The following is a 184,287-nucleotide window of genomic DNA, read 5'->3' as shown; positions in this document are numbered from 1 at the left end:
AAAAGTCTCTTATAATAAATTTAACTGTTGGGCAGAGATCTTCATTGGGATTTATAACAGCCTTAAACACATTTACTGAATTAGATTATCCAGGGGTTGTAGTGGTAAGCGGTGCAGGAAATCAAAGAAATACATATATACATTATGCTGGTAAATTTAGAAATCAGATGGATGTAAATGATATTATTATTGAATTCGGGGATGGTCAAAATTTAGATATTTATCTCGAGGGAGGTGACTTAGATAGAATAAATCCAACTATAATTTCGCCGTCAGGAGAAGTGAGTTATACAGCAATTTATGCTCCAGATTACTATGAATACACAGGTAGATTCAATTTAGAAAATACAACATACAGGATTAGATACTTTTATCCTTGGTTATCTACAGGATCTGAATTTCTTGAGGTAAACCTTAGAAATATGAAACCTGGAGCATGGACATTTAGAGTTAGACCTGATGTATTCCTAAATGGAGAATACCATGTTTATTTACCAAACAGCAATCTTTTAGGCGCTAATGATGGATTTATAGATACCAGTTCTTTTTCAACTATAACCGTTTTTGGAACTGGCGAGAATATAATTACTGTTGGTGCTTATGACAATAGATATGAAAGTATATGGATTGGTTCATCAAAGGGCCCGACAAAAGGAGTTTCTGCGAAACCTGATTTTGTAGCTCCTGGTGTAAATATTATATCAGCTTACGGTAATGATAGCTATAAAACGGGTACAGGAACTGGAATTAGCAGTTCTGTTACATCTGGCATGTTAGCACTAATTATGGAGTTTTTAAGTAAACAAGGTAGATATCCAAAGCTATTATTATATTCTCAAGTTTTAAAAACATACTTAATGATAGGTGCAACAAGAAATGAATTATATGAATATCCTAACGATTCTCAAGGATATGGATTAGTCGATTTTAAAAGAACCATACAAATAATATCTGATTCTTTATAAAACAATATTCTATAATAATTACATTAATGTAATATCACAGTTAATTCACCTATCGAAAATAATTTAAAACAACAGAACAATAACATAGGAGAATTTAACACTAAGAAAAAAGAGTTATAAAGTATATAAAAGTAGCGCACAACAATATGTGCGCTTTTTTATTGTTTAATGAAAATGTATGTATTACGCCTGGTTATCCTCTAACCTTTTTGTGTATATTAATATACTATAATGTAAGTAAATAGAATATATAAGTATAATATGAGGCTGAAATAGCTAGATTTCAATATTTTAATCGATAACGTTAATATAAATGGGGTAATACAAACATGATGATAGTGCTTCATCGGCTGAGCTTTATGCACTCCTTTCGTCACTTAGCAATATACCTATAAAACAAAATATTGCAGTAACAGGATCTATAAACCAAAAAGGAGATATACAAGTTGTCGGAGGAATAAGTGAAAAGGTGGAAGGTTTTTACACAATCTGTAAGATTAAGGGATTGGTAGAAGGTCAAGGAGTTATTATACCAAAGCAAAACTTCAAAAATCTTGTGCTCTCAGATGAATTAAACGAAGAAATAAAATCAGGTAGATTTAAGATTCATACAGTAGAGAGGGTTGAAGAGGCATTTGAGATATTGACTGATACAAAATTTGATAAAGTCAAAGAAAAAGTAAAAAATAAACTTCAAAGCTTTAGCAAAATTCAAACTAAGCCTAAGGAAAAAAATTAAATATCTTTTAAAACTAATTAAACATAAATTATCTAGTATTTATTGTATAATAAAAAGCAAAGACTTATATAGTTTTTGCTTTTTATATTTTGATATATGTATTTTAAGGTATTTTATATGTGAATGATGAAAATGGAGATGATTATATATGAAAAAAAGAACGAAAAATAAAAAAGATGTAAATACGATATTAGATAAATTAGAAGGACTATATCCAGATGCCGAATGTGAGTTAAACTACACTACACCATTTGAGCTTTTAATAGCCACAATACTGTCTGCTCAATGTACAGATGTTAGGGTAAACAAGGTGACAGCTGAAATGTTTAAAAAATATAATACGCCAGAAGCATTTGCAAAACTTAGCTTAGAAGAGATTAGTGAAGAAATAAAGACTTGTGGTCTTTACAAAAGTAAATCTCAGAAAATAAAAGATACCTCTATACAAATATGTGAAAACTACAGTGGCGAAGTTCCAGAAACTCTAGAAGAATTAATTAAACTTCCAGGGGTAGGGAGAAAGACTGCAGGAGTAGTTTTAAGCAATGCTTTTGGACAACCAGCTATAGCAGTCGATACTCATGTTTTTAGGGTCGCTAATAGAATTGGTATTGTAGATGAGCCGACTCCTGAAAAGACAGAGTTTGCACTTATGAAGGCTATTCCAAAAGAAAGATGGTCAAAGTCGCATCATACAATAATTTTTCACGGAAGAAGAATGTGTAAAGCTAGAAAACCAGAATGTGAAGAATGCAATATAACTGAGTACTGTAATTTCTACAAAGAAATCAATAAGTAATAAAAATAGATGATGAAATTAAAGAAATAATTAGGGAGTGGTGAACTTTAAATTAAGTTTTATTTTTAGTGGGGGATTTTTCTGTTATAATATTACTAGTTGAAATTTTTGATAAAGGAATTTATACTATTAAAGATTAGATTTCATACATGAACTTATATATTATATATTAATTGTTTTATTATTTAGGAGGAAGAATGTCATTAAATATAGTTTTAGTTGAACCAGAAATACCACAAAATACAGGAAACATAATTAGAACTTGTGCTGCAACAGGTTCTACACTTCATTTAATCAAACCACTTGGATTTTCTTTAGATGATAAACACTTAAAGCGCTCTGGGCTTGACTATTGGGATATAGCTAATATACAATATTACAATAGCTTTGAAGAATTACAGGCTAAATATCCAGAAGGAAAATTTTTCTTTTCGACAACAAAAGCTGATAAAAACCACTCAGAAGTTGATTATGGGGATGGGTGTTTTATTGTTTTTGGCAAAGAAACAAAAGGATTACCGGAGTCTTTGTTGAAAGAAAATAAAGAGGGATGTATAAGAGTGCCTATGCTAAATATAGAAAAGGCGAGATCTCTTAATTTATCAAATGCAGTTGCTATTGTAGCTTATGAAGCACTTAGACAATTAGGGTATCCAGATTTAAGATAATTTAAATTATAAATTCGTTTAGAAAGGAGATATCAAATGAGCAACATTAAAATAATATGTGATAGTTTATCCGATGTTCCAGATGATATACTTAAAAAATATGACATAGATCTTATGCCACTAACGGTTATCTTAGATGGACATGAGTATAGAGATCGAGTAGATATAACAGGTGATGAATTTTACAAAAAACTTAGAGAAAAAGACACTTATGCGAAGACTTCCCAAATTACATATGCACAATTTAAAGAAGTTTTTGAAAAATATATAGAAGAAGGAAAAGACATTCTTTATATAGCTGGATCAGCTGCAGCTACAGGTACATACCAAAGCGCAATTATGGCAAAAGGGGATTTAGAAGGCAATATATACGCATTTGATTCCAACTCTGTATCTTTTGGGGCAGGTGTTTTAGTAAAAGAAGCAGGGAGACTTTTGTCTGAAGGTAAAAGTATTGAAGAGATAATTTCAGCATTAGAAGTCTTACGTGATGAGACTTTTGTAATCTTCTCTGTAGATGCATTAGATCATCTACAAAAAGGAGGAAGAATTTCTTCTACAAAAGCCTCGATAGGTAATATTTTAAGTATTAAGCCAATACTTGAAGTTAAAGATGGACTTGTTTCTCATGCATCTCAAGTTAGAGGAAAGAAAAATGTAATTTCTAAAATTTTAGAGATAATAGAAGAAAATTGTGGAAGCGACCTATCAGACCAAGTTGTTAATATAGGATACAGCGATGATATTAAGGAAAAAGAACAACTTACAAAAATGTTAACAGATAAATTTAATCCAAAAGAAATAATGTTCTTCCAAATAGGATCTTGTATAGGGGCACATTCAGGTCCTGGAGTTACTGGAGTTATATGTAAGAGAAAGAAATAATATAAATTATATAATTAAAAAGATGGATGATATACAGCTTTAGGCATTTTATTTAGATGCGTTATTTGCAATATATCATCTTTTTTATTCAAGAAATAGATAAGGCAATAATTTTGAGGTTGGGGGAAGGATTAGAAGATGAAGTTTACAAAAAAGCCTTTTGTAGTTGAGGGTGATTTAGCTTTAGCATTAGTCGATAAGAGATTGCCCAAAAGTATGGAAGAAGATTTAGCGAGAAGAAACATTGAATTAATAAAAACAATCGAATGTAAGGAAGTCTATGAAAGTATTAACTGCCACCCAGATATTTGTATTTGCAATTTAGGCAATGGCGATATTGTTGTAGAGCCAAGTATGTATAATCGTTATAAAAGCATACTTAAAAAATACAATTTCAATGTAATTAAAGGTGAAACTTGGCTAAAAGGTAAATATCCACACGATATAGCTTATAATGTAGCTATTGTGGGAGATTATGCTATACATAACTTTAAGCATACTGATAAAAAAATTATGGAGTTTATTAACAATAAGGGACTTAAAAAAATAAATGTAGAACAGGGTTATACGAAATGTTCAATTTGTATAGTTGACGATAAATCTGTAATTACATCTGATAATGGGATTTATAATAAGCTCAATGAGACTGAAATAGATTGTCTATTAATTGAACCAGGTTATATTGAACTATTTGATATGAATTATGGTTTTATTGGTGGATGTTCTGGACTTATATCAAATGACAAACTAGCTTTCTTTGGAGATGTTAGAAAACATCCTAGCTATAATGATATTAAGTTATTTTTGGATGGAAAAGATAAAGAAATAGTTGTTCTTAGTGAAGAAAGCTTATTGGATTTAGGGTCATTAGTACCGCTTATGATAAAACAAGTAGCAGTGAATTAAAAAATTATTAAATAAAAGAAAATAAATGCTGAAAAACAATATTAAATTATTGAAAAACAATAATAAATATGCTATCCTTAGTATATAAAAATAAATTGAGGAGATGATATTTATGGAAACTCGTTTTTTTAGAAATATGTTATCAACAATTTTACATTTTTCTTTAGTGTTAACACCAATTTTAGGGATAGTTTTATTGGGTATGGAATTAAATAAAATTGTATTAAGTGGATTTACATTAAGTAAAGTTATTTTATTTATTTTATTTGTAGTATATATTATTGGATTTTTTGTTATTATTTTAAATTTAAATTTGATAGTAAAAAGTATTGAAAATACACCCTTTATTAAAGAGAATGTAAATAGATTTAAGATAATAGGTTATTTTTTAAGCGCACATTTGGCTGTTGAATTTATAAGACCTAGAGAAGGGCATGTTATGTGGATTATTGGGATCCATAAATGGGGTATTACTCCATCTACTATTTTTTATATTATTTTAGCATTATTACCGTTCGTAATAGCAGAAGTATTTGATAAAGCGATTAATATAAAAGACGAAAATGATTTAACTATTTAGGAGGAGATATTATGGCGATCGTAGTTAACTTAGATGTAATAATGGCAAAAAGAAAAATATCTCTAAAAGATTTAGCAGAAAAAGTTGATATCACCAATTCAAACTTATCTATACTGAAAACTAATAAAGCCAAAGCTATTAGGTTTTCAACATTGAATGAAATATGTAAGGCTTTGGACTGTCAGCCTGCAGATATACTTGAATATATAGAGGACGAAGAGATTGAAGAAGTTGAATAAAATACTAAGTTATAAATATAGTTATTATCTAATTATTAAAAACTAGAATCATCTTCAAAGAGAGTAAACTAACAAAGTAAAAACTTTTTAGTTTGCTCTCTTTTGTATTTTGTAAAAAAATGTATTAAAATTTATAAATAATAAAATTTTTATGTATCTTAAACTAAATCAAAAAATGTATAAATTTATTAAAATTATAAGTAATATTTTAGATTTATTTATTAACTTTGATAATATTGTATAAAATTAGTCTGGTTTGTAAAAAATGATAATGAGTTGTAACAATATCTTATATTATTTTTATATTTACTAAGTTTTATACTGCACTAAAATAAACTTTTTTCATATTATAAAAATAACACTACAATAATGCAGAGATGGCCGACAAGAAGGGAGCGATGAAGTTGATAAGCAAAGATAAAATTTCGGATAAGAAGTTTTATAGCAACAACATCAATAATAAATTAATATATACAAACGGGATAGTAGAGGTAGTAACTAGTTCGGGAAAAAATGAAGTTATATCTAGAAAAGTTATTGACGATAAAGTTTTTAGTAGCGAGGGCCTGAATCTAGATGAAATAACAGAGAGAATAACTAATAAAATTATAAAAATTATGAGAGGTGAGGTTTTAAAAGATTATATACAAAGTCAATATGGAAAAGCTTATCCAAAGGAAATTGACAATATTTACGAGCATTCATTGAAAATATTTAGCAACAAAGAAGTATTCATCAGAGAGACAATATTTATGAGGGTAAGTAATTATATTTTAGAAAATGATTACATAAATATCGACGGATTTATAAAGTTCAGGATGAAGGAATTTATAAAATATATCTCTGCAATAGCTGACATTTCTTTGGAGGAATACTTAATAAACAGAGATCACGAAGAATTTATAAGAGTACTTAAGTACTTTATAGATACTCAAGATGTAAAGATCGATCTGTTAAAAGTCCATATAATGGAGGATAACAGCTTCGTACTTTATGATAAAAATGGTGACAAAATAGATAGTATAGATGATGAAGATATTATAAATATGGTTATTAGAGAAAACTTAAACTACGAAGATTTCTTGATAAGTACTCTTCTTTCACTATGCCCTCGAAAAATTGAAGTAATGGATACATTAAATAGCAATAGTTCAAAAGAGATTATAGATACTTTGAAGTCTATTTTTGAAAATAGGATAGATATAATATCTAATAACTAATATATCTAGAATAAATTAGTTATCGATTCATTTTATATTTATTCAAGTAAAGGAATTGTGTTTTAATCTAATTCTAATAAATTAAACCTTTTTAATTAAAGTCACATGGCATATAATTGTATAGTAGAATTATGATAGTATACAAAAGATAAGGAGATTTAGTCATGGACAATTTGATAAAAATACTAATATTGGCATCTATAGGTGGGGTTATTGGATATATTACCAATGTCGTTGCAATCAGGCTTATTTTTAGGCCAATTAAAGCTATAAAAATACCAATTTTAAATATAGAAATAATAGGGCTAATACCAAAAAGAAGAGAAGAAATTGCAACTAACATAGCTAAAATAGTTGAGGAAGAATTTATATCACTTGATGAAATACTAGACAACGTAATCACTGAAGATGATAAAGATGAAGTAGTGATTTATATAAAATCTAGGATTAGTGTTCTGCTGAATGAAAAAATTTCATATGTGCCATCAGGTATTAAAAAACTTATAGAGGGATATCTTAATGATATGGTAGAAGAAGAGGTAAAAAATAGCATAGACGATTTAAGTAAAGGTATGATGGCAAAGGCAAGTGAGCGCATAAATATTCAAGAAATGATTGAAGGGAAAATTAATGAACTAGACTTATTAGTTTTAGAAGATCTAATAATAAGTGTAGCAAAAAAAGAATTGAAGCACATAGAGTTCTTAGGACTTGTTTTAGGATTCTTGATAGGAATCGTTCAAGGACTAATAGTTGTGTTTATGTAGTTTATAATAAAAATAATCAAAATTACAAAAAATTAATATAAATATTATAATAATCGAATAAAATTTAAAAAAAATGTAAAAATATCAATAAAATATTATTGACGACTGGAATTTTTTCTGATACAATTTGAAATAACATTTAAGATAATACGCAATGAAAAGGAAAAGTAGATTAGAAACCATTTTTAGAGAAATTGGGTCTTGGCTGAAAGCCCATTTAATAGGTCTATTCGAAAAACTACCTTGGAGCGGAATGTGAGTAGCTTTGTAAAAGCATTCGGATGACTACCTTATAGTCAACAAGAGGACTGCAGTTAGCTGTATGTCAACTTGGGTGGAACCGCGATATTACAGTCGCCCCAAATATATATTTGGGGCGATTTTTTGATTTTTAATATAAATATAAACAGGAGGAATTACTATGATAAAAGTTGCATTAAAAGACGGATCAATCAAGGAATTCGAAAGTGGAATTTCAGTTATAGATGTAGCTAAATCGATAAGTGAAGGTTTAGCTAGAAATATATTAGCAGCATCAGTAGACGGAGAATTAGTAGGTTTAGACTACGCTTTAGATAAAGACTGTGAACTTAACTTATTTAAATTTGAAGATGAAGAAGGAAAGGATGTATTCAGACATACATCTGCACATATACTTGCTCAAGCATTAAAAAGATTATATCCAGAGGTTAAACTTGCTATAGGGCCAAGTATAGAAAATGGTTTCTACTACGATATGGATATGGAGCATAGACTTATTCCAGAAGATCTAGAAAAATTAGAAGCTGAAATGAAAAAGATCGTTAAAGAAGATCTAAAGCCAGAGAGAATGGAACTTCCTAGAGACGAAGCTATCGAGCTAATGAAGAAACATGGTGAAGACTACAAGGTAGAGCTTATATCTGATCTTCCAGATGGTGAAATAATCTCTTTCTACAAGCAAGGTGATTTTATAGATTTATGTAGAGGGCCACACCTTCCATCAACTAAGAAAGTTAAAGCTATAAAACTTTTAAGTATAGCAGGAGCTTACTGGCGTGGAGATGAAAAGAACAAGATGCTTCAAAGAATATACGGTATATCTTTCGAGAAGAATAAAGATTTAGAAGAGTACCTACACTTATTAGAAGAAGCTAAAAAGAGAGACCACAGAAAAATAGGAAAAGAATTAGACCTATTTATGATGCCAGAAGAGGGACCAGGATTCCCTTTATTCTTACCAAAAGGTATGGAACTTAAAAATGAACTTATGAAGTATTGGAGAGAAGTTCACAAGAGATATGAGTATGTTGAAATAGAAACTCCAATAATATTAAATAAACAACTTTGGGAAACTTCAGGTCACTGGTTCCACTACAAAGAAAATATGTACACTGTACAAATAGATGATGAAGATTATGCAATAAAGCCAATGAACTGTCCAGGATCACTTATATTCTACAACCATAAACAACATTCATACAGAGATTTCCCAATGAGAGTTGGAGAAGTTGGTAGAGTTCATAGACATGAGTTATCAGGAGCACTTCATGGACTTATGAGAGTTAGAGCATTCACTCAAGATGACGCGCATATATTCATGTTGCCAGAGCAAATTAAAGACGAGATAAAAGGTGTAGTTGCACTTATAGATGAGCTATACAAAACTTTCGGATTTGAATATCACTTAGAGTTATCAACTAGACCAGACAACTCAATGGGTAGTGATGAAGAATGGTCAAATGCAGAAAACGGGCTAAGAGAAGCTTTAGAGGAATTAAACCTTCCATATATACTAAATGAAGGGGATGGAGCTTTCTATGGACCGAAGATAGACTTCCACTTAAAAGACTGCTTAGGAAGAAGTTGGCAATGTGGAACTATCCAATTAGATATGCAATTACCTCAAAGATTTGATATTACTTATATAGGTCAAGATGGTGAAAAACACAGACCAGTAATGATCCATAGAGTTGCACTTGGAAGTATAGAGAGATTTATAGGTATACTTATAGAGCAATATGCTGGTAAATTCCCGGTTTGGTTATCACCAACTCAAGTTAAGGTACTACCTATATCTGATAAATATATAGACTATGCTAATGAAATAAAAGACACTCTTTACAAGCAAAATATAAGAGTAGAATTAGATGATAGAGCAGAAAAGATAGGATTTAAGATAAGAGAAGCTCAACTTGAAAAAGTTCCTTACATGATAATAGTAGGAGAAAAAGAAGTTGAAGAGAAAAACATCTCTGTTAGATCTAGAGATAAAGGTGAACTAGGAAACATAAGCTTAGATGAATTTATCTCAAATATAAACAATCAAGTTGCATCAAGAGAAAATGTAGAACTTGATTAATTAACTCGCTAGAACATATTTTATATACTAAAAAGCTGTGTATTACTTATATGTTAGTTTACAATAACTAACAAGGTGTACGCAGCTTTTTAAATGCAAATAATTAAGACTGCAAGTAAAAAGATTTAAATTAGAAATTAAATCTATTTATTATATAACTTAGGGAATAGGAGGTTATATAATAAATAGAAATGATTTTTAGTTATCATATAAAAAATAAATACAAAAATGTGTCCACTTTTACTGGTTAAATTCGTTAGAATATATAAGTAAAAATATGGTATAATACTAAGTTAATACCAAAAAAAGTAGAGGAGAAGTGAACATAATGAAAAACATAAGAAAAATAGCAAATTCAACTAAATCATTAATTTTTCCAGCTATAATATTGCTTCTTTTAATCTTGGTAATTCAGCCAGAAAATATTAGTGGGGCTATGTATCCTACTTATAAAGTTAGAGATTATGTAGTTATAAAATAAAATCTCGACCTTAAATAAATTGATTAAAAGAGGTGGGGCATTGCAATTAGTAAAATATAATACAAAAGAAGTCCAAGGAAAATTATAGTAATTGTCCATGAACTTCTTTTTTATCTATTTAAATTAAAATCATTTAAATTAATTTAGATACATTATTTGAAATCTAATTTGCAGCCTCTTTCCTTATTAAAGACTTAAGCTCTTCGTGAGTCATAGTTTCGTTTTCAAACAGATGATTAGCCAAAATATCGAGGTCATTTCTGTTGCTAGTAAGCAATTCAATAGTTTCGTTATAGCAATTTTGAACTATTTTATTAGCTTCAATTTGTATCCTTTCAGACATAAAAGTCTTATCATTGCCGTCGATAGTCATAAACCCGAGATCGCTCATTCCATATTCACAAACCATTTGATTTGCAATTTCAGTAACTTTTTTTAGATCGTCCTTAGCTCCTGTAGATTTATGATTAAAAATAATCTCTTCGGCAGCTTTACCAGCAAGTAAGATTTTGATTTTTCCTATAAGTTCTTCCTTAGTATAGATGTATCTATCTTCATCAGGTAGTTGAAGTACATATCCTAAAGCCTGACCTCTAGGAACTATAGAAACTTTTTGTATAGGGGTTATACCTATGATGTCACTTACCAGAGCATGACCTGATTCATGGAACGAAACAATTTTCTTTTCTCTCTCTATCAATGAAGAACTTTTAGATTCTAGTCCCGCAATAACTCTTTCTAGAGCTTTATCAAAATGAAGAGAAGTAATATGTTCACTATTTTCTCTAACAGCGAATATAGCAGCTTCATTAGCTATATTTGATAAATGGGCACCATTAAAACCGTGTGTTTTTTTAGCTAAAGTTTCAAGATTTACAGATTTATCAATAGGCTTGTTATCTGTATGTACCTTTAATATCTCGAATCTTGTGTGATAGTTTGGAGCGCCCATGTGTATATGTCTGTCAAATCTTCCAGGTCTAATTAACGCTTCATCAAGTAAGTCCATTCTATTTGTAGCGCCTATAACTAATACATTTGAATCTTTATTGAAACCATCCATCTCTACGAGTAGTTGGTTTAATGTTTGGTCCTTTTCATTATTGCTCTCCATATGTCTTTTTACACCAATAGCATCAATCTCGTCTATAAATATAATACTAGGTGCATCTTTTCTTGCTTTTTCAAATAGAGCTCTAACTCTCTTTGCACCGACTCCAACATATTTTTCAACAAACTCAGAACCAGTGATATTGAAAAAGGCGGAGTTGGTTTCTCCAGCTACAGCTGAAGCAAGTAGCGTTTTACCTGTCCCTGGAGGTCCATAAAATAATACACCCTTAGGAATTTTTGCACCCATTTTTTTATACTTATCAGGTGATCTCATAAAATCGACTATTTCGAATAGCTCTTCTTTAACTTCCTCAAGTCCTGCTACATCTTTAAATGTAGTTTTGGGATGTGTTGAGTAAGCGTCATCGTTTTTCTCTTCTTTTTCTAACTTGGTCTGTGCAAATGCAGGCACAGGGTTTTTAATTTTTTTGAAAAAATTGTTTAACATATTCATTATAAACACCTCTGGTAATTAATTATTTGATGTCTTTATATTTTCCATATTTAAGATATTTTATTATTATTTTCATTGGTAATTTAAGGCATATACTTTTTGTGTAAAATATGGGATAATAAAATAATGAAAATACAAATGATTAATGTGCATAGATCAAAAAAAAAATAAAAAAAACTTGCATATATTCATTATAAATGGTATAGTATATGAGGAAAAGAAATAAAGAAGAAGTCCGCTTCTCACCTTGCAACGAAAGTTAGCAAGGTATATATAAGTTAAAGCCTAATGTGTAAATTTTAGAGCTTTATTATTTAGAGACTTATATGGCGGATGATTATATCATTCGCCATTATTTATATAAAAAAACGGAGGTGTCTAACAATTAGCAAAGAGTTAGCAATCAATGAGCAAATAAGAGACAAAGAGGTAAGACTTCTATCATCTAATGGAGATCAACTTGGGATAGTGGCTTTAAAAGAAGCACAATCTATGGCAGATGAGCAAAATTTGGACTTGGTTCAAATTTCACCAAATGCAAAACCATCAGTGTGTAAGATAATGGACTATGGTAAATTTAGATATGAGCAATCTAGAAAAGAAAAAGAAGCTAAGAAAAAGCAAAAAATAGTGAGCCTTAAAGAAGTAAGACTTAGACCGGGTATTGAGGAAAATGATTTAAATACTAAAGCCAATAACGCTATTAAATTCCTTAAAAAAGGGGATAAAGTCAAAGTTGAACTTAGATTTAGAGGAAGAGAACTAGGACATAAAGATTTAGGAAAAGTAGTTATGCTTAAATTTATAGATATAGTTAAAGAGTTTGGTGAACCAACAAAAGCCCCAGCATTTGAGGGAAATAATATGGTTGTAATTATAGATCCAAAAAAATAGATGTTTAATCGAGAGGAGGAAACACCATGCCTAAAATGAAAACTCATAGAGGTGCAGCAAAGAGACTTAAGAAAACAGGAAGCGGAAAGTTAAAGAGAGCTAAAGCTTACAAGAAACATATATTAACTAAGAAATCTGCTAAAAGAAAAATGAACTTAAGAAAATCTACTCTAGTAAGTGATGGAGATGCTAAAAGAATAGCTCAATTATTACCATACTAAGATCGGATTAATAACATTATAAGAAAATAATAAACATAAGGAAAACATAAAGGAGGTAATAACGATGGCAAGAGTAAAAAAGGCTATGAATGCCCGTAAAAAGCACAAAAAGATATTAAAACTTGCTAAAGGATTCAGAGGATCTAGAAGCAAATTATATAGACCAGCGAATACTTTCGTAATGAAAGCATTAAAGAACGCATATATAGGTAGAAAGTTAAAGAAGAGGGATTTCAGAAAACTTTGGATACAAAGAATAAATGCAGCAGCTAGAATGAATGGTATATCTTATTCAAGATTAATGAATGGATTAAAATTATCTGGCATAGAAGTTAACAGAAAAATGTTATCTGAATTAGCTATACAAGATCCAGAAGGTTTCGCTAAATTAGCAGAGACAGCTAAATCAAAATTAGCTTAATTATAAATTGAATGTTTGATATCATTATAAAAAAACCCTAGAACATCGGTTCTAGGGTTTTTTTATTTAATAAACTAGTATACGTTCTTCACTGAATTCTTCATAGAATTTTGTAGCGACTATTGATTCTAGCACATCTACAAGCGTGTGAACTTCTTCATAAGTATTGTAAAGTGCTATAGGGGCTAGACGAATTACATTTGGTTCTCTATAATCAGGTACTATATTTTTAGCTTTTAATGCAAAAGATATTCTATATGCTTCGTCGTGTACAAGTGAAACATGACCACCACGCATATGATCATCAGTTGGATTAACATAACTATATCTGTATTTAACAAGTCTTTCATCTATTAGATACATTAAATAAGCAGTTATATGTAGAGATTTTTCACGTAAATTATCAAGTCCAGCTTCTTTGTATATCTTAAGTGATCCTTCAAGTGGAGCCATAGAGAGAAGATTTGGAGTACCAGTCTGTAAGCTAGTAGCATTTAACTCAGGTTCATATGTATGTCTTAATAAAAATTGAGTTTCATCCTTATTTCCAAACCATCCAGTTAATCCAGGAACAGTACCAAAGTATTTTTTATTTAAATACACTCCAGCAGTAGCACCAGGCCCAGCAGAAAGGTATTTATAGTTACACCAAACAGCAAAATCAGGCTGGATATTTTCGAAATCATGTGGAACTGAACCGATAGAATGGCAAAGATCCCATCCTATGATGATACCTTTTTTATGAGCAGCATCAGTTAGTTTTTTCATATCTAAGAGTTGAGAGCTACGATATAGTACTGCTGGTAAAAGAATTAACGCTACATCATCTGTCATTGCTTCTATAACTTTATTTTCATCTATAAATTTACCGTCTTGGCTTTTTACAACTTTTACTGTATCTTCAATTTCTAGTCCTTTAAGGCGTACGATACTGTCTACAGCGTATCTATCTGTAGGGAAGTTTAAGTCATCAACAAGTATTTTATACTTCTTATCAGTGGGTTTGTATAAAGTTGAAATTGTTTGATGAATTGTAGATGTTGTCGTTCCAGTGATACAGATTTCTTCAGGTGAAGCATTTATGTGTGGAGCTAAAAGTTCAGCAAGAACATCTGAGTAGCGGAAATAACGACTATCTTCTACATTCCAAATTCCTATTGCATGGTTTTTCCATTGATCTACCATATTATTAAGAGAATCTAAAGCGTCTTTTGAACAAAGCCCCAAAGAGTTACCATCCATATAAATCTTGTTTTCTAACATATAAAATCTTGATCTAAATTTCTTTAAAGGATCCTTTAAGTCGAGTTCTAAAGCATAATCCATCCCTAATTTAAAATTTCTATCTAACATTTAATTACCTCCTAAATTTCAAATATATTTATAGAATACAAGTCGATCACTATTTTATTGAAATAATTAACGATCTCTCATAAAATCTAACAAATTAAATACTGCATATTGTTTTACTCCTAAACACTTTTCGATTTAGTTAATTTTTTCGAAAAAGATAAATATGCAATTGAAGCTGTTCCAAGTAATGACACAACAGTCAATAATAATGTACCTGCATTCCATCCTGATACTTCAACTACCTTAGATACTATAGGCGATCCAATAAATATACCTATGTAGTAGAATAAGTATATAATAGAAAATGTTGAGCCTATCAGCGACGGACGTTTAACCATTTTGTTAACTGCAATTGATATCGATGATGAAACAAGGCTTAAACATGCAGAAGCGAAGAAAACCTGCCCTATCAATATACTGTTTGTCAAACGAACAGTTAAAAAACAAGCTACTGAAAGAACAATGTACGATATTAAAGTAAGAGCTACTGGCTTTCCAGTTTTATCAGTAACAAGTCCTGCGATTACGCCAAATGGAACTGCGAATAATCCAAATAAACTAGTAAAATAGTTTGATTTGTCTGGGCTCAAATGATAAACTTGCGTAAATATTTGTGGATAGACAGTAATGAATGTAAAGAGTACAAATGACATACATCCCATTGCAAAAGCTAATAACCAAGTACTTTTATTGCTTGCAGCTTCTCTTAAACCACCTTTTTCCTCTGTGTTAGAATCAGATTCTTCTGGACCATCAAGTAAAAAGTAATAACACAGTATAATAATGAAAGAAGCAATCGCCATTATATACCAGATACTTTTTAGGCCAGTTGATAAGTAAATAGGCCTAAAAATATTCATACCAATCATGGATGCCAAGGCTGAAAATGTACCAAATATACCTATGGCTAGTCCTGCAGATCCATCTCTAAACCAAAAATTAATATAAATCATTGAGACCATCATTATCATTGAGAAAGAAATGCCTTCAATTACTCGGCTTATCAATAGCAATGAAAAGCTATTGCTGATGGCTCCTAATATATTACCTAAAAATAAACAAACCATTATAAACACACTTACTTTTTTAACTCCAAATTTATTAAGAATACCTCCTCCAGGAATTGCTAGAAAAAGTGCAGAAAATGTGAATATCGATGTAAGTAGTGAAGTCTGACTCATACTGATATTCATAGTGCTAGATAATTCATTGAATATTGGGACTATTTTAAGCTGACTTAGAGACAGTACTGTCGCCCCGATATACAGGATTAAAAATTTTATCCATTTGTTTTTGATCATTTATGACCTCCTTGTATAACAATAATTTTTACATTCTTAATACACCTGATTTACTTGATTAAGTCTATTATAGAAAATAAAGAGACATGCTAATATGAAAATTTGAATTATTTTGACAATATTTTTTTACAAATAGAAGATTATTTTATGAAAAAAATGCAAAATAAAAGTACTCTTTAAAAAAAGTACTTGAAAAATTATTAATCGACAGGAGTTATAATACTGTTCTCCAATGGGGAGTTTAAGATGATAGATGTATTTATATGTGCATAGGGCATTAATTCTTCTAAGAGTTCATTCATTTCAGTCACATTTTTAGTAGAGCCTTTTGCTATGTAGTTAATTTTACCGGTAACAGCATGTAATTCAGTAATACATTTTTTAGAAAGCAAAATCTCACATATTTTGTTAAAAGACACTTTAATATCGCTAATATGAATGTAGAAGCTTACATTTAGACCTACAGATTCTGGTGAAACATGATTAGAAAACCTTTTCAAAACGCCCTTTTCAATTAATTTGTTCACACGTTCATTAACACTTGGTCTGCTTAAATTTACTTTAGACGATAGATCCGTTATAGAAATTCTAGAGTCTTCTTGAAGTAAGAGAATTAATTGCTTATCAATGCTATCTAACATAATTTTCCTCCCGTGATTATACATTTATAAAATTTATCCTAAAAAACTAGACTTTTATAGTTTTTTATTGTTATTGTAAAGTTATTTTTTTCTTCAGAAATTTAATATAATAATACGATAATATAATCTTATTGTCAAAGCATACAATACTAGAAGCATTTAGCAAAATAGAGTTATAATAGTAAGCAAAGTGTAAAAAATTATACATAAACTTAACTTTAGATAAGCTATTCAAACATTTGGAATTTACAAAATTGTATACATATCTGTTAAATAAAAGTTAAATAATATAGTAGGAGAATCATCGTATTGTTTTTAGAGAACCTTTGTAATATAATATAGTAATGGTTGAAGGAAGGGGCTAAAAAAGTCGAAATTTATCCTCAACATAATTGAAATTAGGAGGGGCGTTAAATTGAATAAATTGGTAAAAAGACTTCTATCATTAGCAAATAAAATGAAACCAGTTCAGATAATCGTTATTGGATTTGCTTCTGTGATACTAATAGGAAGTCTTTTATTGACATTGCCTATCGCTACACATAGTGGTGAAAGTGTTGGGTTTATAGATGCTTTGTTTACAGCTACTTCTTGTGTTTGCGTCACTGGGCTAGTTGTAGTCGATACAGGTACAACCTGGAATTTGTTTGGGCAGATTATATGTATAACTCTTATACAAGTTGGTGGACTTGGATTTATGACAGTCGCCACGATGTTTGCAATTTTTACAAGAAAAAAGATAAACTTAAAGGAAAGGCTAGTTATACAAGAGTCTCTTAATCAGTTTGATTTATCAGGGCTTGTTAAGCTTGTTAGGTATGTGGTTCTTATAACATTTTCAATAGAAATTATAGGAGCACTTATACTGTCGACTGTTTTTGTACCGCAATTCGGTGCAGTGAAAGGAGCATGGTTTAGTGTATTCCATGCAATATCGGCCTTCTGTAATGCGGGGTTTGACTTATTGGGACCTACATCTGGTAAGTTTACATCGATTACATCATATGTAAACAATGCCACAGTATCTCTTACAATATCGATGCTTATAATATGTGGAGGTCTTGGATATCCTGTAATGTTAAATATCGCAAAGGAAAGAAAGTTTTCTAAATTTAATTTACACACAAAATTAGTATTAATATCAACAGTGACACTTATCTTTGTGGGTATGGCACTGATATTTATAATAGAATATAAAAATCCAGATTCGATAGCACCGCTTGGAATGAAAGGTAAGTTACTAGCATCTTTATTCCAATCAGTAACATCTAGAACAGCTGGATTTAGTACGCTTGACTTGACTGCAATGGATGAGAGCAGTATATTCGTTATGCTTATCCTGATGTTTATTGGGGCATCGCCGGCATCAACCGGTGGTGGTGTTAAGACGACAACACTAGCTGTGCTTATACTTACTGTAAAGAGCTTTATAACTGGGAAATCGGATATAGAAGTATACGAAAGAAGAATTGCACCATCTGTTGTAAAAAAATCATTGGGTATATTTATTGTAGGTATTGCAGCAGCTGTTACAGGAACATTGCTTATTTCAATGACACAGCCTGGATTTAACCTAACTGAATCGGCGTTTGAAGTTGTTTCAGCTTTAGCAACTGTCGGAAGTAGTTTGGCTGGTAGTGCAAACTTAAACCTATTTGGTAAATTATTGATTATTTTCTGTATGTTTATGGGTAGAGTTGGATCGCTTACTATATTTATGGCAGTATTATCTTTTGGCCATAAAAAAAATCAACCGATAAGCTATCCAGATGGTAAAATAATAGTAGGATAAAATAAATTAGTTATTTATGTGGAGGAACATTAAATGAAACAATATATTGTTATTGGATGCGGAAGATTTGGTAGTTCTGTTGCGACAACTATAAGTCTTCTTGGAAATGAAGTTATGGCAATTGATAAAAATAAGGAAATAATACAAAATCTTTCTGATAAAGTTACTCATTCGGTAATTGTAGATGTTACAGACGAGCAGGCTCTTAGATCTCTTGGGCTTGGGAACTTCGATGTAGCTGTAATTTCTATAGGATCCGATATAAGAGCATCTATAATGGCTACTCTTATTGCAAAAGAAATGGGAGTTCCACAGATAATTTGCAAAGCTAAAGATGAGCTTCAAGCAAAAGTTTTCTACAAAATAGGCGCTGATAGAGTTGTATTTCCAGAGAGAGATATGGGAGTAAGGGTTGCACACAACTTAGTTTCAGACAATATACTGGACCATATAGAGCTTGATCCAGAGTATTCTATAGTTGAAATAGTAACTCCGAGTAAGTGGATAGGAAAGACTTTAGTTGACCTAGAACTTAGAGTTAGATATGAGATAACTGTACTTGCAATAAAAACTGGAGACGAGATAAATGTAACTCCATCTCCTGAGGAAAAACTAGAGTTAGGAAGTATACTAGTAGTAATTGGACAAAATTCAAAGATCAGTGAAATTACTTCAGAGAGTCACAGTATGCCTAGGAGAAAATAAGAATGATTAAAATGATAGTAAGTAGGGACAATGAAAAATTAAAATACACAAGGTCGCTACTAAAAGCAAAGAATAGAAATAAAGAGTCTAAATTTATTGTAGAGGGATTTCGTATCCTTACACTTGCTGTAGAGTCGAATTCAGATATAGAGTATATATTTATAAATGAAGATTTTGAAAGTAAAGAAGAACACAAAAAATTAATTAAAGAATTTGAAGCTAGAAAAGTGGATATATACAAGACATCAAATAAAAATTTTAATGAACTTGTGGATACTGAAAATACTCAGGGCATTATAGGTGTTAGAAATTTTGTAACTAAAAATTTAGAAGACAATTTATCAGATGAAAAGTTTATCGTAGTTTTGGACAGGGTACAGGATCCAGGCAATATGGGAACTATTATAAGAACTGCCGATGCTGCTGGAGTTGAGGCAGTAGTAGTTTTAAAAGGAAGTGTAGATATATACAACCCTAAGGTAATTAGATCTACAATGGGCTCTGTATTTTCAATGAAAATTATCTTAGCTGATGAACATGAAGTAGCAGATATTTTAAATGAGAAAAATTTTAACATAGTTTCTAGCTATTTGGATACTAATAATTACTATGATAAAGTTGATTACGGATCAAAAGTAGCCTTAGTTATAGGAAACGAAGCTAATGGCATAAGTGATTTTTTAGTATCAAAGTCAGATACTTTGGTTAAAATACCAATGTATGGAAGTGCTGAATCGCTTAATGCGGCAATCAGTTCTGCGATATTGTTATACGAGATAAAAAAACATTTAGTCTAAATAAATAATCTAAAATATAAAATGACATTATAAACAAATCTAATTTCTGAAATAAGTAGTAATGTCGTTTTTTATTTATGGTAACAAAAAAATAATAATCTAATATATTATGGTTAATCGTAATTATTCCATACTATTGAATAAAATAAAAATTAATGGTATAATTATTAACTAATGTAATACTATATAAATACTGTGAAAGAGATAAGTATTTTGTTTAAACTTAGTACAGAGATAAACACAATAGCTGGAAGTGTTTTCTAAGAACTCAAAAGAAATTCGCTCTGGAGTATGTTAGCTGAAAACAAGTAAGCTATCACGTCTGAACGCGTTAAGTTTTTCGAGTGGTTTTGCGAAAGTATGTAAAACTACTAGGGTGGTACCGCGAAACTATAGTCTTTCGTCCCTAGCTGGGATGAGGGGCTTTTTTTATATAAAAAAATAGAAAGGGTGATATTGATGCAACAAAAACTGCTAGATTTACAAGATGTAGCTTTGAAAGAAATTAGAGAAGCTTGCAGTATGGACGATGTAGAAAACCTTATAGTAAAGTACCTGGGTAAAAAAGGTGAATTAAGGTCAATACTTAAAGGTATGGGAAAACTATCTGAGGAAGAGAGACCTGTAATAGGTAAAGTAGGAAATGAAGTAAGAGATGAAATAGAAGATAGTTTAGCTACTAAGAAAGATGAATTAAAAGAGATAGTCAAAAAAGAGAAACTTTCTAAAGAAGTCATAGATGTTACTTTACCTGGTAAAAAATACGAAATAGGTAAAAAACACCCTATTACTCAAATTATTGATGAAGTTTCAGAAATATTTATCGGTATGGGATTCTCAATAGCAGAAGGTCCTGAGATGGATACAGTTGGCAATAACTTTGATGCGTTAAATGCTCCAAAAGATCATCCATCTAGAGATATGACAGATACATTTTATATAAGTGATGATTTACTTCTTAGAACACAAACATCTCCAGTTCAGGTGAGAACTATGAGAAATTCAGAGCTACCTATAAAGATAATTTCTCCAGGGAGATGTTTTAGAAGAGATACTCCTGATGCTACACATTCACCAATGTTCCACCAAATAGAAGGTATGGTAGTTGGAAAAGATGTTACTATGGCGCAATTAAAATGGACTCTTGACGCATTTGTAAAGAAATTATTCGGAGAAGATACTAAGACTAAATTTAGACCTCACAACTTCCCTTTTACAGAGCCAAGTGCAGAAGTTGATATAACTTGCTTTAAATGTGGTGGGAAAGGTTGCCCTACATGCAAACAAGAAGGTTGGATAGAGATATTAGGTTGTGGTATGGTTCACCCTAATGTACTTAAAAACTGTGGAGTAGATCCAGAAGTTTATAGTGGTTTTGCATTTGGAGTTGGAGTTGAAAGACTTGCAATGTTTAAATACGAGATAGATGATATAAGATTATTATTCGAAAATAATAAAAGATTTTTAAATCAATTTTAATAGGGAGGTTTTTATATGTTAGTACCTTTAAAATGGCTAAGAGACTACGTTGATATAGATATAGATGTAAATGAATTCGCTGACAAGATGACTATGTCAGGAAGTAAAGTTGAAAAAGTGGATTTCTACGGAGAAGATATTGAGAATGTCTTAGTAGGAAAAATACTTGAGATAAAGCAACATGAAAATGCAGATAAACTCATAGTTACAAAAGTAGATATAGGTAAAGAAGTTATACAAATAGTAACTGGTGCCGAAAATGTATCTGAGGGAGATTATATTCCTGTTGCGGTACATGGAGCTAAGCTACCAGGTGGAGTAAAAATAAAGACTGGTAAGCTCAGAGGAGAAGTCTCTGAGGGGATGATGTGTTCAGCTGAAGAGTTAGGAATAGATCCTCACTATGTAAAAGAAAATAGTAAAGATGGAATCTTAATACTAGATTATGAAGAGTCATATGAGCTAGGTAAAGATGTAAGAGAAGTCCTTGGATTAAATGATGCTCTTATAGAATTTGAGATAACATCAAATAGACCAGACTGTAGGTGCATACTAGGAATAGCTAGAGAAGCAGCAGTTACTCTAGGTAAGAGGAAAAAGTATCCAGCAGTAGTTGTAGAAGAGAGCGAAGAAGAAATAAAATTTGATATAAATATAGAAAATCCAGATTTATGTAGAAGATACACTGCTAGAATGGTTAAGGATGTTAAGATAGAAGCCTCTCCATACTGGATGCAAAGAAAGCTTATTGAGGCAGGGGTAAGACCTATAAACAACATAGTAGATATTACAAATTATGTTATGTTAGAGATGGGGCAACCAATGCACGCATTCGATTTAAAACAAGTCTCTACTGGAAAAATAATAGTTAGAAATGCTGAAGAGGGAGAAAAATTTGTAACTCTAGATGATACAGAGAGAGAATTAGATAAGGATATGCTTGTTATAACAAATGGCGAGCGTACACTTGCCCTTGCAGGCGTTATGGGTGGAGCTAATTCAGAAGTTACAGATAATACAACTGAAATCTTATTTGAAAGTGCGAATTTTAAAGCAGAAAATGTAAGAGCTACATCTAAAAGACTAGGTCTTAGAACTGAGTCTTCCTCTAGATTTGAAAAAGGGATAGATCAAGACTTAGCATCTTTAGCAGTAGATAGAGCCGCTCAACTTGTCGAACTATTAGGGGCAGGAAAGGTCTTAAAAGGCGTTGTAGATGAGTACCCTACAAAGCATGAATCTAAGAGCATAACTGTAAGTGTTGATAGAATCAACAAGCTTATAGGAATTGAAATACCAGCTAACGAAATGGTAGATATTTTAGAAGCGCTAGAATTTAAATGTATTTTAACACCATCAAATGAAATCTTGGCAGAAGTGCCAAGTTATAGATTAGATATGGAGCAAGAAGCAGATTTTGTTGAAGAGATAGCTAGAATTTACGGTTACGATAAAATACCTGCTCTAGAGCTTGAGGGAAACCCGACACTAGGTATAAAAACTGACAAACAAAAGTTTGGCGATGTAATAAAATATACATCAACTGCTTTAGGATTAGATGAAATACTTACTTATTCTTTTGTAAGTCCAAAAGGAATTGAAAAAATAAATGAGCCAAAAGATAGCTCTAAACATAATTTTGTAAAAATACTTAACCCACTTGGTGAAGAGACATCTGTAATGAGAACAACTCTTATACCAAATATGTTAGATGTAGTAGCTACAAATATTTCTCATAGAGTTGAAGAACTATCTGCATTTGAATACGGACATATATTTGAAGAGGCTGATGTGGAGCCAAAACAATTTGGTAGACTTTGTATAGGAATGTATGGAAAAGGAAAAGACTTCTTTACTTTAAAGGGAATAGTAGAAACTATATTAGAAAAAATCGGGTTTAAAGGATACGAAATTGAACCAGAAAATAATAATACTACTTTCCACCCGGGAAGATGTGCTAAAATAGTATATAACAACAAAAATATTGGTACATTAGGTGAGTTACATCCTGATGTAATAGAAAATTACGACTTAGGTCAAAGAGTGTATGTTGCAGAAATAGAGACTGACTTTGTATTTGATAACTCTGACAAGACTGTGTTATACAAGCCGCTCCCAAAATATCCATCGACTTCAAGAGATATAGCCTTAGTAGTTAAGGATAGTATTTATGTAAAACAGATTGATGATATAATAAGTGCAAATGGTAAAGGTTTAGTTGAAGACTTCAAACTATTCGACGTTTATACAGGAGATCAAATAGAAAAAGGATACAAGTCAATAGCGTATTCTATAACATATAGAAGTAAAGATAGAACTTTGACTGATGAAGATGTAGCTAAGGTGCATGATAAGATATTGAGTGAGTTGAGTGAGAAACTAGACGCCAACTTAAGATCAAACTAACGCCTAGTGTAAGGGGGTTTAGTATGAATAAAGTAGTAGTCAAAATTAATGGATCTGATTATACGATGGTAGGAGATAATTCTGAGTCGTATATGATAAAAGTAGCTGATTTTGTAGATCAAGAGATGGGAAAGATTGTTGAGCATAATCCTAGGTTAAGTCTGTCACAAGCAGGGATTTTAACCGCATTAAACATTGCTAACCTACTATTTGAATGTTCAAGTGAAAACGACAACTTGGTCAAAGAAAATGAAGAACTTAGTAAAAATACTAACTCTGCTGATGAAGATTTAAAAAAACAGATAGCCGAATTAGAAGAGAAATTAAAGGCTAAATCAGAAGAATGTGGAAACAAAGATTCTGAGATTATAGAACTTAATGAGAGTATAATATCTATAAAAGAGAATAAGGGCAATAATGCCAGCAATGATGAATTCAAAAATAAGTACGAAGTATTAGAAAAAGAAGTTGCAGAAGCAAAGGAAAGAGCGAAGATATCTGATAAACTAGCTTCTGAATTTCAAAATAAAGCTTATGAGTTGCAGCTAAAATTCACTGAATTAGAAAACTCAATGAATAAATAATAGGCTAAAGTGGTATCAGTAAAAATATTTTTTGTATATTTACAGAAATGGGGGAGCTGTCTCAAATTAAGGAGATAGCTCTTTCCTGTATAATAAAATGATATGGAAGCAGGTAATATGAAAACTAATAAAAACACAAAAGACATTGAATTGCTCGCTCCAGTAGGGTCATTTGAAGCTCTAAAAGCAGCTGTACAAAATGGTGCAAATGCTGTTTATTTAGGTGGAAAAGATTTTAGTGCGAGAGCATCGGCAAATAACTTTGATAGGGAAGAATTAATTGAAGCAGTAAAGTATAGCCATATTAGAGGTGTGCAAGTATTTATAACAGTAAATACACTTATCAAACAGAGAGAAATAGAAGATTTTATAGAATATATAAAATTTTTATACGATATTGATGTAGATGCACTTATAATACAGGATATCGGTATAGCAAAACTAGTTAAAGGACTTCTTCCGGATTTTGAATTACACGCAAGTACTCAGATGGTTGCACATTCTTTAGAAGATGTAAAATATCTGAGTAGTGTGGGATTTGATAGAGTAGTTTTAGCTAGAGAGCTAAACGTAAGTGAAATTAGGCATATTTGCGACAATACAGATGCAGATATAGAAGTATTTGTACATGGAGCTCTATGTGTATGTTATTCAGGACAATGCTTGATGAGCAGTATGCTTGGAAATCGATCAGGAAATAGGGGAAGATGTGCACAGCCTTGTAGACAGATGTACAAACTTATAGATATAGATACCGGAAAAGTTATAAATGAAGATGGAGATTATCTGTTGAGCACGAGAGATTTAAATTCAATAGAAGATATAGATAAAGTTATAGATGCAGGTGTTTATTCACTTAAGATAGAAGGTAGAATGAAGAAACCTGAGTATGTAGCAACAGTAGTATCTAGTTATAGACAAGCTGTAAATGATTATCTAGAAAATGGGGATTTCCATGTATCTGAAAATACAATGGAAAATTTATACACTATATTTAATAGAAGATTTACTAAAGGCCATTTGCTTGGAGATATTGGAGATGACCTTATGAATAGGGAAAAACCAAACAACCAAGGTCTTTATATCGGAAAAGTAATGGATTGCAATAGAAAGTCAAAGAGGCTTAGATTGATGCTTGAAGGTACTCTCAAAAAAGGGGACGGCATAAATTTAGGTGGAGGAACTATTGGTAGAATAATTAAAGATAAGGAAATTTTTGATATAGGATACAAAGGTGAGATCATAGAGCTAGACTTTATAGGTGAGGCAAAGAGAAATCAAAAGATATTTAAGACTTCTGATGGAGAACTTTTGGAGAAAGTCAGAGAAACTTTTAAAGATGATAAAGAGTTTGTTAAGATACCAGTAGAGGCAGATATTGAGATTAAGCTAGGGAAAATTCCTGTTATTACTATGAAGGACTTAATGGGAAATTCAGCTGCTGTTCAAGGTGAGAATCCTGTAGAAGAAGCTATAAAAGTTGCACTTAGCGAAGATAAGGTAAAGACTCAACTTGTAAAACTAGGAAATACACCGTATATTATGCACAATGTAAATATTGATCTTGATAATAATATAAGTATGTCTATAAGTGCTTTGAATAAGATGAGAAGAGAATGTATCGAACTTTTGAGTAAAAAAAGATTAGAAGTACAAGGTAGAAAATTCAAAGATAAGAATATTGAATACAGTGCAAAACCTGCAAATAGAGGTAGTGGAAAAGCCAGTAAATTGAGAGTAAAAGTTAAGAACATAGATCAATTAAATGCAGTATTGGGATATAATTTGGACATTATCTACTATGAAGATATATATACATTAGAAGAGGCAATTAAGGTTTCAGAAAAATCAGGAGAGAAAATAGTATACTCAGCTCCAAGGATTATAAGAAATGGCGAATTTGAATTAATATCTAAATTTAAAGAGACTACTGATAAAATAGGCGTTCAAGTAAGTACATGGGGATCACTTGGTGTTTTTGATGAAAATGAAAAGTATGTAGATTACTATCTAAACTCATTTAATAGTGAATCATTAAATTACTTTAACGGCCAAAATGTAAAATCAGTATGTATGTCTGTCGAAATGAGTCTAGACGAAATAGAGGAAACTTTAAAATTAACAGATGTAGAAGCAGAAGCCGTTGTGTACGCTTATATACCAATGATGATAACAGAATATTGCCCTATGGGAGTTGTAGCAAGAGGCTGTAAGAGGGACAAAAGATGTGCAATATGTTCTCAAAGTAGATACGCTTTAGAAAGCGCTGATGGCGAAAACTTTAAGGTTCAGCAAGATATGTACTGTAGAAGTACCATATACAATTCAAAGCCTCTGTGCATTATGGATGATTTAGATAAATTAAGCCGAGCTGGAATATCAGTATTTAGGTTAGATTTTACATTTGAAAGCGCTCATGAGATAAAAGAGATTGTAGAAGCTTATTTAGATGTTGTTGAAAATGACAACAAGCTAGATAGCAAATCTACTCAATTATATAGGTATTTAGAAAAAAGTGGTATAATGGTAGGACATTACTATGAGGGGATAGATTAATCCCCTAGTATCATATTTGGGAGTCCAGATAAGAAACTATCCAGTGTTAAGGTAAAATCTATAACAAAGAGAATGAAAGAAAAAAGATTTGCAGCTGGTGCTAATAGGGATGCGATGAACAGCATAGAAGAAGTTGGAATAGAATTTCCAGAGTTTTGCAGAGTTAGCTTTGGAGGCTATGAGAGTTAAAAGCGATAAATTAGAATTGTTAGAAATACAATAACTCTTAAAATTAGAGAGGGGGATTTAAATTGATTAAAATTGATGAAAATAAGTGTATAGGCTGTGGAGCTTGTGCTTCTGATTGTCTTCCTACAGCTATAATTATGAAGGATAAAAAGCCTGTTGTAAGAAACAGAATATGTATAGAATGCAGTCATTGCGTTTCTGTATGTCCAGTCGATGCTGTAGAAATGATTGATTACAATAGAGAAGAAGTAATCGAGTACAATAAAGCTACGTTCGATATAGATCCAGAAAATATGTTAAACACAATAAAATTTAGAAGAAGTATAAGACATTTCAAAAATAAAGAAGTAGAAAAAGAGAAATTAGATAATATTTTAGAAGCAGGAAGATACACTCCAACTGCAAGTAACAAACAAGCTACTAGATATATTGTCTTAGACAAAGAGTTAGAAGATATAAAAGTTATGGCTATGAAAGGCCTACACGACTTAGCCGTAAACCACGGTGACAAAGAGCCATTGAAGTCTTCTGCAGTTTACAGAAAGAAGTTTGAGAAAATGTACGACGATTACGTAGAAACTGGAGTAGACATGCTTTTTTACAACGCACCAATGGCAATAATAGTAGTTGTAGATGAATCTCAAAGTGGAGTATTTGCCCGTATAGATGGAGGATTAGCAGCATCAAATATGGAGCTTATGGCTAATACACAGGGATTAGGAATGTGTCATATAGGATTTTTCCTAAGAGCTGTAGGATTTATTCCTGAACTTCAAGAAAAACTCGGATTAAAAGAGGGAGAGGCAATAGCAACTACAGTCGTGCTAGGATATCCTGATGTGAAGTATAAAAGAGGCGCTAACAGAAAAGTAATTAATGTAACTATGAAATAGATAGATTAAAATATAAAAAAACCATCTCAAAATAAAATTTATTTGAGATGGTTTTTTATATAAATAACAGAAAATTGGTTCAAAAAAACCAGTTTTTAAATTCAAAGCCTATCAGCGAAGTGATCGTATTTCAACATATTCGAACCCAGAAGCTTTGGGTCAAATTAAAGGCTTTCTTCTGGTAACAACTTCTCTCTAAACTGCGGAAGTTTTTTTAGATGATTTAGTATATAATTCGCTGATAATCCTATAAAAAATCCTGTTCCTATTCCAGCTATCGACAGTATTGGCAGGTAAATAAATACGCCAAAGTTGTCGAGTATTAATGACGCTGCAAACAGTTGACCTATATTGTGAAAAACTGCAGCCGAGGTACTTACACCTATTACTGATACATGTTTTCCACCAAGTTTTTTAACCAAAATAGTAACTATGAAGCTCAGTATTCCACCTGTAGCGCTGTACAAAAGGGCAGAAACAGTGCTGCCAAGTAGTGTTGAAAGAAGTAATCTTAAAATAAGTACTGTAAATGCTTCTCTGTAATTATCCAGTGTATACACTGAAATAACAATGATTAGGTTCGCTAGCCCCAACTTTGCGCCAGGTGTTATAAATGGCACTGGTATTGTTTTTTCAATTAAAGAGAGTATCAGTGCCATTGAAACTAATAGCGACATATAAATCATTTTAGATGTTTTATTAGTTCTCATATATTTAGTGAGATAGTATTAAATCGTCAGAACTATCTTTCTCCTCTCCTTTAATCTCAATTATAAGTTTATGTGGAAGACAAGCAATATTTTGACCTACTTTTGATATAGATCCCTGTCTTATACAAACTTTATCACTGCAGTTTGCTTCGATCATTTTAACAGTGTTGTTTTTAATCAAGATTTTGTTTTTGTATCCTTTATGTTCTTTATCTTCTATTTCAATGACTTTTTTACCTTTAAAAGATGACAGAGGAATATTGTCATAATTTTTTCCGTCTAATGTTATGCTAACATAAGTGGAATCGTAGTTTGCGAATATAGATGATTTAGCAAAAATAATATTTGGAACAAATGATAAAACAATTAAAAACACTATGATAACAATATCCATTTTCTTTATTATTTTCATGTTAATCTCCCCGTAGTAAAAGTTAAAAATTTAAAACTCTTCTAAATTGAATTTTAAATGAAATGTGAAAAAATATCAATATGCTAATAATTAATGATAGTTGCAATATAAAAAAACTATATAGTATAAATAAATACTATTAACATTTTTTTAACAATTTAGAGTATAATTTACTCAAGAGAACTAATATATATAACTATAAAAATCATAAATTATAGGGGGATTCATTCATGAACAAAAAAATTTTATCAGTACTATGTGCAGGAATAATATCTATTTCAGTGGTAGGTTGTTCAAGTAAGCCTGCAGAAGAGCCAAAGGATGATCAAAAAACTGAAGTTTCTACTCCAAAGGATAATGAATCTAAGTTAAAAGATGGAACTTATGAAGCTGAAACAAAAGACGCAGATGATAAAGGCTTTAAAGCTACAGCTACTATAGTAGTTAAAGATGGAAAAATATCTGAAGCTAAGTATATCGAGTTTTCCGATAAAGGCGATAAAAAGGACGATGAAGAGTACAATAAAAAGATGAAAGAAGTTTCTGGAACTAATCCTCAAGAATACGAAGTAAAGATAGCTGATCAAGTTGTCAAAGCACAATCAGGAGAGATTGATGGCGTAACGGGTGCAACAGGATCAAGTTCTAAAGCTAAGCAATTATTTGCTAAAGCTATCGAAAATGCAGGAAATGGAAAAACTGAAAAAGAAATGATGGAAGTTAAAGCAGCTGAATAATAAAGTTGATTTATATACAAAACTACTAATTTTTAATATTAGTAGTTTTGTTATTTTATTGTTGATGCGTTTTAATAATGTATATTTGGGTATAAAGATTTATATAAACAAACAACACTCCAATAATACATTTCTAACAGTCAATAATAATTTGAATCATCAAGATAGGTAGAAGTACGCATTAAAAAAATAAAGAATTAACAATGATTTGATTTACAAAATAAATAAACTGACGCTAATCAGTAAATTTAAAATCAGCAAATCGAATGTAAAGCATTAAGTACTTAGTAAAACTAAAAATTGAATAAAAAATTACAAAAAAGAGAGAAATGATTATGAAAAAACGTTTACTTACAATTTTATTAACTGTATTCCTAGTTGTTTATTTTACTGGATGTTCTACAAAAAATGCAGAGGATAGTAAAGACCCAGTCTCTAAAACAGAGATGTTTATGGGTACTGTAATCAAAGTTACACTGTACGATCATCAAAGCGATGAGGTAATGGATAAGGTATTCGATAAGCTTAAAGAGATCGATGATATTGTGAGCATTAACAAAAAAGGAACAGAAATAGATGAAGTAAATAAAAATGCTGGTATAAAGCCGGTAAAAATGAGTGATACAAGTTTCGATATTATATCTTCAGGACTTAAGTATTCAAATTTATCAAATGGTGATTACGACATTACAGTAGGACCATTAGTTAAGTTGTGGAGTATAGGGCTTCCAGAAGCAAAGGTTCCTACTCAAGATGAGATCGACAATGCAAAAAAACTTATCGATTACGATAAAGTCCAGATAAACGAGGACACTAAAGAAGTTTATCTAGAAGAAAAAGGCATGATGCTCGATTTAGGAAGTATAGCAAAAGGATATGCTGCAGACGAAGCTGTAAGGGTTTTAAAAGAGGCTGGAGTGAAAAGGGCGATAGTAGATTTGGGTGGAAATATATTTGCTATGGGATCTAAGTCAGAAGATAAGGGATGGACTATAGGAATACAAGACCCTGTCGAACTTAGAGGAAATGCTTTAGGAAGCTTAGAGGTCAAAAATAAAACAGTTGTCACTACAGGAATTTACGAGAGATTTATAGAAAAAGATGGTGTTAAATACCACCATATACTAAATCCAGAAACAGGGTATCCTTATGATACTAATATATCTGGAATTTCAATTATTGCTGATAAATCGATAGATGCTGATGCTTTGTCTACATTGATATTTACAAAAGGCTTGGAAGATGGTTTAAAAATGGTTGATGATATGAAAAATGTGGAGGCTGTGTTTGTTACAAATGATAAACAAGTTTATATAACTAGTGGGCTTAAAGGTAATTTTAAGCTATTAAAAGATGATTTTAAACTTGCAAACTAAACTACTGGAGGGATTGTAATGAGAATAAGCACTCTTAGGTATTTTTATGAAGTTGCCCAAATTAAGAGTATATCAAAAGTCGCTGCAATCTTTCATATATCTCAGCCAGCTCTTAGCAATCAACTATTTAAACTTGAAAGTGAGTTTGGTGAAAAATTATTTGAGAGAAGCAATCGAGGGGTAGAGTTGACTGAAAAAGGAGAGATTCTTTACGAATACGCTAAGGAAATAATTATGCAGTACGATAACCTTTTACAGGATATGAAGTCAGAAAGCCCTGATCAAAGAAAAATTAAGATTAGTATTTCGAATATTTATGCTAACTATGTAGTAAATAAAGTTTCAAACAGCATCATAAAGATCTTCAGCGAAACAGATGTATATATAAATAATGACTATATAGCTAACGAAAATGCAATGTTGTTAAATAATAGAGCAGAGTTAGCAGTTGGTTGTTCATGTATATGTGATCCTGATTTGATTTCTGACTATGTTGGGACAGATAGAATGATACTAGTAAGCCGTAAAAACATAGATAAAACTAAAATAGAAAACATGCCGATAGCGCTATTAAATGATAGAGTTGAGACTGCGGGCAAGGTAAATGCAAAAGTAAAATATGAAAATATAGTACTCAGAACTGACTCGCTAGAGATATTAAAAGGTTACATTTACAGCAATGAATGTATAGGGATTTTACCTCGAATGGCGATAAGCGATGATTTAGAGTCAAAGTCACTTGTAAATTTAGACGCAAGTGAATACGAATGGGATTATAATTTATATGTTACATATAGAAAAGATATGGACAGTAAAATGAAGAACAGTATAAGTCAATTTAGAGATAGTTTAGAAGAGGCTCTTAATGAATCTTCGATAAAAAGTATTGTATAAGAAAAAAAGTATTGTATAAGAAAAAAAGTATTGTATAAGAAAAAAATATTATGTAAATAAAAGAGTATTGTGCAAAAATTGATAACGAAAGAAGTATTATGCGAAGGTGGTTTTATGGGAATAAAAGGATTTATTAAATACGTCGAACTTCCAACTAAAATTGCTAGTGTAACGCCATTTATGCTTGGAATACTATTTACATTGTTTAGGTATCAAAAGTTAGACACTGCAAATTTACTTATAATGTTTATATCGATGATATGTTTTGATATGGCTACTACAGCTATAAATAACTATTATGACTACAAAAATGAGTTAAAGCACTTTAAGGATAATTACGATGGCAATAATCCAATGTTTATCTTTAATATATCTAAGAAGAAAGGCAGCTTTATAATACTTACACTTGTGGCTGTAGCGATTTTTTTTGGAATTTTATTAACAGTGAGAACAAATCTATTAGTATTAGCTATAGGAGCACTGTGTTTTTTTATGGGAATTATATATACATTTGGACCTGTCCCTATATCTAGAACTCCTTTTGGAGAAGCTTTTTCAGGTTTTTTTATGGGATTTTTCATAACTTTTCTAACTGTATACTCAAGTATTTATAATGAAGATTTTTTTGGAGTATATTTAAATGGATATATATTAACTGCAAAGTTTGATTTACTTGAAGGTCTTATAATACTTTTAATATCTATGCCATTAGTCGCTGGAATTGCTAATATAATGCTGGCAAATAATATTTGTGACTTAGAGGATGATATAAAAGTTAATAGATTTACACTTACTTATTATATAGGTAGAGAAAAAGCACTGCGCTTGTACAGATATATATATTACAGTGCATATGTTTGTATGTTTTTAGGTGTGTTTACAAGAGTGCTTCCTGTTAGCTGTATATTTGCTATACTTACAGTTATAGTTATAAACAAAAATATAGATAAATTAGAAAAAAATCCAGTTAAGTCAGAAACTTTTGTTACAGCTGTTCAGAATTTTACTTTGCTTGGATTTACATATATATTGTGTATTTTAATCGGGATGATATTAATGTAATTCAAAACTAATAAAATAAGAAGAGGGGGAGAAATATGTCAACGAAAATTGTTATACTAGGAGCTGGATATGCTGGTGTACATGCAGCTAAGAAACTTGCAAAGCATTATAAGAAAAATGAAGATGTAGAGATCACTCTTATAGATAGAAATCCATATCATACATTGATGACAGAACTTCATGAGGTAGCAGGAGGTAGGGTCCCAGAGGATTCTGTGAAGATAGATTTGTACAGGATATTCTCTACGACTAAAGTTAAAGTTGTAGTAGATAATATTGAGGAAGTAGACTCTGATAACAATGTAGTTAAAACAACAGATGGAGAATACAAGTTTGATTACTTAATGATAGGTATAGGTAGTGAACCAGCATTCTTTGGAGTGCCTGGAGTTAAAGAAAATGGGTTTACACTATGGTCGCTTGATGATGCACTTAGAATTAGAGCACACATAGAAGACATAGTTAGAAGAGCTTCTTATGAAAAGGATGAAGTAAAAAGAAGAAAAATGCTTACTTTTATAGTAGCAGGATCTGGTTTTACTGGTATAGAAATGGCTGGAGAGCTTTTAGAATGGAAGAAGACTTTAGCTAAGGAGTACAGAGTAAACGAAGAAGAAATAAGATTACTTGTTGTTGAGGCAATGGGTACAATACTAAATATGCTTGACAGAGACCAAGCTGATAAAGCTGAAAATTATATGATTAAGCATGGATTTGAGGTTATGAAAAATTCACCAATTGTTGAAGTCGATAAAGAGTACATAAAATTAAAAGATGGTACTATTCTACCTACAGAAACACTGATATGGACATGTGGTATACAGGCAAATGCAGACTTAAACGATTTAGAAGTTGAAAGAGGTAGAGCTAATAGATATAAGACAAACAAGAAGATGCAAATAGAAGGCAAAGAAAATATGTACGTTATAGGTGACTTATCTTGGGTAGAAGTTGAAGAAGGAAAAGGTAACCCACAAATAGTCGAGGCAGCTGAACAAACAGGTGTTACAGCAGCCAAAAATATAATGGCATCTATAGATGGTAAAGAGCACGAAGACTTTAATCCTAAGTACCATGGATTTATGGTATCTGTCGGTGGAAGATACTGTGTTGCAAACTTGATGGGTCTTAAATTATCAGGCTTTTTTGCTATGCTTATGAAGCATATTGTAAATATGAAATATTTATTTAGTGTTAACGATATTCACGCTGTTTACAAGTATTTATTACACGAGTTTTTTGGAATGAAAGAAAGAAGAAGTATCATGGGTAATCACTTGTCTTCTAAAGGAAATAGACTTTGGTTAGTGCCATTAAGACTTTATATAGGATTTTTATGGATCATTGAAGCTTCTAAGAAGTTAGTAGGTGAGGAAACATGGGCTGGAGCATTTACATCTGCTAAAGGAGCAAATGGGATATTTGATTATATTGGAACCCTTACATCAAAATTGTTCACTATAGGACCGGATAGCTGGGTTCTTGCCGGAAATGTAAAAATGCCTTTCCCATGGCTTCACGATGCGGTTTCTGGAGCGTCACAGGCTGCTGATTCAGCGGTGGCTACAGTTACTCCAATACTTTCAAAGACTCCTGGTTTTTATGAAGCAATAATGAAAGTGTTTATGCCTAATCCAGAAGTTGCTGTTTGGTTCCAAAGAATTGTAGTTCTAGCTGAGCTTGCTATTGGTGCTTGCTTAATAATAGGTCTATTTACATTCTTAGCATCAGCTGCTTCAGCATTTATGACTCTAAACTTTATATTAACAGCTATGGCTGGATGGGATATACTGTGGTTTACATTTGGTAGTATAGCTCTTATGTCTGGTGCAGGAAAAACATTTGGCGTAGATTACTATCTGATGCCGTGGATCAGTCAGAAGTTCAGTGACTTCTGGATGGGCAAGAGAAGACCTATATATGAAGAGCATAGCGGTCAGGTGCAGGAAAAACATTTGGCGTAGATTACTATCTAATGCCGTGGATCAGTCAGAAGTTCATTGACTTCTGGATGGGTAAGAGAAGACATATATATGAAGAGCATAGCGGAAAATAGATCTAGTTATACTTTACATTATTTAAAACAACATGTAAGATATGTATAAGTGAAAAAAATGGGGATATGTTTATTAAAATGTATTCCTAATTTTAACTTATAGACAAACAAAAAGAAGCAAGGTAAAGTGAGGGATTAAATTGAGTAAATTCTGGAGAGATTATCCCATAATAGACAGAGAGATAGAAGAAATTACAGATATAATAAAGAAAAATGCAAAGTGTAATGATAAGATTATTGAAAATAGTATTATTGAATTAGCTAGCTCTGGTGGTAAAATGCTAAGACCAGCTTTTACTCTAATAGCATCGAGATTTGGAGATTACAATAAAGAGAGAGCTCAAACACTAGCTTCTGTAATGGAAATGTTTCACATGGCGACATTAGTACACGATGACATCATAGATGAAGCTGAGTTTAGAAGGGGTAAAGAGACAGTTCAATCGAAGTACGGTAAAAACTACGCTGTTTATATAGGGGATTATTTGTTCTGTATTTGTTTTAGATTACTTGCAACTACATCATCTATCGAGAGGGGTATAGATGTAGACACAAAGGTTATGTCTAAAATATGTTTAGGTGAGATCAATCAATTAAATTCAGTATTTAATAGAGATTTATCTATAAAAGAGTACTTTAGAATAATATCAGGTAAGACCGCAGAGCTGTTTTCTTTGAGCTTTTATATAGGAGCAGCAGAGAGTGCATGTAATAAAAAAACATGTAGACTATTTTGGAATATTGGTCATAATATTGGGATGGCGTTTCAAATTATAGACGATATTCTTGACTATACTGCTACTGATAAACAACTTGGAAAAAATGCAGGAAATGATTTAAAGGAGGGGCTTTACACACTTCCTTTACTATTGGCAATAAAAAATAATCCAGAAAAATTTGAAAGTCTACTAAAAGACGATGAATACACAGATGAAGAAATAAAAGAAATTGTAGAAGCTGTTAAAAACAATCACGGTATAAAAGATGCTATTAAGATATCAGAGAAATATACTAAAAAGGCATTTAAAGACATTAATAAGCTTCCCGAAAATGAATATAAACAGATACTATTAGAAGTCGTTGAAAAGCTTCTAATAAGGACGTATTAATATGAAAGAACCTGCAGGATTTTTATAAAAAAGCAGGTTCTTTTTTTACATTTATAAATTCTTTTAAAGATAAAATTTAATTATATTTTTACAGAATAATATGAATGCGTAATTGATAAAATAAAAAACAGCTCATAAAATATGAACTGTTTTTTTATATTTATTATTTTATAGCTTTTAGTAAAGCTAATAAGTATTCCCATATGTTAGCAACAGAAGGTAAGCTTATATGCTCATTTGGTGTATGAACATCAAACATATCTGGTCCTATTGATATAGCTTCAGCATTTGGAAGTTTATCAAGTAGTAATCCGCACTCAAGGCCTGCATGTAGAGCAGTTATTATTGGTTCTTTTCCTGTTAAATCTTTATAAACATCAGAACCTATTTTTTCTAGAGCAGAACCTTTTCTGTGTTCCCAAGCTGGGTAAACACCGTTTATAACATTTGTTCCACCAAGTACATCAGCGAGAAGTTGAACTCTCTCAGCTATTTCTTCTCTTAGAGAAATTACAGAACTTCTTATAGCACTCATAAAGCTTATAGTATCATGTTGGTTATCTATAATAGCAAAGTTTGTTGAACTTTCTACTAGACCTTTTATCTCCATGCTCACAGATTGAACTCCATGAGGAATTAAGCAAGCCATTTGAATTATCTTAGCTTTGCTCTCAGCAGTCATAACTTCTTCAGCAGAAGCGTCTTTAACTTTTATTACTAAACCTGGATCAGCAGTGCTGTATTCATTTCTGAATGTAGCTTCTAAATCACCGATTTGTTTTTTAGCTTCATCTACATCTTTAGCGTCAACTAATATTATACAGCTAGATTCACGAGGAATAGCGTTGTGTTTAGTTCCACCTTGAATAGTTGCAAGATCGAAGTCTACAGTTAAAAGATTTAATAGTCTACCAACTAATTTGTTAGCATTAGCTTTTTGTAAAACTATATCCATACCAGAGTGACCACCAAGTAATCCACTTACTTCCACTTCTAAACCTTTTTTGTCAGGGCAAGCTTTAGTGTATTCAACTGGTAGAGTAACTACAGAAGTTTTACCACCAGCACAGCTTACAAGGATATATCCTTCTTCTTCAGAGTCTATATTTATAATGTATTTACCTTTTATTAAACTTGGGTCTAAAGCAGCAGCACCATCCATACCTGTTTCTTCATTAGTTGTTACTAATACTTCTAGCGCTGGATGCTCAACATTGTCGTCTTCTAAAATAGCCAGAGCCATAGCAACAGCAATACCGTTGTCTGCACCAAGAGTTGTCCCAGTTGCATAAAGCATGTCCCCATCTAATCTTAATTTAATAGGGTCTTTCTCGAAATCATGCTCAACATCTTTTTCCTTTTCACAAACCATATCCATATGACCTTGAAGTACTACACCAGGTGCGTTTTCATAACCTTTTGTAGCTGGTTTTCTTATTACTACGTTTAAAGCTTCATCTTGTACAGTTTCAAGACCAAGATCTTTACCGAATTTAACTAAGTAATCACTTACTTGTTTCTCGTTTCCAGATCCTCTTGGAATTTGTGAAATTGCTTCAAAGTTCTTAAGAACGTTTTGAGGCTTTAGACCATTTAGTATACTTGACATAAAATACATCTCCTTTAATTTAATTTATAGTATAAAAATAGCTATATAAATAGTATAATACAAAATGTATATTATAAGTATACCCAAATAGAAGTTTGTTAAAAAAATAAATGTAAAATTAAAAAAGAATGAGGATGGTGAGATATTATGAACAAACGATCAATGAAAGTCCTAGAATTTAACAAAATAATAGATTTGCTTAAGCAGAAAGCTTCCTCTTCTCTAGGTTTAAAATATATAGAAAAATTAATTCCGAGTTCAAAAACAGAAGAAGTTAAATATATGTTAGAAGAAACTAGCGAAGCACAATCAATTCTTATTAAAAGAGGAGCTGTTGGATTAAGTGGTATTGACGATATAGAAGATAAAGTCAAAAGAGCAAATATTGGAGGAGCTTTGGATGCTGGCAGTTTATTAAATATAGCCAAGAACTTACAAGCGGCTAGAAATGTAAAAAGGAGTTTATCGAGTTCAGAAGAGGAAGATTTTAAATTTCCTATAATTCAAGGAATGTCTGATTCGCTTTATGCGTTTAGAGAAGTCGAAGATAAAATATTTAATTCTATAATTAGTGAAATTGAAATATCAGATAACGCATCGACAACTTTAAGAGATATTAGAAGAAAGATTCTTCAAAAGAATCAATCTATAAGGTCGAAATTAAATTCCATAATAACTTCGTCGACATATCAAAAGTATTTACAAGACGCAATAGTATCTATTAGAGATGATAGATTTGTTGTTCCAGTTAAAGCTGAGTACAGATCTCAAGTGGCTGGTATAATACACGACCAGTCATCTTCTGGTGCGACTTTGTTTATTGAACCTATGAGTATTGTAGATATGAACAATGAGCTAAGACAGCTTAAGCTTAAAGAGAAAGAAGAGATAGAGAGGATCTTAGCAGAACTTTCAAATGATGTCGGTGAGATAAGTGAGGAGCTAATTTCCAATCAAGAGATTTTAGGAAAACTTGATTTTATATTTGCAAAAGGTAAGCTTTCAATTCAAATGAGAGGAATTGAACCACAAATTAATAAAGAAAAGTACTTAAATATAAAAAGTGGAAGGCATCCACTTATAAATTCTGATAATGTAGTTTCTAATACTGTGTACTTAGGGGACGAATTTGATACTCTTGTAATCACAGGCCCGAATACCGGCGGTAAAACTGTCACAATAAAGACAGTGGGACTATTTGCACTGATGACACAGAGCGGACTTCATATACCTGCTAATTTTGGAAGTAGCATGTGTGTTTATGATAATATATTTGCAGATATTGGCGATGAGCAGAGTATAGAGCAGAGTCTTTCTACATTTTCATCTCATATGACAAATATAGTAGATATACTAGACCAAATTACATCGGATTCTCTAGTTATATTTGATGAGTTAGGCGCAGGAACCGATCCAGTTGAAGGTGCAGCTCTTGCAATTTCTATACTTGAATTTGTAAATGCAATGGGAGCAAAATGTATAGCGACAACTCATTACAGTGAACTTAAAAACTACGCTCTTACTAAAGACAGAGTAGAAAATGCGGCAGTTGAATTTGACTTAGAATCGCTAAGCCCAACATATAAACTTCTTATTGGTATACCAGGGAAGTCAAATGCCTTTGAAATTTCTAAAAAATTGGGACTAAGCGACTTTGTAATAGAAAAAGCAAAAGAGTTTATAAACACTGATAATATAGCGTTAGAGGATGTACTTCAAAATGTAGAGAAAAATAGAATCCAAGCTGAATCGGATAGATTGGAAGCTAAGAGATTGAAGCTCGAGATAGAAAACTTAAAAGTCGATTATGATGAAAGAATAGAAAAGTTTTCTGCTCAAAGAGAAAAAATGATGGAACGAGCTAGATCAGAAGCATTCTCTATAGTAAGGCAAGCTAAAGAAGAAGTAGATGAAATTGTAAAGGAACTTAGAAGATTAGAAAACGATAGAGCTTCCAAGGAGAAAAATAGAAAAATTGAAGATCTTAAAAAAGAACTTACAGGCTCCATGGGAAGTTTACAACCTTCAGTAAAGAGTATGATTGTTCCAAAGCTATCCAATAAAGAGATAAAGGATCTAAAACCAGGAGAAGAAGTTAAGGTTATAACATTAAATCAAGAGGGAACAGTGGTATCAGTAGATAAAAATAAAAAAGAGGCTGTTGTTCAAATAGGTATAATGAAGATGTCTTTACCTTTTAAATCTCTTAAAAAAGTTGAGAAGAGCACTAATTCAGTAGTTACAAAATCTACTAGAAATATAATCAAGTCAAAATCAGGAAGAGTGAAGAACGAGGTCGATCTTAGAGGTATGAACCTTGAAGAGGCTATAATGGCCGTTGAGAAGTATTTAGATGACGCATACGTATCAGGTATCGAAAAAGCAACTATAATACATGGTGTCGGTACAGGAGTACTTAAAAAAGGGCTTCAGGATATCCTTAGACAAAATAAACATGTGAAGTCTCAAAGACCTGGTGAGTACGGTGAAGGTGGTATAGGTGTAACTATAGTAATCTTTAAATAATAATTGGTAAATATGGAGGAAAAATAATGATATTAGTATCAGCATGTTTACTTGGAATAAATTGTAAATACAATGGAGATAATAATAGCAACGAAAAGTTAAAAGCGTATTTAAAAGAAAAAGAGTATATAATAGCTTGCCCGGAACAACTGGGAGGACTTACAACTCCAAGAGACCCATCTGAGATAGTAGGCAAAGGTGGAGAATCAGTTTTAATGGGAGAGGGTAAAGTTTTAAGCAATAGAGACAGAGATGTTACGTCTTGTTTTGTAAAAGGAGCAGAAGAAACTCTTAAAATAGCAAATTTATATAAATGTAAAGAAGCTGTTTTAAAAGAGGGAAGCCCGTCATGTGGATCTAGTTTTGTATATGATGGTACATTTTCTGGAGTAAAAATAGAAGGGCAAGGCGTGACAGCATCAATACTTAGGAAAAATGGAATATCTGTTATAAGTGAAAAAGATATTTAATACAATAATCAAATACGGAAATACTTGAAAAAAGAATTAATTTGCTTTAACATGTTATAGGTGGAGATTTATGTTATAAATAAAATGTATTTAATCAAACAGAATTAAATTATAAATATTATAAAGTATAGATAAGATTGCGAGAGGAGCAAAAAGATGCAGGATTTTAAATTAGCTGTTGCAGAATGTCTTAAGGCTAAAATTGAAGATTTATCACTAGAAGAAATTAAGGAATTGATAGAAGTTCCCCCAAATAAAGATATGGGAGACTACGCATTTCCATGTTTTAAATTGGCAAAGATATTTAGAAAAGCACCAAATATGATAGCTGAGGATTTAGCAAAAGAAATAGAGCTTACAGAGGCAGTAGCGAAGGTTATAAACCTTGGTGGATATGTAAACTTTTTTGTAAACAAAACTCAACTTGCTGAGACAGTTATAAATAAAGTTCTTAGCGAGAAAAAAGACTATGGAAGAAGTAATTTAGGAAAGGATGAGACTGTAATAGTTGAGTACTCTTCACCTAATATTGCGAAACCTTTCCATATAGGTCATATTAGAACAACAGTTATAGGTAATGCTATATACAAATTATACGAATCACAAGGATATAAAACTATAAGAATAAACCATCTTGGGGACTATGGAACTCAATTTGGTAAGTTAATTGTCGCCTTTAAAAAATGGGGTGACAAAAAAGTGGTTGAAGAGAATCCAATACCAGAGCTATTAAAACTTTATGTTCAGTTCCATGAAGAAGCAGAAAATCACCCAGAGTTAGAAGATGAATCTAGAGAGTGGTTTACTAAGTTAGAAAATGGGGATGAAGAAGCTAAAGAGTTATGGCAATGGTTTAGAGATGAAAGTTTAAAAGAGTTCGATAGAGTATACGATTTATTAGATATTCAATTCGATTCACTTGCTGGAGAGAGTTTCTACTCTGATAAAATGGACGGCGTTATAAAAACTCTTAATGAAAAGAACTTACTTGAAGATTCAAAAGGGGCAAAAATAGTAGATCTAGAGCCTTACAATATACCTACAGCTCTAATTACTAAAAACGATGGTTCAACTCTATATATGACTAGAGACTTAGCTGCTGCAATATATAGAAAAGAAACTTACAATTTTGACAAATGTATATACGTTGTTGGATCACAACAAGCACTTCACTTCCAACAATGCTTTAAAATATTAGAACTTATGGGATACGAATGGGCAAAAGATCTAGATCACGTACAATTTGGTATGGTTTCGCTTGAAGAAGGAACAATGTCTACTAGAAAAGGTAGAGTAGTATTCTTAGAGGATGCTCTAAACCAAGCTGTAGATAAAACTAAAGATATAATACTTGCTAAAAATTCAGATGCTAAGAATGTAGATGAGATATCTAAGCAAGTTGGAGTTGGAGCGGTAATATTCCAAGAATTATCAAATAGTAGAATAAAAGACTATACATTCTCATGGGAAAGAACACTTAGCTTTGAAGGAGAAACAGGGCCTTATGTTCAGTACACTCATGCAAGATGTTGTTCAGTTATTAGAAAATACGGTGAGCCAGTTTCAGCAGATATAAATTTTGATTTATTAGTTGATGAAGGAAGTTCTGAAGTATTAAAGCAAATAGAATCATTTAATAAAAATATACTATCTGCTCTTAGAAAGAACGAGCCTCATATTGTGACGAGATTTGTTTTAGACTTAGCACAATCATTTAACAAATTCTACCATGATAACCCAATATTAGTGGATGATGTAGAACTTAAAAAAGCAAGAATTGCATTAGTAGAAGCTACTAGACAAACTATAGAGAATGCTCTTGCCTTACTTGGAATGAAGGCCCCAGAGAGAATGTAAAACTCAAAAACTAATTGTAAAGTAATGTTAAAAATAAATTTAGAATCGTTGAAATTAATAGGGATACAACTGCATAATATGGGGATGTCGAAAAATGATACTTTACATATAAAAAAATGGTGTCGTATAATAAGAGATAGATAGTAGATTACATGAATTTTGTACACTACTATCCCCCTATATAATGACAGCTCAATAGCTGTCTCTTTTTTTTGAAAATATAAATTTACAGAGTGTGAAGAAATACTTAAAAATTGATTATATGATATTGATAAGGAAGGCGAAATTTATGAAGGAAGTATTAATAAAAAATGCGTACATAAATTCTTTTGATATAGATGATAAGATTATTAAAGATATAATCATAATTAACACAAAATCGCTAGTAGATGACAAGACACAAAGGTATGTATACGTTGATCAAAGCCGTTTAAAAGGTGAGCTAATTTACTACAGATACTACGGAGACAAATGTTTAAAAAGCAATATTTTAAATATTTTAATTCCTTTGATACTTGCAAATACAAATATTAAAAAGAGTGAAGAACAAGTTATAGATTTGATAACAAAATATGTAAACTATTTTAAGATAGAGGAAAAGTTTTTTGATTACTTATTGTCTTCAGTGATGTACAATTCGTTAATCCATTTGATAATAGATGACAAGAGCATTGAGTATAAAGATTTATTACAGAAAACAAAGGAATATATTATAGGACTTAATTTAGAACTTGAGAAAAAAGATATAGTAAAGTTTCAGATGGCTAGGATAAAAGCGATACAAACTATTGATGAATATATAGATTTAAAAACATACGATTATGACGATGATATTTTAAAAGGCTTATTAAATGTACTACACGATGTATATGTGGAAGATAGAGTTGTTGAAGATCAAGGGCTTGCAAGTATAAAAAAATCTATACTATCACTTTTAGGTGAAGAAATCAGCTGTGATAGTATAGATAATTTAGCTTTTGTTAATTCAATGTCTGAATATCTGTACAAGCTAAGAAATTACAAAGTAGCTAAAAACGTATTTGATAAAAATGTAGATCCAAGATATATAATTAATCTTAAAGAAGAAGAATCGGTATCGGATCCAATATTAAATCAAATGTATGTAGTTTCTAAGACATTAACAGACAATGCAATGAATATCGAAATTAATTGCAAATCTGGCAATTATGTACTTAAATTTATGAAACTAAAATAATGACTAAATATTATTACTGTGAGTTTCTAAATAATTTATAAAGTCACTTTCAGTAGTGTTAGTTAAGAAGCATAATTCTTTAACTATATTATTTCTAAGGTCGATAAAATCATCAAGCTTAGTAGTTTCATTAGTAAATTCTAATGCTTTAATTATAAGCAGCAGGTCTTTTTTCGATAGTGAGTCTATAGACACTTTATCTATTGATTCCATAATCAACTTCCTTTCTTAAAATAATAATATTTTTTATACATATATCATTTTAACCCATAAACACGTTAAAAAATAGTATAATTTTAAAAAGAGGTGAAAAATTTGAAAATATTACTTACAACTTTGAATTCAAAGTTTATTCATACAAACCTAGCCATAAGGTATTTAAAAGAATTTGTAAAAGACATCGCCGACATTGAAATACGCGAATATACAATAAATAACGATTTAGACTATATTTTAAAAGATTTATATAGACATAATTACGATGTGATACTATTTTCAACATATATATGGAATATTGAAGATATAGTAAGATTATGTGATAATTTAAAAAAAGTATCTAAATATACAAAGATAGCACTTGGTGGACCAGAAGTTAGTTACGATAGTGTAAATGCAATGGAGAAATACGACTTTGTCGATTATATACTTTACGGTGAAGGTGAAAAAATATTTAGAGATCTAGTTCGCCATCTAAAAGGAGAACTCAATATAGATGAAGTAAATGGAATTGTTTATAGAGAAAAAGAACCAAATCAAATTAATGGTAAAAACAGCGGAAAAATAGTAATGAACGATCCTATGGAACTTATTGAAAATTTAGATATTATACCTAGTCCATATAAAGATATAAATAGAGAAGAGTACGAAAATAAAATAGTGTACTACGAATCATCTAGGGGATGTCCATTTAACTGTCAGTACTGTTTATCATCTACTTTAAAAGGTCTTAGATACTTTAGTACTGACAGGATCAAAGAAGATTTAAAGGCGCTTATTGAGGCAAGAGTTTCTCAAATTAAGTTTATTGATAGAACATTTAATGCAGACCGAAAAACAGCGATGGAAATAATGAAGTTTCTTATGGAAAACGACAATGGATACACAACATATCATTTCGAGGTAACAGCTTATTTGATAGACGACGAAATGCTCGAGTTTTTAAAGGATTGCAAAGAGGGATTGTTCCAGTTTGAGATAGGTGTTCAGTCTACAAATGATAAGACCCTAGAAGAAGTTGGAAGAAGAGACGATTTCGAGAGATTATCGCAAGTTGTAAAGACTGTAGAGTCTTATAGAAATATTCACCAACACCTTGATTTGATTGCAGGGCTACCTTATGAAGATTATAATAGTTTTGAGAACTCTTTTAACGACGTATTTAATTTAAATATAGAGCAGCTACAACTCGGTTTCCTTAAAATGATAAAAGGGACGGGCATTAGAGAAACCGCAGACAAGCATGGATTTAAGTATAAAGATTATCCTCCATATGAGGTACTTTATAACGATTATATGAGTTATTCTGATATACTTAAATTAAAAGATATAGAGGATGTACTCGAAAGGTATTATAACTCTAAAAACTTTTTACTTTCAATGAAGTTTATTATAAATAAATTTTACAGTGAAAGTCCATTTAAATTCTTCGAATCTTTTGCTACGTACTTTGATAAAAATGGATATTTCGATTTAGCTCAAGGAAAAAATCAGTTGTATAAAATACTACTTGATTTCTACTATGAAGAAATCGGTATAGAGAAAGAACTATTTAGAGATATTCTAAAGTACGACTATGTATCACTTGGAAAGAGTTCAAATATTCCTAATTTCTTTGCAAGAGAAGAGCTAGATGACTTTAAAAACAGATGCCATATGTTCTTAAAAGAAGAAGAAAATCTAAAGAAATATCTACCAGAATATGAAAATACACCAGCTAAAAATATAATAAAATATGTTCATTTTGAGGTATTTGATTACAATGTGATAGATTTAAAAGAAAATATAGACAGTGAAGCGATAAAAGACAGAAATGTAGTGCTATTTGAGTATGGAAACAAAAAAATATTTGATAAATCCAAGGCTTACAGCATACAAATATAGGAGGTATTTCATGAAATTTTTAATAGAAAAATATATACTTGGCAAAGCTGAAGAACTAGCCTTTATTACAATAAAAGACGATAGTGACTTCCATCTAGATGGTTATGAAATACCAAGAGGTGGCATTGATGTACCTATTAAAAATGAAGTGCTTGTAAAGGGAATTAAAGAGAACACTGCACAAGACAGAATTAGTTCGATGTCACTTGCAGATGCGATGATTTTTATAATGGGTATAGACAGTAATTTTAAACACAACATAGAATACGAGAAATTTTTGAAGGCACTTGAATCAAAAACTGACCTAGATTTAAAAGCTTACATGGGATTTATGTCTAGAAAGTACTTCGAGATAGGAGAATATAAAGATGCTTTGATCTATTTAAAGGCATTAATTACTATGTTTTCAGAAGATTTGGATGGAATATACCATTACGCAATTGTATGCCAAGAATTGGCGAAACAATACCAAAAAGATACTGAAGAAGAGGCTATGGGCAAATTCTTATTAGAAGCTGTAGATAAACTTGAAAAAGTTGTAGATATAGACGAAAGCTTTGCACTTGCATACTATCATCTAGGTTATCATTATTACAACCAAGCCCAGTATACTAAGTCAAAGCTTACTTGGGAAAAGGCGATAAGCTTAGGTATTGAAGAAGATCTTTATGCTGAGCTTCAAGAAAACTTAGGGAAGATGGACTTTAAAGTTCAGTATGAGCAAGGGTACAACCTAATTTTCCAAGGAAAAGGAAAAGAAGGACTTGAAAAGCTATTACCTTTGGAAGAAGAGTATTCTGATTGGTGGAACTTATTATTTATGATAGGTCTTGGTTATAAAGACATTGGAGATGTCGAAGATGCAAAAAAATACTTCGAAAAGATACTTATACTAAAGCCAGAGCAAGTGGATGCCATGGTAGAGCTTGGACTTTTAGAGGCGCAGACAGGAAATTTAAATGGAGCAATAGAATTTTTCCAAAAAGCAGCTAAGTTAAAAGAAGATCCAGAGATTTTATGTAACCTAGGAATGGCATATCTCAACAATGGAGAATTAAATGAGGCAATATATTATGTAGAACATGCACATGAGTTAAATCCAGAAGATGAAGTAACAATAGCTTGTCTACATGAAATAAATAAATTTAGACAATAAGTAGAATCTGACAGATATTAGAAAATAATATTAGGGGGGATTTTAATTGATTAAGAAACTAGATGATATGTTCAAGCAACTTGAAGGAACGAATAGAGGAATACTTTCAGTAGCAGCGGCACACGATGAAGAAGTTTTGATGGCAATAAAGGATGCTGTAGAAAGAGGCATTATAACTCCTATATTAGTCGGTAATAACGACAGAATTGAAAAAATATCTAAAGAAATTGGATTTGACTTGACAGGAATAAGAATTATCGATGAAAATGATCTACAAAAATGTGCTGAGATAGCGGTTAAATTGGTATCTCAGAACGAGGCAGATTATGTTATGAAGGGGCTTTTAGATACATCAATTTTACTAAAAGAAGTATTAAATAAAGAATACGGTCTTAGAACTGATAATCTACTAAGTCATGTAATGATATACGAGCTAGATGAGTACCACAAATTAATGCTTATAACTGATGGAGGTATGAATATAGCTCCAAACTATGAGCAAAAAGAACAAATACTTGAGAACTCTATAAAAGCTGCCAAGGCTCTAGGAGTATGCAAAGTAAAAGTAGCTTGTTTAGCGGCAAAAGAAAAAGTAAATCCTAAGATGCAGGCTACAGTTGATGCAGACTTGCTAGCCCAAGCTTGCGCAAATGGAAGGTTTGGGAAAGACGTCATAGTAGAAGGTCCTCTTGCATTTGACTTAGCAGTATCGAAAGAAGCTGCCGAGGTAAAAGGATTTAAGAGTAAGATATCGGGAGATGTAGATGTTTTACTAGTTCCAACTATTGAAGTCGGAAATGGAATTGGCAAGGCTCTTACTTATATGGCTGATTCAAAATCGGCTGGAATAGTTATGGGGGCTAAGGCGCCTATAGTGCTCACATCGAGAGCTGATTCTCATGAATCTAAGCTGTATTCAATAGCTTATGGGGCATTAATAGCAACTAAGTAAGCATACTAAATTTTGTAAATTTAAAACGATAAAAAGGTTTGATTAAAAGGTAGTATTAAGTGGATAACACATTAATACTATCTTTTTCTGTATATAATTTCATTAAAATTATATACAGAAATTTTTATGTAAAATAGCCTTGCATTATAGAGTACTATGAATTATTATAATAATAAGTACTTTACATTATAGAGTAATATAAAAAGTAGGTGAATTTAATTGGAATTAAACAAGGAAGTTTTAAAAGGCCATATCGATACTTTGATACTTGCTATACTTAAAGACAAAGATTGCTATGGTTATGAAATAGCTAAGAATGTACGGGATAGAAGTTCATTTGAGTTAAAGGAAGGGACTATGTATTTAGCTCTTAAAAGGATGGAAGGCAAAGGAATTATAAAATCCTATTGGGGTAGTGAAAGTTCAGGAGGAAGGAGAAAGTACTATAATTTAACCGAAGAAGGAAAGGAATTTTTAGAGATTAAAAAACGAGAGTGGTATTTTATTCAAGATGTTATAAACGAATTTTTGGGGGAGGAGAGATAGTGTATGAAAGCTATTGATGAATATTTGAATAGACTGTATAAAAACAGCAAGAGTAATGAAATTATTGAATTAAAAGAAGAGATGAGAGAGCATCTGATTGAATCTGTAAATGAGCTTATAAATAAAGGCTATAGTGAAGATGATGCTATTAAAGAAGCTATTAGTAGGTTTGACGGAGGGAGTGAGATGACTGAAGAGATAAATACAGAATATATTGAAAAGAGTAATCTGAAAAAAATCAGAAATATATTTTTAATATTTTTAGTTTTAACGATTATTAGTTTATTTATGGGATATAATAATATATCTCTATCAATAGAGTCAATAAAGTCTTCAAAAGTTGAAGAGAAACTTAGAGATAGATTATACGCAATTACGAAATCAAATAATATTAATAATATCACAAGCTTTAAAAGTCGACTAGATAAATTATTAGATGAAAGCGAGTTCGATCAAATAGCTTCAATAGATATTTACAATCAGATAAACTACATACCTGAATTACAACCAGAAAATGTTTCGAAAATAAAAAACAAATATGAAATTACAAATCTTCCAAATCTTGAGGAAAAGTATAATGGGAGAGAAAAAAATCTTATATATCATTATGGATCTAAAGAACCTGAAGAGTATCTTAGCTTTGATGGAGAAACCAAAAAGAACGAACTAGGACAAACGTGCTATTATTTAATAAAATATAAAAATCAATGGTATTATGATCTAGAAACTAAGGTATCTATTGTATTAGGGACTATTACAGTAGTTATATTCGCGAGATATTATATATTAGAATCCGAACATTTAAAAAAGAAAGATAAAAAATAGAATGATAAATATAATATAAATTATAAATTAAAGTTTGTATCAAATATTTTGCATGTATTTATTACTATAAAGTTAAAGTTAAGCTATTCAACTTTCGTACACTTACTTATATGAATTTTCAAAATAGTTTTATAAATCTAAATACCTTAGTATTACAAGGAATGCGAATTAAAAACTGGATTTATATAAGCACTTATCTAAAAAAAGAATATAATTTAAGAAATTCCTTGAAACATGGGAAAATAGCTTTGTATTTTGTATACAATAAAAGTTTAGTTATTACTATTTAAACTTAAAATATTATAGTATAATTGTAAATACGAACTAATAATAGTTTTATATTTTAAGCTTAGGAGGCGATTAGGTATGGGATTTAAATCAGACATAGAGATTGCACAAGAGGCTACACCAGTACATATAAAGGAAATAAGTAAAAAGTTGGGGCTTTCAGAGGACGACATAGAACTATACGGAAAATATAAAGCAAAATTAGACTACAATTTACTTAACGATGGTTCAGGTAAGAAAGCAAAACTGATCCTTACAACAGCAATAAACCCTACTCCAGCTGGAGAAGGAAAAACTACAACAACAATAGGTGTTTCAGACGCTTTAGCTAGGTTAGATAAAAATACAATAGTTGCACTTAGAGAACCATCTTTAGGGCCTGTATTTGGGGTTAAGGGTGGAGCTGCTGGTGGCGGCTATTCACAAGTAATTCCTATGGAGGATATCAACCTACACTTTACAGGAGATTTCCATGCTATAGGCGTTGCAAATAATTTGCTTGCAGCTTTAATCGACAACCACATTCACCAAGGCAATGCTCTAAATATTGATCCAAAGAGAATTACTTGGAGAAGATGCATGGATATGAACGATAGACAGCTTAGAAATATTATAGATGGTCTGGGCAAAAAAATAGATGGTGTCACTAGACAAGATGGATTTGATATAACAGTTGCATCAGAAGTAATGGCTTCTTTCTGTCTTGCAAATAGTATTACAGATCTTAAAGAAAAATTAGGTAAGATAATCATTGGATACAACTATTCTGGAGAGCCAGTTACAGCGGGTCAACTTAAAGCTAATGGACCGATGGCAGCTCTTTTAAAGGATGCACTTAAACCAAACCTTGTTCAGACATTAGAGGGAACTCCTGCATTTGTTCACGGTGGACCATTCGCAAATATTGCGCATGGATGTAATTCAGTAATAGCTACAAAGATGGCAATGCATTTTGCTGACTATGTTGTTACAGAGGCTGGATTTGGTGCAGACTTAGGAGCAGAGAAGTTTATAGATATCAAATGTAGAATGGCTGATATCAAGCCAGATGCAGTTATTATAGTAGCCACAGTAAGAGCATTAAAATACAACGGTGGAGTAGAGAAGGCATATCTTAACGAAGAAAATCTATATGCTCTTGAAAAAGGTCTACCAAACCTTCTAAAACATGTAGAAAATGTTACTAAAGTATTCGGAATTCCAGCAGTAGTAGCTATCAATAGATTCCCACTTGATACTGAAGCAGAACTTAAGCTTGTAAAAGATAAATGTACAGAATTAGGTGTAAATGTAGCTTTATCTGAAGTATGGGCTAAGGGTGGAGAAGGTGGAATTGAAGTTGCTAAGGAAGTTCTTAGACTTATTGAGGAAGAAGAGAACAACTTCTCTTATGTATACGATATAAACGACAGTATAAAAGATAAAATAAATGCGATTGCAACTAAGATTTATGGTGCAGATGGAGTAGACTTTACTAAAGAAGCAGATAAAGAAATTGTAAACTTAGAGAAATTAGGATTTAACAATATACCAATTTGTATGGCTAAGACACAGTATTCACTTACTGATGACCAGACTCAATTGGGTAGACCTACAGGGTTTAGAATCACTGTAAGACAGGTGAATATTTCTGCAGGGGCAGGTTTTATAGTAGCCCTTACTGGTGAAATTATGAAGATGCCTGGATTACCAAAAGTTCCAGCAGCGGAAAAAATCGATGTGGATGAAAAAGGTGTAATTTCTGGATTGTTCTAGTAGAATGACTAACTTTTTAAAATTACATTTACAATTCTATAGTATAGATATATAATATTATAAACAATTTTTTGACAATTTATAATCTTATGGAATATTTGGTGGGAGGATTTTAGATGAAAATTTCGAATAAAAGCTGTGTAGACTTCGTAAACCAATTGGCATCGAAAGAGCCAGTACCAGGCGGTGGGGGTGTAGCGGCATTAGTCGGAGGAATAGGAGTAGCGCTTAGCAGTATGGTTTCTAACCTTACTGTAGGAAAGAAAAAATATGCTGAGTACGAAGAAAGCCTACAAGAAATTTTGAAAAAAGCAGAAGAACTTGAAAACAGATTGATTAAGATGATTGACGAAGATGCAGAGTGCTTTTTACCTTTATCAAAAGCTTATGGTCTTCCAACTGAAACTGATGAAGAGAAAAAAATAAAGCAGGAAACTATGGAGAGAAATCTTAAAATAGCTTGTGAAGTTCCTTTAAACATAGTTAGAGCATGTCATGAATCTATAAAGCTACATGAAGAATTAGTTGATAAGGGCTCTAGATTGTTGATAAGTGATGTTGGAGTGGGTGTTCAATGTCTTAGAGCTGCAATTTTATCGGCAAAGTTATGTGTGTTCATAAACACAAACTCAATTAAAGATCTTGAATACGTGAATAGAGTTGAAAGTGAAGTAAATGAGTTAGTAGAAGATGGTGTAAAGATTTGTGATGAAGTTTATACAAAAGTAGAAGCGATAATAATAAAATAGAATCCAGAAGTAAAAGAGGAGTTGTGTATATTGAGGTTTGATTCAACAAAAGGGCAAATAATCAAGGGAAAACCTGTAGCTGATAAGATCAGTGAAGATTTGATTAAAGATGTGGAAACTATAAAGAGTTCAGGCAAATCGCCTAAACTTGCTATAGTCAGAGTTGGAGAGCGACCTGATGATTTGTCATATGAAAGAGGAGCGCTAAACAGATGTGGCAAAATAGGTATTGATACTGAAGTTGTTGTATTAAATGAAGATGTAACGACACAAGAATACATAGACACTTTAAATAAATTAAATGAAGACGACGCAACAAATGGAATACTTTGTTTTAGACCTCTTCCAGAACATTTAGATGAAAAAAAAATAAAATACCAAGTATCTCCTCAAAAAGATGTAGACTGCTTTAATCCAGTAAACTTGGCAAAAGTTGTAGAAGGTGACCTTGGTGGGTTTCCACCATGCACACCTACTGCTGTTGTTGAGATCTTAAAACATTATGAAGTAGAATTAAAAGGAAGAAATGTTACAGTAGTCGGGAGGTCTTTAGTAGTCGGAAAGCCAGTATCGATGCTTTTTTTAAATGAAAATGCTACTGTGACAATCTGCCATTCTAAAACAGATAAGCTCTCTGAAGTCTGTTCTAATGCAGATGTGCTTGTTGCTGCGGTTGGAAGGGCAAAAATGATTGATGATAGCTATGTAAAAGACGGTGCTGTCGTAATCGATGTAGGTATAAATGTCGATGATGAAGGAAATTTATGTGGAGATGTAGATACTGAAAAAGCAGCATTAAAAGCATCTCTTATAACTCCTGTACCTGCTGGTGTGGGTTCTGTTACTACATCTATTTTGGCAAAACATGTACTAAAAGCTTATAAATTACAAAATTAAATAGATAAAGTTCAGTTAAGACATAATATACATATTAATTAGATAGGATAAATATTAAACAGATAGAGTAAAAATAAGATTGATTAACTAAAGATTAAAGATTAAAGAATAATTTAAAAATTGACAGTAGGCTAGGGGCTCATGGGGGGATAATTATGATTATATCTGAAAATAAAGATATAAAAGAAACACTTGAGATGATTGGGAAATCTGAAAAATTAATACTAGTTGGATGTAATCAATGTGCCGCTGCTTGTAATAGCGGTGGAGAGACAGAGATTGATGATATGAAGAAAAAATTAATTGGACTAAATAAAAAAGTTTTAAAACAATTGATTTTAGATCCTGCGTGTAATTTACAAAAGACAAAGAAAGATATTAAAGCTTTAGAGAAAGATATAGAAGAAGCTGATGCAGTGCTTTCACTGGCATGTGGGGATGGAACTCAAACACTGGCAAAAGTTATAAAAAACAAGCCAGTCTATCCAGCAAATAATACACTTTTTATAGGTGAAGTCCAAAGAGTTGGAAAGTACGAAGAAGCTTGTAGAGCTTGCGGAAAGTGCGAACTTGGATGGACTGGAGGAATATGTCCGATGACGGATTGTGCAAAGGGACTTATAAACGGTGCATGTGGTGGATCACAAAATAGCAAGTGTGAAGTCAATGAAAATAACGATTGCGCTTGGGTAAAAATATACGAAAGATTAGAACCGATTGGCCAACTAGATAATTTACGTGAAGTTAGAGGACCTAAAGATTTTTCGAAAAAAAATAATAAAATACGTTTAGACAATAGGAAACAGAGGGGAACAGCTAAAAGCATGTAGTTTTTAGTTGGGGGCATGGTGAGATTTATGAGTAAATTTGAAAAATTATTAGAGGATGGAAAATTTGTAATTACAGCAGAGATTGCTCCACCTAAGGGGATAGATTTCAAAAAAGTAAAAGAAAGTGCAGAGCTGCTTCGTGGAAAAGTCGATGCTATTAATGTCACAGATTTTCAGCTTTCAATGATGAGAGCTACATCCTTAGCAACCTGTAAAGTAATAAAAGATATGGGATTAGATCCTATTCTGCAGATGACAGGAAGAGACAGAAATAGAATTGCATTACAAGGGGAAATGTTATCAGCAGGAGTATTTGGTATTGAGAATATACTGGCGATTACAGGTGATCATACATCATTAGGTGATCATCCACAAGCAAAAGCCGTATTTGATTTAGACTCGGTAGGAATACTACAAGCAGGAAAAACATTAACATCAGGTTTTGACATGTCTGGTAATGAGTTAAAAGGAACTCCAGAGTTTTATTTTGGAGCTGTTATTTCTCCAGGACATTCAAATTTAAACTTACAGATAATGAAGATGAGAAAGAAAATAATTACAGGGGCGAAATTTTTTCAAACTCAAGCTGTATTTGACATAGAAGTAATGAGAAACTTTAGAGAGATTACAAAGGATATGGATTACAAAATACTTTGCGGTGTACTTCCTTTAAAATCTCCTCGTATGGCAAGAATGATGAATGAAAAGATTCCTGGAATATTCGTTCCAGAAGATCAAATAGAAAGATTAGAATCAGTATGCAAAGAAAACTGGAAGACAGAGGGATTAAAAATCACTGCTGAATTGATAAAGAAATTAAAATCAGAGGAACTATGTGACGGTATACATATTATGACAATTGGGGCAGAGGATATAATTCCCGAATTATTAGAATATGCAGATTTACTATAATAATATGTTTGGGGGTAATTAGATGAAAATAGTGATTGTAGGCGGAGGTCCTGGTGGATACGTAGCTGCTCTTAAAGCTTCTATGTTTGATGTGGAAGTGACAGTTATCGAAAATTACAAAGTAGGTGGAACTTGCTTGAACTTAGGGTGTATTCCAACAAAATCATTACTTGCATCTGCAAACGTTCTTAACACTGTATTAGATGCCAAAGACTTTGGAATAAATATTGATGGAGATATATCGATAGACTATAATACTGTTATTTCTAGAAAAGATAAAGTAGTAGATCAACTTGTAAAAGGGGTTGAATTTTTACTAGATAAAAGAAAAGTCGATTTAGTCAACGGATATGGAAGAATTATTGATAGAAATACTGTTGAAGTCACGAAAGCAGATGGTGATATTGAAAAAATTAAGGCGGATAAAATTATACTTGCACAAGGATCAGAGCCAGTAATACCAAACATATTTCCGTATGATGGCAAGACTGTAATTACAAGTGATGATGTGTTAAACCTTAAAGAATTACCAGAATCAATGGTAGTTGTTGGTGGTGGAGTAATAGGTTGTGAGATAGGACAATTTTTTAGGTCTATGGGAACTGAAGTTACAATAGTAGAAATGGCAGACCAACTTCTTATCAATGAAGATAAAGATATAGTAAAACAACTTGTTAGACAGTTTAAAAAAGATAAGATAAAAATGATTACTGGAACTTCTATAGTTAGCTGTGAAGTAAAAGACAACAAAGCGTCAGTCGAGTTGTGTGATGGCAAAAAAATAGAGACTCAGTATGTACTTTTAAGTGTAGGCAGAAGATCTAATATTGAAGGTAGTGGCATCGAAGATATCGGTATTGAAACTAAAAGTGGAAAAGTGCTAGTAGATAAATACCTTCAAACAAGTGTTGAAGGTATATATGCTGTAGGAGATATTATAGATACACCGTTTTTAGCTCATGTAGCCTCTAAAGAGGGAGAAATAGCTGTTGAAAACGCGTTAGGAAGAAGTAGAGAGTTAAATTATACTGCTATACCTAGATGTGTTTATACAGAACCTGAGGTAGCATCTGTTGGAAAAACAGAAAAAGATCTAAATAAGGAAGAAATTCCGTATAGAGTTGGAAAATTTGAGTTCAGAGGTCTTGGGAAAGCTCAAACTATAGGTAAATACCAAGGATTTGTAAAAGTAATTGTTGGAGAAGACGACAGAATTTTAGGAGCGTCTATAATTGGAGCAAGTGCTACAGAGTTGCTTACAGAGCTTACATTAGCTGTACATCTAGGATTAACAGTACAGCAAGTAGGGGATGTAATTCATCCTCATCCGAGTTTATCTGAAGGATTAATTGAAGCTCTTCATGATGCAAATGGGGAAGCTATACACTCTATCGGAAAATAAAAGAATTAATTAATTAACTAAGCTTAAAATTATCATAATGATATGATATAATGAGGCTTACATATAAATTAGTATAAACTTATATCAAGATTTTGAATTTATGTTAGGGGGTAAATTTATGAAATTACTACAGGATTTAAAATATTCAAGCGACCATGAATGGGTGAAAGTAATCGATAGCGAGACAGTATATATAGGAATAACAGACTTTGCTCAAGATCAACTAGGAGAGGTATTATTTGTTGAAATGCCAGAGGTTGGTGATGAAATAAGTATAGGCGAAGACTTTGGTGTTGTTGAATCATCTAAAGTAGCATCAGACCTTATCGCTCCAATAAACGGAGAAGTTATAGAATTAAATGATGCATTAGAGGACGAACCGGGAAGCATTAATGAAGATCCGTATGAAAGCTGGATAATTAAAGTAAAAGTTTCAGATGCAGGAGAGTTAGAAGAGTTACTTAGTGCAGCTGATTACGAGGCAACTTTAGAAGATTAATTATATTAAGTTGACCAAAAAAGAATTATGAGATATAATCTAGTCATGTAACAAGTGGAGAAGTACTCAAGTGGCTCAAGAGGATCCCCTGCTAAGGGATTAGGCTGGGTTAACCGGTGCGAGGGTTCGAATCCCTCCTTCTCCGCCAACATGACAGTCAATAACGGGTACAGACCGTTTTATATATGCTAGATTTAACTATGTATCTACGGAAAAATAAAACCAAATTGCATCTGCAGTTTGGTTTTATTTTTTATATTAGTATGTTATTTAGAAATATTTATATTATTACTATCAAAATAGATAAGATTGCCACTTTTAAGATTCCAAACAGCTTTCAAACATCCTAAAGCGTAATACCTTTTGGAACATCAGAACTACTTGCTAGAATACGTACTCCCGGCGAGCCAAAATATATTTTAACCGAGATGGGTGTCGGTTATAGAATGGTCGATTAATATAAATTTAATTTATAATATAATAAACAATTCATTAAAATCTAATTTTGAGGAGAGATAATCATGAAAAATGAAATTCTTGAAAAGTTTAAAAGAGGCGAGAAAACTATTGGAACATTTACGTTACTAAAAAGTGCAACAGCAGTAGAGGCACTTGGTTACACTGATTTTGATTTTGTTGTGATAGATACAGAGCATACTTCTGTAGGTGTAGAGAGTGTAGTAGAGTATATATCAGCAGCACAAAATGCAGGTCTAACACCGATGGTAAGAGTAAATGGAGTTTCGAGAAGTCCTATACTAAGATTACTAGATGCAGGGGCACAGGCACTTGTAGTACCATGTGTAAATACAGTTGAAGATGTTAAAGAAATTGTGCAATATTCAAAATATGCCCCATTAGGATCGAGAGGATTTTGTCCAACTAGAGACGGAGGATGGGGATTTGCTGACCATGCAGCTTCTGGAATAGAAGATTATATGGAGTATTGCAATAAAAATACTCTATTAATTCCTCAATGTGAGACATTAGGTTGTTTAGAAAATATTGAAGAAATAGTAAATATAGATGGAGTTGATGGTATTTTAATTGGTCCTTTTGATCTATCTATCGCAATGAATAAGCCAGCTAAATTTGATGATCCTGAAGTAAAAGGAGCCATAAAACGCATACTAAGTGCCTGTAAAGAAGCTGGAAAAATAGCTTTTATTTTTACAGGAAGTGTAGATGATGCAAACAAATATTTGGATGAGGGGTTTGATTGTGTAGGGGTTGGACTAGATACGGTAGTTTACATAAATGCCTACAGAGACATTATTTCAAAACTAAAATTGTAATATCTAAACTATATAAATAAAATATCACATAAAAAAGGGGGAATGGAACTAAGATGAAATTCAAAAAATTATTATGCCTAATGTTAATATTAACAGTTATGATAGGGGTAGCAGCTTGTGGGGCTAAAAAGCCAAATCCAAAAGAGGCGACAGAAGTATTAGTAAATGCAATGATGTATCAAAAAGATGAGGATATAAAGAAATATAAATCAGTATTTAATCAAGATGTAACTCAATCAAAAGAGGAAGCAGAAAAGGCGTTTAAAGCTGGATTTGCGACATCTTCAGGTTTACCGGCTGCTGATAAAGAAATAGAAGATCTATGGAATGCAATTCTTAAGCAAATTAATGATAAAGCTACATATACAGTAGAGGTAGTTAAAGATGACAAAACTAATCCAGAAGTAATTGTTAAGATAAAAGGGTTAAATATGACTTCAATTACAACAACACTTCAAGCAAAAGTAACGGAAGAAGTAAAAAAAGATCCAACAATAGCACAAGATCAAGCAAAAGTAACTAAATTAGTTATGAGTGTTATGAAAGACGCTATAGAAAATATTGAAGCAAGCGATACAGAGGTAACAGTACCAGTTAAACTTGAGCCAAACAAAGATAGCAAAAACAAATGGCAAATAGTTGATGAAACGCAAACAACTAGTAAAATAGCAACTGTATTTTTACTTGGACAATAAAAATTCATAGATACTAGTCTTTTAAAAAAAGGTGTTCATTATATGAGCACCTTTCTTATTTATTAATATCTAATGTACTTAGAGCTATTTTAAAGTGTATAAATTAAATTGAATAAAGTTAAATACTTTGAAACAGAGTATTTAACTTGAATTAAGATATAATAAACTATAAAATAGTATCAAATGTAATAAGTTCAATATTAAAGACTATAGGAGTGATTAAGATGAAAAAAGCATTAATAATAGTAGATTATCAATATGACTTTGTAGCAGATGATGGAGCGTTAACTGTGGGAAAAGCAGCTCAAGATATTCAAGTTCATCTAAAAAACTTAGCTAGAGATTATGATGAGAAAGATATATATTTTACTTTTGATGATCATGATTTTGATGATTGGAAAAATAAAAAAACTCCAGAAGCAGATGTATTCAATGAACACTGTATAAATGGAACTAAAGGTTATCAGATATATGGAGATATAAAAGGAAAAGACAATGTCGTAAACCATGTAAATAAAAAAGCTTACTGTCCGAAGCAAGATTTTTTAGATGGAATAATTAAAAAATATAATGATGTAACTGTGGTTGGCCTAGTAACTGACATATGTGTATTTCAAACTGTAATAGGATTGTATACAGTTGCAGTAAATTCAGGAAAGAAGATAAATATAAATGTTGATCCAGAAGCATGTGCTTCTTTTAACCCGGATCGAGAAAAGTGGTCTCTTCAATATTTGGAGCAAATACTTGGAGTAAATGTGAAATAAACAAGTTTCAATAGTCTTTAAATTAAAAAATATAAAAAATCATTAAAACTAAAATTTTCAAATGAAATAGTAACCCTTTGTAAATAAAAGTATTTTAACAAAACTTATAAAACCAATTTTGTACATTTATTCACCTCCAATTATAGTATAAACATTACCCTGTACGGTAGAGTCAAGAAAAAGTAATAAATATGGATAATAATTATTATAAGATAATCATAACAATACAAAATAAAATTACAACTAGTTTGGTCAAATAATTAGGCTATGGATTATACTTGGTAAAGTGTGTATAATTAAGAGGTAGAATTTAAAGAAAAGGTGATGACATGAGCAAAAAAAAGTCTAAAAAGACTAGAAAAAATAAACAGAATTATAGAAACAATGTAGTAAATACAAAAAAAGAAGTTCAAGAAAAGCAAGTTGATCCACTAACGGTTATTATAGCTAGATCACATATAGTTGTGGCAGTTATTTTACTTGTCTGTGCAGCACTTTCATTTACTAACATCATACCATTTAGTATAATTGCTATTGTAATGCTTCTTTCCTTGGTATTTCAACAATTACTTGTTGGTTATGGTTCATATAAGCAGAAAAATTACTACAAGGTAGTTTATTCAATTGCTATGGTTGTACTAATAGTTATCGGATACTTAATAGTTATCGGAAAGATAGATATAAGCTCTATAAGTGATTACTTTAGGAGATAAATATATATTTATATGAAAAAATAAGAAGTATATTTATTTTATATAAAATTTATATCAAAAGATAAAAAATAATAGTATATCTGTAATTTATGATTATGGATATCTTTTATGTGCATAATTACATAATAGAGTAGCTATAAATTAGGATGGTGAATACTATAGATGGGAAGTTCTTTGTTAAACGAGCTAAATGGCGAGCAAAAACTAGCAGCAAAACATGTTAATGGTCCCTGTTTAGTTGTAGCAGGTCCAGGATCAGGTAAGACCAGAGTTATTTCACATAGACTAGTAAATTTAGTAATAAACGAAAATATATCTCCAAAGAATATTTTAGCAATAAGTTTTACAAAAGCATCTTCTACAGAGATGAAAAATAGAACTATATCGCTTAGCGACGATCACAGAATGGGTAGAGTCAACTTTGGGACTTTCCATTCTGTATTTTTTAGGATACTTAGATATTTTGAAGGGTATGATCTAAAGAGTTTGATAGATGATAAAACTAAAGTAACTGCAATTAAAGGAATAATGAAAAGTTTAAATGTAGAAGATGCCGATGACAATGATGTTATTGGAGAGGTGATCAATGAAATTTCATATGTTAAAAATGAATTGATGGACCCTAGAAGTTTTAATTCAAATATTGTTGAAAAAGGCGATTTTTCGACCTTATATAATATGTATGAGAACTTAAAACATGAGATAAATAAGATTGATTTTGATGATATGCTTATAAAAACATATGAGCTTTTAAATAGGGATAAAAATGCACTTAATGTAGTTAGAAGTAAGTACAAATACATTCTTGTAGATGAGTTTCAGGATATTAATAAGGTGCAATTTGAAGTACTTAAACTTATAGGTACTCCAGATAATAATGTATTTGTAGTTGGAGATGAAGATCAGAGTATTTACGGATTTAGAGGGGCAAGACCCGATTTTTTAGTTGAATTTGAAGAGTATTTTGGAAAAAGTCAAAAGGTAGTTCTAGATTTGAATTATAGATCTTACAGTGAGATCTTAGAGACTTCAAATAGACTTATTGAGAAAAATAAAAATAGGTACAAGAAGGTAATAAAATCAGAGATTGGTTCAGGAGGAAGTGTAAAATACATTACTGCAAAAGATTCTGATGATGAGGCAAATATAATTATCGATGAAATTATTAGAAAAGTGGAAAATAAAAAAGCTGATTACAGCGATTATGCTATAATTTATAGAAATAATATTCAGTCAAGAGCCTTTGTTGACATACTTATAGACAGGAGAATAAACTTCTCAGTAAAGGATATACCTGTTACAATTTACGATCACTGGGCTTGTAGAGATTTAATTTCTTATCTAAAAATAGGGATCGAAAAAGGTAGCAATAATGATTGGATAAAAATAATAAATAAGCCATTTAGATATATTTCTAGGGATAGCATTAATATGGTTAAGGAAGAAGAGGATTTATTATTTGCACTTCTAAATAAATGTGATCTCCATAAAAAACAGATAGAAACACTGGAAGATCTGGATATAGATATGAATTACATAAAGGGGTTAAGCCCAGAGTACGCAATCTCTTACATTCGTGAAACTTTAGATTACGACAGATATATTCTTGACTACTGTACTAATAAAAAAATAAAAGTAAAAGATATTATGAATATACTTATTGATTTTGGAGATTCTGCCAAAAAGTACAATGCAACTGAAGAGTTTTTAAAACATATTGAAGAAGTTAAATCTGAAATATCAAAAAAGGGTAAAGATGATGTAAGTGGTATTATGCTTACAACTATGCACAGTGCAAAAGGACTTGAATTTAAGCATGTTTACATAGTTGGAGTCGATGAGAATACTATTCCATACAAGACTGAGAAAGATAAGGATACTACTGAGTTAGAAAAGCATATTGAAGAAGAGAGAAGACTACTTTATGTTGGTATTACTAGAGCTAAAGAGAGTGTGTGTATAAGTTATCCTACATTTAAGCACAATAAAAAGGTTCAGGGGTCTGTGTTTATTGAAGAAACTAAGAATAAGAAATAAATTAAAATTATTTTTAAAAACTTATTGACAAAGGTATATTAAATGAGTATAATTGTAGTAATAATTTAAATAAATAAATTCTATGAAAAAGAAAGTAACTAATATGGATTTTCAGCGAGTTGGGATGTTGGTGTGAGCCCAGTAATGAAGTGTTATGTGAATAGAACTTTGGAGAAGATTATCAGAAAATTAGTATGATAATAGGTAGCCCGCCTTAAGGGTTTGAGAGGATAAGTAATTACTTATCAAGAAGAGTGGTAACGCGGATATATTTCGTCTCTTAGTCGTTTGACTAAGGGACTTTTTTAATACAAAAATTGAGTATCCAAGTCGAGTGGCTGAACATTTTCTTGAATTAACTATTACTTATCAATAAGAGTGGTAACGCGGTAAATTCGTCTCTTAGTCGTTTGGCTAAGGGACTTTTTTGTATTTGAAATAAAAGATAATTTAGAAATAAAAATAAAAAATGAGAGGGGAAGTAAATATGAAGGGATTAAAGAAATTATTGAGTTTGGGGTTAGTATTGGCATTGGCAGTAGGTGTCGTTGGATGTTCATCAAAAAGTAATGCTACTAAATTAGATCAAATAAAGGAGAATGGAAAGTTAATAGTTGGATTAAATCCAGATTATCCACCATTTGAGTTTCCAAAAGTTGAAAATGGAAAAGACGAGGTTGCTGGATTTGATGTAGAGCTAGCAAATAAAATATCAAAAGAAATTGGTGTAGAAGTAGAAATTAAAAAGATGGGCTTTGATGGACTTATAGGAGCATTAAATGCAAACAAAATAGATATTATACTATCAGGTATGTCGCCAACGGATGAAAGAAAGAAAAGTGTTGATTTCTCTGAATTGTACTATGTTACTAAAAATGCAGTTATAGTTAGAGAAGGTGATGAAGGTAAAGTAAAAACAGAAGATGATTTAAAAAAACTTAACGTTGGAGTTCAAAAAGGAACAATACAAGAAGAGTATGTAAGAGATACTTTGAAAATGGAAAGTATGAAGTCTTTAACTAATGTACCTGATTTAGTACTAGACCTTAAAAATGGAAAAATAGATGCAATTGTTGTAAATGAAACTGTTGGAATGATAAATACTAAGCAGTACGATGGTATTAAGTTAGCTACTTCAGGATTAGGTGATAATGTAGAAGAAGGAATGGCAGCAGCAATTAAAAAAGATGATAACAATAAAGAGTATTTAGAGTTAATAAATAAAGTAATAAAAGATTTAAAAGATAGCGGTGAAATAGATAAAATGCTAGAAAATGCTACTAATTTAGCAGCAAAAGGTGGAAATTAATTTAATGAATAAGTAGGAGATGTAATTATGGATTTTAGTTTTTTAGGTAAGTATTACCCGATGTTTATAGACGGGACAATTACGACAATATCAATATCATTTGTAGCATTATTCTTTGGTGTGATCATAGGCTTGATAGTATGTCTGGCTAAAATATCAAATAATAAATTATTTAATATTTTAGCTTCAATATACATTGAAATTATAAGGGGAACACCGATAATGGTTCAAATTTCTATAGTATACTTTGGTCTGCCTCAAATAGGAATAGATTTCCCGAGTGAATTTGCAGCAGCTGCATTTACTCTTTCTGTGAATTCAGGTGCATATGTTGCAGAGATACTTAGATCAGGGATTCAAGCAGTTGACAAAGGACAGACGGAAGCAAGTAGATCTCTTGGTCTTAGTTACTGGAGCACTATGAGATATGTAATAGTTCCTCAAGCTGTAAAAAATGTATTGCCAGCTTTAGCCAATGAGTTTATATCTCTTGTCAAAGAGTCATCAATAATTTCTATAATAGGAGTTGTAGAGTTGATGTTCGTAGCAGGAATGGTTAGAAATTCATCGTTTATAGCATTAGAGCCATTCTTAGTTGCAGCAGCTATCTACTTTGTCTTAACATTTACATTGTCAAGACTTGTTGGACTTTTGGAAAAGAAAATGTCTGTATCTAATTAGTATCTGATCTAATTAGCTACAAAGAATAAAGTTATGTAAGGGAAAGTGATAATATGATTAGTATAAAAAATTTAGATAAAAGTTTTGGAAATATAAAAGTATTAAAAAATATTGATCTAAAAATAGCTAAAGGTGAAATAGTTGTTATAATTGGTCCAAGTGGATCTGGTAAAAGTACACTTTTAAGATGTATGAATTTATTGGAAGTTCCAACAGGCGGACAGATAGTATTTGAAGGTCAAAATATAGTAGATAAAAAAGCAGATATAGATAAGACAAGACAAAAAATAGGGATGGTTTTCCAAAGCTTTAATCTATTTCCACATAAATCTATTATAGACAATATAAAACTAGCGCCTGTAAAGTTAAAAAAGATGACTAACAAAGAAGCTACTGATAAAGCGGAGTATCTGCTGACTAGAGTAGGTTTACTTGATAAAAAGGATGCCTATCCATCTCAGCTATCAGGTGGGCAAAAGCAGAGAATAGCTATAGCTAGAGCTTTAGCTATGGAACCTGATTTGATGTTATTTGATGAGCCTACTTCAGCACTTGATCCAGAGATGGTTGGAGAAGTTCTAGACGTAATAAAAGAGCTTGCAGAAGAAGGAATGACTATGGCAATAGTAACTCATGAAATGGGATTTGCAAAAGAAGTAGCGGATAGAGTGATATTTATCGATGAAGGAAAAATACTAGAAGATGGAAGTCCAGAGGAGGTATTTAACAATCCTAAGAATGAAAGAACAAAAGATTTTTTAAGAAAAGTGATTTCTTAATATAAATTAAAATGAATAAATTTAGATATAGTAAAGAGGCTATTCAGGAGTATTGGGATAGCTTTTTTTTATATATATAATTTAATTAAACATAAAATAATTTTAAAAAAATTACAAGAATATTTGTAATTATTGCAAATATATAGATAACGTTAAATGGAAAAATATAAATATATCTTTAAATAAAGTCATAGGGGTGATATAAAAACTACTAGTTATTGCTAAAGTTACGAAAAAAAATTAGTGGAAACTAACTGATTAAAATGAATTTATTTGTTTGAAGATGTTTATTTAGATTAGATAAATTTTATGAAAATGTTCGTTTTTAATTTTTTATTTCTGTAATATACATAACAAAGATCAGAAAATATGTTTATAAAAACGAAAAAAGAGCTTGGGGTAAGCTCTTTTTTCTGCGTTAGATTAATTCCCGTAATTAATCTTATTATAATAAATATAAAATATATCTTTATAAAAAGGGGATTGGGAATAGATATATTAACTAACTAGGGTTACCAGGGGGATAACCTTCTTACATTATAATAAAAAAGGACAAAAAATGCAATGATATTAGCTATTTATTCTTAAAAAAATTATTTTTCTCTTATAAAGGGTAATATTGCAAAGGGATACAAATTTTTGTTAACAAAATATCTTTTAATAATCGATAGTGTAAAAGCAAATTAAAAATGATATAATAAAAAGATATGATTTATTGCGATTCGAACGAATTTATAGAGAAAATCATGTTCGAGTTGTTCGCATTTATTATACTTGTGAATTGTAAATAAATTTCGTGAATTTAATATAAAGATAAAATATTTAAAGTAGGTGAAATAGATATGGAAATATATTTAGATAACAGTTCGACAACTAGACCTTATCCGCAAGTTGTAGACAAAATGGTGCAAGCTTTGACAGAAGATTATGCAAATCCATCAGCAGCTCATAGAAAAGGAGTAGAAGTAGAAAAAGAAATAAAAATAATTAGACAAAATATAGCCAAAGTGGTTGGGGCATATGATAAAGAGATTTACTTCACATCTGGGGGAACAGAAAGCAATAATACCGTAATTAGAGGTGTAGCTAATTTATACAAAAAGAGAAAGAATCATATAATTTCTACTAATATAGAGCATCCATCAGTTTTAAATACATTAAAAGATTTAGAGGAAGATGGATTTGAAGTAACTTATTTAGAAGTAGATAAAAATGGTGTAATAGATTTTGAGGAATTTAAAGACTCTATAAGACCTACAACATGCCTAGTAACTATAATGCATGTAAATAATGAGTTAGGAAGTATACAACCAGTAAAAGAGATTGGGAAGTATCTAAAGTCGCTCGATGAAAAAGTTTACTTCCATGTAGATGCCATCCAGTCTTTTGGAAAGATCGATTTTAAACCTTCAAAGTACAATATAGATTTTATGAGTGTGAGTGGACATAAGTTTCATGGGCCAAAGGGCATTGGATTTATGTATGTAAAATCAAATAGCAGAATTAAGCCAATACTATTTGGAGGTGGACAAGAGTCCGGTGTCAGATCAGGAACAGAAAATGTTCCAGGCATATACGGGATCGGAGAGGCAGTAAAAGTTTTATTTGATGACCTGAGCGGGAATATAGAAAAGATGTACTCTCTAAAAGAACTCTTAAAAACAGAACTGCTTAAAATTATAGACGATGTAAAAGTAAACTCACCAGAAGATGGAGTTTGCCACGTGCTAAATATAGCTTTTATAGGAGCTAAAGGTGAGGTATTGCTTCACTATTTAGAGCAAAAAGGTGTTTATGTATCAACAGGATCTGCTTGTTCCGCAAAAAAGAAAGGCAGCCATGTTTTAAATGCAATAGGGCTTACTCCAAAAGAAGTAGAGGGTACAATAAGATTTAGTTTATCCGATATGAATACTGAAGAAGAGATACTTGAGGCCGCTAAAATAATCAAAGAGTCAGTTGATGATTTAAGAAATATAATGAAAAGATAGTTGGTAAAGATAATAGATAAAGAAAGTCTATAAAGAAAAAACATAAATGATAAAAAAACATTGAAAATGTTAGTATAATAGATGGGAGTTAATAATGTACAATATTTTAATAGTTAAATACGGTGAGATAGGTGTAAAAGGCAAGAACAGATACGTCTTTGAAAATAAACTTATAAAAAATATAAAAAATATGCTAAAGCCAATAGGTAAATTTAGAGTATACAAAGAGTACGGAAGAATCTATGTAGATTTAGAAGATTACGATTACGAAGAAATAATAGAAGAAGTTAGAAAAGTATTTGGAATAGTTGGAGTTTGCCCAGCAATAAGAGCTGAAAAAGACTACGATAAATTAAAAGAAATAGCTCTAGCTATGTTAGAAGAGAAAATAGAAGATGGATATAAGTCGTTTAAAGTAGACTCTAGAAGAGGCGATAAGAGCTTTAAACTTACATCTCAAGAGATGAGTATAGATATAGGTGGATACTTACTTGCAAAAGTCGATGGAAGAATCAAAGTAGACGTTAGAAATCCAGAAGTAAAAATTTCTTGTGAGTACAGAGAAAACCACACAATGGTTTACAGTGATACTATAGCTGGATACGGAGGATTACCTCTTGGAACTAATGGCAAAGCTATGTCGCTTTTATCTGGAGGTATAGACAGCCCAGTTGCAACTTGGATGGTAGCAAAGAGAGGTGTGGATGTTGAGGCAGTTCATTTCCACAGTTATCCATTTACAAATGAGAGATCTCTGGAAAAAGTAAGAGATTTAACAAAAATATTAGCAAAGTACTGTGGAAGAGTTAGACTTCACAAAGTAAATATACTAGAGATACAAAAGGCAATAGCTACTCATTGTAATGATTCTGATACAACTATTTTATCTAGAAGATTTATGATGAGAATTGCACAGGAGCTTGCAGAGAAGAGATACTGTGATGCTCTTATTACTGGAGAAAGTATAGGACAAGTTGCATCGCAGACTATACACGGTCTTACATGTACTAATGCTGTTGTAGATATACCAATTTTTAGACCGCTTATTGCTATGGACAAGTCTGATATAGTCAAGGCGGCTGAGGAAATTGGGACTTTTGAAACTTCTGTAATTCCAGAGGAAGATTGCTGTAGTTTGTTTGCTCCTAAAAAGCCTACTACTAAGCCCAAACTTGATAGAATTGAAGCTGAAGAGAGCAAACTTGATGTTGAGAAGTTGATCAAAGAAGCGATTGATAATATAGAGATTGAGGATATTGAATTTTAATTTTTTGTTAGATTTGAGCATGTATCTAGAGATAGGTATGTGCTTTTTTGTATATAAGATAAAACTATAATGTTATAAAACTAATCAAAGGCCACCTTATCCCAAAAAATAAGGTAGCCTTTATATAATATCTATTCACTTATAAGATCCCCCACCAAAGTTGAGAATTGATATTCATGTTTATGATCTTTATAAACATTTGTAAAACCTTCAACTAAGTGTATATGTTTACCGTTTCCAACTGGAATAGAAGGTCCAGTCACTTCATTAATGTAATGGTAATGATCATTAAAATTATCTATTTTATTTTTAATCTCATGACAATGGCTACCATCAGATGAATAAATTGATTCGCTTGTAGCTCCTGCCAGATGATGTCTGTGTAATTCGCCTTCAATACCATAAGCTTTAACACTTACATCATATTCATGAGTATGAACTTGCTCATCTATATTTGAGTCTCTGTTAGTTTCATCTTCTTCAGAATTTATATTCTCAGTAATAGTTTCATCAAAGCTGTATTCTTCATCACAACTATTAGAATCAATATCTTCTTCATGATCTCTATATTCTTCAATTTCATTGACATAATTACTAGTTTCATATTGGTCGTCATCATCGTAATCGAAATATTTGTATAAGTCTATTTGTTCGATAGGGCTACTTTCGTTATCTTCCACAAGAACATAACTTAATTGATGTTTACCAGAATAAAATTTATTATCTAAATAGGTAAGATCATTTTTATTTTTTGTTTCTTTATGGGCGTACTTAGGTTTATCTTTTTCAATAATTTTGTAGTACTTATCTTCATTAAACATCCTATAATACTTTCTATTGTAATAAATCATTAATTCATTCTCCTTTCTATATAAATATATGTCTAAAAATAGAGAATTGTGATTGAATATAAGTTTTTGTAATAATAAATATCATAATAGGTAGAAAAATAAAAAAGCAATTTAGTAATGAGTAATCTAACTCAATTATCTAAATTGCTTTTAGTGTTTTGATTATATCTAATTAAATATTTAAATCAAAGATATTAAAGTGAATTAGCAATCATATTCCAATATCGCTAATAGTTTTTAGGCGTTGTAAACTTGAACTCCAAACTTAGAAACTACTTCGCTAGCTCTTTTAACATCTTCCTTAGTAGCATCAGGAACACCTTTCAGCTCATAGTCTATACCTAAGTTTTCCCACTTATGGATTCCCATAGTGTGGTAGGGAAGTAGTTCAACCCTCTCAACATTAGACAGTGACGAAACAAATTTCCCAAGAGCTTCTAAGTTTTCAATAGTGTCGGTGATTCCTGGAACAAGTACTTGTTTTATCCAAACAGGAATCCCGCGTTTATCTAGATGTTTTCCTAGAGCAATAGCTTTATTTATACTAACGCCAGTAAGATCTTTTGATCCATCGTCGATCATATGCTTTAGATCTAGTAAGACAAGATCTGTATTTTCTAAAATAGGATCAATAACATCTATATCTACATATCCAGAAGTATCAAGACAAGTATGGATAGAATTCTCCTTAGCTTTCATAAATAACTCATTTAAAAACGCTGGTTGTAAAGTTGGTTCTCCTCCAGAAGCAGTGATTCCGCCCCCAGAGAATTTTCTGTATGATGAGTATTTAAGTGCATCAGTAATTATTTCGTCAGCTGTATATTCTTTGCCGAGACTTGGGTTCCAAGTATCTCTATTGTGGCAGTACTTACATCTCAATGGGCAACCTTGAAAAAATATTATATATCTGATTCCTGGTCCGTCAACTGTACCAAATGTTTCTATAGAGTGAATTCTCCCTTTTGTCATAATTAGCACATTTTTCCGTGGAATGTTCTGTTTATAACATCTTGTTGTTGCTCTCTAGTAAGTTTGATAAAGTTAACAGCGTAACCAGAAACTCTTATAGTAAGTTGCGGATATTCTTCTGGATGCTCCATAGCATCTTCTAAAGTTGCTCTGTCAAATACGTTTACGTTTAGATGATGAGCTTTTTGATCAAAGTATCCATCTAACATAGAAGAAAGATTTGAAATTCTTTCGTCCATATTTTTACCTAAGGCACCAGGTATTATTGAGAATGTATTAGATATACCGTCTTGAGAGTACTCGTATGGTAATTTAGCTACTGATGATAGTGATGCTAATGCACCGCTAGTATCTCTACCGTGCATTGGGTTAGCCCCTGGAGCAAATGGCGCACCAGCTTTTCTTCCATCTGGAGTATTACCAGTCTTTTTACCGTACACAACATTTGATGTTATTGTAAGTATTGATTGTGTAGGGTAGGCATTTCTGTATGTTTTGTTTTTCTTGATTTTGTTCATAAAGCTTTCAACTAATTCTACAGCTATATCGTCAACTCTGTCGTCATTGTTTCCGTATTTAGGATAATCTCCTTCGATCTCAAAATCTACAGCTAGTCCATTTTCATTTCTTATAGTTTTAACTTTTGCATGTTTTATAGCTGATAATGAGTCAGCGCAAACTGATAATCCAGCCATTCCACAAGCCATAGTTCTAAATACGTCTCTATCGTGAAGAGCCATTTCTAATGATTCGTAAGAGTATTTATCGTGCATATAGTGGATTACATTTAATGTGTTTACATATAACGTAGCTAACCAATCAGCGAATGGCTCAAATTTATTCATAACTTCATCGAAGTCTAAGTACTCAGAAGTTATTGGCTCAAATCTTGGTCCTACTTGCATTCCAGATAATTCATCCTTACCACCGTTTATAGCGTAAAGAAGAGTTTTTGCAAGGTTAACTCTAGCTCCGAAGAACTGCATTTGCTTACCTATCTTCATTGCAGATACACAACAAGCTATACCGTAGTCATCGCCCCAGTATGGTCTCATTAGGTCGTCATTTTCGTACTGAACTGAACTTGTATCTATTGAAACTTTAGAGCAGAAGTCTTTAAATCCTTTTGGTAAGCTAGTTGACCAAAGCACTGTTAAGTTTGGCTCCGGTGATGGTCCTAATGTGTAAAGTGTATTTAAAACTCTGAATGAGTTTTTAGTTACTAAAGTTCTACCATCAATACCCATACCTCCTAAGCACTCTGTAACCCATGTTGGATCACCAGAGAATAGGTTATTGTAATCTGGTGTTCTAAGGAACTTAACCATTCTTAATTTCATAACGAAGTGGTCCATTAATTCTTGAACTCCATCTTCTGTTATTGCTCCATTTTTCAAATCTCTTTCAAAGTATATATCTAGGAAAGTAGATGTTCTACCAAGGGACATTGCAGCTCCGTTTTGATCTTTTACTGCTGCTAAATATCCAAAGTATAACCATTGTACAGCTTCTTTTGAATTTGTAGCTGGTTTTGATATGTCAAATCCGTATGAATTGGCCATAGTTTTTAATCTATTTAAAGCAACTATTTGCTCGCTTATTTCTTCTCTAAGTCTGATTATTTCTTCATCTATGCAAGATACTTCTAAAGATCTTTTTTGATCTTCTTTATCTTCTATTAGTCTATCAACTCCGTATAGAGCAACTCTTCTATAATCACCGATTATCCTACCTCTTCCGTAAGCGTCCGGAAGACCAGTTATTATACCAGATTTTCTAGCCATCTTCATTTCAGGTGTATAAGCGTCAAATACCCCTTGGTTGTGAGTTTTTCTATATTTTGTAAATATTTCTTTTACTTTTGAGTCTAGAGTGTATCCAAAAGCTTCACAAGAACCTTCTACCATTCTTATACCACCGTATGGCATTACAGCTCTTTTAAGTGGAGCATCTGTTTGTAAACCAACAATTCTTTCAAATTCATGGTGTATATATCCTGGCTCATAAGCGTCTATTGCTGATATAGTCTCAGTGTCTACATCTAATGTACCATTGTTTTCTCTTTCTTTTTTAAATAAGGCTGTAACTTCATTCCATAGCTCTTTGGTGTCATTTGTTGCTCCAGATAAAAATGAATCATCACTCTCGTAAGGTGTGTAGTTTAACTGAATAAATTCTCTAACGTCTACTTCTTTGTTCCATCTTCCTTGGGTAAATCCTTGCCATGCACTCATGTAAATTGCCTCCTTAGATTCTATATTAAAGATGCTATAAACACGAATTATATAATGGTATTTTAATTAAATGATCCGTAATAGTTGAGAATGAATTTCGATGCGATTGAATTTTCAAAAAAAATTCGAATTGGAAAACTTAATAAAAATATCGTTTCATTGTATAATACGCAAAAGCATCTTTTGTTATCTAAGTAAATTATACCATATATTTTATTTGTTTAAACAGAATTTATAAAAACTTTAAAAATGTAAACGGTATCATAAAAATGTAAACGGTATCATAAAATATATAATACACATACATTGCAAGATTGCGCGAAGAAATATATTTTAGGGGTGATTATTTGTTTTTAATAATAGTTTTATTTATAATTGGATTTGTATTAATTACCAAAGGAGCGGATATTTTTATCAACTGTACGGTTGAAATTGGCAGGAGAACGAATATATCTGAAATAGTTTTAGGAGCAACTATAGTTAGTTTTGCAACAACACTTCCTGAGTTTACTGTTTCTGTATTTGCATCATTAGATGGGCACACAACTATGAGTATGGGAAATGCTGTTGGTTCTATTATATGCAATACTGGTCTAGCTTTGGGATTGGTAGTATCATTAAGTCCATTTAAAGTAGATAGAGATATGTTTGTTCATAGGGCAGTTTTACTTATATTATCTTTAGTTGTTTTTTTAGTGTTAGGAATAGACGGAGAGATAGGTAGAGGAGATTCAGCTATTTTATTATTAATGTTTGCCTATTATATGTACAGCAATTATAAGGGAGTTAAAAATCCAAAAGGTATTAAAAGCAGAGAAATAATGGGTAGGTATTCTAGACATTTAAAAAGAAATGAAAATAAAATTAATGTAGAATTTTGTATAAAAGATATTATAAGAATAGGAAGTTTATTTATTATTGGGTTGATAATGATGATTATTGGATCTAGACTCCTTATAAATAGTGGAGTTAAGATAGCTATTTTTATGGGAATTCCCCATGCGATAGTTAGTTTAACAGTAATAGCACTTGGCACATCGCTTCCAGAGCTTGTGTCATCTCTAACTGCTATAAGGAAGAATCACCATTCTATATCAGTAGGAAATATTATTGGAGCAAATACACTTAATTTACTCTGTGTGATAGGGGTATCAGCCATTCCAAATAGATTGCCGATTTTATCCCAAAATAGACTTTTAGATTTTCCTTTCATGATATTACTTATTTTTATATTGGTAATTCCTACTTTACTAAAGAACAAAATGTACAGAATTCAAGGGATAGCCATGCTTTCTACATATATAATATATCTAGGAACTTTGTATGTTATGTATATTATTTAACATCAGTACATAAAATATAAATTGCAGAATAGTATTTTAAAGTATATAATGGATAGGTTAAGATAATTTAAAACGGAGAGGAATAATATATGAATATAACAAAATTTGAAGATTTACAAATAAACGAAGGGATAAAGAAAGCTATCTCTGAAATGGGATTTGAGGAACCATCTCCTATTCAAGCTCAATCTATACCTGCTGTTCTAGCAGGGCAAGATATAATTGGACAAGCCCAAACTGGTACGGGAAAAACTGCGGCTTTTAGTATTCCAATATTAGAGATGATTAATCCAAATGATAGAAGCCTACAAGCTGTAGTGCTTTGCCCGACAAGAGAGCTTGCAATACAAGTTTCTACAGAAATAAGCAAGTTAGCTAAATATTGTCCTGGAATTAAAGCTTTACCTATTTACGGAGGTCAAGCTATAGATAGACAGATAAAGTCATTAAAATCCGGTGTACAAATAATAATAGGGACACCAGGACGTACAATAGATCATATCAATCGTAGAACGTTAAAAATGGACAATGTAAAGATGGTTGTTCTTGATGAAGCAGATGAAATGCTAGACATGGGATTCAGAGAAGACATCGAGATGATTCTTAGCAAAACTCCTGAAGATAGACAAACAACTTTCTTCTCAGCAACTATGCCAAAGGGAATCTTAGATCTTACTAGGAGATACCAAAAAGATCCAACTCATATAAAAGTAGTTAGAAGAGAACTTACAGTTCCAAATATTAAACAGTACTATATAGAGACTAGAGCGGCAAATAAATTAGAAATATTATGTAGACTTGTAGATGTATATAATCCAAAACTATCAGTTGCTTTCTGTAATACAAAGAGAAAAGCAGATGAGTTAGTTGGAGATTTACAAGCTAGAGGATACTTTGCAGATGCACTTCACGGTGACTTAAAACAAGCCCAAAGAGATATAGTAATGGATAAATTTAGACATGGTACAATAGATATTCTTGTTGCGACTGATGTTGCTGCTAGAGGAATAGACGTAGACGATGTAGAATGTGTATTTAACTACGATTTACCACAAGATGAAGAATACTACGTTCATAGAATCGGTAGAACTGGTAGAGCTGGACGTGAAGGAATGTCTTTCAGTTTCGTGTTTGGTAAAGAAGTAAGAAAGATGAAGGATATTGAGAGATATACTAAATCTAAATTAGTGAAACATGAAATACCTACTATTTCAGATGTTGAAGAGAAGAAGGTAAGTGCTTTCTTTAAAGATGTTAATGAAACATTAGAAAAAGGAAACTTAACTAAGCAATTAAAATGGATAGAAGAATACTGTGAAAATGTTGATTATTCAACTGTAGATGTTGCAGCAGCACTACTTAAATTATCTCTAGGAGAAGAATTAAGTAAAGAAATAATAGAAGAAAAACCTAGAAGAGATCGTGGTGAACGCGGTGATAGATCTCGTGGTGATAAAAAAGTTGTAGCTCAGAGTGGTATGATCAGACTATTTATAAATGTAGGTAAAAACCAAAGAGTTCAAGCTAAAGATATAGTTGGAGCTATAGCTGGAGAAGCTGGAATTCCAGGAAGAGTAGTTGGATCAATAGATATTTACGATAAGTATACTTTTGTTGAAGTACCAAAGAAAAATGCAATGACTGTTCTTGAAAAGATGAAAGATATCAAGATCAAAGGAAATAAAATTAATATAGAAAAAGCAAATAAAAGAGATAACAAAAAAGAAAATAATTACAAAGATTACAAAAAAGAAGTAAAAAAGAGACACCAACAATAAGATACAATTAACTAGTAAAAGATAATAAAAGAATACTAGTTATATTAAAAATAAAAAACTCGTAGCATTTGTAAAAAAAGACATTTAAATATTGGGTCGATGCCCGCTTATAAATATAGTAATTTTTAGGAGACAAAACTAGTCATTTTTCACTGAAGGATAAACAACTAGCTTATAGAACTAATTAAAAGTTACTATATTTTTATTTTAAGGAGGGACATCGATGTTTACATATTCTTTTCAAGACAAGAATCTTTTTATAGAGTTTGATTGTTCTGAGCTTGATCATCACATAGCGAGTGAGATTAGGGAAGAGTTGGATGCACTGTTAAATGCCAATCAAGTCAGAAATATCGTGTTTGATTTTGAAAAAATCAATTTTATGGATTCTTCAGGCATAGGTGTAATAATCGGTAGGTATAAAAAAATATCTAATGAAGGCGGAAAAGTTTCAGTTATAAATATTAATGACAGAGTAAAAAAAATCTTTGATCTGTCGGGGTTAAATAAAATTATTAGCATTTACGAAACGTATGAAGAAGCAGTAAGTTCTTTGTAAGGAGGAGTGGGTTATGAGTAATATTATGGAAGTAAAATTTTCTGCTAAATCTGAAAACGAAAGTTTGGCAAGAGTTATAGTGGCATCATTTGCAGCAAAGCTGGATCCTACCCTAGATGAACTAGTTGATATTAAAACAGCTGTTTCAGAAGCTGTTACAAACTCGATTATTCATGGCTATGAAGAAGATGAAGACAAATTTGTTTACTTAAAATGTGTAATTGATGGAAATACGATAAAAATTACAGTTGAAGATGAAGGATATGGTATAGAAAATCTTGAACAAGCTATGGAACCACTCTATACATCTAAACCAGAGCTTGACAGATCAGGTATGGGCTTTACCGTGATGAAGAGCTTTATGGATGATGTAAATGTTAGTTCTATTAAAGGACAAGGAACTAGAATTGAGATGGCTAAAAAGATAAATGCCTAAATAAAGTCCGAAGAGAATTGAGGTTTTATTATGGGGACAACTGCTACGAGAGAAGAAAAAAAGAGACTTCTTACCCATGAAGAGACTCTTGAGCTGATTGAGAGAGTTCAAAATGGAGATGAAGAAGCTAAGGAAATATTGATATCAAGTAATTTAGGTTTAGTTAGAAGTGTGGTTTCAAAGTTTTTAAATATAGGGTACGATAGAGATGATTTATTTCAGCTTGGATCTATTGGACTGATTAAATCTATATATAAATTTGATCCCAAATTTAACGTTAAGTTTTCTACATATGCCGTTCCAATGATTTTAGGAGAAATAAAAAGGTATTTGAGAGATGATGGAATGATAAAAGTTTCTAGATCCCTTAAGCAAATAGCTGTAAGAGCTAAAATGCAAAGTGAGATTATGACAAAGAAACTTGGACGCGAGCCTAGTGTTGAAGAGCTTGCGAAGATTTTAGAAATAGAAAAAGAAGATTTAGTTATGGCTCTTGAAGCTAATTTCAGCGTTGAGTATTTGCATGGAGTTATACACGAAGAAGAAGGTGCTCCTATATGTTTAATAGACAAAATAAGCATGCAGGGTGAGTGTGAAGAAGAAAAAGCAATAGACAATATACTTTTAAAAGATATTCTGAATAAATTAGAAAAACGTGAGAGACAGATAATAGTACTTAGATATTTTGAAGACCTGACTCAGAGCGAAATAGGTCAGATGCTTAATATTTCACAGGTGCAAGTTTCAAGAATCGAGAAAAAAGTGCTTTCAAAGCTTAAAGAATACATAAGTTAAATTTTAAATATAAGCGCTTAAAACCAAATTGAAAAGTAATATTATAAAGAATACTTTATAAGATTTAAACTCTTAATTCTAAATATTAGAAATTAAGGGTTTATTTTTTTGCTTTTTACAGATAATAGATATGAGAGGTGTTTATATGGAAAATAAAAAATATAAAGAAGTTTACCTTGATAATAATAAAAAATATCAAGAATATGTGGAAAAGATCAGTCCAAAGCCTACATTTGTAAAAAACTATATAAATGCGTTTGTTGTAGGAGGGCTGATTTGTGTACTAGGTCAGTTTATAAATAATATTTGGACAAATTCTTTTGGTTTAGATAAGCTTGCAGCGGCAACTTCAACATCTATTACGCTAATATTTATAGGTGCTTTTTTGACAGGTCTTGGAGTGTACGACCTATTGGGAAAAAGAGCTGGAGCAGGTTCTATTGTTCCGATAACTGGGTTTGCAAACTCAATAGTTTCGCCAGCTATGGAGCATAAACAAGAAGGCTATGTAATGGGTGTTGGTGCAAATTTATTTAAAGTTGCTGGTCCTGTACTTGTTTACGGAATAGGCTCATCAATACTTTGTGGTTTTATTTATTATATTTTTTTAATGATAAAGTAAATAATAAAGCGAAAGTATTAATTTAGCTAATATTGCTTAATTTCAAAGAAATAAATTAAGGTGAAATACTTAAAATGTAATTTTAAAGGTGTGTGTGTTATGAAAAACAAGAGAATTGGTAGCAGAACAGTTAAATTGGAAAACAATCCGACAATAATATCAGCATCTTCAATTGTCGGCAAAAAAGAGGGAGAAGGACCTTTAAATGAGTATTTTGATCTTGTACTTACTGACGACATGTATGGAGAAAAGAGCTGGGAAAAAGCAGAGAGTAAAATGCTCAAAACCTCAATGGAAAATACAGTTAAAAAGTCTGGAAAAGAATTAAAAGATGTAGAGTACATGTTTGCTGGTGATTTAATAAATCAGATTACTCCAGCATCCTTTGCAGCAAGAGAGTTAGATATACCATTTTTAGGGATATACGGGGCGTGTTCTACCATGTCTGAGGGAATTAGTTTAGCTTCTATGATAGTTGATGGAGGTTTTTCTGATTTAGTACTTGCAGGAACTTCAAGTCACTACTGTACTGCAGAGAGACAGTTTAGATTTCCGTTAGAGCTAGGTAATCAAAAACCTATGACAGCACAGTGGACAGTAACAGGTTCTGGAAGTGTTTTGATAGCACCAAATGGAGACGGTCCAAAAGTTAAATATATTACTATAGGAAAAGTTGTAGACAAAGGAATTAAAGATGGAAACAATATGGGAGCAGCAATGGCTCCATCTGCAATAGATACAATATACTCTTACTTTAAAGATACAAATGATGACCCAGATAGTTTTGACGTAATTGCAACAGGGGATCTAGGAATATTTGGTAAACAAATATTGGTGGATATACTTAAAGAAAAAGGCGTAGATATATCTAAAACACATATAGATTGCGGTATAGAAATATTTGATCTAGAAAAGCAAGATGTACACTGTGGTGGTAGTGGATGTGGATGCTCTGCTACAGTATTTACTGGGTATATTTATCAAAAACTAAAAAATAAAGAGTTCAATAAAGTAATGTTGGTGTCTACAGGAGCTTTGTTGTCTCCAACGAGTACACTACAGAAAGAGACTATACCATGTGTGGCACATGCGGTGGTAGTAGTTAATGAATAGGAAGTGATATTATGTTGATGGAGTATTTAAGAGTATTTTTTGTAGGTGGAATTATTTGTTTGATAGCCCAGATTATGATGGATCAATTTAAAGTACAGTCGCCTTATGTACTAGTTAGTTATGTAACCAGCGGGGTGATTTTGGCATTTTTAGGTATATACGAACCTTTAGTAAAATTCGGAGAAGCTGGTGCGACAGTACCAATAATAGGATTTGGATATTCTTTAGCAGAAGGAGTTAAGAAAGCTATTGATACAGACGGGTTTATTGGAATATTTACAGGAGGTACTATTGCAACAGCTGGCGGTATTGCAGCTGCAATATTCTTTGGTTATACTATGGCAGTTATATTTAAATCAAAGCCCAAGCCATAAAAAAATAAACAATATTTAATAATTAAAATAAAAGTTAAAAGTTCCCCTTAAAGTAGACGATATAAAAATTGTTTACTCTAAGGGGAATTTTTATAAAAAAATTAATTATATTATTTGTCGTAAAAATACTTATATTAAATTATATTTTATGACTTTTAGAACTATTTAGTTATAAAAATACGACATTAGTCTCATTTTGAGAGTTAGATCTTGATGATATAATGATTACAATTACTATATTAGTTAACTAATGACAGAATTATTTTTGAAAAAAGACTAATCTATCCGGAATTTAAAAACAGTAAGATAAGAAATACATTAGACTTTTATAAAAATAAGGGAGTGAACTAAATGGCTAACACTGAAGGGACTAATAAGAATAATGCTTATGGTTGGTATATAGCAATATTAAGCGCATCTATAGGTTGCTTGCTTTCAGCAGGTTTCCCCCAATTCTCTATGGCAGTAGTATATTTATCAGAAAAGATGCAGGTTTCACAAGATATCTTACTTATTGGAGACACAGTAAAGACTATAGCTGTTGTTATCTCGATGATGATTTCGGGATTTTGTTTCAAAGCATTAGGAGCTAAAAAGACTATTCTACTCGGGATGTTACTTACTGTAATCCCTCAGTCGATTTTTCCCTACAACAACTCAGTATTTATCTTTTTTGTTCTAAAATTTATTCAAGGTTTCACATCGATAGTATTTCCAGTATTTTTACTTATAATTATGGACTGGGTGAAAGACACTCAAACAGGAATAGCTACAGCAGCATTTAATGGTATATTTTACGGTGGTGGTGGTATTGGAGCTACATTTGCCGGATTTGTTATCAATAAATGGGGCTGGGTAGCCTCATTTCATGCAATAAGTATAGCTATAGTTGCGATATGTCTTCTGTGGATTTTCACAGTTAAAGAAAGGGAACATTCTGCAAATGAATTGGCAGCAGAGGAAACTGTTAAACTTGAAGCACAAAGTTCTAAGAAAAAAGGAGTATCTATTTCAGTTCTTTTAAAAATGCCTGTAGTATACTGCTTAATACTAGCATTTATACCTACAACTTTCGCTGTGCAAGCTATTTCAGTAGATTTACCGCTTTATGGGAGTTCTCTAGGTTACAGTGAAATTCAAAATGGAAACCTTGGAGTAGCAGTTACAATAGGTATGATATCAGCTTGTCTAATCTCTGGTAAATGCTCAGACTACTTTGCATCAAAGAGCAAAAATAAAGCAATAGGAAGAATAGGTGTACTGATGGCTGGTTCTATTATAATAGTTGCATCTATATTAGTATTGCTAATTTCATCTTCTGGAAGTTTTAGTGTACTTTATGCAGCAGTGTTATTTTTCTCTTTTGGGGCATCTTGGGGACTTGGCGTTTTTTACTCAGTTCTTCCAGATGTGTTTAGCGAAGAAACCCTTACAATTTCGACAGGCTTTATCGGTGGATTCGGAGACATGATGATGCCTATAGCTCCTTTTGTTGTTGGAGTTATATTTGGAGTGAGAGGTCTATGGACCGTTGGGTGGGGAGTATGTGCTGCCCTTGCGTTAATAGGTGTATTTGCATGTTTGACCCTGATAAAAATAGTATCCAAACATAATGGTAAATCTATTGCTTGATTAAGCAATTTCAATTTAGTTAGTGTATCATTTGAGTGGTGTTTCGGTAGATTAAAATTATTTTGTATTGTATATTTTAACGAAATTGCTAAATAAATGAAATCTTAAATTTTAAAAAATAATAGTAAAAAAGGAGGAAGTACTATGGGAAGATTTTTAAATGTAGGGATAATTCAAATGCCAGTTGATCATGATACAGCAGTCAATCTTAGATATATTGAGAAAAAAACGAATGAATTGATGTCAGCATATCACAAACCGGAGTTAATAGTTGGAGTGGAGTGTATAGAAAGCTTCACACCTCAGTATATTCCTGGATCAATGACAGAGTTTTTCAGCGGTATTGCAAAAAAACATGGAATTTATTTTATACCTGGAAGCATGTATGAAAAACACGACGATTTGCCAAAGGGTAAGTTCTACAACTCGGCACCTATTTTTAATCCAAATGGTGAACTTATAGATGTTTACCGTAAAATGGCTCCATGGAGACCATCGGAAGATTTAGCAGAACCAGGTAAAAAATACGTTGTATTCGATATACCAGAAAAAGATACAAAAGTTGGAGTGCAGATTTGCTACGATCTAAATTTCCCCGAAATTTCAAGAAACGAAACTTTAATGGGAGCAGAAGTGCTTGTTAAATTGACTCTTGATCCACAGGAGCTATACGGTCTAAATAAAAATGTACATTTTACACGTGCTTTAGAAAATCAAGCGTTTTTAGTATCCACAAATTGCGTAGGATTCTTTAATGGAGCTCATCTATATGGAAATTCATTAGTAGTAAACCCAGAAGGACAACTTCTATGGGAAGCAGGTCAAACTGAAACTATATGTACAGTTACACTGGATTTAGATTTAGTAAGGAGATCTAGAGAGTATGGAACAATGTTTTTAGATCACTACCTGCAGCATCTGAGAGACTACAATTTTCCGATGCCTTACGCAGATGATATTACAAGTGCACCCATATTTAAAGGACTTAGAAAGACTCCTACAAATATAGATGAATATGAAGCTGATGTAAAACCAGTTGGAGTTTGTGAAATTGGAAATAGAAATGAAGTAGATATCGATTTTAATAAATTAGAAAAGAATTTAGAAGATTTCTTAGGAAAATAGATTTTAAATAAAGTAATAATTAAATTAACTAAATAATATTTAAAAAGTTATCTCAAAGATATACAGTAAAGTCTTTTAGATAACTTTTAATTTTCTACTTATTCAGGATACACAATTACACAAGAAATAATTAATTTTTAGTTAATTTTAACAACTGGGTTCTATTAGAAACACCGAGTTTATTATATATATTTACAATGTGTTTCTTTAGAGTATTAATAGAAATATACAGCCTTTCAGAAATTTCGCCGTTGGTAAGATTGTCTACAATTAATCTTAAGACTTCAGATTCCCGCCTAGTTAAGTTGTATTGGGTCGATATAATATGAAGTTGAGAGAATTTTTTAGATAGGAGATCTTTATTTTTTGAATGTTTTGGAAGATAAAAAGACTTGTACAAACAAAGTGACAAGTGTGTTTTTAATGTTTCTAGTATAAAGATATCTTTTTCTGAGTAGTCCCCAGATGCTTGTGAATTATAAAAAGATACAACACCCATAAATTGACTTTTGTGTGCTAAGATTAATTGAACGCAGTAATGGAGGTTTTTAGATTTGTAGTACTTTTTATAGTATTCAGTTTGAATCCTCATCTCTTCAATCATAAAGTCAGTTTCTTTATAGACCATACATTTTCCAGATATCATGATATCTTTTAGGTAGTCTAGATCTTGTCCATTTAACAGATATTCTTCAAGATTACTCATTGTGAGTTCTCCATGAGGCATTGGATACGATAAGAAGCCATTATCTTTGTCATCTGATAGAAAAAAGCATGTTGCAGTACTTGGAATCAATAAATTAATTTGTTCTAAAAATTTTTTTTGAACGTCCCTATAGTCTTCTGCTAAATTAATTTTATAAATAATATCATTTAGCACTATCCATTCATTAGTGGTAAGTATTTTAGACATATAATCACTTCCTAAATTTTTCATATATTATAGCATAGATCAATAAAAACTTAAATAATTAAGAAAGCTATTTGTTAGCATTATGATGTAATTAGTATTTAATATTTACATTTACTAAATTGAAGATATAATATTTAGCTGTATTCAAAACATAAAAATAAAATTATTTTAGATTAAAAAAGGCACTCTTTTGAGTGCCTTTTTTAAGTAAACTATTCAGTTACGCCGCCAGTATTGCCACCACTAGTGCCGCCATCACCACCGCCATTATTACCGCCACCGGTATTACCACCACCGGTATTACCACCACCAGTATTACCACCATCAGTGCCGCCATCACCACCGCCAGTATTACCGCCACCGGTATTACCACCGCCAGTGTTACCACCATCGCCATTATTGCCACCGCCGGTATTGCCACCACCAGTTGGTGGATTTCCTCCATCTCCGTCTCCATCGCCATTTCCATTACCTTGACCATTATTACCTTGATTCTCATCAGTATTAGGTCTGTTTTGGTTAGCTTGTGTTGGAGAAGGTTGAGAGCTGTATCTTGTTGGAGATGTTCCTTCAATAAATGCAGCTTTTGATCCAGTTGATTGTCTACCGCCATCGATAAGATTTATCTTAGCGAAGTAAACCTTGCTTGGAACTTCAAAGTCTGCAACATCTAAGTTTTTGTGAACTTTAGACATTACTTTTGACCATAATGTAGCAGCTGTTCCACTACCACCACTGATACTTCTACGAGGTATAGATTTTTTATTTTTATCAATACGTGAATCATCCCCTATGTACGTAGCACCTACATAGTAAGGAGTGTATCCAACGAACCATACATCTTTTGAGCTGTTTGTTGTACCAGTTTTTCCAGCGACAGGCATTCCATTTGGAATGTTAGCTTTTTTACCTCCACCTTCACTTACAACACCCAGTAGCATATCTGTCATAACGTACGCTACTTCAGGTTCTACAACTTTATGTTCCTCTGGAGAATTCTTTACAAGAAGCTGACCATCGAATGTCGTAATCGTAGTAAATACAGTTGGTTGAACGTAAACTCCACCGTTAGCTAGAGTACCATATGCTGATGCCATTTCAAGTGGAGATATACCTCTAGTCATACCACCTAAAGTAAGGGCAGGGAAAGATCTATCTCTTGTATCAACCTTACTATCTCTAACACTTGTGATACCGAAATTTCTCAAGTAATCTATCATTATATCGATACATTCTTCCTTTGTATCTCCAAGCATCTCAGCAGTTTTAACTGCTATAGTATTTGAAGAAAATTCTAGAGCTTTACGAACACTCATAGAACCTTCACCTTTTGTTGTAGTATTAGGGCTCCATCCGTCATAATCAAACTTATATCCACCTTTTTGGTCGCTTAGTTTAGTAGATTGAGTGATCTCAAGAGTATCTATAGCAGGTGTATATACAGAAAGTGGTTTGATAGTAGAACCAGGCTGCTGGGCTATTGTAGCTCTATTTAATGCTTTTTTATTTTTTATATTTCTACCGCCGATTAATCCTCTTATTTCACCATTCTTGTAGTCTAGTATAACCATACCAGATTGAGGTTGTATAACCCCATCTTCACCGACTACATTGTCTGGGAAGTTTCCTTTTTTATCATACTCTTCTTCTATTGATTCCTGTATTTTAGGATCTATAGTAGTATTTATTGTAAGGCCACCATTGTAGTATAAGTTTTTAGCCTCATCTTCAGTATTACCTTGATCGATAAGAGCTTGAACAACTTCTGATTCAATGTAGTCTTCAACAGAGTTTGCAACTTTTTCTTTTTTATCTGGAAGTTTAATTATAATTTCTTCAGCTAAAGCCTCATTGTATTGAGCTTGGGTAATTTTATTAAGAGCAAGCATTTTATCAAGTACAATTTTTTGTCTATCTTTAGCTTCAGGGTTGTTTATAGCTTTTCTGACAACCATAGTTCCAGCTTTTAATTGTTTATATTGATCGCTTGTTATAAGATCCCAATCATCGAGCTTTTCTACCATATCAAAATCAAGTTGATTTGGATCGTCTAAATCATCTTCTGGTGTATTTATAAATAACAATAATTTGTGTTCCAAATCAGCTTTTGTTTCATTTCCATCCAATTTTGAAGTCTTATATGCAGAAAATCTAGATGGATTTTTAGTTGATCCGGCAAGCATAGCTGATTCAGCTAATGTAAGGTCAGATGCTGATTTATCAAAATATCCTCTAGCACCAGCTTCAGCACCAGATAACCCCTTACCTACGAAGAAAGTATTTAAGTAAATTTCAAGGATCTTATCCTTTTTAACAGATTTACTCATTTCATAAGCATAATAGATATCTTTGATTTTACGTGGAAGACTTTGCTCACTTGTTGTAAGCAACATCTTTGAAACCTGCATTGCTATTGTACTACCACCTTGTTTAGTACCAGTTATCGTTTTTAGTACTGATCTCGATAAACCTTTAATATCAACTCCATTATGTTCATAAAAACGCTCATCTTCAATCGATATTACTGCGTTTTGTAAATTTTTTGATATTTGATCGAGAGCAACTGGTGTTCTTTTGTTTATATTTGGAGCAATTGCCAAGTTTTCTCCAGTAGAGTACTTAATTGTTGTTGATTGATGTGTTTGCTTATCAAGAAGAGCTTCTGTTACAGGCTGCACATCTCTTAAAGATGCAAAAACAAGACCTGCAGCTGAAGCAGCACCAACAACAAATAAAACCAAGAATACAATACCGGCTATTCTTAGATTTCTAAATTTATCTCTCCTTTTAGGTTTAGATTTCTTCTTTAATTCATTTGAATTGCCTCCGTTAGCAGAAGAACTAACTTTTTTTCTTCTTATCTTATTTTGGCTATTCTCATTATCTTTGTTCATAAGTTTAACCTCCTTACTTAATCCAATATTATAACATAAACGGAAGTAGTTGTGTATTTTATCAGAAAAAATGAATTCACCGTAATATTTTAGTGAAATAGTACACTAAGATTTTACCATATTTCTAAGTAAAAGTTTTATATAAATATTTTTTCCAAATTTTAGAATAAATACTCCTTTTAAACAAAAATACTTAATTTAAACATATAAATATATAGGGGGTGATTTTATGGCTAGAAGATCAGAGAATAGAGATAAGAGCGTCAAAAAATTATTTTTAGTATTTATAATGATATTTATATTGTCTGTGTTGATTGGCAGCTTTATATACATAGATAAAACACTTAGACCGACAATTACAGTACTTGCTGAGACAAAAGCTTTAGAATTAGCAAATAGGTCTATAAACCAAGCAGTAGCAGAATTAGTAGAAGGTAAAATAAATTATGAGGATCTTATGGATGTACAACTCGATAATCAAGGTAAGATAACCATGATTCAAGCTAACACTATCATGATGAATGAATTAGCTTCAGCTGTAGCATTAGAGATTCAGGATGAGCTTAAAAAAGGAAAAACATCGAGTGCATATATTCCAATAGGAACAGCTTTAGGAAGTCCGATACTAGCTAAATACGGGCCTAAATTAGAAGTATCGACTGAACCAATAGGAACAATTTCAGTAAACTTTAAAACAAAATTTGAATCATCAGGAATAAATCAAACGAGACACAGAATATATCTTGAGGCAAAGACACAAGTTAAAGTTATTATACCGCTTATAACATCTACAAAAGAGATCAAAGCACAAATACCGATATGTGAGACAATAATAGTAGGTGATGTTCCAAATAGCTATGTAAATATACCTGATCAAGATATAAAAGAAGTTATACCAAGTAATCCAAGTAATTCTGGCGATTCAAAAAGCGATTTAAAAAATAATTAAAATATTATATATTTTACAAATTTGAATTAAAAAAATTAAATTAATTTTTTTCTAACAAAATAGTATTAAAAAACCAAAATAAGAAACAATACTATTAAGTAAAAAAATAAATTATTAAAAAGATAAAAAAAATTATTATTTATATCTTCACTGCGGATTTTTGTAGTAAATACAAAAGTAAGTATTTTCAAAAATTCAAATAAATTAGGAATTATATTAAAGTAAATTTATTTACTTTAATATAATTCCTTATAAATCATATATTATTTAATTATTTTAGAGATAAGAGTTATTGGCACTAAAACATCCATTTAATATAAAGACCATAACCAACTGAAGGATCATTTTCAACAGCATGAGATACAGCGCCAATTATCTTGTCATCTTGAATAATTGGAGTACCGCTCATTCCTTGTACAATACCGCCAGTTTGTCTTAAAAGATTTTTATCAGTAACCTTAATTTTAAAACTTTTACTTTTTGGTTCTACTTGATTTTCAATACTTAAAATTTCTATATCATATTTTTTAGCTTTTTTATTTGTAGTTCCAAAGATTATTTCTGCTTTACCAGGTTTAACCTCATCTAAAGAAGCAACCTTATACTGTTTAAATTGAGATAAATCAAAATTGTCTATATCACCTTTAATACCAAAATCGGTATTTTCATTGAAGCTTCCTATCACATCAAGTCTCTTTGCATTTATACAACCTACTTTACCTTTTGTTGATTTCTGTATATCAATATCTCTAGTAGTAGATACAGAACCATCTTTTATAGGTATTTTCCTTGAGTTATATATACTAATTGGATGTCCAACAGCACCAAATCTTGAAGTCTTTGGATCTATATAAGTCAGAGTAGCGAAGCCGGAAAGCAAATTGTTAAAGCTGACTTTTTCTAAGACTTCTCTTGTACAACTTGTGGTGATAATTTGACCTTCTCTATTTACAGTAAGATCTATTTCCTTACCATTTGGTAAAGAGGAAAGTATTGTTTCAAAATTTTTGTATCCATCAAAATTTTTATTGTCTATCTGTATTAGTAGATCTCCTTTTTTAATAGCAGATCCTTCTATAGCATCACTGACAATTAGATTTTTTAACTCGGCATCAATTTGAAGAACATTTCCTATTGGTATTAAAAAATCTGGATCATCTTTTTCTGGATTTTCTGCATAAATATTATTATTTGAGAAAAAATATAGTAAAAATAGTAATGTAAAAATAATTAAGGTTTTTACTTTAGTTGAAATTTTATCTCCACTTAACATAAAACACCTTCTCTCTTAAAAATTTTTAAGCTAAATATAAAATTGTTTTGATGCCTTGATATTATAATGTGCAAGATTGAACTTTTAATCCTTGGAAAACTGACACAGTAAATCCGTAGTTTTCAAAAAAAGCAATATTATAAAGTTTGAATAGGTGTTTAAAAAGAATATACAAAATTTGATGTTGATAAACGCACGGATATCAAAGAAAGGATAAAAAATGAAAAATTACAAATTGCTAGTTTCTGCTATTGTTGCTATTGGTATTATATTATTGGGAACATCAAATCCTTTAATAAAACTAGATAAAGTTACTAATTTTATCAATAGAGGAGTTTCTTCAAATAAAGAAATTTTGATTTATATCGATCCAGGTCACCAGGAAAAAGGAGACAGTAATTTAGAGCCAATTGCTCCAGGTTCTTCCAATCAAAAAGCTAGAGTTTCTTCAGGAGCAACAGGAGTTGCTACAAAAAAACCGGAATATGTATTGAATTTAGAAGCCTCAACAGTGTTAAAAAACATTCTTGAAAGCAAGGGTTTTAAAGTCAAGATGACTAGGGAATCTCATGATGTAAATATAAGCAATGCTGAGAGAGCAACTCTTGCAAATAAAGATAATGCCAATATGGTTGTAAGAATACATGCAGATAGCTTAGATAACTCAGGAAAAACTGGAGCATCAATTTTAATACCTCAGCAAAATGGAAAATACACTTCATCTATATATGAAAGTAGTAATAAATGTGCTGAATTGATAAAGTCGAGTATGGAAAAATCAAATATTCAAGTCAATGGAATTTTTCAAAGAGATGATTTAACAGGATTTAACTGGTCAAAAGTTCCAGTCGTGCTTGTTGAAATGGGATTTTTAAGCAACTATAATGAAGATCAAATGATGTCAAATCCAGATTATCAGAGAAAATTAATGCAGAGTATAGCAGATGGATTAGAAGAAAATTTTAAATAAGAATATTGATATTTATAATATAAAAAATAATTAAGAATAATGTAAGAATTAATACGAGTTTAAATATATTTTCGTAATTCTTACATTATTTTTAGTTAAAACACTTGTTTACCTTGAATTAAATCGAAAATAACTATAATATATAAGAGTAAATTTTTTTAGAGGGGTGTCAAAATGCTAGTTGCAGAAAATATCAACCATGGGTTTGGAGCGAGAACCATACTTGAGAACGTATCATTTAGACTTAGAAAAGGCGAGCATATTGCTTTAGTGGGTGCAAATGGTGAAGGTAAATCAAGTTTTTTAAATATAATAACAAACAAATTAATGCCAGATGCAGGAGAGATTAGATGGTCCTCCAGAGCAACTGTAGGGTATCTAGATCAGCATACAGTGCTTACCAAAGGTAAAACTATAAGGGAAGTGCTTAGAGAAGCTTTTAAGTATATGTACGATCTAGAAAAAGAAATGTTAGAGCTATACGACAAAATGGGTGAAGCTACTGATGAAGAAATGGCTAAATACCTAGAAGATACAGCAGAAATCCAAACTATTCTTGAAAACAGTGGTTTTTATATAATAGATGCCAAAATACAAGAAGTTGCAAATGGTCTTGGATTAGGTGAAATAGGACTTGATAAAGACGTTACTGATTTAAGTGGTGGGCAGAGAACAAAAGTGTTACTTACAAAGTTGCTCTTAGAAAATCCAACAATACTTGTACTTGATGAGCCTACAAACTACCTAGACGAAGAACATATAACTTGGCTTACAAGATATCTTCAAGAGTACGAGAACAGTTTTGTACTAGTTTCACATGATATAGACTTCATAAACAATACTTGTAATGTAATCTATCATTTAGAGAATGGTGAGTTAAATAGATATAAAGGAAACTACGATGAATTTGTAAGACTTAACGATATTAAAAAGCGTCAAGAAGAACAGGCTTACGATAAACAAGTTGAAGAGCGTAAAAAATTAGAAGATTTTGTTGCCAGAAATAAAGCCAGAGTAGCAACACGTGGAATGGCAAATAGTAGACAAAAACAACTTGATAAAATGGAAATACTAGAGAGACCAAGAGAAAAGGTAAAACCAACTTTTGATTTCAAGGAAACAAGAGCGTCTGGAAAGATACTTTTTGAAACTGAAAAACTTGTTCTTGGTTATGATGAAGCGCTTACTAAACCATTAAACTTTATGTTGGAAAGAGGCAAAAAAATTGCCCTTAAAGGAATGAATGGTATAGGGAAATCTACACTTTTAAAAACAGTACTCGGCTTAATAAAGCCATTTGATGGAAAAGTAGAGCTGGGTGACTATATAGAACTTGGGTATTTCGAGCAAGAGAGTTCAAGAGAAAATTCAAATACTCCTATGGACGAAATTTGGAGTGAATTCCCAGGATTGTCAAACTTCGAAGTTAGACAAGTACTTGCAAAATGTGGACTTACAAATGACCATATAACCAGTCAAATGAGAGTTTTAAGCGGTGGAGAAGCTGCTAAAGTTAGACTTTGTAAGGTTATGTTAAAGGGAATAAACTTCTTAGTACTAGATGAGCCTACAAACCACTTAGATGTAGAGGCTAAAGATGAACTTAAAAAAGCTATTAAAAACTTTAAAGGAACAGTTCTCTTAGTTTGTCATGAGCCTGAATTTTATATGGATTTAGTTGATGATGTATGGAATATAGAAGACTTTACTACTAAGATAGTTTAAACTTATTGTAAAGGGGGAATAGCTATGGATAAAATCAATAAAAGTAATTATACGGAAGAATCGAGTAAAGTGGACGTGAAGAGTGTAGATGTTTATGCAAAACAATCTGATAAAAATGACGGTATAAATAAATCAGAAAACAGACAAGTTAAAATGATTTACCATATAACAGAAAAAGATTGGCTAGAGATAAACAAACTATTTTATAAGATATATGGTAAAAAGAGAAAGATAATACTGCGCTTAATAACTATTTTGACTTTTATATTATTTGCTTATAGATCTTATTCAGTATTTGAGATATACAACAATAATAGAGCGTATTTTGAAGCAGGCGGAAGTTTAGGAAAGTATTTAGTAAATGTAGGAATTTTATTCTTAATTTTCATATGGATGCTATGGATGAACCTTATGGATGATAAAAGAGGAGTTAAGAAAAGTTATCGCCAAAATAAAGCCGCTATGGCTGAATGTGAATTAACACTTGATGATGATGGGGCAACATCTGAAAGAGAATCTACTAGCAGTGAATATAAATGGGACGCAGTAGAAAATGCATTTGTATTTAATAATTTTATTTTAATCATGCTTACTAAAAATCAAGGATATTTCTTAAAAAGAGAAGATATTAATGAGGATGACTCAGAAACTTTGATGAACATTATAAATGACAATTGTAAGGACAAAGTGCAGTTTTTTGATAAATAAATAGAAAATCTATAATTACATATGAGATTTGTCAGATAAGTTCTTAAAACTTCGTAATATTTAAATAAAAATAAGCCTATAACCTAACCGTTTTATAGGCTTATTTTTTATTTGAAGCTCTACCATCAAGCTATTGCAAATTATAAGAAGGAATTAGATAAACTTAAAAAATAAAAATGGTATAATATTATCAAAGAAGGAGAGTTCAAGATGCATGGGTGAAGGTAAATTTATTACAAAATATATAGGAGGAGCAATTATGTTTACTTATATCAATAGTTCAGAGTTTTTAAAGTTTATACTAGGATTTTCATGTGTTTTATTTATAATATTTATATCAGCAATATATCAAGAAAGCAGACGCCTAAAAATGATAAAAAGGCAAATTATAAGTCAATATGGAAAGCCAATTGATGAAACTATGATTAATATGAAAAGTGTTTCGAGCTTTTTTAGAAATAAATCTGAAGGGGTCGGGATCATTGATGACATAACTTGGAATGATTTAAATATGGACGATATATTTAAAACGATTAATAATACTCAAAGTACAGCTGGCAGAGAAATGCTTTACATAATATTGAGAGATAACAATGTAGATAAAACGATTCTAATAAAAAGAGATAAAGTTATTGAATATTTTAGACAAAATGAAGAGGATCGGTTTAAAGTTCAATATATTCTCGCTAAACTCGGAATAAGCAAAGATTTGTATACTACAAGCTGCCTATATAATGATCCTGATGAGAGTAAAAATAGATTATGGATTTACAGAATACTATCGTATATGCCTATAGCATTGTTGTTTATGATGTTAGTATCTAAATGGTTTGTGTTATTTGCTATTTTATCTGTAGGAGTCAATGTAGGGATTAGTTTAAAGCATAGGGTGAAAAAGTTAAATGTCGATGGATATAGTTATTTGATAAGACTAATAAACACTACAAATTTAATTAAGAAACTAAATTTGGATATTTTAGCTAATGGAATAAAAAATATAGAAATAGATTTAAAAAAATTAGATAAAATAAAAGGAAAAAGTGTAGAGTCGAATCCAAATAATTTATTTTCAGAAGTGAATATTTTTAATGAATACATAAATTTAATATTTTTGAGAGAGTTGAAGATATATGAAATGATAAAAGAGAGGATAATAAAGAATCAGAACAATTTAATGAGAATCTATGAATACGTAGGTGAACTGGATGCATTAATAGCAGTGGCATCTTATAGAGATAGCTTAAAGTATTATGTTAAGCCAGATATTGAGACAAGTGTGTGTAAATTTAAGAATAGACTAGAGTTTGAAGATCTATATCACCCACTTATAGAAAATCCAGTTGTTAACTCTGGAAAATTTTATAGAGGGGCGTTGATTACAGGATCAAATGCTTCTGGGAAATCTACATTTATTAAAACAGTAGCAGTAAATGTGATTCTCGCGCAAACAATATACACTACATGTTCGAAAAAGTATATATCATCTAAGTTTAATATATACACTTCAATGGCTTTAAAAGACGATATTTTGAGCAGTGAAAGTTATTTTATGGTTGAAATAAGGTCATTAAAAAGAATTGTGGACAATGTAAATAGTGAAAAGCCAACCCTTTGTTTTGTTGATGAAATACTTAGAGGGACTAATACTATTGAAAGGATAGCCTCTTCTTGTGAAGTACTCGGGTATTTGAGTCAAGGAAACTGTTTATGTTTTGCAGCTACACATGATATAGAACTTACTCACCTTCTGGAAGGAAAATTTGACAACTACCATTTTGAAGAAAATATAACGGATAAAGATATTAAGTTTGACTATAAACTGCATAGCGGAAGAGCGCAGAGTAGAAATGCAATAAAGTTATTAAGTTTTATGGGATACGATGCTGATATTGTTGAAAAAGCTTCAAATAGAGCTGCTGACTTTATAAATACGGGTAAGTGGTAACCTTGGAAATTATAAATTTAATCAAGTTAATACTCAACTGATTTCTAGTATTGAAATATTTATTATATAATAAAACTTATGATAGAAAGTGGCATTGTAAAGCAGCTTTCATCTGAACTAAGCTATATTTTATGTTATAATTATACAGTAGAAAGGATGGTGAAAGAGTTGAAAAAAGGTTTAAATATAGTTTTTTCTATATTTTTTAGCTTGTTGATAATAGGAGCGGCTGTAAGGGTTACTGTCGGTTTTAAAGAACTCTATTACTACGATATTGATAAACTAAAGATAGAAGAGATATCTGGAATGACTAAAGCCGATATAAAGTTAAACTACGATTATCTAATAGACTACAATCTAGATAAAAAAGTAGGTAGTTTTGAATTGCCAACTCTACCATCATCTGAGTTCGGAAAAATACATTTCGAGGAAGTTAGAGATATAATACAAAATGTTATAAATTTATTCTACGTATGTGTAGTAGTTTGTATAGTCGGAATAATAATCAGTATAAAGAATAAAAATATAGATATATTAAAAATAACATCTATATCTTTGATAGTAATGCCTATAGTAGTAGCAATCCCTATTTTAATAAATTTTGAAAAAAGTTTTGTGGTTTTCCACGAGCTATTATTTAGCAATGACTATTGGATATTTGATCCAGCATTAGATCCTGTAATTACAATGTTGCCAGAACAGTTCTTCTTTCATACGGGGATGATGATATTAGCTCTCGTATTACTTACAAGTATATTACTATTTTTATCTTATAAATTACTTAAAAATAAATTAGCAAATTGAATTTTATTCTTAGGACGAAATATAGCTATAACAATGAGAGAAGAAGATTATAGTGTGGTTGAAGATTTAGTTTACAGAGCGTTTAAAACAGCTGAACATGCTGATGGATAGAATTATTAAATTAACTTGAAAAAAGCATAATAAAAATTAACTTAGACATATAGTGGAAAATCTGCTATAATATGTTTGAAATTCAATATGTTAAGAGAAAGGGATGAATTGAGGTCATGAATATATAATCTATTTTATTAATTAAAGTATTATTAGAGATTAAATCTGTGGTATACAGGTTCGATTTTATAATGCTTAAATTAAGGAGAGTAGGTTATTATATTGACTTGGTCATCATGGCTATTTCAATTTTTTGCCCTTTTATGGTAATCTCTCCTTATTTAAGTTTATAAATAAAGAGAGATTTTTTGTTATTATAAAATATAAAATATAAGTTGGTTATTTAGAAGTTGCATCAAGGAGCTAATCTTCTTTGTTTGCGATTTTAACAATATCTTGGAATTTACTCATTATGTACTCGTAACTACTTTTTTTATGTGGCAACATACATTTTGAACAGTCTTTTATTCCGTTTTCTGTAAAATTGGGATTACCTCCACAGTTTTTACCTAAAGCGTACAGTGGACAGTAGCAAAATAGACAGTTAAACTCTTCTGGTTTATCTGTTTTGTGACATGGAAAGTACTCACAGTCTTTGTGATTAAAAAATTTATAATTATCAGTCATGATTCCTCCTTAATTATTTTAAAAATATACCAAATCGATTTATAGCAAAACGTTTATTGGTGATAATAATATTATACAATAATTATATTAAGATAAATATGTATATATATTCAAAACAATAAATCTAATGTTATAATTATCAAATAAGTAAAAGAATAACGAATGCTGAGAGGTGAATGTATGGAAAAGATGGAGCTATTAGAAAAAGAACATGAAAAGGCATTGCTTGTAGGCTTAAATTTGACTACAAATCTTAAAAGAAGTGATGATATAGATATAAATGATTCTATGAAAGAGCTAGAAGAACTTGCTAAAGCAGCAGGTGCAGAAGTTGTAGGGAGTTTAATTCAAAATAAACAATCTATAGACGCAGCGTTTTATATGGGAAAGGGAAAGATCGAGGAGATAGCGGCTTACTCAAAGTCTTTAGATGCAACTGTTATTATTTTTAATGACGAGTTGTCTGGATCTCAGATAAGAAATATTGAAGATACTGTTGGAGTTAAAATTATAGACAGAACTACTTTAATTCTAGACATATTTGCACAGAGGGCGATGAGTAAAGAAGGTAAACTTCAAGTGGAATTGGCCCAACTTAGATATAGACTTCCTAGACTTTATGGAATGGGAGGACAGATGAGTAGGACAGGAGCTGGGATAGGTACGAGAGGTCCTGGTGAGCAGAAGCTAGAGGTGGATAAAAGACATATACTGAACAGACAGTCAGATATTAGAAAAGAGCTTAAACTTGTCAGAAAAAATAGAGAAACGCAAAGAATTCAGAGAAAGAAGTCAAAAACGCCAATTGTTGCATTAGTAGGGTATACAAATGCAGGAAAATCGACTCTTCTTAACGAATTAATAAAGACACATAAAGATTATCATCAAGATAAAGAAGTTTTCCAAAAAAATATGCTCTTTGCGACACTAGATGTAACTCTTAGAAAGGCCAGTTTGCCAAATAAAAAAGAGTTTTTGGTTGTCGATACAGTTGGTTTTGTCAGTAAACTTCCTCACGACCTAATTGAAGCATTCAAAGCGACTCTTGAAGAGGTTCAGTATGCGGATTTAATTCTACATGTTATTGATGCTACTAATGAAAGCTTTGAAATTCAACAAAAGACAACTGATAAAGTTCTTAAAGAATTGGATATTCAAGATAAGAAACAAATACTTGTATACAATAAAGTAGATAAATTAGAGTTAGATATCTATCCTAAAAATCATCCAGATGTAGTGTATATTTCAGCAAGACAAGGCATAAATATGGATAAACTGATGAACATGATAGAAGAAGCTCTGATGGATGATATGTATGAAGTAAATTTACTACTTCCATATGATAAGGCTAATATATTTAGTGAACTTAAAAATAAATATACTATAGACGACTTTGAATATGTTGATAGCGGTATAGAAGTAAACGTAAGTTTAAATGAGAAAGATTTTTATACTTACCAAAGTTATATTTTAGAGAAGTAGGTAGTGAAAAGTGAGAATATCTTGGGAGAATATAGAAGTAATAGAGGATTTTTTTATAACATATCTTCTATACAAAGAATCGAAGACAGTTCCACAAATTAGTAAGATTAGAAACATATCACAAGAAGAAGTCAAAGAGCAAATAATAGAGGCAAAGTTGTTAATTAGAGCATCTCACAAGGAAAGCGACAAAGTAAAAGAGGATATACTTGATGAATTTTTGAAGTTAGATAAATCTAGCAGACTTGATTTTATGGATAGCTTAGATGATGAAAAAATGTTATACTTTAAGAGAAAGCTCTTTAAAAGAATCACAGAAGAAAAAAATGCTGAGGATCTTATATCATTGATATGGGCGACAGGTGAACTTAAAGACAGTAAGTTTTTAAATTTGCTTCATCACCTTACAGATCATAGACACTCAGATGTTAGAAGAATAACTTATTCAGCCCTTAGAAAAATAGGGTCAAAAGAAAGTAAAGAGTTTTTAGAAAAGGGTCTTTACGATTCAAACGCTCAGACTAGACAGTACTCAGCTAAGGCATTATCAGAAATTGGCGATGAACTCAGTTTAAGGATTTTGAAACGTTTGAGGTCGCAAAATAGAAACTCAGAAAAAAATTATGTATTGAGAGCATATGATGAAGCAATCAATACCTTAGAACAACATAAAATTTAATATAACTTACTAATGCTAATCATAATGTGTCTCTTAAAATCAAGACTATTAATTATTTGGGAGGGGTTAGAAATGATAGTTAGACGTTGTGCAGGTGGAGTAGTGTTTTACGCAAATAAAGTACTGTTATTAAAAAACGACAGAGGAGAGTGGACTTTGCCAAAGGGTAAAATCAACGGTGGAGGTCTGCCTTATGAAAGTGCTGTCGAAAGGGTTAAACATGAAACTGGAATCGCAGCTTTTATGGTAGATGTTGCTGGTGACACAATGTATGAATTTTTCTCAAGAAGTAGACAACGAGAGGTATGCAACGCGATTATGTGGTATGTAATGGAAGCGGAAGATACGAAGTGTGTACTTGCTCCTGAATTTAGTGAAGGTGGATTTTACAAGCTTAAAGATGCGTTAGAAATGATTACTCACCATAAGGAAAAAGCATTAGTTGAAATATCATATAAAAAATATAAAGATCTTAAAAGGCTAGTCTCAGAAAAAGAGAATATAGCTTACTAAAAATACAGACAAAATAAAAGAGAGGGATCGAGTCCTCTCTTTTATTTTGTAAAATAGAAGATAGGAGTTAATTATGACTTACAAAACTCTACACGAATACGGAATGAATGAAGTGGAAATAGAAAGGTCAAGATTTATAGGGTATGCAAAACCTGTAAAGTCTGAAGAAGAAGCAATTGAATTTGTAAATGAGATCAAAAAGAAGCATAAAGATGCTACTCACAATGTATGGGCTTATACTGTTGGGGAAAACATGAATATTCAACGTTATAGTGATGATGGAGAGCCTCAAGGAACAGCGGGGATACCAAGCTTAGAAGTTATAAAAAAAGAAGATCTGAGGGACGTAGTAGTCGTTGTAACTAGATATTTCGGAGGCGTTAAACTAGGAGCAGGCGGTCTTGTTAGAGCTTACACAAAGGGAGCAAAAATAGGATTAGAAGCAGGTAAAATTATAGATAAGGTTCTTTACCAAGAAGTCAAGATTGGTATAGATTATACATTGCTAGGACGAGTTCAAAATGAGATAATGAATTTAGGATTTTATATAAAAGATATTGTATATGAGGATAATGTAAACATACTTGTATATTCAAAACTTGAAGATGTTGAAGGATTTACAACGAAAATTGTGAATATAACTAGCGATAAATGTGAAATAGTGCTAGGGGAAGAGTTTTTTTTGTCAGAGGAAAATGGTGTTATAATTGAGTAGAGTGTGAGTCAATATAAAATAGAGTGAACATAAACATTATATAATATAATTTTGTTATATAACTGTTTATACTCACTCTATTTTTTTATTTTATAGTAATTTAGAGATTAGCACAAAGTATGAAATAGATTCAATAAACTTTAAACTTATGTTTTTGAAAAACCTTTTTTAATTTCCATTAATCCTACAATAAGTAAGAAAATACCGAATAATCTTTTTAAAAGTTCGGCTTTAATATGGGTAGAAAGCAAAGATCCAAACATAGCTCCGAGTATTCCGAATAAAGCTATAGGAACAACAAGTTTTATTATTACATTTTTATTTTTAATATGAATAAAAAGAGCAACTAGAGTCATGGGAATTGATGCAAGTAAGTTTGTACTCTGTGCAATTTTAGTATCTATTCCGGCTAAAAGAACTAATGCTGGAATTAAAATCGTTCCACCTCCAAGTCCCATACCACCGATAATTCCAGCAAAAAAACCTATAAGACTGTACATCATCTAAAACACCATCCTTAAAGCAGCGATAACCATAATTAATCCAAAAGTAATTCTAAGAAACTTCCCGTTAACTTTGCTAAGAAGTTTTGCCCCTATATATCCTCCTATAATACTTCCAATTCCAACTTTAATTGTCAGACTTGTATCGTAAACTCCAGAGGACACATAAAAAATTGAACTAGTAGTAGTCAAAAAGAAAATTATTGCAAGTGCTGTGGCATGAGATTTATGTTCCTCAGTATTTACTAAATTATTGAATATAGGAACTAGTAAAATTCCGCCTCCCGAACCAAATAGCCCATTTACAAATCCAGAAAAAAGTCCTATAAGTGTATTTTTAAGGTTAAATTCTGTATCCTTAATTTTTATATTTTTCATTTAATCACCTATTATTTAAATTGCCCAAAAGCGACAATTATATTACTATTATGTAAGATAAAAGTATTAATAATTATTTGATAGCATATTAACGATGATACATAGTATTGATTGTCAAAATTTATGATATAATATGACTATAAAAATAGATGAAAATCATAAGAGGAGAATAGAGATGAGCACAAGAAAAGAAAAGATAGACAGTACTGTAAAATGGATTCAAGACAAAGTATCGGAATCACATTCTAAGGGCCTAATGGTTGGAGTTTCTGGTGGAATAGATTCAGCTGTGGTTGCTTATTTAATAAAAAAGGCATGTCCAGAAAACTCATTAGGTGTAATAATGGATATAAAAAATAGTGCAGTTGATATGGAAGATGCCTTAAAAGTAATTAACGGATGCGATATAAAACATTTAGAATTAGATTTACTTGTTCCGCAAGAACATATTTTACAAATGGTTGTCGAAAGCCTTAAAGAAAACGATTTATTCAAGGAAGATTACCTAAGAATTACTGATGCAAACTTAAGAGCTAGACTTAGAATGAGCACGATTTATGCTGTTGCGAATAACCTAGGATATTTAGTTGTAGGAACTGACAATTCAGCTGAGCTATATACTGGATACTTCACTAAGTACGGAGATGGTGGAGTGGATATTCTTCCTATTGCAAATCTATCTAAAGCGGAAGTTTACGAGTGGGCAGTGGAACTTGGTGTTCCAGAGAGCCTTATAAATAAAAAACCATCAGCAGGTCTTTGGGAAGGTCAAACTGATGAAAATGAAATGGGAACAACATATGACAAGATAGATGCGGTAGTTAATGGAAAAACAGAAGGAATTCCACAAAAAGACCTAGATATTATAAATAGATTACATAGCACTAGTGAACATAAAAGGGCTACTCCTGCAAAACCTCCTAAGTTCTAATTTACTAATAATAAGATATGTGATAAAATCTACAATGGAGTTAAATATACAATATTAACGATTCGAATAATTAATTATACGTATAAGGAGTGGTATTATGGGACGTATAGGTAATATTATCAACAGAAAAGGCAAGCAAGATGCCCAAAGAGCTAAAATATTTACAAAACACGCTAGAGCTATAGCTGTTGCAGCTAAAGAAGGCGGGGGAGATCCAGAGTACAATGCGACTCTAAAAACTGCTATTGATAAAGCTAAGGCAGACAATATGCCGAATGATAACATAGATAGAGCAATAGCAAAAGGTGCTGGAGCTGGCGCTGGAGAAAACTATGAAAGCATAGTTTATGAAGGATACGGACCTGGTGGAGTAGCAGTTATTGTAGACACTTTAACTGATAATAAAAATAGAACAGCTGGAAACGTGAGATTCTACTTTGATAAAAACGGTGGTAATTTAGGTACTTCTGGTTGTGTTTCATTTATGTTCGATAGAAAAGGTCAAATATTTATAGCATCTGGAGACGGAGTAAGTGAAGACGAACTTATGGATGCAGCACTAGAAGCAGGAGCAGAGGACTTCTTAACAGAAGAAGAAGGATATGAAGTAGTGACAGCTCCAGAAGATTTTAACACAGTAAGAGATGAATTAAAATCTAAAGGATACGAATTCTTAAGTGCGGATATAAAATTAATACCTCAAACGACATCTCAATTATCTGAAGAAGGTCAAGTAAAAGCTATGGACAAACTTATAGAGATGCTTGAAGAAGATGACGATGTTCAAGATATCTACCACAACTGGGAAATGGAATAGTAGTAGACAAAGATTGAAATATCAACACTTATATCTTTATAGCATCTGTCGAATTGTCAGAAACTAGCTTTTATTATGATGCACGTACAGAGAGTTAAGATATACGACACCTCTGAGATATGCTTATATAGCGAGAATACTATATAAACATATCTCAGAGGTGTTTTTTGCAATTTAACTTACAATAAATAGTAAGTGGTGCCTTTTAAATTTTTTAGCAATTTTTCCATCATTATACCCTTTTTTTATTAAAATTTCTATTTTCTCTTTCATTGTGGTAAGTTGTTTATATCTAATAGTTAGATTTCATTATATATAAAAATTTGTGTCGCAACATAATTTTACGATAAAGCGCTAATTATGAGCTTGCTTTTTTAATTTGTCGTACTTGATACAATTTAGTTTTTATATAAAATTTGTTATTATCTATGGATTTTATCCCAAAATAGGACTAATATAGTAAATGTCGCAATAATTAGTTTTGGAGGGAAGTGTTTAAGTGTTACCAAAGTTATTTAAAATGAAGAAAGAAAATGAACTAACAAAGGAGCAAATAGGTAAGGATATAGTAGCAGGAATTATAGTTGCTATAATAGCTCTTCCATTATCTATAGCTTTAGCCATATCATCTGGAGTATCTCCAGAAAAAGGACTTATAACTGCTATATTTGCAGGATTTGTAATATCTTTTCTAGGTGGTAGTAAGGTTCAAATTGGTGGACCAACAGGGGCATTTGTTGTAATCGTTTATGGTGTAGTTAAAACTTATGGAATAACTGGACTTATAACGATTACAATGATGTCAGGAATTATATTGGTAGTTATGGGACTACTTAAATTTGGATATTTAATAAAATATGTACCTCAAACTATAACAGTAGGGTTTACTAGTGGTATAGCAGTAACGTTACTTACAACTCAGTTGAAGGACTTCTTTGGACTTAGAATAAAAGATGTACCAGCTGAATTTATAGAAAAGGTAGAAAGCTATATACATAATAGATCTACATTTGATAGAGCAACATTTCTAATAGGATTAGCATGTATTTTTATATTAGTTTACTGGCCTAAGGTAAACAAAAAAATTCCAGCTTCAATAATAGTATTAGTATTATCTACTTTAGTTGTAAACTTATTTAATCTACCAACTGATACAATAGGTTCTAGATTTAATGAAATATCATCATCTATACCAAAGCCAAAAATACCTCATATTGATTTACAAATAATTACAACTTTAATAAAACCTGCTATAACGGTTGCTTTGCTAGGTGCAATAGAATCGTTACTTTCTTGTGTAGTTTCTGACAATATGATAAATGATGAGCACGATTCTAATATGGAACTTGTGGCACAAGGACTTGGAAATATGGCATCTTCAATATTTGCTGGGATTCCAGCAACTGGAGCTATAGCTAGAACAGCGGCTAATGTTAGAAATGGAGGTAAAAGTCCTATATCAGGTATGGTACATGCTATAACATTATTACTTATAATGGTTGTATTAATGCCTCTTGCTAAACTTATACCAATGGCTACACTAGCTGCAATACTTATAGTAGTTTCTTATAATATGGGAGAATGGTCACATTTTAGAAGGTTATTATCTTCAAGTAAATCGGATGTCTTAGTATTAGTTGTAACATTTGTATTTACTGTTGTATTTGATTTAGTATTTGCAATAGGAGTAGGTATGACCATACATTATATATTGAAATTCGTTAAAAGTAGAAGAAAAAAAGAAGAAGATGAATTGAAAGCGGCTTAGTAATATCGATTCGTATAAAAGGACATGCAACGCTTAGTATTAGTCTTAGAAAACTTAGTTAATAAAATTTCAAAAAAGTTTTGGATTCTCCATTATTACACATGATGAGTATGTAACATTTAAATGCACTAGAAAATTTAAATTAACTCATGGTAATTTAGAAATTAAATCTAAACTTTTACTATAATATTTTTATAATAAATTAATAACTTAAATATAATAAAAGATACATTTTTGATGTATCTTTTTTATTTAAATATTTAAACTTTTAATCATATAATTGCCATAATGTTATTATTGACGCCGATCTATTAACTCTAGTAAAATCAATATATACATGTCATTATTAATTAAATTATTGAAAAATAATTAATATAGTACAAAAAAAGATCCTATATTAATAGACACGTTTTTTTTCGTCCACTATATAAGATCCATTTTACGTTAGTGGTCAATCTAACTTTGAATAAGTAAAATTAATAAAATCTTAAGCTTTTCTTCCTAAAATATTAAAAAACAATTAGAGTGATTCTTTTATACTAAGGGGGTGATAGAGAAAGAGAGTAGGAAAACATGAAGCATTAATATGGATTGGAATGATCATATTTATCTTAAAGTTCAATGGATAATGTTTTATGAAAATATTCAGACGGTGAATAACCTCGCTGGATCACAACAATCCGTAAGTATTTATACACAAGAACTAAATAGTGAATATGCTTTATTAATCGAAGCAGAAAGTGGAAGTGGACAAGTCATCCTAAGCAAAAATAGCAATAAAAAGATGTTTCCGGCATCGATGTTTATATAAACCAAAGTTTATTCATTATAAAATGCTTAGGATTTAATAAAACGAAAGATAAGAAGAAGTTGGAGCCAGCTTTAAAGTTTAAAATAATACAGAAATATTATAGGAATAAAAAAAATTAGGAATTGAGGGAATTTATATGGAAAAATCAAAAAATTATCAAAACATATTGACTGCTGGCTTGTTAATCATATATTTATTTGTATTAACATGGATTATACTATTTAAAATGCAATTTTCATTTCAAGGATTGCCCCATTTTAGGGAAATCAACTTAATCCCTACTGGTTCAGTTATTGTTAACAATCAAACAGATTATAGTAATACAATCTATAATGTGCTTGCATTTATCCCGTTTGGAATTTATATCAGTATGCTAAAACCAAATTGGTCTTTCTTAAAAAAGATTGTACCAATAGCAGGAGTTAGTTTGTTATTTGAAACATTGCAATTCACCTTTGCAATAGGTGTTAGTGATATAACTGACCTTATCGGAAATACATTAGGTGGAATTATTGGAGTCGGAGTATATATTGTATTTTTTAAGCTGTTTAGTACAAAAGCAAATAAAATCCTTAATGTTTTAGCTTCAATCGGAACGATTTGCATATTTAAATTAGTGCAGTTATTAATTAGTGGTGTTATTATTTTTAAACTTACATAATTGGAGAATTGCTGTTCATGAAAATTAAATGGAAGCTTCAATGATATAGATAGTTATATACATGAGAATTGTTACAAGGATAGAGCTAGGATTATATTAAGTAGGTATAACTGTATACGATAAAAGAGAATCAAAGGATATATAAGATAAAATTTTAGAACTTGTTAAAAAATCAGAGTATGGCGATACAATATTATTTTACTATGCTATTGTATATAAACAATACTATTATAATCTACAATACATAATAAATAATTAAGGATGATTCAATTTTACTAGAGAGTATTTATATCTAAAAAATGTTACTTTAACACCTTACAAATAAGGTGTTTTTATTTTATACAAAAGTATATGAAAATAATGATTACAAATAGGATTGTCTTGATAATGATTATCGTTATATATATAATGGAATATATATATTTGATATATTTTTAGTCGGTTTATATAGCTAGAAATTTTTAGATTAAAGGAGGGCTAATATGAAAATAAAAGCAGAAGAACTTGTAGAGCATTATATTAAAAATTCTATTCAAATAAAAGGTGTATACCATCATAAAATAGAGCCAGGAATGGCTGGATTAGAACAATCAGCACCTTTTCCTGGTTTTATCTTTCCGATTAGTGGTCAGGCACAGTACCACTTTAACGGTACCTCGTACATAGTTGGTTCGGGAAAAGTAATTCATGGAGGCGCCAATATGAGGCTTGATAAGAGAGTTGTTGGAAATGATAAGTGGGAGTACATTTCTGTACTGTATGATATTAATTCAGCTGATGCTAAAAATGTTTATCTACAAAACATGCATTTTGAGCTAAACATAGGGCAAAGTCCACGTCTTATAGAAATATTGTGGAGAATGTGGAGGACCTTTGATAAAGGAAGCGCTATATCAACCTTTCAGGCAGAAATGTTATTTCGATGTGCATTGGAAGAGGTTTTTGTATGTGGATCTAATAAGGTAGAAGATGCTGCTCGAGGTTTATTTGATAGTGTATCTGCATATATTAGGGATAATTATATGGATTCACTTTCGGTGCGCGGATTGGCTGAGCAGAATAATGTAAATCAGAATAGGCTGTTTTATGTTTTTAATAAATATACGGGTATGGGACCTGGAGACTATCTTATAGAGTATCGCTTAAATCGCGCTAAGGGTTTACTTATTTCGTGTAATGCATCTATAGCTAGTGTATCAGAAAGTGTTGGTTATTCGGACCCACTTTATTTTAGTCGTATTTTTAAAAATAGATATGGGGTTTCTCCAAGCGGATTTAGAAAAGAATTCAGGAATAATCCATATAAGTTTCAGGATACTTGTATTCAAATATAAAATATATTTTGTTAGACTTATCTATAACGTCTATTAAGACAAAATATAGATTTATAGGAGGTAAGTATAATGAAAAAGATTATGGGGCTGTTAGTCTCAATTATAATTGTAACAGGCTTATTGACTGGTTGCTCTGGTAAACTTTCAGAAACAAATGAGGATAACACAGGGAAAAATGTTAGTAATACCGAGGAATCTAAATGGCCTAGAACAATTACTGATTCAGCTGGAAATGAAGTTATTCTTAAAGAGGAGCCTAAAAGAATTGCACTTCTTCATACTATGTATCTGGAGCACTTTTTAGCATTAGGGACACCACCTACAGCATCTGCAGGCTCTACAACAGGGAATACGATGAAGGCTTTGGATGAGTGGGAGACGCTACAAGGATACAGTGAAAAAGCTGATATTATTGATTTAGGTAGTGCTAGAGAAGTAAATATAGAGGCTGTTTTAGAATCTAAACCAGATGTTATTGTCACATTTAAAGGACATACTAATTTAGATAAAATATACGAACAACTGACAGCTATTGCACCAGTGGTTCAAATAGACCACACTTTCTCATGGCAAGATCAAATACTTGCATGCGCTGAAATTGTAGGAAAAGAAAAAGAAGCAGAGGAGTTTGTAACAGAAAATGAATCGATAATTTCTTCATCTAAAGACAAAATAAGCAAATACAGTGATAAGACAGTCGCGCTTTTCCGTACTGATGGTAAATCTTTTATAACGCACGCTAATAAAAGCTACTGTGAAACTTTTGGAATAAGTAAGCCAGATGAATATCCAGATGATTATGAAACATTGTCATTAGAAGCTGTTGCTAAGATGAATCCCGATTATATTATATTTCAAGATTTTGAAGAGACAGCTAAAACATTTGTAAAAGCTCAGGAAAATTCATCTGTTTGGAATAATTTAGACGCTGTTAAAAATGGTAATATTGTTTACTTTGATGATTCGTTAAATACGTTTGGACCCCTTGCAATGAGGTTAACATCTGAAAAGCTAGTAAATATGTTCCAAAAGTAATACATAAGAGTAATATATTAGGATCTAAGTTACAAAAAAAATAGTATATATAAGTCATGTGTAGGCTGTAAAAGGGTAAAAGGAGACGGTTTATCAAATGAAGGAAATTAAAGATTTAGAACAGCCAATTCAAGGGACAAAGAATAGTAAAGAAATTAATAGTGATAAAAATTATAAATTGATGATATTTTGGATGATAGTTTTATTCGGATCTATTTTATTGGTACTGATTATGTTATTTTCGATAACTAAGGGGGCTACAAATATATCCATCGATATTATTTTTGATGCTTTATTCTCATTTGACAGTGATAATTCTATTCATTTAACAATAGTGGACTTGAGGTTACCTCGCGTTATTGCAAGTGCATTAGTGGGTTCAGCTTTTGCTGTTTCAGGAGCTATAATGCAGGGTATGACAAAAAATCCATTGGCGGAGCCCGGTATTATGGGAATCAATGCTGGAGCAGTATTTGCTTTATCAATTTGTTTTGCATTTTATCCTGGTGTTGGTTATTTGGAGATTATAATGCTTTCTTTCTTAGGGGCAGCATTTGGCTTATTACTAGTAAATGGAGTTGTATATATGAGGAGGGGAGGAGCTACTCCCGCGAGATTGGTCTTAGCAGGTGTAGCTATCAATGCGCTTTTAACCTCTCTTAGTCAAGGGGTAGGGCTTACATTTGATGTTGCTCAAAACATGATGTTTTGGACGGTTGGAGGAGTTGCAGGCTCCAATTGGGGCCAGATAAAAATAATGGCACCTTGTATTGTAACAGCTTTATTAGGAGCGGTTATCCTATCACCTCGTATATCTATGCTGAGTCTAGGGGAGGATGTTGCAAAAGGATTAGGTCTAAATGTTGTACTTACTAATGTTATTTGCTCCATTGTCGTACTTATACTTGCAGGAGCATCTGTATCTGTTGTGGGTGCAGTAGGATTTGTAGGTCTTATAATCCCGCATATATCTCGGTTTCTTGTAGGTATTGACTATAGAAGGATAATACCTGCATCGGCAATATTGGGATCAATTTTAATGGTGTTGGCGGATTTATGTGCTCGTATGATCAATCCGCCTTTCGAAACACCTGTAGGGGCGCTTATTTCTTTAATCGGCGTTCCATTTTTCTTATATCTGGCAAATAGGCAAAGGAGTATGAACTAATGGTAAAGCAAAATAGAAATAAAAGATATGATAAAAAAATTGCTTTTCATACCAGCGTAATTATTGGGTTTGCGATTTTACTTCTACTTATTATTGTCATCAGCTTAAATACAGGTTATGTAAAACTTTCACCACTTGATACTTTAAGTACTTTATTTGGAGGAGGAGGAGAGAAGGAAAAGCTAATTTTATTTAGTTTCAGAATGCCTCGTATAGTACTTTCTATGCTTGTTGGTGTTGGATTAGCATTGTCTGGATGCATAATACAAAATATATCAAAGAATGATCTTGCTGATCCAGGGCTGTTAGGTATAAATGCAGGGGCTGGTTTAGTGGTCATCATATATGTTATGTTCTTTGGATCTCAGTCTTTTCTTTCTATATTCACTCTTCCATTTTTATCATTAGTCGGAGCTGGACTAACAGCGATTTTAATTTACTTCCTAGCGTTTAGAAAGAGAAGAAGAAGTTCCTCGTTTAATCTTGTATTAAATGGAGTTGCTGTTCAGGCAGGTATTTCTGCATTGACAACTGTTTTGGTGATTAAATTGGATGAAACTCAGTTTGATTTTGTAGCTTCATGGCAAGCTGGAAGTATATGGGGAAGCAATTGGAAATTTGTATGGGCACTTCTACCTTGGCTTTTATTGTTGATACCATATGTTATGTCTAAATCCAATGTATTAAATATATTGGATTTAGATAATGATGTAGCTAGAGGGCTTGGCGTAAATGTTGAAAAAGAGCGTCGAGGACTACTTGCAGCGTCGGTGGCATTAGCGGCATCAAGTGTTGCAGTGAGTGGTAGTATAAGCTTTGTAGGACTACTAGCACCGCATTTGGCACGAAAGATTGTAGGGCCTAAACACAATATATTGCTTCCTACTTGTGCACTTACTGGTGCTGTATTAGTATCTGGTGCGGATGCGATTGCAAGAGTTTTACTACAACCTACAGAAATCCCAACGGGGATCGCAGTTGCAGTTATTGGAGCTCCGTACCTACTTTATCTACTGATTAAAGGCAAATAACAATGAAAGAGATGATATAGATGTATAGTATTGAAACGAATAATCTTTCTATCGCTTATGATGAAATCACGATAGTTAAAGATTTAAATATAAAAATCCCAAAGGGTGAAATAACTATAATTATCGGCCCAAATGGATGCGGAAAATCTACAGCACTAAAAGCGATAGGACGTATTTTAAAACCAAAGAGTGGCATTGTGCATTTATATGGAGATGATATAACAAGTTTGACTACCAAAGAAGTTTCTAAGAAGATGGCGATTTTACCGCAGTCACCTCAAGCTCCAGGAGGGCTTACTGTCGGAGAGTTAGTGTCATATGGACGATTTCCTTATCAAAAAGGATTTTCAAAATTGGACTTAGAGGATAAAAAAGTAGTTGCATGGGCGCTTAAAGCTACTAAACTTACAGAATTAGAAAACATAATGGTCCATAGTTTGTCGGGAGGTCAGCGCCAAAGAGTGTGGATTGCAATGGCATTGGCACAACAAACTGATTTGATTTTATTAGACGAGCCTACGACATACCTAGATTTATCATATCAACTAGAAGTTTTAAAGCTTTTACATCAGTTGAACAGGGAGGAAGGGTGCACAGTAGCTATGGTTTTACACGATTTAAATCTTGCAGCTAGATTTGCGGATTATATGCTAGCTATCAGAGATGGCGAGATTATTCACCATGGAACGCCCAAAGAAGTTATGACTGAGGAGGTTTTAAAAGAGACTTTTAATATTGATGCTATGATTGCAACAGATCCTCGAACGGGTAAACCTTCATGCATTTCATACGATCTAATAGATGAATAGGAATGAATTAATAAATTATATGAGAGAGATATTGAATAGATATTAAATATATGTGAATATACGATAGATATAAAAGAGTAGAGGTGGTTATGCCTATGAAGTATACAAAGTAACTTCCGGAGTAAAATATGCTATGCTCATAGAGAATTCAATTTATCAATAGAAAATAAAAGCCATAGAAGTCCCTTAGATAAGGAATTTCTATGGCTTTTATTTCTTAGCAAGAATACTCTCAATAAAATCTGTAATTGTGTTAGTTATTTTCATAAGTAAACATTTCTATATTGAAAGGATTTGTCTATCCTGCACTTTAGACAAGAAAAATCTACAAAGAGGACCAACAATAATCAATTGCAGCGGTAATGCAGCTACTACATTTTTAGTAAATGTAGCTATATACAATTGCAGAAAATTATTAGTAAATCCAAATTGCATAATTACTCCGTACATGGACATAAAAGTGACCATTCCTAATACCATACATGTTGAAATAGCAATAACTAAATGAATTTTATTATCCTTTTTTATAGGCAATGAAAAAGCAATTTTTTTAGCAGCACTTGAAACAATTACTATATCGATAAAAAATGCAATTATAAATCCAGGGATAAATCCGATTATTAAATTTTGAACTGTAAGTTGGCTATGTATCAATAGATTGTATGAACTCATCCCCAAAACCATAAAAAAACAAACTATCGTTGTGAAAAACAAACCTTCTTTCTTATTTTGTGGCATTATTACACACTCCTTCTTATTTTTTGAACAATCATCATTCTATCATATAAAAAAAATTTTCATAAGTTTTATTTTCTAAAGTTTATAATTATAAGTTAAATAAAAATATTACAAGGTATTATAAAATAACAATAGAGTAAATATAAACATGTTATAAGACAAAAGGATATTACTAAAAAAAATTATTAGTATCCTTTTTTATATAGAAATAAAAAAATAAAAAATAAATTTACAAAATAGTTGAAATGATAACTATTATTGAATTTATATAGGCAACTTTTTTAAATTATTAAAGTATATTATGGTTTTTATAATTATAATTAAATTAACTGTATTTTGCATATATTGACATCAAAATTCAACTGATATAAAATTAAGATAAGATATACAATAATATAGTTAATATTTAATATAATACTTGTATATATAAAAATAAATTTTGACAGGAGGATGTGTAATATGAATAAAAAGAATGTTTTAGTGCCAATAGATGGAACAGAGAGAAGTATGCATTCCCTGGAATTTATTAAAGGCATATTTGATAAAGACGAAGTTATAATAGAGATTATGAACGTTAAAGAGTTGGTATTCATAGATGGTATATCTTTGGCTGAAGAAATAAAAAATTCTGAAGCCTTGGGAAGAAGAATACTTGATAGAGCCGTAGATATAATGGGTGATTATGAAGTGAAAATTCACTTTACATTTGGATATCCCGGAGAGGAAATTATACGTAAAGCTAAAGAAGATAATTCCGACTATATAGTAATGACAAAATCCACAAAAAAAGGTTTAACTAGAATGATAGGTTCTGTTACAGCTAGTGTGGTAAAACAAGCAAATTGCATAGTAATGATAGTTCCAGAATAAGTGGTACTATTTGTAAAAATTGTATAAAATGTTGAGCAATTGAGAATATTAGACCTTAGGTAGAAACTTCTACTTAAGGTTTTTTATTTAGATATTTTATTTGATTGACAAAATATATATTTTAATATAATATAATATATAAATAGAAATAGTAATGATTACTATTTTTAAATTTAAAATACTAAGGAGGATATTAATATGAATTTAAAAGGAACTAAAACAGAACAAAACTTACTTAATGGATTTGCTGGGGAGTCTCAAGCTAGAGTAAAATACTCATTCTATGCTTCTCAAGCTAGAAAAGAAGGATATAACCAAATAGCTGATATATTTGATGAAACTTCTCACAATGAGAAAGAGCATGCTAAATTATGGTTTAAAGCTCTACGTGATGGTATGCCAGATACAGCTCAAAACTTAAAAGATGCTGCTGAAGGTGAAAATTACGAGTGGACTGATATGTACGTTAAATTTGCTGCTGATGCAAAAGAAGAAGGTTTTGCTAAATTAGCATACTTATTCGAAGCAGTAGGAACTATAGAAAAAGAGCATGAGGAAAGATACCTTAAACTTTTACAAAGCTTAAATGATGGCACAGTATTCAAAAAAGAAAATACTGTAGTTTGGAAATGTCAAAACTGTGGACATATACACGTAGGAACAGAAGCTCCTGGAGTATGCCCTGTATGTGAACATCCACAAGCATTCTTTGAAGTTAAGTCTGAAAACTATTAATAATAATTTTTGAGACTGTGAAATTTTCTAAACAAAGGGATATGATCTTAGAAGCTGTACGCGAAAATGATATACATCCGACAGCTGATTATATCTATGAAAAGCTAAAAAAGGATAATCCAAACTTAAGTTTAGGTACAGTCTATCGAAATTTATCTCAACTTTCAGTAAACGGACTTATAAATAAAGTAAGTTTTCCTGGAGAGCCAGATAGATTTGATGCTATTCTAAGCAAACACTATCATTTTAAATGTAACGTATGTGGGAAAGTACTAGATATAGAATCAGATATTTTATTAAATTTAAATGATTGCATAGCTAGGGAAAAGGGTATAAACATAACATCAAGCAATATAAGCTTTAGAGGCATTTGCTTTGATTGTGAAAACAAAGAAACTTAAACCAGGGAAAACCAAAAAATATAAAATAGAAAGAATACTGGAGGAATTAATTATGAACCAAACGCCAAAATTTTATTTTTGTGAAGCTTGTGGAAATATAGTAGAGATGATAGAAGATTCAGGAATAGAGCTAGTATGTTGTGGGGACTACATGCAAGAACTAGTTCCTAATACTACTGACGCAGCTAATGAAAAACACGTTCCTGTAATCGAAGTAAATGGAAATACTGTTAAAGTAACTGTAGGAAGTACAATACATCCAATGGGTGATGATCACCATATAGCTTGGATAGTACTTTACACAGAAAAAGGATGTCAACGTAAATACTTAGATCATAACGGAGAGCCAGTAGCTACTTTTGAATTGGCTGACGGAGATAAGGCTGTAAGTGCTTACGAATACTGTAATATACATGGTTTATGGAAAGCTGATGTTTAGGGTTTAATTTACTAGTAAAAATTAATCAAATTATATAAAGTAAAAAAGGTTGTCTCGATATCGAGACAACCTTTTTTACTTTATATAATTTGAATAATCTTAATTATATTCAGAACTATCTATAAAAATATAATTAAGATTATAATTTAAACATCTCTTCTAGATATTTTAAATCCAAGTCTTTTTTCAATCTCATCCAACATATTATTGTTTTTTGGTGAAATAAAAGTACAAGTATATCCCTTTTCACCAGATCTTCCAGTTCTACCCATACGGTGGATATAGTCCTCATAGTGCTCTGGTATATCGTAGTTGTATATCGAGTCAACTCCACCAATATCTAAACCTCTAGATGCAACATCGGTAGCTATTAAATACTGTATCTTTAAATCTCTAAAAGATTTCATAGTTCTTTCTCTTTTTGCCTGACTTATATCGCTGTGGATTTTATCGCAATTAAAACCTCTTTGCTTAAGTTCTGCATCCAATTTATCGACCCTTCTTTTAGTTCTACAAAATATTATTGACAGAAACGGACTATCTTCTTTCAAAGTTGTTACTAGGGCATCGAGTTTTCTTCTGTCTGTAGTCTCGACAATATCCTGTTTTATATTTGGTAGAACTTCAGTTGATGTGTCTATAGATATTATTTCAGGATCTAGCATATACCTGTACATTAGTTTCTTAACTTGTGAATCTATAGTAGCCGAAAAACATAAGTTTTGCTTTTTCTTAGGAGTCTCTTTCATTATTGCTTCTATCTCATTTTTAAAACCAATGAACAACATTTGATCTGCTTCATCTAATACAAACATTTTTAGTTTGCTAAGATCAATAGTTTTTCTATTTATATGGTCTAAAAGACGACCAGGAGTGGCTATAACGAGCTGAACACTTCCTTTAAGCTTATTGATCTGAGATGAAATATCTTTTCCGCCGTATGCAGCAAGGATATTAACATCTTTAGCTTTGCTCAATTTTTTAGCTTCTTCAGTTATTTGCAGTGCAAGTTCTCTTGTAGGTGTAAGGATAAGTGCTTGTACATCTTTGTTGTCTGTTGATATTTTTTCGAATATAGGTAATAGGAATGCCAAAGTTTTACCAGTCCCTGTTTTTGCTTGAGCTATAATATCTCTTCCGTACATTATAGGTAATATACTCTTCTCTTGTACTGGAGTAGGAGATTCTATTCCGTTTTGGTTTAAAACATCTATCATATTATTGCTAATTTTCAAATCTTTAAAGTTCATTAAATTACCCCGCAATTTTATTTATAATTTATAGCTATATAATGATATCATACATGTTGACCTATATCAATATTATTGCTTTTTATAGGAAAATGATGCTTGCTATATCAAATATTTCAAAAAAACTATTTTAACAAGTGAAAATAGTGTTAAATAGTGGTTAAATAATCAAGGTTTAATTTAAAAAATTAGTAAAAACACCCAAATAATATAAATAAATATACATTTATGAGCTTAAATAAAACAAAAACTTTATTAAAAAAGAAGTTTAATTTTTAGGCAAAAAGGTAGTGCATTTTCGTTAATTAAATTATATAATAGAATAAATAAATGAAAGATTTAAAAAACAACTTGCAAAATTTCGTGAAATGAACAAATTAAAAATGAATATTCAAAAGAAAGCCGATAAAAAAGAAAAATTAAAAAATTAGGGGGTTATAATATGAGCTTAATAGAAAAAGATAATGGGAGAAAAATTAAAATAGTTGATACTACATTAAGAGATGGAGAGCAAACTGCAGGAGTAGTATTTGCAAACAGAGAGAAGATAATGATAGCAGAAATGCTTAGTGATTTAGGTATTGATCAGTTAGAAGTTGGAATACCTACTATGGGTGGAGATGAGCTTAAAGCAATAAAAGATATATGCAATAGAAATTTGAAATCTAGCATAATGGCTTGGAATAGAGCGGTTATATCTGATATAGAAAAATCTATAGAGTGTGGTGTTGATTCAGTTGCTATATCAATATCTGTATCTGACATACATATAGAAAATAAACTTAGAACTTCAAGGGGCTGGGTCTTAGAAAACATGGCTAAGAGTGTTGAGTTTGCTAAGAAAAATGGACTTTATGTCTCAGTAAATGGAGAAGATGCGTCTAGAGCTGATTTAGATTTTTTAACTGAGTTTATAGAGGTTGGTAAACAAGCTGGTGCAGATAGATTTAGATATTGTGATACTGTAGGAATAATGAATCCTCAGGAAATTGCAAGAAGTATTAAAACACTTTACGATAGAACTAATTTTGATATAGAAATGCACACACATAATGATTTTGGAATGGCTACTGCAAATGCACTTGCTGGAGTAGAAGCAGGAGCAAATTATGTTGGAGTAACAGTTAATGGTTTAGGCGAGAGAGCAGGAAATGCAGCTTTAGAAGAAGTTATAATGGGACTTAAATATCTATATGGATACAGCGCTGACAATATAGATACTACTAAGTTCAAAGGTATATGTGAATATGTTTCGCAAGCTTCAAACAGACAACTTCCAATATGGAAGCCGGTTGTAGGGGAAAATATGTTTATTCACGAATCAGGTATACATGCTGACGGTGCTCTTAAAGATCCACATAACTATGAAGCTTTCGATCCAAAAGAAGTTGCATTAGAGAGAAAGATAGTAATTGGAAAGCACTCTGGAAGAGCTTCTATAGTTAATAAATTAAATGAATACGATATACATGTATCTCCAGAACTTGCAGGAAAAATATTAGAAGCAGTTAGAGCTACATCAATAAGATTAAAGAGAAGTCTAATGGACAAAGAAATAATACATCTGTACTGTGATGTAATTGCTAAAGAAGAGACAATCAGTACAGAAGTTGTGGGAGGTTAAGAATGGGAACGAATTTAGTTTATAAAATACTTAAGAAACATTTAGTTGAAGGAGAACTTGTAGCAGGAAACTCTATAGGTATTAAAATAGATCAGACACTTACACAGGACTCGACAGGTACTATGGCTTACTTACAATTAGAAGCTATGGGAATAGACAGAGTTAAGACAAAGAGAAGTGTTGCGTTTGTAGATCACAATATGTTGCAACAAGGGTTTGAAAATGCGGATGACCACAAGTATATACAAACTGTAGCAGAAAAATACGGAGTGTTATTTTCAAAACCTGGAAATGGAATCTGTCACCAGGTATTTCTAGAGAGATTCTCAACTCCAGGGGATACACTTTTAGGATCGGACAGCCACACGCCTACAGCTGGCGGTGTGGGAATGCTTGCAATGGGAGCTGGAGGATTAGATGTTGCGATAGCTATGGCTGGTGGAACATACTATATAAAAGCTCCAATAGTCTGTAAGGTCAACCTAATTGGAAAGTTAAATCCTATGGTTTCATCTAAAGATATCATACTTGAAGTTCTTAGAAGAGAAACTGTAAAAGGTGGAGTTGGAAAAGTTTATGAATACGGTGGAGAAGGTCTTAAGTACCTTTCAGTGCCTCAAAGAGCTACAGTTACAAATATGGGAGCTGAACTTGGAGCAACCACATCGATATTCCCAAGTGATGATAAGACAAGAGACTTTTTCGCAAGTCAAAATAGAGTTGATGAATGGTTGGAATTAAAGGCTGATGAAGATGCTACTTACGATCAAGAGATTACTATAAATCTATCTGAATTAAAGCCTCTTGCAGCGAAACCACACAGCCCTGACAATGTTGATGAGATATCAAATATAGGTGAAATAAAAGTGGATCAAGTTGCAATAGGAAGTTGTACAAATTCATCATTCGAAGATTTGATGAAGGTGGCACAAGTCTTAAAGGGAAGAAAAGTTCACAAAAATGTGAGTTTAGTTATAGCTCCAGGTTCGAGACAAGTTATGGAAATGATTGCTAGAAATGGAGCACTAGGCGATATTATAAGTGCTGGAGGAAGAATTTTAGAAAACTCTTGTGGACCGTGTATAGGAATGGGTCAATCTCCAGGAACTGATGCTGTATCTCTTAGAACATTTAACCGTAACTTCTATGGAAGAAGTGGAACTCTTAGTGCTGATGTTTACTTAGTTAGCCCAGAAACAGCGGCTGTTAGTGCTGTAGAAGGAGTATTAACTGATCCATCAAAATACGATATCAAATTTGAAAACTTAACTGTAGATGCCTTTTTAATAGATGATAGCATGATAATTAATCCATCAGAAGATGGAAATGAGGTTGAAGTTGTAAGAGGACCTAATATAAAGCCTTTCCCTGTTAGCAAAGAGCTTGAGGAAAGTATAGCTGGAAGTGTAGTGCTTAAAGTTGAAGATAATATAACTACAGATCATATAATGCCTTCAAATGCCAAATTACTTCCTTTTAGAAGTAATATTCCATACCTAGCAAACTTCTGCTTTAATACTGTGGATGAGTTTTTCCCAGATAGAGCTAAAGAAAACAATGGAGGATTTATAATTGGCGGCGATAACTACGGTCAAGGATCTAGTAGAGAACATGCTGCACTTGCACCGCTTTACTTAGGGGTTAAAGGTGTACTTGTTAAGAGTTTTGCGAGAATTCACAAAGCAAATCTTATAAACAGTGGTATAGTTCCGATGGAATTTATAGATGAGGCTGATTACAATAAAATAAACTTATTAGACAAATTAGAGTTTCCTAATATTTTAGATAAATTAGAAACTGGAAGTATAGAGATAAGTAATGTAACTACTGGTCAAAAAATACTTGTTAGAGTAGAACTTTCAGAAAAAGAGATAGAGGTACTAAAAGCTGGTGGAAAATTAAACTACACTAAAAACGAAACAGCAGCTGCTAAATAGATTGCTTTTACAACAAGACAATTATTAGAAATACAGTCGTTAAAAAATTAATTGGAGGTACTGAGATGTACAAAGTTACTTTAATTCCTGGAGATGGAATAGGGCCAGAAGTTTCAGATGCTATGGTAAAAGTAGTAAAAGCTGCTGGAGTAGATATAGAGTGGGAAAGAGTTGAAACAGGAGAAGCAGTTATGGAAGAATACGGTACTCCGCTTCCCGATTATGTAATAGACAGCATTAAAAAGAATAAAATAGCTATTAAAGGTCCGATAACTACACCTATAGGTAAGGGCTTTAGAAGTGTAAATGTTACGCTGAGACAAGCTTTAGATTTGTATGTGAATTTAAGACCAATTAAGAGTTTTAAAGGGATTAAATCGAGATATGAAGATGTAGATTTAGTTGTTGTAAGAGAAAATACAGAAGATCTTTATGCAGGAATAGAGCATAAAATAGGTGACTACGGAGCAGAAAGTATAAAACTGATCACTAGACCTGCATGTGAGAGAATTGTTGACTTTGCTTGTAACTATGTCAAAGAAAACAACAGAAAAAAACTTACGGCTATACACAAAGCCAACATAATGAAATTATCAGATGGACTGTTTCTAGAAGTATCTAGAGAAGTTTCAGAGAAACACGGTATAGATTTTGATGATTTAATAGTCGATGCAGCAGCTATGAACTTGGTTTTAAATCCTGAAAAGTACGATGTTATGGTAATGCCGAACCTTTATGGAGATATACTTTCTGATTTAGGAGCAGGGCTTGTTGGAGGGCTTGGAATAATACCAAGTGCAAATATAGGTAAAGATGTAGCTATATTTGAAGCAGTTCATGGAAGTGCTCCTCAAATAGCTGGACAAAATAAAGCTAATCCAACTGCAATAATACAATCAGCTGTAATGATGCTTAGACATTTAGGAGAGCAGGAGAAGGCTTCAAAAATTGAGAGTGCATTAGAGCAAGTATTTTTAAAAGGTGAAAATTTAACTGTGGATTTAGGCGGTAGTGCTTCTACTACTGCGTTCACAGACGAAGTATGTAAGTATTTATAAGTGTTTTGATTTATCATCCCAAAAAGCCATTGTAAGGTATTGTGACGAGTAGATTAAATTGCTTAGAGTTTATTAGGAGCGTCTTTTAGGTGATATGTTATCAGCCAGAAGGCGCTCTATTTTGCTTTAGATAAATTAATGATAATAGGAGAGGATACTATGAGCGTTAAAAAATTAAGGCTTTAAATTTAAATACAATAGTGATGCAAGAGAATATGGAAGAGATTTGGGAGTCATTCTCTATGCAGGCTGAAAATTTCGAAAATGATAATATTAGTTTTTCTAAGAAGGAATACTTAGACTATACAGTAAAATGTATGTATCTTGGCTCCTACATCTAAAAATTCAAAGGATATACCTGAAAAATACAGGGTAGAGTGTATTATATCTGTAGGATACCCCGGTGAAGTAAGAAAAAGATATGAAGATTCGGATCTAAAATTTGAAAAAATTCACTTTAATAAGTTATAGAAGTGTAATTTATGACAATCCTTATAAGAGATGTTGGTAAAAATTCAATCAACTTGTAAGAATATAAAAGAATTTAACTATATATTTATATAGTTATTTAGAAGGTTTTAAAGCTCCTCAATAGAAGTTATTGTCTATGATTGATACATAACGTAAGAAACGAAATGAGGAGGTTAAAATGGCTATTTTTAAAACTAAAGAAAAGAAGGATTGGAAACAAGATTATATTAAAGACTTTAATCAGATGAAGGAATTATATGAAGAGAAATTAAAAACTAAACAAGAGGAAATAGATACGTTAAGGTCTGAAATCGAGAAATTTAAAGATCATAGAAACTATCTTAAGCCTAAAGAAAAGCAGATAAAAGATTCGGATATAGATGTGATTAAAGATTTAAGACAAAATGGAATGAGCTATAGAGAAATTTCACATGTAACCAATTGGAGTAAGGCGACAGTGAGTAGAGTCTTAAATGGGATGTACGATGAATAAAATAGCAATTAATGAGTAGGGATATCAAAAGTTATCTAATAACTAATGGTATCCCTACTGTTTTTATAAATACCTTTTATTCTTGATAATTAAAGCTTAATACAATATAATTTTAAATTAGCAGGTAAAATATATTTTTATATGAATATGTGTATAAATAAATAGATAAAACTCTTTTAATATACAACTATAGGAGGGCTCTATGGGGTTAATAATTAAGAACTATTGCTTATTTTGTAATCAAGGATCCTCTGAATACAATGAAGATGTAGTAGGGATAACACCGTCTGGAGCTTGGGTTTTAGATGGTGCGACAGGATTAAATGGAAGGAATTTAGTTTCTGAAAATAGCGATGCAAGATGGTATGTACAATGGTGGAATGAATTTTTATACAAAAATATATCCAATAGTACTACTCTAAAGCGTATTATAGAAAAGGGCATTGAAGAAATAAATATTGAATACAAAAATAGGCTAAGTGGAGCTACAGTAGACAAACTAGATTTACCATCAAGTTCAATTGCAATAGTTAAATTTCACGAAGATAAAATAGAGTATCTAATGTTAGGTGACTGTTCTCTATTTATGAGGAATGGTGAAAATAGTATAATAAAAGATAATACAGTATGTGAATTTGATAATCTGGTATATGATAAAATGATAGATATAGTTAAAACTAGCAATAAGCCATTTAAAGAAGTTAGGGATAGAGTTCAGGATATAATAATTTCTAACAGGCTTAAAAAGAATACAGAGGGTGGATATTGGATACTTGATTTTGATAAAGACGCTATTCCAAACTCGCTACATGGTTACTTAGATATAAAAGAAAACTCATCTTTTATGTTGGCAAGTGATGGATTTACATGTGCTTGTGAAAGGTATGGTATTATTCGAGAAGAAGAAATTTTAGAAGTCGCAGAAAAATATGGTATAGAACACATATACAGCCTAATCAGAAAATTTGAAGAAGAGGATTCAAATGCTATGAAAATACCAAGGTTTAAGATTAAAGACGACTCATCTTGTGTTTACTTTAATTTAGATAGAGAATAAAGGTAAACATGGAGATTTTTGAATAAGAATGGAGGTATTATTTTGAACATTCTCCATATAATAACACAAAAACCAAATAGTACAGGTAGCGGTGTATACTTGTCTGGAATAGTAAATGAATTTGAAAAAATGGGATATAAACAAGCTGTTATCGCTGGGATTGATGTTGATGATAATAAGAATTGTTTTGATGAAAATATTGATTTCTATCCCGTTATTTTTAACAGATATCCTCTTAACTTCTCGGTAGTAGGCATGAGCGATTCAATGCCGTATAAAAGCACTAGATATAGGGATTTAGATAGGCTTCAAGTAGAGACTGTAAAGAGTGAATTTAAGAAAAATATTGATATAGCGATAGAAAGATTAAAACCGGATATTGTGATTTGCCATCATTTGTATTTGCTTACTTCATTTGTGAGGAGTTTAATTAAAGATATAAAAGTAGTGTCAATATGTCATGGAACTTGTCTTAGACAGTTTAAAACAATAGATTTTGAGAGAGAGATGATTTTAGAGGGAATAAGAGGATTAGATTTAATTTTCGCACTTCACGATGAGCAGAAAAGTGATATAATTAATACCTTTTCTGTAGATGAAAATAAAGTGATTGTCATTGGTAGTGGATATAACGATAAGATATTTTACGACAAAAATTTCCTTACACATAATGAAAAGATAAATATAAGTTACGCGGGAAAAATTTGTGAGTCAAAGGGATTAAAGTCTCTAATAAATTCATTGGATTTGTTAAATTACCCGGAGGACTTCATAGAGATAAACTTTGCTGGTATAGGAAGCGATGCAAAGACATACAATGAAATACTTGATATGGCAATAAAATGTAAATACAAAGTAAATTTTGTTGGTAAATTGAATCAATATGATTTAGCAGAGTTATTTAATAGATCGCAGTTGTTTATACTTCCGTCGTTTTATGAGGGATTGCCGATAGTAGTTCTTGAAGCATTAGCATGTGGTGACGATGTGATTTTGACGAATATATTTGGTGTTAAAGAATGGTTGGGAGATACTATTAACAATACTAAAAAAATAGATTACGTAGAGCTTCCAGCTATGGTAGGCCAAGGAATTCCAAAAAAAGATGAGGTTTTAGATTTTGAAAAGAGGCTAGCTAAATGTATATCGAGTAGAATAGATTTGATATCACATCGCGATAAAAAGGACGAGTTTTCTATGAGGGACAAAACATGGGATGCTTTGGCTGTTAGAATAGAAAAGATATTGGATGGCTTAATAATATAAAAAAATTAACTATTACATAATACCTGCAATAATAAATTTAAATATTGCGGGTATTTTTTATATAAAGCTTCTGAGTGATTGTAAATTTAATTAAAAAATCAGGAAGAAAACAGTGAAGTAAAAGCATGTAGAATTAATAAAAATAATATTTGATAAGCAATTAATATAAACTCTTGCAATTATAAAAATGTAATAGTATAATTAAAAAAGATATTACTAAAGTTTGGAGGTAATTATAATGAGTAAAAAATTAGGACTTGTAGGTAATTTTGCAAGTGAATGGATCAGATACAGTGATTATGAATATAGAGAAAATGAAACTGGAGAATTATATATAGTACCTACAGAAGAAGCAACATTTGAACTTTTTAATCCTTTTGATGTCGCCGACGTCATAGTAGTCGATATACTACAAATAGGAGAATACGCTATTTTAGGGGAAAAAACAGAAGAAAAAGAAAATAATTTAAAGCAAATGATACTTGAATTTTGTGAAAAATACGGACTTTTAGGATTAGTTTATTCTAGTGTTTACAATAGAAATATAGTAGATGAAGACAAAGTATTAATGGTAGAAAAAAATTATATAACTAAGGAAAGTCTATTAGACGCTACTGAATATATAAATAAGTTTATACCGTTTATTGAAGATGAAGATCTGTACTTTAGGAAATTTAAGCGCGGAGTAGACGTAAAGAAAAGAGAAGATTCTCCTAAGTTTTTTGGAAAGAGACCACTTATTTTAGATGTTGTATTCTCAAAATTTTATGCAGAGAGATACGATTGGATACTGAGCTTTGCAAAAGATATTGCAAGGCACTTCAGACAAGTACTAGTATTTAGAAATTCGTCAAACCACTTAACTGATGCAGTAACAATTATATCTGGAGGATTTAATCCGCAGAAGATAGGATTTACAATTTCTTATCTTGATAAGGCAAATATTGCTTGGGAGTTTGATTCTTTAAAAAATACTATAGAAATGATATACGCTTTTGCAATAACAGGAGACACTTCACATTTAAATAAATGTAAGTACTGCGGTAAAATATATATTCCTACAAATGCAAAGTCATTGTACTGTTCTCCATCATGTAGAAATTGTGCTAATGTAAATAATAGTCGTAAAAGAAAAAGTTTAGAAGCAAATAGATCTAAAAAGTAGAAATCTTGGAATTGATTAAATTAATAAAAAGTTTAGAAATAAATAAACTTATTAAGTGAAAAATTTTGAAAAGGGGATCCACATGCAATTAGTTAATTTGCGTGTAGATCCCCTTTATTATTATTTTAGAGAATTATTTAAATTATAATTAAATGTATTGACAAAAATTAAAAAAAGTATTAAAATAAAAGTTATGACAAAAAATGATAAAAAATTATATTAATACAATTATATCATAACACATATCGAAATGAATGTCAAGATGAAATAAAAAAAGATTAGAAAGAGGTGGAAATATGTCTTCCTTAAGTGTAATTGACATTATGAATAATGGTTTAAACGTAGCGCTGCAAAATGATCTATTACAGTCAAATAATGAGTCATTTGAGTATGGCTTAATGTTATCGAGAGAAGATGTAGAGGTTATAGTAGAATGGCGAGATGCTTCTTTAAAACATATGGGAAGAATAGACCTTGGTATTGATATTACAAAAAAGATAGTAGAGTTTATTTACAAATCACAGTATACAAATCGAGAAGACTACCTTGAAGCAGTAGTTGATATTCAAGATTTGTTTTACTATTTAAAAAATGAAACATTAGATCTAATAAGCGATGATGATGCTATAGACTTATTAAGCGATATGTATGAAAAATTTTGTGGAACAATCAGAAATATTCAGTCGGAAGTTGAAGAGTATTCAAAGAACTTTAAATTCAGTTTAGAAGGATAGAGGTGTTTATATGGAACTTCAGAAAATATATGGAACATGGACTGATAAAACAACATACGGAAAAAGTAAATTTACTATAGACGTATTAAACAAATCATTTCAAATGGATCTGATAAGCCAAGATGATCTGTATCGAGTGCAATCAGAGGTAGCAAATATATTAAAAAAATTGATTTTAAAATATACAAATGGTCAAAGCAGTTCAATTAAAGTTGAAATAGCTGAAGAAATTATGAATTCTATTTGGTATGCAGTAGATACATATAGTATAATGTTTGAAACTATAGAAGAGATAGCAAATAAGATTTCTAATAAAAGATTTATTGAAATTTATGAAGAAGGACTTGAAAGACTTAGAGTAGATTTCGAATATTGTAAGAAGCTGTATACAGATATTGTGGAAGATGATTTTTTATTGACATTTGAGAATATTGCATACAAAGATACAGTATACGAAGGATTTACTCCGTTTTTAGAAAAGTACGATATAGAGATTTCAGCTAATAATACAATGGCGTCAATAGACTACCCCTTGGCAATAGAAGATGATATGAATGTTGAAGGTATAGTTTATGTGAAAAATTACTTAGAGTGTATATATGAGGAGAATAAGTTTTGTAGTCTTCTTTCACAAAATGAACTTCAAGATCTTTTAAACGAATACGGTAGAAACTATAAAATAGACTACAGGGTTATTCTCATAAATATTTTTGAAATAGCAATTGGAAACATGATTTTTAACACTTTTTTAGGCAAAGAGGTAGGAAGTTTAAAAATATCTCAGTACGAGTTTAATTATTTAGAATCGGTTTTTCGTAGTTTAAATGAAAAAGAACAAGCCGAAGAAATAATAAATAGCAAAGTGGACAGTGCATTTCAAATTATAATTGAGAAACTTAACATAGAAGATAAAAAAATAATAAACTATTTATATAAATTTAAAAAGAAATTTTCAGAGCAGATTTTAACAGCAGCCAAAAATGGATTAATAAAAAATATGTTAGTTGTTGAAGAGGTTACAGAAATAAAGCATGATACCCTTGTAATAAGCGAGGATAATAGAATGGATGATACAGCATTTAGAGAATTGTACAATAAAATTCTAGTGTGTAATAACAAAGTAGATAAAATAAATTTAATCAATACAAATGTAAATTCAATCAAAGACTTTGTAGATATACTGGAATCAAACTGTCTATTTGAAGATGAAATCGAGTTTTTATTTAGCCAATTAGGGGATGTTGAGTTATCTGTTTTAGGAACCATAGTCTTCTATGATGCACTTAGAAATGGTGAGGTAGATATGTTAAAAGTGTTGATGGATATTAAATACACAGATGAAGAGTGGAAAGATATATACTTAAAACAACTAAGATTTTTAGATATAGATAGAATAAATCAAATTGAAGAATATATAAATTTCAGCATTTGAATGTAGATAATAAATCAGAAGAGCTATTTTATAAAAGCTCTTCTGATTTATTGATAAACCTAAACCTTATTTCTTTTTAAATTTCTGTACATCTTTAGGTAGTTTAGGTTGGTGTGATATAAATCCAGATGTCGAGTTTGCTGATAACTTCATTGTACTAATTGCTAGTGATCCCACTTTCTCCAGTAATGCTGAGCTTTTACTTTTTTTCATAATTTTCTTACCCCCTTCTTTATTATACCTAATATTAACATTATAAAAATACATACAATTACAGATGCAGCATACATTGCATATTCATATGTAACTGTATAATTAATACCTAGAAATGATAAAACTATAAGAAAACTGCTTATACGTATAACTATTTTTCTGTAAAGTTTTCTTTCTTCGTTACTTAAAGGATTGTTTCTATGCTCTTGAGGAGATAAATAAATTACCCCAATATAACTTATTATTGTTATTACTATCATAAATACAGTTCTATCATTATGTAAAATTTTATTTAAAATAAATATGTTAGATAAATACAGGGTTATAAAAACTAATAGACATCTTCTATAGTTCTCTGCATGAAACCCGCCAGAAAATTGTCTTATCGGACAATAAAAGCATAAAAAAATAAGTGTTTCAATGAACCTATCTAAAATATATCCTACAATTAATATAGCTACTATATTAACTATAAAAGCTATTAATGTTTCAAACCCATATGAATAAATTTCAAATTCTTCATTTTCAATTGTTTCTTTTTTAATCAAATATGAAGTTATTTTGTCAGCACATGCTTTGACCATATTTAACGCTCCCGAGTTTAATGTGTATTTTTTTTATTACTCTTGTACTTTTCTATTAGCTAAAGGTAAGAGAATAGTAATGCTATAATTTTCATTAATCGATTCTATTACTAGTTCTCCGCTATATTTATCAACAGATTTTTTTATACTGTTTATTATTAGATCATTTAGCAACTCTTCACTTACTAGTATATTTGATTCTTTAGTAGAATTTTTATTTATTACTTCAAGTGTTTTTGAGCATTCGCATTTTATTATATAAAAATTATTAATTTCCTTTCCTGATAGTTTGATTGTTTTAGGCAAATTTTTACCTTTCATATCTTCACATTTTTCAATTAAAAAATCTATCATATTAGAGAATACGTTACATATATCAGATAGTTCAAAAAAATCACATTTTGTAAAATCAAGGTTTACTATCAACTTTATATTATTTACATAACAGATAGATTTTTTCTCAGTTAATATTAAATCTAGGAAATTATTTTGTGTTTCAAACTCTGTTTGTAAATTATAAAAGCTAGACTTTTTAAATAAATTTTGATAATGTTTTGATTGCATTCCAACTTTTTCATTAATTAATCTATTTTTAAATCTTATCTGGTTTATATTTATTACTCTAGTAATAATAAAAATTAACGAAACATTAGATAGTAAAAATAAAACAGAGATTATAGAAATTAATATGAACTTTGTATTATCCGATGGTTTTACTTCAAAAGTAAATCTAATACAAACTAAAATTGAAGCAATGTTTGCTATCATAGGAATAATTAAATAAATATATTCTCGTTTTGTTATTTCTCTTTTTAATTTTGTACTTTTTATAATAGGTATTAGTAATATTAATATCGACTTAGCTATAATAATCTCTTGCAATCTAAACATATTCTCATCTAATAGCGGATCCAAATTTGAAATTTGGTTAAATGAGACAACAATACTAGAACTTATTACATCAATGAATACTATCAATGTCCAATAAGACAAACTGATAAATATTGCTTTTAATACAGTTGTTTTATAATTAATCTTAGCTATTATAAAAGTTAATAACATACAAATAAATAATTTTAAAAATATATTAAGCTCAATAGTTATCATCAACGTAACTATCACAATTGGTACTATTAAAATCAAATTTGAAATTATTTTACTTGCTTTAAGTTTACATGATTCTTTTAGCATTAACTTTAGTACTGACCACTCAATTATTGCTGATATTATTGTTAGTATAAGCCAATAAAATCCTTCTTGTAACATTTAATACCTCCTTGCATAAAAATAGACGTTAATTATATAATATTCGATAAAAAAAATTAAATTCCTTCTTATTTCACCATTATTTTTAAAAAACTTTATTTCGCAATAAGTATAGAGATAAGACAGTAATAAATAAATGACAACTGTCTTTTATCATATTTTTTATTAATATTATTGTTTTTACTAAAATTACTTGATTGATCTTTAATGTCATTAGGATTGATATAGCAAATCCTACGACATACCGATATACATATCAATAAAGTAAGGAAAATAAGTATTTACTTGATTTCGTTTACATTGAATTCATGAAATGATAAAATTTAGTTGTAATTGGATTAATAGGAATTAAAAGTGTAATAATTTAATATTCATATACTACATAAAGTAAACACTTTGCTGAGGTGTTTTATTTTTTGAAAAAGGTAGGTGAAAAACTGGTGGGTAAAATTTTGAAAAAGGTATTAAAATCAGTAGCGTTTTTATTTGTATTATCTATAATAGTATTTTATATTTCTAGACTGGCTCCAGGTGATCCACTAGTTTCATACTACGGTGACAGTGTAAACAGAATGACGACTCAAGAAAAAATGAAAGCAGTTAGTAGACTAGGATTAGACAAACCTATATATATTCAGTATAAGGTGTGGATTATAAAAGCAGCTAAAGGAGACTTTGGGATTTCACTAAAGTACAAGAGAAATACAGTTGATGTAATAAAAGAAGTTTATATAAATACATTAGTATTAGGTGGAATAAGTTATATACTTACATTTGTAATTTCGCTTATATTAGGGATATTTTGTGCACTAAGAGAAAATAGCTTTGCAGATAAACTTATAATTAGAGTAGGAACTGTGTTAAACAGTATTCCATCATTTTGGATGTCTCTTATTCTAATACTTGTATTTAGTATAAATCTAAACCTGCTTCCGACAAGTGGAGCATATTCAATCGGAGGGGATAAAAACTTATTTGATAGAATCATCCATCTAGTATTGCCTATATCAGTTTTAGTATTAAGCCATCTATGGTACTACGCCTATATGGTAAGAAATAAATTGGTAGAAGAAATAAGAAAAGATTATGTACTTTTATATAGGACAAAAGGTTTGAATCATAGAGATATTGTATACAAACATTGCCTAAGAAATATTTTACCGTCTTATATAAGCATGATAGCTGTGTCAGCTCCACATATAATTGCGGGCACATATGTTGTTGAAAAAATATTCTCTTATCCGGGACTTGGAACTCTGTGCTTTGAAAGTGCTAAATACCACGATTACAATATGTTGCTAGTGTTATGTCTAATTACAGGAATTGTTGTTGTGGTATTAAATGATATTGCCGAATTTGTTAATGGAAAAATAGATCCAAGATTAAATTTTGATAGGGGTGATAATATTGAATCACTTCTTTAAAGAAAATAAGGGGCTTCCTGTATTTTCTATATTGATAATAGTGGCGATAATATTAGGTTGTATTTTTATACCCTTCATAAAAGGTGGAAACCATGGATATATGGATTTAAATAGTATAAATATGCATCCAAATAATATATTTTATTTTGGGACGGATTCTTTAGGAAGAGATATTTTTAACTTGATATGGTACGGCGGACGTGCATCGATATTTATAGGATTTACATCTACAATTATATCAACAGTTATTGGAGTGATTTATGGAAGTATAAGTGGACTTGCTAGTAAGAGTATTGACGCTTTACTAATGAGATTTTGTGAAATTACGCTTAGCATTCCCACAATACTTTTGGTGATTTTTGTACAGGGAATACTTGGTAAAAATAATACATTTACTATTTGTGTTGCTATAGGTATTAGTAGTTGGATGAGTATAGCTAAGATTGTAAGAGTTGAAATAAATCAGATAAAAAACAGTGAATTTGTAGTGATATCGAGGCTTATGGGAGGAAGTTTCCTACATATATTAAAAACGCATCTTATTCCAAACTTTATACCTTCTATAATGTTTATAATAGTAAGCAATATTGGAAGTGCAATTGTTATGGAGTCTACACTAAGCTTCTTGGGGTTAGGTCTTCCTGTGGAAATTGCATCTTGGGGGAGTATGTTATCTATGTCTGAAGGAGCGCTTTTATCAAATTCATGGTGGATAGTTATTATACCGGGATTTTTTATTGTTTTGACATTAGTTTCAATAACAAACCTAGGAAATTTTATTAGAGAAAATTTAAATAAAAAGCTAGGAAATTTATAGAAAAATTTATAGAAAATTTATTCAAAAATAAAAACGTATGGGAGGGTTAAACATGAAGAAATTGAAAATTTTAGTACTTATAATGGCTTTTTTACTTGTAGTTGGATGTACTAATAATTCTACAGGAAGTAAGAATAGTTCTTCAGAAAAAAATGAAAAGGTATTAATTTATGGGAGTAATGACTACACGAATATAAATCCAGCACTTTACGAACATGGAGAAATAAATTCTCTTATTTTCAATGGACTTACTGCGCATGATAAAGATAATAAAATAGTTCCTTGTTTAGCAGAAAAATGGGATTATAACGAGTCTGACAATACATATACTTTTAAACTTAGAAATGATGTAAAATGGCATGATGGAGAAAAATTTACAGCTAATGACGTGAAGTTTACAATTGATACAATAATGGATCCTAAAAATTCATCTGAGATAGCATCAAATTATGAAGATATAACAAAAATTGAAGTAATTGGCGACGACGAAATAAAGCTTACACTAAAAGCTCCAAATACTGCAATTTTAGATTATCTATCAGTTGGAGTACTTCCAAAACATATCCTTGATGGCAAAGATATAATAACAGATAAATTTAATCAAAATCCAATTGGTACTGGCCCGTTTAAATTAATGAATTGGGACAAAGGGCAAAGTATTACACTATCAAAAAATGGAGACTACTTTGAAAAAATTCCTAAGTTAGATAAAGTAGTATTTAAAATAGTTCCAGATGACAAAGCAAAGACTATTCAATTAAAGGCAAACGAAATTGATTTAGCTCAAGTTGCTCCAAAAGATATAACTATATTTAAAGATGAAAAAGGGTTTAAAATCGATATTATGAAGACTGCAGATTATAGGGGAATACTTTATAATCACAATGCAGGATTTTTCAGTATGAACATAGCAAAGGGTCTGCCGAATGCTCTTAGTTATGCAATAGATAGAGAATCAATAGTAAAAAGTGTGCTTTTAGGTTATGGGGAATCTGCGTATTCACCACTTCAACTTGGAGAATACAACAATCCAGAAATAGAAAAATTTAAATACGATAAAGAAAAAGCTAAAGATGAAATTGAAAAACTCGGATGGAAAATGGGCGAAGATGAGGTGTATGAAAAAGATGGAATAGATTTGGAATTTGAAATTACGGCTAGTGAAGACGATGAAGTCAGAGTAGATATGGCTAAAGTCTGTGCACAACAATTAAGAGAAATCGGTGTAAATGCGAAAGCGACTATAACAACTAATCTTGATTGGGAAAATCAAGACTCAACTATAATTGGATGGGGAAGTCCGTTTGATCCAGATGATCATACATACAAAGTTTTTGGAACTGATAAAGGTTCAAATTTAAGTGGTTATTCGAATGAAAATGTAGATAGACTTCTTCAAAGTGCAAGGGAAACTGCGGATAATGATGATAAGACAAAACTTTACAAGGATTTTCAGAGTGAAATGACAAAAGATATTCCGTATACATTTATAGCTTATATTAATGCTGTTTATGTGGGTAAAGATAATATTGAGGGTCTAAATACTGATAAAGTACTCGGGCATCATGGTGTTGGGATATTTTCAAATATAGTGGATTGGGATATAAAATAAAATTCATAAATAGGAGTTGACATGGATTGAACACCCTGCTTAGTATAGAAAATCTACATATAAATTTCAGAACATTTGAAAATAATATAAAAGTAGTAAATGGAGTATCGCTAGATGTAAAAAGAGGTGAAGTATTATCCCTAGTAGGAGAGTCGGGAAGCGGTAAATCCTCATTATGTAAATCTATCATGGGAATACTCCCTAAAAATGCCATTATTGAGTCTGGGAGCATTAAGTTTGAAGGTGTAGATTTGATATATAGATTTGATGAGAACGATAAGAGTGACAATAACAGCCTCTGTAGAAAAAATAAAAATATTCAAAAAACTAAAATTACAAATATAATAAGAACAGAAGATATTTCTATAGTTTTTCAAAACCCCACTTCCTATCTAGACCCAACATTGACTGTAGGAAGTCAGATTATTGAGGGTCTACTTATATCAAAGAAATTATCAAAGCGAGAGGCTAAAAGTAGAGCTGTAAAGCTGATAGGAGATGTTGGATTAGATAATCCAAAAGAGAGATTTAATCAATATCCACATCAATTATCTGGAGGTATGTTGCAGAGGATTGCGATAGCTATGGCAATATCTAATAAGCCTAAGTTAATTATTGCAGATGAGCCGACTACATCTCTTGATACAATAGTTCAGAAACAAATTGTAACGCTGCTATTGGAGATTCAAGAAAAATACAATACATCTATAATATTTGTTACTCATGATTTAAGACTAGCTAAGAGTATATCAGATAGGATTGCTGTAATGTATAGAGGTGAAATTTTAGAAGTTGGAAACTGTAAGGATATATACGAAAATCCAAGTAGCTTATATACGAAGGATTTGCTAAACTCCTTGAAGAAAATAGATTTTTAAGAAGGATTAATAGATGAATAATATGGATAATAGAAAATTATTGGAAGTTAAGGATCTAAGAAAATATTATTACAGTAAAAATCTAGAGGTAAAGGCTTTAGATGGTGTGAATTTATTTGTAAATAAAAGCGAGGTATTTGGGTTAGTTGGAGAGTCTGGATCGGGTAAATCAACACTTGCTAAATTAATTATGAACATAGAAAAACCAACTTATGGAGAGGTATATTTTGATGGAAAATGTATTTCAAACAAAGAGATATATAGGAAAAACAAAGCATATTTCAGTAAAAATATGCAAATTCTATTTCAAAATTCAGATTCTGCGTTAAATCCTAGAATGAAAATTGGAGATTTAATCTCGGAGCCACTGAAAATACAGAAATTATGTTCTAGTAAAGCTGAACAAAATTTTAAAGTAGAAGAGATTTTAGACTTAGTTGGTTTAGACCGCAGTTTTATAAATAAGTATTCGTTTGATTGTTCAGGTGGAGAGAAACAGAGAATTTGTATTTCCAGAGCAATAATAACTTCGCCTAAGTTTATCTTGGCTGATGAGCCTATAACTTCGTTGGATATAAAATCTCAAATTAAGATTGTAAATTTATTTAAAGATTTAGTCGAAAAATTAGGAATAAGTATTGTATTTATATCTCACGATTTATCTATGATGAGAAAATTTGCAGATAGAATAGCAGTAGTAAAGTCAGGCAAGTTAGTTGAGTTAAATAATTCTAAAGATATTTTCGAAAATCCTCAAAGCGAGTATACAAAACAGCTTATATCTTCGATACCTAGCATCTAAATTTTAATATAACAAATACAAAATAGTAAGGACTATATATACATTGATGGAGATTCTCAAATTTTGAGTATTCAAAAATGTGCGTATAGTTCTTACTATTTTACGTAAAATCGTATTCAATTAAAATACTTAAACTTCTGCAACTATTTTACCTGTAAATTTCAAATCATAGCCACCTAATCCTTCGATCTCGGATTTAAATTCATCTGAGTTAATTATTGAAACTATATTTCTAAACACAGGATTTAATAAATCTTCTTTTTTAATAACTAGATCATATCTCTCAATCTGTATCGGGATAAAGTCGATATTACTAACTTGTAGAGCTGCTTTTTCGTTTCCGATGCCTACATCGGCAAGTCTTCTAGATATTGCACTAGCTATTCCTAAATGAGAATTTTCCTCGTTTTTATAACCGTTAAGTTTATATGAATCTACATTTAGATTTCTCATTTTACCGTCTAGAAGTATTCTAGTTCCAGATCCTTTTTCTCGATTGATAATAAACACGTCTTGTCTAGTTAAATCTTCCCATGTATTGATATTCTTTGGATTTCCTTTTGCAACGTAGAAACCTTGAGTCCTGCAAGCTAAATTGATTAAAACACATGGAATTGCCGGTAGTAATTTTTTTACAAATGTCGTATTATATTCATTGGTTTCGTAATCCCATAAATGAGCAGAGGCAATAGATACCTTGTTGTTGTAGAGTTCATTTAGAGCATTATAACTTCCGATATAAGATCTAAATGTCTTAACCCCTTCAGAATTTTCATCGATATATCTCGCTAGTATATCTAAAATTACATCTTGCCCAGATATTATTATATCTTGAGTTGAATCTACAGTAGCACTGTTAGCCACATGGTCATTTGTCACATTAAAACTTATGTTTTTGTCAACTGTTTTGGAAACTGACTGATAATTGGCGATACTAGATGTTTTTTGGCTTTCGATGTATTCTTTTACATCCTTAGTATCTATTCTAATTTTTTTACCGATCTTGTATGATGGGATTTCTCCCCTCTTAATCATTTCATAAACTGTATTTTTTGTGATTTTTAATAAATCTGCCACCTCTGCGGGTGTTAAAGATGATAATGGTTCCATTTCACACCTCCCAACTCTATTCTAACATTAAACTACATATTTTTATAATAGATTATAACAATTTATGAGATAAAAGAAATATTTTCTTGAAAAATAGAACAAATGAATATATAATTATATTAAACATGACAAAACGCAACAAAACATAATTGCGGTGTTTTTATAACAATAATAAAGGGTATAAAGGAGAATTAAAATGAAAAGAAGTTTAGGTATTTTAGGATTAGTTCTAACTCTTTCTCTTGGTTTAGTTGGATGTTCAGGGAATGATGAACAAAAGAAAGATGATACAAAAGATACTCAAAGCAAAACAGAAGTAGTAGAGTTAAATATCTCCGCAGCTGCAAGTCTTAAAGAGGCAATGGCTGAGATTGAAAAAGAGTATGCAAAAGATAATGAAAATGTAAAGTTAACGGTTAACTTTGGAGCATCAGGATCACTTCAGCAGCAAATAGAGCAAGGTGCACCTACTGATGTATTTATTTCAGCTGGTAAAAAACAAATGGATGCTTTGGATGAAAAGGACCTTTTAATAAAAGAAACTAATAAAGGTTTAGTTGAAAACGATTTAGTACTTATTTCTCCAAAAGATAGTAAGTTAGAAGGTATAGATGGAATAAAGAACGACGATGTTAAGAAAATAGCAGTTGGTGAGCCAGAGAGTGTTCCAGCAGGTAAATACGCTGATGAAGTACTAACAAATTTAAATGTAAAAGATCAATTAAAAGATAAACTTGTATTCGCTAAAGATGTTAAAGAGGTTTTAGCTTGGGTTCAATCAGGTGAGGCTGATGCAGGATTTGTTTATTTAAGCGATACAGTAAATAACGATAAGATAAATGTAGTTGCTACTACAGAAGCAGATACACATTCGCCAATTACATATCCAATAGCAGTTATAAAAGACAGCAAGAAAGTTGATGAAGCTAAAAAATTCGAGGACTTCTTATTAAGTGATAAAGGTCAAACAATACTAGAAAAATATGGGTATAAGAAAATAGCTAAATAATTCATTATATTACTTGTCTTTAAAAAATATAATAAATAAGTTACAATAAATAGTGGAATTAGCTTTTAACTAAAAGTTAATTTCACTTTTTTTTAGGAAAATAAAGTTATTTAGTAATATTTAATTTAAAAATAGAGCAATTAAAGGTATATTGTTGATTAAAAAACGATGAAAATAGTTTATTGATATATATAAGGAGGACATATGATTACAGATTGGGCACCACTTTGGATATCGGCGAAGACAGCTCTCCTAGCAACTGTGATAACTTTTGTATTAGGAATACTAATTTCTTATGCAATGGCTACTTATAGAGGAAAATGGAAGGGGCTAATCGACGGTATATTTACACTACCGCTGGTTCTTCCGCCGACAGTTGTTGGTTTTTTCTTATTATTGATATGTGGTAAAAATGGATTTATTGGTAAAGTGTTTTTAGCTATGGATAAAAATATAATATTCAGTTGGAGCGCAACTGTTATTGCGGCAGTTGTTGTATCTTTCCCGATGATGTACAGATCATCGAGATCAGCATTTGAGCAAATAGATGACAATATGATTTCAGCGGCGAGGACTCTGGGTTTAAATGAATGGAAAATATTCACTAAAATTGCAATTCCACTTGCACTACCAGGTATTGTCGGAGGTCTGGTACTATCTTTTGCTAGAGCGCTTGGTGAATTTGGAGCTACTCTTATGATAGCAGGAAACATTCCGGGGAAAACACAAACAATGCCTTTAGCTATATTCTTTGCAGTTGAAGGCGGAGATATGAATAAAGCAATGATGTGGGTTATGATAATTGTTGTAATGTCTATAGCGATGATTTTATTGCTTAACTACTGGTCTGATATCCAACAAAAACTTGTAGGAAAGAGGGGGAGATAATGAGCTTATATGTTGATATAGAAAAAGAATTGTCCTCTTTTAAGTTAAGAGTAAATATAGATCAAAAAAATGGTATACTAGGATTTTTAGGAGAGTCGGGATCTGGAAAAAGCATGACTTTAAAATGTATAGCAGGTCTTGAAAAGCCTACAAGAGGAAAAATAATATTAAATGACAGAGTATTATTTGATTCTGAAAAAATGATAAACATACCTACAAGAGAAAGAAATGTAGGATTCTTGTTTCAAAACTACGCTTTATTTCCTCATATGACAGTTAGCCAAAATATTGAGTTGGGCCTAAAAGATATAAGTAAAGAAGAAAAAAATGAGATATCTAAACATTATTTGGAAATCGTTGGGCTTAAAGGTATGGAGAAAAGATACCCTTGGCAACTTTCTGGAGGACAGCAACAGAGGGTAGCTTTATCGAGAGTGTTAGCTCCATCTCCTGAAATACTTCTTTTGGACGAACCTTTTTCTGCTCTAGACCATCACTTGAGAGGAAATATGGAAAAAGAACTTTTAAACCTAATAGAAGATTATAAAGGAGATATTCTCTTTGTAACTCATGATATTGAGGAAGCGTATAGAGTTTGCGATAATTTAATAGTTTACGATAGTGGGAATGGGCTAGAGAAGAGGGATAAGAGGGCGATATTTGAGAGACCAAAATCTTATTCTGAAGCTAAAATCACTGGTTGCAAAAATATATCAAAAGCCAAAAAGACTGGTGGATATACAGTATTCGCACAGGATTGGAATATCGAGTTATGTCTTTTGGAAAATGTAGATGATGATATTGAATATATTGGAATAAGGGAACATGATATAGTTGTAATGCTTACAGAGTGTGATACTGAGAATACATTTGAATTTAGTCTTGAAAATAAGGTGGAAAACCCTTTTAACTATACAATGTATTTAAGGAAAAGTAATTCTAAAGAAGTACTTTCAGACAGTAATATAATAGATGATCAAAGTAGTGTAGTTCAGGTTGAGTTAGAAAAAAATAAATATATATATAAGGAAAATGATAGTGTATACCTGGAATTTCCTAAGGATAAATTGTTCTGTATATAATTTAAAATATGATCAATTTAAAAAGATATCTGAAATGAGAGTTAATAATTCTCTATTGGATATTTTTTTATTTTATAAAATAATTTATAAAAAATATTTTTAAGTATTTTATAATTTCTTTTATAATTCCAATTTCATTAAAAATGATTTTTGAGCCAGATACAGGAAAGATATTAGGAGCGCAAGGGGTTGGTATCAGCGGAGTAGATAAGCGAATAGATGTTATCGCAACAGCTATAAAAGGGAGACTTACAGCGTACGACATTCCAGATGTAGAGACTTGTTATGCACCTCCTTACAATTCAGCAAAAGATCCAGTAAATATGCTTGGGTACTGTGCCTCTAATATACTAGAAGGCGATGTTGAAAATATCCAGTGGAGCCAAGTAGATAGTGTCAATGAAGGTGGAGGATTTATTATAGATGTAAGAGAAGAGGCTGAGCTTGCAACAGGAGCAATAGACGGAGTAGTAAATATTCCCCTTTGGCAACTTAGAGATAGATTAATAGAGATACCTAAAGATAAAAAAATATATGTAACGTGCCAAGTTGGTCTAAGGGGTTATATAGCTTGTAGAATACTTAAACAAAATGGATTTGACTGTGCAAATATAGACGGAGGGATGAAGACATATTTAACTGTAAAGAGAGCTCAAAATAGACTAAAATCTCAAAATGCTCTTACAGAAATTTTTGATAATAGCTCTGATGATAAATTATTGGACGATTCAAGAAATATAGATTCAAGTGAAGTAGCTGCTACTTTTTCTCTTGATACTTGTGGATTAAATTGTCCAGATCCAATAAAAATGATCGTAGAGGAAGCGAATAAACTGAATAGCGGCGAAGTTCTAGAGATAAAATCAAGTGATACAAGTTTTAGTGAAAATATAAAAGAATTTTGTGAAGAGACTAGCAATACATTAATTAAATCAGCGTTTGATAGTTCCAAAAATGCATTTACTGCTTTTATTGAAAAGGGAAAAAATGATTAGATGTAGGAAAAATTCTATCCCCACAAGTATAGTACTATACTTGTGGGGATAGCTACATTTTTTTATTTTATAAAAGTTATTCCTTCACCTTTAGGCTTTTCAATACCTAAGGCGTTTAAAGTAGTTTCATTAATAATAGTTTCTGTATTATCAAGAGTTGAAACAGGTATAGCGGATACTTTTTCACCACTAAGTATCTTTATAGCTTCCTCACCAGTTTTGTATCCAAGTTTTTCGTAGCTTATACCGTTACAAGCAAGTGCTCCATTTTTTACATGGGCTTCTTCAGCTCCTATAACTGGAATTTTATTTTCAGTGGCTGTTTTAGCTATGATAGGCATAGAAGATGCAACTAAGTTGTCGGTAGGAGTGTATATTACATCAACTTTTCCAACTAAGCTAGACACAGCCTGATTAACTTCATTAGAAGTAGTTATTCCTTTTACAACTACAGTAAATCCGTTTTTATCAGCTTCTTTTTTAAATTCATCTATCTGGATTTTAGAATTTATTTCACTTGTATTTCCAATTATTCCGACAGTTTTAGATTCAGGAACAAGATTTTTTATAAGAGCTATTGCATTTGATACAGGAATAAAATCAGAAGTCCCAGTTACATTGCCCTCTGGTTTTTCTGTAGTTTTCACTAACCCAGCCTCAACAGGATCGGTTACAGCTGTAAAGAGTATTGGAATATCTTTAGTAGCGTTAAATGCAGCCTGTGCAGATGGAGTAGAAATAGCAAAAATTAAATCTTTTTTGTCAGATGCAAATGAACTTGCTATAGTCTGTGTTGTAGGCATATCATTCTGCGCGTTTTTAAAATCTATTTCAATATTTTTACCTTCCTCAAATCCATTGTCTTTTAGAGCATTTAAAAATCCTGTCTTTGTAGCATCTAAAGCAGGATGCTCAACTAACTGAGTAATACCTATTCTTTTGATTTCGCCTTCTTTTTTTGATTCATCGTTATTTTTTGGAGCTTCTTTACTTGAGCATCCTGTAAGTACCATACCCACAAGTGCTCCTGTAAGGGCTAGACTTATTATCTTTCTTTTTTTTATCATAATAATTCCTCCTATTTTTTATTTTTAAAATTTTAATATACTAAATGTATAAATCAGATTTAATATAATTAAGTCTGTAATTCAAATTTCATTAAGTTTTAGTCAATTCAATATCCTATACTGCATATTCAAATCTATTTAGGATTTCTTCAATGCTTAATTTACGCTTTTCTATTTGTTTAACATCTAGTACGATTTGCCCCTTATGTAGCATAATCAATCTGTCGCCATATTCAAGTGCATGTTTTAAGTTATGAGTGACCATAAGGGTTGTGATATTTTTTTCTCTAACTATTTTATTTGTAAGAGCTATAACCTCATTTGAAGTTTTAGGATCTAGTGCTGCTGTGTGTTCATCTAAAAGCAATACAGACGGTTCAGTAAGACAAGACATTATAAGAGCTAGTGACTGTCTTTGACCTCCTGAGAGGTATTTAACTTGGACATCTAAGTATTTTTTTAGATCTAGTGAGACACCTTCTAAGAAACTTGATAAGAAGTCTTTTTTATACTTTAGACACCTCTTTAAATTTAAAAGGTCTCCCTTATTTAATGCGAGTGACAGGTTTTCTCTCACTGTCATGCTAGGGCAGGTTCCTAAACTTGGATCTTGAAACACCCTGCTTATTACTTGAGTTCTCTTGTGTTCGGGAGCATTGGTAATATTTTTTTCTCCAACCCATATTTCTCCAGACGTTTGCTTTATAAGACCGGATATGATATTTAGTAGTGTGGATTTACCAGTACCATTACTGCCTATTATCGTTACAAATTCGCCAGTTGCTATATCTATCGACAAGTCCTTAAAAATAGTATTTGAATCTCCATATGGGTTGTCAAAAGTTTTTGATATATTTTTTATCTCTAACACTTACGCCACCGCCTTTTCTTTATTTTTTTTAGGAATTTTTAAGTTACTGATAGATAAGAATATAACTATCACCAAAGCTGTAATAAGTTTTAAGTCTGTAGGAAGCATCCCTCTCTGCATTGCGTAGTATATAGTAAACTGGTAGATAAATGCTCCAACTACTATCGCACTAGTATTTTTTACAAACTTAATTGTCTTAAATAGAGTAAGGCCGATTATTATTGACGCTATGCCGAGTACTAATGTTCCAGTGCCCATATTTACATCTGTGAAGCCTTGGAATTGGGCCATGAGTCCTCCAGCCAGAGCTATAAGCCCATTTGATATCATAAGTCCTAGGATTTTTATATAGCCTATATCTATTCCTAGAGATTTAATCATCTGTGAGTTATCTCCAACTCCTTTTAAAGTGTATCCAATTCTAGTTTTTAAAAATAAATCTAAAAATAATTTACAGATAATCATAAATATAAGTGCTAGTAGTATTGGAGATGCTGTAGAGTTAAACAAATGCTTGAAACTAAAAAGCGGTATATTCGATTTTCCCATAATTCTTAAATTTACTGAGTAAAGCATACCCATTACAAGTATTCCAGAAAGTAGACTGGTAATTTTAAACTTTACATGTAGTATTCCTGTTATCGTTCCAGCTAATGAACCACATAATACTGCAAGTAGTGTTGCAGTAATGGGAGACATACCATTTACTAGTGAAGCGGCAACTACTGATGCCCCCATAGTGTAGCTTCCATCCGCTGTCATATCTGGAAAATCTAGAATTTTGTAGGTGATATATACACCAATGGCCATAATTGATAAAATTAGACTCTGCGTTATTACTGATAAAATACTGCTCATATTAAAACCCCCTTAGATATTTGAATACAAAAAAGCCACATAGAGTAAAGCACTATGTGGCAAAAACGAAAAAGCCACATAGTATTATCTACGTGGCTTTTTTATATATTATATGAAAACTATATATAAACAAAATCCTATAACCAACATAGATACAATCCCAAATTCGAGTTATCGACCGGGTTTGCATCTATATTTAAATAGTTACAAACCCTATAAGTATTGGCTATAGTAATAATATCTGTTTTTGTTTAATAAAGTAATCATAATTATCTCTCCTTAAAATTTTTAAATAATTGTCAGAAAGTTTTTACTTCCTAGACTTATCGATAATTATAAAATATAAAAAAATAAAAGTCAAGATTTAACTTTAAAAAATTTTCACATAATTATAAAATAGTGTTATAATTAAATCAATATAATCTAATATTATATTAATAGGGTATTGAAACAATATCATCAAAGGGAGGGTATACTATGCAATTGATATGGTTAGGTGTTGCAATTGTTTTTGGAATAGCTGAACTGTTGACACCAAGTTTGACACTAATATGGTTCAGTATAGGTGCTGTAGCTCTCATATTTTTGAGCATGGTTATTGAAAACCTTTTTATTCAAATTTTGATCTTTGCCATTATTTCATTTACACTGTTATTTGTAGCGACTAAAAAATTTGTCAAAAAAGACATGGGCTATAAATACAACACAAATCTACAGGCTGTTTTAAATGCCAAAGGTTTTGTAAAAGAAGATATACTTATTAACCAACCAGGAAGAGTGGTTGTTGATAGGGAAGAGTGGACAGCGATCTCATTTGATAATGAAAAGATAGAAAAAGGAAGTAATGTAGAAGTTTTAAAAATAGAAGGGGTAAAGCTAGTTGTAAAGAAGTCTGAACTTGCAACTGTAAAAGCTGACTAAAGGGAGGAATAGATATGATTTTAATGGTTATTGTGATTGTAATAGTTGCCTTGGCAAGTATTGCCTGCATAAAAGTAATCCAACAATCAAAAATGGGTATTATTATGAGACTTGGAAAATTCCACAAGGCTGCAGATACTGGAGTTCATTTCTTAATTCCGTTTTTAGATAGAATGGCTTATGTAATAGACTTAAGAGAAATTGTTATGGATTTTCCACCTCAACCAGTTATAACTAAAGACAACGTAACTATGCAAATAGATACTGTTGTATACTACAAAGTAACTGATCCAGTGGGATATGTATTTGAAATTGCAAATCCAATTTCGGCTATAGAAAATCTATCAGCTACAACATTAAGAAATATAATAGGTGAATTAGATCTTGATGAAACACTTACTTCAAGAGATATAATAAATGCTAAAATGAGGGCAATACTAGATGAAGCGACTGATAAATGGGGTATAAAAGTAAACAGAGTTGAACTTAAAAATATAATGCCTCCAAACGATATACAAGTTGCGATGGAAAAACAGATGAGAGCTGAGAGGGAGAGACGTGAATCGATCCTGCAAGCAGAAGGTAACAAAGCATCTTCAATCCTACAAGCAGAAGGAGATAAACAATCTGCTATACTTAGAGCCGAAGCTAAGAAAGAAGCTATGGTTCGTGAGGCAGAAGGTGAAAGAGAATCAGCAGTTCTTATAGCACAAGGTGAAGCTGAAGCTATAAGACAAATGGCTATAGCCAAAGCACAAGGTGAAGCTGAAATGATCGGCAGAACTCAAAAAGCTACTGCAGAAGGTTTAAGATTAGTTTTTAGTGCTATGAAAGAGTCAAATATCGACGACAACATGCTTGCACTTAAATCTATGGAAGCTCTTGCAAAGCTTGCTGAAGGAGAGTCAACTAAGTTAGTACTTCCATCTGATACAGTGAATTTACTTGGAACTTTTAAGGGAATCAAAGAAGTTATGTCTGATGACAACAAAGTAGATTTAAAGAAGCTAAGCAGTAAACTTGAATCAAAAATAGAAAATCAAATAGAAGATTAATTTTATATATTTAAGGCAAATACAGCGTACATATTTCATGTACGCTGTATTTTTTGATTTATATGTTTAATTTTATTGGTTGATTTAAATTAAAGGAGTTTAGATGAATATCTCAGGTTCTTTTCACTTAGAGTTATTTTTATGCAATTTATTTATATGCTCTTTGTAAATATATTTAATTTGAATCTTCTACATCTTTATTAGCAGTTGACGGGTTGGATAAATTGGCTCCAAGAACACCAATAAGTATAATAGCTACACCAATTACATGTATAAATGTTATACTTTCTTTTAAGAATATAGCTCCAGCAAAAACAGCAACTACAACAGTTAAATTTAGATAAACCCCCATTTTAGAAGCTTCTAATTTAGATAAAGCGTAGTTTGATAGAATAAATGAGACCAGCGAAGACATAATACCTAAATACAACACAGCTCCGATATAATTCATACTTGCTAATGGAGCAAAATAGGACTGTATATCTGATGAAAATAAATGTTTAATAATTGAGACTACATTAAACACAATACATCCGAAAAGCGTCATTGCATAGGTCATTTGGATAACATTGTACTGTTTAGCATCTTTTCTCGCCATAACATTGTAGAGTGATAAAGCTAAAGAAGATAGAGTAAGCAGTATTATTCCTAAAAGATGTTTTGAATCTATAGTGTTACCTTGAGCTATAAATACAAACAATACACCGAACATAGATATAAAAGTAAATATTTTTTGCCTTAAACTTGGTTTTTCTTTTAACAATATAATACCAAATATCATAGTGAAAATAGGAATAGTAGATTGAATTATACCACCTTCTGAAGATGAAGACATAGAAAGTCCTAATAATTGAAGGGAAAAATATAAAACTGGAGATACCAAACTGAGTGGTAATAGTGCAATAATATCAGATTTAGAAACTACCTTCCTTTTTTTAGTTATTAATGTGTATAAAAAAATTGCAATAAATGCAGATGTAAATCTATGCGCAAGTATGTCTATGGTGTTTCCCTCTACTAAGGCTATTTTGCTAAATAAGAAAGAGAGACCAATAAGTGTTGAATATAAGACTGCTGAAATGCTTCCTTTTATTGTATCGTTCATAAATACCTCCAGAATTATACTTTTAAAAATATATCTATATATAGAATATATATGTTTTGAAGTATATTAACAATATACAAATATAAATATTATCTATTTATATTTGTATATATAGTATAAATAATTAACAATGAAGGGATTTTTCCGAACATTTTTAATATTTTATATAGAAACGTTAAATTTTAATTAAATTTAAAACTTATCTACAATTTTACTTTTCTTATGTTATAATAAATCTGAATTAAAAAAATGACAAAAATTATTCCGCAGGGGGTGGCGTTAATGTTTCAATTTGAAACTCAAATTCACAAACTAAGACATCAAGTTTTGACTGCAATTGCTAAGCTTGGCAAGGAAGATGACTTGACTAAAGAAGCAATAGAGAAGATACCGTATGAGATTATACCAGGAGATAAAGCTATATATAGATGCTGTGTGTACAAGGAAAGAGCCGTTCTTTTAGAAAGAGCTGAGAGAATTGCAGGAGTTAAAGAAAATGGTGAAATCCCGAACCTTGATACTGCGGAGATAAAAGAAGATGAACAAATAATTTATATACTAGAGTCTGCGTGTGACAGATGTCCTATAAATGAATTTACTGTAACGGATTTATGTAGGGGATGTCTTGCACATAGATGTAAAGAAGCTTGTAACTTCGGTGCTATAACATATGTAAATGGTATGGCTTATATTAATCACGATCTATGTAAAGCTTGTGGTATGTGTAAGAAGGCATGTCAATACGATGCAATATCTGAAGTTGTGAGACCGTGTAAAACTGTATGTCCTACTTCAGCACTAGGATTTGATAGAGATAATATGAAGGCTGAAATTAATGAAAAGATGTGCGTTAACTGTGGAGCGTGTATGGTAGCATGTCCATTTGGTGCTATTTCAGACAAGAGCCTTATAGCTTCAGTGGCTAATAAACTCGTTGAAGAAAAGAATATGTACGCTGTTGTTGCACCAGCAATAACTGGACAAGTGGATCCTAACATAACTTACGGTCAGATAAGAAATGCAATTAAGAAATTAGGATTTGTAGATATGATAGAAGCTGCTTGTGGAGCAGATGCTGTAACTGCTCATGAAAGTGAAGAGTTCGCAGAGAGAATGGAAAATGGCGATCAATATATGACAAATTCTTGTTGTCCAGGGTTTTTAGATTATGTAGAAAAATCATTCCCTAAACAAGTTAATAAAATTTCACATACAGTATCTCCAATGATAGCAGCTGGGAGACTTATCAAAAAAGAAGATCCTGATGCTAAGGTAGTATTCGTCGGACCTTGTACTGCTAAAAAGAGTGAAGCTGCTAAGCCTATGCTTAAAGATGCAATAGATTATGTTCTAACATTTGAAGAACTTATGGCGTTATTTGACGCATTTGATGTTGATATGGCTATGTGTTCAAATGAAGAGGTAGATGAAGCATCAATATTTGGTAGAGGATTTGGTGCTGCAGGAGGACTTACGAAAGCTATAGAAAACTATGTAACAGAGAAAGGTATAGGCGTAGAATTTAAACCTGTTAAAGTATCTGGAGCAAAAGAAATAAAAAAGGCAATGAGTATGGCAAATGTAGGTAAGGTAAACGGAAATTTTATAGAAGGTATGATGTGTGAAGGTGGATGTATAAATGGATCTGGGAAGTTTTTCTCTGGAAGTAGATCAAAAAATACATTTGATAAAAAGAATGCACAAGCTTCTAAAAAGAGCGTTATGTCAAATAAAGAGATAAAGAGATTCGAAGATGTAAATCTGGATAGATTGAAGTAGTAGATGAGGGAAATTAGTAGGAAGATATAACAATAAAAGGCAGGATATACAATACGCTAGTGACCACAGCTTGAGAAAAAGGCTGTAACTGTCACTAGCGTACTGTTTACCCTGCCTTTTTTCGTTATATCTTCCTACTAATTTCTTTTTATCGGTGTAATTATTTCATATTTCTTATGTTTGTGGTTATATGTAATTGCGTTGAATTATGTTTGAGGTTGATATATAATGTAGTTCAAGATATTTAATACATTAAATAGTTTACAAGGAATTGAGGTATATAATGAGTAAATACATTGAATTTAAAGATGTTGAAAAGACATATCAAATGGGGGAAGTTGAGATAAATGCACTTAGTGGTGTTAATTTGACGGTGGATAAGGGCGAGTTTGTGGTTGTTGCTGGTGCGAGTGGCGCTGGTAAGAGCACAATTTTGAATATCTTAGGCGGTATGGATAGACCTTCAAAGGGGCATATAATTGTTGATGGTAAACGAATTGATTCTTGTATTGATAAAGAACTTATTACATATAGAAGATACGATATTGGGTTTGTGTTTCAATTTTATAATTTGGTTCAAAATTTAACTGCTAGAGAAAACGTAGAGCTGGCAACTCAAATATGTGAAGATCCGCTGGATATAGATGAAATAATAAAAGCTGTTGGTTTGGAGGATAGAAAAAATAATTTTCCGGCTCAGATGTCCGGCGGGGAACAACAAAGGGTTGCTATTGCTAGAGCATTGGCTAAAAATCCGAAGCTGCTTTTGTGCGATGAGCCTACAGGAGCTCTTGATTACAATACAGGAAAAGCTATTCTAAAACTACTTCAGGATACATCTGGAGAGATGGGTATGACTGTTATAATAATTACCCATAACTTGGCTCTTACGCCTATGGGAGATAAAGTAGTTAAGGTAAAAAATGGAAAGATTGAAAGTGTGGAGATAAATGAAAATCCTATTCCTGTAGAAAGGATAGAGTGGTAAGATGAAAAATGTTTTAACTAAAGACATTTTGAGGGATATAAAGGGGTCTATAGGTAGATTTTTATCTATTTTATTTATAGTAGCTCTGGGAGTTGCTTTTTTCTCTGGGATAAAGATATCTCCTATAGTTATGAAAGATACGACTGATAATTATTACGATGAGTATAATCTTATGGACATAAGACTTTTGTCTACACTAGGACTAACTGATCCGGATGTAGATGAAATAGAGAAGGTCAAAGGTGTTGAGGGGGTTCTTCCAACTTATTCGATAGATGTGGTTTCAAAGTATAAAGATCAAGAAAAGGTATTTAGAGTGCACGGGCTACCTGTGTCTAATAAAGATAGTAAAGACAAAGACTACATTAATAGAGTGAAAGTAGTAAAAGGTAGACTTCCAGAGAAATCTGGGGAATGCGTAGTTGAAGGCCTTGGAATAAAAGATTATGATATTCCAATAGGCACTAAGTTAGAACTTGAATCTGGAAAAGAAGAAAATCTAGATGAAAGTATGAAAAATACTGAGTACACAGTTGTTGGCCAAGTTCAGACACCCTATTATACTACTCATGACAATGAGGAGAGCAGTATTGGAAGTGGAACAGTTTCTGGATTTATTATGGTACCTCAGAGTGATTTCGATATGAAAGCTTATACAGATATATTTTTAACTGTAAAAGGAGCGAAAGAGAAAAACACTTATAAGGATGATTATTTTGATTTAGTGGATGAAGTGTCGGATAATCTTGATGCTATATCGGGTTCTAGAATAGATGCAAGGTACAATGAGGTAAAAAAAGAGGCAACTGAAAAATTAAAAGATGGTAAGAAAGAATTTGAAGACAAGAGAAAAGAAGTAGAAAATAAATTATCAGATGCTGAAAATAAATTAATTAATTCGGAACAGAAGTTAAAAGATGGAAAAAAACAATTAGAGGCTAAAAAAATAGAAGTAAGCAACCAAATTAAAAATGGTACGGAAGAGATAGCAAAGGGTGAAAAAGAGCTTAAAGCAGGATACAATAAGTACGAGCAATCTAAAAGTCAATTTGAAACTAATAAAGGAAAGATAGAGAGTGACATAGCAGCTGGAAAAGCTAAACTCAATGAAGCTAAAACTGGGATTGATAAAATAAAGGCTGGAATTTCGCAATTAGAAAATCAATTAAATGATGAGAACCTCACTGAAGAACAAAGGGAAACAATATTATCTCAGATTGATAGTTTAAAGAAAGACTTAAATTATGCTACATCAGAGTACAATAAAGGTAAACGAGAGTTAGATAAAAGTATAGCACAGTATGAGAGTGCTAAATCTCAACTTACATGTGCAAAAGTTTTACTAGAAGCAAACAAGAAAAAGATCGAAATGGGAAAAGAAAATCTAAAATTATCGGAGCAAAAAGCTAAGGTTGAGTTTAAAAAAGCTGAAAATGAATTAAAAGATGCTAAAAACAAGATAGAAAGTGGATGGCCAGAGTTTGAAGAAGCAAAGAATAAGGCTAATGATGAGCTTGAAAAGGCTGAAAAGAAATTAAAAGATGCTGAAGATGAAGTGGCAAAACTTAAAAAGCCAGAATGGTATATATTAGATAGAAATAGTTTAAATTCATATGTTCAGTATTCACAAGCAGCTGAAAATATAGACGCGCTTGCATCAATTTTTCCTGTATTTTTCTTTTCTGTAGCAGCACTAGTTTCACTTACAACTATGACAAGAATGGTTGATGAGCAGAGAATAAATATAGGTACTTTAAAAGCGTTAGGGTACAATCAAAGTAGAATCGCTCAAAAGTATATTGTATACGCTCTTAGTGCAAGCTTGATGGGAAGTGTATTAGGTATTGCTGTTGGTTATACAGCCTTTCCGTTTATTATTTACAATGCCTATCGGATGATGTTTATTGTACCGCCGGCTATACTTGAATTTAATATACCAATAGCATTAGGAGTTACTATAGTTTCTATACTTATAACTTCACTGGCAGCATACTTTAGCTGTAGGAAAGAGCTTAAAGAGACTCCTTCAGTTCTTATGAGACCTAAGGCTCCTAAAAACGGAAAGAGAATTATGCTTGAGAATCTTCCATTTATCTGGAATAAAATAAGCTTTATAGGAAAAGTAACTATAAGAAACTTGTTTAGGTATAAAAAGAGATTTTTGATGACAGTGTTAGGTATTGCAGGATGCTCTGCACTTATACTTACAGGATTTGGTATCAAGGACTCAATAAAAATGATTGTGGATAGACAATTCGGAGCGATTTATAAGTACGATATTATGGTAACGCTCGATAATAATTCTAAATCTAGCAGTATTATAAAAGCAGCTGACTATATTTCAAAAGATAAGAGAATTACAGATTATCAGTTTGCCAATTTACAGAATGGGGATATCGAGAAAGGAAACGAAGAGAATAAAATTTCGATATATATTCCTGATGACAAAGAGCATATGAAGAAATTCATAGTTTTAAAAGAAAGAGAATCGCAAAAAAATGTTGATATAGAGAACAATGGTGTGGTACTTACTGAAAAATTAGCCACTAAACTGGGAGTAAAAGCTGGAGACAAGGTAGAGTTGACTAATGAAGAGGATAAAAAATCTGAAGTGTTAGTTACTGATGTTGTAGAAAACTATGTTTCACATTATGTTTATATGTCAAAGGACTACTACCAAAAGGTATTTGGAAGAGAGGCTAATTACAATAGGGTATTTGGAAACGTAAATGAAACTTCAGAGAAAAATGAATCTTCAGTATCTAAAGATTTAATTAAAGATCTTGATGTTAAAGGAGTAAGCTTTAACACAGGAATAAAAGAAAACTTCGGCGATACTGTAAACAACCTAAACTATGTAGTACTTATAATGATAATCTCAGCAGGAGCTCTTGCGTTTGTAGTACTTTACAACCTTACAAATGTAAATATTTCTGAGAGAATTAGAGAGATAGCGACTATCAAAGTTTTAGGATTTTATGACAATGAAGTTTCTGCATATATATACAGAGAAAATATTTTACTTACAGTGGTAGGTACATTTTCGGGAATAGGCATAGGAAAATTACTTCATAGATTTATTATGGTTACACTAGAAGTAGACAATTTGATGTTTGGGAGAATAATAAGCCCTAAAAGCTATATTCTATCCATAGTAATAACATTACTACTAGGGGTAATAGTAAATTTTGCTATGTACTTCAAGCTTAAAAAAGTGAAAATGGTAGAATCATTAAAATCTATAGATTAACACTTTTTAGTTTATCTTCATAGTATAGTCTAGGAGTTAAAACTCCACACTAAATCAACTAGGAGGTAGCATTATGTTAGATAGATTCTTTGGAGGATGTGGAAAAGGAAATGAATTTTTTGGAGGATGCGGATGGTGGATAATAATATTATTCTTCCTATTCCTAGCTTTCCAAGAATGTTGGGATGAAATAGAAATTTGTGACTGGATTCCATTCTTAATAGTACTATTAATAGTTATATCTTGTGGTCAATGCGAAGACGTAAGTGGATGCTAATCTAAGTTGAAAAATACTTTCACTTAAGAAATATTTTGGAAATAAGAATATTATTTGTACTTAGAAGGTAGTATATTACTACCTTCTTTTCTTTATGAAAATAAAATCAATTTTAAGACTAAAACATTCTTGAAAAATATCTACTAAAAATGTATAATTTAAAGTTGAGTTAAAAAAGTTAAATTAAATATTAATAGATATTTATTGTAACAAGAATATAGATAAAAAACAATTTATTTTAGTGGGGTGTTAAGATGAAAATAGGATTTGACCATGAGAAATATTTACGAGAGCAGTCTAAATATATACTTGAGAGAGTAAATAATTTTGATAAACTCTACTTAGAGTTTGGAGGTAAGCTTACAATGGACCTTCATGCAAAGAGAGTTTTACCTGGATTTGATGAGAATGCTAAGATAAAAGTTTTGCAACACATGAAAGAAAAAGTTGAAGTTGTGGTATGTGTTTATGCAGGAGATATTGAGAGAAACAAAATAAGAGGCGACTTTGGTATAACTTACGACATGGAAGTTTTAAGACTTATTGACGACTTAAAAGGATATGAACTAGATGTAACGAGCGTCGTTATTACAAGATACGATGGTCAACCAGCTACTACTGTTTTTATCAATAAGCTTGAAAATAGAGGTATAAAAGTTTACAAACATTACGCAACAAAAGGATATCCGTCTGATGTAGATATGATAGTAAGCGAATCAGGTTTTGGAGCAAATGAGTATATAGAAACTTATAAACCTATAGTTGTTGTTACAGCTCCAGGTCCAAATAGTGGAAAACTTGGGACATGCCTTAGCCAGTTATATCATGAAAACAAAAGAGGAAATGCAGTTGGATATTCTAAATTTGAAACATTTCCAGTTTGGAATGTACCATTAAAACACCCACTTAATATCGCATATGAAGCGGCGACAGTTGATTTAAAGGATGTAAATATGATAGATTCATTTCATCTTGAAGAATATGGAGAAATGGCAGTAAACTACAACAGAGATCTAGAATTATTCCCTGTTCTTAAAAAAATCATAGAAAAAATAACAGGAGAAGAGTCTATATTCCAATCTCCTACAGATATGGGTGTGAACCGTGTCGGATATGGTATAATTGATGATGAGGTAGTTAAAAAAGCTTCCATTGAAGAGATAATAAGACGTTTCTTTAAAACTGCTTGTGAGTGTAAAAAAGGACAAGTAGATATAGGAGCTCTAGATAGAATGAAGATAATTATGGAGGAACTTAATCTTAAGCCAGAAGATAGAACTGTTGTTACTCCAGCGAGAGAATATAGTAAAAAACTTAAAGAGAAAGCATTAAAGAACGATACTTGTCCTGTTGTAGCTTTAGAGCTAGAAGATGGAAAGATAATTACGGGTAAATCATCGGATCTAATGAATGGTACAGCAGCTGCTGTGTTAAATGCAATTAAGTATTTAGGTGATATATCAGACGATATGCACTTAATATCACCAGTAATACTTGAGCCGATAATAAATCTAAAATCGAATGTTCTTTCAAGTAAAAATGCTTCATTAAGCTGTCAAGAGATACTTATGGCGCTAAGCATTTGTGCTGTAACAAATCCTACTGCACAATTTGCAATGGAAAAACTAGATCAGCTAAAAGGATGCCAAGCTCACTCAACTACAATTTTAAGTCTTGATGATGAACAAACATTTAGAAAACTTGGTGTAGATGTAACTTGTGATCCAGAGTACCAATCACAAAATCTTTACTACAGTTAGTCATTTAATATAAAATTAAAATAACATTTAATATAATAAAATTACACCTATGGAAGTGACGAAAGTTTTAAAGCAGTTACAACTAAAGGTGTTTTTTTGTATAAAAATATATTAATATACATTATTTTTTAAGGAGAAATAGACGTTTTACTACGTAATTAGTATCAGATAAAACAGTTATGTAACCTTTTGGTTTGTTTACACAATTTATTACTTGTGTTATAATTTAATGAAGCAACTTATAAAAAACTTATAAGTTGCTTGTATAATAAGGAGATGAATTATATGATAGAGATTAAAAATGTTACAAAAAAGATAGGTAACAAAACGATATTAAACGATATTTCCCTATCAATAGATACAGGTATGTTAGTTGTCCTTATAGGTTCAAGTGGATGTGGTAAAACAACTACATTAAAGCTTATTAACAAACTTATAAAGCCGACTTCGGGAGATATATATATCAATGACAAGCCGATTTCAAAACAAAATGAAATAGAGTTAAGAAGAAATATTGGCTATGTCATACAAAATACAGGGTTGTTCCCTCATTTAACAATTAAAGAAAACATTGAACTTATTCCAAAACTTAAAAAGGAAAAGTCAACAGAAGAAATAGAGCAAACAACAAATGATCTACTTAAGATGGTTGATTTAGAAAGCGAAGAATACTTAGACAAATACCCTTCAGAATTAAGTGGTGGTCAGCAGCAGAGGATAGGCGTTGTTAGAGCAATAGCCACAGATGCAGATATAATACTAATGGACGAGCCATTTAGTGCATTAGATCCAATAACAAGAACATCGCTTCAAGATGAATTGTTTACACTTCAAGAAGAGCTTAAAAAGACAATAATATTCGTTACTCACGACATGGATGAAGCGCTAAAAATCGCAGATAAAATATGTATAATGAAGGACGGTCAAATTGCTCAATACGACACACCTGAAAACATACTTAGAAACCCAGCAAATGAATTTATAAAAGACTTTATAGGAGAAAATAGACTTTGGGATAATCCAGAGTATATAAAAGCGAGAGACATAATGATCAAAAATCCTATTTCAGTTAAAGGTAACAGAAGAGTTACCCAGGGAATAGAAATAATGAGAACTAGTAAAGTAGACAGTTTACTTATAGTAGATAAAGAAGAGCAACTTAAGGGAATAGTAACAGTAAAAGACATAAAAGCTACTATGGACAAGACAGAGACTTTAAAGGATATAATGTCAAAAGATCCTCTTTATGTAAATGAAGGAGATAGTTTAGTAGAGATACTTGAAGTAATGAACAAAAACTCAATTGGATACATGCCAGTAGTATCTTCAGAAGGAAGATTGGTTGGGCTTATAACTAGAAGTAGTTTACTTTCAGTATTAAGTGAACAGTTCCTTGAGATGGAGGTGAGCATACTTGGATAGTTTCTTTAATTTCGTACTTCAACAAAAAGGAAAGATAATAGACTTACTAGTACAACACGTTAGTTTAACAGCCACAGCAATCATAATAGCTATATTAGTAGGGGTTCCACTTGGGATTTTGATATCTAGAACTCCGAAACTTAGAAAAATAATACTAGGTTTTGTAAACTTGGTACAAGCAGTACCATCGATGGCACTGCTTGGATTGCTAGTGCCAATACTAGGAATAGGAAGTAAGCCAGCAATATTTACAGTTGTAATCTACTCGCTACTACCAATAGTAAAAAATACCTACATAGGAATAACGAGTATCGACCCAGTAGTTCTAGAATCAGCAAAAGGAATGGGGCTTACAAGAAACCAGACGCTATTTAAAATACAATTTCCACTAGCTCTTCCAATAATAATGGGAGGGGTTAGAATATCTGCAGTTACAGCAGTAGGACTTATGACGCTTGCAGCCTTCATAGGAGCTGGAGGGCTTGGTTATTTAGTATTCTCTGGGGTTCAAACAGTAAACAACAACATGATACTAGCAGGGGCTATACCTTCATGTATACTAGCTCTTTTAGTAGACTATATATTCTCACAAATAGAAATAGCAGTAACACCTAGAGGGTTAGATTTACAAAGAGGTGAAAAGAACTTTATCGGATTAAAAGTAGTAAGTGCAATATTAATAGTGACAATAATATTTACAGCAGTAGTACCGGCATTTTCAGGGAAGAAAGAAACAATAACAGTAGGATCTAAGAACTACACTGAACAATTAGTTTTAGGAAATATGTATGCAGACTTAATTGAAGAGCATACAGATCTGAATGTAGAGAGAAAATTAAACCTAGGCGGAGCATCAGTAACATTTAACGCATTGGACAGTGGGGAATTAGACATGTACGTTGACTATACAGGAGTACTTTTATTAAATGTAATGAAACACGACATGGTAAGAGATCCAGATAAAGCGTACAATACAGTAAAATCAACAATGGAAAAAGAACATCAGCTGACATTACTAGATCCAATTGGATTTAACAACACATGGACACTTGCAATGAAACCAGAGTTAGCAGATAAATACGGAATAAAAACAATGTCAGATTTAAGCAAGTACAGCAAAGACTTAATCTTATCATGTACACTAGAATTCGAAAACAGAGAAGACGCATATGTAGGATTATCAAAACTATACAACATGAACTTTAAAGATGTAAAAGCAGTTGACGGAAGTCTAAGATACTCAGCAGTGGATAAAAATGAAGCACAAGTTATAGATGCAAACTCAACAGAAGGACTAGTTAAAAAATACAAACTAAAAATACTTGATGACGACAAAGGATTCTTCCCACCATACTATGCAGCACCAATAGTAAGAGAAGATACCCTAGAAAAATATCCAGAGCTTAAAAAAGTATTGAATATGTTATCAGACAGAATAAGCCAAGAAAAAATGATGGAGCTTAACTACCAAGTAGATGAAGAAGGCAAATCACCAGAGGATGTAGCACACAACTTCCTAGTCCAAGAAGGATTAATTAGTAAATAAAAGGTTTAAATAAAATATAAATAAAAGGATGCGACGACATTGACAGTGGTCGTGAAGTACATGTTAGACATAGAGCGTCTAAAAATGTACTACACAACCACTATCAACATCATAGCATCCTTTTTTAGGATTACATAAAAACCAGTAACCAATGGGTGAGTAAATGAATATATTAGAGTATAAATACAAATCCGTCTAAATACAAAACGAGGGGGAAACAAAGATGGTATCAGATAATTATAAAAAAGTTAATCAAGTTCTTTCAATAATTCTATTTGCAAACCTCGGTGTAGCGCTGATAAAAATAATCGTAGGTAGCTCTGTTAAAAGTGCAAGTATGACAGCCGATGGATTTCACTCTCTCTCAGATGGTACTTCTAATATTATCGGACTTATAGCTATATTTTTTGCATCTAAACCAAAGGATGAGAGCCACCCGTATGGACACAAGAAAATTGAGGCTATAGCAAGTTTAATTATAGGAATAATGCTTTTATTCATTGCTATTAAAATTATACTTACGGCATTTTATAATCTGCAAAATCCTGTAGAATTATCTATTAATGCTCTGAGTTTAATCGTTATGGTTGTAACTCTGGCTATAAATATATTTGTATCTACATATGAGTATAGAGTTGGTAAAGAGCTAAATAGCCAGATATTGATGTCAGACTCAATACATACGAAAAGTGACATATTTATTTCTATTGGAGTTTTATTCACGCTTTTAGGGGTCAGATTAGGCCTTCCTTCAATAGTTGATCCTATCGTATCACTTGCGGTGTCAGGGTTTATTATAAACTCATCGTATGAGGTTCTAAAGTCTTCTATTGGTATTTTGATAGATAGAGCAGCTGTAGATAAAAGTATGATAAAAGAGCTTGTATTTGAGTTTAATGAGGTCAAAGATGTTCATAATATAAGAAGTAGGGGAAGTAAAAACGACTTGCATATTGATATGCATATAATGGTAGAGCCGTTCATTAGTGTAGAAGAGTCACATAAATTAGCACATAGAATAGAGAAAGAAATAAAAACTGAGATAAATACAAATACTCAGGTTATTGTTCATATTGAACCTTTTTATAAGCTTTAGAAATTATAAAATTTATTTTATTAGCAAACAAATCAAGTAGAATGAATCTCTCTATAAAGGGACTTATTCTACTTATTTTATTGCTAAAGCATAGCTAAATAAGTGGAAGTTTGATATAGTAAAGAATAGAAAATTAAATGTTTAGGAGTGATAAAATTTTGGAAAAAAACTCTGGACTTATAAGTTATGCAAAAAAATATAAGAGTGAATTTATTTTATTTGTAATATGTGTGGCATTTTATCTTACTGTGACTTTAATATTTTTTAAAGAAACGACAATTTTTTATGAACTAAATAATAATTATGATGTTGTACTCGATACAGATACAGGTGTACTTATAAATTGGAATACTTTTGTTACATCTACTGATAATGGGAAACATTTTTTGTTTTCAGCTATTGTATCAATATTTTGTTATCCAGCATACGAATTAAGCTTATGGATGTCAAATATTGGTCTATTTGATTTTAAGACAATTTATGGTTTTTCACTAATATTTGTACAGATCCTCATAAGCTCTACATCTATTGTTATGGTGTTCAATCATATAAGAAAATTGAAACTTCAGAGAATAACAACAGTATTGATTATGTCAATAATGATGGTTTCGTTTCCACAGATGCTGATGACTATTAATGTAGAGAGATTTATTTATGCTCAGTTATCATTAGTCTTATTTATGATGTTGTCTGAGAAATTTAAAGATAAAGATTCGTATATTGTGGATATTGCAGCAATACCTTTGCTTGGAATAACAATTACAAATGTATATTTATATTTATTTGATTTAATTTTAAAATATAAATTTAAAGTAAAAAAGATGTTAAAACATATAGGAGTATTTATATTTTCAGCTTATATTATCACAGTTTCTACTAGATCTTATGAATCTTTCTTTACTCTTGCTCAAACGGCACAAAGTGATACTAAATTTTTAGCAAGTATTCCCATATTAGAAAAATTATCGATGATAGTTAATAGGCTATTATGCCCAGTGTTATTTTTCCCAGCCGCAAAATTTGATAAAGGAATGCTTTTACAAAATGGAAGTGTGAATAAAATATATGTAATTCTAATTTTATTGATATTATGCTTTTGTATACTTACATTACTAGATAATTTGGATAGAAAAATAGTACAACTTTCTTTTGGAGTATTAATTACAAATATAGTTTTGCACGGCATCATAGGATATAATTTATTGAATGCAAGTATTATGACGATACAATTTAGTTTTGCAGTGATAATCCTGCTATCTTATTTCACAAAATCATTAAAGGAAAAAGAAAAAGTTGTGTATAATATTTTTTTAGGAATAGTACTTTTAGCAATAATTATAAGTAATATAATTGGTTTTAAAGAGATATTCGAAATAGGGGTTAAATATTATCCATTTATAAGATAAGTATACGAGGGGGGATTATTAGAATGAATGATTCATGTGTTAATAAAACAAGTTTACTCGGTAAGTATATAAAATTAATGAGACCAGAACAGTATATAAAAAATTTATTTGTATTTGCAGCTATAATATTTTCAAATAATATTTTAGATGTACAGCTTATACTTCCAAATATTTTAGCGTTTATATCGTTCTGTATTTTATCGTCATCTGTCTATGTATTAAATGATATAGCTGATGTTGAAAAAGATAGGGAACATCCTAAAAAGCGTAATAGACCTTTAGCAAGTGGAGACATCAAGATAGGAAACGCAGCTGTTTTAGGTGTTTTATTGTGTCTAATAGCATTATTTACTGCTTACTCTGTAAATATAAAACTATTGATTGTTTTGGCATTATACTTAATAAATAATTTATTTTACTCTTTTGTATTAAAACATGTAGTGATATTAGATGTATTTTCTATTGCATTTGGATTTTTATTTAGAGTCCTCGCAGGTAGTGTGGCAATTGGGGTTAGTGTTTCTAATTGGATAATTTTATGTACATTCTTTTTATCATTATATCTTGCATTAGGAAAAAGAAAAAGCGAGATTGAATATTTAAAAGGACGAGCATCACAACACAGAAAGATACTTGAAGAATACAGTGTTGAAAATATAAACCAAATGATGACTGTTATAATGAGTAGTATTATAGTGTCATATGCACTTTATTCAACTAGCGATCCTACAAAGACATTAATGATATTTACTACAATATTTGTAGTTTATGGTGTATTTAGATACAACTATATTTTAGAAAAGGTTGATGATGGAAATCCGACTACTATTGTACTTAGTGATAGAGGGATTCAAATAACTGTTTTTTTGTGGGTTGTTTCATGTATAATTATACAATTTTAGATAGATATGAGGAATTTTGTCATGAAAAAGAAAATATTATTGTTGGATATTGACTATACTGTTATACATACAGACAGTATGAGAGAATTTTTTATTTACGCAATTAAAAAAAAACCGGTTAAACTTATCTTAAACTTACCATATGTCTTTTCAGTATTAATTATGTATATTCTAAGATTGACTTCAATAGAAAGAGCAAAGGAAGCTATTTATTATGCAATCAAGTACTTTGAAGAGGATGAGTTAAAGGAGTTTTTTGAGCAAAAATTAATTCCTAAAATAAATACTTGTATGAAAAAATTGATATTAGATTATAAAAAAAATGGAGTCCCTGTCATAATGATAACCGCATCTCCGTATGCTTATATGAAGTACTTTGAAAGTTATGATATGGCAGATAAGGTAATTGGGACCGAGTTAGAGTGTATAGGATCAAAATATCAAAATAAAATAGTAGGAAAAAATTGTAAAAAAAGTGAAAAAGTGAAGAGATTAAATGAATACTTAGAAGAGGAATCTTTTCAAATAGATTATGAAAATTCATATGCTTTTTCTGATTCAAAAAGCGATTTAGATATGCTTAGCCTTGTAAAAAATGCTTATTATGTAAACAAACGCAATGGAGAAATTAAAGAAAAAGTAAATTAGATATTATAATAAAAATTAAATATAATTAGAGGTATTTGGAGGGATTGGATGAATAACAGAGGTTCGAATCTGGGAAAAGAAAAAATATCCAAACTTCTTTTTAAATTGGCTACTCCAGCTATTATCGCCCAACTTGTAAATGTCTTATACAACATAGTTGATAGGATTTTTATTGGCAGAATGGTAGATGGTGGGATAGCTATGGCTGGGGTAGGAGTGTCTTTTCCAATAATCCTTATAATATCAGCTTTCAGTGCACTTGTAGGTATGGGTGGTGGACCTCTAGCTGCTATTAAAATGGGAGAAAAAGATAACGATGGTGCAGAGAAGATAATGAGCAACAGTTTTTCTATACTCATATTAGTATCTATAGTGTTAATCGTGGTGTTTCAGCTTAATAAAGAACATTTACTATGGCTATTTGGGGCAAGTGAAGCAACCATTGGGTATGCTAGTGATTATTTAGGTATATACCTTTGGGGTTCTTTATTTGTTCTTATTTCTATGGGAATGAATCCATTTATAAATACTCAGGGATTTGCTACAACTGGTATGGTTACAGTTGTAATAGGAGCAATTATTAATATTATATTAGACCCTATATTTATATTTGGATTAGGAATGGGTGTAAAAGGGGCAGCTTTTGCTACTATCATTGCGCAAGGTGTATCAGCGCTTTGGGTTCTTTTGTTTTTGTTTGGTAAGAGGAGTATTATAAAAATCAGATCTAAGTACTTTAAACCAAATAAAGCAGTTGTGATAGGAATTATGGCACTTGGAGTATCGCCATTTATAATGCAAGCAACAGAAAGTTTAGTGTTAGTATCTTTAAATAGTAGACTGCAATTATTTGGTGGAGATCTGGCAGTAGGTGCAATGACTATAATGAGCAGTATAATGCAGATAGTAATGCTTCCAATTGTTGGACTTATGCAAGGAGCGCAACCTATAATCAGTTATAATTACGGTGCAAAACAGTTTGACAGAGTGAAATCTACATTTAAACTATCTATAATAGTATGCTTTTCTTTTGCTTTAATTATGTGGTTGGCTCTAATGACATTCCCCCAAGTTTTTGTCGGAATTTTTAACAATGACGTTGATCTAGTAAATATAACTAGTTGGAGTTTGAGAATTTACTTTGCAGGTATTATGACTATAGGAGTTCAGATTTCATGTCAACAGACATTTTTAGCTTTAGGAAAATCAAAAATATCATTTTTAATGGCTATACTCAGAAAAATAGTACTTTTGGTTCCACTTATATTTATACTTCCAGGCTTTATGGAAAATAAATTATTTGCAGTGCTTTTAGCGGAACCAATAGCTGATATAATAGCTGCTACAGTAACATTTACATGTTTTATAGTTTTTTATAAAAAAACTTTATCAAAAATTGATGAATAATATAAATTGATCTAAGAAATTTATATGTATTTCATATATTAATGGTATAATATTTACATATGCTTATTAAATTAAAGAAAGGATGTAGAATATGGATCAAGAACTGACGATGGAAGAGTTACTTGCACAACAAGAGCAAGAGCTAGATAAAGTAAAAGTAGGGGAAATAATAACAGGAAAAATAAACAACATTTCAAATGATGGTGTTCAATTAGATTTAGGAAATGGTTTTGATGGAATTATATCATTGGATGAATTAAATATAAAAAGAGGAACATTTCCAAGCGATTTATTTAATGTTGGAGACGAAATAAGTGCAGTAATAACAAAGGTATCACAAAAAGATGGAACAATTAAACTTTCAAAATTACAAGCTGATAAAAAAGCTGATTTAGGGGAAATACAAAAAGCTTTTGACGAACACAGAATAATAACTGTAGATGTAGAAAAAAGTATTGAAAAAGGCGTATTTGCTGCGTTTAAAGCGTACACTTTATTTATACCTATATCACAATTAGATACTAAATTTGTAACAGACACATCAAAATATATAGGTAAAAATTTAGAAGTTTATATAAAAGAGTTAGATATCAAGAAGAATAGACTTGTTGCTTCTCATAGAGACGTTTTACAAGAGAGACTTGATAAAGAAAGAGCAGAGAGAAGAATGCAAATTAAAGAGGAAAGAGATGCTGAAAGAGCTAGAATCAAACAAGCTAAAGAAGATCTGTTCAATTCCCTTGAAGTTGGCCAAAAGAAAGACGGTAAAGTTACAAAGATAATGTCTTACGGTGCATTTGTAGATATCGGCGGCGTTGAAGGGCTAGCTCATATTAAAAACTTAGCTTGGACTAGAGTAGATTCTGTTGAAGATGTACTTTCTGAAGGTCAAGAGGTTGAAGTATTTGTATTAGATATAGACAAAGAAACTAAAAAAATTGCTTTAGCATTAAAAGATATAAATAACGATCCTTGGGATCTTATAGCTAAAGAAGTTAGTGTTGGCGATATAATTGATGTTAAAGTTTTAAGAATAATAGAAAATGCTGCATTTGTTCAAGTTACAGAGGGTGTAGATGCGTATTTACCTATATCTGAACTTAGTGATGAAAGAGTAGCTAAGATTACTAATATAGTAAATGTAGATGATGAAATAAAAGTAAAAGTACTAGAGTTTAAGCCAAAGAACAAGAGAATGTTGGTTTCAATTAAAGAAGCTAATAGAGAGCCAGAAGAAGATATCTCTGGATTTTTAGAGGTAGAGGATTCTTTGGGTAGTATAGGCGATTTGTTTAAAGATAAATTTAAAGATTTAGAAATATAAATGCTGTATCAAGTCAGATTGGCTTGTTAGGCATGATCCAAGGTAACACTTTCGTTACGAATTTAATTGTAACTCATCTAGTAAATCAATTTGATTTACTAGGAAAGCCTTGGGATGAGTTTGAAAAAATAGCTGTCTCTATTTTGAGGCAGCTCATTTTAATTGATAATAATATATGAAATTATATTACTTTGAGTTAATATATTATTTAGGAGATTGGATGATTTATTTTATATCGATTAACTAATTGTATGTATTAATTGATTTAATTTGATTAACAATATAATATTGATCACAATAGAAGGATTTAAGGAGGATGACATGGCAAAACCTATTTTAGATTTGCATTGCCATACTGTTGAGAGTGGACATGCTTATAGTACTGTTAAGGAAAATATAGAAATTGCATCTAGTAAGGGGATAAAGTTCCTTGGTGTTTCGGATCATGCACCTGATATGCCTGGAGGTGGGCATCCATTTTATTTTCAAAATATGTATGTTATACCTAGGGAAGTAAATGGTGTTAAGGTACTTAGAGGAATTGAAGCCAATATTATAAATTTTGATGGCGATATAGATGTGAGCGATGATATAGCAATAGGTGCGGATTATATAATCGCCAGCTTTCACATGCCTTGTATTTCTCCAGGTGATATTAAACAAAATACAAAATCTATTTTAAAAGTTATGGATCATGAAAAAATTAAAATAATAGGTCACCCTGATGATAGTCAGTTTCCTATTGATTACAAAGAGATAGTTAAATATGCTAAGGAGAAAAATGTTTTACTCGAAGTAAATAACTCTTCTATGAACCCGAATTCTTATAGACAAAGAGCTAGAGAAAATGGAGTTGTAATGCTTGAGTTGTGTAAAGAGTATGGAACTAGGATAATTCTTGGAAGTGATGCACATATTTGCTATTCTGTAGGAGATTTTTCAAATGCTTTAGATATATTAAAGGAAGTAGATTTTCCAGATGAATTGGTTATAAATTACAACGAAGATGAGATAATTAAGTTCTTTGGTGTAGATTTCTAGATAATTATAAATTTAGTATTAGGAGTGAATACTTTGGGGAAAAATAAATTTTTGCATATAAAGCATTCAGATAGAGGGTATTTTAGAAAAGCGACTATTATCAGTATGATCACATCAATAGCTACATTGGGATTAGCTTTTCTAGCTTACGATTACAGTAAAATGTTGTATTTTTCACTGATTTTACTTGCAGTATTTGCATTTAGACAGGGACGTGAATTTACAAATAAATATCAGAGGGAAGTTTATCTGTCTATAGATAACTATTCAATCGATATTAATAATAAATTTACATTTTTGACAGGACAAAAAAGAAACGTAAGAATAAGTTTTTGGGATATTAAAGATGTTATTCTAAACGATAGAAAGATTGAAATCATAACAGATAAAGGAAAATCAAAAATTTTTCTAAATGCTATTGATGCTGAAAATGAAAGTAAACTGTTGAGTAAACTTAGTAAAAGATTTAAGATAACTACAGAAGAATTAGGTGTAGAGTAGTTAAAGGAGGGATGAACTTTGAAGTATAAAGTATTGAAAAAACAAAATGTTTCAAAATCTTGCATAGTTTGTGGTGTTAAAAATGACCTTGGATTAAAAACAGGATTTTATGAATTAGAAAATGGAGAGCTTGTATCAATTTGCAAGACTAAAGATTGGCATCAAAGTTATCCAGGGAGACTTCATGGAGGAATGACTGCAGCTTTATTAGATGAAACTATAGGAAGAGCTGTAAGCATCAATGACGATCAGATTTGGGGCGTAACTGTCTCTTTAGAGGTAAAGTATAAAAAACCAGTGCCATTGGATGAAACAATAAAAGTAGTTGGCAGAATAACTAAAGAAAATAGAAAGCTATTTGAAGGTACAGGTGAGGTAATTCTTCCGAATGGAGAAATAGCTGCAACTGCACATGGCAAGTATATGAAGATGCCTATAGGCCAAATTTCTGATGCAGAACTTGATGAAGAAGAATGGATAAGTGTTGAAGATGATGAAAAGGTTGAGTACATAGAACTTTAGAGGTGTTTAAGACTATAAAAAATTCGAAAATATTTATTCACATCAAAAAATGGTATTTCACAACATTTTGTATCCTTTTTGTGGATAATGTTATATTCTAGTTTTAAAAATAAATGGCATTTAAAACTTAGTTATATAAATATTGGCGGATGTTTATATAATCAATTATAGGTTAAACCGCGTTCTAAAGTTTTGAAAAATTATATGTTTACTAAAAAAATATGATTAGATAAAATATGGCGAGTTTTATCTAATCATATTTTTATTTATAAAATTTTTGTTAAATATTTTGTGAATATAAATATTGCTTTATGATAATTTTATATATAGGATATAGTATTTAGAATTAACACAGCTATACATTTAATTTATTGATATATTTTTATCTAGAATTGGCAAGTTTAAGATCAAAGATAAAACTTTGTTTAGGAAAGAAAGTTTGATATACTATGTAATAAGGATTAATTAACGTGGAATTTACTGTAAAAATTCAGATAATTTATAAATTATTTAATATAGAAATGCTTTTTTATTGTAAGCAGGAGGAACGATGGAAAATAAATTTTTACCAATAAGTATTCAAGATATGATTGATAGAAGTTGGGATGAACTTGATTTTGTTCTAGTTACGGGTGATGCTTATGTAGATCATCACAGCTTTGGAACTGCAATTATATCAAGAGTGCTAGAAAAAAGTGGCTATAAGGTTGGAATTATTGCTCAACCTAGTTGGAAATCAGTTGACGATTTTAAAAGACTTGGTAAACCAAGACTAGGATTTTTAGTTAACAGTGGAAATATGGATTCAATGGTCAATCATTATTCAGTAAGCAAAAAGCGTAGACAAAAGGACTTGTACTCACCAGGTGGCGAGATGGGACATAGGCCCGATTTAGCTACTATAGTATACTGTAACAAAATAAGAGAGGCGTATGGAGATGTTCCAATTATAATAGGTGGAATTGAGGCTAGCCTTAGAAGATTTGCTCATTACGATTACTGGGGAGATAGAGTTAGAAAATCTATGCTTATTGACAGTGGTGCAGATGTACTTGTATACGGAATGAGTGAGAAACAAATAGTAGAGGTAGCAAACGCTTTAAATGATGGATATGATAGAAAATACATCAGACATGTAGATGGAACATGTTATATAGCTGATAGTTTGGATGAGATATACGATGACTATGTATTGATCCCATCGTATAAAGATGTATGTCAAGATAAGAAAAAATACGCAGAAGCGTTTAAAATTCAATATGATGAGCAAGATCCTTTTAGAGGAAAAGTAATGGTTCAGGAGCACGCAGGTAAATTTTTAGTTCAAAATAAACCTGAAAAGCCATTAACTAGAGAAGAATTGGATGAAGTATATTCGCTTCCATATGCAAATACATATCATCCAACATACGAGAAGTCAGGAGGTATACCTGCTATACAAGAAGTTAAATTTAGTATAGTTAGTTCAAGAGGATGTTTTGGAAGTTGCTCGTTTTGTGCAATTACTTTCCACCAAGGGAGAGCAGTACAAAGTAGGAGTGAAGAGTCTATAGTGGATGAGGCTATCCAAATAACTCAACTTCCAGACTTTAAAGGATATATACATGATATAGGTGGGCCTACAGCAAATTTTAGAAGTCCTGCTTGTAAAAAACAGATAACAAAAGGAGCTTGTAAAGATAGACAGTGCCTTTACCCATCTCCTTGTAAAAATATGGATGTGGACCACACAGATTATTTACAAGTTTTAAATAGAGTCAGAAACTTGCCGAATATAAAAAAAGTATTTGTTCGATCTGGTATCAGATACGACTATGTTATGGCAGATAAGAGTGATAAGTTTTTGAAGGAATTGATAGAGCACCATGTAAGTGGGCAATTGAAAGTAGCACCAGAGCATATATCAGAAAATGTACTGGATTATATGCAAAAGCCTGCTGGAAAAACTTATTCAAAATTTAGTAAAAAATTCTTTGAAATAAATGAGAAAATAGGTAAAAAACAGTTTTTAGTTCCTTACCTGATGTCTAGTCATCCAGGAGCTACATTAGAAGATGCTATAGAACTTGCTGAATATTTAAGAGACATACACTATCAACCTGAGCAAGTACAGGATTTTTATCCTACACCAGGTACACTATCGACTACGATGTTTTATACTGGGCTTAACCCAATAACTATGAAAGAAGTTTATATTCCAAAGAGTAAAACAGAAAAAGCAATGCAAAGAGCTCTTCTTCAATACAGAGCCCCAAGAAATTATGAATTGGTTCGTGCGGCTTTAATTCAAGCCGGCAGAGAAGATTTAATCGGATTTGGGCCTAGGTGTTTAATTAAACCATCAAATTATAAAAACGGTGCGTTTAGAAATAAAGATAATAGAACAAGTAGCTATAAAACTACTAATGCTAAGACACAAAAAAATAATAAAGTGCCTAAGACAGCTAGGAAAAAGAGACATTAAATATTTTTATTTAATAAACATATATAATTAAACTTAGAGATTGAGGGGGAAAGGAATTGAAAAGGGTAATATATATACTGCTACTGGCTATATTAATTATAAGTATAGTGATAGGATGTAGTAAAAGTGACGAGGTTGAAAAATCAGCAGAAGATAGAACATCCGTAGTCAGAGAGGTAAAAGTAGCAACATTAGATGGTTTGCCAACTGTTTCTGTCGCAAAACTCTACAATGAAACGCCAAAAATTAAAGAAGGATATGAGACTAGATATATTATCAATGATGATAAGGAAGAACTGCTTAACTCCCTTTTAGAATTTAATGTCGATATAGCTATTGTGACGCCTGATATAGCTGCAAGGGCATATAATCAAAATGGAAAATATAAGATAATGGGTACAATAGGAATGAACCCATACTATTTTGTATCAAATGAAGAGGGTGTAAATAGCATATCTGATTTAAAAAATAAAGAAGTGGTTAATGTTACTTATGGTGATGCAAATGATGATGTTATTCAGATTACTTTAAATGAAAGTGGTGTAAATTCTGATGATATTGAAATGAAAACCATAAATATTATGGACTATTATGAATCAGAGCCAAATATGATATCAGAGATAGAAGCAAATAAACCTATAAATGCTTTTGTCCCAGAACCAGTATTGACAACCCTTTTAAATGATAATCCAGAACGAAATATTAGAGTTGTAAAAGGAATTAATGATTCTTGGAAAGAAAACTATGCTAATTCTAAAGGTTGTCCACAGTATACAATAGTTGTAAGAGATGACTTTTTAAATACAAATAACGATTTTGTAAACTCATTTGTAGGTCAAGTATCTACTAGTACAGATTGGGCAATTAAAAATCCTGAAGATACTAATAAATATATCAAAGAGATGGATGTTTCCCCGAAACTTAGAATAAGCAAAGAAACACTTGATAGATCTAATTTAAAATATACGCCAATTAATAATACAATAGCCGACTATAATAATTACTATAAAAAGGTTTTTAGTTTATCGAATAAATTAGAGGATGAGAGAGTCCCAGATGACTCGATATACTACATAGGAGATTAAAATATAAAATTTTGGGGTCATCTTGAAGACAATATTGCTTAAAGGTGACCTTTTTTTTATTGCTTCATTTGATTACATATATGGAGTAAATAGCAGTAAATCGTTTGAAGCTAGATGTCTAAGTTTGAATTTTGAGATAAAAGGTTGAGAAGTTCGCGTATAAATGATAAAATATAGGTGTTAATACGAATATTCTATAAGAAACATAGGAGGTAAGTTCGTTGAAGAAAATTAGTTCGGATAAAATAGTAGATGCGGTAAAGAAGTTGTGTATAGAAGGTAATCTCTACCTAGGAAAAGATGTAATCAATTCTTTTGAAGAAAACCTAAAGGTAGAAAAAAGTGATGCAGGAAAGAATATCTTGAATATATTGATAGAAAATGCTAATATTGCTAAAGAAAAAAGCATACCTATCTGCCAAGATACTGGTATGGCAGTTTTTTTTGTGGAAATTGGCCAAGAGGTATTGGTTGAAGGCGACACGCTTTCTGAAGCAATAAATGAAGGAGTTAGAAGAGGATATACAGAAGGTTACCTAAGAAAGTCTGTAGTTAGCCCTATTGAAAGAATTAACACAAAGGATAATACTCCAGCCATCATTTACTATGAAATGGTAAAAGGCGACAAGCTTAAAATTGAATTTGCTGCAAAAGGTTTTGGAAGCGAAAACATGAGTAAAATGAAAATGCTAAAGCCTTCAGATGGATTGGAAGGAGTAAAGAAATTTATATTAGGTACAGTTTCAGAAGCTGGTCCTAATCCATGCCCACCTATGGTTGTTGGCGTAGGAATAGGCGGTACTGTAGACAAGTGTGCGCAGATTGCAAAAAAGTCTTTGTTTAGAGAAATAGGAAAAAGAAATGAAGATAGTAAGATAGCTAATCTAGAAAATGAACTATTAGAGTCTATCAACAAACTAGGAATAGGGCCACAAGGTTTGGGGGGAACTACAACAGCATTAGATATACATATAGAAACATTTCCAACTCATATAGCTGGTCTACCTGTTGTAGTAAACATCAACTGTCATGCGTCTAGACATAAAGAGATTGTATTGTAGGAGGATAATATGATAAATATTAATATGCCCGTAACTATAAATGATATTGAAAAACTAAACTGTGGAGATACAGTTTGTATAACAGGAACACTTTATACAGCAAGAGATGCAGCACATAAAAGGTTGATAAATTGTATAGAAAAAGGTATTGATCTTCCTTTTGATGTAAATGGACAGGGAATATACTATGTGGGTCCTTCTCCAGCAAAACCAGGTGAAGTAATAGGGGCTGCTGGGCCAACTACAAGCTATAGGATGGACGACTTAACAGTTCCTTTATTAGAAAAGGGATTAAGAGTAATGATAGGTAAAGGTAAGAGAAATGACACAGTTATTGAAGGAATGAAAAAATACGGTGCAGTATATCTTGCAGCTATAGGTGGAGCTGGAGCGTATATATCGAATTCAATAAAAGAATGTGAAGTAATTGCTTACGATGATTTAGGTGCAGAGGCGATTAGAAAAATAGAAGTTAAAGATCTACAACTTGTAGTTGCAATAGATTGTAGAGGCAATAATATATATGAAATAGGAAGAGAAAAGTTTAAAACAATATAAAAAAGATTACTATATATATGATATAGATATATAAAACTAGAACAATCAAAATTCGGGAGGATTATAATGTCTAAAAACTATTCAGAGATGGCGCTTAAGATGCACGAGGAATGTAATGGAAAACTAGGGTTAGAATGTAAGGTACCGGTCGAGAGTATGGAAGATTTATCAGTAGCCTATACACCGGGAGTAGCGGAACCATGTGTAAGAATACATGAAAATAAAGATGATGTATACAAATATACTTCTAAAGGAAAATTAGTAGCTGTTGTAAGTGATGGAAGCGCTGTTTTAGGGCTTGGAGATATAGGAGCTGAAGCATCGATACCAGTTATGGAAGGAAAATCGATACTTTTTAAAAAGTTTGGAGACATTGATGCTTTCCCAATATGTTTAAGCACAAATGATGTGGATGAAATAGTACATACAGTTAAGCTTATGGAGCCAGTATTTGGAGGTATAAACCTTGAAGACATATCTTCTCCTAGATGTTTTGAAATTGAGGATAAGCTTAAAAAGTGTTTAGATATACCAGTATTTCACGACGATCAACATGGTACAGCTATAGTTGTAGCCGCAGCTATAATAAATGCAATAAAATTAATTGAAGACAAAAACATAGAAGATCTAGAAATAGTAATTAACGGATCTGGGGCAGCAGGTATTGCTATTGCTAAGATATTACTTGGAATGAACGTAAAAAATATAATTTTATGTAATAGAAGCGGTGCGATCGAAGCAACTATGGATAGATTAAACTGGGCTCAAAGAGAAATGCTAGATATTACCAACAAAAGAAATGAAGCAGGAAATCTTAAAGATGTAATAAAAGGAAAAGATGTGTTTATAGGAGTTTCAGCTGCTAAAATACTTACAAAAGAAATGGTAGAAAGTATGAACCATAAGCCGATAATACTTGCAATGGCAAATCCAGTTCCAGAAATTCTTCCAGAAGAAGCAAAAGAAGCAGGAGCATTTGTAATGGGAACAGGCCGCTCAGATTTTCCTAACCAAGTTAATAATGTACTTGCATTCCCTGGAATATTCAGAGGAGCGCTAGATGTAAGAGCTAGTGAAATAAATGAAGAAATGAAGATAGCTGCAGCTCATGCAATAGCAAATACTATTACAGACGCAGAGATATCTGTTGATTATATACTTCCAGATGTGTTCAATAAAAACGTAACGAAAAATGTTATAGAAGCAGTAAAAGAAGCAGCTATCAAAACTGGTGTAAATAGAATATAATAAGATTTAATATAGAATGAATCTCATCAAAATAAGGAAATTGAGAATATAATCTCAATTTCCTTATTTTTTTAATGTATAGTTTCTTTATTAAGAGCCCATTTGGACATTGTAAAAATCAACATATACATAAATAAAAACAGAAATAGAACTGGTAATATTTTGCTATGTTTTTAATCTAGTAAGTTATAAAGAATATAGAATAGAGAATAAAAAAGGAATACCATTTCTGGTATTCCACTTATAGTTAAATTATTTTAAAGTAGTTCCACCTTCGTCTTGTGTAATTAAATCTTTTTTCATTAGCCCTCCAAGAGCCCTTTTAAAGTTCTTTTTACTGGAATTAAATAGAATAGATATATCTTTAGGATCTGATTTATCGTTAAATCTCATAAAGCCATCAGAACCTTCTAAATAACTGAGAATTTTCTTTTCAAGATCATCAAGCTCATCTTTTCTCTCCTGTCTAGGCGTAAGTCCTAGTTTTCCATCTTCATAAATTTTTATAACCCTTAGATCCTTTAATACGTCTCCTTCTTTTAATTCATTGTAATACTCATTGTGGAGAATAACGGCTGCATATTTGTGGTCTACACAAATCATAGCAGAGTTATTAGTTTGAAATCCGTACACTATACCATTTACAATATCTCCAACTTTATACTCGTGATCAGTATCTAGATGTAGGTCAATATCAGTTGTAGCAGCAATTCTCTCACTTTTATCTAAGTATATATAAAATAGATACTTTTCATCTCTAAAAATAGTATAAGTTTTTTCTTTAAAAGGAACGAGTATATCTTTAGTAAGTCCAATATCTACAAAACTTCCTATTTCTGTATTATCTACAACTTTTAAGTAAGCTACATCTCCTACTTTTGCAATTGGGGGAATAAGAGTAGCAGCAATTCTATCATCAGAATCCTTAAATATAAAAGCGTCCACTTCATCCCCTATATCTACCTTGTTCTCTCCAAGCAATCTATTATGAAGAAGAATATCATCTTTTGTGTTATTAGTCATACCATCTAAAAAATAACCAAATTCAGTTTTTCTCTTAACTTCTAGTTTATTGTAATTTCCTATTTCTATCAAATAATTCACCTCTTAATATATTATCTTCTTATCTTATAATAACATACAGGATTAAGTAATAATATACAAAAAATTGGTAGTTGCCATAAAATTGCCACATGTTAAATTTTGTTTTTAAGAGAATTTTAATAAAAAACTGATATAATTTATTTTAACTAGTGTATAGGAGGGTATTATGTCAAAACTAATATATATAGCTGATGATGAAGAAAACATTAGAAAACTTGTAAAGAAGTTTTTAGAAGATGATGGTTACAAGGTTAAAGACTTTGAAAATGGAAGTAGACTATTAGAAGAGTTCTATATAAATAAATGTGATTTTGTTATATTAGATATTATGATGCCAGGTTTAGATGGTTTTCAAGTGTGTACAAAACTAAGAGAGATTAGTACAGTTCCGATAATAATGTTAACAGCCAGAGATACTGATGTGGATTATATAGCAGGTCTTACACTTGGTAGCGATGATTACTTTACAAAGCCATTTAGTCCAATGGCGCTCGTTATGAGAGTGAGATCTATTTTTAGAAGAATTGAATTTGAAAAAGATCAAGGAAAAAACGACGATATATATATAAATCATAATTTGAATAATTTGGATCAAAGAAAACTTAGATTTGGGGATGTAATCATAGATGAACTAAGTAAGACAGTAAAATACGGAATAGATGAAAATATTTATCTTACCCCAAATGAGTATAATCTAATGACTTATCTTTTTAAGAACAATGATAGAGCAATATCTAGAGAAGAACTTCTAGACAAAATTTGGGGTTATAATATTGAAGTAGAGACTAGAGCTGTAGACGATACAGTTAAAAGACTCAGAAAAAAGATATTGTGTACAAATATTTCTATTGAGACAGTGTGGGGCTTTGGATTTAGGTTAAAAGAAGGTGTAGATGATAAATAAATTTAAAAGAGCATTTGATTATAAAATAAAGGCAAAGAAATTTAGTATTAAAGTTAGAATATTAGCTAGTATAATGTGTTTGATTACTGTAGTATTTTTAGCTATTATCCTTTCTTTTAACATACTTTTAGACAAGTATGTTAAATCAAGCTCAAGTAAGCAGTTGACAAGGGCAAGACTTAGTGTAGAAAAAATAAGCGATCTCCCAAGACCATTAAAACCTCCGTATGATAGAAAGATGGATGAACCCAAGGAGTTCTCCGAATTTATGAGAAATGTACAAGAAAAAGTAAGATTAGCTGAAATAGAATCTGAGGCTAACGCTATGGTAGTAAATTCAAAATACGAATTGTTATTTCCTAATAGGTATGATGATTTTTTAAAAGATATAGATGAAATGGAAAGTATTAACAAATGGTTAAAAAGAGAAAACTTCGATTTAAAATCTAAGAATAATATAAAAGTATCTACAACAGATAGGTATTACTATATTTCTAGTGTAGATATATCTAATCAAAATGAGAGTAAAGATCAGTACCTTATCATGTTTATAGATACAACAAGCACAATGAATTTGGCAACGTGGATAAACTTAGCTCTAATACTGGTCATGTGTGTTGCAGAAGTAATGTCTATAATAATAGCTTCATTATTATCTGAAAAGATAGCAAGCCCTATAAAGGAATTGTCGAGCTTTGCAAAGCAAATAGGAGAAGGCGATTTTAGAACAATAGAAAAAGATTATTCTGATGAAGAACTTTCAGAGTTGTTTAAAGTTATGAATAAAAGTGCTGAATATCTGGATAAGTATGATAAGGAGCAAAAAACATTTTTTCAAAACGCATCTCATGAGCTTAGAACGCCTCTTATGTCTATAAAAGGATATGCAGAAGCTATTAAGTACAATGTCATAGAAAAAGGTGAAGCCAGTGAAATTATATTAGAGGAGAGCGACAGGTTAAGTGAAATGGTAGAAGATCTTCTATATATTTCTAAAGTAGACAATATTACAAAGAGTTATGTGCTTACTGAGTGTGATTTAAGAGAGGTACTTTCAAATTGCTGTATAAAATTAAATGCAAAGGCTATAAATAGTAAAATAGAGTTTATATACGACTTTGAAAGTAAACCAGTGTTGTATAAATGCGATGAGAAGCACCTAACTAGAGCGTTTTTTAATTTGATTGAGAATAGTTTAAGGTACGCTCACAAGAATATATTTATTAGATGTAAGTATTTTGAAGGCCAGATAAGAATAGAGATTGAGGACGATGGGTCTGGAATTTCGAATGAAGATTTACCTTATATATTCGATAGGTTTTATAAAGGTGAAGGTGGAAAACATGGAATAGGGCTCTCTATAGTAGAATCCATAATAGAGAAACACAGTGGAGTTATAACTGCATCAAATGGCAAACTGGGAGCTGTATTTTTAATTGAGTTTCCAAAAATACAACTATAAAGTAAGGCTATGAACCTGTAAAGTTATTAGGTAATGAAAAAATACCGATAATCTTTACAGGTTTTTTATTTATTAAAATTGAATTTTGCAAAAGCCTTTGTTTTGCCGCAAATTTGCCTGCATTTTACGGAGAAATGGTGCATGGATATATTTTATAATTAAAAAGCAAAGGAAAGGGAGTGAATGTATGAAAAGTAATTTTAAATATAGATTTGAGATAAAACATAAGATAAGTGATGCAGATGTAGTTTCTATAAAATCAAAACTATCTAGAGTTATGAAAATTGACAAAAACTCATCTGGAGAAGGGATGTATACTATAAGAAGTTTATACTTTGATACTCCTGAAAATAAGGCTGTTGCAGAAAAGTTAGATGGGGTTCCCTATAGAGAAAAGTTTAGAATACGATTTTATAATTACGACTCCAGCTTTATCAAACTAGAAAAAAAGATAAAAAACAACGGAATGACACTTAAGTTTTCCGCTGCTCTTACAAAAGATGAAGTAGTAAAGATTTTAAATAACGATATTGGATTTTTAAAAGAATCTAATGATACTTTGCTAAAGGAGTTTTATATAAAGTTAAAATGCACAAGATTACAGCCAAAATCAATAGTTGATTATGAAAGGGAAGCATACATATATCCACTTGGTAATGTGAGAATAACGCTTGACCGAAATATAAGAAAGGTGGTGAATTCGTTAGATCCATTTGAATACGATACTTTGTCGGCTCCCATAGTGGAAAATAAAATGAGTGTACTTGAGGTAAAATACGATGAGTTTATTCCAGATTTTGTACGGGATTTAATTCAAATAAATAAATGTAGCAGTTCCGCTATATCAAAGTATGTTTCAAGCAGATTGTATATATAGTAAGAAAAACTGTAAATTCAAATTTATATGAAGTTTATATATTTAATATTAAAGTAAAAATAATTTAATCAAATAAAATAAATCTTAAAATAAGAGAGGATGAATTGGAAATGACGTTTAATGATATTTTTAAATCGAGCTTTATAGAAAAGGTTTCAGGGTTTTCTATAATAGATAGCACTTTAGCTTTAGGAGCCGCTTTTTTAGTAGGAATGTTTATATACTTGATATACAAGAAGACTTTTATGGGGGTTATGTACTCAAGACCGTTTAATGTATCTTTAGTAGCACTTACAGTGCTGACTACTTTTGTTATACTAGCGGTTACATCAAATGTAGTATTATCGCTAGGTATGGTAGGTGCGTTATCAATAGTGCGTTTTAGAACAGCTATAAAAGACCCAATGGATTTAGTGTTCTTATTTTGGTCTCTGGCTTCAGGAATTGTACTTGGAGCTGGACTATTACCTCTTGCCGTTTTAGGATCTATGATTATAGGACTTATACTAGTAGTATTCTCAAATAAGACTTTAAATTCAACACCGTACATACTTATGGTAGATTGTGATACAGAGCATGCTGAAAAAGAAACTATGGCTATGGTTAAAAAAGTATTTACAAAGTACCAGTTAAAATCAAAAAGTATCACTAGGGAAAAGGGAATTGAATTAGTTGTAGAGGTTAGGATGAAGGATGGAGAAACAGACTTTGTCAATAAATTAAACAATGTACTAGGAGTTTCTAATACAGTTCTTGTAAGCTACAATGGAGATTATGTAGCTTAGAGAGGAGCAGTTTATATGAAGAAAAACAAGAGTCTTTTGCTACTGACCTCAGTAATGGCAGTATTTTTATGCATAATAATAGGCTTGTATAGCATTTCTGACGTAACTAGTGTTGATCTATTTGACAATACATATATTGAAAAATATTTTGATAAAGAAAAAGTAATGAATATAAATCTTGAGATATCAGAGGAAGATTTAAAAGATATGGATGAAAATGCGATTAAAGAAGAGTTCAAACTAGGCAATGTTAGTGTAAACGGCGATGTTTACAATAATGTGGGAGTTAGAACTAAAGGTAACTCCAGTCTTACATCGGTTGCCAACAGCGATAGTGACCGTTACAGTTTCAAGATAAGTTTTGATAAATACAATAGTGGGCAAAGCATGAAAGGTTTATCTACGCTAAACTTAAACAACAATTATTCAGATCCATCGTATATGAGAGAATACATAACATACAGTATATGTAAAGACATGGGGCTAGCAACTCCAGAGTTTGCATTTGCAAAAGTATCTATAAATGGTGAGTATCATGGACTTTATCTTGCAGTAGAAGATATAGGAGATTCTTATTTAGAAAATAACTTTGGAGATACAACTGGAGAATTGTATAAGGCTGAAGAGCGAGCTACACTAGTTTATCAAAATGACGACAGCGAGAGTTATTCATCTTTAGTTTATAAAGGTGATAAGAAGAATAACTCTTGGTCAAATGTTACTAAATTACTTAAATCACTAAAAACAGGTGAAGATGTAGAGAAGTATATAGATGTAGACTCAGTGCTAAAAAATACTGCGATAAACACAGCTTTGCTAAATTTAGACAGTTACCAAGGAAACTTTGCTCATAACTACTATTTGTATGAGCAAGATGGAGTATTTACAATGTTACCATGGGATTTCAATATGTCTTTTGGAGGCTTTGGAGGAGCTGGAGGTATGTCTAGAAAAGAGGAAAAAAGTGGGCAAACGGCTAATAATCAACAAACAGAAAATCAAGCATCAAATAAAGAAACTAAGAATGATAATTTAACAGACAATGATAAGGAAAGGAATCAGGCCAATGAAGCACAAAAAGATGACCAAAGTATATATATAGATGAGCCAACTACAGGAAGTATGGATGAACGACCTCTTGTATCTACAATACTTAAAGATAGTGAGTATAAAGAGAAATATCATAAATACTTAAATGAGATAGTTACAAAGTATTTAGATTCAGACTATCTAGAAAACATGACAACAAAAGTAGCAGATTTAATAGACCCATATGTTAAAGACGATCCAACTATATTTTATAGTTATGAGGACTTTAAAACAAATATGACCTCAAAAGTAGAAGGAAGTAGTGATAATAAGGGCCAAAAATCAACTCCAGGAATTCTAGAAGTAGCACAAAAAATGAGCAATGCTATAAAGTCGCAGCTTTCAGGGGAGACATCATCTGTAAAAGATAAAAATACTGAAGAGACATCAGAGACATCTACTGATACTCCAGAGGATATTGGAAATACAAAAGATTTTAATAATAATGGAGAAAATTTACCCCAAAATGGAGATCAACCACCTAGAAACGGTAATATGCCTCCTATGAATGGAGATATACCACAAAATGGAGATTTACCTGCAGATGCAGAGGTTAAGTCGAATACAAAAAACAATGATCCAAACGGAGCAAATAGAGAAGCTTCAACAGATAAAGGAAACCCTAAAATGGGCGAAAATCCTAATGGCAGAGGAAATACTAAGCAAAATTTAATCATAGTTGGTATATCTATATTGATTATGATTATTGCGTTAATATTTACAAAATTATTTAGGAAGAGAAGGGTGATTAGATAAAATTATAAATTTTATCTAGGATATTTCTTAAAGTTATGTTGAATATTGAATATAACGTAGAAAAGTGTTAATAACGTTGAATGTGAGAATGATTACTTAGGAGTGAATAGCATGAAAGCAAATGAAGATAAATTAAACTATATTACTATAGCTAAAGCATTAGGAATTAGTAGTTAGTGGACATGTTGGAGGAATATATAAGTATGTTGGTATACCTATATATTTTACAAAACCAGATGAATTGTTTCCTGTTTACTCTTTCCACATTCCGTTATTTATATTTTTATCAGGGTATTTAAACCTATATATATTGAGAATTTATTGACAAAAAAATTAATCTTAGTTATAAACTAGCCTAAAAATATTGAGCTCTCTTTCATTGTAAGAGGGCCAATTTTTGATTATAAAACTATTACTATAAACAATTATTTATACAAAATAATAATTATTGCGATATATTGATTAATAGAAAATATCAATAAATTGCTTTTTTTAAATAAAAAATAAAGAAGTTACATACACTAAACTTTTAAATTATTAATATAAACTTATTTTTTAATTTCATGATAAATGTATTAATATAACTTGGTTTCAGGAATAACGAAAAAAACAAAAAAAATAAAAAATACTTGAAATTATACGCGGATTTATATATAATTAGCTATGTTGTTTAGAAAAATTAAACTTAATGTTTAGTAAAAATTAGGAGGAACAAAATGGATATCGGTGAAAAAATCAGAAGGCTAAGGATAGAGAAACAGCTGACCCAGGAAGAGTTAGCAAATAGATGCGAACTATCAAAAGGTTTTATATCACAGATTGAAAATAATTTGACATCACCATCCATAGCGACATTAATAGATATATTAGAAATTTTAGGAACAGATTTAAGAGAGTTTTTTAATGAAAGAAATGATGAAAGAATAACTTTTACAAAAGAAGATATGTTTGAAACTGAAGATGAAGAGTTAAACTACAAATTAAAGTGGCTAGTACCAAATGCACAAAAAAATGAGATGGAGCCAATAATAATTACTCTAGAATCTTCAGGAAGATATAAAGAAGAAAAGCCTCATGAAGGTGAGGAATTTGGATATGTATTGGCAGGATCGATATATGTTCATATGGGAAGTAAAAAAATGAAAGTTAAAAAGGGAGAGAGTTTTTATTTTAGATCACGCGAAAATCACTATATTTCAAATGAAGGAAAAACTATAGCAAAGGTTCTTTGGGTGACTACTCCTCCATCATTCTAAAAGAGAGGTGTTGGATAATTGGAAAATATTGTAGAATTAAAAAATATATCAAAGGCGTATGAAGATAATATCGTACTAGATAATTTTAACTTGGAGATAAGGAAAAATGAGTTTTTGACTTTATTAGGTCCTAGTGGTTGTGGTAAGACTACAACACTTAAGATTATTGCAGGATTTGAGTTTGCTGATGAAGGTCAAGTAGTCTTTGAGGGTAAGGAAATTAGCGATGTACCACCGTATGAAAGAAGTGTTAATACTGTTTTTCAAAAGTATGCGTTATTTCCTCATATGGATGTTTATGAAAATATAGCTTTTGGACTTAAAATTAAAAAAGTCGAAAAAAGCATGATAGACCAAAAGGTAAAGGACATGTTAAAGCTTGTTGCCCTAAGTGGGTTTGAAAACAGAAAAGTCGAGTCCCTAAGTGGTGGACAGCAACAGAGAGTTGCTATCGCAAGAGCATTAGTAAATGAGCCAAAGGTGTTATTACTAGATGAGCCATTAGGAGCACTAGATTTAAAACTAAGACAAGAGATGCAAATTGAGCTAAAGAGAATCCAACAAAAGCTTGGAATTACATTTATATTTGTAACTCACGATCAAGAAGAAGCTTTAACAATGTCTGATACTATAATTGTAATGAACAAAGGAAAGATACAACAAATGGGAACTCCAGAGGATATTTACAATGAGCCAGAAAATGCTTTTGTAGCGAAATTTATTGGTGAAAGTAATGTAATCGATGGAGTAATGTTAGATGACTACAGAGTTGAATTTTCTGGAATGGAATTTGAATGCGTCGATAATGGTTTTGAGAAAAACGAAAATATAGAAGTTGTTGTAAGGCCAGAAGATATAAAGATGGTAGATCCAACAAAAGGGATGCTTAAAGGAAAAGTTATATCTTCTGTATTTAAAGGGGTTCACTACGAAATGGAATTAGATGAGAATGGAAGAACTTGGCTTATTCAAAACACTAAAAATGCAGAAATTGGTACTGAATTAGGCATGGATATATATCCAGAAGACATCCATATAATGAAAAAAGTGAGAAGCTAATGAAGATAACACAAAAAAGATCAATTCTAGCCTATCCCTATTTCGTATGGAGTCTAATTTTTATAGTAATCCCCTTATTACTAGTTGTGTTTTTTAGCTTTACTAAAGAAGTAGGTACTGGATATGTATTTACTCTTGAGAACTACAAAGATGTAATAAGTCCAATATACGCTAAGGTGTTTGGACGATCAATAGTACTAGCAGGCGGTGCAACTTTGTTATGTCTTGTTATTGGCTATCCAGTAGCATTTCTAATTTCAAAGTTTCCTGTAAGTAAAAGAGGTAAATTAATATTATTATTTATTTTACCTATGTGGATGAACTTCCTTCTTAGAACATATGCTTGGGTTGCAATATTGGGTAAAAACGGACTTTTAAATACGCTTTTAGGATTTTTCGGAATAGAGGGAATAAATATCCTTTATACAAATTACGCTGTACTTCTGGGTATGGTTTACAATTTCTTACCGTTTATGGTACTGCCTATATACACAGCGCTGTCAAAGATGGATGAAGATCTTATAAATGCAGCTCACGACTTGGGAGCTAACAACTTAACTGTATTTAGGAAGATAATCTTTCCGTTAAGTTTACCCGGAGTTTTTTCTGGAATAACTATGGTGTTTATGCCAGCTGTAACGACATTTGCTATCTCGAGACTTCTAGGAGGCGGAAAAGTAATGCTTGTTGGAGATTTAATCGAGCAGCAGTTCACAGTAGTGGGTGACTGGAATTTCGGTTCCGCAATATCTATGTTTATGATGGTAATTATCCTTATATCTATGGCTATAATGTCTAAGATGGATGATGATACTGGCACGGAAGGCGGTGGATTCCTATTTTAAAGTTAAAGAAAGCAATATCGAATGTATATTTATTCTTGGTGTTCTTATTCTTATATGCACCAATATTCGCACTAGTACTATTTTCGTTTAATGATTCCAAGTACATGTCTAAATGGGATGGATTCACATTTAAATGGTACGGCCAATTATTCCAAAATGAAGGTATAATGAGTGCGTTGTATTATACAGTTACAATTGCAATCATCGCATCAGTTCTTGCTACTATTATAGGTACAATTAGTGCGATAGGGATCGTAAAAATGAGAGGAAAGAGTAAAAAGTTGATTTTAAATATTAACTATATTCCTATTTTAAATACAGAGATAGTTACAGCCGTAGCTATAATGAGTTTATTCATATTTGTAAAAATGGAATTTGGTTTTATGACTATGCTCTTAGCTCATATAATGTTCTGTACTCCTTATGTAATACTTTCAGTTTTACCTAAGATCAAGCAACTTCCTGAAAATATTGAAGATACAGCAATGGATTTAGGGGCTACACCGATGTACGCTCTTAGAAAAGTAATTCTTCCTCAAATAAAACCGGGGATAATCTCAGGATTTTTAATAGCATTTACAATGTCTATAGATGACTTTATAATAAGTTTCTTTAACACAGGAAATGGTGTAAGCAACTTGTCTATAGAGATATATGGAATGGCGAGAAGAGGAATTAAACCAGAGATAAACGCTCTATCTACAATAATGTTTACAGTAGTTTTAGCACTACTTTTATTATCAAATAAAAAACAGTCTATAGTAGGAGGGGATAAAAAATAATGAGAACAAAAAAAATATTATCTCTTTTACTTGTTTTAATTATGTCTGTATTGATGTTTACAGGATGTAATAAATCTACAGATACATCTAAGAAAGTCTTGTACGTATATAATGTTGGAGATTATATAGATGAAACTCTTCTTAAAAAGTTTGAAAAAGAAACTGGAATCAAAGTACAGTACGAAACTTACGATACAAATGAAATGATGTACCAAAAAGTAAAGAGTGGAAGTACAAACTACGATTTAGTATTTCCATCTGATTACATGGTCGAAAAAATGAAAAATGAAGATTTATTGGAGAAGATAGATTTTAAAAATATACCTAATTTTAAATATATAGATGATGGTTTTTTAGATCCAGAGTATGACAAAACTAATGAGTACAGTGTACCCTATATGTGGGGGACACTGGGTATACTTTACAATAAAAAAGAAGTCAAAGAACCTATAGAATCATGGGATATACTTTGGGATTCTAAGTATAAAGGAAATATGATGGTGTTTGACTCTGTTAGAGATACTATTGGAATAACTCTAAAGAAGCTAGGATATAGTATGAACAGTACAAATTCTAAAGAAATTGAAGAGGCGAAAAAACTATTATTGAAACAAAAAGACTTAGTTTTAGCTTATGTTAATGATGAAGGTAAAGATCGCCTACTTGGAGAAGAAGTAGCCATGGGCATGATCTATTCTGGAGATGCAGTTACATTAAAGGATGAAAATCCTAATTTAGAGTATGCAATACCTAAAGAAGGTACAAATAAATGGATAGACGCGATGTGTATTCCAAATACAAATAAGAATAAAAAAGAAGCAGAGATGTTTATAAATTTCTTATTGGATCCTGAAAACGCCAAGGTGAATACTGAGTATATAGGTTACTCTACACCTAATAACGGAGCTTTAGAACTTTTGGATGACGAAATTAAAAACGATCCTGTAGCGTATCCATCAGATGAAGTTTTGAATAAGTGCGAGACTTTTGTGGATATTGGGGATAGCATAAAGCTTTATGATAAGGCTTGGATAGAATTAAAATCAAAATAAACTTAATATGTAGTTTAGATATATTTAATAACAAAATAAAAAGATATTGCAAGTTTATTGTAATATCTTTTTTAGTATAAATATCTATAGGGCAATTCTCAAAGCAATTAATGAGGTGTGCATTTCTAGATCATCCATCTTCTTAATTAATTTTCAATAATAATTACCTCACTAAAATATAAGATATATTTTACATTAATTATACAATTATGATAAAAAAGGTGAATTATTTTTAAAAATATTTACAACTTAAAAAATTCTATAAATCGATTTTAATAAATGTACATCTTTTTAAAAAAAGATAAGTATGTTAAAATTATTAAAATAAATTCATTTATTGGTAATAAGAAAGGATAATTATGCCTAACAAGACTGAGAAAAGTATAAAAAAGAATAAAAGAAGAAATAGCAGATTTAAAAGAGGTATGAAAAAAATTTTTATAACTATCACAACTGTATTAAGTATAATTGTCTTATTTAATGTTACTAAAACGTTAGAAGATTTATTTGGAAGTAAAGATATAGAAAACGCAAAAGTCGAGTACTATGTAAATATTGCAGATAAGGTTAGTGATGGAAAAGCGCAAGTGAGTTGGAAAGATTTATTAGCTATAGAATCTGTAAAAAATGATGGCGATTTAAGTGAGGTAAGAAAAAATGACAGTTTAAAAATTGGAGAAAGATTTTTAATAAAAGATAAGGATGAAGAAGGGAAAACTATATATAAAGTAAAAAAACTTGATAATGTATTAAATGAGTTAAATTTTACTGAAGTACAAAAAGAAGAAGTCCATCAAAATATATCAGACTTAGAATATGTATTTTTAGGAAAAAAACTTGATAAAAATGATTACAGGGTTTTATTTATTAAACAAATGGAGGATGCAGCTGTAGAAAACTATTATGAATATGGAATACTGCCTTCAATAACAATTAGCCAAGCTATATTAGAATCTGGATGGGGTAACTCAGTACTTACTGAAAAGAGCAATAATTTATTTGGAATAAAAGCAGATAAAAGATGGAATGGTGATAAATTTGGAATTGAAACTACAGAAAATTACAATGATAAGATAGTTGCAAACTTTAGATCATACAGTTCTCTAAAAGATTCCGTAAGGGATTATGGAAAATTCCTAACAGAAAACAGCCGTTACACAAAACATGGTTTATTTGAGTCTAAGCTTTATACAGATCAAGCACAATCCTTAGAAGATGCTGGATACAGCACTAAGATAAATGAACGTGGAGAGAAAATATATGCCGATATGTTGATAGAAGTTATAAAAAATTATAATTTACAGATTATCGACAATAAAGTAATGGAAGAAGAATAAAAAAATAAAAAAAATGTAAAAAAGTGTTGACTCATGTAAAAATAGATGATATAGTTATACTTGTCCTTAAGAAAGAGACAAACGAAACACAACAAGCAAGAAAATAAATAAAAAAGAAAAAGAACATTGAAAATTAAACAGTAGGTTAATTTATAAGAAAACAAGAAACAAACCATATAAAGCCAGATATTAAAGATAACGATAGTATCTG

Annotated in this window: 169 protein-coding genes, 1 tRNA gene, 1 pseudogene and 3 other annotated features; of the genes and pseudogenes, 143 read left to right on the top strand and 28 right to left on the bottom strand. The window is 31.2% G+C overall.

The features are described 5' to 3' along the window. The 12 genes and pseudogenes from J2Z43_RS11595 to J2Z43_RS11540 all read left to right on the top strand — a co-directional run. The coding region (locus tag J2Z43_RS11595) for a S8 family serine peptidase (protein WP_209457345.1) at window positions 1–965 on the top strand (965 nt) is incomplete at its 5' end. Between the two features lie 346 nt (window positions 966–1,311). Further along, window positions 1,312–1,704: pseudogene (locus J2Z43_RS11590) on the top strand (S16 family serine protease); the annotation flags it as partial. A 148-nt stretch (window positions 1,705–1,852) separates the two neighbouring features. Next, on the top strand, window positions 1,853–2,503 hold the full coding sequence (nth, locus tag J2Z43_RS11585) for an endonuclease III (RefSeq protein WP_209457344.1): 651 nt from the start codon (window positions 1,853–1,855) through the stop codon (window positions 2,501–2,503). A gap of 197 nt (window positions 2,504–2,700) precedes the next feature. Continuing rightward, a complete protein-coding gene (gene trmL / locus J2Z43_RS11580) occupies window positions 2,701–3,171 on the top strand; it encodes a tRNA (uridine(34)/cytosine(34)/5-carboxymethylaminomethyluridine(34)-2'-O)-methyltransferase TrmL (protein WP_209457343.1) in 471 nt (156 codons plus the stop codon). Between the two features lie 36 nt (window positions 3,172–3,207). Further along, entirely contained in the window at window positions 3,208–4,056 is an 849-nt protein-coding gene (locus tag J2Z43_RS11575) for a DegV family protein (protein WP_209457342.1), read from the top strand. Window positions 4,057–4,194: 138 nt separating this feature from the next. Next, window positions 4,195–4,962, top strand: a complete 768-nt coding sequence (locus J2Z43_RS11570; RefSeq protein ID WP_209457341.1) for a DUF6873 family GME fold protein — start codon at window positions 4,195–4,197, stop codon at window positions 4,960–4,962. Between the two features lie 136 nt (window positions 4,963–5,098). Then, window positions 5,099–5,542 (top strand): DUF2975 domain-containing protein, encoded by a 444-nt coding sequence (locus J2Z43_RS11565; protein ID WP_209457340.1) that lies wholly within the window; start codon window positions 5,099–5,101, stop codon window positions 5,540–5,542. Window positions 5,543–5,553: 11 nt separating this feature from the next. After that, complete coding sequence (locus J2Z43_RS11560) at window positions 5,554–5,781, top strand: helix-turn-helix domain-containing protein (RefSeq protein ID WP_209457339.1); 228 nt, start codon at window positions 5,554–5,556, stop codon at window positions 5,779–5,781. A 377-nt stretch (window positions 5,782–6,158) separates the two neighbouring features. Further along, window positions 6,159–7,001: a putative sporulation protein YtxC gene (locus J2Z43_RS11555; RefSeq protein ID WP_234926375.1), complete on the top strand. Its 843-nt coding sequence runs from the start codon at window positions 6,159–6,161 to the stop codon at window positions 6,999–7,001. 164 nt (window positions 7,002–7,165) lie between these two features. Next, a complete protein-coding gene (locus J2Z43_RS11550; protein WP_209457338.1) occupies window positions 7,166–7,768 on the top strand; it encodes a DUF445 domain-containing protein in 603 nt (200 codons plus the stop codon). A 145-nt stretch (window positions 7,769–7,913) separates the two neighbouring features. Continuing rightward, window positions 7,914–8,133, top strand: a binding site (T-box leader). Between the two features lie 56 nt (window positions 8,134–8,189). Continuing rightward, on the top strand, window positions 8,190–10,109 hold the full coding sequence (gene thrS, locus J2Z43_RS11545; RefSeq protein WP_209457337.1) for a threonine--tRNA ligase: 1,920 nt from the start codon (window positions 8,190–8,192) through the stop codon (window positions 10,107–10,109). Window positions 10,110–10,437: 328 nt separating this feature from the next. Beyond that, window positions 10,438–10,590 carry a hypothetical protein gene (locus J2Z43_RS11540; protein WP_209457336.1) on the top strand — a complete coding sequence of 51 codons (153 nt, stop codon included), beginning with the start codon at window positions 10,438–10,440 and terminating at the stop codon, window positions 10,588–10,590. 163 nt (window positions 10,591–10,753) lie between these two features. Here the strand turns inward: J2Z43_RS11540 and J2Z43_RS11535 are convergent, their stop codons facing one another. Beyond that, a complete protein-coding gene (locus J2Z43_RS11535) occupies window positions 10,754–12,157 on the bottom strand; it encodes an ATP-dependent metallopeptidase FtsH/Yme1/Tma family protein (RefSeq protein ID WP_209457335.1) in 1,404 nt (467 codons plus the stop codon). A 333-nt stretch (window positions 12,158–12,490) separates the two neighbouring features. On the opposite strand from J2Z43_RS11535, the gene infC reads away from it, so the two are divergent. The 3 genes from infC (at window position 12,491) to rplT (ending at window position 13,693) form a co-directional block, all read left to right on the top strand. Beyond that, window positions 12,491–13,051, top strand: coding sequence for a translation initiation factor IF-3 (infC, locus tag J2Z43_RS11530; protein ID WP_209457334.1), 561 nt, complete (start codon window positions 12,491–12,493; stop codon window positions 13,049–13,051). Between the two features lie 26 nt (window positions 13,052–13,077). Beyond that, complete coding sequence (gene rpmI, locus J2Z43_RS11525) at window positions 13,078–13,272, top strand: 50S ribosomal protein L35 (RefSeq protein ID WP_024620795.1); 195 nt, start codon at window positions 13,078–13,080, stop codon at window positions 13,270–13,272. 64 nt (window positions 13,273–13,336) lie between these two features. Then, the gene (gene rplT / locus J2Z43_RS11520; protein WP_024620796.1) at window positions 13,337–13,693 is read left to right on the top strand and encodes a 50S ribosomal protein L20; all 357 of its coding nucleotides are present in this window, start codon (window positions 13,337–13,339) and stop codon (window positions 13,691–13,693) included. A 66-nt stretch (window positions 13,694–13,759) separates the two neighbouring features. Here the strand turns inward: rplT and kynU are convergent, their stop codons facing one another. From kynU to J2Z43_RS11505, 3 genes are all read right to left on the bottom strand, one after another. Then, entirely contained in the window at window positions 13,760–15,046 is a 1,287-nt protein-coding gene (kynU, locus tag J2Z43_RS11515) for a kynureninase (RefSeq protein WP_209457333.1), read from the bottom strand. Window positions 15,047–15,165: 119 nt separating this feature from the next. Further along, on the bottom strand, window positions 15,166–16,347 hold the full coding sequence (locus J2Z43_RS11510; protein ID WP_209457332.1) for an MFS transporter: 1,182 nt from the start codon (window positions 16,345–16,347) through the stop codon (window positions 15,166–15,168). Between the two features lie 200 nt (window positions 16,348–16,547). Beyond that, complete coding sequence (locus J2Z43_RS11505) at window positions 16,548–16,988, bottom strand: Lrp/AsnC family transcriptional regulator (RefSeq protein ID WP_209457331.1); 441 nt, start codon at window positions 16,986–16,988, stop codon at window positions 16,548–16,550. A gap of 415 nt (window positions 16,989–17,403) precedes the next feature. Here J2Z43_RS11505 and J2Z43_RS11500 point away from each other — a divergent pair, with 415 nt between their 5' ends. The 8 genes from J2Z43_RS11500 (at window position 17,404) to J2Z43_RS11460 (ending at window position 28,389) form a co-directional block, all read left to right on the top strand. Then, window positions 17,404–18,780 (top strand): TrkH family potassium uptake protein, encoded by a 1,377-nt coding sequence (locus J2Z43_RS11500; RefSeq protein WP_234926374.1) that lies wholly within the window; start codon window positions 17,404–17,406, stop codon window positions 18,778–18,780. Between the two features lie 33 nt (window positions 18,781–18,813). Then, entirely contained in the window at window positions 18,814–19,485 is a 672-nt protein-coding gene (locus J2Z43_RS11495; RefSeq protein ID WP_209457330.1) for a potassium channel family protein, read from the top strand. A 2-nt stretch (window positions 19,486–19,487) separates the two neighbouring features. Further along, window positions 19,488–20,282, top strand: a complete 795-nt coding sequence (locus J2Z43_RS11490) for a TrmH family RNA methyltransferase (RefSeq protein WP_209457329.1) — start codon at window positions 19,488–19,490, stop codon at window positions 20,280–20,282. 186 nt (window positions 20,283–20,468) lie between these two features. Next, window positions 20,469–20,693: a binding site (T-box leader), on the top strand. Between the two features lie 48 nt (window positions 20,694–20,741). Next, a complete protein-coding gene (gene pheS, locus J2Z43_RS11485) occupies window positions 20,742–21,761 on the top strand; it encodes a phenylalanine--tRNA ligase subunit alpha (RefSeq protein ID WP_209457328.1) in 1,020 nt (339 codons plus the stop codon). A gap of 15 nt (window positions 21,762–21,776) precedes the next feature. Continuing rightward, the gene (gene pheT / locus J2Z43_RS11480; RefSeq protein ID WP_209457327.1) at window positions 21,777–24,167 is read left to right on the top strand and encodes a phenylalanine--tRNA ligase subunit beta; all 2,391 of its coding nucleotides are present in this window, start codon (window positions 21,777–21,779) and stop codon (window positions 24,165–24,167) included. Window positions 24,168–24,190: 23 nt separating this feature from the next. After that, window positions 24,191–24,751 (top strand): cell division protein ZapA, encoded by a 561-nt coding sequence (gene zapA / locus J2Z43_RS11475; protein ID WP_209457326.1) that lies wholly within the window; start codon window positions 24,191–24,193, stop codon window positions 24,749–24,751. Between the two features lie 117 nt (window positions 24,752–24,868). Beyond that, entirely contained in the window at window positions 24,869–27,307 is a 2,439-nt protein-coding gene (locus J2Z43_RS11470) for a DUF3656 domain-containing U32 family peptidase (RefSeq protein ID WP_209457325.1), read from the top strand. Window positions 27,308–27,558: 251 nt separating this feature from the next. Beyond that, window positions 27,559–28,389: a nitroreductase family protein gene (locus J2Z43_RS11460; protein ID WP_209457324.1), complete on the top strand. Its 831-nt coding sequence runs from the start codon at window positions 27,559–27,561 to the stop codon at window positions 28,387–28,389. 164 nt (window positions 28,390–28,553) lie between these two features. Here J2Z43_RS11460 and J2Z43_RS11455 read toward each other — a convergent pair whose 3' ends face one another. Both J2Z43_RS11455 and J2Z43_RS11450 read right to left on the bottom strand, forming a co-directional pair. Beyond that, entirely contained in the window at window positions 28,554–29,099 is a 546-nt protein-coding gene (locus tag J2Z43_RS11455; protein ID WP_209457323.1) for a Gx transporter family protein, read from the bottom strand. A 4-nt stretch (window positions 29,100–29,103) separates the two neighbouring features. Then, window positions 29,104–29,511, bottom strand: coding sequence for a NusG domain II-containing protein (locus J2Z43_RS11450; protein WP_234926373.1), 408 nt, complete (start codon window positions 29,509–29,511; stop codon window positions 29,104–29,106). 230 nt (window positions 29,512–29,741) lie between these two features. Between J2Z43_RS11450 and J2Z43_RS11445 the strand changes: the two genes are divergently transcribed. The 6 genes from J2Z43_RS11445 to J2Z43_RS11420 all read left to right on the top strand — a co-directional run bounded on the left by J2Z43_RS11445 (window position 29,742) and on the right by J2Z43_RS11420 (window position 36,745). Continuing rightward, the gene (locus J2Z43_RS11445) at window positions 29,742–30,248 is read left to right on the top strand and encodes an FMN-binding protein (RefSeq protein ID WP_209457322.1); all 507 of its coding nucleotides are present in this window, start codon (window positions 29,742–29,744) and stop codon (window positions 30,246–30,248) included. A 335-nt stretch (window positions 30,249–30,583) separates the two neighbouring features. Then, window positions 30,584–31,624 (top strand): FAD:protein FMN transferase, encoded by a 1,041-nt coding sequence (locus tag J2Z43_RS11440; RefSeq protein ID WP_209457321.1) that lies wholly within the window; start codon window positions 30,584–30,586, stop codon window positions 31,622–31,624. A gap of 18 nt (window positions 31,625–31,642) precedes the next feature. Beyond that, complete coding sequence (locus J2Z43_RS11435) at window positions 31,643–32,518, top strand: LysR family transcriptional regulator (protein WP_209457320.1); 876 nt, start codon at window positions 31,643–31,645, stop codon at window positions 32,516–32,518. 69 nt (window positions 32,519–32,587) lie between these two features. After that, the gene (locus tag J2Z43_RS11430; RefSeq protein ID WP_209457319.1) at window positions 32,588–33,580 is read left to right on the top strand and encodes a 1,4-dihydroxy-2-naphthoate polyprenyltransferase; all 993 of its coding nucleotides are present in this window, start codon (window positions 32,588–32,590) and stop codon (window positions 33,578–33,580) included. A 35-nt stretch (window positions 33,581–33,615) separates the two neighbouring features. Continuing rightward, window positions 33,616–35,544 carry an FAD-dependent oxidoreductase gene (locus J2Z43_RS11425; protein ID WP_209457318.1) on the top strand — a complete coding sequence of 643 codons (1,929 nt, stop codon included), beginning with the start codon at window positions 33,616–33,618 and terminating at the stop codon, window positions 35,542–35,544. Window positions 35,545–35,776: 232 nt separating this feature from the next. Further along, window positions 35,777–36,745, top strand: a complete 969-nt coding sequence (locus J2Z43_RS11420; protein WP_038299143.1) for a polyprenyl synthetase family protein — start codon at window positions 35,777–35,779, stop codon at window positions 36,743–36,745. A 163-nt stretch (window positions 36,746–36,908) separates the two neighbouring features. On the opposite strand, the gene J2Z43_RS11415 is transcribed toward J2Z43_RS11420, so the two are convergent. After that, a complete protein-coding gene (locus J2Z43_RS11415) occupies window positions 36,909–38,354 on the bottom strand; it encodes an aminoacyl-histidine dipeptidase (RefSeq protein WP_209457317.1) in 1,446 nt (481 codons plus the stop codon). Window positions 38,355–38,501: 147 nt separating this feature from the next. Between J2Z43_RS11415 and J2Z43_RS11410 the strand changes: the two genes are divergently transcribed. The 4 genes from J2Z43_RS11410 (at window position 38,502) to J2Z43_RS11395 (ending at window position 44,423) form a co-directional block, all read left to right on the top strand. Next, window positions 38,502–40,880 carry an endonuclease MutS2 gene (locus J2Z43_RS11410; RefSeq protein WP_209457316.1) on the top strand — a complete coding sequence of 793 codons (2,379 nt, stop codon included), beginning with the start codon at window positions 38,502–38,504 and terminating at the stop codon, window positions 40,878–40,880. Between the two features lie 26 nt (window positions 40,881–40,906). Continuing rightward, window positions 40,907–41,350 carry a DUF523 domain-containing protein gene (locus tag J2Z43_RS11405; RefSeq protein WP_209457315.1) on the top strand — a complete coding sequence of 148 codons (444 nt, stop codon included), beginning with the start codon at window positions 40,907–40,909 and terminating at the stop codon, window positions 41,348–41,350. A gap of 156 nt (window positions 41,351–41,506) precedes the next feature. Continuing rightward, window positions 41,507–43,207: an arginine--tRNA ligase gene (gene argS, locus J2Z43_RS11400; protein ID WP_209457314.1), complete on the top strand. Its 1,701-nt coding sequence runs from the start codon at window positions 41,507–41,509 to the stop codon at window positions 43,205–43,207. Window positions 43,208–43,496: 289 nt separating this feature from the next. Continuing rightward, window positions 43,497–44,423 (top strand): hypothetical protein, encoded by a 927-nt coding sequence (locus tag J2Z43_RS11395; RefSeq protein ID WP_209457313.1) that lies wholly within the window; start codon window positions 43,497–43,499, stop codon window positions 44,421–44,423. Window positions 44,424–44,426: 3 nt separating this feature from the next. Here J2Z43_RS11395 and J2Z43_RS11390 read toward each other — a convergent pair whose 3' ends face one another. Then, complete coding sequence (locus J2Z43_RS11390) at window positions 44,427–44,636, bottom strand: hypothetical protein (RefSeq protein WP_024620818.1); 210 nt, start codon at window positions 44,634–44,636, stop codon at window positions 44,427–44,429. Between the two features lie 102 nt (window positions 44,637–44,738). Between J2Z43_RS11390 and J2Z43_RS11385 the strand changes: the two genes are divergently transcribed. The 23 genes from J2Z43_RS11385 to thiI all read left to right on the top strand — a co-directional run bounded on the left by J2Z43_RS11385 (window position 44,739) and on the right by thiI (window position 68,868). Continuing rightward, entirely contained in the window at window positions 44,739–46,523 is a 1,785-nt protein-coding gene (locus tag J2Z43_RS11385; protein ID WP_209457312.1) for a B12-binding domain-containing radical SAM protein, read from the top strand. A 10-nt stretch (window positions 46,524–46,533) separates the two neighbouring features. Further along, window positions 46,534–47,679, top strand: coding sequence for a tetratricopeptide repeat protein (locus J2Z43_RS11380; protein WP_209457311.1), 1,146 nt, complete (start codon window positions 46,534–46,536; stop codon window positions 47,677–47,679). A 46-nt stretch (window positions 47,680–47,725) separates the two neighbouring features. Then, window positions 47,726–48,631 carry a bifunctional enoyl-CoA hydratase/phosphate acetyltransferase gene (locus J2Z43_RS11375; protein ID WP_209457310.1) on the top strand — a complete coding sequence of 302 codons (906 nt, stop codon included), beginning with the start codon at window positions 47,726–47,728 and terminating at the stop codon, window positions 48,629–48,631. Window positions 48,632–48,850: 219 nt separating this feature from the next. Continuing rightward, window positions 48,851–49,177, top strand: coding sequence for a PadR family transcriptional regulator (locus J2Z43_RS11370; RefSeq protein ID WP_209457309.1), 327 nt, complete (start codon window positions 48,851–48,853; stop codon window positions 49,175–49,177). A 3-nt stretch (window positions 49,178–49,180) separates the two neighbouring features. Then, window positions 49,181–50,002 carry a permease prefix domain 1-containing protein gene (locus tag J2Z43_RS11365; protein ID WP_209457308.1) on the top strand — a complete coding sequence of 274 codons (822 nt, stop codon included), beginning with the start codon at window positions 49,181–49,183 and terminating at the stop codon, window positions 50,000–50,002. Window positions 50,003–50,368: 366 nt separating this feature from the next. Beyond that, window positions 50,369–52,045 carry a formate--tetrahydrofolate ligase gene (locus J2Z43_RS11360; protein WP_209457307.1) on the top strand — a complete coding sequence of 559 codons (1,677 nt, stop codon included), beginning with the start codon at window positions 50,369–50,371 and terminating at the stop codon, window positions 52,043–52,045. 116 nt (window positions 52,046–52,161) lie between these two features. Beyond that, entirely contained in the window at window positions 52,162–52,794 is a 633-nt protein-coding gene (locus tag J2Z43_RS11355) for a cyclodeaminase/cyclohydrolase family protein (protein WP_209457306.1), read from the top strand. A 30-nt stretch (window positions 52,795–52,824) separates the two neighbouring features. Then, window positions 52,825–53,691 carry a bifunctional 5,10-methylenetetrahydrofolate dehydrogenase/5,10-methenyltetrahydrofolate cyclohydrolase gene (locus tag J2Z43_RS11350; protein ID WP_209457305.1) on the top strand — a complete coding sequence of 289 codons (867 nt, stop codon included), beginning with the start codon at window positions 52,825–52,827 and terminating at the stop codon, window positions 53,689–53,691. A gap of 155 nt (window positions 53,692–53,846) precedes the next feature. Continuing rightward, on the top strand, window positions 53,847–54,521 hold the full coding sequence (locus tag J2Z43_RS11345) for a methylenetetrahydrofolate reductase C-terminal domain-containing protein (protein ID WP_209457304.1): 675 nt from the start codon (window positions 53,847–53,849) through the stop codon (window positions 54,519–54,521). Window positions 54,522–54,548: 27 nt separating this feature from the next. Continuing rightward, on the top strand, window positions 54,549–55,433 hold the full coding sequence (locus J2Z43_RS11340; RefSeq protein WP_209457303.1) for a methylenetetrahydrofolate reductase: 885 nt from the start codon (window positions 54,549–54,551) through the stop codon (window positions 55,431–55,433). 22 nt (window positions 55,434–55,455) lie between these two features. Then, a complete protein-coding gene (lpdA, locus tag J2Z43_RS11335; protein ID WP_209457302.1) occupies window positions 55,456–56,835 on the top strand; it encodes a dihydrolipoyl dehydrogenase in 1,380 nt (459 codons plus the stop codon). Between the two features lie 118 nt (window positions 56,836–56,953). After that, entirely contained in the window at window positions 56,954–57,334 is a 381-nt protein-coding gene (gcvH, locus tag J2Z43_RS11330; RefSeq protein WP_209457301.1) for a glycine cleavage system protein GcvH, read from the top strand. A 56-nt stretch (window positions 57,335–57,390) separates the two neighbouring features. Further along, window positions 57,391–57,482: transfer RNA gene (locus J2Z43_RS11325), tRNA-Ser, on the top strand. A gap of 373 nt (window positions 57,483–57,855) precedes the next feature. Beyond that, window positions 57,856–58,629, top strand: coding sequence for an HpcH/HpaI aldolase family protein (locus tag J2Z43_RS11320; RefSeq protein WP_209457300.1), 774 nt, complete (start codon window positions 57,856–57,858; stop codon window positions 58,627–58,629). 53 nt (window positions 58,630–58,682) lie between these two features. Next, window positions 58,683–59,324, top strand: a complete 642-nt coding sequence (locus J2Z43_RS11315) for a DUF5105 domain-containing protein (RefSeq protein ID WP_209457299.1) — start codon at window positions 58,683–58,685, stop codon at window positions 59,322–59,324. Between the two features lie 224 nt (window positions 59,325–59,548). Then, window positions 59,549–60,091 carry a cysteine hydrolase family protein gene (locus J2Z43_RS11310; protein WP_209457298.1) on the top strand — a complete coding sequence of 181 codons (543 nt, stop codon included), beginning with the start codon at window positions 59,549–59,551 and terminating at the stop codon, window positions 60,089–60,091. A gap of 329 nt (window positions 60,092–60,420) precedes the next feature. Continuing rightward, entirely contained in the window at window positions 60,421–60,804 is a 384-nt protein-coding gene (locus J2Z43_RS11305) for a hypothetical protein (protein WP_209457297.1), read from the top strand. A gap of 162 nt (window positions 60,805–60,966) precedes the next feature. Next, on the top strand, window positions 60,967–62,841 hold the full coding sequence (locus J2Z43_RS11300; protein ID WP_209457296.1) for an ATP-dependent helicase: 1,875 nt from the start codon (window positions 60,967–60,969) through the stop codon (window positions 62,839–62,841). Window positions 62,842–62,914: 73 nt separating this feature from the next. Further along, window positions 62,915–63,125 (top strand) — a binding site (T-box leader). A gap of 203 nt (window positions 63,126–63,328) precedes the next feature. Next, window positions 63,329–64,150 carry a transporter substrate-binding domain-containing protein gene (locus J2Z43_RS11295; protein ID WP_209457295.1) on the top strand — a complete coding sequence of 274 codons (822 nt, stop codon included), beginning with the start codon at window positions 63,329–63,331 and terminating at the stop codon, window positions 64,148–64,150. A gap of 27 nt (window positions 64,151–64,177) precedes the next feature. Further along, window positions 64,178–64,831 (top strand): amino acid ABC transporter permease, encoded by a 654-nt coding sequence (locus J2Z43_RS11290; RefSeq protein WP_027702641.1) that lies wholly within the window; start codon window positions 64,178–64,180, stop codon window positions 64,829–64,831. A 53-nt stretch (window positions 64,832–64,884) separates the two neighbouring features. After that, window positions 64,885–65,610: an amino acid ABC transporter ATP-binding protein gene (locus J2Z43_RS11285; RefSeq protein ID WP_209457294.1), complete on the top strand. Its 726-nt coding sequence runs from the start codon at window positions 64,885–64,887 to the stop codon at window positions 65,608–65,610. An 842-nt stretch (window positions 65,611–66,452) separates the two neighbouring features. After that, window positions 66,453–67,601, top strand: a complete 1,149-nt coding sequence (locus tag J2Z43_RS11280; RefSeq protein WP_209457293.1) for a cysteine desulfurase family protein — start codon at window positions 66,453–66,455, stop codon at window positions 67,599–67,601. 94 nt (window positions 67,602–67,695) lie between these two features. Then, the gene (gene thiI / locus J2Z43_RS11275; protein ID WP_209457292.1) at window positions 67,696–68,868 is read left to right on the top strand and encodes a tRNA uracil 4-sulfurtransferase ThiI; all 1,173 of its coding nucleotides are present in this window, start codon (window positions 67,696–67,698) and stop codon (window positions 68,866–68,868) included. Window positions 68,869–68,999: 131 nt separating this feature from the next. On the opposite strand, the gene J2Z43_RS11270 is transcribed toward thiI, so the two are convergent. The 3 genes from J2Z43_RS11270 to pflB form a co-directional block, all read right to left on the bottom strand. Further along, the gene (locus J2Z43_RS11270; protein ID WP_209457291.1) at window positions 69,000–69,719 is read right to left on the bottom strand and encodes a YmaF family protein; all 720 of its coding nucleotides are present in this window, start codon (window positions 69,717–69,719) and stop codon (window positions 69,000–69,002) included. Between the two features lie 237 nt (window positions 69,720–69,956). Next, entirely contained in the window at window positions 69,957–70,691 is a 735-nt protein-coding gene (gene pflA, locus J2Z43_RS11265; protein WP_209457290.1) for a pyruvate formate-lyase-activating protein, read from the bottom strand. A 2-nt stretch (window positions 70,692–70,693) separates the two neighbouring features. Beyond that, a complete protein-coding gene (gene pflB / locus J2Z43_RS11260) occupies window positions 70,694–72,925 on the bottom strand; it encodes a formate C-acetyltransferase (RefSeq protein ID WP_209457289.1) in 2,232 nt (743 codons plus the stop codon). A gap of 347 nt (window positions 72,926–73,272) precedes the next feature. Here pflB and J2Z43_RS11255 point away from each other — a divergent pair, with 347 nt between their 5' ends. From J2Z43_RS11255 to J2Z43_RS11210, 10 genes are all read left to right on the top strand, one after another. Further along, window positions 73,273–74,268 (top strand): calcium/sodium antiporter, encoded by a 996-nt coding sequence (locus tag J2Z43_RS11255; protein ID WP_209457288.1) that lies wholly within the window; start codon window positions 73,273–73,275, stop codon window positions 74,266–74,268. Window positions 74,269–74,357: 89 nt separating this feature from the next. After that, on the top strand, window positions 74,358–76,046 hold the full coding sequence (locus J2Z43_RS11250) for a DEAD/DEAH box helicase (RefSeq protein WP_051599284.1): 1,689 nt from the start codon (window positions 74,358–74,360) through the stop codon (window positions 76,044–76,046). Between the two features lie 223 nt (window positions 76,047–76,269). Further along, window positions 76,270–76,605: an anti-sigma F factor antagonist gene (spoIIAA, locus tag J2Z43_RS11245; RefSeq protein ID WP_027702634.1), complete on the top strand. Its 336-nt coding sequence runs from the start codon at window positions 76,270–76,272 to the stop codon at window positions 76,603–76,605. A gap of 13 nt (window positions 76,606–76,618) precedes the next feature. Next, window positions 76,619–77,041 carry an anti-sigma F factor gene (gene spoIIAB, locus J2Z43_RS11240; protein ID WP_027702633.1) on the top strand — a complete coding sequence of 141 codons (423 nt, stop codon included), beginning with the start codon at window positions 76,619–76,621 and terminating at the stop codon, window positions 77,039–77,041. A gap of 30 nt (window positions 77,042–77,071) precedes the next feature. Next, window positions 77,072–77,836, top strand: coding sequence for a SigF/SigG family RNA polymerase sporulation sigma factor (locus tag J2Z43_RS11235; RefSeq protein WP_027702632.1), 765 nt, complete (start codon window positions 77,072–77,074; stop codon window positions 77,834–77,836). A 145-nt stretch (window positions 77,837–77,981) separates the two neighbouring features. Beyond that, the gene (gene spoVAC, locus J2Z43_RS11230) at window positions 77,982–78,458 is read left to right on the top strand and encodes a stage V sporulation protein AC (protein ID WP_209457287.1); all 477 of its coding nucleotides are present in this window, start codon (window positions 77,982–77,984) and stop codon (window positions 78,456–78,458) included. Between the two features lie 99 nt (window positions 78,459–78,557). Then, a complete protein-coding gene (gene spoVAD, locus J2Z43_RS11225; protein WP_209457286.1) occupies window positions 78,558–79,571 on the top strand; it encodes a stage V sporulation protein AD in 1,014 nt (337 codons plus the stop codon). An 11-nt stretch (window positions 79,572–79,582) separates the two neighbouring features. Continuing rightward, window positions 79,583–79,945, top strand: a complete 363-nt coding sequence (gene spoVAE, locus J2Z43_RS11220; protein ID WP_027702629.1) for a stage V sporulation protein AE — start codon at window positions 79,583–79,585, stop codon at window positions 79,943–79,945. Between the two features lie 351 nt (window positions 79,946–80,296). Then, a complete protein-coding gene (locus J2Z43_RS11215) occupies window positions 80,297–81,577 on the top strand; it encodes an MFS transporter (RefSeq protein ID WP_209457285.1) in 1,281 nt (426 codons plus the stop codon). Window positions 81,578–81,721: 144 nt separating this feature from the next. Then, the gene (locus tag J2Z43_RS11210; RefSeq protein WP_209457284.1) at window positions 81,722–82,702 is read left to right on the top strand and encodes a carbon-nitrogen hydrolase family protein; all 981 of its coding nucleotides are present in this window, start codon (window positions 81,722–81,724) and stop codon (window positions 82,700–82,702) included. A gap of 130 nt (window positions 82,703–82,832) precedes the next feature. Here J2Z43_RS11210 and J2Z43_RS11205 read toward each other — a convergent pair whose 3' ends face one another. Further along, on the bottom strand, window positions 82,833–83,615 hold the full coding sequence (locus J2Z43_RS11205; protein WP_209457283.1) for a helix-turn-helix domain-containing protein: 783 nt from the start codon (window positions 83,613–83,615) through the stop codon (window positions 82,833–82,835). A 212-nt stretch (window positions 83,616–83,827) separates the two neighbouring features. Further along, window positions 83,828–86,509 carry a transglycosylase domain-containing protein gene (locus tag J2Z43_RS11200; protein ID WP_209457282.1) on the bottom strand — a complete coding sequence of 894 codons (2,682 nt, stop codon included), beginning with the start codon at window positions 86,507–86,509 and terminating at the stop codon, window positions 83,828–83,830. A gap of 229 nt (window positions 86,510–86,738) precedes the next feature. Here J2Z43_RS11200 and yunB point away from each other — a divergent pair, with 229 nt between their 5' ends. Next, a complete protein-coding gene (gene yunB / locus J2Z43_RS11195; protein ID WP_209457281.1) occupies window positions 86,739–87,458 on the top strand; it encodes a sporulation protein YunB in 720 nt (239 codons plus the stop codon). 298 nt (window positions 87,459–87,756) lie between these two features. Here the strand turns inward: yunB and J2Z43_RS11190 are convergent, their stop codons facing one another. Then, a complete protein-coding gene (locus tag J2Z43_RS11190) occupies window positions 87,757–88,731 on the bottom strand; it encodes a SpoIVB peptidase S55 domain-containing protein (RefSeq protein WP_209457280.1) in 975 nt (324 codons plus the stop codon). A gap of 220 nt (window positions 88,732–88,951) precedes the next feature. Here J2Z43_RS11190 and J2Z43_RS11185 point away from each other — a divergent pair, with 220 nt between their 5' ends. The 5 genes from J2Z43_RS11185 (at window position 88,952) to J2Z43_RS11165 (ending at window position 94,883) form a co-directional block, all read left to right on the top strand. Further along, the gene (locus J2Z43_RS11185) at window positions 88,952–89,701 is read left to right on the top strand and encodes an N-acetylmuramoyl-L-alanine amidase (protein WP_209457279.1); all 750 of its coding nucleotides are present in this window, start codon (window positions 88,952–88,954) and stop codon (window positions 89,699–89,701) included. Between the two features lie 174 nt (window positions 89,702–89,875). Further along, a complete protein-coding gene (locus J2Z43_RS11180; RefSeq protein WP_209457278.1) occupies window positions 89,876–91,426 on the top strand; it encodes an ABC-F family ATP-binding cassette domain-containing protein in 1,551 nt (516 codons plus the stop codon). 24 nt (window positions 91,427–91,450) lie between these two features. Continuing rightward, entirely contained in the window at window positions 91,451–92,134 is a 684-nt protein-coding gene (locus tag J2Z43_RS11175) for a YcxB family protein (protein ID WP_209457277.1), read from the top strand. 259 nt (window positions 92,135–92,393) lie between these two features. Next, window positions 92,394–94,079 carry a MutS-related protein gene (locus J2Z43_RS11170; RefSeq protein WP_209457276.1) on the top strand — a complete coding sequence of 562 codons (1,686 nt, stop codon included), beginning with the start codon at window positions 92,394–92,396 and terminating at the stop codon, window positions 94,077–94,079. 168 nt (window positions 94,080–94,247) lie between these two features. After that, window positions 94,248–94,883 (top strand): TIGR01906 family membrane protein, encoded by a 636-nt coding sequence (locus J2Z43_RS11165; RefSeq protein ID WP_209457352.1) that lies wholly within the window; start codon window positions 94,248–94,250, stop codon window positions 94,881–94,883. A 474-nt stretch (window positions 94,884–95,357) separates the two neighbouring features. Here the strand turns inward: J2Z43_RS11165 and J2Z43_RS11160 are convergent, their stop codons facing one another. Next, window positions 95,358–95,621, bottom strand: coding sequence for a cysteine-rich small domain-containing protein (locus J2Z43_RS11160; RefSeq protein ID WP_027702619.1), 264 nt, complete (start codon window positions 95,619–95,621; stop codon window positions 95,358–95,360). A 180-nt stretch (window positions 95,622–95,801) separates the two neighbouring features. Here J2Z43_RS11160 and hflX point away from each other — a divergent pair, with 180 nt between their 5' ends. The 4 genes from hflX to J2Z43_RS11140 all read left to right on the top strand — a co-directional run bounded on the left by hflX (window position 95,802) and on the right by J2Z43_RS11140 (window position 99,010). Beyond that, complete coding sequence (gene hflX, locus J2Z43_RS11155) at window positions 95,802–97,103, top strand: GTPase HflX (RefSeq protein ID WP_234926372.1); 1,302 nt, start codon at window positions 95,802–95,804, stop codon at window positions 97,101–97,103. 10 nt (window positions 97,104–97,113) lie between these two features. Beyond that, window positions 97,114–97,782, top strand: a complete 669-nt coding sequence (locus tag J2Z43_RS15205) for a HEAT repeat domain-containing protein (protein ID WP_209457275.1) — start codon at window positions 97,114–97,116, stop codon at window positions 97,780–97,782. 72 nt (window positions 97,783–97,854) lie between these two features. Beyond that, complete coding sequence (locus J2Z43_RS11145; RefSeq protein WP_209457274.1) at window positions 97,855–98,295, top strand: NUDIX domain-containing protein; 441 nt, start codon at window positions 97,855–97,857, stop codon at window positions 98,293–98,295. A gap of 70 nt (window positions 98,296–98,365) precedes the next feature. Next, window positions 98,366–99,010, top strand: coding sequence for a YigZ family protein (locus tag J2Z43_RS11140; protein ID WP_209457350.1), 645 nt, complete (start codon window positions 98,366–98,368; stop codon window positions 99,008–99,010). A gap of 146 nt (window positions 99,011–99,156) precedes the next feature. Here the strand turns inward: J2Z43_RS11140 and J2Z43_RS11135 are convergent, their stop codons facing one another. Together J2Z43_RS11135 and J2Z43_RS11130 are read right to left on the bottom strand one after the other, a co-directional pair. Further along, a complete protein-coding gene (locus tag J2Z43_RS11135; protein WP_209457273.1) occupies window positions 99,157–99,513 on the bottom strand; it encodes a sulfite exporter TauE/SafE family protein in 357 nt (118 codons plus the stop codon). Then, window positions 99,514–99,891, bottom strand: a complete 378-nt coding sequence (locus J2Z43_RS11130) for a sulfite exporter TauE/SafE family protein (RefSeq protein ID WP_209457272.1) — start codon at window positions 99,889–99,891, stop codon at window positions 99,514–99,516. A 175-nt stretch (window positions 99,892–100,066) separates the two neighbouring features. Between J2Z43_RS11130 and nadE the strand changes: the two genes are divergently transcribed. The 10 genes from nadE (at window position 100,067) to J2Z43_RS11080 (ending at window position 110,256) form a co-directional block, all read left to right on the top strand. Further along, the gene (nadE, locus tag J2Z43_RS11125) at window positions 100,067–100,822 is read left to right on the top strand and encodes an NAD(+) synthase (RefSeq protein ID WP_209457271.1); all 756 of its coding nucleotides are present in this window, start codon (window positions 100,067–100,069) and stop codon (window positions 100,820–100,822) included. Window positions 100,823–100,919: 97 nt separating this feature from the next. Then, window positions 100,920–101,639: a YebC/PmpR family DNA-binding transcriptional regulator gene (locus tag J2Z43_RS11120; protein ID WP_027702612.1), complete on the top strand. Its 720-nt coding sequence runs from the start codon at window positions 100,920–100,922 to the stop codon at window positions 101,637–101,639. Between the two features lie 499 nt (window positions 101,640–102,138). Further along, window positions 102,139–103,407, top strand: a complete 1,269-nt coding sequence (locus J2Z43_RS11115; protein WP_209457270.1) for a SulP family inorganic anion transporter — start codon at window positions 102,139–102,141, stop codon at window positions 103,405–103,407. Between the two features lie 652 nt (window positions 103,408–104,059). Beyond that, a complete protein-coding gene (locus tag J2Z43_RS11110; RefSeq protein WP_209457269.1) occupies window positions 104,060–104,218 on the top strand; it encodes a hypothetical protein in 159 nt (52 codons plus the stop codon). Window positions 104,219–104,354: 136 nt separating this feature from the next. After that, the gene (locus J2Z43_RS11105) at window positions 104,355–104,879 is read left to right on the top strand and encodes a VanZ family protein (RefSeq protein ID WP_209457268.1); all 525 of its coding nucleotides are present in this window, start codon (window positions 104,355–104,357) and stop codon (window positions 104,877–104,879) included. Between the two features lie 482 nt (window positions 104,880–105,361). Beyond that, on the top strand, window positions 105,362–106,213 hold the full coding sequence (locus tag J2Z43_RS11100) for a helix-turn-helix domain-containing protein (protein ID WP_209457267.1): 852 nt from the start codon (window positions 105,362–105,364) through the stop codon (window positions 106,211–106,213). Between the two features lie 69 nt (window positions 106,214–106,282). Further along, complete coding sequence (locus J2Z43_RS11095; protein WP_209457266.1) at window positions 106,283–107,248, top strand: iron-siderophore ABC transporter substrate-binding protein; 966 nt, start codon at window positions 106,283–106,285, stop codon at window positions 107,246–107,248. A gap of 97 nt (window positions 107,249–107,345) precedes the next feature. Further along, the gene (locus tag J2Z43_RS11090) at window positions 107,346–108,416 is read left to right on the top strand and encodes a FecCD family ABC transporter permease (RefSeq protein WP_209457265.1); all 1,071 of its coding nucleotides are present in this window, start codon (window positions 107,346–107,348) and stop codon (window positions 108,414–108,416) included. Then, window positions 108,416–109,447 (top strand): FecCD family ABC transporter permease, encoded by a 1,032-nt coding sequence (locus tag J2Z43_RS11085; protein WP_209457264.1) that lies wholly within the window; start codon window positions 108,416–108,418, stop codon window positions 109,445–109,447. The genes J2Z43_RS11090 and J2Z43_RS11085 overlap by 1 nt, the downstream gene beginning before the upstream one ends. 20 nt (window positions 109,448–109,467) lie before the next feature. Next, the gene (locus tag J2Z43_RS11080; RefSeq protein WP_209457263.1) at window positions 109,468–110,256 is read left to right on the top strand and encodes an ABC transporter ATP-binding protein; all 789 of its coding nucleotides are present in this window, start codon (window positions 109,468–109,470) and stop codon (window positions 110,254–110,256) included. 279 nt (window positions 110,257–110,535) lie between these two features. Here the strand turns inward: J2Z43_RS11080 and J2Z43_RS11075 are convergent, their stop codons facing one another. Continuing rightward, window positions 110,536–110,994 (bottom strand): DUF2798 domain-containing protein, encoded by a 459-nt coding sequence (locus J2Z43_RS11075; protein ID WP_209457262.1) that lies wholly within the window; start codon window positions 110,992–110,994, stop codon window positions 110,536–110,538. 459 nt (window positions 110,995–111,453) lie between these two features. On the opposite strand from J2Z43_RS11075, the gene J2Z43_RS11070 reads away from it, so the two are divergent. The 4 genes from J2Z43_RS11070 to J2Z43_RS11055 all read left to right on the top strand — a co-directional run bounded on the left by J2Z43_RS11070 (window position 111,454) and on the right by J2Z43_RS11055 (window position 113,439). Then, entirely contained in the window at window positions 111,454–111,864 is a 411-nt protein-coding gene (locus J2Z43_RS11070; protein WP_209457261.1) for a universal stress protein, read from the top strand. Between the two features lie 198 nt (window positions 111,865–112,062). Beyond that, window positions 112,063–112,599, top strand: coding sequence for a rubrerythrin (rbr, locus tag J2Z43_RS11065; protein WP_209457260.1), 537 nt, complete (start codon window positions 112,063–112,065; stop codon window positions 112,597–112,599). Window positions 112,600–112,616: 17 nt separating this feature from the next. Further along, the gene (locus J2Z43_RS11060) at window positions 112,617–113,000 is read left to right on the top strand and encodes a Fur family transcriptional regulator (RefSeq protein ID WP_209457259.1); all 384 of its coding nucleotides are present in this window, start codon (window positions 112,617–112,619) and stop codon (window positions 112,998–113,000) included. Window positions 113,001–113,052: 52 nt separating this feature from the next. Continuing rightward, complete coding sequence (locus J2Z43_RS11055; protein WP_027702603.1) at window positions 113,053–113,439, top strand: desulfoferrodoxin family protein; 387 nt, start codon at window positions 113,053–113,055, stop codon at window positions 113,437–113,439. Window positions 113,440–113,585: 146 nt separating this feature from the next. On the opposite strand, the gene J2Z43_RS11050 is transcribed toward J2Z43_RS11055, so the two are convergent. Continuing rightward, window positions 113,586–114,689 carry a DEAD/DEAH box helicase gene (locus tag J2Z43_RS11050; protein WP_209457258.1) on the bottom strand — a complete coding sequence of 368 codons (1,104 nt, stop codon included), beginning with the start codon at window positions 114,687–114,689 and terminating at the stop codon, window positions 113,586–113,588. Between the two features lie 442 nt (window positions 114,690–115,131). On the opposite strand from J2Z43_RS11050, the gene nifV reads away from it, so the two are divergent. The 10 genes from nifV to J2Z43_RS11000 all read left to right on the top strand — a co-directional run bounded on the left by nifV (window position 115,132) and on the right by J2Z43_RS11000 (window position 125,926). After that, a complete protein-coding gene (nifV, locus tag J2Z43_RS11045; protein ID WP_209457257.1) occupies window positions 115,132–116,313 on the top strand; it encodes a homocitrate synthase in 1,182 nt (393 codons plus the stop codon). A gap of 2 nt (window positions 116,314–116,315) precedes the next feature. Then, the gene (locus J2Z43_RS11040) at window positions 116,316–118,250 is read left to right on the top strand and encodes an aconitate hydratase (protein WP_209457256.1); all 1,935 of its coding nucleotides are present in this window, start codon (window positions 116,316–116,318) and stop codon (window positions 118,248–118,250) included. A gap of 65 nt (window positions 118,251–118,315) precedes the next feature. Then, window positions 118,316–119,308 carry an isocitrate/isopropylmalate dehydrogenase family protein gene (locus J2Z43_RS11035; protein WP_209457255.1) on the top strand — a complete coding sequence of 331 codons (993 nt, stop codon included), beginning with the start codon at window positions 118,316–118,318 and terminating at the stop codon, window positions 119,306–119,308. A gap of 324 nt (window positions 119,309–119,632) precedes the next feature. Then, window positions 119,633–119,779, top strand: coding sequence for a hypothetical protein (locus J2Z43_RS11030; protein ID WP_209457254.1), 147 nt, complete (start codon window positions 119,633–119,635; stop codon window positions 119,777–119,779). Between the two features lie 178 nt (window positions 119,780–119,957). Beyond that, window positions 119,958–120,272 carry a helix-turn-helix domain-containing protein gene (locus J2Z43_RS11025; protein ID WP_209457253.1) on the top strand — a complete coding sequence of 105 codons (315 nt, stop codon included), beginning with the start codon at window positions 119,958–119,960 and terminating at the stop codon, window positions 120,270–120,272. A gap of 202 nt (window positions 120,273–120,474) precedes the next feature. Beyond that, on the top strand, window positions 120,475–121,329 hold the full coding sequence (locus J2Z43_RS11020; protein ID WP_209457252.1) for a hypothetical protein: 855 nt from the start codon (window positions 120,475–120,477) through the stop codon (window positions 121,327–121,329). Between the two features lie 42 nt (window positions 121,330–121,371). Continuing rightward, window positions 121,372–122,595, top strand: a complete 1,224-nt coding sequence (locus J2Z43_RS11015; RefSeq protein ID WP_209457251.1) for a glycosyltransferase family 4 protein — start codon at window positions 121,372–121,374, stop codon at window positions 122,593–122,595. Between the two features lie 238 nt (window positions 122,596–122,833). Further along, window positions 122,834–123,760 (top strand): CGNR zinc finger domain-containing protein, encoded by a 927-nt coding sequence (locus J2Z43_RS11010; RefSeq protein ID WP_209457250.1) that lies wholly within the window; start codon window positions 122,834–122,836, stop codon window positions 123,758–123,760. A 296-nt stretch (window positions 123,761–124,056) separates the two neighbouring features. Further along, the gene (locus J2Z43_RS11005; protein WP_209457249.1) at window positions 124,057–124,494 is read left to right on the top strand and encodes a DUF6323 family protein; all 438 of its coding nucleotides are present in this window, start codon (window positions 124,057–124,059) and stop codon (window positions 124,492–124,494) included. A 10-nt stretch (window positions 124,495–124,504) separates the two neighbouring features. Continuing rightward, window positions 124,505–125,926: a DUF6179 domain-containing protein gene (locus J2Z43_RS11000; RefSeq protein ID WP_209457248.1), complete on the top strand. Its 1,422-nt coding sequence runs from the start codon at window positions 124,505–124,507 to the stop codon at window positions 125,924–125,926. A 66-nt stretch (window positions 125,927–125,992) separates the two neighbouring features. Here J2Z43_RS11000 and J2Z43_RS10995 read toward each other — a convergent pair whose 3' ends face one another. From J2Z43_RS10995 to J2Z43_RS10985, 3 genes are read right to left on the bottom strand one after another with little or no spacing between them, the layout of a single operon-like run. Then, the gene (locus J2Z43_RS10995) at window positions 125,993–126,139 is read right to left on the bottom strand and encodes an AgrD family cyclic lactone autoinducer peptide (RefSeq protein ID WP_185748289.1); all 147 of its coding nucleotides are present in this window, start codon (window positions 126,137–126,139) and stop codon (window positions 125,993–125,995) included. Next, window positions 126,136–126,723 (bottom strand): accessory gene regulator ArgB-like protein, encoded by a 588-nt coding sequence (locus tag J2Z43_RS10990; RefSeq protein WP_209457247.1) that lies wholly within the window; start codon window positions 126,721–126,723, stop codon window positions 126,136–126,138. Before J2Z43_RS10990 ends, J2Z43_RS10995 begins: the two co-directional genes overlap by 4 nt. A gap of 36 nt (window positions 126,724–126,759) precedes the next feature. Beyond that, window positions 126,760–127,989, bottom strand: a complete 1,230-nt coding sequence (locus tag J2Z43_RS10985; RefSeq protein WP_209457246.1) for a GHKL domain-containing protein — start codon at window positions 127,987–127,989, stop codon at window positions 126,760–126,762. Window positions 127,990–128,426: 437 nt separating this feature from the next. Between J2Z43_RS10985 and J2Z43_RS10980 the strand changes: the two genes are divergently transcribed. Genes J2Z43_RS10980 through J2Z43_RS10960 form a run of 5 tightly spaced genes read left to right on the top strand, consistent with a single transcriptional unit; the run spans window position 128,427 to window position 133,522 of the window. Further along, window positions 128,427–129,413: an ABC transporter permease gene (locus tag J2Z43_RS10980; protein WP_209457349.1), complete on the top strand. Its 987-nt coding sequence runs from the start codon at window positions 128,427–128,429 to the stop codon at window positions 129,411–129,413. Then, window positions 129,397–130,230 carry an ABC transporter permease gene (locus J2Z43_RS10975; RefSeq protein ID WP_234926369.1) on the top strand — a complete coding sequence of 278 codons (834 nt, stop codon included), beginning with the start codon at window positions 129,397–129,399 and terminating at the stop codon, window positions 130,228–130,230. Before J2Z43_RS10980 ends, J2Z43_RS10975 begins: the two co-directional genes overlap by 17 nt. A gap of 52 nt (window positions 130,231–130,282) precedes the next feature. Next, complete coding sequence (locus J2Z43_RS10970; RefSeq protein ID WP_209457245.1) at window positions 130,283–131,842, top strand: ABC transporter substrate-binding protein; 1,560 nt, start codon at window positions 130,283–130,285, stop codon at window positions 131,840–131,842. A gap of 26 nt (window positions 131,843–131,868) precedes the next feature. After that, window positions 131,869–132,720 (top strand): ABC transporter ATP-binding protein, encoded by an 852-nt coding sequence (locus J2Z43_RS10965; RefSeq protein ID WP_209457244.1) that lies wholly within the window; start codon window positions 131,869–131,871, stop codon window positions 132,718–132,720. A 13-nt stretch (window positions 132,721–132,733) separates the two neighbouring features. After that, window positions 132,734–133,522 carry an ABC transporter ATP-binding protein gene (locus tag J2Z43_RS10960; protein ID WP_234926368.1) on the top strand — a complete coding sequence of 263 codons (789 nt, stop codon included), beginning with the start codon at window positions 132,734–132,736 and terminating at the stop codon, window positions 133,520–133,522. 129 nt (window positions 133,523–133,651) lie between these two features. Here the strand turns inward: J2Z43_RS10960 and J2Z43_RS10955 are convergent, their stop codons facing one another. Then, on the bottom strand, window positions 133,652–134,632 hold the full coding sequence (locus J2Z43_RS10955; protein WP_027702585.1) for a substrate-binding domain-containing protein: 981 nt from the start codon (window positions 134,630–134,632) through the stop codon (window positions 133,652–133,654). A gap of 196 nt (window positions 134,633–134,828) precedes the next feature. Between J2Z43_RS10955 and modA the strand changes: the two genes are divergently transcribed. The 4 genes from modA to J2Z43_RS10935 all read left to right on the top strand — a co-directional run bounded on the left by modA (window position 134,829) and on the right by J2Z43_RS10935 (window position 138,606). Continuing rightward, entirely contained in the window at window positions 134,829–135,641 is an 813-nt protein-coding gene (gene modA, locus J2Z43_RS10950; protein WP_209457243.1) for a molybdate ABC transporter substrate-binding protein, read from the top strand. Window positions 135,642–135,845: 204 nt separating this feature from the next. Continuing rightward, entirely contained in the window at window positions 135,846–136,529 is a 684-nt protein-coding gene (modB, locus tag J2Z43_RS10945; protein ID WP_209457242.1) for a molybdate ABC transporter permease subunit, read from the top strand. Continuing rightward, on the top strand, window positions 136,529–137,611 hold the full coding sequence (locus tag J2Z43_RS10940; RefSeq protein ID WP_209457241.1) for a sulfate/molybdate ABC transporter ATP-binding protein: 1,083 nt from the start codon (window positions 136,529–136,531) through the stop codon (window positions 137,609–137,611). The genes modB and J2Z43_RS10940 overlap by 1 nt, the downstream gene beginning before the upstream one ends. Window positions 137,612–137,754: 143 nt before the next feature. Then, on the top strand, window positions 137,755–138,606 hold the full coding sequence (locus J2Z43_RS10935; protein ID WP_209457240.1) for a sulfurtransferase TusA family protein: 852 nt from the start codon (window positions 137,755–137,757) through the stop codon (window positions 138,604–138,606). A 62-nt stretch (window positions 138,607–138,668) separates the two neighbouring features. Here the strand turns inward: J2Z43_RS10935 and J2Z43_RS10930 are convergent, their stop codons facing one another. The 3 genes from J2Z43_RS10930 to J2Z43_RS10920 all read right to left on the bottom strand — a co-directional run bounded on the left by J2Z43_RS10930 (window position 138,669) and on the right by J2Z43_RS10920 (window position 141,402). Beyond that, window positions 138,669–139,673 (bottom strand): ABC transporter substrate binding protein, encoded by a 1,005-nt coding sequence (locus J2Z43_RS10930; protein WP_209457239.1) that lies wholly within the window; start codon window positions 139,671–139,673, stop codon window positions 138,669–138,671. A 115-nt stretch (window positions 139,674–139,788) separates the two neighbouring features. Next, window positions 139,789–140,544, bottom strand: a complete 756-nt coding sequence (locus J2Z43_RS10925) for an ABC transporter ATP-binding protein (RefSeq protein ID WP_209457238.1) — start codon at window positions 140,542–140,544, stop codon at window positions 139,789–139,791. After that, on the bottom strand, window positions 140,545–141,402 hold the full coding sequence (locus J2Z43_RS10920) for an ABC transporter permease (protein ID WP_209457237.1): 858 nt from the start codon (window positions 141,400–141,402) through the stop codon (window positions 140,545–140,547). Between the two features lie 477 nt (window positions 141,403–141,879). Here J2Z43_RS10920 and J2Z43_RS10915 point away from each other — a divergent pair, with 477 nt between their 5' ends. Next, the gene (locus J2Z43_RS10915; protein ID WP_209457236.1) at window positions 141,880–142,323 is read left to right on the top strand and encodes an NfeD family protein; all 444 of its coding nucleotides are present in this window, start codon (window positions 141,880–141,882) and stop codon (window positions 142,321–142,323) included. A gap of 23 nt (window positions 142,324–142,346) precedes the next feature. Continuing rightward, entirely contained in the window at window positions 142,347–143,378 is a 1,032-nt protein-coding gene (locus J2Z43_RS10910) for an SPFH domain-containing protein (protein WP_408631523.1), read from the top strand. A gap of 175 nt (window positions 143,379–143,553) precedes the next feature. On the opposite strand, the gene J2Z43_RS10905 is transcribed toward J2Z43_RS10910, so the two are convergent. After that, on the bottom strand, window positions 143,554–144,483 hold the full coding sequence (locus J2Z43_RS10905; RefSeq protein ID WP_209457234.1) for a DMT family transporter: 930 nt from the start codon (window positions 144,481–144,483) through the stop codon (window positions 143,554–143,556). Between the two features lie 282 nt (window positions 144,484–144,765). Here J2Z43_RS10905 and J2Z43_RS10900 point away from each other — a divergent pair, with 282 nt between their 5' ends. The 21 genes from J2Z43_RS10900 to J2Z43_RS10800 all read left to right on the top strand — a co-directional run bounded on the left by J2Z43_RS10900 (window position 144,766) and on the right by J2Z43_RS10800 (window position 170,768). Beyond that, a complete protein-coding gene (locus J2Z43_RS10900; protein ID WP_209457233.1) occupies window positions 144,766–146,262 on the top strand; it encodes a 4Fe-4S dicluster domain-containing protein in 1,497 nt (498 codons plus the stop codon). Window positions 146,263–146,545: 283 nt separating this feature from the next. Further along, window positions 146,546–147,250: an ABC transporter ATP-binding protein gene (locus J2Z43_RS10895; protein WP_209457232.1), complete on the top strand. Its 705-nt coding sequence runs from the start codon at window positions 146,546–146,548 to the stop codon at window positions 147,248–147,250. A 1-nt stretch (window position 147,251) separates the two neighbouring features. Next, a complete protein-coding gene (locus J2Z43_RS10890) occupies window positions 147,252–150,500 on the top strand; it encodes an ABC transporter permease (RefSeq protein WP_209457231.1) in 3,249 nt (1,082 codons plus the stop codon). A 73-nt stretch (window positions 150,501–150,573) separates the two neighbouring features. Further along, window positions 150,574–150,777: a hypothetical protein gene (locus tag J2Z43_RS10885; protein ID WP_209457230.1), complete on the top strand. Its 204-nt coding sequence runs from the start codon at window positions 150,574–150,576 to the stop codon at window positions 150,775–150,777. Between the two features lie 254 nt (window positions 150,778–151,031). Further along, window positions 151,032–152,537, top strand: coding sequence for a DUF1846 domain-containing protein (locus J2Z43_RS10880; RefSeq protein ID WP_209457229.1), 1,506 nt, complete (start codon window positions 151,032–151,034; stop codon window positions 152,535–152,537). A gap of 285 nt (window positions 152,538–152,822) precedes the next feature. Continuing rightward, complete coding sequence (locus tag J2Z43_RS10875; protein ID WP_209457228.1) at window positions 152,823–153,959, top strand: betaine/proline/choline family ABC transporter ATP-binding protein; 1,137 nt, start codon at window positions 152,823–152,825, stop codon at window positions 153,957–153,959. Beyond that, window positions 153,952–155,505 carry an ABC transporter permease/substrate-binding protein gene (locus tag J2Z43_RS10870; RefSeq protein WP_209457227.1) on the top strand — a complete coding sequence of 518 codons (1,554 nt, stop codon included), beginning with the start codon at window positions 153,952–153,954 and terminating at the stop codon, window positions 155,503–155,505. Before J2Z43_RS10875 ends, J2Z43_RS10870 begins: the two co-directional genes overlap by 8 nt. 223 nt (window positions 155,506–155,728) lie before the next feature. After that, window positions 155,729–156,601 (top strand): cation diffusion facilitator family transporter, encoded by an 873-nt coding sequence (locus J2Z43_RS10865; protein WP_209457226.1) that lies wholly within the window; start codon window positions 155,729–155,731, stop codon window positions 156,599–156,601. A gap of 158 nt (window positions 156,602–156,759) precedes the next feature. Next, entirely contained in the window at window positions 156,760–158,007 is a 1,248-nt protein-coding gene (locus J2Z43_RS10860) for a hypothetical protein (RefSeq protein ID WP_234926367.1), read from the top strand. Between the two features lie 23 nt (window positions 158,008–158,030). Then, window positions 158,031–158,909 carry a decaprenyl-phosphate phosphoribosyltransferase gene (locus J2Z43_RS10855; protein WP_209457224.1) on the top strand — a complete coding sequence of 293 codons (879 nt, stop codon included), beginning with the start codon at window positions 158,031–158,033 and terminating at the stop codon, window positions 158,907–158,909. A gap of 21 nt (window positions 158,910–158,930) precedes the next feature. After that, complete coding sequence (locus J2Z43_RS10850; RefSeq protein WP_209457223.1) at window positions 158,931–159,557, top strand: HAD family hydrolase; 627 nt, start codon at window positions 158,931–158,933, stop codon at window positions 159,555–159,557. A gap of 48 nt (window positions 159,558–159,605) precedes the next feature. Then, window positions 159,606–160,964 (top strand): MATE family efflux transporter, encoded by a 1,359-nt coding sequence (locus J2Z43_RS10845; RefSeq protein ID WP_209457222.1) that lies wholly within the window; start codon window positions 159,606–159,608, stop codon window positions 160,962–160,964. Between the two features lie 91 nt (window positions 160,965–161,055). Beyond that, the gene (locus tag J2Z43_RS10840; protein ID WP_209457221.1) at window positions 161,056–162,288 is read left to right on the top strand and encodes a 30S ribosomal protein S1; all 1,233 of its coding nucleotides are present in this window, start codon (window positions 161,056–161,058) and stop codon (window positions 162,286–162,288) included. A 321-nt stretch (window positions 162,289–162,609) separates the two neighbouring features. Next, complete coding sequence (locus J2Z43_RS10835; protein ID WP_209457220.1) at window positions 162,610–163,329, top strand: phosphatase; 720 nt, start codon at window positions 162,610–162,612, stop codon at window positions 163,327–163,329. Between the two features lie 33 nt (window positions 163,330–163,362). Then, a complete protein-coding gene (locus tag J2Z43_RS10830) occupies window positions 163,363–163,830 on the top strand; it encodes a hypothetical protein (RefSeq protein WP_209457219.1) in 468 nt (155 codons plus the stop codon). A gap of 18 nt (window positions 163,831–163,848) precedes the next feature. Continuing rightward, window positions 163,849–164,352, top strand: coding sequence for a PaaI family thioesterase (locus J2Z43_RS10825; protein WP_209457218.1), 504 nt, complete (start codon window positions 163,849–163,851; stop codon window positions 164,350–164,352). Window positions 164,353–164,902: 550 nt separating this feature from the next. Then, a complete protein-coding gene (locus J2Z43_RS10820; protein WP_209457217.1) occupies window positions 164,903–166,816 on the top strand; it encodes a YgiQ family radical SAM protein in 1,914 nt (637 codons plus the stop codon). Between the two features lie 56 nt (window positions 166,817–166,872). Beyond that, window positions 166,873–167,901, top strand: coding sequence for an ABC transporter substrate-binding protein (locus J2Z43_RS10815; protein WP_209457216.1), 1,029 nt, complete (start codon window positions 166,873–166,875; stop codon window positions 167,899–167,901). A gap of 221 nt (window positions 167,902–168,122) precedes the next feature. Further along, window positions 168,123–168,962, top strand: a complete 840-nt coding sequence (locus J2Z43_RS10810) for a fumarate hydratase (protein ID WP_209457215.1) — start codon at window positions 168,123–168,125, stop codon at window positions 168,960–168,962. Between the two features lie 9 nt (window positions 168,963–168,971). Then, window positions 168,972–169,520 carry a Fe-S-containing hydro-lyase gene (locus J2Z43_RS10805; protein WP_209457214.1) on the top strand — a complete coding sequence of 183 codons (549 nt, stop codon included), beginning with the start codon at window positions 168,972–168,974 and terminating at the stop codon, window positions 169,518–169,520. Window positions 169,521–169,586: 66 nt separating this feature from the next. Then, window positions 169,587–170,768 carry an NAD(P)-dependent malic enzyme gene (locus tag J2Z43_RS10800; RefSeq protein ID WP_209457213.1) on the top strand — a complete coding sequence of 394 codons (1,182 nt, stop codon included), beginning with the start codon at window positions 169,587–169,589 and terminating at the stop codon, window positions 170,766–170,768. Window positions 170,769–171,020: 252 nt separating this feature from the next. On the opposite strand, the gene J2Z43_RS10795 is transcribed toward J2Z43_RS10800, so the two are convergent. Continuing rightward, on the bottom strand, window positions 171,021–171,863 hold the full coding sequence (locus J2Z43_RS10795; RefSeq protein ID WP_209457212.1) for a CvfB family protein: 843 nt from the start codon (window positions 171,861–171,863) through the stop codon (window positions 171,021–171,023). A 175-nt stretch (window positions 171,864–172,038) separates the two neighbouring features. Here J2Z43_RS10795 and J2Z43_RS10790 point away from each other — a divergent pair, with 175 nt between their 5' ends. The 11 genes from J2Z43_RS10790 to J2Z43_RS10740 all read left to right on the top strand — a co-directional run bounded on the left by J2Z43_RS10790 (window position 172,039) and on the right by J2Z43_RS10740 (window position 184,076). Further along, a complete protein-coding gene (locus tag J2Z43_RS10790; RefSeq protein ID WP_209457211.1) occupies window positions 172,039–172,776 on the top strand; it encodes a response regulator transcription factor in 738 nt (245 codons plus the stop codon). Next, window positions 172,766–174,238, top strand: a complete 1,473-nt coding sequence (locus J2Z43_RS10785; RefSeq protein ID WP_209457210.1) for a HAMP domain-containing sensor histidine kinase — start codon at window positions 172,766–172,768, stop codon at window positions 174,236–174,238. The genes J2Z43_RS10790 and J2Z43_RS10785 overlap by 11 nt, the downstream gene beginning before the upstream one ends. A 187-nt stretch (window positions 174,239–174,425) precedes the next feature. Further along, window positions 174,426–175,115: a polyphosphate polymerase domain-containing protein gene (locus J2Z43_RS10780; RefSeq protein WP_209457209.1), complete on the top strand. Its 690-nt coding sequence runs from the start codon at window positions 174,426–174,428 to the stop codon at window positions 175,113–175,115. Between the two features lie 110 nt (window positions 175,116–175,225). Beyond that, complete coding sequence (locus tag J2Z43_RS10775) at window positions 175,226–175,900, top strand: DUF4956 domain-containing protein (RefSeq protein WP_209457208.1); 675 nt, start codon at window positions 175,226–175,228, stop codon at window positions 175,898–175,900. A 15-nt stretch (window positions 175,901–175,915) separates the two neighbouring features. Next, entirely contained in the window at window positions 175,916–177,745 is a 1,830-nt protein-coding gene (locus J2Z43_RS10770; protein WP_209457207.1) for a CotH kinase family protein, read from the top strand. A 716-nt stretch (window positions 177,746–178,461) separates the two neighbouring features. Beyond that, window positions 178,462–179,001 carry a helix-turn-helix domain-containing protein gene (locus J2Z43_RS10765; RefSeq protein WP_024622348.1) on the top strand — a complete coding sequence of 180 codons (540 nt, stop codon included), beginning with the start codon at window positions 178,462–178,464 and terminating at the stop codon, window positions 178,999–179,001. A gap of 18 nt (window positions 179,002–179,019) precedes the next feature. Continuing rightward, window positions 179,020–180,060 (top strand): spermidine/putrescine ABC transporter ATP-binding protein, encoded by a 1,041-nt coding sequence (potA, locus tag J2Z43_RS10760; RefSeq protein ID WP_209457206.1) that lies wholly within the window; start codon window positions 179,020–179,022, stop codon window positions 180,058–180,060. Continuing rightward, the gene (locus J2Z43_RS10755) at window positions 180,060–180,905 is read left to right on the top strand and encodes an ABC transporter permease (RefSeq protein WP_209457205.1); all 846 of its coding nucleotides are present in this window, start codon (window positions 180,060–180,062) and stop codon (window positions 180,903–180,905) included. The genes potA and J2Z43_RS10755 overlap by 1 nt, the downstream gene beginning before the upstream one ends. Window positions 180,906–181,009: 104 nt before the next feature. Further along, a complete protein-coding gene (locus J2Z43_RS10750; RefSeq protein ID WP_209457204.1) occupies window positions 181,010–181,687 on the top strand; it encodes an ABC transporter permease in 678 nt (225 codons plus the stop codon). Next, a complete protein-coding gene (locus J2Z43_RS10745; protein ID WP_234926366.1) occupies window positions 181,687–182,739 on the top strand; it encodes an ABC transporter substrate-binding protein in 1,053 nt (350 codons plus the stop codon). Before J2Z43_RS10750 ends, J2Z43_RS10745 begins: the two co-directional genes overlap by 1 nt. A gap of 359 nt (window positions 182,740–183,098) precedes the next feature. Further along, window positions 183,099–184,076 (top strand): glycoside hydrolase family 73 protein, encoded by a 978-nt coding sequence (locus J2Z43_RS10740; protein WP_209457203.1) that lies wholly within the window; start codon window positions 183,099–183,101, stop codon window positions 184,074–184,076. Window positions 184,077–184,287 lie beyond the last annotated feature (211 nt).

The sequence above is a fragment of the Metaclostridioides mangenotii genome (genome assembly GCF_017873185.1).
Classification (GTDB): Bacteria; Bacillota; Clostridia; order Peptostreptococcales; family Peptostreptococcaceae; genus Metaclostridioides; species Metaclostridioides mangenotii.
This window is presented reverse-complemented; position numbering and strand designations above follow the sequence as displayed.

What these genes read in the sequence shown, in the direction of transcription:
- J2Z43_RS10820 (WP_209457217.1), top strand. Translation starts at nt 164,903, where the DNA reads ATGGAAAATAAATTTTTACCAATAAGTATTCAAGATATGATTGATAGA.
- J2Z43_RS11395 (WP_209457313.1), top strand. Translation starts at nt 43,497, where the DNA reads ATGAAGGAAGTATTAATAAAAAATGCGTACATAAATTCTTTTGATATA.
- J2Z43_RS10750 (WP_209457204.1), top strand. Translation starts at nt 181,010, where the DNA reads ATGTCTAAATGGGATGGATTCACATTTAAATGGTACGGCCAATTATTC.
- J2Z43_RS10780 (WP_209457209.1), top strand. Translation starts at nt 174,426, where the DNA reads ATGAAAAGTAATTTTAAATATAGATTTGAGATAAAACATAAGATAAGT.
- rbr (WP_209457260.1), top strand. Translation starts at nt 112,063, where the DNA reads ATGAATTTAAAAGGAACTAAAACAGAACAAAACTTACTTAATGGATTT.
- J2Z43_RS10915 (WP_209457236.1), top strand. Translation starts at nt 141,880, where the DNA reads ATGCAATTGATATGGTTAGGTGTTGCAATTGTTTTTGGAATAGCTGAA.
- J2Z43_RS11185 (WP_209457279.1), top strand. Translation starts at nt 88,952, where the DNA reads ATGAAAAATTACAAATTGCTAGTTTCTGCTATTGTTGCTATTGGTATT.
- J2Z43_RS11005 (WP_209457249.1), top strand. Translation starts at nt 124,057, where the DNA reads ATGTCTTCCTTAAGTGTAATTGACATTATGAATAATGGTTTAAACGTA.
- J2Z43_RS11425 (WP_209457318.1), top strand. Translation starts at nt 33,616, where the DNA reads ATGTCAACGAAAATTGTTATACTAGGAGCTGGATATGCTGGTGTACAT.
- J2Z43_RS11190 (WP_209457280.1), bottom strand. Translation starts at nt 88,731, where the DNA reads ATGTTAAGTGGAGATAAAATTTCAACTAAAGTAAAAACCTTAATTATT.
- spoVAC (WP_209457287.1), top strand. Translation starts at nt 77,982, where the DNA reads ATGGAAAATAAAAAATATAAAGAAGTTTACCTTGATAATAATAAAAAA.
- J2Z43_RS10970 (WP_209457245.1), top strand. Translation starts at nt 130,283, where the DNA reads ATGAAGAAATTGAAAATTTTAGTACTTATAATGGCTTTTTTACTTGTA.
- J2Z43_RS11145 (WP_209457274.1), top strand. Translation starts at nt 97,855, where the DNA reads ATGATAGTTAGACGTTGTGCAGGTGGAGTAGTGTTTTACGCAAATAAA.
- J2Z43_RS11020 (WP_209457252.1), top strand. Translation starts at nt 120,475, where the DNA reads ATGGGGTTAATAATTAAGAACTATTGCTTATTTTGTAATCAAGGATCC.
- J2Z43_RS11415 (WP_209457317.1), bottom strand. Translation starts at nt 38,354, where the DNA reads ATGTCAAGTATACTAAATGGTCTAAAGCCTCAAAACGTTCTTAAGAAC.
- yunB (WP_209457281.1), top strand. Translation starts at nt 86,739, where the DNA reads ATGGCTAGAAGATCAGAGAATAGAGATAAGAGCGTCAAAAAATTATTT.
- J2Z43_RS11205 (WP_209457283.1), bottom strand. Translation starts at nt 83,615, where the DNA reads ATGTCTAAAATACTTACCACTAATGAATGGATAGTGCTAAATGATATT.
- J2Z43_RS11100 (WP_209457267.1), top strand. Translation starts at nt 105,362, where the DNA reads ATGAAAATAAAAGCAGAAGAACTTGTAGAGCATTATATTAAAAATTCT.
- pheT (WP_209457327.1), top strand. Translation starts at nt 21,777, where the DNA reads ATGTTAGTACCTTTAAAATGGCTAAGAGACTACGTTGATATAGATATA.
- J2Z43_RS10775 (WP_209457208.1), top strand. Translation starts at nt 175,226, where the DNA reads ATGACGTTTAATGATATTTTTAAATCGAGCTTTATAGAAAAGGTTTCA.
- J2Z43_RS10935 (WP_209457240.1), top strand. Translation starts at nt 137,755, where the DNA reads ATGATTTTTGAGCCAGATACAGGAAAGATATTAGGAGCGCAAGGGGTT.
- J2Z43_RS10905 (WP_209457234.1), bottom strand. Translation starts at nt 144,483, where the DNA reads ATGAACGATACAATAAAAGGAAGCATTTCAGCAGTCTTATATTCAACA.
- rpmI (WP_024620795.1), top strand. Translation starts at nt 13,078, where the DNA reads ATGCCTAAAATGAAAACTCATAGAGGTGCAGCAAAGAGACTTAAGAAA.
- J2Z43_RS11000 (WP_209457248.1), top strand. Translation starts at nt 124,505, where the DNA reads ATGGAACTTCAGAAAATATATGGAACATGGACTGATAAAACAACATAC.
- J2Z43_RS10990 (WP_209457247.1), bottom strand. Translation starts at nt 126,723, where the DNA reads ATGGTCAAAGCATGTGCTGACAAAATAACTTCATATTTGATTAAAAAA.
- J2Z43_RS11470 (WP_209457325.1), top strand. Translation starts at nt 24,869, where the DNA reads ATGAAAACTAATAAAAACACAAAAGACATTGAATTGCTCGCTCCAGTA.
- J2Z43_RS10755 (WP_209457205.1), top strand. Translation starts at nt 180,060, where the DNA reads ATGAAGATAACACAAAAAAGATCAATTCTAGCCTATCCCTATTTCGTA.
- J2Z43_RS10770 (WP_209457207.1), top strand. Translation starts at nt 175,916, where the DNA reads ATGAAGAAAAACAAGAGTCTTTTGCTACTGACCTCAGTAATGGCAGTA.
- J2Z43_RS11390 (WP_024620818.1), bottom strand. Translation starts at nt 44,636, where the DNA reads ATGGAATCAATAGATAAAGTGTCTATAGACTCACTATCGAAAAAAGAC.
- J2Z43_RS11040 (WP_209457256.1), top strand. Translation starts at nt 116,316, where the DNA reads ATGGGAACGAATTTAGTTTATAAAATACTTAAGAAACATTTAGTTGAA.
- J2Z43_RS11180 (WP_209457278.1), top strand. Translation starts at nt 89,876, where the DNA reads ATGCTAGTTGCAGAAAATATCAACCATGGGTTTGGAGCGAGAACCATA.
- J2Z43_RS10910 (WP_408631523.1), top strand. Translation starts at nt 142,347, where the DNA reads ATGGTTATTGTGATTGTAATAGTTGCCTTGGCAAGTATTGCCTGCATA.
- J2Z43_RS10985 (WP_209457246.1), bottom strand. Translation starts at nt 127,989, where the DNA reads ATGTTACAAGAAGGATTTTATTGGCTTATACTAACAATAATATCAGCA.
- J2Z43_RS10800 (WP_209457213.1), top strand. Translation starts at nt 169,587, where the DNA reads ATGTCTAAAAACTATTCAGAGATGGCGCTTAAGATGCACGAGGAATGT.
- J2Z43_RS11495 (WP_209457330.1), top strand. Translation starts at nt 18,814, where the DNA reads ATGAAACAATATATTGTTATTGGATGCGGAAGATTTGGTAGTTCTGTT.
- J2Z43_RS11295 (WP_209457295.1), top strand. Translation starts at nt 63,329, where the DNA reads ATGAAGGGATTAAAGAAATTATTGAGTTTGGGGTTAGTATTGGCATTG.
- trmL (WP_209457343.1), top strand. Translation starts at nt 2,701, where the DNA reads ATGTCATTAAATATAGTTTTAGTTGAACCAGAAATACCACAAAATACA.
- J2Z43_RS11455 (WP_209457323.1), bottom strand. Translation starts at nt 29,099, where the DNA reads ATGAGAACTAATAAAACATCTAAAATGATTTATATGTCGCTATTAGTT.
- J2Z43_RS10900 (WP_209457233.1), top strand. Translation starts at nt 144,766, where the DNA reads ATGTTTCAATTTGAAACTCAAATTCACAAACTAAGACATCAAGTTTTG.
- J2Z43_RS11440 (WP_209457321.1), top strand. Translation starts at nt 30,584, where the DNA reads ATGAAAAAACGTTTACTTACAATTTTATTAACTGTATTCCTAGTTGTT.
- J2Z43_RS10895 (WP_209457232.1), top strand. Translation starts at nt 146,546, where the DNA reads ATGAGTAAATACATTGAATTTAAAGATGTTGAAAAGACATATCAAATG.
- J2Z43_RS11010 (WP_209457250.1), top strand. Translation starts at nt 122,834, where the DNA reads ATGAGTAAAAAATTAGGACTTGTAGGTAATTTTGCAAGTGAATGGATC.
- J2Z43_RS11555 (WP_234926375.1), top strand. Translation starts at nt 6,159, where the DNA reads ATGGCCGACAAGAAGGGAGCGATGAAGTTGATAAGCAAAGATAAAATT.
- J2Z43_RS10845 (WP_209457222.1), top strand. Translation starts at nt 159,606, where the DNA reads ATGAATAACAGAGGTTCGAATCTGGGAAAAGAAAAAATATCCAAACTT.
- J2Z43_RS11085 (WP_209457264.1), top strand. Translation starts at nt 108,416, where the DNA reads ATGGTAAAGCAAAATAGAAATAAAAGATATGATAAAAAAATTGCTTTT.
- J2Z43_RS10785 (WP_209457210.1), top strand. Translation starts at nt 172,766, where the DNA reads ATGATAAATAAATTTAAAAGAGCATTTGATTATAAAATAAAGGCAAAG.
- modB (WP_209457242.1), top strand. Translation starts at nt 135,846, where the DNA reads ATGATTACAGATTGGGCACCACTTTGGATATCGGCGAAGACAGCTCTC.
- J2Z43_RS11160 (WP_027702619.1), bottom strand. Translation starts at nt 95,621, where the DNA reads ATGACTGATAATTATAAATTTTTTAATCACAAAGACTGTGAGTACTTT.
- J2Z43_RS11340 (WP_209457303.1), top strand. Translation starts at nt 54,549, where the DNA reads ATGAGTAAATTTGAAAAATTATTAGAGGATGGAAAATTTGTAATTACA.
- J2Z43_RS10850 (WP_209457223.1), top strand. Translation starts at nt 158,931, where the DNA reads ATGAAAAAGAAAATATTATTGTTGGATATTGACTATACTGTTATACAT.
- J2Z43_RS11080 (WP_209457263.1), top strand. Translation starts at nt 109,468, where the DNA reads ATGTATAGTATTGAAACGAATAATCTTTCTATCGCTTATGATGAAATC.
- J2Z43_RS11540 (WP_209457336.1), top strand. Translation starts at nt 10,438, where the DNA reads ATGAAAAACATAAGAAAAATAGCAAATTCAACTAAATCATTAATTTTT.
- J2Z43_RS11505 (WP_209457331.1), bottom strand. Translation starts at nt 16,988, where the DNA reads ATGTTAGATAGCATTGATAAGCAATTAATTCTCTTACTTCAAGAAGAC.
- gcvH (WP_209457301.1), top strand. Translation starts at nt 56,954, where the DNA reads ATGAAATTACTACAGGATTTAAAATATTCAAGCGACCATGAATGGGTG.
- J2Z43_RS10995 (WP_185748289.1), bottom strand. Translation starts at nt 126,139, where the DNA reads ATGAAAAAAAGTAAAAGCTCAGCATTACTGGAGAAAGTGGGATCACTA.
- J2Z43_RS10955 (WP_027702585.1), bottom strand. Translation starts at nt 134,632, where the DNA reads ATGGAACCATTATCATCTTTAACACCCGCAGAGGTGGCAGATTTATTA.
- J2Z43_RS10885 (WP_209457230.1), top strand. Translation starts at nt 150,574, where the DNA reads ATGTTAGATAGATTCTTTGGAGGATGTGGAAAAGGAAATGAATTTTTT.
- J2Z43_RS11135 (WP_209457273.1), bottom strand. Translation starts at nt 99,513, where the DNA reads ATGATGTACAGTCTTATAGGTTTTTTTGCTGGAATTATCGGTGGTATG.
- J2Z43_RS10840 (WP_209457221.1), top strand. Translation starts at nt 161,056, where the DNA reads ATGGATCAAGAACTGACGATGGAAGAGTTACTTGCACAACAAGAGCAA.
- J2Z43_RS10745 (WP_234926366.1), top strand. Translation starts at nt 181,687, where the DNA reads ATGAGAACAAAAAAAATATTATCTCTTTTACTTGTTTTAATTATGTCT.
- J2Z43_RS11090 (WP_209457265.1), top strand. Translation starts at nt 107,346, where the DNA reads ATGAAGGAAATTAAAGATTTAGAACAGCCAATTCAAGGGACAAAGAAT.
- J2Z43_RS11200 (WP_209457282.1), bottom strand. Translation starts at nt 86,509, where the DNA reads ATGAACAAAGATAATGAGAATAGCCAAAATAAGATAAGAAGAAAAAAA.
- J2Z43_RS10865 (WP_209457226.1), top strand. Translation starts at nt 155,729, where the DNA reads ATGGTATCAGATAATTATAAAAAAGTTAATCAAGTTCTTTCAATAATT.
- pflA (WP_209457290.1), bottom strand. Translation starts at nt 70,691, where the DNA reads ATGACAAAAGGGAGAATTCACTCTATAGAAACATTTGGTACAGTTGAC.
- thiI (WP_209457292.1), top strand. Translation starts at nt 67,696, where the DNA reads ATGTACAATATTTTAATAGTTAAATACGGTGAGATAGGTGTAAAAGGC.
- hflX (WP_234926372.1), top strand. Translation starts at nt 95,802, where the DNA reads ATGGAAAAGATGGAGCTATTAGAAAAAGAACATGAAAAGGCATTGCTT.
- J2Z43_RS11130 (WP_209457272.1), bottom strand. Translation starts at nt 99,891, where the DNA reads ATGAAAAATATAAAAATTAAGGATACAGAATTTAACCTTAAAAATACA.
- J2Z43_RS10920 (WP_209457237.1), bottom strand. Translation starts at nt 141,402, where the DNA reads ATGAGCAGTATTTTATCAGTAATAACGCAGAGTCTAATTTTATCAATT.
- J2Z43_RS11025 (WP_209457253.1), top strand. Translation starts at nt 119,958, where the DNA reads ATGGCTATTTTTAAAACTAAAGAAAAGAAGGATTGGAAACAAGATTAT.
- J2Z43_RS10855 (WP_209457224.1), top strand. Translation starts at nt 158,031, where the DNA reads ATGAATGATTCATGTGTTAATAAAACAAGTTTACTCGGTAAGTATATA.
- J2Z43_RS11290 (WP_027702641.1), top strand. Translation starts at nt 64,178, where the DNA reads ATGGATTTTAGTTTTTTAGGTAAGTATTACCCGATGTTTATAGACGGG.
- nadE (WP_209457271.1), top strand. Translation starts at nt 100,067, where the DNA reads ATGAGCACAAGAAAAGAAAAGATAGACAGTACTGTAAAATGGATTCAA.
- pheS (WP_209457328.1), top strand. Translation starts at nt 20,742, where the DNA reads ATGCAACAAAAACTGCTAGATTTACAAGATGTAGCTTTGAAAGAAATT.
- J2Z43_RS11300 (WP_209457296.1), top strand. Translation starts at nt 60,967, where the DNA reads ATGGGAAGTTCTTTGTTAAACGAGCTAAATGGCGAGCAAAAACTAGCA.
- J2Z43_RS11380 (WP_209457311.1), top strand. Translation starts at nt 46,534, where the DNA reads ATGAAATTTTTAATAGAAAAATATATACTTGGCAAAGCTGAAGAACTA.
- J2Z43_RS10765 (WP_024622348.1), top strand. Translation starts at nt 178,462, where the DNA reads ATGGATATCGGTGAAAAAATCAGAAGGCTAAGGATAGAGAAACAGCTG.
- J2Z43_RS11175 (WP_209457277.1), top strand. Translation starts at nt 91,451, where the DNA reads ATGGATAAAATCAATAAAAGTAATTATACGGAAGAATCGAGTAAAGTG.
- J2Z43_RS10930 (WP_209457239.1), bottom strand. Translation starts at nt 139,673, where the DNA reads ATGATAAAAAAAAGAAAGATAATAAGTCTAGCCCTTACAGGAGCACTT.
- J2Z43_RS11070 (WP_209457261.1), top strand. Translation starts at nt 111,454, where the DNA reads ATGAATAAAAAGAATGTTTTAGTGCCAATAGATGGAACAGAGAGAAGT.
- J2Z43_RS11310 (WP_209457298.1), top strand. Translation starts at nt 59,549, where the DNA reads ATGAAAAAAGCATTAATAATAGTAGATTATCAATATGACTTTGTAGCA.
- J2Z43_RS11405 (WP_209457315.1), top strand. Translation starts at nt 40,907, where the DNA reads ATGATATTAGTATCAGCATGTTTACTTGGAATAAATTGTAAATACAAT.
- argS (WP_209457314.1), top strand. Translation starts at nt 41,507, where the DNA reads ATGCAGGATTTTAAATTAGCTGTTGCAGAATGTCTTAAGGCTAAAATT.
- J2Z43_RS10805 (WP_209457214.1), top strand. Translation starts at nt 168,972, where the DNA reads ATGATAAATATTAATATGCCCGTAACTATAAATGATATTGAAAAACTA.
- J2Z43_RS10790 (WP_209457211.1), top strand. Translation starts at nt 172,039, where the DNA reads ATGTCAAAACTAATATATATAGCTGATGATGAAGAAAACATTAGAAAA.
- J2Z43_RS11550 (WP_209457338.1), top strand. Translation starts at nt 7,166, where the DNA reads ATGGACAATTTGATAAAAATACTAATATTGGCATCTATAGGTGGGGTT.
- J2Z43_RS11570 (WP_209457341.1), top strand. Translation starts at nt 4,195, where the DNA reads ATGAAGTTTACAAAAAAGCCTTTTGTAGTTGAGGGTGATTTAGCTTTA.
- J2Z43_RS10740 (WP_209457203.1), top strand. Translation starts at nt 183,099, where the DNA reads ATGCCTAACAAGACTGAGAAAAGTATAAAAAAGAATAAAAGAAGAAAT.
- J2Z43_RS11360 (WP_209457307.1), top strand. Translation starts at nt 50,369, where the DNA reads ATGGGATTTAAATCAGACATAGAGATTGCACAAGAGGCTACACCAGTA.
- J2Z43_RS11120 (WP_027702612.1), top strand. Translation starts at nt 100,920, where the DNA reads ATGGGACGTATAGGTAATATTATCAACAGAAAAGGCAAGCAAGATGCC.
- J2Z43_RS11305 (WP_209457297.1), top strand. Translation starts at nt 60,421, where the DNA reads ATGAGCAAAAAAAAGTCTAAAAAGACTAGAAAAAATAAACAGAATTAT.
- J2Z43_RS11450 (WP_234926373.1), bottom strand. Translation starts at nt 29,511, where the DNA reads ATGAAAATAATAAAGAAAATGGATATTGTTATCATAGTGTTTTTAATT.
- J2Z43_RS11355 (WP_209457306.1), top strand. Translation starts at nt 52,162, where the DNA reads ATGAAAATTTCGAATAAAAGCTGTGTAGACTTCGTAAACCAATTGGCA.
- J2Z43_RS11075 (WP_209457262.1), bottom strand. Translation starts at nt 110,994, where the DNA reads ATGCCACAAAATAAGAAAGAAGGTTTGTTTTTCACAACGATAGTTTGT.
- spoVAD (WP_209457286.1), top strand. Translation starts at nt 78,558, where the DNA reads ATGAAAAACAAGAGAATTGGTAGCAGAACAGTTAAATTGGAAAACAAT.
- J2Z43_RS11565 (WP_209457340.1), top strand. Translation starts at nt 5,099, where the DNA reads ATGTTATCAACAATTTTACATTTTTCTTTAGTGTTAACACCAATTTTA.
- infC (WP_209457334.1), top strand. Translation starts at nt 12,491, where the DNA reads ATGATTATATCATTCGCCATTATTTATATAAAAAAACGGAGGTGTCTA.
- kynU (WP_209457333.1), bottom strand. Translation starts at nt 15,046, where the DNA reads ATGTTAGATAGAAATTTTAAATTAGGGATGGATTATGCTTTAGAACTC.
- J2Z43_RS11320 (WP_209457300.1), top strand. Translation starts at nt 57,856, where the DNA reads ATGAAAAATGAAATTCTTGAAAAGTTTAAAAGAGGCGAGAAAACTATT.
- J2Z43_RS11435 (WP_209457320.1), top strand. Translation starts at nt 31,643, where the DNA reads ATGAGAATAAGCACTCTTAGGTATTTTTATGAAGTTGCCCAAATTAAG.
- J2Z43_RS11490 (WP_209457329.1), top strand. Translation starts at nt 19,488, where the DNA reads ATGATTAAAATGATAGTAAGTAGGGACAATGAAAAATTAAAATACACA.
- lpdA (WP_209457302.1), top strand. Translation starts at nt 55,456, where the DNA reads ATGAAAATAGTGATTGTAGGCGGAGGTCCTGGTGGATACGTAGCTGCT.
- J2Z43_RS11280 (WP_209457293.1), top strand. Translation starts at nt 66,453, where the DNA reads ATGGAAATATATTTAGATAACAGTTCGACAACTAGACCTTATCCGCAA.
- J2Z43_RS10835 (WP_209457220.1), top strand. Translation starts at nt 162,610, where the DNA reads ATGGCAAAACCTATTTTAGATTTGCATTGCCATACTGTTGAGAGTGGA.
- J2Z43_RS11210 (WP_209457284.1), top strand. Translation starts at nt 81,722, where the DNA reads ATGGGAAGATTTTTAAATGTAGGGATAATTCAAATGCCAGTTGATCAT.
- thrS (WP_209457337.1), top strand. Translation starts at nt 8,190, where the DNA reads ATGATAAAAGTTGCATTAAAAGACGGATCAATCAAGGAATTCGAAAGT.
- rplT (WP_024620796.1), top strand. Translation starts at nt 13,337, where the DNA reads ATGGCAAGAGTAAAAAAGGCTATGAATGCCCGTAAAAAGCACAAAAAG.
- J2Z43_RS10890 (WP_209457231.1), top strand. Translation starts at nt 147,252, where the DNA reads ATGAAAAATGTTTTAACTAAAGACATTTTGAGGGATATAAAGGGGTCT.
- J2Z43_RS11410 (WP_209457316.1), top strand. Translation starts at nt 38,502, where the DNA reads ATGAACAAACGATCAATGAAAGTCCTAGAATTTAACAAAATAATAGAT.
- J2Z43_RS11170 (WP_209457276.1), top strand. Translation starts at nt 92,394, where the DNA reads ATGTTTACTTATATCAATAGTTCAGAGTTTTTAAAGTTTATACTAGGA.
- J2Z43_RS11345 (WP_209457304.1), top strand. Translation starts at nt 53,847, where the DNA reads ATGATTATATCTGAAAATAAAGATATAAAAGAAACACTTGAGATGATT.
- J2Z43_RS11235 (WP_027702632.1), top strand. Translation starts at nt 77,072, where the DNA reads ATGGGGACAACTGCTACGAGAGAAGAAAAAAAGAGACTTCTTACCCAT.
- nth (WP_209457344.1), top strand. Translation starts at nt 1,853, where the DNA reads ATGAAAAAAAGAACGAAAAATAAAAAAGATGTAAATACGATATTAGAT.
- J2Z43_RS11445 (WP_209457322.1), top strand. Translation starts at nt 29,742, where the DNA reads ATGAACAAAAAAATTTTATCAGTACTATGTGCAGGAATAATATCTATT.
- J2Z43_RS10940 (WP_209457241.1), top strand. Translation starts at nt 136,529, where the DNA reads ATGAGCTTATATGTTGATATAGAAAAAGAATTGTCCTCTTTTAAGTTA.
- J2Z43_RS11095 (WP_209457266.1), top strand. Translation starts at nt 106,283, where the DNA reads ATGAAAAAGATTATGGGGCTGTTAGTCTCAATTATAATTGTAACAGGC.
- J2Z43_RS11365 (WP_209457308.1), top strand. Translation starts at nt 49,181, where the DNA reads ATGAAAGCTATTGATGAATATTTGAATAGACTGTATAAAAACAGCAAG.
- J2Z43_RS10960 (WP_234926368.1), top strand. Translation starts at nt 132,734, where the DNA reads ATGAATAATATGGATAATAGAAAATTATTGGAAGTTAAGGATCTAAGA.
- nifV (WP_209457257.1), top strand. Translation starts at nt 115,132, where the DNA reads ATGAGCTTAATAGAAAAAGATAATGGGAGAAAAATTAAAATAGTTGAT.
- J2Z43_RS11560 (WP_209457339.1), top strand. Translation starts at nt 5,554, where the DNA reads ATGGCGATCGTAGTTAACTTAGATGTAATAATGGCAAAAAGAAAAATA.
- J2Z43_RS11215 (WP_209457285.1), top strand. Translation starts at nt 80,297, where the DNA reads ATGGCTAACACTGAAGGGACTAATAAGAATAATGCTTATGGTTGGTAT.
- J2Z43_RS11250 (WP_051599284.1), top strand. Translation starts at nt 74,358, where the DNA reads ATGAATATAACAAAATTTGAAGATTTACAAATAAACGAAGGGATAAAG.
- J2Z43_RS11105 (WP_209457268.1), top strand. Translation starts at nt 104,355, where the DNA reads ATGGAAAAATCAAAAAATTATCAAAACATATTGACTGCTGGCTTGTTA.
- spoVAE (WP_027702629.1), top strand. Translation starts at nt 79,583, where the DNA reads ATGTTGATGGAGTATTTAAGAGTATTTTTTGTAGGTGGAATTATTTGT.
- J2Z43_RS11575 (WP_209457342.1), top strand. Translation starts at nt 3,208, where the DNA reads ATGAGCAACATTAAAATAATATGTGATAGTTTATCCGATGTTCCAGAT.
- zapA (WP_209457326.1), top strand. Translation starts at nt 24,191, where the DNA reads ATGAATAAAGTAGTAGTCAAAATTAATGGATCTGATTATACGATGGTA.
- J2Z43_RS11285 (WP_209457294.1), top strand. Translation starts at nt 64,885, where the DNA reads ATGATTAGTATAAAAAATTTAGATAAAAGTTTTGGAAATATAAAAGTA.
- J2Z43_RS11510 (WP_209457332.1), bottom strand. Translation starts at nt 16,347, where the DNA reads ATGATCAAAAACAAATGGATAAAATTTTTAATCCTGTATATCGGGGCG.
- spoIIAB (WP_027702633.1), top strand. Translation starts at nt 76,619, where the DNA reads ATGAGTAATATTATGGAAGTAAAATTTTCTGCTAAATCTGAAAACGAA.
- pflB (WP_209457289.1), bottom strand. Translation starts at nt 72,925, where the DNA reads ATGAGTGCATGGCAAGGATTTACCCAAGGAAGATGGAACAAAGAAGTA.
- J2Z43_RS11035 (WP_209457255.1), top strand. Translation starts at nt 118,316, where the DNA reads ATGTACAAAGTTACTTTAATTCCTGGAGATGGAATAGGGCCAGAAGTT.
- modA (WP_209457243.1), top strand. Translation starts at nt 134,829, where the DNA reads ATGAAAAGAAGTTTAGGTATTTTAGGATTAGTTCTAACTCTTTCTCTT.
- J2Z43_RS11270 (WP_209457291.1), bottom strand. Translation starts at nt 69,719, where the DNA reads ATGATTTATTACAATAGAAAGTATTATAGGATGTTTAATGAAGATAAG.
- spoIIAA (WP_027702634.1), top strand. Translation starts at nt 76,270, where the DNA reads ATGTTTACATATTCTTTTCAAGACAAGAATCTTTTTATAGAGTTTGAT.
- J2Z43_RS11055 (WP_027702603.1), top strand. Translation starts at nt 113,053, where the DNA reads ATGAACCAAACGCCAAAATTTTATTTTTGTGAAGCTTGTGGAAATATA.
- J2Z43_RS11535 (WP_209457335.1), bottom strand. Translation starts at nt 12,157, where the DNA reads ATGAATATGTTAAACAATTTTTTCAAAAAAATTAAAAACCCTGTGCCT.
- J2Z43_RS10880 (WP_209457229.1), top strand. Translation starts at nt 151,032, where the DNA reads ATGAAAATAGGATTTGACCATGAGAAATATTTACGAGAGCAGTCTAAA.
- J2Z43_RS10875 (WP_209457228.1), top strand. Translation starts at nt 152,823, where the DNA reads ATGATAGAGATTAAAAATGTTACAAAAAAGATAGGTAACAAAACGATA.
- J2Z43_RS11315 (WP_209457299.1), top strand. Translation starts at nt 58,683, where the DNA reads ATGAAATTCAAAAAATTATTATGCCTAATGTTAATATTAACAGTTATG.
- J2Z43_RS11050 (WP_209457258.1), bottom strand. Translation starts at nt 114,689, where the DNA reads ATGAACTTTAAAGATTTGAAAATTAGCAATAATATGATAGATGTTTTA.